A 226,567-nucleotide genomic window follows, 5' to 3' on the forward strand; every position below is an offset into this window, starting at 1 on the left:
GAGGCTTTGCGCAGGGCCGAGGACGGCCTGTGGGTGTTCGAGGATGATCGACCCGACGAGCGGCTCATTTCCTTTGTAGTCGACCTGCTGACCACGGCCGGTCGCGATGCGGACGCCGAAGCGCATCTGTGGCGCGCATTCGAGAAGGCACCGAGCTTCGGACTGTATCAACGGCTGTGCAAGACGGGCACGGCGACGCGCGATCGAGTAATCAAGCGCCTCCAGTCCAGGCTAGCGCGCGAGAAGCCGTCCGCCTGGCATTATCCGGCCGATCTGCTCATCAGCATCTTGATTGAGGAGAAGCAGTTTGATCTGGCGTGGGCGAACACGCGCGCACATGGCGCTTCCGAAGGACTGAAGGAAAAGCTCGCGCAGGTCAGTGAAGCCACGCATCCGCGCGAGGCACTGAAGATCTATGCGGAACGCGTAAACCAACTGGCCCAGTTTGGCGGTAACGGCGCCTATGCAGAAGCGTCAACCCTGATCGGCCGTATGGCCGGCCTGCGCGGCGCGTCCGAACATGCCGCGTATCTGGCGGATGTGAAAGACCGCTTCGGCCGCAAGCGCAATTTCATGAAACTGTTGGCCTGACATGCGGCGCGCGGCGATTGACGAGCAAAATCGCTACATGCTGGAACGCCAGCAGCAGTTCCGCGCGGCGGCGGATGTCGTCACCGATGCTTGGACGCGTTTTCGAGAGGTGGGGGCGGTGGCCGTTATCGGCTCTGTCGCGAAGCCGCTTTGGAAAGAGGTGCCGCGCTTCAGCGAATTCCGGCGCGCTCGGATCGAGGTCTGGCATGAATGTAGCGATCTCGACCTGGCGCTTTGGCTTGACTCGCAGGCTCGTCTAGGCGAACTGCGTCGCGCCGCCGCTCTTGCCCTGCGTGAGGCGTTTGAGAAGGGAACAGGGATCAGCGTTGCCGATCACCAGCTAGACGTTTTTCTGATCGAACCCGGCAGCGACAGATATCTGGGCCGGCTCTGCAAGTTCAGTCAGTGTCCGAAGGGAAAGCTCGACTGCCTGGTTCCCGGGTGTGGCGAGATCGCCTTCAACAAGTGCGTTGCCGACTTCACGCCGCATGCTGATCTGCTCGCCCCAGCTCAAGGCGCGATGCTCTACAAGCGTGGTGTCGGGCGGATGCGCTCCGCGCTTGACCTGCCGCAGACTGGCTGAAAGCCCGCAGGGCTGGGCGAGCCGCGCCTTCAGTGCTTCAGACGATCGTCTCATATGCGCGAATCGGGACGTTGCCTTGCGGAGGCGGGTGGCGTCTTGCGGAGGAAGTCTGCTTGGCGCGGGCAGTGTGTATACGGGCATACCTATATCCGCATGGGTTTTTCAATTAGGCTCGATGCTGTGTGAAAACGGGGAGCATCGATTGCGAGGATTTGCGGAAAGCGTGATGCAGGGGCCGCGGACCGTGGCCGAACAGGTCGCCAATGTCCTGCGCGAAGCGATTGCCAGTGGAACCATCAGGGCGGGCACGCCGCTGCGCCAGGATGAATTGGCCGAGCAGTTTGGCTTCAGCCGCATGCCAATTCGTGACGCCCTTCGCCAATTGGAAGCCGAAGGTATTGTTTCCATTCATCCCACAAAAGGCGCGCAGGTCGCCCGGATGGACGGCGCCGAGATCAGTGAAATCTACGCGCTACGCGAGCTGCTCGAAAGCGAGGCGCTCCGGCTTTCGGTACCCAGCCTCTCCGGCGCGAAGTTCGACGAGGCCGAACAGGTGCTCGACCAGATCGACGCGGAGCGCAATGTCGGCCGATGGGGTGCGCTGAACCGTGCCTTTCATCTGGCTCTCTACGATGCCTGTGGCAACCATCGATTGCTCGGCCTGATCGAGGCGCACCACAATGCCGCCGATCGCTACGTCCGCATCCTGCTGTCGAACCTGGACTATCGCAGCCGCTCGCAGACGGAGCATCGCGAGCTGCTGGCCGCCTGCCGGCGGCGCGACGGCGACAGGGCCATAAGCATTCTGAGGCAGCATCTTCGCGAAGGAAGCGAGACGCTGGTCCGCGCGATCAGGGAAGATGGCCTGTCGCGAGAATCCTGACGGCGTGGCTCATGGGCATGCGATGGGCTTCAGCCCTGCGCCGGCCTGCGTTCGACGATGTAGATGTGGTCGGCCGCCAGCACCACTTCGCCGCGCTGGTTGATCACCTCGCAGCGTTCGATCACCCGTCCCGCCCCCGGCCTCTTCGGGTCGTCTTCCCTGGCCGTAATTGTCGTGCGCGTCCGGATCGTGTCGCCGATGAACACCGGCTTGATGAAGCGCAGCCGGTCATAGCCATAGGAAAAGGCAACAGGATTGATGACGGTTGCCGTCAGCCCGATGCCGACCGAGAACACCAGCGTGCCGTGCGCGATGCGCTGGCCGAATGGCGTCGTCTTCATGAACTCGGCGTCCATGTGGTGCGGGAAGAAATCGCCGGTGTGGCCGGCATGGACGATGAAGTCGGTCTCGGTGATGGTGCGGCCGCTGGTCAGGCGCGACGCGCCAATCTCATAGTCTTCGAAATACTGAATCCGTTCCATCAGGGTCTTTCCGCAATCGGCGTCGCCGGTGCCGCACTCGACTGATACGCCGCCTCGACCAGCGCCATCGTGCTCCACGCGTCCTCGACCGGGCTGATCAGCGTAGCATCTTCTCCGGTGGCAAAACGCTGGACATTGGCCATGCGGCCGACGAAGGCGTCGGGAAACCACTCGCCGGCCAAGGGCACTGCGATCCAGTCCGTCCCGCCTTTCGGATAGATTTCCAGCACATCCGGCTCACCTGTGGGATAATCGAGGTTGAGACCCAACTTGAGATAGGCTGCTCCCTCGGTGCCGCAGATGCGGAACTCGCAGGCTTGGTGCCGGCGGCCGAACTTGTGGTCGTGGTTGATCGACAGCGCGCAGCGCATGGTGTTGCCATAGTCGAGAATGGCGCTGGTGCGCGTCTGCGCCACGGCATGATTGGGATGGCCGAGCGTCTTAGCGTGCACGCCCTTGGGGTCGCCGAGCAATTGCCTGATCAGGTCGAGATAGTGGATCGAATGCATGGCGATCTCGACGCGCGGCGCCTTGAGCAGGAATTCCCAAAGCTGCCACGGTGTCGCCAGCGCCAGCCAGGCATCGAAGTCGACGATCTCGCCGAGCCAGCCCTTGCCGACGGCATCTTGGAGCGCCAGCATCATCGGCGCGAAGCGCAATTGGAAGTTCACCGCTGCGTGCAGCTTCCGGGCGCGGCAGATCTCGAGGATCGCGGTCGCCTCGGCAAGATTGCTGCCCATCGGCTTCTGGATCAGCGCCACCGCGCCATCAGGCAAGGACTTCAGCACATCGGCATGACGCGACGGCGGGGTGGCAAGGTCGAAGATCGCGCCCTCGACGGCAGCAGCTTCTTCGACCGACCCAAAGGCCGTCACGCCCCATTGGCTGGCCAGCTTTTCGGCCCTGGTATGATCAGGATCATAAAGCCCGGCAACCGGAAAGCCGGCCTTCCGGTAGGCCGGGAAATGCGCGTCGCCGACGATCGATCCGGCGCCGAAGGTGACGATCTGCCGGGGCTTGGAGGGTTTTGGCCAGGATTGAACGAGCAAGGCAGGGTCGAAACCGCCTTCAGTCATGATGGAAGACCTCATCCATCTCGGCCCACCACTCGCCCTCTTTGCGCGTCGCCAGCGGCTCCTGGCACGGCATGCAGACCGCCCACCATTCCTGCGTCTTCGGATCGGCCGCCATCTTCGCCATGTCGGCCTCGTAGTCGCTGCCGTGGTATTCGAAGGTGCTGAACAGCACGTTCTCCGGCCGCTTCAGGTAGATCGAGTAGTTCTTGATGTTGCAGGCGGAGATCATGGCCAGCACGTCGGGCCAGACGGCGGCATGGAGGCGGACATACTCCTCGACCTTTTCCGGCTTCAGCCCCAGAACCATTCCCATCCGCTGCATATCATTCTCCTATTTCGTGATCGCCGTGGTGAATTCGGCGATGCTCATGGCCTTGACCGCGTCCCAGTCCCAATCGATGCCGATGCCGGGTTCGTCGGGCGCCAGCGCCTGGCCATCCTCGATGCGGAGGCGCTTGCCGGTCAACTGGTCGAGTTGCGGAATGTACTCGACATATCGGCCGTTCTGAACAGCGCAGGTCAGGCTGACATGCAGCTCCATCAGGAAATGCGGGCAGACCGGAATGTCGAAGGCCTCCGCCGCGTGCGCGATCTTGAGCCAGGGCGTGATGCCGCCGATGCGGCCGACATCGACCTGCACGATCGAGCAGGCGCCTTTCTGCATGTACTCGCGAAAATGGCGAATGGAGTAGAGCGACTCGCCGATGGCAATCGGCGTCGGCGTCGAGTTCGACAACCGCACATGCCCGTCAATGTCGTCGGCCGGCAGTGGCTCCTCGATCCAGGCGAGGTCGAGGTCGCGTAATCTTGCCGCGCGCCGGATCGCCTCGTCGACCGAAAAGCCCTGATTGGCGTCGGTCATGATCTCGTAGCCGTCGCCGACCGCCTTGCGCACCGCCGACAGGCGCGCCAGATCTTCCGAGCCGTGCGGCCTGCCGATCTTCACCTTCGAGCCGCGAAAGCCCTTGGCCTTGGCGGCCAGCGCATCGTCGACCAGCGCCTGCGTCTCGATGTGCAGCCAGCCGCCTTCGGTCGTGTACAGCGGGCAGCGGTCCTTGGCGCCGCCGGCCAGCTTCCACAAAGGCAGGTTCTGCTTCTTTGCCCGTAGGTCCCACAGTGCTGTATCGATGGCCGCGATGGCGATGGCGGTGATGGCGCCGATGGTCGTGGCATGCGTGGCGAATTCGAGATCGTGCCAGATTGCCTCGATCATGTCGGGGTCGCGGCCGATCAGGCGCGGCACCAGATGGTCGGACAAAAGCCGCATCACCGACGAGCCGCCGGTGCCGATCGTGTAGCTGTAGCCGGTGCCGACCGCACCGTCGGAATCGGTGATGGTGACGATAGGCGTTTCCTGGCTGACGAAGCTCTGGATGGCGTCGGTGCGCTTGACCTTGGGCACAAGGTCCACCATCCGAAGGTCGACTTTCTCAATTTTGGCCATGCCGATCAGCTCCGCAATGTCTTTCCGGTCTCGGTGGCAAACAGGTGCGCCTGCGACATGTCGAGGCTCATGGCGACCCGCTCGCCCGGCCGCAGTGGCCTCGGGTTCAGCATGCGCGACACCCAGTCCGTACCGTTGAATTCGACGAACACCAGTGTCTCGTTGCCGAGCGGTTCGGTGACCGTGATCGGCAGTTCGATCTGGTGGACATCGGCCGCACCACCGGAGCTGATGCCATGGCCGGTCGGATAGATGTCGTCCGGCCGCAGCCCGAACACGACCTTGTCGCCGGTGGCGACGTTGGTCTTGAACTGGGCGGGCAGCGGCAGCTTTTCGCCGCTGGCGAAAACCATCTGGCCATCATCGATCGTGGCTTCATGCAGGTTCATCGGCGGCGAGCCGATGAAGCCTGCGACGAAGCGCGTCGCCGGCTGCCGGAACACCTCGTCGGGCGTGCCGACTTGTTCGATATGGCCGTCGCGCATGATGACGATGCGGTCGGCAAGCGTCATCGCCTCGACCTGATCATGGGTGACGTAGATCACCGTCGATTGCACCTTGGCATGAAGCTTCTTGATCTCGGTGCGCATCTGCGTGCGTAATTTGGCGTCGAGATTGGAAAGCGGCTCGTCGAACAGGAAGACGTCAGGATCGCGCACGATGGCGCGGCCCATGGCGACGCGCTGGCGCTGACCGCCGGAGAGTTGCGAGGGGCGTCGGTCCAGCAGTGTGTCGAGGCCAAGAATGGCCGAGGCCTCGGCGACACGGCGGTCCATGTCTTCCTTGGCGGCACCGGCGATCTTCAGCGAGAAGCCGAGATTCTCGCGCACCGTCATGTGCGGATAGAGCGCATAGGACTGGAACACCATCGAGATGTTGCGCGAGCGCGGCGGCAGGTCGTTGACGACGCGCCCGCCGATCTCGATCGAGCCGGCACTGATCTCTTCCAGCCCGGCGATCATGCGCAGCGTCGTCGACTTGCCGCAGCCGGACGGGCCGACCAGCGCGATGAATTCGCGGTCGGCGATGTCGAGATCGATGCCGTGCACGATCCCGATGTTGCCGTAGCGCTTGGTCAGCTTGGTGAGGGTAACGGTTGCCATGGTATCAGCCTTTCACCGCGCCGGAGGTCAGGCCGCCGACAAGGTGTTTCTGGACGACGTAGGTGAGGGTGAGCGCCGGAATGATCATCACCACGGCCAGCGCGCACATGCCACGCCAATCGATGGTGAACTCGGCCGTGTAATCGAGCAGGCCGACCGGCAGCGTCTTGGCGCTCACCGAGCGGGTCAGCTGCGAGGCCAGCGCGAACTCGTTCCAGCAGGTCAGGAAGGCGAAGATGGCGGCCGAAGCGATGCCCGGTCCGGCAAGCGGGAACTCGACCTGCCAGAACGCCTGCCAGCGCGTGCAGCCATCGATCTGCGCCGCCTCCGCGAGGTCCTTGGGCACCTGGCGGAAGAAGCCGTCGATCAGCCAGATGGTGAACGGCACGTTGAGCGCGACATAGGCAAGGATCAGCCCGAAATGCGTGTCGATGATGCCAAGCCGCACATAGAGGAAGAACAGCGGTAGCGAGAGCGCAATGCCCGGCACGGTGCGCGTCAGCATCAGGCTGAGGAAGACGCTGGATTTGCCGCGGAAGCGGTAGCGCGCGAAGGCATAGCCGCCGGCCATGCCGATGGCCACCGCAATGACTGTCGAGGTCACCGAGATGATCAGCGAGTTGCGGAAATATTCGATGACAGGGATGCCGCCCTTGCCGATGCCTGAGAACATGGCGACATAAGCGTCGAACGAGATCTCCTGAGGGATCCACACCGGTGGCTTGGCCATGATCTCGACCGCCGGCCGCAGCGACGAGATGACGATCCACAGGCCCGGCAGGCAGATGGTCAGCATCGCCAGGAACAGGCCGATGCGATAGACGACGCCCAGCAGCCGGCGCTTCAGGCGGGCGGAAGAATTCTCGTCCATCACCACTCCGCACCGATCTGCGTGCGCGCCGCGGCGAGCTTGTTGAAGAAGTAGACAGTGAAGGCGATCGACAGCAGGATCGAGAAATAGGCCATGGCGTTGGCCATGCCCATGCGCCCGTCGCTGTAGGCGGTGCGGGCCACCAGGGTCCATAGCAGTTCGGTGCGGCCCGCCGGTCCGCCATCGGTCATGATCTTGACGATGTCATAGGCGCGCGCGACGTCGAGCGAGCGAATGGTCATGGCGATGTACGCGAAAGGCATGACGAACGGCCACGTCACATAGCGGAATGTCTGCCACGGCGTGCAGCCGTCGACCCGCGCCGCCTCGATCGGCTCCTTGGGCATGGCGAGCAGGCCGGCGAGGATCAGGATGGCGAAGATCGCCGTCGACGACCAGATCTCGGCGATCGAGATGGCGATGAAGGCGAGATGGCCCTCGATCAGCCACGGTATGGCGTCTTGCGTGATGCCGAGCGACTGCAGCGCATTGTTCACCAGGCCGATATTGTCGTTGAACATAAACTTGAACTGAAAGCCGACCAGGATCGGCGAAAACATCATCGGAAACATCATCAGCGTGCGCAGGATGCGCTGGCCGCGTGTCGCTTTCTCGACCAGCATGGCAAGCCCAAGGCCAAGCAGCATTTCGAGATTGAGCGCGATGGTCAGCAGCAGCACCGTGCGACCGAACGCCCACCAGAAATCAGTGTTGGACAGGATCGAAAGATAGTTCCGGATGCCGATGAAGACGTAGAACGTTTCGGGCCGCGTCAGGCGGAACGGCGTGAAGCTGGAGTAAAGGGACAACAGCAACGGCACAACGACAACCGCCGCCAGCACGATCATGGCCGGAAGCAGCAGCAGGAATGGCGCGGATGGCTTGAAGCCCTTCATCAGAATCCTTGAGGTGTTTGCATTTGGACGGCCGTGAGTGGGCCGGGGGCGATGGGTTAGCGTAAATCGCTGGCCGCGAAACACGATCGCCTCCCCCATTTCCGATGGGGGAGGCAGCCTTGGGAGCCCGTTTCTAGAGCTTGCCGGCGTCCTGGAGGATTTGCGTCGCCTTGGCGGCCGCATCGTCCAGTGCCTGCTTGGAGGTCTTGTCACCGAGGATCGCCGCCTGCAATTCGGGATAGACGGCGTTCGAGATCTCGATCCATTCAGGCGTCTGCGGCACGGCAAACGCGTGCTTGGCCTCTTCCTGGAAGGCGGTAAGAACCTCCTTCTTGTAAGGATCGTTTTCGGCCTGCTTCAAATCCCAGTCCCACACCGCGGTGCGGGTCGGCAGCGGGCCTGCGGCGGCCTCGAGCTTCTGGCTGTCTTCGTTGGTCAGCCACCACACCAGGGAAGCCGCGGCCTCCTTGTTGGGGCAATTCTCGGTCACCGAGAAGCCATGGAAACCCGACCAGCCGGTGCGTTTGCCGGACGAGCCCTTCGGCGCGACTTTCACGCCGACATTGCCGGCGACCTTCGACGACTTCGGATCGTTGAAGAAGCCAGCCCAGCCCGGCCAGTCCAGGTTGATGGCGACGGTGCCGGACGCAAAGCCCTGGCCGAGATCGTCCCAGAGATAGTTGGTGGTTCCGGCCGGTACGGCCTTGGCCTTGTAGAGGTTGACGAACCAGTCGAGCGCCCGGATGCCGGCCTCGGAATTGAAGACCAGCTTGCCGTCCTTGTCGAGATACTCGCCGCCTTCAGCGACAACCATCTCGTAGAAGCGGCCGTTGATCGCCTCTTCCTTGCCGGCGAACTGCGTGCCGTAGAAATTGGGTGGGTTGGCGAAGAACTGGGCCTGGTCGGTGACTTCCTTCCAGGTGTCCGGCGGCACCAAATCATAGCCGTACTTCGCCTTGAACTTGGTCTTGTTGTCGGCGTTCTCGTACAGGCTCTTCTGGTAGTAGAGCGCCGAAACGTCGAACTGCGCACGCGGCAGCATCTCCAGCTTGCCGTCGATGGTTGCGGACGTGATCGTCGACGGCACGAAAGCGTCGATCTCTTCCTTGGGCAGCAATTTGCTGAGGTCGGTGTAAAGGCCCGTATATTGCGGCGCAAAGGACGAATGGTTCCAGCCGACGCACCAGTTGGTGCTGCCCGAGGCGATGTCGGACTTGAGCTCCTTGTCGATGTCGAAGCCGTTCTTCTTGGTCAGGATGTTGACCTTGGCGCCGGTCGCCTTCTCCCATTCGGGAATGCGCTCGTAGAGCTTTTCATATTGCTGGCCGCCGATCAGCTTCACGTCGACGGTCACGCCTTCGAACTTGCCGGGCAGGTCGCCGGCAAGGGCAGCGCCCGCACCTGACGCGAGCAACAATGCACCGGCGCACACGCCGGACAGCAGTCTGTTCATCGGTATCCTCCCTTGGTGCCGCCTCCGCGGCGACCGCAACTCGTCTGATGACAAGAAGTGCTACATTCATATACAAACAAAACATTCATAGACACGTCAAGGCGAAATTTGTTTCCGCCGCGCACGTTCCTGCATATATGAAGGGTGAAATTCACTGGAGGATGAGCCCATGGACGACAGCGAAGACGAGCGCTATCGCGCGCCGGCGCTCGACAAGGGGCTCGATATCCTTGAACTGCTGGCGGGCGTCGACGGCGGCCTGACCCAGGCAGAAATCGCCAAGAAACTCGACCGCAGCCCCAACGAATTCTACCGTATGCTCGACCGGCTGGTGCGGCGCGGCTATGTCACCAGGCTCGACGGCGACCGCTATTCGCTGACGCTCAAGCTGTTCGGTCTGGCACAGTTGCACGCGCCGGTTCGGCGGCTGGTCTCCTATGCGACGCCGCTGATGCGTGAGCTTGCCGAGACATCGCAGCAGGCCAACCAACTCGTTGTTTTTGATCGCGGTTCTGCCGTCGTCATCGGCCAGCAAGAAGCACCGAACTACTGGGGCATATCGATCCGGGTCGGCTCCCATATCAGTCTGTTCGACACCGGCTCGGGACATGTGCTGCTCGCTTTCCGCTCACCGGAAGAGCGCCAGATGATGATTTCCGAACACGTCCGCAGCACCGACAAGACGGCGCAATCGACCGAGTTCTTCACCCGTCTCGACCAGATCCGCGACCGTGGCTACGAGATGATGGCCTCGATGCAGACAGCCGGCGTCTTCAACCTGTCCGCCCCGGTGCGCAGTTCCGACGGCAAGGCGATCGCCGCGCTGTCGATTCCCTACATCACGGTGGTCAACGCGCCTTCCGCGCCCGACATCACCAGGACGATCGAACTGTTGCTGGCAACGTGTGAAAAGCTGTCGCACCTTGCTGGATCAGCAGTAGGCTCATCGGTGTGAATTCTTATTTGAATGAAGAATTCCCCCGTGAGATGATTTGAAAAGCCAGAGGGAGGAGCCTCACCATGATCATCGATACCCATCTGCATCTCATCGATCGCTCGGCCCTGCGCTATCCCTGGCTCGCCGGCGTGCCGGCGCTCAACCGCGATTTCTCCTATGAGGACTACGCCGTGGAGGCGCAGCGTGTCGGCGTCGAGCGCGTGCTGCATATGGAGGTCGATGTCGATGCGGCCGACATCGAGGCTGAAACCGCTCGGGTCGAAGGCCTGTCACGGCAGCCCAGCAGCATGCTGGCCGGGGTGATCGCGTCCTGCCGTCCTGAGGAAGGGGACTTCGCGGCCTATCTCGAACGGCAGCGGGCAAACCCGTTCGTAAAAGGCTTTCGCCGCGTCCTCCACGTCGTGCCCGACGAGCTCTCGGAAGGTGCGGTGTTTCGCGCCAGCATAAAGCGGCTTGGCGGCACCGGCCTGACCTTCGATCTCGTCGTGCTGCCGCACCAGATCCCCAGGGCGATCGTGCTTGCCGACCTGGCACCCGATGTGACGTTCGTCCTCGACCATTGCGGCGTCCCCGACATCAAAGGCAAGAGCGAACATCCATGGCGCGAGCATATGAGCGACATCGCCCGGCGCCCGAATGTCATGGCCAAAATCTCCGGTGTCGTCGCCTATGCCGATGCCGGCAGCTGGACGGTTGAGACGTTGCGGCCGTACGTCGAGCACACCATCAATTCATTCGGCTGGGACCGTGTCGTCTGGGGCAGCGACTGGCCGGTCTGCACGCTAGGCGGCGGTCTGTCGACCTGGGTGGCGGCGACCCATGCACTGCTCTCGGGCTGCAGCATCTCCGAGCGCGACAGGCTGTTGTCCGGCAATGCCCGCAAGCTGTGGCGGCTCGACTGACTGGTCCTTTCAGATGGTTGTCGAGACGTGCCGTTCGCGGCCATAGAGCGAAACCAGCAGCACGATGACGAAGCCGAGCGCGGCCTGCACCGCTGCGGGCTGGAAGCCGAGGCCGATCAGCAGCGTGTTGATCTCGGTCAGCACCAGCACGCCGGCGATCGTGCCGAGATAGCTTCCCCGGCCGCCGACAAGTGCTGCACCTCCTACGACAACGGCTGCGATGGTCTGGAACAGATAGGGCTGGCCGACATCGCCATAGGCCGAACCGGTGAAGCCGAGCAGCAGCACTCCTGCCACGGCGGCGAAGAAAGCGCTTGCCGCATAGGTGATGACCCACATGCGAACCGGGTCAATCAGCGCCAGCGGCGCCGCGCCCGGATTGCTGCCCAGCGCGTAAAGCCGGCGGCCATAGGGCGTTCGCTCCAGCACCAGGACGACGAGTGCCGCCAGCACGACAAGGCTCGGCACCAGCCACGGCACCGGCAGCGGTCCGGCCGATCCGCCGATCGAGACGAAGCTGGATACCGCTTGCGGTGCGGAGCCTGACGGGAAACCCGCCGTCCACAACAGCACCAGCCCTTGCACGACCATGCCGATGCCGAGCGTGACGATGAGCGGCTGGATGTCGAGGCTGCGCGAGATCAGCCCGTTCAGCCCGCCGATGATGATCGCCAGTACGCCGACGAGGCCGCAGACCAGGACAAAATGCCAGCCATCGCCATAAAGCTGCGCCGCCACGACATTGGCAAAGCCAATGACGAAAGGGATCGACAGGTCGATGCCGCCCATGATGACGACCAGCGTCTGCCCGATCGAGGCCACGGCGAGCAGCGAGGCGAGCACCAGCATGGCGCGTATGGCAAACGGCGCGGAGTAGCCAGGAATGAGGATCGTGCCGGCGAGATGCAGAAGGGCGGCGACGCAGAAGGCGCCGACGACGCGAGCGTTGGTTGTGGCGAAGAGGTTTTGGCGCAAAACCATGTCAGCGTCTCCCCATAGCAAGACGTTCCTGCAGCGCTGTCAGCATCACGGCCAGCACCAGGATCGCGCCGTAGGCGATCTGCAGCACGAAGGTCGAGACGTTGAACGTCGTCAGCACGCTTTGCAGCAGGAAGATGTCGATGGCGCCGATGGCGGCACCCGCCACCCCACCACGGCCGCCTGCAAGGCTGACGCCGCCGAGCGCTACCGCGGCGATGGCGATCAGTGTGTAAGTTGGCCCGATGTTCGGATCGGCGGAGCCGATCAGCGCGGTCAGCATCAATCCGGCGCAGCCGCCAAGGATGCCGGTCATGATATAGGCGATGAAGCGCACGCGCGTGACATCGACGCCGGCGGTGTAGGCGGCACGGTCGTCGCTGCCCACCGCCATAAGCTGGTCGTAGTAAGGGGTGCGCCGCACCAGCCACCAGACGATGAACATCGCCGCCAGCGGCAGCATCGACAGCGGACCGGACAGTGCCTTGAGCCAGGCCGGTGCGGGACCGATCGGCGCCGGCAGGATTGTTAACGTCACGCCGGTGAGGATCAGATAGGTGCCGAGCGTCGCGACGATCGGCTGAATGCGCACGATTGTCGCCAGAAAGCCGTTCGCAGCACCCACCAGCGCCCCGACGAGCAATGCAGCCGGAACGAGCACCGGGGGCGATGAGATGCCGGTGCCGAGGAACAGCACCTGGATCGTCAAAGCGTTGACGAAGCCCATCAATGGCCCGACCGAGATGTCGATTCCGCCACGCCCGGCGAGGATGACAGGCGTGGACGCAATGGCCGCACCGATCAAGGGCGCCGCCAATCCGACCAGCGCGCCCCAGGAACCCGGCTGGAACCGCCCGGGGCTGAGGATAAGATTGATCGCAAGCAGCACGACCAGCAGCACCACCGCGAAGCCGAAATTTCGCCCAAGGGACAGGAGGCGCGCAACAGGGTTCATGCCGCACGTCCGAACATGGCTGATATCACGCTGTCGGTGGTGAGCGCGTCGCCAGAGATCTCGGCCGCGACTTCATTCTCACGGAACACCAGCACGCGCTGGCACAGGAGAAGAATCTCCTCGATTTCACTGGATAGGATGACGAGCCCCATGCCGTCGGACGCCAGCCCGCGAAACACGTCGTAGAGCACATGCCGCGTCGCCACGTCGACGCCACGCGTCGGATCGTTGAGGAGCAGGATCGCGGGCTCCAGCGCCAAGGCACGCGCCAACAGCACCTTCTGCTGGTTGCCGCCCGAAAGAGTGGTGATCGGCGCATCGGGCCGGGGCGCCACTATCGAGAGTTTTTCGCGATAGAAGTCGTAGCGCGCCTTGCGTGCCGACGGGCTGATTAGCCCGAGCCGCGTGTCGCGCGACAAGGTCGAGACGGCGAAATTGTCGAGCACCGACTGTGTCGGGAAAATGCCGTTGGCGCGTCGGTCGCGCGGCAAATAGGCGATGCCGCTGGCGACAGCCTTGCGAAACCCGGTAATCTTTCGGGAGGCATCCGATGAACCGAGTTCGATCGAGCCGCCATGGGGCGGTTCCAGGCCGGCAAGCATCTTGAGAAACAGCTCCTGGCCATGACCATCGAGACCGGCAAGCCCGACGATCTCACCCGGAGCGATTGCCTGCGTGATCGGGCTGGCGCCGGGCGCGATGACAAGGTCCCGAACGGCAAGACCACCAAAATCGAGGGCGGCGCGATCAGCCATGCTGCAGCTCCGCCGCCGTGCGTGGCGCCATCGCCTTGAGAAGTTCAGCCGGCGTCGAAGCGCCGCGCTCCTCGGTGCGCACGACGCTGCCGCCGCGCAGGATCGAGATGCGATCCGACAGCGACATCACCTCGTCCATGCGGTGGGTGATGAACAGGATCAGGCAGCCTTCGCCGGCCAGCGCGCGCATCAGGGAAAAGACGGATTCGCGATCGGCGAAGTCGAGCGCGGCGGTGACCTCGTCGAGGATCAGGATCTTTGGGTTGCGCACGATCGCGCGGGCGAGAACGACCAATTGCTGCGCGGCAAGCGGCAGCAGGCCGGCTGGCTTGTCGAGGGGGACGTCGGTAACCGCGAAGCGCTTCAGCGCGGCTTTCGCCCGGTCACGGCGCTCGTTGCGGGGAACAGCGCGCCGGACCAGCCCGTCGAGGCCGAGCAGGATGTTATCGATGACGCTGCAGTCCGGCGCGATCAGCACCTCCTGGAACACCGTGGCAAAACCTTGCGCCTGGAAGGCCGAGGGCTTGGCACCCGAAAACGGCTTGCCGTGCAGCAGGATCGCGCCATTGTCCGGCTGGACGATGCCGGACAGCAGCTTGACCATCGTGCTCTTGCCCGAACCGTTCTCGCCCAGGATGGTGTGGATGGTTCCCGCCCGAAACGCGATCGATGCGTCCGCGAGCGCGATCGTCTCGCCATAGCGTTTGGATATGGTTTTGATTTCAAGCATGTCGCGTTTCGATGCTGGCAGGCCGGCCCCCTGAAAGGAGCCGGCCTGCTGAGAGACTAGCAGGCGTCACTTTGCACAGGCATCGGGCACCTTCGAATAATCCCAGCCCTTGGTCGGCGCCGGGTTCGAGAAATAGGCGTCGAGCCATTCCTCCGGCATCGGATCTTTCGGCGGGATCGGGAAGATCGACACGGCATCCGTCGTCATGCAGTCCTTGTACCAGGCACCGAGATCGGCGGTGTGGACAGGCGGGATCGGGATCAGCAGCGTGTTCAGCTTCGGCTTCTGGCCGTCGAGCATGCGCTCGCCGACGCGGAACAGTGTTTGCGCGGTCCAGTGCGGCAGCACCGCATGGCCTTCGAAGCGGTACTTGTCGGGGTTGGCCTTCCAGTAGCCCAGCGCGTCCCCGGTGATCGAGCCGGTGATCAATGGCGCCGGCCGGCCGGCTTCCGCGAAGGCTTCGGCGACGACGCGGCTTTCGCTGCCTGTCGTCCACACCGCATCGATCGGCGCCGGGTTGGTGGCGATCGCCTGCAGCACCACGGTCTTGGTGACGTTGGCTGTCCAGTTGCCGTTGACGTTGCGCGAGATCTTCAGCTTCGGATTTTCCGCCAGCGCCTTGTCCGCGCCCTGGCGTTCCTGGACCACGATCGGGTGGCCGGCGATGCCTTCGACCAGAAGGATGCTGGCGCCGTCCGGCTGCGCCTTGCCGATCGCCGTCATCATGTCATAGCCCCAGCGCGCATAGTTGGAATCGACATTGATGGCGTTCGGGCTGGTCACCGAGCCGGCGGCGGTGATGAACGGAATGCCGGCCTTGGCGGCAGCGTCGATGGCATCGCCGAGCGCCGTCGCCGAGCCCGGCACCGACGTGATGATAGAGCATTTCTTGTCGATGAAGGCGCGGATCTGGTTGATCTGCTGGCTGGCATCATTGTTGGAATCCGACACCTCGAAGCTGGAGACGGTGCCGTCGGCGATCAGCCCGTCGACAAGACGCTTCAACTCCTTGGTCACCGTGACCCGCCACGGGTTGCCCTGGTAGGATTCCGAGTGGCACCATTTCCACGGCTTTGGCGGCGCGTTGAAATTCTCCCAGGCCGAAGGCAATACCTTCTGGGGCGCTCCGTCATACTGCGCCTTGAGTTCGGTCGGCAGTCCACCGATGACGCCTTGCACATCCTGTGCAAAGGCGGCCGTTGCAAGCGAGGCAAGCGCCGTTGCGGCCAGCAGGCCGCGGATCATTCCTGTCATTCTTGTTCTCCTCCGTTCGGTTTGGTTCAGGCTCCTCCACCGGCAGCGCCGGACACCTGCACCGGGGAACTCTCCCGAAACAGGCGATTGAGATCGGCAACGACCTGTCGGGCTTGATGCCGGAAGGTCATGCCGGAAAGGATGCGTTCGGACGCGGCCTGCTGGAACGCCATGTAGCCGTCATGGCGCGGCCGCACCCATGCACCCGCCAGTGTCGCGCGCGTGTCCCGGTAGAAATTGCCGGTCGCTTCATTGACGGCCTGATCTTCCCAGGCCGCTGCATGGCCGGGCTGGCCGCCGGCGGCGGCATAGGCGCCGCGCTGGACATCGCCGCTCGAGACCCAATAGGCAAAGTTGATCGCGGCATCCCTGGCTTTGGAAAAGGCTGATACGGCTATGCCGGTGCCGCCGAGCGCCGAACCGATCGGGCCGCCGGAACCGATGACCGGAACATCGGCAAAGGCCAGCCGGTTCGCCCGAAAGCCAGTCGTCGCATAGGAAACATAGCCATAGATCAGTGGCGCGCAGACGAACCTGGAACCGGCCTCCGCCATGCGCTCCGAGACGGCAATCGGATCCATCTCCAAGCAAGCCGGATCAACGAGCGCTGCAATCTCGCGCATTGCTTCAAACACTTCGCTACCGGCGTCAACATCAATGAGATCGTGGGATGGATCGGTGGTGCAAGGACGGCCGAGATTGCCTGCGAATGTGTAAAACACCATCAACACGTGAGGCGGCCGCAGCGGCAGCAGCACACGGCCTTGCCGGGCGAGATCGAGCACCTCGCTCCAGCGCGCCGGTGGCGCCTCGATCGCATCCGGCCGCCATGCCTGGACCTGGGTTGCCGCATCGATCGGGAAAGCCCATTGCCGTCCTTGCCAGTTGTAGCTCGGATAGGACTGGCCGACGCTGCCCGAGGCAAGGGCCGTGCGTTCCGCCTCGCGTCCGGCGACATCCAGCGGCTCCAGGCAGCCTTCGGCCGTGATCTGGCCGACATGCGGATGGTCGATGACGATGAGATCATAGGCGCGCGCCAGTTCCTCGACCGGGAAGGATTCGAAATCCTGCAGCGAGCGCTTGTCCCATTCGATGGCAATACCGGTCTTCTGCTGCCACAGCGCCGAGCAGGCGACCATCGGATCGTAGCCACGCGGATGGCTCCAGGTCATGCCTTTGAGCTTGGGCACGCTCACAGGCCGAACTCCGCGCGGATGGCGGCACTGTGCTCGCCGATGCGCGGCGCCGCCCGATCGACCTTGGCCCTGATGCCATCGACCCGGAGCGGCGAACTCGTCGTGAGGATCGAGACGTCATCCTCGCGCGTCACCGTCTGCAGCATATCGAGCGATTGAAACCCCTCGCTTGCCAGCATCTCGGGCCAGGTCAGTACCTTGGCGCACCAGATGTCGGCCGGCTCGAGGATATCAAGCCATTCGTCGATAGTTTTGGTGGCGATCCGCTGCGCGATGATCGCCTTGATGTCGTCGCGCGCGGTGAACCACGATGCAGGCTTGTCGCGATAGGGTGCCAACTCGCTGAGCGACAAGAGGTCGGCCAGCTTGGGGATCGGCGTCATAGCGATGGCGAGATAGCCGTCCTTGGCCGGGTAGACACCGTAAGGCGCCGACAGATAGGCATGCGCGCTGCGGAAGCTGGAGCGCCTGGGCAGCCGGCGGCCGTCATTGAGATGCGTCGTCAGCACCTCGAACTGGAAATCGACCAGCGCTTCCAGCAGGCTGGTTTCGATATGGCTGCCCTGACCGGTGATGCCGCGCCGCACCAGTGCGGCCAGAATGCCCTGCGCACAGGCGGCACCAGCCAGCATGTCGCCGATGGCGAGGCCGAACGGCACCGGTCCCTGATCCTCGTCGCCGTTCAGCCACATCACGCCGGAACGCGCCTGCGCCAAGAGATCCTGGCCGGGCCGTTTGACCCATGGCCCATCCTCGCCATAGCCGCTGATCGAAGCATAGACCAGCCGCGGGTTGATCTTGCGGACCGCTTCATAGTCCAGGCCGAGCCGTTCGATGACGCCCGGCCGGAAATTCTGGATCAGCACGTCAGCCCTGGCCAGGAGGCCGCGCAACGCTTCGAGATCGGCCTCGTTCTTGAGGTCGATGGCAAGACTTTCCTTGGCCCGGTTGATGGCGTGGAAGATGGTGGAATCGCCGCCGATCTCGGTGTCGCTGAGATAGAGCCGGCGCGACAGGTCGCCGCCATCCGGACGCTCGATCTTGATCACGCGGGCGCCGAGATCGAGCAGCCTGAGTGAGCAGTACGGGCCCGACAGGAACTGGCTCATGTCGACGACGACGAGACCGGCGAGCGGCAATTCGGCTGCTGCCGGCATGCTATTTCTCCGTCTTGCCGACGAAGTCGGCCGGGTTGCGGTACTTCACCGTCTGCAGATGCTCGCAATAGAGAACGAGCTCGCCTTCGCCCTTGAAAACCTCATAGCTGGCGCGGATCAGCCCCATCTCCTTGTAGCGGGGCTTCTTGTCGAGGTTGGAGCGGATCGAATAGATCGTGTCGCCAATGAAGACAGGCTTTATGAAACGGAGCTTGTCGTAGCCATAGGAAAAGGCGTTGACGCAATTGGTGGCGACCAGGCCGAGGCCAGCCGAGAAGACAAAGGCGCCGGCGATCAGCCGCTTGCCGAAAACGCCTTCGCTCTCGGCAAATATCTGGTCCTGCACATAGGGGTGGATGTCGAGCACCAGCGTGTTGAACAAATGGCTATCGCCTTCGGCCATGGTCCGTCGCAACGAGCGGATCTTCTGCCCGACCGGCCAATCCTCATAGAACCAGTTTTCGGCGTTCCACACCGGCAGCGCGGCGTGATCCCCAGGCATGTTCTTGGGATGCGTCGAGGCGACACCGACGGTGGGCGCGAAATCGTTCATGGCCGGCACCGCCAGCCTTGTATGGGGCACGTCACAGCTGCCGGAAAACGCATCAAGGCGTCGAAATGCAAGACGTCTCCTCCCGTCAATCTTCTTTTGTAAATAGTATTTTCACATATGGGGTTGCGTTGCAAGCGTGAACAGGCGAAATTTTGGCTGCTCCCGCGCGCCGAAGCGCAGGCGGGCAGGGGAGGAAATCATGCGCAAGGATTGTCTGGTCTTTGTCGGCAGCCTGAACCGCGAGGCGCCGTATTTTCAGGGCGCTCGGGGCGTCGGTCTCGGCGTCTACAGCTTTGACGAGACGACGCTGGAAACACGAAAACTGGCCGAGACCAACGATGTCGACAATCCGACATTCCTGTCGGTGACGCCAGACGGCTCGCACATCTATGCCAATTCGGAAGTCTTCACCTGGCGCGAGGGCACCGTCTCCGCCTACAGCTTCGATCGAGCTTCTGGTACGCTCATTTATCTGAACAAGCAGCCGTCGCTCGGCAGCATCACCGCCCACAACACCATCACCCGCGACGGGACGAGGCTGCTGGTCGCCAACTATGGCATGGGCGAGGGCGGTCCGGATTGTGCCGTGGCGGTTTATGGTTTCGAAAAGGACGGCGCGCTGTCGGCGCCGCTGGCCAGCGTATCGCATTCCGGCACCGGCCCGAATGCGGCGCGGCAGGAACGCTCGCATGCCCACAGCGTCACCGAAACCATTGCCGGTGGTGGCATGGCTATCGTCGCCGACCTCGGCATCGACCGGCTGGTGTCCTACCGCATCGGGCGAGATGGCGAGCTCAGCAAGCTCGCTGAATCCGCTCTGCCGCCGGGCGCCGGTCCGCGCCATCTTGCGTTGCATCCGAACGGACGCTTCGTCTTTGTCATGAACGAGCTGGATTCGACCATTGTCTCGATGGCGCTGGACGAGGCATCAGGCAAGCTGTCCATCATCGACGCAAAGCCGGCGGTGCCGGCCGAGGCGCGCGACAGCAATCATTGCGCCGATATCCAGATGTCGCCGGATGGCCGCTTTGTCTACGGTTCCAACCGCGGCCATGACAGCGTCGTCATCATGGCGGTCGACCAGAACACCGGCGCGCTGAGCCTGGTCGGCTATGTCCCTTGCGGCGGTGCGACGCCGCGCAACCTGGCGTTGACGCCGTCAGGCGGCCATTTGTTCTCGGCCAACCAGAATGCCGACCGCATCTCGATCTTCGCGCGCGACGCCGACAGCGGCATGCTGATCGACACCGGGCGCGCCATCGAGATCGGCACGCCGATGTGCGTCAAGATCGTGCGCTAAACGACCGCAACCACATCCGCATCGAGGCCTCGGGCGAAACCGGCCGGGCTCAAGCCTGCTGTATTGCGGAGAGCTTCCAGCTCGATCCATTCTCACGCACGAAGGTCCACAGCTCGGTCGTCTCTGTCGAATGGTCTTCGTCGCCTTCGACGACCTTGCCGCTGGCCCGTTCGCGCGTCACGTCACGAGACTCGTAGCGCAATGCGGCCGTGGCATAGTCGCGGTCATCCTCGCGCCAGCTTTCAGCGACGTCGGCCTGCAGCAAGGTGATGTCCGTTACCTCGTTCCTGAGACCTTTCTGGGCGTTGTCGGCCAGTTCTTCCGACAGATAGGACACCATTTCGGGGGTAACAGCCCGGCGCAGAGCGGCATGGTCTTCGCGCCCGAATGCTTCCTGGACATCGGTCAACAGCTGCTGGAATGCGTCGAGGTCGGTCTGAGCCAGCGTGATCTCATCAGAACCGATGGCCGGAGAGCTTCCGCCCGAACCACCGCCAAAGCCGGGAATTGTGAAGGAGCCTGCAGTCTGCTGCCCTGCCGTTGCGCGGTTCTCAAATTGCGAAGCCTGGGCATTGCCGACACCGGCGAGCGCTGGCGCAGGACCACGCGCCGATTGCGAGCGGAAGAAGCGGATAGCCAGCATGATCGCGCCACCGATGAGCAGGGCCTGAAGCAGGAAACCGAACACGCCGGCCAGGCCGCCGAAGCCTTGGCCGACGAGCAGGCCGAGCAGGCCGCCGAGCAGCAGGCCGCGCATCATCGTTCCACCGAAACCGCTCATGAAGCCGGGCCTCTGCGGGCCGGCCTGCGGCTGCCGGGCCGCGTTGTTCGCACCGGTGTTGGGCGTCATCGAACGCTCGACTGGAGCGGTCGGGGCCGGTGCGGTCCTGGTCGGCGGTGCCGATTGGAACGTGCGCATGCCACGACTGCCGAAACTGCCGCCGCGGCGCGCCTCGGCATGGTCTATCGCAACCATCGAAAACGCCAGGAACAGTCCTGCAAAGAGGGCTGCAAATCGGCTTGTACGGGAAGTCATCGGAGATGAACCTTTGTCTCTGCGGTTTCGGAAGTTTTCAGCCGCCGCCGGGTGCCGGCGTCATGCGGTCAATCGAACAACTCTTCGAAAAATGATTTCTTCCGCTTCGGATAGCGGTGGCCGTGGGAGCGGGAATAATCGTCGTCGCGGCCCTGGCCGTGTTGCGGCTGGGAGAATGCTGCCGGCTGTGGCTGCGGCGCGGGCGCCGCTTCCCTGCCGGAACGCTCGATGATTTTGTCGAGTTCTCCCCGATCAAGCCAGACGCCGCGGCACTGCGGACAGTAGTCGATTTCGATACCCTGGCGTTCGCTCATCACGAGCGCAACGCGGCAGGAGGGGCAAGTCATGCCAAGAAGAGAAGATGTCATACGGGGCTCCAAACCGAAAAAGATTGAGCCCGCTTGACCGAAAACATGGAAACGGGCCCGTTAAAGCGGTCCGACATCACGATCGCCAAAAGCGATAGTCAGAGGGGCCCGGCCCGCGTGAGACAGTTAGGAATGCAACTCGGCGCCTTCAAGAGCGATATCGCCCCCAGGAACGATTTGTTTGTCAACTCCGCTCAAATCATCACCACGATTTTGCCGAACTGCTCGTTTGATTCCAGATACCGATGCGCTTCGACGATCTGGTCGAACGCAAAGGTCCGGTCGATGATCGGTCTTAGTGCCCCACTCTGCAGGCCTTCGACGATGAACGCCTTGGCGGCCTCCAGCTTTACCGGGTTACCGGTGATCTGGTGCACGAGGTAGCCGCGCAGTGTCAGCGTCTTGCTCAGCACCGCTGGCAGCGGGAATGGCGTCGGCGCGTGGCTCAGTCCGCCATATTCGATGAGGATGCCGCTATGCGACATGGCCGCCGTCAGCGGCTCGAAGATCGGGCCGCCGACCGCATCAAACACGACGCGCACGCCTCGCGGCCCGGCGATCTGGTTCAATCGCGCCGCCAGATCCTCCTCCGTCGAGGCCACGACGTCGGCCGCGCCGGCCTCGAGCAGCGCCCGCATCTTCGCCGATGTCCGCGTCACCGCGATCGCGGTCGCGCCGACCTTGTTGGCGATCTGGATCGCCGCAAGCCCGACACTGCTCGATGCTGCTGTGATGACGACGGCGTCTCCGCTGTGCAGCCCGGCGATGTCGATCAGCGCGCCATAAGCGGTGAGATATTGCATCCAGACCGCCGCTGCCGTTTGCCAGTCAAGCGACTGCGGATGCTTGACGACAAGTCGGGCGGGGTAGGTGGCAAGATCGCCATAGGCCGGCCAGCGGATCATCGATTGCGGCGGGATGACACTGACGCTGTCACCTGGCGCGAAATCCTTCACGCCGTCGCCAATAGTCTCGACGACACCCGCCGCTTCAAGACCAAGCCCCGAGGGGAGCGTCGGCGTCTCGATATAGGCCCCCGCGCGCAGCAGCGCTTCGGCGCGATTGAGGCCGAGTGCCTTGACCCGGATTTGAACTTCGCCCGGCCCCGGTGGGGAAAGCGCGACATCCTCGATGCGCAGAACCTCCGGGTCACCATGCTGGTGAAAGCGAACTACGCGTGTCATTCGGGATACTCCAAATCATCTGAACCGAATGAGCTATGCAGCTAGGCTTGCCGGGGATAAATGGCTGTAAGGGAAGAACAGTAGAAACCAGGAGTTTTGAATATGGATCGGCTTGAGAGCATGGCCGTGTTCGTCAGGGCCGTCGACCTCGGCTCGTTCGCACCACGTGGAAAACTGCGGGTCACCATGCCGGCGCATTTCGGCCGCCATTGCGTTGCACCCGTGCTGCTGCGGCTGGCGCGGCAATATCCGATGCTGGAGCTCGACCTGTCGCTCACCGACCGCTTCGCCGATCTTGCCGAAGACGGATACGATCTCGCCATTCGAACCGGTGCTCTGGGCGACAAGGCGGGGTTGATCGCACGCCGCGTCGCGCGCCAGGACATGGTCGTCTGCGCGGCACCCTCCTATCTCAGAGTTCATGGCGAACCGCAGCGTATCGAAGACTTCGCTGATCATCAGGCGATTGTCTACCGCCGGCTCGGCCAAGTCGTTCAGCCGTGGCTGTTTGCGCGCGAGGGGCAATCCGTACAGGAGATTACGCCAACCGGGCGGCTGCGGCTCGACGATCTCGATGCCATCGCCGATGCGGCTGTTGAGAGCATGGGGCTTGCCTGGCTGCCCTGGTGGCTGGTGCGCGAGCGCATTGAAGCCGGCGCGCTGGTAGCACTGTTGCCGGACCAGCCGCGATATCTCTACGACTGCCATGCCCTTTGGCTGCAGACGCCGCATCTGCCGCTGAAGGTGCGGCTGGCCGTCGATGCGCTGGCTGCCGCCTTGCCGAGATCGATGGCCTGATTGCCAATCGCAGCCGCTTTCAGTTGAGGTCGCGCGGATACTCCTTGACCTCACTGCGGTCGACGACCACTTCATCTCCCTCATGGGCAGTGATGTGGGTCTCGATCCGCCAGACATCGCGCAGCGCGCGCACGGTCGCCTTCACCGAAAGGCGCGCCTGCCAGTCGCCGCGGCCATAGGACTTTTCCCAGGTGCAGGTGCCGACCGCCGAGTTCGGATCGTCGGGGTGGATGGTGAACCGGTCGACATGCCTCGCCGCAATGGTCATCTGCGTATGTGGATGCCGCACCGTGCCGCCATCATTGACGACCTGATAGACGGTCTCGCCGGTGACCTGGTCCGTCGACACCGAGCGCTGAAAGCCGTCGCCCTTGGCCAGAACCTCCTGCTCCATCGGCACAGCGCTTTCCGGAGCCAGGAAAGCCCCCAGCGTGTCGTCCAGCTTCTGCGGTGGGCGCACCGGCAGGATCAGCCGGCTGTCGCCGCAATGGATCGACAGCGTCGCCTGCTCGGCGGTCGGGAAGACGATGGGCCAATGCGATGTCGCCAGTGCCAGCCGGATACGCTCGCCAACCTCGAAACGCTGCCCGCAGCAGCGCAGCTTGATGCGCACCGTTTCCGCCTGGCCCGGCACCATGGGTGCGATGTCCAGATCATCGTTGCGATGGCTCAGGTTGAGGATGCCATAGCTGATGCGCGAGGCAGCACCTTCAGGGAACACTTGCGACAGCGTGGCGGACAGAAGGGCGACGGGCTTGTCAGAGGAGAGCCTGACCTCGAATTCGGGGAAACCAAGGATCTCGATGGCTTCGGTCAACGGCGCGGTCTCGAAGATCAGGGCATTGCCTTCCTCCGTGCGCTGGTCGACCGGCAAAGTCGGCATGACGCCATAACCGCACCAGGCGCCGGACGACAGGCCGGCCGTCTGCGGCGACGAAATCTCCAGGATCGTATCTTCGCCCCTGGCCTCGCTCAGCACATGCGGCGCAAGGTTCAGCACCTTTTCGCCAACGCCCGGCCCCGGCCACGCCGGCTCGGCGACCCAGCGGCCGGGCCGCTTGGCTCGTCGACAAGGATGCCGATGGCGGCGTCGATTCCGATGCGATCAGCTGGATGTGGGACGTCACCACGGTGCAGGACAAGAAGATCACCGAGGACAATGCCGACGGCATCATGTCGCGCGCCTACCGGCCGGGGCCCTACACGCCGCTGGAAAGCCAGACCTCGTTCTTCGTGCAGACCTATCTGTCGGAACTGCGGTCGCTGATCACCGGCACGCGCGGAGCGCCGGTCAGCCAGTGGTCCGCGCCGAAGGAGCTTTTCGCATCGCCGAAAGCGGCGAGCTGCAATACGCGGCTCTGACCCGCGGCCGAAGATGCCTCTTTGAGGCGTCGCGTTCCGATGCCATATGAAGGTGGCCGACGGAATGTTGCGGGAGAGGTGGTCATGACCAAAGGTTCGGATTTGTTCGTCGCGGCCCTTGAGAACGAAGGGGTCGAACGGATTTTCGGCATTCCGGGCGAAGAAAATCTCGATATCGTCGAATCCATCCGCCGCTCCTCGATCCAGTTGATCCTGACCCGTCACGAGCAGGCAGCCGCTTTCATGGCCGCCACCTATGGTAGGCTTACCGGAAAGCCGGGTGTGTGTATCACTACGCTTGGCCCAGGCGCGCTCAACCTTTCGACCGGTTCGGCCTATGCGCTGCTCGGCGCGATGCCGATGATCATGATCACCGGCCAGAAGGGCATCCTGTCATCCCGGCAGGCGCGCTTCCAGATCGTCGACATCGTCGCGGCGATGAAGCCGCTGACCAAGCTGTCGCGCCAGATCGTCTCGCCGAAGATGATCCCCTCGCTGGTGCGCGAAGCTTTCCGTGTCGCCCAGGAAGAGCGTCCCGGCCCCGTGCATCTGGAACTGCCGGAAGACATTGCGGCGGCCGAGTGCGAACCGATCGCGCTGGTGCCGACGCACCCGGTCGAACTGCCGCTGGCCAGTCCAGGCGCGCTTGATCGCGCCGCCCGTATGATCCTGGAAGCCAGGCGCCCGCTGCTGATGTTCGGCGCGGCGGCGTCGCGACCGCGCGTGACCCCCGATGTCGCGCAGTTCGTGCTGCGGACGCAAATTCCCTATTTCACCACGCAGATGGGCAAGGGCACCGTGCCTGGCGGCACGGAGCTCTATATGGGAACGGCAGCCCTTTCGGAGCGCGACTACGTGCACGAGGCCATCGAGCAGGCCGATCTGATCATCACCATCGGTCACGACACCGTGGAGAAGCCGCCCTTCATCATGGGGGCGAAGGGGCCGAAGGTCATTCATGTCGGCTACCAATCAGCCGATGTCGAGCAGGTCTATTTCCCGCAAGCCGAAATCGTCGGCGACCTCGGCCCTTCGCTGGCGCTGCTGGCCGACCGCATCGAGGGCAAGATCCCCAACGCGCAGGCCCTGCTGCCGCTGCGAGAAGGCATTCTGAGCCGGATCGCCGCGCGGGCCACCGAAGATCGTTTCACGCCGCAGCGCATCGTGCACGACGTGCGCGCCGTGATGCCGGCCGACGGGATCCTCGCCCTCGACAACGGCATGTACAAGATCTGGTTCGCGCGCAACTACCGGACGCGCATGGCAAACACGATCCTGCTCGACAATGCGCTGGCCACCATGGGCGCGGGCTTGCCGTCGGCGATGATGGCGGCACTGCTCTATCCGCAGCGCCGTGTCATGGCCATCTGCGGCGATGGCGGCTTCATGATGAACAGCCAGGAATTGGAGACCGCCGTCAGGCTCAAGCTCAACCTCGTCGTCCTGCTGCTCGAGGACCATGCCTATGGCATGATCCGCTGGAAGCAGGCGGTTGACGAATTTCCGGATTTCGGCATGACCTTCGGAAATCCCGATTTCGTCAAGTATGCCGAGGCTTATGGCGCCAAGGGAACCAGGGTTGCAGAGATCGCCGACTTGCGGCCGGCGCTGGAACAGGCCTTCACCGGCGGCGGCGTGCATCTCGTCGTTGTGCCTATCGACTATTCCGAAAACACCAGGGTGCTCGTCGACGAATTGCGCGAGCGTCTGCCTGCGCCGCAGACGCCCTGACGGCAGCGACAAAGCCGCCGTCAGGATTGCTTGGGCGGAAGACCCTACACCTTGCAGTAAGGCGTTACCGGCGCGATGGTGCCGAAATCCTTAGCGATCTCGTAGCCGATGCCGTCGGCCGCCGCCTTGCCTACATAGGAATGGCAGAGTGTGTGGTTGTTGGTGGCGTCGACGCGGATCTTGCCTTGCGGTGCGTCGAACTCGATCGACGGCAGCGCGGCCAATACATCGTCGTCCTTCAGCGATCCCGCCTTCTCCGCGGCCAGCGCGTAGAGATGCAGGCCGTTGTAGCCGGCCTCCCCGATGCCGTTGACCATCTTCTCCTGGCCGAATTTCTCACGGAAGCTGGAGATGAACTTTTTGTTGACCGGATTGTCCAGCGCCATCCAGTAGGGCTGCGGCGCATAGGTGCCGGCCGCAACGCCGGGCGGCAGCGCGTCCTTGTTGAAGACCTCGTCGAGCGGGGCGATCAGCGGCTGCTTGATGTCGAAGCTGCGATACTGCTTGAGCTGGGTGACGGCGTCGTTGCCGACCACCATCGACCAGACGACATCGGGCTTCAGCGACTTGATCTTCTGGAAGGCCGGGCCGAAATCTGTGGTCCCGAACGGATAGTAATCGGCGCCGATGATCTTGCCGCCGGCCTTCTCATAGGCCGCCGTGATCGCCTCGGTCATCTTCTGCGGCCAGGCATAGTCCGAAGCCATGACATAGATCGTCTTGCCGAGGTTCTCTGCCACCCATGGCATCATCGGGTCGACCTGCTGCATCGGGATCGGGCCGGTGGCGACGAAGTAGCGGTTGCATTCGCCGCCTTCGAAATTGGTCGGGTAGAAGAACAGCTTCTTGGCCTTCGAGGTGACCGACAGCGTGGCGCTGCGCTCAGGCGAAATGATCGTGCCCATGATCACGTCGACCTTGTCTTCGTTGATGAGCTTGCGCGCCTTGTCGATGGAGCCCTTGGTCGTGGTCTGGTTGTCCTCGATGATGAGTTCGACCTGGCGCCCGCCAATGCCGTTGGCGGCGTTGAGTTCGGCGGCGGCGAGCTTGTAGCAATTGAGCAACGTCTCGCCGAGGATCGCCTGCAGTCCGGTGATCGGGATCGACAGGCCGACCTTGACGGTGTCGGCGGCGCGCAGGATCGACGGCGCGCCGACTATGGCGAAGGCGGCGGCAGCGCCGCCCGATTTCAAGACAGTTCTTCTGCTTATCATTGTTGTGTTCCCTTCCAGTCCCAGGCGCGCCCCATGCACGCCTTACAAAGCCAACAGGTCCTTCAGCAGGGTCTCGTCGGCGAAGGTCTCAGGCGCACCTTCGTGGACGATCCTGCCCTTCTCCATCACCAGGCAGCGGTCCGATGCCTTGAGAACGAGATCGAGATTCTGCTCGACAAGAATGATCGCGATGCCGCGCTCGCGGGCGATGCGCGGCACCAGTTCGGCGATCGACTGCACGATGTTCGGCTGGATGCCTTCCGAGGGCTCGTCGAGCAGCAGCACCGAGGGCAGGCCGCAGAGCGCGCGGCCGATCGCCAGCATTTGCTGCTGGCCGCCCGAAAGCGTGCCGGCGACCTGCGCTTCGCGTTCGCGCAGGATTGGAAAATAGCCGAAGATGTCGGCCGGAATGCCGCCGTCGCCACGGTCCTTGGCAGCGCGGGTGCCGACCTCCAGGTTTTGCCGCACCGTCAGCTGGTTAAAGATCCCGCGCCCCTGCGGCACATGCGCGATGCCTGCGCGCGCACGGCGGAAAGCCGGCGCGTTGGTGAGATCCTTGTCTCCGAGAACCACCGCCCCGCCGCTTGCCCGCAAGCCGCCGGAGATGACGCGCAGCAGCGTTGTCTTGCCTGCGCCGTTACGGCCGAGCAAGCCCACGACTTCGCCCAGCGCGACGCTGAGGTCGATGCCGTTCAGCACGGGGAGCAGACCGTAGCCGGCCGACACCGCCATTGTTCGCAGCATGATCAGCGCCTCCCCAGATAGACATCGCGGACCATCTCGTCGGTCTCGATGTCATGGAAAGGACCGCTGCGCAGCCGGCGTCCCTGATGCAGCACCAACGTCTCGCAGTTCAGCGCCCGCACGAAGCGGATGTCGTGCTCGACGGCAACGATCGAGAATTCACCTTTGAGTCGCAGCAGCATCTGCGCCGTCGCCAGCGTCTCCTGCGGCGTCATGCCGGCAGTGGGTTCATCGAGCAACAGCAGGCGCGGCTCTATCGCCAACGCCATGCCGATCTCCAGCCATTGCTTCTGGCCATGCGCGAGTTCGCCGGCCAACGTGGCGGCGCGGTTGGTCAGTGCGACCAGCTCCAAGAGTTCGCCAACCGGGCGCGCAGGCGAAGGCGCCCCCCAGCGCGCGACCTTGAGATTATCCTCCACCGAGAGGCTCGGGAAGACAGAGGGGATCTGGAACTTGCGGGCAATGCCGAGCCGGGCGATGCGATGCAGCGGCAAGCCGGCTATGTCGTGGCCGAGGAAGCGCACGCTGCCGCTGGTCGGACGCAGCGTGCCGGTCAGCACGTTGAGGAAGGTGCTCTTGCCAGCGCCGTTCGGCCCGATGATGCAGCAGAGTTCCTTGTCGCGCACCGTGAGGTTCAGAGCCTCCAGCGCCTGCAGCCCGCCAAAGCGGATACCGACGTTCTCGGCCTGCAGCAGGATGTCGCTCATTGCGCGCGCCTCCCGCCCTTGAACAGGCCTTTCAGCCGCGCGTAGATCGACAGGATGCCATCCGGCAGGACGAAGACGATGATGACGAAGACACAGCCGAGCAGAAGGGGCCACAGGCTCGGGTTGAAGCTGCTGATCGTCTGCTGCGCGCGCTGAATGAAGATGGCGCCCAGTACTGGCCCAAGCAGCGTGCCGCGCCCGCCGACCGCCACCCAGACGATCACCTCCGTCGACAGGAGCAGTCCGGACAGGTCGGGCGCCACCAGTCCTGCCATGCAGACATAGAGCGCGCCGGCAAGTCCGGCGATCGCCGCCGACAAGACGAAAGTAACGAGCAGCCGCAACGGCGCATTGTGGCCGAGCGCGGCCGCCCGGACTTCATTGTCCTGGATTGCGGTCAGCACCGTGCCCCAGCGGCCGCGGCTGATCGACCACAGCGCCAGCACCGTCACGGCGACGATAGCCGAGACGAAGATATAGGAGGGCAGATCCTGGCTCAGATCGACATGCAGGCCGCCAAGATCGAACTCGATCGGCGGAATGCCGATCAGGCCGCTGTCGCCGCCGGTGACCGAACTCCAGGAAACCGCGGCCTGCTGGCAGATGACGCCCATGGCCAGCGTGACGATGGTGAAATAGCTGCCACGAATGCCGCCGAAGAACAGGAAGTAGCCGATGATGGCGGCGACGAAGGCCGCACCCGCCACCGCACCGATGATGCCAAGCAGGCTTCCGAAGGGGATGGCATCATTGAGCGTAACCAGCGCCATGATGTAGCCGCCGATGCCGAAGAAGGCGGCGTGGCCGAAACACAGGATTCCGGTGCGGCCCCAGAAGAAGTCGAGGCTCGCCGCGAACAGGCCGAAGATCAGCGCGTCGCGGATCACCGTCAACTGATAGCCGCCGGCAAAGAACGGATAGATGATCGCGAGCGCCACGCAGACGGCAAAGATCATCAGCCAGTTGCGGTCGCGGGCGATCATCGCGACGCTCCGTTGAACAGGCCGTTGGGCCGCAGACGGACAGCGACGATGGCAGCCAGCAGCACGATCGCCTGCGCCAGCGACGGCGAAATCTGATAATTGAGGATGCTGGTCAGTCCGCCGACGAAGACGCTGCCGGCGACAAGGCCGCCGATCGAGCCGACACCACCGACGATGACGACGAAGAAGGCGTTGGCGAGATAGTTCACCCCCATCTGCGGCAGCACGATTGCCAGCGGTGCGACCAGTCCGCCGGCAAGGCCGGCGATTGCCGCGCCGAAGGTGAAGGCGATGGCGTAGGTGCGCCGGGTATTGATGCCGACGCCTTCGGCCATCTCGCGGTTCTGGATGACGGTGCGGATGTCGAGACCGAAGGGCGTCCGGCTGATCAACAGGATGACGCCGAGCAAGGTCAGCATGGCAATGCCGATCAGGATCAGCCGGTAGGCCGGATAGACGGTAAAGAAAAGATCGAGCGTGCCCTCGATCGGCGGCGTCACCGGCTTGGCGCCGAGCCCGAAGATCAGTTCCAGCCCTTGCTGCAGGATCAGGCTGACGCCCCAGGTGGCAAGCACGGTCGAGACCGGCCTGGAATAGAGATGGCGGATGATGGCGAACTCGAGGATACAGCCGACCACCGCGCCGGCAACGGGCGCCGCCGCCAGGCCCAGCCAGAACGAGCCGCCCACGCTCTGGACGAAATAAACCGCGAAAGCGCCGACGGTGACGAACTCGCCATGCGCCAAATTGGTCACGTTCATCAGCCCGAAGCTGATCGCCAGCCCGAGCCCGACCAGAATCAGGATACTGATCAGCGTCAGCGCATTGAGCAGCGTGGTGATGAGAAAATCCATCGCGTCAGGCCGCACTGGCGAGACGTTGGCGCAGGCCGGCGAGCAGGCCTTCGGCGGCATCGATCGCCGCGGCCTGATGCGACTGCAGATCCTGCCCCGCCCATTCGTCGATATGCTCCGACAACGGGTCGACCACTTCGGTGCGATGGTTGGCCAGAGTCTCGATGACGGCATGGCCGCAGAACGGCACATAGCCCTCGGAGTAGCCGCCCTCATGGGTCATCATCAGGCGCCCTTGCGAAGTTTCGGCGGCCAGCGCCACCATGCGCGCGGCGAGCCGCCTGAAGCATTCGCTGTTGAGCATCATGCGGCCGAGCGGATCAAAGCCGGACGCATCGAAGCCGGACGCGACGATGACGAGGTCCGGTCTGTAGGCACGCAGCGCCGGCGCGACGACACGGTCGAAAGTCGCTTCATAGGCGCCGGTGCCGCTGCCCGCCGGCAGCGGTATGTTTATGTTGTAGCCTTCGCCGGCATCTTTGCCGTTGTCGGCCAGCGCACCGCGCCCGGTCGGGTAGAGATTGTCCTGATGCAAGGAAATGGTCAGCACCGACGGGTCGGAATAGAACACCGTCTCGGTGCCGTTGCCGTGGTGCACATCCCAGTCGACCACTGCGGCGCGGCCAAGCAGGCCTTCATGCTGCAGCCGGCGGACAGCGACGCCGATGTTGGAGAACAGGCAGTTGCCCATCGCCTGATCAGGCTCGGCATGGTGCCCCGGCGGCCGCGCCAGCGCATAGGCATTGTCGACGCGTCCGGTCAGCACGGCGCGCATCGCGGCATAGGTGGTGCCGGCAGACAGCAGCGCGATGTCGAAGCTGTTGAGGCCGATTGGCGCCTGCGGCCCGGCGAAACCGGAGCCGCGCTCGCTGAGCATCCTGATGTCGTCAACGTGACGTTGCGTGTGGACGCGCAACAGGTCCTCGACCGAGACCGGCTCGGGGATAATCGGGACGAGATGGCGCGACAGGCCGCTGACCTGGATGAGGTTGTTCAGCCGCCGCTTCGAGCCAGGGGATTCCAGATGGCGGCCGGGTTCCACGAAACGGCCGGGAGGCATCATGTCGGCGCTGGAGCCGGTGTCATGCCACATCAGCTGTTCGTGAAAAACGTAGCCTGTCGCCATTCGCAGCGTCCTCTAAAAACCAGGTGACGCTAGCAGGCTAACGATCATGTGGCCCGACCCGAAAGAGGGGCTGCGCCTGTATCTATGCCCCTCCTTTCGGAGGGGTATAGGCGCCTGCTGACCCTTGCGCGGCGCGCACCGCCTGCACCCGGTTGGATACCGCAAGCTTGCCGAAAATGTTCTTCAGGTGCCATTTCACCGTGGTTTCGCTCACCGACAGCGCCAAGGCGATATCGCGATTGGACATGCCCTCAGTGAGATAGCGCAGCAGTTCGGCCTCGCGCTGGGTGAGCTGTTCCTTCTCAGCGGCTGGTGCGGCCAGCTTGCGCGCCGCCACGGGCATCGCCTGCGCTGCATCGATGATGCGCGTGGCATAGGCTGACAGCGCGGGGTCGGTCTTCGCCTGGGCAGCACGCAGCCGCATCAACCCTTCGACGACAGACCTTCCCTCGTCGACGAAGGAACGGATGAAGCCGGAAGGTTGGGCGAGACGCAACGCATCGAGGAGATTGCGGTCTGCCTCGCGTTGGTCGTGGGCAGCGCTGGCCGCTTTGGCTCGCAGGATCAGCGCCAATATATGGCGACGCATGCGCCCGCTGGTTCTCGTGCGCTCCAGAAGCGCGTCGAAAACCCCCGCTGCATTGGCATAGGATTTTTCCGCCGTCAGCAAACGGCCCTCGGCAAAGAACTCGAACTCGTTTGCGGTGGTGATGACCGTCGAAGTCTCGGTCTCTTCGCCGCGATGCTCGGCCAGCAGCGCGCGCGCCTCGGCATTGCGGTTCTGGTCGAGCAGCACACGTACGCGGTCATGCATGATCATCGATGCCAGGCGGCGATACACCGTGCCGCGCACGCGTTGATAGACGCGCTCCAGCATGTCCAGTGCGGCTTCGGTGCGACCGGTCAGCTGCAGCACACGGGCATAGGTCGGCACGCTGGCAAGGGGATAGACGATGACCGCCGCGCCCTCGATCTGCGGGCCGAGATTCTCGACCAGGGTCAGCGCTTCGCCCGACGCATTGGTCTCGTAGGCGAGCTCGGCTAGCAGCGTTCCGGCCAAGGCCTCGGCATAGGAATTAGCACCGATCCGCGCCCTGGCCTCGATGATGGCGTTGCGCAGCAGCCGCTCGGCGGCGGGCAAGCGGCCCGCCGAACGCTCGACAACGGCCATGTAGCAATTGGCAATGGTGACGCCGAGCAGGCTGCCGCTTCGCTCATGCGCCCGTCGCGCCGCATCGATCGCGGCGCGGGCACCTTCGAGGTCACCCAGCGCATAGAGGTTGTAGCCGATGACATTGGCGGTCGCGCCTTCCATGAACCAGGCATCGGGTGAGATGACGCGCAGGGCCGCAAGTGCTGTGTCGCGCGCCTGATCGAACTGCTCCAGCGTGCTGTGGACGGCAGCGGCGAGAACCACCAGTTCGGCCTCGATCGTTGTGCCGGTCATGGTGCCTGGGTCATTGCTGTCAGTCGGTCCGGTCTCGACCAGCTTGCGCGCATTGCTCAGCGTCTGCTGGGCAATCTCGGGTTGGCTGCTGTGCACCGCCAGCCAAAGCACCACCAGTTGCAGCCGGATGCGCTGGTCGATCAGTTTCCTAGGCAGCAGCGCGAGCAGCTGGCGCACGTAGAGAAGCTGGCACTGGGCGATGAGGTCGAGCGCGTTGTTTTCGACGAATACCGCCGCGCGTGCCTGGTCGCCGGCGGCCAGCGCGTACCCGATCGCCTCGGTCAGCATCTTGCGTTCGCCGAACCATTCGGCGGCCGCCAGATGCAGCGGCGCGATCATCTCCGGTTCGCGCCGTTCCATTTCGCGGCTGAGGAAATCGCGGAACAGATGATGGTAGCGGAACCAGCGTCGCTCTTCATCGAGCGGCACCAGGAACAGGTTGCGCGTCTCGATCTCGGTAATCGCCGCCTCGGCATCCGCCGCGCGCATCACCGCCCGGCAGGCTTCGGCGCTGAAGCGTTCGAAGATCGAACTGTAGAGCAGGAATTTTGCGATTGCCGGCGGCAGCTCCAGAAACACTTCGCCCATCAGGAAGTCGGCGACGTTGCGGTTGGCGCCGGTAAAATTGCCGATGACGGTTTCGGGTGCGTGTGCGGCACTCAGCGAGAGCGAGGCGAGCTGCAGGCCGGCGGCCCATCCTTCGGTACGCGAGCACAAGGTCTCCACTGTGCCGCTGCTGACGCTCAGGCCCAGCTTCTCGTTGAAGAAAGCCTCGGCCTCGGACGAGGCGAAACGCAGATCGTCGGGGCCGATTTCGAAGATGTCGCCCAGCACCCTGAGCTTGCCGAGTTGCAGATCGGGCAGGCTGCGCGAGCCGATGACGAAGGCGACGTTTGCCGGCGCCTGCCGGGTCAGGCGCTCCATGAACCGCTTCACCGCCGTCGCCTCGACAGCGTGGTAGTCGTCGAAGAACAGCGTGATGTCAGCTTCGCGCGCTGCAAGGCCCGTGACCAGTGCCGCGAGCATAACATCGAGCTGGGGGATCGGGCTGGACTGGAAGGCAAGGTCGAGTTCCGCTGGGCTCTGGACGAGATGGCGGAGCGCGCCCACCAGATGCGACAGGAAGGCGCCCTCGTCATTGTCGGTTGCCTCGCAGGATAGCCATGCGGTCAGCCGACCGTGGCGCGCGACCTCCGTGGCCCATTGCGCCATTGTCGTCGATTTGCCGAAGCCGGCGGGCGCGGCGAACAGCACGATCCGCGTGTCGATGTGGCGCTCCAGCGTCGACAGGATGGTCTCGCGGCGCACCCATCGGCGATGGTGCGGCGACGCTTGGCTGACGGATTGCGGAGCTGTTCTCATCTAGGTCCGTGCAACCTGCCGCTTTTCCGGGAAAGCGCGGCTCCCTTGCCATTGCTCCACTCCGTTTCGATCAGCGGAATCTGCGGTGCGGCATCGCGCGGCAAGGTTCCCTTGATCCGGGGATCGTCGATGATCTCAAATCCGGTCGCGAAGGGGACGAACCCGCAGGCACTGTAGAACCCGATGACACTGTGATGATCGAAGCTGCTTGTATGCAGCCAGATGCGGCTCGGGTTGAGACGCCATGCGAGGTCCAGTGCCCCGGCCATCAGCCGTTTGCCGAAACCCCTGCCGGTCAGGGACGGGAACAGGCCAAAATAGGTGATCTCGATCTCGCTGCTGTCGGCGACGAAGAATTCGACCATACCGAGATGCGCGCCGGTCTCGTCATGGCCGTAGTAGAGATGCTGGCGCGGGTCGGCGAAATGCTCGGTGATTTCGGCATCGGACATTTCGGAAACACGGTCCCAAAGCCAGGGCGCGCCGATCTCTAGGAAAATCGCCCGGTAGGAAGCGCAGTCGGTGGGCGTGATCCGTGTCATGGCCAAGGGGTGCGCGAGATCGGGCTGCGGCGAGCGCGCCTCCATCCACGTCACCGCATTGGCAAGCTTGCCCGCCGGCAGGCGATGGTAGCCAATGGCGAGATCGGTGATTTCGGCCGGCATCGTGTCTTCGGTGATCAACGCATTCCTCGTCATGTCTTCCAGAGATAGCAGTATCGGCTTGCTGCATCCGATGCCAACTCCCCAGACCATGGCAGCATTGAACGGCAAGTCCTGGACTGAAAGTTTGGCGCGTATGCCTCTTGCATTTCACAGAAATGGCATATGAGATATGATACACCATTCAGATGAAAGTGAAACATAATGCCTGAGCGGATTGCGGACGAGGCCATTCTCAGCGCGGTCGATGGCGGCTTCGCGCGGCAGGTAGCGTTTCTGCGAGACCTCGTGCGTTTTCCTTCGCAGCGTGGTGAGGAACATGCCGCACAATCGTTCATGGCGGCTGCCTTTGAGGCTGACGGCTATGCCGTCGACATGTGGCGCGTCGATGTCGATGCGATTCGCGACCTGCCGGGTTTTTCACCCGTGGCAGTTTCTTATGACGACGCCTTCAATGTCGTTGCCACGCATACGCCGCGAAACGCGACCGGCCGCTCGCTGATCCTCAACGGCCATATCGATGTCGTTCCGACCGGACCGCTCGACCGCTGGGTGCGCGATCCCTACGATCCGGTGGTCCAGGACGGCTGGATGCATGGCCGCGGCGCCGGCGACATGAAGGCCGGCCTGTCCGCCTGCCTCTATGCGCTGGCCGCATTGCGCAGCCTTGGCTATCAGCCTGCCGCGAACGTGTATCTCCAGTCGGTGGTCGAGGAAGAATGCACCGGCAATGGCGCGCTCGCCTGCCTGCAGCGTGGCTACCGCGCCGACGCCGCTTTCATTCCCGAACCGCTGGAGCCGAGACTGATGCGGGCGCAGGTCGGGCCGATCTGGTTCCGGGTCGAGGTCGACGGCGATCCGCAGCATGCGTCGGGTGCATTCTCGGCCGGGGCCAATGCCATCGAAAAGGCGTTCGTCATCATCCAGGCGCTGAAGCAGCTCGAAATCGTCTGGAACGCGCGCAAGGTCGACGACAGGCGTTTTCACGATCACCCGCACCCGATCCGCTTCAATCTCGGCAAGATCGAAGGCGGCGAATGGACATCGAGCGTTCCGGCGCGATGTGTCTTCGAGATGCGGGTCGCTACCTATCCCGGCCAGAAGCTCGAGGACGCCAGGGCCGAGCTTGAGGCCTGTATCGCCGAAGCGGCGCGTGCCGATCCGTTCCTGGCCAATCGCCCACCGATGATGACCTACAACGGCTTCATGGCCGAGGGCTATGTGCTGGAAGGCGCCGACGAGATGGAAGCCGTGCTGCGCCGCAGCCACACCGCCGTGTGGGGCGAGCCGCTGACGGAGCACGTCACCTCGGCGACCACTGATGCGCGCTTCTTCGGCCTCTATGCTGACACGCCGGCGATCGTCTACGGCCCGATCTGCCGCATGCCGCATGGCTATGACGAGGCCGTCGATCTCGACTCGGTGCGCAAGGTCACCCAGACGATCGCGCTGTTCATCGCCGACTGGTGCGGCCTCGAACCTATCGAGGCCAAGCCATGAATGCAGCCGTCCCCGATGCTTTCGGCGAAACGCTCGCCGAGGACGCGCCCCATGTCTCGACGACCGACGCGCTTGCCATCCTGCGCCGGCACTACGGGCTGACCGGCACCGCGCGTCCGCTGCCTAGCGAACGCGACCACAATTTCCACATCCAGGCCGACGGCGAGCGTGAGTTCGTTCTAAAGATCTCCCATCCGGCGGAAGAGGCCGGCTTCACCGATTTTCAGAACAAGGCGCTCGACCACATCCTTGCAGTCGACCCCACCTTGCCGGTTCCCTCGGTGCGCAAAAGCCTTGAGGGCGAAGCGCAATTTACGGCCAGTGTTGGTGGATCGGCACCGCGCATCGTCCGGCTGGTGACTTATCTGCCCGGTCAGCTGCTGTCGCACTCGCCGACTTCAGAGGCGCAAGATCGCAATCTCGGCATCTTCCTCGCCCGCCTTGGCCGGGCGCTGCGCGGCTTCTTCCATCCGGCCGCCGGCAGTGACCTGCTCTGGGATATCCGCAAGGTGGCCGAGACGCGGCCGATGATGACGCATATCACCGATCCCGGCCGGCGGGCGATGGTCGAGCGTGCGATCGACTCCTTCGAGCAGCACGCGGCGCCGGTCATCCCGAAACTGCGCGCCCAGATCGTCCACAACGACATGAACTCCTACAATGTGGTGATGGACGCCTCGCGGCCGGAGATCGTCAGCGGCATCCTCGATTTCGGCGACATGATCCATTCGCCGCTGATCTGCGACCTCGCCATCGGCGCCGTCTATCGCTGGCCGGCACAAGGCCATCCGCTGGCACCGGCCGCGCGCTTTGTCGCCGGCTATCAATCGGTTCAGCCGCTGGAGGAGGACGAGGTCGGCATTCTCTTCGATCTGATCCGTGCCCGGCTTGCGCTCATCGTCAACATCGCCAGTTGGCAGGCCGAGCGATTCCCGGCCAAACGCGACTACGTGCTGCGCCTCGCCACCGAGGTCTGGGCTTCGCTTGAAAAGCTTGATGGTCTGTCGTCCACCGATGCCCGCCGCTATTTTCTCGACCATTCCAATCCGGAGTAGATGCTCGTGTCCCAGTCCTCGCCATATCCTTCAAATGCCGACGCGGCTGCATCGGAGCGCGCGCTGCTCGAACGCCGCGCCAGGCTGCTTGGGCCGACCTACCGCGCCTTCTACCGCAACCCCATCCATCTTGTGCGCGGCAGCGGTGTGTGGCTCTACGATGCGCAGGGCCGCAAGTTCCTCGACGCCTACAACAACGTCGCCTCGGTCGGACACTGCCATCCGCGTGTCGTCGAGGCGCTGTCAGCGCAGGCCGCCACGCTCAACACCCACACACGCTATCTCAGCGAGGTCATCCTCGACTACGCGGAAAAACTCCTCGGCACCGTTCCGGCCCATCTCGGCCATGCCATGTTCACCTGCACCGGCAGCGAGGCCAACGACCTCGCCATCCGCATCGCCCAGCATTCCAGCGGCGGCACCGGGGTGATCATCACCGACTTCGCCTATCACGGCGCCACGATCGCAACGGCGCAGCTGTCGCCGGCGGCGGTCGGGGCAAAGGGCGTGCTCGCGCAGCACCGCACCGTGACAGCGCCGGACACGTTCCGCGACCATGGCCGGGCCGCGAATGATTTTGCGAAAAATGTCGCAGCAGCCATTGAGGACATGGGCGCAAGAAATGTCCAGCCGGCGGCGCTGCTCCTCGACTCGGCCTTTTCCAGCGACGGCATCTTCTTTCCGGATGCGGCGGTAATGCGCGAGGCGGCCGACAATGTAAAAAAGGCCGGCGGCATCGTCATTGCCGATGAGGTCCAGTCTGGCTTCGGCCGGCTCGGCCAGGGCATGTGGGGCTTCGCCAATTATGACATCGAGCCGGACATCGTCACGATGGGCAAGCCGATCGGCGACGGGCATCCGATGGGTGCGGTGCTGGTGCGGCCGCAGCTTGTCGCCTCGTTCGGCTCGAACACCGGTTATTTCAACACTTTCGGCGGTAATCCCGTCGCGGCCGCCGTCGGCCTCGCCGTGCTTGAGGTGATCGAGGGCGAAGGTTTGATCGAGAATGCACGCAACGTCGGCGCCTATACGAGTGAACTGCTGCGCGCCCTGCAGAGCCGGCATGGCGCGGTCGCCGATATCAGGCACAACGGCCTCTATTTCGGCGTCGAGCTGACGGCGGACGGTGACGAGGCGCTGGCCGCCACCAAGACATCGGCGGTCGTCGAAACCATGCGCGAGGACGGCGTGCTGATCTCGTCCTGCGGCCCGCGCGGCAATGTGCTGAAGATCAGGCCACCACTGCCCTTTGCCAGGGACAATGCCGAGCAACTGGCCGAGACGCTCGATCGCGCCCTGTCGAACTGGTGATCGGGGCGGGCCGCGCATGCTGAAGCTCGAACATCAAACCCTGAATGACCGCGCCTATGGCTCGCTCAAGCAGGAATTGATTTCCGGTGGCTTCAGCCCCGGGCAGACGCTGGTCATCCGCAAACTCGCCGAGACCTTCGGCATCTCGACGACACCGATCCGCGAGGCGCTGCAGAGGCTTGTCGCCGAGCGGCTGCTCGAGATGCAGAACAACCGCTCGGTCATCGTGCCGTTGCTGTCCGCGCCTGCCTTCGAGGAGCTGACGCGCATCCGCATCGCCGTCGAGGGACTGGCGGGCGAGATGGCAGCGACCAGGATGACGGAGAGCGCGCTCGCTGACATCCAGGCCACGCTCGCCGGCATGCAGCGTGCCATCGAGGCCGGTGACGCTCGGGCCTATCTGACGCTGAACGAAGCGTTCCACTTTGCCATCTACCAGCAGGCCGGCGCGCCGATCCTGTTGAACATGATCCGCGACCTCTGGGGGCGGGTTGGACCCTATCTCAAGCTGCTGATGCAGGCCGATCGCTACATCCCGCACTCCAACGACGCGCATCGCAAGATCGTCGCCGCACTGGAGCAACGCAGCGGCCCCACTGTGCGGGTCTTCATAGAAGAGGACATCGCGATGGCGGCCGCCGTGCTGTCGGCAAACCTTGACGCTGCCAAGCTACTGTCGGCCTAGCTCATCCTGTCCAGCCGATCGCGCAGCATGCTCCAGCCGAGCAGCATGTTGGGCGCGTGCCGCAGCAAGGCATGGAACGGGATTGGCGCCGGCGGCGCAAAGGGCAGCGACAGGTCGCGGGCCTCGGTTCCAGAGGCCCAGTCCGCCAAAACCTTGCCCATCGCCGTGGTCATGGCGATGCCGCGGCCGTTGCAGGCGCGCCCGGCGATCAGGCCTGGGCCGAGGTCGATTAGGTGCGGCAGGAAATCCGGTTCGACCGCGGCCATTCCCGACCAGCTATAGGCGAGTGGCGGCAGGTCGGGCAGATTGAGATGTCGGCCAAGCCTTCGCCAGATCGTCTGCGGTACGCGCGTGTCGGCACCGGTGCCAAGGATGTGCATGCCGCCGCTGATCAGCCGGTTGTCGGCGTCGAAGCGGAAGGTGAAGAGATTGCGCCTGGTGTCGCCGACACCTTGCCCACCGGGCAAGAGGCGCGCGCGGATTTCGGGCGGCAGCGGCGCCGTGGCGATCTGGAAAACCTTGAGCGGGAAATAGGTTCGCTGCAATGATGGATTGAGGGACCAGCCATAGGCGTTGGTGGCGATCAGCACCTTTGCGGCGCGCACCGATCCCGCCGGCGTTTTCAGCATCCAGCCATCGGCTGTGCGATCAACCGAGGTGACGCGCGTCTGCTCGAAGATCTTCGCGCCGGCTTTCTCCGCCGCATCGGCGAGCCCGCGCGCACAGGCGACCGGATTGAGCACGCCACCGGAGCGATCCATCCAGCCGCCGACATAGCCTGGCACGCCCGTCAGGGCTTCGACTTCCTGCCGATCCAATGGGACTGCCGGCCGGCCAAGCTGTGCCCATTGCCCGGCACGTGACTTGACCTTCTCGAAGGCGGCAGGCGAATGCGCCGGCTGGATCCATCCGTTCTGCACGGCGTCGCAGTCGATGCCGTGCTGCCGGATCAGGCGGAAAACCAGGTCGGCGCTGCCGGCGGCGAAATCGATCAGCCTTTCGCCGCGCGAAGGTCCGAGCTGGGCCAATATGTCGCCCGGATCCATCTTGGCGAAGTTCGGCACGACGAAGCCGGCATTCCTGCCGGTCGCACCCCAGGCGATGATTTCGGCTTCGAGAACGGCGACGGAAAGTCCTTTGCCCGCGGCGTGCAGCGCGGTTGAAAGGCCGGAAAAGCCGCCGCCGACCATGGCCAGGTCGACATCGAGCCCGCCTTGCAGCGTCGGTCGCTCGCGGCGGTTGCGGCTGACGGCATGCCACAGCGACGCGCCTCGCGCCTCCTGCCGGATCACGGCATTCATGAGCCGGAACTGCTCTGGGTCGAAGCCACCTTCGCCCGCTTGCCGAACCATGGCCGCCGCGGCCTGTCGCCGAACAGGCCGTTGGGCCGGATCAGCAGGATGACGCAGAGCATGACACCGATGGCGGCGATCTGCAGCGCGGCAGCGCGCGCCTGCTGTTCCGGCGGGAACAGGATGCTGGTCAACGTGCCCGATCCGGCCCATATCGCCCACACCAGGATGCTGCCGATGACGGCGCCGAGATTGCTGCCAGAGCCGCCGACGATCAGCATCACCCACACCTGGAAGGTGAGGATCGGCAGGTAATTGTCCGGCGCGATGAAGCCGGTGAAATGCGCCTGCAGCGCGCCGGCCAGCGCCATGATGGCGCCGCCCACGGCAAAGGCCTGGACGCGATAGAAACGCGCGCTCTTGCCAAGCGAGATCGCCGCCCGCTCATCCTCGCGCAACGCCTTCAAAACCCGCCCCCATGGGCTGCGCGACAGGTGCTCCAAAGCGAGATAGGCGATCAGCGTCACCACCGATACGACCGCGAGGTTGGACAGGTTGAACAGCAGCGGCGTCTCGGCAAGGCTGCCGAAGGGGCGCGGGATGAAACCGATGCCGAACGGGCCGCCGGTCAGCTTCTGCGCGTTGAGCGCGACCAGTTGCACCACCACGGCGACGCCGAAGGTGGTGATCGCAAGATAGTCGGATCTCAGCCGCAGCGTCGCCATGCCGGTAAGCGCCGCGGCGATGCCGCCGACAACCATGGCGCCGAGCCAGCCGACAAGGATCGGCAGGCCGAAGCCGCCCAGCCGCGCGGCATCGTCCGGTGTGGTCAGCAGCGCCGATGTATAGGCGCCGATGGCGACGAAGCCGGCGAGGCCGACATTGAACAGGCCGGTCAGCCCCCATTGCAGATTGAGCCCCAGCGTGACCAGCGAAAAGATCAGCGCGGTGGTCAGGAAGAAGGCGCCGTAGCCGAGCAGGTCCATCAGCGTTCCCTCACACCAAACAGGCCGATAGGCCGCACGAACAGCACCGCCATCAGGATGATGAAGGAGACGGCGGCGCGCCACTCGGCTCCGATCAGCTGTACTGCACCGGCTTCGGCGAACCCGATGATCAAGCCACCGAGCACCGCGCCAGGAATGCTGCCGATGCCGCCGAGAATGGCGGCAGCGAACATCGGCAGCAGCATGTCGAAACCCATGAACGGGCGGATCTGCACCAGAATGCCGATCATCACGCCGGCCACGCAGGCCAGCGCCCCGCCGATGACCCAGGTGACGCGCACCACGCTGGCGACATCGATGCCGACGATGCGGGCCAGTGCCGCGTTCTGGCTCAGGGCCTGCATCGAGCGGCCGGTTTGCGTGCGCGTCATCAACAGATGCACGCCGAGCACCAGCACCGCGGTCAGTAGCAGCAGGGCGATCTGGTCGGGCGTGATGCGGATGCCGAAGCCGACCGGCATGGCGATCTGGATTGCCCGGCTGAAATAGGTCGGCCGCGAGGTGAAAGTGAATTCGAGCAAGCTTCTCAGCGCCATCGAGGCGCCGAAGCTCGCCATCACCACGATGATCGCCTGGCCTTGCGAGCGAAGCCGCGAAAACAGCACCTTGTCGAGCAGCAGCGCCAAGAGCGCGGTGAAGGCCATGCCGATAGCGAGCGCAACAATGAGCGGCCAGCCGAAGGACAACGGTGCGATCGGCGCCACCTTGCCGACTGTCGCGCCGATGGCGCTGACGACGGCCAGCGTCGCATAGGTTCCCCAGGCCATGAAGTCGCCATGGGCAAAGTTCGAGAAGCGCAGGATCGAATAGGTGAGCGTCACGCCGATGGCGCCGAGGCCGATCATCGAACCCGTCAGCAATCCGTCGACGACAAATTGCAGGCTCATGCCGCACCTCCCGTGTCGGCCTTACGGGGGCGCTGGCCAAGATAGAGTTCGGCGACCACCGGATCGTTCCATAGTTCGGAGGCGATGCCCTCGTGCCGGTCCTTGCCTTCGACCAGCACATAGGCGCGGTCGCCGATGGCGAGTGCCGCCTTGGCATTCTGCTCGACCAAAAGGATGGTGACGCCGGACTTGCGGATGCCGGCCAGCATCTCGAACACCATCGAGACGAATTTCGGCGACAGGCCGGCCGACGGCTCGTCCAGAACCAGCACTTTGGGGTGGACGATCAGCGCGCGCGCGACGGCCAGCATCTGCCGCTGCCCGCCCGACAAATTGCCGGCGGCGGTGCGACGCTGGCGCACGAGATCGGGGAAGGCCGAATACATCTCCTCGATGCGGCCAGGGATCTCGCGCCGTTCGAGGATGCCGCAGGCGACTTTGAGATTGTCCTCGACCGACATCAGCGGAAAGATGTTTTCGGTCTGCGGCACGAAGGCAAGCCCGAGCCGAACCATGGTGTGGGCAGGCGCGGCCGTGATGTCCTTGCCGTCCAGAAACACCGTGCCGCCGGTGATCGGGACGAGGCCGGCGATTGCCTTGATGAAGCTCGACTTGCCGGCGCCGTTGGGGCCCAGCACGACGACGATCTCACCCTTGGCGACGATGATCGAGGCGCCGCGCACGATCGGCACGCCGGGCTCGTAGCCGGCCTCGAGGTCGCGGACATCGAGGACGATCTCGCTCATGCCGCGCCTCCGAGATAGGCCTCGATGACACGTGGGTCGCGGGCGACTTCCTCTGCCGTGCCTTCGCTGAGCAGCTGGCCGCTCGCCATGACGAGGACGCGATGGCAAAGCCGCGTCACCATGTCGATATTGTGCTCGATTAGCAGGAAGGTGATGCCGCGCGCATTGATGTCGCGGATGCGTTCGATGATGACTTCGAGCAGCGTCGCGTTGACTCCGGCGGCCGGTTCGTCGAGCAGGATGATCGCCGGGTCGGCCATCATGACGCGGGCGAGTTCGAGGAGCTTGCGCTGGCCGCCGGAAAGCACGCGCGCCGGCTCATGTGCGAGGCGGGTGAGGGTGACCAGTTCCAGCAGTTCGAGCGCCTTTGTCCTGGCGGCTCTTTCCTGCGCGGCGACGCGCCATGGCGTCACGAAATTGGCGAGCAGCTTTTCGCCGGCCTGACCTTGTGCCGCCAGCATGATGTTTTCGATCAGCGTCAGATTGGGCAGCGGGCGCGGTATCTGGAAGGTGCGGCCGAGACCGCGTCCGATGCGCAGATGTGCGGCTTCGCCCGAGACTGGCGTACCGTTGAGAAGGATTTCACCGCTGGTCGGCAGGATGCTTCCGGCAAGCAGGTCGAACATCGTCGTCTTGCCGGCGCCGTTGGGGCCGATCAGGCCGAGGATTTCTCCCGCTTTGACTTCAAACGAGACATCGTTGACCGCGACAAGGCCGCCGAACCGCCTGACGACATTTCTTGCCGTCAGAACCGGCGCGCGGGTTTCCCCTTGCCGTTTGGTTGCCTCGCTCATCAAACCCTCTGGCCGAAGACGATCGTTGCCGCCTTCTGATTATGATTTGTGATCACACTTGCTTTGATCACGCTATTCGGCTTTAATTTCATCCGCAAGCCGAAAACCGGCCAAGAACGGAATTCCATGCAAAAGGCTGCCATCGAAAAGAACAACGAGGCGATCGCGGCCCAACTTGCGCCGGTCGGCCGCGAAACGGTGCAGGACCGCGTCTACTCCGAACTGCGCCGTGCCTTGATCGGCGGCCTGTTCGAGCCGAGCCAGGTGTTGACCATCCGTGGCCTGGCCGATGCGCTGGTCACTTCGACCATGCCGGTGCGCGAGGCGCTCGGCCGGCTGATCACGGAAAAGGCGCTGGAGGCGCTGCCCAACCGTTCGGTGCGTGTGCCGCCGATCACATTGGAACGCCTCGATGATCTCTTGCGTGCCCGCATCCTGATCGAGGGCGAAGCGATCGCGCTGGCCGCCGCCCGCATGGGTCCGCGCCAGATCGCCACCATCGAAACCATTCTCGGCGAATGGGACGAGATGCGGGCGCTGAAACACAAGAAGGACGTCGATCGCGAAGTGACGCTCAATCAGAGCTTTCATTTCGAGATCTACCGCTCCTGCGGCTCGGCCGTGCTGATCCCGATGATCGAGAGCCTGTGGCTGCAATCGGGCCCCTGCATCCGCGTCGCTATCTATGCCTTCTCGGAGGCCGGCGAAGTCGACACCGCCCAGTATCACCGCCGCATCGTCACGGCGCTGTCCACGCAGGATGCGCAGGCCGCGCGTGAATCACTGGTCGCCGACATCAGCCGCCCCTTCACCTTCCTGCGCAGCAAGCTGCAGGCCGCCGCCGCGAAAGACCAGACATGACCGCCATCAGGATCACCGAGCCGCGCTCGCAGCTTTCCGTCACCGCATTGTTGCTGCCCGAGAAGGCACCGGAAAACGCTGCCTTCCTCTTGGCCTATCTCGGCACGCCACGCGTTGTTCCGGGCATCCACGCGATGTGGACGGGGCCGGAGATTTCCTGTCCGGTTCCACCAGCCGACCTCGAGGACCAGGCCTATGCAAAACCGCTGCCGGCCGAGAACGCAACGCTGAACCCGCAGCCGGGCGACATCGTGCTGTCCTATGTGCCGCCACGCATGTGGGGCGGCAATCCCAATGCGATCTTCGACATCGGCCTCTATTACGGCCAGGGTGCGCGGCTCCTGTTCCCGATCGGCTGGCTGGCCGGCAGCGTGGTGGCGCAGGTGCGTGCCGGGGAGCGCGATCAGTTCGCCGCCGCTTGCGGCGGCATCCGGCGCAACGGCGCCTGCGATGTCACCTTCAGTCTGGTGGAGGCTTGACATGGCCGACGACAGTTTCGAGCTGTTCGATCTTCGCGTCGAGGTGGTCATCCCGGAGGGCAAGCCGATCTATTGCGGCGCCAGGGCCGGTGACTATTTCGAGCTCAAGGGCGAGATGCTGTCGATGCCGGCAGGGCAGGGCTTTTCGATTTATTCGCTCGCCGCCGTCTTGCCGCTGCTGGCGGCCAAGCAGCGCCCGACCCACCCGAACGACTGGATGACATCGGACGCCGAGATCGCTTGTCCCGATCCCAATTGCGCCAGCCGCCTCCGGATTGTCAGGGTGGCCAAGCGACGGTTCAGCCACGCCGAGACCACAGCGGTGCCGCTGCCGAAGGAGGATGACCTGACATGACCGCCAAGACCTTCGAACTCGGCCCCGGCTACACCATCTCGCGCGTCATTCGCGGCGGCTGGCAGCTGGCCGGCGGCCACGGCGCCATCGACCGCAGCCAAGCGGTTGCCGATCTGATCGCCACCTTCGATGCCGGCATCTGGACCTATGATTGCGCCGACATCTACACCGGTGTCGAGGAGCTCATCGGCGCGGCGCGCCTGCGGCTGGCCAGCGAGCGCGGCCTCGACGTCGCCGCCCGGATGAAGGTGCACACCAAGCTGGTGCCCGACCTGGAACGGCTGGCCAGCATCAGCCGCGACTACATCAGGGGCATCGTCGACCAGTCATTGCGGCGGCTGAAGGCCGAGCGGCTCGATCTCGTCCAGTTCCACTGGTGGGACTATGCGCAGCCTCGCTATGTCGAGGCGATGGGCTGGCTCAACGAGCTTCGGCTGGAAGGCAAGGTGCGCAATCTCGGCACCACCAATTTCGATACGCCGCGGCTCACCGAAATCCTCGCCGCCGGCATCCCGCTTGTCAGTCAACAGCTGCAGTATTCCGTGCTCGACCAGCGGCCGGGCAACAGCCTGGCGGCACTCGCAAAACAGAACGGCGTCGGCTTCCTCTGTTACGGCTCGGTTGCCGGCGGCTTCCTCAGCGACAAATGGCTCGGTGCGGCCGAACCCGCCACGCCGCTCGAAAACCGCTCGCTGGTCAAATACAAGCTGATCATCGATGATTTCGGCGGCTGGGATCTGTTCCAGCACCTGCTTCAGGCACTGAAAGCCATTGGCGACCGCCACGGCGTCGACATTGCCACCATCGCCAGCGCCTGGGTGCTGGAACAGCCGCAAGTGGCGGCTGTCATCGTCGGTGCCCGCAACCAGGCGCACGCCATTGCCAATGCGAAAATCATGGACGTGGCGCTTGACGCCGAGGACCGGGCGCGGATTGCGGCCGTCATCGCGCAAGGCACGGGCCTGGAGGGCGACGTCTACACGCTGGAGCGCGACCGCCACGGACGCCACGGTTCGATCATGCACTACAACCTCAATGCGGGGAAGAAATGAGCGGCGAACCCTCCCTGTTTTCACGCGCCAGCGCCGAAATCATCGACCTGCACCGCTTCTTCGTCGACTGGTTCGTCGCCGCGCGCGCCAACACGGTGGACTTCGGCCGCTTCGAACGCGCCATGGGTAAAGACCTCAGCATGGTGGCGCCGGACGGGCAGGTCCTCGATCGCGAAGCGGTCGTCGACCATGTCCGCTCAAGCCGCGCCTCTTGCGACGACGGTTTTGCCATTTCGATCGAGGACATCCGGCCCGGCTGGCAGGACGCCGATACCATCGTCGTCCTTTATGTCGAAGCGCAGCTGCGCGCAGGCAAGCACAGCCGCCGCCAGTCGAGCGCCGTCTTCACCACCAGTTCATCGGCGCCCAACGGCGTCGAATGGCGACATCTGCATGAGACCTGGCTGCAGGTGCCGGAACGCTGAACAGGCTCCAGAATTCAAATACAGTCGAGTAACGAAAGGGGAACAACAATGACAAAGACGATACTCCAACTCACCACCGCGCTCGCCCTCGTCACGATGGCGGGTGCCGCGCAGGCAGCCGATTGCAAGATCACCGTCGGCCTCGTCATGGAACTGACCGGCCCGGCCGGCGAATACGGTCAGGCCGGGGCCAAGTCGGTCGAGATGGCCTTCCGCGACATCAACGGAGCCGGCGGTGTGCGCGGCTGCGATCTCGTCACCGATACGCGCGACAGCCAGAGCCAGGGCAACATAGCGGTCGACGCAGCCACCCAGCTGGTTCAGGTCAAGAAGGTGCCGGTCATCATCGGCGGCATCATCTCGTCTGTGTCGATCCCGATCCTGACCTCCGTCACCGCGCCAGCCAAGATCGTCCAGGTCTCGCCGGCTTCGTCCTCGCCGACGCTGACCGCGCTCGGCCGCGACGGCAAGACCAACGGCATCTTCTTCCGCACCATCACCTCGGATGCGCTGCAGGGCGTCGCCGCCGCCAAATACGCCGTCGACAAGGGTTTCAAGAAACTGTCGATCATCCACGTCAACAACGATTTCGGCGTCAACATGGTGGCCGAATTCTCGCGTGCCTATAAAGCGCTCGGCGGCACCATCGTCTCCGACACGCCCTATAACGAGAAGCAGTCGAGCTATGCCTCCGAAGTCACGGCGGCGATGGCCGGCGAACCGGACGGGCTCTATCTCGTCAGCACGCCGGTCGACGGTGCAACGGTCGCCCGTACCTGGATCTCGCAGGGCGGCGTGCAGAAATTCCTCCTCAATGACGGCATGAACAGCCCTGATTTCATCGAGTCCGTCGGCGCCGACTATCTGAAGGAAGCCTACGGCACCTCGTCCGGCACCAGCCCGACCGCTTCGACAGAGTACTTCACCAAGAACTACAAGGAATTCTCCGGCATCGAACCGACCAATCCGGCAGCCGACCGTTCCTATGACGCCGGCGCGATTGTTGGCCTCGCCATCGCCATTGCCGGTTCGGAGGATCCGGCCAAGATCAAGGACGCGATGTACAAGGCGGTCGATCCGGCCGGCACGCCGATCTTTGCCGGCAAGGAAGAGTTCGCCAAGGCGCTTGGCCTGATCAAGGACGGCAAGCCGATCCGCTATGAAGGCGTCATCGGCCCTGTCGCCTTCGACAAATATGGCGACATCACCGGCCCGTTCCGGCTGTGGAAGATCGTCGATGGCAAGGTGGCGACCGACGGTGAAATGACCACCGACGACGTCAACGCCCTGCAAGCGAAACTTCAGTAAGACTACCTATTCTCCGGTATCGATCACGATCCCATCGTGGTCGATACCGGACGATTGTCCTGTTTTGCATTACCACGGGCACGGACGACGTCGCTTTGCGTGGACGAGCGTTTGACCGGCAGGCGATCATGGATAGGATCGGCCGATGTCGCCTGAAATCCAACAGCTCCTCTCTGCGCTCGGCGACCGGCTGGGCGCGGGCGGCGTGCTCGCCGGTCCGGAGGTGGATCAGCGCTATCGTGACGATCCCGACGGCAAGCTGGGGGCGCTTCCCGAAGCGGTGCTGCGCCCGCGCGACACACAAGGTGTCGCGGCAGCGCTGGCGGTTTGCAACGATCTCAGCCAGCCGGTTGTCGTCCAGGGAGGACGCACCAGCCTGGCAGGCGCCGCCCGTGTGCAGCCGGGCGAGGTGGTGCTGTCGTTGGAGCGCATGACCGACCTCGCCGTTCCGGATCGCCAGGCTGCTAGCATCGTCGCCGAAGCGGGCGCGACGCTGCAGGCGGTGCAGGAGGCGGCCGACAGCGCCGGGCTGATGTTCGGCGTCGATATCGGCGCACGCGGCTCCGCGACGGTCGGCGGCAACATCGCCACCAATGCCGGCGGCATCCGCGTGCTGCGTTACGGCATGTACCGCGCTCAGGTTCTGGGACTGGAAGCCGTGCTTGCCGATGGCAGCGTGATGACCTCGCTCAAGGGCTTGCCCAAGGACAATTCCGGCTACGACCTCAGTCAGCTCTTTATCGGCACGGAAGGAACGCTCGGCGTGGTCACCCGCGCCGCGCTCAGGCTGCATCCCAAGCCGGCGTCCGAGGTGAACGCTTTCTGCGCGCTCTCGGCCCGCTCCTGTCCGCCTATGAGGTCAACTTCGCACCGCTCTATGACCTCATGGTCGCCAGCATGGCTATGCCGGCGCCGCTGCCGGCAGGCTCGCCCGTCTATCTGCTGGCCGAGATCCAGGGCAGTCAGCCGGAACGCGACGGCGAGCGCTTCGCCGAGGTGTTGATGCAGTTGGTCGAAGACGGTGTCATCGACGATGTGGTGGTCTCGCAATCGCCGCGCGAGTTTCGCGCTCTGTGGGACGTGCGGGAGGACGCCAATCGCGTCCTGTTTTCGATCAAGGGTTTGATCGGCGTCGACATCAGCATCCCGTTGGCCCGCATGGGAGCGTTCCTGCAAGAGGCGGACGCAGCCATCCACGCCGTCGATCCCGGCGCCGACATCTATTTCTTCGGCCATCTCGGCGACGGCAATCTGCATTACCAGGTCCGCACGGTCGATGCGGCGGCGGCATATGACATCGTCTATCGCGGCGTGGCGGCGGCCGGCGGCGGCGTTTCGGCCGAACACGGCATCGGCCTCGACAAGAAGAAGTGGCTGCATCTGGTCCGCAGCGACGCCGAGATCGCCACGATGCGGCGGCTGAAGACAGCCCTTGACCCCAGAAACATCCTCAATCGGGGACGGGTCTTCGACCTCAACCCGACCGCCTTCTCCCGATGACGATTGCCCGCTATCTCAAGTCCGTTCCGTTGCGAGCTGTCTGGGGATGAGAAAGCGGGCGGCAAGCACGCAGAGCAGCACGGTGAACATCAGGATCAGCGCCACCAGCGCATTGATGTCGGGTGAGAAGCCAAGCCGCATCATCGCCCACAACCTGACCGGCAGCGTGCTTTGCGTGCCGGTGACCAGGATGGTGATCATGGTCTCGTCGAACGACAGGGCGAAGGCCAGGATGGCGCCGCCGACCATGGCGCTCGACAGGTTCGGCAGGATGATGCGCCAAAAGGTCTGCCAGCCCGTGGCACCGAGATCGTAGGACGCTTCGACCAGCGTGCGGCTCATCGACTGCAGCCGCATCAGCACCGTGCGGTAGACGATCGCCAGCACGAAAACCGTATGGCCGATGACGACCGTCAGCAGCGAGCGTTCGAGACCGATTTCGCGAAAGAAGATCAGCAGCGCCAGGCCGCTGATGATCGGAGGCATCAGGAACGGCAGGAAGATGATGAACTGCAGCAGCGAGCGTCCGGAGCGGCGCCCATGATAATAGAGCGCCAGCAGCGTTCCGCTGACCACCGACAGGATGACGGTGCAGACGCCGACGATCAGCGTGGTGCGCAAGGCGACCAGTATGTCGTGGTTTTCAGCCAGCGCCACATAGGTCGACAGGGTCGGCGCCGACCAGTCGACGGAGCCATGCGAAATGGTGAAGAACGACGACACGATCGGCACGAACAGCGGGCTGTAGAGCAGCACCGCAACCAGTGTCGTGATCGCGGCCAGAAAGATCGTGGACAGTCGGGGCAGGGCGCTCATACCGAAGTCCCCCGGTTGCGGCCAAAGCGTTCGCCGACGAGGATTGCGGCGATCACCACGACGGCCAGCGCCACCGACAGCGCCGCGCCGAACGGCCAGTTATAGGCCGTGCCGAACTGGCTGTAGAGGATGCGGCCGAAGGTGAAGCCGCTGATGCCGCCGACCATTTGCGGCGTCAGGAAATCGCCGATCGCCAGCACGAAGACGAAGCTCGCCGCCGAAGCGACGCCGGGCAGGCTGAGCGGCAAGGTGATGCGCAGGAAGGTCTGCAAGCTGCTGGCCCCCAGATCGTCCGAGGCACGCAGCAGCACCTGCGGAATCCGCTCCAGCGACAGGAAGATCGGCAGGATGGCGAAGGGAATCAAAAGTAGCGTCAGCGTCAGCAGGATGGCGTTCATGTTGAACACGAAAAGCGTCGACGGTTCCTGCAGGATGCCGAGCGCCACCAGCGCCTTGTTGAGGAAGCCGTTGAGGCCGAGGATGCTGCGGATCGCATAGATCTTGATGACGTAGCTCATCAGCAGCGGCACCAGCAGCAGCATCAGCAAGGCATAGCGCCAACGGCCTTTCAGCGTCGTCAGGAAGTAGGCGGCGGGATAGGCAAGTAGGATGCAGATGATGGCCACCGACACGCACAGCACGATGGTGTTCCAGAACACCGGCAGAAAGACCGGATCGGTGAAGAACCTGATATAGTTGCCCAGGGACAACCCGTAGACGATGGTGCCCTGGTCGACACTGAAGAAGCTGTAGCCGAGGAAGATCGCCAGCGGCACCAGGACGAAGACAACCGGCAAGGCAAACGCCAGCACCGTGACCAGCAGCGACAGTCGTCTTTCCGCAGTGAGTGTCGAGCCGGCTTCGCTCATGCCAGCACCAGATGGCCTTCATGCGGCGCAAACGAAAGCGATACAGCCTCGCCGGATTTGAGCGCGCTGCCGTCGATGCGGCTCGGCACGCGCAGCCGCAAGCGTTGCGCAGCATTGTCTGGGCCTGCCGCGATGGTGGCGACGCTCGATGAGCCGGCAAAGGCCATGTCGGAGATCGTGCCGGAAAAACGGTTGTCGGTGTCCTTTGCGTCTGCAAGATGCAAGGCCTCGGGACGGAACGCAGCGTAGGCGCTGGCGCCATCTGCTGCGGCCTTCAAATGCGGCTGGTCACTGATCGAGCAGACCAGGCGGCCGAGCGCCGTCTCGATCGATCGCAGCTCGCCCTGCACCGGCCCAAGTTTTCCGGACATCAGATTGTTCTCGCCGAAGAAGCGCGCGACGAACTCGCAATTCGGCCTGTAGTAAAGGTCGTGCGGCGTGCCGTGCTGGCGGATATGGCCGGCCTCCATGACGCAGATCCGATCGGCCATGCCGATGGCTTCCTCCTGGTCATGGGTGACGAACAGGAAGGTGGTCTTGATTTCGCGCTGGATGGATTTCAGGAAGACCTGCATCTGCCTGCGCAGTTCGAGGTCGAGCGCCGCCAGCGGCTCATCGAGCAGGATCAGGCGCGGCTGGCAGATCAGTGCACGGGCGAGCGCGACACGCTGGCGCTGGCCGCCGGAGAGCTGCGCCGGAAAGCGGTCGGCGAAACGTCCGAGCTGGACCAGGTCCAGCGCCTCCGCGACACGGCGCGCGATTTCCTTGCGCTGGATATGGCGAACCGAAAGCCCGTAGCCAACATTGCCGGAAACGGTCAGGTGCGGAAACAGCGCATAGTCCTGGAATACCGTGTTGAACGGCCGTCGGTTGATCGGCATGCGGCTGATGTCTTGCCCATCCAGGCGGATCTCGCCTGACGTCAGCGGTTCCAGTCCGCCGATCAGCCGCAGCACCGTGGTCTTGCCGGAGCCCGAAGGCCCGAGCACGGTGAGGAACTCACCATCCCGGATCGACAGGTCGATGTCGTGCAGCACGGGGACCGTGCCGTAGGATTTCGAGACGGACCGCAGCGTCAAGAGGTCGGTGTTCTGGTTCATGAAATACTCTCGCATACGCTTCGGCGGTCCGGAACCTCCGGACCGCCGGGTCCTTCGAAGGCATAGAGCGGAAAGATCAGGGCGTAGCCTTGACCTCGTTCCACATGTCCGAACGCTTGAGCGGGTCCTCGACATTGTTGAGCCAGACCAGCTTGTCGTTGCCGCCGGCGCTGCCGGTTTCCGTCACCGTGTTGCCGAAGCCGGTGCGCTCGGAAAGCTCGCCGCTGACCTTCTTGCTCAGCATGAAGTCGATCCACTTCTCGGCCGCCGCATTGTCGCGGACACCCTTGGAAATGACCCAGTTGTCGAGCCAGGCGAGCGCGCCCTCGCCTGGATTGACGTAGGCGACATGAGCGCCGATCTTCTGCAGTGCCTTGACCTGCTGCTGGCCGTAATTGGCCCAGATCAGGGCCACATCATTGTTCTGGTAGATCTGCTGCGCCTCGTCGGCGGTGGTGTAGAAGCTCAGCACGTTGCGCTTGAGTTCGACCAGCTTGGCCTTGACTGCCGCCATCTGCTCTTCGTTGAGGTTGAACGGATCCTTGTAGCCGAGCGTCAGCGCCGTGAACGAGAAATTGTGCTCGCCATTGTCGTAGGCCAGAACCTTGCCCTTGTAGGCCGGGTCCCACAGAACCGACATCGAGGTCGGTGCTGGCTTGACCTTGTCGGTGTCATAGATCAGGCCGATGGAGTCGAAGCAGAACGGAATGCCGTAGACCTTGCCGTCCTTGGTCACGCCGCTCACCGCGGTCAGATCGCGGAAGCGCGGCAGCACTTCTTTCTGGTTGGCGAGCTTCGTGACGTCGATCGGCGACACCAGGTCGGCCTTGATGTAGCGCTGCAACTGGGCGGTGTTGACGGCGAAGACGTCGAAGTCCTGGCCTTCGCTTCCCTTTATCTTGGCCCAGATCTCGTCGTCGCTGCCGATGAAGACGACATCGACGCCGATGCCGGTCGCGGCGGTGAAGTCCTTGACCCAGTCGGCATCGGCGTAGCCGTCCCAGGCCAGTACCCGCAGGTTCGCGGCGAGCGCCGCCGATGTCATCAGGCCGATGCCGAGCCCGATTGTCGCTAGTCTTAGAAACGCTTTCTTCAGTCCCATTTTTAATCTCCCATTGTCGTTCTGGTGGACCGTAATTTTCGGGCCTGCGCCGTCACAGCTGGGTAACAGCGACCAGTCCCTCGTCCGGCACCGACACCATCCGGTTGCGCAGTGGCTTGCCGAATGTCTGTGCCTGGATTTCATACTCGTCGCCGGAAGCCGTCTTGACGCCGGAGGCGTAGCTCATCACCGCCGCGCCGAAGAAATAGGCATGCAGGTCGCCCGCCCTGCGGTGCATCGGGTAGCGGAAATGGAAGTGTTCGAGATTGGCGATCGAGTGCGACATGTGCGCTTCGCCCGACAGGAACTCCTGCTCCCAGATGACAGTGCCGTCGCGCAGGATGCGCGAATGGCCGCGCACTTCTTCGGGCAGGTCACCGATCAGCAGCTCGGGTCCGATGGAGCAGGAGCGAAGCTTGGAGTGGGCGAGGTAGAGGTAGTTCTCGCCCTCCGTCACATGGTCGGAATATTCGTTGCCGAGCGCATAGCCGATCCGATAGGGGCGGCCGTCCGGCCCGTTGAGATAGAGGCCGACGATCTCGGCCTCTTCGGCGCCGGCGCGCGCGAAGGCCGGCATCGGTAGCGGCGCGCCGGGCGGCACGACACAGGTGCCGACGCCCTTGAAGAACCATTCGGGCTGGATGCCGATCTGCCCGGCGGCAGGCTTGCCGCCTTCCAGGCCCATACGGAAAATCTTCAGCGAATCCGATTCCTCGGTGCCTTCGCCATGGGTCAGAACATGCATCTGGTTGCGCGCGGCGGCGCTTCCCGTGTGGGTCAGGCCGGTCCCGGTGACCAGGAAGCGCGCCGGTTCCGGATGGTCGACCGGAGCGAGCACCTGGCCATCGCGCAACAGTTGGTCGTAGTCGATTTTCGCTGTGCCCGTCTGCTTCTCAACCAGCGCTGCGATCGACGTGCCCTGGGCAATTGCCGCTTCGGCCAGCTCCAGCACGCTGCCGGTCTTTTCGAGCGGGTGCAGATGATTGCCGTCATCCGAGACACGGCCAACCCCTCTGCTGCCGTCGGCCATTCTGAACTGAACAAGACGCATGAATACTAACCTTCTTCCCTTGGAGCCGTACGGGTCACACCCAGCCCGCATCGACGATGAACTGCTGGCTCGTGCACATGCGGCTGTCGTCTGCGGCGAGAAACAGCGCCATGCGCGCGATATCGGAGGGTTGCAGCCGGTCGGGCAGGCACTGCCTTTCCGCGATCTGGCGTTCGCCGGCCGAGTTCAGCCACAGCCGCATCTGGCGCTCTGTCATCACCCATCCCGGCACCATGCAGTTGACGCGGATGCGTTCGGGGCCGAGTTCGCGAGCCAGCGCCCGCGTCATGCCGTAAACAGCCGCTTTCGCGGTGACATAGGCTGGGCAATCCGGATCGCCGACCATCCAGGTGATGGAGCCGAAATTGATGATCGAGCCGCCGCCCAGCGCGTTCATCTGTGGACGCACCGCCTGCGCCGCGAAGAACTGATGGCGCAAATTGACCGCCATGCGGTCGTCCCAGTAGGCAACCGTCACGTCCTTGGTCTGGTGGCGGTCGTCATTGCCGGCATTGTTGCACAGCGCCTGGATAGGGCCGTTGTGCTGCATCGCCTGAACGGTTGCCGCCTGCAACTCTTCGACGTTGCGCAGGTCGCAGGGAATGAACAGCGGCGCGGCATGTCCCTCGGCCGAGATCGCGTCGACCAGACGCCGGGAAGGCTCCTCGGCCATGTCGACGAAGGCGACGCGGCTGCCTTGCGCGCAGAAATGGCGCACCAGGCTTTCGCCGATGCCACTGCCGCCGCCGGTTATGAAGACGCTGCGGCCCTTGAGGCTTGGATAGATCGCATAGCCGATTTCATCCGTCATCGCGCGCCTCTCTAGTGCGAATGCCGAGGAATGCCGGCATCGCGCCGACCGACGAGAAAGTCGAAATCGCAGCCCTTGTCGGCCTGCAGCACGCGCTCGACATAAAGGCTCTGATAGCCGCCTTCCGGCGGTGCCGGCGGCTGCCAGTCACGCCGGCGGATCGCCAGCTCCTCATCCGACACCAAAAGCTCCAGCCGGCGACCGGCGACATCGAGTTCGATGAGGTCGCCGTCGCGCACCAGAGCCAGCGCGCCACCTGCGGCTGCTTCCGGCGCCACATGCAGAACCACGGTGCCGTAGGCGGTGCCGCTCATGCGCGCGTCCGAAATGCGCACCATGTCGGAGACGCCTTGCTTCAGCAGTTTTGCCGGCAGCGGCATATTGCCGACCTCGGCCATTCCTGGATAACCGCGCGGTCCGCAATTCTTTAGTACCATCACCGAGGAGGCGTCGATGTCCAGCTCCGGATCGTCGATGCGGGCGTAGTAGTGCTCGATGTTCTCGAACACCACCGCCTTGCCGCGATGTTGCATCAGCGCGGGCGTTGCCGCGGACGGTTTGATGACTGCCCCGTCAGGCGCCAGATTGCCGCGCAGGATCGAGATGCCGCCTTCCTTGGTCAGCGGCTGGCTCAGCGGCCGGATCACCTCGCTGTTGTAGTTGGGCGCGCCGTCGATCAGTTCACCGATGGTCTTGGCGCTGACGGTCATGGCGTCGCGATGAAGAAGCCCCACTTCATCAAGCGACGCCATGACCGCAGCTAGCCCCCCGGCGTAGTAGAAATCTTCCATCAGGAACCGGCCCGACGGCATCAAATCGACAATAGTTGGAATGTCCCGGCCAAGGCGGTCCCAGTCATCGAGGCTGAGATCGACACCGATCCGGTTGGCGATGGCGATCAGATGCAGCACCGCATTGGTCGAGCCACCGATCGCGCCGTTGACTCGAATGGCGTTCTCGAATGCTTCCCGGGTGAGGATCTGCGCGATTGTCACGTCCCTGCGGACGAGGTCGACGATCTGGCGTCCGGCCATTTGCGCGAGCACGCCACGGCGCGAATCCACCGCCGGGATCGCGGCATTGTCCGGCATGCCGATGCCGAGCGCCTCCACCATGCTGGCCATGGTCGAGGCCGTTCCCATCGTCATGCAACTGCCCGCAGATCGGCTTTGGCCCTGCTCGGCGGCGAGGAAGTCGGCGACCGGCATGCGGCCGGCCTTCACTTCCTCGGCGAATTTCCAGACATGGGTGCCCGAGCCGATATCCTGTCCGCGGAACTTGCCGTTGAGCATCGGCCCGCCGGAAACAGCGATGGTCGGCAGGTTGCACGACGCAGCGCCCATCAAGAGTGCCGGCGTGGTCTTGTCGCAGCCGACCAGCAGGATGACGCCGTCGATCGGATTGCCGCGGATGGACTCTTCGACATCCATGCTGACCAGATTGCGAAACAGCATGGCGGTGGGGCGCATGTTGCTCTCGCCGAGCGACATCACAGGGAATTCGAGCGGCAGGCCGCCCGCTTCATAGACGCCGCGTTTGACGTGATCGGCCAGCGCCCGCAGATGGGCATTGCATGGGGTCAGTTCCGACCAGGTGTTGCAGATGCCGATCACCGGGCGGCCATCGAAAGCGTCGGCGGGGATGCCCTGGTTCTTCATCCAACTGCGGTGCATGAAGGCGTTCTTGCCCTCACCGCCGAACCAGGCCTCGGACCGCAGCTTGCGTTTGGTGTCGGTCACGATGTCTGTTCCCGATCCTGGCGGCGCTTGTTGCGGCTTTGGACGCTGCGGCGCACGTCTTCCTCGGCATTGTCGATGAGCACCAGCAGCGCGTTTTGCGCACCAGTGGCGTCGCCGGATGCGATCTTTTCGGCCACTTCCCGATGCAGCGGCAAAGAATGACGCTGCCCGTCCGGATTGTCGTTGGAGAGGCGAAAGCTCATCACCAATGCGGTTTCGACCAGTGCCGCCAGCGAGCCGATCAGCTCATTGCCGGTCATGCGCAGGATGGTCTGATGGAACAAAAGATCGGGCTTGGCGAAGCGGTCGCCGTCGTCAACCACCGCTTCCATTTCGGCCAGCGCGGCATTGATCTCGGCAATCTGCGCCGGCGTGGCGCGTTGCGCGGCAAGTGCGGCCGACATCGGCTCGATGGCTCGGCGCAGCTCGAACAGCGCCCGGACATCGTCGGCGCTGACGCCGCCTGCGTAGCGCCATGACAGGACGTCCGGGTCGAGGAAATTCCAGTCGGCACGGGGACGCACCCTTGTGCCGGTCTTCGGCCGCGATTCGACCAGTCCCTTGCCGGCCAGCACCTTGATCGCCTCGCGCAGCACCGTGCGGCTGACCCCCAGCATCTCGCTGGAATCGTCGGCATTGGGCAGTGCCTCGCCGGGCAGGAAATCGCCCTGCACGATGCGCAATCCGATCTGTTCGACGACGGTCGCGTGCAACGCCGTCGAGCCGCTGGAGACCGCGACCGCAACCCTCGACGTGCGCGCCGTGCTGAAAGATTTCTTATTCTTCATACTATTCATATGATATGTCTTATCGGCATTGCGACTGGAGTCAAGGGAGGGGGAATGCCGGTGACAAAGAATTCCGCTGCCGTTGCCGAGCGGCATCAAGAGCTGGTCTCGATCAGCGATGGCATTGCGACTGTAGAGATTGCCCCGGCCGCCGGCGGCGCGCTGGCGTCGTATCGCTGGCGGCAAAACGGATCCGTCCTGGATTGGCTGCGTCCTGCGGATCAGGCGGCGATCGACAGCCGCGATGCCGGCGCCATGGCCTGCTTCCCGCTGGTTCCCTATTCCAATCGCATAAGGGGCGGGCGCTTCGCATTCGCGGGCCGCACCGTCGAACTGCCGACCAGCCCGGAAGATCCGCATCATGAGCATGGCCATGGCTGGCGTCGGCCATGGACAGTCGTCCGGCACGAAGCCAGCACCACCCTCCTATCTTATCGCCATGCCGCCGATTCCTGGCCGTGGAGCTATGAGGCAAGGCAAGCGATCTCGCTGGTCGATGGCGGGCTGATCATTGCCCTTTCGCTGCGCAATCTCTCGGACATGCCGATGCCGGCAGGCTTCGGCCTCCATCCCTATTTCCCGTCGACACCGTGGACACATGTCCAGGCGCAGGTATCCGGCATGTGGGAGACCGATGCGGAAATCCTGCCCACCCGGCACGTCCTGCCGCCCGCTGGCTCCAATCCTACCACCGGCTTCGACGTGTCGGAGACGGACTTCGACACGGTCTTCACCGGATGGACGCGCCGTGCCCGGATCTCCTGGCCGGAGCGTGGGCGGCAACTGGACATCGAGGCCGAGGCGCCGCTCGATTTCCTCGTCCTCTACACGCCGCCCGGCGAGCCATTCTTTTGCGCCGAACCGGTCAGCAACATCACCGATGCCTTCAATCGCAGGAACGCGGGCATCGACACTGGCTGCATGGTATTGGCACCCGGGCAGTTGCGATCCGCAAGCGTTCGCTTCACGCCTTCGCAGGCGGCCTGATCGCCAATCTGAGCCGCATCAACTGCTTTGCCTTGCTGCTTCGCGGATGGTCTGCAGCAGGATGGAGAAGGCCGGCGAGGGGGCCGTGTCGGTGCGCATAGTCAGGCCGACCGGTCCCTTGGTTTCCTCGGTGTTGACCGGCAAGGCGACGAAGGCGCCGCTGCCGAGTTCGTTGGCAACGACGCCAGCCGAAATGATCCAGACGGCATTGCTCTGCCGCAGGAAGGCTCGGCCGAAGGAGTCCGAGACGGTTTCGATCTCGGTTGCCGGCGCCGTCATGCCGTTGGTGATGAACAGGCGGTCGACGAAGGGGCGGATGACCGATTCCCGCGTCGGCATCAGCATCGGGAATTCGTCGAGCCGTGCAAACACATCCTGTCCCGGATCGAGTAACGGGTGTCCCGCGCGCACCACGAACAGCACTGGTTCAGAATAGAGGTGCTCGAAGAAGAAGCCGGTGATGTTCTCCGGTGCCGCCAGCCGTCCGACGACGAGATCTAACGTGCCGGTGCGCAACTGTTCGAGCAGCACCGAATTCTCGCCGGTGACGATCTTGATCGCCGCACCGGTGCCCTCTTCGAGGAACAGGCTCATGGCAAGCGGCATCACACGCGCCGACACTGTCGGCAGCGCGCCGATGCGAATCGGGGGCCGGCTGACCGCTCCGTCCTGGCGGACGGAATCGACGCCGCGTCTCAATGCTGTGATCGCAGTACCCGCATGGCCAAGGAAGATTTCGCCCAGCCGTGTCACCTTGATACCGCGGCCATCGCGTTCGACCATAGCGACGCCGAGCGCCTCTTCCAGTTCGCGCAATGTCTTGGTCACAGCCGGCGGACTGACATGCAGCAAGTCGGCCGCTCGTGCCACGCTTCCCTGCCGCGCAACTTCCAGGAATGCCTGCAGGTGACGGAACCGGATGCGGCTATGGGACATGGATTGATAACCCATGAGTTAATGAAACGACGCAAAATATCATTTTACCGAACCAAACGCCTTGTGCAATGTGGAGGCGGAGGACCAAAACCGTGCCATTCGTCACCATCGGCGGCATCACGCTGCACCATCGCCACACCAAGGCGGCCGGCAATGCACGCCCGATCATATTCATCAATTCGCTGGGCACCGACTTCCGGGTCTGGGACGAAATTGTCTCGGCGCTCGATGGTGAAATGCCGCTGCTGGTCTATGACAAGCGCGGCCATGGGCTGTCCGATATCGGCGACATCAGATCGATCGACGATCATGTCGACGATCTCTCGGCGCTCGTCGATCATTTCGGGTTGAGCAAGGTCGTGCTGTGCGGCCTGTCGGTCGGCGGCCTGATCGCACAAGGCTTCTATCGCCGGCGCCCAGAAATGGTCGAAGGCCTGATCCTTTGCGACACGGCCCACAAGATCGGCACGACAGACAGCTGGAACACACGCATCGCGACGGTCGAAAGCAAGGGCATCCAGGCCGTTGCGGATGGCGTGCTCAAAGTGTGGTTCACCCCCGCCTTCCACGCGGCGCGTCTGGCCGAGCTGGACGGTTATTGGAACATGATGACCAGGCAAGCGCTTGCCGGTTACGTCGGGACTTGCATGGCCGTTCGCGATGCGGATTTCACCGATGCCGCACGCCACATAGCGGTGCCGACGCTCTGCGTCGCCGGCGATCAGGATGGCTCGACGCCTCCCGATCTTGTCCGCTCCCTGGCCGAGCTGATCCCCGGCGCGCGCTTCGAAATCATCCGCGACGCCGGGCACATTCCTTGCGTCGAACAGCCAGAGGCGCTGGTCGCCCTGATCCGCGATTTTATCGCATCGCTTGCCCCTGGAGCCGAAACCCATGGATGAAGTCCCCGGCAACGAAGCCAGATATCGCACCGGCCTCGCGGTGCGGCGCTCCGTGCTTGGCGACCGGCATGTCGACCGGGCCGAGGTCGCCGCCACCGATTTCGACCAGCCTTTCCAGGAACTGATCACCGAGGCCGCCTGGGGTACCGTGTGGGCGCGGCCGGGCTTCACCAAGCGCGAGCGTTCGATCGTCACGCTGGCGCTGCTCGCCGCACTCGGCCATGATGAGGAGGTCGCCATGCATGTGCGCGCCACCGTCAACACCGGTGCTTCGCGCGACGACGTCTGCGAGGCGTTCCTGCATGTCGCCATCTATGCCGGCGTGCCGGCCGCCAACCGTGCCTTCAGAATAGCCAAGGACGTGTTTTCGGAAATGGACGGAGCCAGGAATGCCCGCTGAGTCCGGCTCGACGAGGCCCGAGACCGGCGCCTTCTTCCGGCGCGATCGGACCTGGCATCCGCCGGCTCTGACGCCGAATTATAAGACCTCGATGCTGCGCTCGCCGCAAAAAGCCCCCCTCGTCTTCGACAACACGCTGTCGGAGATTGCAGGCCCCGTTTTCGGCCACGCAATATTGGGCGAACTTGACGCCGACCTGATCCACAATTTCGCCAGGCCCGGCGAGAGCGCGCTCGGCGAGCGGATTATCGTCCATGGCCGAGTGCTCGACGAGCGAGGCGTTGGCGTGCCCGGCGCGCTGCTCGAATTCTGGCAGGCCAATGCCGGCGGCCGCTATCGCCACAAGAAGGATGGCTATCTGGCGCCGCTCGACCCGAATTTTGGCGGCTGCGGCCGAGCCCTCACCACCGAGGACGGCGGCTATGCGTTTCGCACCGTCAAGCCTGGACCCTATCCCTGGCCGAATGGGCCGAACGACTGGCGCCCCTCGCACATTCATTTCTCGGTGTTCGGCCACGGCTTTGCCCAGCGGCTGATCACGCAGATGTATTTCGAGGGCGACCCGCTGATCTGGCAGTGCCCGATCGCGCGCGGCATTCCCGACAAGGCAGCCGTTGAGACGCTGATCGCCGCGCTCGACATGCAAGCGACGATCCCCTTCGACGCGCGCGCCTACAAGTTCGACATCGTGCTGCGCGGGCGCCGCGCGTCGCTGTTCGAAAACAGGCTGGAGGGCAATTGATGGCCCAGTCGCTCGACCGGCTCAGGGAAAGCCCTTCGCAGACCGCCGGACCCTACGTCCATATCGGGTTGACACCCAATTTCTGCGGCATCGGCGGCGTCTATCCCAGTGATCTCGGCGCCACCATGGTCAACGACAAGACCAAGGGCGAGCGCATCGGCCTGCGCATCCGGGTGCTCGATGGCACCGGCACGCCGCTCAAGGACGCGCTGATCGAGATCTGGCAAGCGGATGCGGATGGGCTCTACAATTCGCCGGCCGAACTGCGTGGTGCTGCCGATCCGAATTTCTTCGGCTGGGGCCGTTGCCCGACCGATATGGACACCGGCCTCTGCACGTTCGAGACGGTCAAGCCTGGCCGCGTCCCGTTCAACGATGGTCGCCTGATGGCGCCGCATATCACGCTCTGGATCGTCGCCCGCGGCATCAATCTCGGCCTGCACACAAGGCTGTATTTTTCCGACGAGGAAAAGGCCAATGCCGGGGATGCGATCCTGGCACGCATCGAGCACCGCGTCCGCGTGCCGACGCTAATCGCCGAGCGCAAGGGCGATACCTACATCTTCGATGTCCATCTCCAGGGGGAGAAGGAAACGGTCTTCTTCGATAGCTGATGCTCAGGAGGCCTGTGACATGACTGTATCGCCTTTCGACCATCCGCTGCTCTCCGCTCTTCTCGGCGACGAAGAAGCGGCGAGGCATTTTTCCGTTGAGGCGGAAATCGAGGCCATGGTGGCCTTTGAACAGGCGCTGTCGCAAGCGGAGGCCGATAACGGGATAATCCCCAAGGATGCCGGGGCAGCGATCGTGGCGGCGCTTGGCACCTTCCGGCCGGACACGGCTCTGCTGCGAGCCGGGGTCGCCAAGGACGGCGTCATGGTGCCGGAGCTGGTGCGCCAGATCAGGGCTGCGGTCGGCGAACCGCATGGCCGGAAAGTGCATTTCGGTGCGACCAGCCAGGATGTGATCGATACCGGCCTGATGCTTCGGCTGAAATCCGTCGTCGAGCATCTCGATCTGCTGTTGACCGAAACCGTCATACGCCTCGCTTCGCTCAAAGAGCGGTTTGGCGGCAGGGCGCTGACCGGGATGACGCGCATGCAGAAGGCGCTTCCGATCAAAGTGGCCGATCGCGTCAGGGTGTGGCGGGCGCCGCTGCAACGGCATCAGGAGAGGCTATCCGAGCAGTCCAGGCGTCTGCTGGTGGTGCAATTCGGCGGTGCCGCCGGCACGCTGGAAAAGCTTGATGACAAGGGGCCGGCGGTGCGCGCGGCACTTGCCGCCAGGCTTGGTCTTGGCGACGCACCGCAGTGGCAGAGCCAGCGTGACGCGCTCGCCGACTTTGCCGGCCTGATGTCATTGGTATCAGGCAGCCTCGGCAAGTTCGGCCAGGACATCGCGCTGCTGGCGCAAGGTGGAACCGAGATCGAGCTTTCCAGTGGCGGCGGCTCGTCGGCCATGCCGCACAAGAAGAACCCGGTGAAGGCCGAAGCGCTGGTGGCGCTTGCCCGCTTCAACGCCACGCAGCTTGCCGGCATGCATCACGCGCTCGTGCATGAGCAGGAGCGGTCGGGTGCTGCATGGACGCTGGAGTGGCTATTGCTGCCGCAGATGGTCGTCGCAACGGCCGCGTCGCTGCGCCTTGCCGCCGAACTGGCCGCACAGGTCGAAAGTCTCGGCCTCTGATGCGCACGCAAATCGTCGTCATCGGGTCCGGGCCGTCCGGGCTGCTGCTTGGGCAACTGCTGGCCGGCATCGGCGTCGAGACGGTCATTCTGGAACGTGCGAGCCGCGAGCACGTGCTTGGCCGCGTGCGGGCAGGGGTGCTCGAACAGGGCACCGTCGAATTGCTGGAACAGGCCGGCGCGGCGGCAAGGCTGCATGCCGAAGGGCTGCCGCATACTGGCATCTCGCTCGCCTTCGACGGACGCTTGCATCGCATCGACCTCGAGGCGCTGACCGACGGCAGGCATGTCACCGTCTATGGCCAGACCGAGGTGACGCACGATTTGATGGACAAGCGCGACGCGGCAGGGCTGACCACGATCTACGAGGCGGCAGATGTCGCTCTGCACGATTTCGACGGCACCGCGCCTTTCGCCACCTATGACAAGGACGGCGTCACGCATCGCATCGACTGCGACTTCGTTGCCGGCTGCGACGGCTATCATGGCGTCAGCCGCAAATCGGTGCCCGAGCGTGCGCTAAAAATCTTCGAGCGGCGGTATCCGTTCGGCTGGCTCGGCGTGCTGGCCGAGGTGCCGCCAGCCGACCGCGAACTGGTCTACGCCAATCACGAGCGGGGTTTTGCGCTGTGCTCGATGCGCTCGACGCATCGCAGCCGCTACTATGTGCAGTGCCCGCAGGACGATCGCGTGGAGGCGTGGTCGGATGAGCGCTTCTGGGACGAGTTGCGCCGCCGCTTGCCGGAGCAGACGGCGGCAAATGTCGTCACTGGACCGTCCTTCGAGAAATCGATCGCGCCGCTGCGCTCCTTCGTTGCCGAGCCGCTGCGCTTCGGCCGGCTCTTCCTGGTCGGTGATGCCGCCCACATCGTGCCGCCGACCGGCGCCAAGGGCCTCAACCTCGCCGCCAGCGACGTGCGCTATCTCTTTGCCGGCCTGCACGATTTCTATCGCGACAAGTCAACGGCCGGCATCGACGCCTATTCAGGCAAGGCTCTGGCACGGGTCTGGAAAGCGGTGCGTTTCTCCTGGTGGATGACGACGATGCTGCACCGCTTTCCAGACACCGGCGAGTTCGGCCAGCGCATCCAGGAGGCCGAACTTGACTACCTCGTGCAGTCACGTGCCGCATCGACCGCGCTCGCCGAGAACTATGTCGGCCTGCCGTACTGAGGGCCGCGGATCATCCGGCGCCTTGCTGCCTGGCAAAGTCCGACAGCATCGGGCGCTGCCCTTTGAGGATCTTCACCTCGGCCTCGGCCAAGGTGAACCAGCCCGCTCTGTCCACCTCCGGGAACTCCTTCAGGAATCCCGACCTTGGCGGCCATTCCATGGTAAAAATGTTGCTCGTGATGGCGGCGACATCAATGTCGGCGGTCGCCTCGACAGACCAGGCCATGACGATCTTTCCGCCTGGTTGCCTGTAGTCGCCGAGACGCGTGAAGGACCCATCGACCCTGATGCCGAGCTCTTCCTCGGTCTCGCGCTGCGCTGCCGCCAATTCGTCCTCGTTCTCGCCGATGAGGCCCTTCGGTATCGACCACGCACCGTCGTCCTTCTTCGCCCAAAACGGTCCGCCCGGATGAACCAGCAACACCCTGAGATCGCCGTCGCCGCGGCGATAGATCAGCAATCCCGCACTGCGTTTTGCCATTGTGATACGTCCGTTTGCGAAGCCGGCAGCCTGCCGATGGTCCTTGAATCGTTGACGCGAACCTTGCACCTAGGGATTGCGACGCTATGTCAGGTTCGTCTGCATTGCACCTCACCCGCGAGTCCGGCAATCTGATACCATCGCTTATTTGGCGGCTCGAAGGCTAGGTGACGATGCAACTCGGTCTTATTGGCTACTATAGCGACTTCGTCGTGTATCCGCTGGTAATCGCCGTGCTGGCAGTGGCCGGGCTGCTCGAGGCCGGCGAAGAGAGTGCACCAGGCTGGATCGGCACGGTCCTCGCCTGTCTAGGCCTCTGGACGCTGATCGAGTATGTGCTGCACAGGTTCGTTCTTCACCATATTCCCTACATCAAGGACCTGCATGATCGTCACCATGTCGAGGAGCGCAGTTCGGTGGGCACCCCGACCTGGCTCAGCCTCGGGGTGCATGCGCTGATCGCGTTTGTGCCCGTTTGGGTGGTCTCGGACTTCGCAACCGCGAGCGCGGTAAGCTGCGGGCTGATGCTGGGGTACCTCTGGTACATCAGCATCCACCACATGATCCATCACTGGCACCCCGCCCATCCGAGCTATCTCTACACGCTCAAGCGCCGACACGCCGTGCATCATCATGTCGACGAAAACGCCAATTTCGGCGTGACGTCGATATTCTGGGATCGGGTTTTCGGGACGGCGCGGCTCTAGTCCGAGGCCAGACCAACCCCAACCGTTCAACGCCTCTTCCCGCGACCGCCGGGAGACTTGGCTCCGCGGGGGCCGCTCTGAACCGGCGTGTTGTTCTGGTTCTCGTCGGACAGTTTTCGCCAGCGGGCAAGGCGCTCCGGATCGAGCGTCCCGGCCTTTAAGGCAGCCTGCACAGCGCAGCCCGGCTCATGCACATGCGTGCAGTCGCGGAACTTGCAGAGCGGCGCGAGCTCGGTGATTTCGGCAAACAGCGTGTCGATGCCGGAGGCGACGTCGCTGACCTGCAAAGTCCGCATGCCCGGCGTATCGATCACCCAGCCGCCGCCGGCAATGGCGTGCAGCGATCGCGACGTGGTGGTGTGGCGTCCCTTGGAATCGTGCTCGCGAATGCCTCCGGTCTGTTGCGGCGATTGCTGCGCCGATCCGGCCAGCGTGTTGACCAGCGTCGATTTGCCGACGCCGGAGGAGCCGATCAGCGCCACCGTCTGGCCGACACCGCACCAGGCAGCCAGGGCGGTTGCCGCATCCGATGTGCGGGGGTTCAGCATCACGACCGGCAATCCGCGCTGCAACGCGGCAGCCTGCCTTTCATAGGTCTCGGCGTCTTCAGCGGTATCGGCCTTGGTCAGCAGGATCACCGGCGTCGTTCCGGCTTCATTGGCCAGCGCCAGGTAGCGCTCGAGCCTGGCGGGATTGAAGTCGGCATTGCACGAGGTGACGATGAACAGCGTGTCGACATTGGCCGCGGCAAGCTGCGGCACCCTGCCGCCCTGGGTGCGGCGTTCCAACACCGTCTTGCGGGACAGGCGGCGCTGGACAAGGTGTTCATGCCCATCGACCAGCACCCAGTCGCCGACCGCATAGTCACCGGTGTTCGCCTGCGCCGGCAGCGTCAGATCGACCGGCCCTGCCTGCGACAGGCCGGTCAGGCGATCGCGGTGGACGGTGGCGATCCGCGTCGGCACGAGATCGGCGTCGTCGGGCTCGAGCTGATCAGCGAAAAAATCCGTCCAGCCCAGGCTGGCGAGAGATGGCATGGAAGAATCCGTCACGGCTTTGACCACGGCGTCGCAGACATCGGACAGTATCCCTGGCAGGTGGCGAACGGGCGAGGCGATTGCCCAAGCCGTGTATGGGCGGCATGGCGACATTTGGCAAGCAGGCCCGTAGCCGAGAGCGAGCGGCAAGCTTCTGCAGCCTATCCCTTGATAGTCGAACTGACGATCAAGTCGACGAAACAGCGCTGTCCGAAAGCGTTTGGCGGGAAAACGGCGGCGAGCCACGTCAGCTTTAAACGTTAACAAATAATTTGACGCATGCAATTTTTTTGCGCTCTATTGGTAACCGTGAAAATTGACTGAATAAGTTCTGTCGAGCATTGTCGCATCCGGTCAACGGCCGCATGACTGGTGGCGGGGCCGATCATGGCAGGGGATCAGGAATATATCGATGGCGGAGAAGACACACCGCACGATGGACGACTTCGCCCAGGCATGCGGCGTGTCCCGGCCGACGCTGTCCAAATATTTCGACGATCCGGCGAGCGTGAAGCCGGCGACGAGGGCGCGCATCGAAGCCGCCCTGCGCTCCTCGGACTATCAGCCCAACCTTTTCGCCCGCAATCTCAATCGCAAGCGCACCCGCAACATCGGCATCGTCGTGCCGACGATCACCGATCCGTTCTACGCCGAGATGGTCAGCCGCATCGAATTTCGCTGCCGCGACGAAGGCTACTGGCCGATCGTCATCTCCTCGCATGGTTCGCCGAAGCTGGAGGCGGAGTCGGTCAGGACGCTGCTGTCCCTGAAGGTCGCCGGCGCGATCATCGCCCCACTGGGTCTGGCTTCCGACCGCGGCGTCTTCGACAAGCTCGGGCAGGACATTCCGATTGTCTATTTCGACACCTATATCGAGGGCGATACGCCGTTCGTCGGCAACGACAACCGGCAGAGCGTCTCGACCATCGTCGACTATCTCTGCCGTTCGGGTGAGCCGCCGGTCTATCTCGACATCCCACACGTCAACCACAACTCCGGCGAACGCCAGGAAAGCTACATCGTCGCGATGGAGACCGCCGGGATCAAGCCGGTCGTCATCGAGGGTACCCGCGATTACACCTGGGACTTCGAACGCATCGGCTACGAGCAGACGGAAAAAATGCTGGAGGCCGGCGCCTTGCCCGGCCGCACCATCCTGTGCGCCAACGATCGTCTCGCCTTTGGCGTGATGGCAGCCGCGTACTCGCGCGGCCTGAAGGTCGGCCGCAGGCCCGATTGCGATCTGCGCGTCGCTGCGCATGACGATCATCCGCTGAGCCGCTACACCTGCCCGGCGCTGACCACCATGGCGCAGGATTTCGCCGCCATGGCCGGGCGCAGCGTCGAGATCCTGCTGGCCTTGCTGGACGAGGCCGATCCCCCGAAGCAGGGCATGGCGCGCACCGTCAAGCTCGGCGCCACCCTGGTGATGCGTCAGTCGGCCTGAACGACCGGCATCAGCTTTTCTCGAACTGGCGCCAGGCGGCCACCGCCTCGGCCACCGCTTGCCGGGCAGCGGGGATATGGCGTCCCATCGAGACGAAGCCGTGGATCTGCCCCGGCCATTGCCGCAGGATGAGCGGAACGCCCGCGGCTTGCAGGCGCGCCGCATAGGCTGCCCCTTCGTCGGCGAGGATGTCGCAGCCGGCAAGCGCCACAAAAGCCGGCGCCGCGCCGGCGAGGGCAGGCGCCAGCAAGGGCGAGACGCGCCAGTCCGTGATATCGTCGGGCGTTCGCAAATAATGGTCGCGGAACCAGGCCATGGTGGTTGCGGTGAGCCCGAAGCCGTCGCCGAAACGTCGGTAGCTGTCGGATGTCTGCCGCGCGTCGGTGTTGGGGTAGATCAGGATCTGCGCGGCAAGGGCTGGCGCCAGCCCATCGCGGGCGAGCAGCGCCAGCACGGCCGCGAGGTTGCCGCCGGCACTGTCGCCGGCCACACCGATGCGTCTGATGTCGATGCCGAGATCGGCGGCGTTCTCGGCCAGGAAACGAAGAGTTGCCAGACAATCCTCGAGCCCGGCGGGAAATTTATGGTCCGGCGCCAGGCGATAGTCAGGACAGACAATGACGGCGTTGCCGAGATGGGCCATCAGGCGACAGATCTCGTCATGCGAATCGAGGTTGCCGATGACCCAGCCGCCGCCATGCAAATAGAGCAGCGCCGACGCCCCGCTTTGCGGTGCGCCGATGCCGCGATGGATGCGGAGCGCAATAGGCCCATTCGGCCCGTCGATCTGCCGTTCTTGGGTCGCAGCGACCGGCTCGTGCTCACCCTGTAGCGCCGGGAACGAGGCGTTGTAGGCAGTTCGCGCTGCCGCCACGCTGCCGGTCTCGAATGGCTCGCCGCCGGCTGCACGACCAATTTCGAGGACGCGCAGCGCATCCGGATCGAGCGTCATGATCATACCCTCAGGCCAGCAGGCTGCTCGCCTCTTCCTCGGTCAGCAGGGCCGGCTGCACGACATCGCCCGCGATGGCGACTGATCCCTGTGTTTCACCGGAGCGCAGGATAGCCTCCATGACCTCCAGTACATGCAGCGCAAGGCTGCCGGAGGCCCGTGGGGTGTTGCCGGTTTGAAGCGAGCGCACCAGATCGGCGACGCCGAGCATGCGGTAATTGGCGCGATCGGGTGCCGCGTAAGGCCAGTTGCGGGCGCCGTAGAGCTCGCCCTCGCTGGCGAAATCCTGCCAGTCGGTGCCGCGTTCCGACAGCGACACCGTGCCGCCGAACGTGTCGGGGTCGGGCAGGCGCAGCGAGCCCTCCGTGCCGTGCAGTTCGATCGGATGGTTGGAGTGGCGAAAGACGTCCCACGAGGCGCCGAAGGTGACGGTCGCGCCGGAGCGGAACTCGAGCAGCGACAGCACATTGGTCGGCGTGCCGACCTTGAATGTGGTGTTCTTGAATGGCCCTTCGGCGGTGATCAGCCTTTCTTCCTGGCCGCGTGTCGCCATTGCCATGACGCGCTCGACCGGGCCGAGCAGATTGACCAGCATGGTCAGATAGTACGGACCCATGTCGAACACCGGGCCACCGCCTGGCTGGTAGTAGAATTGCGGGTTGGGGTGCCAGTGCTCCATGCCGCGGCCCATCATGAAGGCGGTGCCGGTGACCGGACGGCCAATGGCGCCCTGGTCCATCAACCGGCGCGCACGGCGCCCGGCCGCACCGAGGAACGTGTCGGGCGCCGAGCCGAGCAGCAGGCCGCGCGACCGCGCCTCATTGACCAGGCGCTGTCCATCGGCGGCCGAGGTGGCGAGCGGCTTTTCGGTGAAGACGTGCTTGCCGGCCGAAAGCGCGGCAAACGAAATATCGAAATGCGCCGCCGGAATGGTCAGGTTGAGGACAAGATCGATCTCGGGGTCGGCCAGCAGTGCATCGACGCCGAGTGCCCGTATGCCATATTCCTTCGCCCGCAGCGCCGCCATGTCGGCCGAGATATCGGCGCAGGCGCGCAATTCGATGCCGCCGAAGAGGGCGGCATTGCGCAGATAGGTCATCGAGATATTGCCGCATCCGATGACGCCGATCCCGAGTTTCGTCATTGGTATCCCGTGCATTTTCGATCGTACCTCCCGATGCGCCATGCTCCGCCGGATTCGCCCAGCCGGCAACGGATCGCTTTCGCAAAGGGCTATACAACATTTTAAATATTGACGCGCGTAAAATTTTTATCCAACATGCGAAAATGCTGGCGCGATATCGGGAGGCTGCCAGCCCTGGGAGGAGAAAATGACCGACATGAAAAAACGGCCGACCGCCGATGCGAATCCCGTGGGTCATGCGCGCATTGGGTATTTCCGTCGTGGCCAGGGACCGCGAGGGAGTCAGGCATAGATCACCTTGGCCCCGGTCCTATCAAGCTGGCTGCGTATCGCGCCGGACAGGCCATCGTCCGTGATCACGACATCGACGCTCGACAGCGAAAAGGCCTTTGAGGTCCCGCTGACGCCCCATTTGCTCGAATCCGCAAGGAGGACAACGCGCCGGGCCATGCGCACGAGGTTTCGCTTCGTTCGCGCCATGTCTTCGTTCACGTCGACCACATCCAGTGACGAATCAATCGCATGCGCTCCAACAAAGACCTGATGCGCTACCAAGCCGCCGAGAGCCGTGTCGGCATCGGTGATCAGTGTGCTCACCGTGTCTGGATAGACCCGGCCGCCGATCATGTGAACGTCGAGCCCGGGCCGATGCATCAGATGCTGCACGATATTCATCGCCGTGGCCGCGACCACGACATTGCTGAGCGGCGGTAACAGCATGGCAACCTGCATCAATGTCGAGCCGCCGTCGAAGATGACCGATTGGTTGTCCTCGAACAGTTCTACCGCTGCCCGGGCGATGCGTTTCTTTGCATTGAGGTTCGTTTGCATCCGCCGGGCGAACGCGGCCGTGGTCGAATCCGTGGTTCGGGTCACCGCGCCTCCGCGGGTCTTGGTCAGCAGTCCCTTACGGTCCAGTATCTCGAGGTCGGAGCGCACAGTGACTTCCGACACGCCAAAATCGTCCGACAGGTCCTTGATGCGAACCTGTCCGCTGCGTTGCACTTCACCCAGGATCGATTGGCGTCTCTGCTCTGATAACATTGTCCTGTCCTTGCCTCCATCCGCCAAGCAATCCCCCTGGCCTCGGTTCACTCTACCAAAAATATGCGAATTCGAAAGCTTTCGAAAGATTGCATTTGTCTTTTCTTTCGCAAACACTGGGTCCAGGATTTTGAAATCAATCGATTGGAGAGTTTTGGACTCATGAGCCTCGGAACCAAGGTGCGCCTGGCGCGCCTCTTCTCACATCCGTCGGGGAATCTTTTTGGCGGCGCGGTCGACCACTTTGTCGGCTATGGCGACGTGCGCAAAGGAGGTCTCGCCGACCTGCCGGGCGCGCTTGCCCGCGTCATGGTGGGCAAACCCGACTACGTCAGCATCCAGCCTGGCACTGCGCGCCATCTGTGGCCGCAATACGCGGGCAAGGCTTGCCTGGTGATCCAGGCCGGCTGCTTCACCCCGGACGATCGCATCAGTGAACTGATTGCAACGCCCGAGGATGCGGTGCGCGCTGGCGCCGATGCGTTGGCCGTGGCCATTCCGGTGCGCGGCGCGACCGAGGGCAAATACATACGCTGGCTGACCGATTCGGTGAATGCGGCGGCCCGTTACGGCATGCCGGTGGTGGCGCATATCTACCCTCGCGATTTCACCGACGGGGCGAAAATCGTCTTCACCCCCGACGAGATCGCCTATGCGGCACGCATCGGCTACGAGTCCGGCGTCGACGTGATCAAGATCGGTTACACGGGCGATTTCGAGTCGTTTCGAGAGACCGTTCGGACCTGCCCGGTGCCGGTTGTGATCGCCGGTGGTCCGAAGACCGACACGCTGCTCGGCGCCCTTCAGCAGACGGCGGACGCCATCCGTGCCGGTGCGCGCGGTGCAGTGGTGGGCCGCAATCTCTGGGGGCACGGTGATCCGGAAAAGGCAGCGATCGCCTTTCGAGGCGTCATCCATGACGGCCTTTCGGCGCAAGACGCCTTGGCGAAGGCGGGTGCCTGAACGATGCCCACCGTCCCTTCAATCCTCGGCTTCGGAGCTATTGCGATCGACGACATCGTCTATGTCGATCAGCCGTTGTCGGCGGGCAAGGGGAAGGTTCTGCAAAGTGCCCGAGCTTTCGGAGGAAATGTCGCGACGGCACTTGCCGCCGTCGCGCGGCTCGGCGGAAGCGCCGGGTTCGTCGGATGGCTGGGCAATGCCGCCGACGACGCCGTGTTGTGCGATCTCGTTGCGAGCGGCGTTGAAACCGCGTTCGCGCCGCGCCACCCGCACGCGCGCCCGGTGCGCTCGCGGATCACCGTCGGTTCGGATGGCGAGCGATTCATCGCGTATGACGACGAAGCGATGCTGGGCACCGCGCCGGACTTTCCGGACGAGGTTCTCAGCCGCGCGACAGTCCTGATCGTCGACAGTTACGGGATCGGGTCGCTGGATGTCGTGGCCCGGGCTCGCGATCTCGGCCTTGCGATCCTCGGTGATGTCGAATGGAGCCACGGCCCGGCCACCGAGAGACTGATCGGGCTCTGCGACCATCTCATTCTTCCGCTCGGCTTTGCGCGGACCGCCACCGGCCGCCGGTCGCCGGCCGAGATACTCGACGCATTGTGGTTGCCGTCGCGGTCCGCCGTGGTTCTGACGGATGGCGGCAGGGGCGTCTTCTATCGCGGACGCGACCAGACAGGGCTCTGGCACCTGCCTCCGCACCGGGTTGCCGTCGTCGACTCGACCGGCGCCGGTGACTGCTTTCATGGCGCTTATGCCCTTGCATTGACGCGCGGGGCCGACACCGCAGGCCGGGTCGCATTCGCGGCTGCGGCGGCGGCCCTTTCGATAACGGGGCGGGGCGGACGCGAGGCGCTTCCGACCAACGACCAGGTCATGGAACTCCTGGCATCGACGAAAGCGCCGTCGGCAGTCGAACTGAAATATGCGCGGCTCGATACCGGAACTTAGTCCGAACTATCCGAGGAATATTTCGCAGGTGAACATAAGCCGAGGACAATCATAAAAATCAGTGGCTTAGACTTGTGGAGGGAGGAATATGGCAGAAGTCGTTCTTGAGAATATCTGCAAGACATACGGGAACAATTTTCACGCAATCGACCAATTGAACCTGTCGGTCAAGGACGGCGAGTTTTTGATTCTCGTCGGGCCGTCCGGCTGTGGCAAATCCACCGCGCTGCGGATGATCGCGGGATTGGAGGACGTCACCAGCGGCAGCCTTCGGATCGGCGGAGTCGACGTTGTCGACATGCCGCCCAAGGACCGCGACATCGCGATGGTCTTCCAGAGCTACGCCCTCTACCCGCATATGACGGTGTTCGAAAACATCGGCTTTTCGATGCGGCTGGCGGGCAAGCCGAAGGCCGAGCGCAAAAAGCGCGTGGACGAGATCGCCAAAACCCTTCAACTGACGTCTCTGCTGGACAGCAAGCCCGCGAACCTTTCAGGCGGACAGCGTCAAAGGGTTGCCATGGGCCGCGCCATGGTGCGCGAGCCGGCAGCCTTTCTCATGGACGAACCCCTTTCCAATCTGGACGCGAAACTGCGCGTTCAAATGCGCGCCGAAATCACCAGTTTGCAAAAGCAGCTCGGCGTAACGACCATATATGTGACCCACGACCAAACCGAAGCCATGACGATGGGCGACCGGGTCGCGGTGTTGAAAGGCGGCGTGCTGCAGCAGGTCGACACACCCAAGAGGCTCTATGAATCGCCGGTGAACGCCTTCGTTGCCGGCTTCATCGGGTCTCCTTCAATGAACCTTTTCGAGGCGACCCTGACGGGCGACGAACTGATGTCCGGCGCCTTAGCCATCCGGCTGCAGGATGCAGCCTTCGTCCGCAGGCCGGACTTGAGGTCGTATGCGGGGCGCAAGGTCGTGTTCGGGATACGACCGGAGGATCTCTATGACAGCAGCCTCGAATCCGGCCGCAAGTATCAGACGATACCGGCAAAGGTGACCTCGATCGAAGAACTTGGATCCGAACAAATCGTCCATCTCGACATCGACGCGGTCCGGGTGGACTCCGGCGACCCCGACGCGGTGCAGGATTTCGGCCTGGCGTCGAATGCGGTGGCGAAATTCGAACCGGTCAGCACAGTCCGCTCCGGCTCGGAAATCAGGTTGGCCCTGGATGATACCAAGCTCCATTTCTTCGATCCCGAGACGCATCTGGCAATCTGAATATCAGCGATAAGACCCGCGGGTGAGGGTGAGGCACCTGCATAAGAAGACTTGTGAATAACCAGACGATCGGCCGCATTGTGCGGTCGAATATAAAGAAGGAGGAGAAGATGACGTTTCGTATAAAACCCGCGATGCTGAAAATAGCCGCAGCCGCATGGTTGCTTGGCGCAACCGGCGCCATGGCGGATACGACGCTGGAATTCACCCAATGGTGGGAGCCCGAATTGCCGGCTGGCTCGCTCAGGGCAATCATGGATGACTTCGAGGCCGCAAATCCCGGAATCAAAGTGACGCTGGTCAGCGGCCCCTACGCGACCACGCGAGACCAGATCTCGGTTGGTGCTGCAACCGGAACGCTCAGCGACGTCGTCGGTCTCGACGGTGCCTGGGTGAACAATCTGAATGCGCAGAGCGCACTCGCCGACATGAATCCGATGATGGATGCGAGCGCTTTCGATAAGAGCCAGGTCGCGGACATCATCAAGGTGGACGGCAAGGCGGTGATGTTTCCCGTGGCTTCCTTCGTCTATCCGGTCTTCGTGAATTTGGACCTTGCTGCCCAGGCAGGCGTGACCAAGCTGCCGTCGAGCCGTGCGGAGTTTCTCGAAGCCGCCAAGAAAATGACGATCGCCGACAAGAACCAGTATGGCTGGGTGCTGCCCCTCTCGCTGCAAACGCCATCCGGCGTCCAGAACGACATGATGTCGTGGGTTTGGGCTTCGGGTCAGTCGATGATGGCGAACGGCAAGCCGGACCTTGAGGGCAAACCGGTGGTGGATATGCTCACCTTCGTCAAATCTCTCAACGACGCCGGCACCATCTCGCCCGGCATCGCCACCAAGACCGAGCAGGAAAAGGTCGAGGAGTTCGTCAACAACCGCGTCGGGATGATGATCGACTCGCTCGCGCATGTGAACCTCATCCGCAAGCGCAATCCCAAGCTGAACTTCGACCTCATCCCGGTCCCGGTCGTGGAAAACTATACCGGCAAGCGCGGCCTTCCCTATGCCTCCTGGGGCATCGGCATCTCTGCTGCCTCGAAACATCAGGAAGAGGCCTGGAAACTCGTCCAATATGTGATGAGTGAAAAGGTGAACGCCAAGCTCGTGTCGCTTGCAAACGCCTTCCCGGGCAATGTCAACGCCAAGCCCGATTTCGTGACCTCGGACAAGGCTTTCGGCAAGGCTTTTGAAATCTTCAAGACCGGTTATCTCGCCAATGAGTTCACGGGCCTGCCGGTGGCAGAAGACCTGATGACCCAGTTCGACGTGCAAGCTCAAAAGATGCTCGCCGGCGAGCAATCTCCGGAACAAGCCGCAGCCGCCGCTCAGAAGGGCTGGATGGCGAAATTCTGATCGGCCTGTTCCCGTTTGCTATCTTTGACCGGGTGGCCTGACTTCGGGCAGGCCACCCGGCAACAACGGATCGGCAATTTGAGTGGACCTGTTTTTGAAGCTTACCTTCTCTTGAAGGCGTATCCCAAGGTTGGCACATGACCCGGCAAAAGCGCTCCCACCATAAGCTTAAACGAGCGGTCGCACCCTACCTCTATCTGTCGCCCTCGCTGCTCATAATCGGGCTTCTGATGCTGCTGCCGATGGTGACGGTGATTGGCTACTCGTTCCAGAACAGCGCGGTGCTGCGTCGTGACCCATCCTTTGCCGGACTGAAACACTACCAGGCGATCTTCGACGACCCCGTGTTCTGGGCTTCGCTGTGGCACACGCTCTACTTCACATGCATGAGTGTCATTTTCCACATGACCATCGGCATGGTTTTCGCGCTTATGCTGAACAGCGACCGCATCAATCCGACGCTGCGCAATATTCTGCGCGTGCTCTACATATTGCCCTGGCTGTTCACCGCGGTGATTATCGCCGTGATCTGGCGCCTGCTGCTTGAGCCGAACGGTGTCGTGAACAGCATACTCATGCAAATCGGCATCATCGGTTCCAAGGTCGAATGGTTTTCCTCGCCTGAGACCGCGCTGCACGCCGTCACCTTCGCCAATATCTGGGCGGGCTATCCGCTCTTCATGGTCAGCCTGCTCGCGGGTTTGCAGGGCATTCCCAAGGATTTCTACGAGGCCGCCGATATCGACGGGGCGAAAGCCTACCAGAAGCTGATCTTCATCACCATCCCGCAGCTGATGCCGATCATCATCAGCATCTCGCTGCTCGACTTCATCTGGACCATGCAGGTCTTCCCGTTAATCTGGATAACGACGGGCGGTGGCCCGATCTACTCGACCGAGGTCCTCAGCACCTACACCTACAAGCTGGCGTTTTCGAGCTACAACCTGTCGCAGGCTTCGGCGAGCGCTGTGGTCATCTTGTTGATCTCTCTCGGCCTGACGCTGTTCTATATTCGCTATCAAAAGGCTCGGTAGTCATCATGAGGAAAAGGCATACGAAAGACAGGCTGATCACCGTCGCGCTCCATGTAGCGCTTGCAGCGGGGCTCTTTTTCGCGGCCTTTCCGATCTACTGGATGCTGAGCAGCTCGTTCAAATCGAATACCGAAATCTTTGCCCTGCCACCAACCATCCTGCCAAAGGCGTTTACGCTGGAAGCGTATGCAGCCATCCTTGGCGACCCGGTAAAGCTGCGCTTCTTCTTCAACAGCTATTTCGTGGCGGGAGCGGTGACTGTGCTGACGGTGCTGATCGCCCTGCTGGCGGCCTACGGGTTCAGCCGCTTCAACTTCCGCGGCAAGGGCAGCCTCAACACAATCATCATCAGCACGCAGACGATTCCGCCGATCACACTTTTGATCCCCTTCTTCGGGCTCGTCGTCTCATACGGCATCTTCGACACCTATGTCGCACTGATCCTGACTTATCTGGTGTTTACGCTGCCCTACGCGATCCTGCTGATGACGGGGTATCTGAACACCTTGCCCCGCGATCTCGATGAAGCCGTAGCCGTCGATGGCGGCACCAGTTGGACAGCGCTTTGGCGGGTGATCGTCCCGATTTCACTGCCTGGCATCGTGGCGACGTCGGTCTACACCTTCCTGTTGTGCTGGAACGAATTTCTCTTTGCGCTGACACTGACGAAGTCGACGTCCATGCGCACCGTCCCGATCGGCATCCAGCTGTTGATGGGGCAGCATGCCTTCGAATGGAACCAGATGATGGCGATGAGCGTGCTCGGCTCGCTACCGCTTTTGCTCATCTACCTCGTTGCCCAGAGGTACTTCCTCGCCGGCATGACCGCGGGCTCGGTCAAGTAGGATGTCCATCCGACGGCGACGCAGAGTGGCAGCAAGTAATAAGCGGTATCAAGGAATGAAAGGATGAACGTGAAAGAGCTCAAAGTCGGCTGCCAGACCTTCACCTGGGAAATGCTGGGAGACCGGTTTACCGGCGGCCCCGACGATCTGCTGAAGGCGATCTCTGACGGTGGCTATGCCGGCATCGAGATCACCGACACCATGATCGGACATTATGGCGACAAGCCGGAGGAGTTCGCCACCGCGCTGAAGGCGTCCGGCCTGACGCTGGTTTCCTTCGCCTTCGGCTCGAAGAGCGGTTTCACGCTGAAGGAGAAGATCGGCGCCGATCTCGAGACCGCCAAACGCTGGATCGACTTCGCCGCCGCCTTCCCTGGCGCGCTCGTGTCGATGGGCTCTGCGACGGTGGTCTCCGACGGTCCGCGCGACGACAAATTCGCCATCGCCGCAGAGGTCTACAACGAGGCTGGCGAGCTTGGCCGCAAGACCGGCGTCCACGTCGCGGTGCATCCAAGCTCGCACCACAACACGCTGCTGTTCGACCGGGCCGACTACGACACGATCTTTGCCTTGCTCGATCCCGATCTGGTCGGTTGGGTGCCGGATACCGGCCATATCCTGCGCGGCCACAAGGACATGGCCGACACGCTGCGCACCCACCGCGACCGCATCCGCTACATCCACCTGAAGGACGTCGATGCCAACGGTACCTGGGCCATGCTCGGCAAGGGCGTCTGCGACACCCCGGCGGCCATCGAGATCGCCGGCACCGCACCGCGCTTCAACGGCTGGCTGGTGCTGGAGGAGGAATCCGAAACGGCCGCCGCCGATCCCGCCGGCGCGGTCAAGACCAACCGCCAGACGATGCGCTCCTACGGCGCCTGAAGAACGAGACGATGATCAAGAAACAGGACAGACGCCTCAGGGTCGGCGTGCTCGGCTGCGGCCCCATCGCGCAGTTCGCGCATCTCCAATCCTGCACGAAGGCCGCCAATGCCGATCTCTACGCCATCTGCGACGCGGCACCTGATCTGCTCGCCCGCATGGGCGCCACCTACGAGCCGCAGAAGATGTACGCCGACTATGATGCGATGCTCGCCGATCCCGAACTCGAAGCCGTGATCGTCGCCACCTCGGACGCCTATCACGTGCCGATGTCGATCAAGGCGCTCGATGCCGGCAAGCATGTGCTGTGCGAGAAGCCGATCGGCACCTCCGTCGAGGAAGGCGAGGCGCTGGCCGAAGCGGTCAGGCGCTCGGGCAAGATCCTGCAGGTCGGGCACATGAAGCGCTTCGATCCGGCACTGGAGGCGGCGCGCGACTTCGTTCGCGACGAGATCGGCGAAGTGCTTGCGCTGAAGGCCTGGTACTGCGATTCCACCCATCGCTACACCAACACCGATGCCGTGCAGCCGCTGCCCGTCACCAGCAGGCTAGCCAGGAAGCCAGCGGGAAATCCCAAGGCTGATCTCAGGCAATATTTCATGCTGGCGCATGGCTCGCATCTCGTCGACACGGCGCGTTTCCTGTGTGGCGAAATCCTTGCGGTCCGCGCGCGCCTCAACGAGCGTTTCGGCGCCTATTGCTGGTTCGTCGAGACCGAGTTCGCCAGCGGCGCGCTCGGCCATCTCGACCTGACGGTTGCCGTGCGCATGGACTGGCACGAAGGTTTTCAGCTCTATGGCGAGAACGGCTCCGTTATCGCCAGGACATTCAACCCTTGGTATTTCCGCGCCAGCGAGGTCGACATTTTTCATGAGAAGGACGCGACATCGCGCCGGCCGCTCGGCGCCGATGGCCATTTCTTCCGCCGCCAGCTGGAAGGTCTTGCCGACACGGTGCTGAACGGCGCGCCGATGCGCGGCGCCAATGTCGAGGACGGCATCGGCTCGATCCGCGCCATGGTCGCCATCGCGCGTTCGGTGGTATCAGGCGAGCGAGTCGAACTCGCCTCGGTTTCGGGGGCGGTGTGATGCGTCTCGGCATTTTCGCCAAGACCTTTGCCGGCACCGACCCGGCCGCCGTGCTGGCTGCGGTGAAGCAGTCGGGATACGAGACGACGCAGCTCAATCTGGCCTGTGCCGGCCTGCCGTCGATGCCGGATGCTGTGCCGGCGGACGCCATCGCCTCCATCCGCACCGCAGCGCAATCGAGCGGTGTCTCACTTGCAGCACTTTCGGGCACCTACAACATGGCGCATCCCGACAAAGCCGTGCGCGACGATGGCCTTCGGCGTCTCGCCGTAGTCATCGAGGCTGCTGCTGCCCTCGGCATCCCGCTGGTCACGCTCTGCACCGGCTCGCGCAACGCCGCCGATCAGTGGGCCTATCATCCCGACAATGCCGATCCGGCCGCCTGGTCCGACATGGCCGCCGAGATGGCGAAGGCGCTGGCGTTGGCCGAAGGTGCCAATGTCGATCTCGGCATCGAGCCTGAGCAGGCCAACATCGTCACCTCGGCCAGGGATGCGACCCGGCTGATCGCCGAGATGGGATCGAAGCATCTGAAGATCGTGCTCGATCCGGCAAACCTGTTCGAACACGCCACGCCCGGCGAGGCGCGCGCCATCGTTGCCGCCGCGATCGACGAGGCCGCAGGCCACATCGCCATGGCGCACGCCAAGGACCGCTATAGTGACGGCCGCTTTGCCCCATCAGGGCAAGGCATCGTCGATTTCCCGGATTTCGGCGCGCGGCTGAAGGCAGTCGGCTTCGAGGGATCGCTCGTCACCCACGGGCTGTCCGCCGACGAAGCCCCCGATGTCGCCGCCTTTCTACGAAGGCTCCTCTGATGGGCGCCGCCCCGACGATCCTGCTCCGCGACGATGCAGCGCTTCGTGTCTTCGACACAGGGCAGGGCAGACTTCCCGTCGTCTTCCAGCATGGCCTCGGCGGTGACGCAGCGCAGGTCGCGCAGAACTATCCCGACAGCCCGTCATACCGCCGGCTGACCGTCGAATGCCGCGCGCAGGGCGGTTCCGGCGCCGGTAGCAAGCGCCCTTTTTCGATCGCGATGTTCGCCGATGATGTGCTGGCCGCCGCAGATGCGGCCGGCCTCGACCGTTTCGTCGCCGGCGGCATTTCGATGGGTGCGGCCATTGCCTTGCAGCTTGCCGCCCGCCACCCTGACCGCGTCCTGGGTTTGGTGCTTGTTCGCCCTGCCTGGGCTTTCGACGCGGCACCGCAAAACATGCGCCCTTACGTGGAAGTGGCGGAGCTCATCCTCAGCCGTCCTTTATCGGAGGCGCGAGATATCTTCGCGGCGTCCGCGACGGCCGCCCGCTTTCGCACCGAAGCGCCGGACAATCTTGCTTCCCTGCTCGGCTTCTTCGCGCGCGAAGACGCGCCCGTCTTCGCCGAGGTGATGCAGGCGATCGCAGAGGATGGACCTGGCGTGACGCGGGCAGCGGCCGCTAGCCTTGCGTTCCCTACGCTCGTCATCGGCAGCGGCATCGATCTGGTCCATCCGCTGGCCGCCGCCCGCAGCCTCGCCGACGCCATCCCCAATGCGACCTTTGCCGAGGTGAGGCCGAAGGCCACCGACAAGGAGCGCCATTTCGCCGAAATTCGCGCCGCCATCGCGGACTTTCTCGACATAAATTTCAACAACCAGGACCAGTCATGATCTCGAAACCTCTCTCAGGCCCGGCCGCCATCGCCGCATTGCCACGCGATCGGATGATCGCCGAATTCTCGCTGTGGTCGGCCAACCTCGCCAATTTCGAAAACGACTTGAAGCGCATCGAGCCCTATGTCGATCTTCATCATATCGATGTGGCGGACGGCCACTTCGCCCCGTCCTTCCTGTTCTTTCCCGATCTTGTCGCCCGCATCGCCGGGCTGACGGCGAAACCCATCCACGTCCATCTGATGGTCGATGAAGCAATCGTCGAGGCGCAGACGCGCCAGTTCATCGAGGCCGGCGCCGACATGATCAGCGTCCATGCCGAGAATGGCGAGGCCGGATTGCGCGCCGTGCGGCTGGCGCGGGAGCTCGGCGCCGAGGCCGGCGTCGTACTCAGGCTGGAGACGCCTGTGGAAGCGGTGACGGCCTTTGCCCCGGAAGTCGCCTTCGTGACGCTTCTTGGAACCGCAATCGGCGTCAAGGGACAGAGCCTGTCGGACAAGGCCTGCGACAGGCTGGGCGCTGCCCGCGCCATCCTGAGAAAGGCCGGCCGTGAGGCACAGGTGGTTCTGGCGGCCGATGGCGGCATCCGCCACGAGACCGTGCCGTCGCTGCGTGCCGCCGGGGCTGAAACCGTGGTTCTCGGTTCGCTCGCCTTCGGTGACAAGGACCTCGCCGGCCGCATCGGCTGGCTGCACGGCTTGAAGGTCGCGGCATGACATCAGAAGCCGCCCTTGCGATCGATCTTGGCGGGACGGAGCTTCGTGTCGCCCTGGTCGACCGCGACGGCAAGATCCTGGCATTCGCGGCGGTGCCGACGCAGGCGCAGGCCGGTCCCGATGTGGTGATCGGCCAGATCGAGGCGTTGGCGGCGACAGTCCACGCCGAGGCGCCGGCACTCTCGATCGTCGGCGTCGGCGTCGGTGCGCCGGGACCGCTCGATCCGCTGGCCGGCATCGCCGTCGGCCCGCCGACACTCGCCGGCTGGCTGGACGTGCCGCTTGCCGACATCCTCGAGCGGCGGCTCGGCCTGCCGGTGCGGCTGGAGAACGACGCCAATGCCGCGGCGCTCGGCGAATGGCGTTTCGGTGCCGGCCATGGTGCGGGCTCGCTGGTCTTCGTCACGGTTTCCACCGGCATTGGCGGTGGTGTCGTCGTCGACGGCCGCATCCTGCATGGCCGCCGTGGCCTTGCCGCCGAGATCGGTCACATGACCATCACCAATGAAGGCGAGCGCTGCGTATGCGGTGTCGTTGGCTGCTTCGAGGCCATCGCCTCGGGAACGGCACTTGGCCGCCGCGCCAGCGCCGCCACGGCAGCCGGAGACGGCTCTACCTTGCGACGCTTGTCAGCGGACGCGGAGGTAACCGGCCGCCATGTCGTCGAGGCGGCACGGCTGCAGGACGCTCTTGCCTCGGCCTTGCTGGAGGAGGAAGCGCGCTGGCTGGGTGTTGGCTTCACCAATCTCCTGCATCTCTATTCGCCCGATGTGCTGGTCGTTGGCGGCGGCATCGCCAATGGGCTCGACCTGATGCTGCCGACCATCGAGGCGACCATCAGGCAACGGGCCATGCGCGCCTATCGCGACGTGCCGGTCGTTCAGGCCCAGCTCGGCCGCCATGCCGGGCTCGTCGGCGCCGCCAGCCTTGTGCTGTTCGACGACGGCGGCACTTTGGCAGCCCGCATGCCTGTTGGCCCAAGCACGTTTCCGGACACCGCTGAGCAAGACCGGCACGGTCTGACGTTGCGACCTGCATGACAAAGGCCAGAGGCAGCACGCCTCCGGCCTTTTACGCATTGACCGCGCGTCATTACTCGGCGGGAACAACGTCCGCCGGCAGGCTATCGTCGGCCGTGCCCGCCAGCGCCCTCGCCAGCTTGGCCTCGTCGAGTTCGCCTTCCCAGCGCGCCACCACCAGCGTGGCGACAGCATTGCCGACGAAGTTGGTCAACGCCCGGCACTCCGACATGAAGCGGTCGACGCCGAGGATCAGCGCCATGCCAGCGACCGGCACGGCCGGAACCACCGAAAGCGTCGCCGCAAGGGTGATGAAGCCGGCCCCGGTGATGCCGGCGGCGCCCTTGGAGGAAAGCATGGCCACCAGCAGCAGCAGGATCTGGTCACCCATCGACAGGTGGATGTTGGTCGCCTGTGCGATGAACAGCGCCGCCAAGGTCATGTAGATGTTGGTGCCATCAAGGTTGAAGGAATAGCCGGTTGGGATGACCAGGCCGACCACCGAGCGCTTGGCGCCGGCCTTCTCCATCTTTTCCATCAGCGAGGGCAGGGCGGCCTCCGACGAGGAGGTGCCCAGCACCAAAAGCAGCTCTTCCTTGATGTAGCGGATCAGCGACAGGATGGAGAACCCGTTGTAGCGGCAGACCGCGCCAAGCACGACGAACACGAACAGGAACGACGTCACGTAGAAGGTGCCGACCAGCATGGCGAGGTTGATGACCGCGCCGATGCCGTATTTGCCGATGGTGAAGGCCATGGCGCCGAAGGCACCGATGGGGGCGGCCTTCATCAGCACGCTGACCAGCTTGAAGATCGGTGTCGTCAGCGCCTGCAGGAAATTGAGCACGGGCGTGCCCTTGTCGCCGACCAACGCCAGCGCGATGCCGAACAGCACCGAGAAGAACAGCACCTGCAGGATGTCGCCATCGGCGAAGGCGCCGACGATGGTCGACGGGATGATGTTCATCAGGAAGCCGGTGACCGACTGGTCGTGCGCCTTGGCGGCGTAAGTGCTGATGGTCGAGGCGTCGAGCGTCGCCGGGTCGATGTTGAAGCCGGCGCCCGGCTGCACGACATTGGCGACGACAAGGCCGATGATCAGAGCCAGCGTCGAAAAGGTGAGAAAATAGAGCATCGCCTTGCCGGCGACACGTCCGACCTTCTGCAGGTCGCTCATGCCGGCAATGCCCGTCGTCACGGTCAGGAAAATGACCGGGGCGATGATCATCTTGACCAGCTTGATGAAGGCGTCGCCGAGCGGCTTCATGCTCTCGCCGACCGACGGATAGAAATGGCCGAGCAGGATGCCGACCGTGATCGCGACGAGCACCTGCACGTAGAGTTGGGCATAGAAAGGCTTGCGCTGCGCGGCAAGCGCGCCTGATTGGTCTGCGATGTGCATCGAACTCTCCCTGGCCGGATGGGGCGGAGCGCCCTGCGTGACTTCTCCCATCGCGGCGCTCCGGTCGCACGCCGCTGCCAGGGAGTTTTGCAAGCGTTGTGCCAGTTCGCGGAAAGGCCGGAACCACGGGATTTCCGCCTTTGTCTGACGTCATGCGGGCAAAGCCTGTGCGGATTTCCGCACAGGCAGTGTTTGCCTGGGCGGATTTTCGCATTACACTGGCCGAAAGCCGCGAGCAAAGGGGAGAGGGCGTCGCCGCAAGCAGCCACCGATAGCGGATTCCCTGGATTTGCCGGCCGTGAATTGCTGCGCGAGGCGGTGGCGCGGCTGCGCGATGGCCGCTGGGTTGCCGTGGTCGTCGCTCTTGCCTTTCTGGCCGGCGCGATCGCCATTGCCGGGCGCATCGCCTCCGGCCAGGCGGCCGATAATCTGCGCGAGACGGCACTCGCCGCACTGCCGCTGGCGGCGGGAACCCTGACCGGCGAAATCGAAAAGCAGCGCCTGGTTCCACTGGTGTTGGCCAGAGACGATGCGGTGCGCGGCGCTCTGCGCCGGGCCGGAAAAATGAAAGAAAAGGCCCTCAACGACAAGCTCAAGTCGATTGCCGGCGATGCCTCGGCATCCGCCATCTACATCATCGATACGGCAGGCATCGCCATATCAGCCAGCAATGCCGACGAACCGGCGAGCTTTGTCGGCATCGATTACAATTTTCGGCACTATTTCCAGGAAGCGATGAGCAAGGGTGCTGCCAGCCAATATGGCCTCGGCACAATCAGCGGCAGACCGGGGCTGTACCTTGCCAGCCGCGTCGACGATGGCGGCAAGCCGCTTGGCGTTGCGGTGCTGAAGGTCGAACTCGACGGCGTCGAAGCCAATTGGCGTTCCAGCGGTTTGCTTGTGTTCATCACTGATGAACGCGGCGTGGTGCTGGCTACCAGCCAGCCCGACTGGCGGTTCCGTGCGCTGGCACCACTGTCGGCCGAGGACACCGCCGCAGCCCACGAGCAGCTCCAGTTGGCCGATGCAGGCTTCGAGCCGCTGCCGATCCGGCGCGGCGCGGGTGACGGCCTGGCGACGATCGACAACGCGGGAAAACCGCGCCAGTTCGTCGAGGTGGTGCAGGATTTGCCTGGTGCTGTTCCTGGCTGGCGTCTCTGGCTGCTCACTCCCGCCGACGCTGCTCTTTCATCGGCCGCCAACACGGCGCGCCTGACCACGCTGCTTGGGCTTCTGCTGATGGGCTTGCTTGCCTACGTGCTGACCCGGCGCCGGCGAACGCGCAGGCTGAGGCAGGAGGCGCTGGCGCGTATGAATGCCGAGCTGGAGAGCCGAGTCAGCACGCGAACGGCCGAGCTGACCCGCTCCAACACCGCACTTGCCGGTGAAATCGCCGAGCGCGAGAATGCCGAAGCCAAGGTGCGCCGGCTGCGCGACGACCTCGCCCAGGCCAACCGGCTTTCCATCCTCGGCCAAATCGCCGCCGGCGTGGCGCACGAGATCAACCAGCCGGTCGCCGCTATCCGCACCTATGCCGAGAATGCGGGCCGCTTTCTCGAAACCGGCAAAACCGAACCGGCCAGCGGCAATCTGACGTCGATCGTGTCGATGACCGAGCGCATCGGCGCGATCACCGGCACCTTGCGCACTTTCGCCCGTCGACCCGGGGTTGCCGCTTCGCCGCTGCCGGTGCGCGAGGCAATTGATGGCGCGCTGTCGCTGCTGTCGGGCCGCATCCGTGATTCCGGCGTGACCATCGTCAAGCCGCGCGGCAATGCCTCGCCGGTGGTCCTGGCCAGCCGCATCCGGCTGGAGCAGATACTCGTCAACCTTTTGCAGAATGCGCTCGACGCGATGAAGGACCAGTCTGATCCCCGCATCGAGATCCAACTCGCCGAGCACGACGACAGGGTGCTGATTTCGGTGCGCGACAATGGCCCAGGTCTCGGCCCGGAAGCAGCCGGCAATCTGTTCATGCCGTTCCAGACCACCAAGGAGAAGGGGCTTGGTCTCGGGCTGGTGATCTCGCTGGAGATTGCCCAGGAATTGGGCGGCACGCTGCGGCTCGATCCCAGCAATGGCACCGGCACATCTTTTACCGTCGACTTGAGGCGAATTGAATGATTGAGGGATCAGGGTTGGTGGCGCTCGTCGACGACGATGCGGACCTCCTTCACGCCACAACGCAATTGCTCGAGCTTGCCGGCTTCACTGTGGTCGCGCGCGACGCCGCCGAGGCAGCGCTTGCCGTTGTCGACAGGACCTTTGAAGGCGTGGTGGTCAGCGACATCCGCATGCCGGGCATGAACGGGCTGCAGCTGTTCGATCGCATCAAGGCGATCGACCCGGACATACCCGTGATCCTGGTCACCGGCCATGGCGACGTCGATCTCGCAGTGGCCGCGCTCAAGGATGGTGTCTACGATTTCATCCCGAAACCCTTTGCCGGCGACCGCCTTGTCGAGGCGCTGAAACGGGCATCGGAGAAGCGACGACTGGTGATGGAGAACCGGCGGCTGCGCGAAGCCGCGGCGCTCGCCACTGACGGCCTGCCGCTGATCGGCGAGGCTCCTGCCATCAAGCGGCTGCGCGAGACCTTGCGTCAGATCGCCGACATGGATGTCGACGTGCTGGTCGAGGGAGAAACGGGAACCGGCAAGGAAGTGGTGGCTGACCTGCTGCACAGGTGGGGGCGGCGGCGCTCAAAACCCTTCGTGGCACTGAACTGCGGCGCCCTACCGGAGACGGTCATCGAGAGCGAGTTGTTTGGCCATGAGGCGGGCGCGTTCACCGGCGCGCAGCGGCGGCGGATCGGCAGCATCGAGCATTCCAGTGGCGGCACGCTGTTTCTCGACGAGATCGAATCCATGCCCCCGGCGCTCCAGGTCAAGCTGCTGCGGGTGCTCGAAACGCGCAGCCTCACCCCGCTTGGCTCGAACGATATCAGGCGCATCGATCTCAGGGTCGTTGCGGCGACCAAGGTCGATCTCGGGCGGTCGGACCAGCGCGGTGATTTTCGCGAGGATCTGTATTTTCGCCTCAACGTGGTGACGCTGCGCATACCGCCGCTGCGCGAACGGCGCGGCGATATCCCGATGCTGTTTGGGCATTTCCTCGGCAAGGCGGCGGAACGGTTCGGCCGGCCCGTCGCCAAGATGAATGCAGCCGTCAGCGATCATCTCCAGTCGCATGACTGGCCGGGCAATGTCCGCGAGCTCGCCCATTTCGCCGATCGCGTCGCGCTCGGTCTCGGTCCGGACGATGAGGTGAGGACGGTCTCCGCGCACGCGCCGGAGCCTGCGGCAGCATTGCCCGAACGGGTCGGCCAATACGAAGCGCAGCTCATCCGTGACGCGCTGCGCGACCATGGCGGCGACGTGCGCGGCGCCATCGACGCCCTCGGCGTGCCGCGCAAGACCTTTTACGACAAGCTCAAGCGCTACGGCATTGCCGCATCCGAATTTCGCAATGGCGGCGATACCGATACGCAACCCATCTCGGAAAAGCGATGAATACGACCATTGAAACGACGGCAAATCCCTCGCCGGAAGAACTCGCCTTTCTCGGCGAAAGGTTGACGGCGTTCAACGACGGCGATGTCGGCGCATCCGAAAGGAAGGCGCTTGTGGTGTTTGTGCGCGACGAGGATGGCGCGGTCGTCGCCGGCATTTCCGGTTACACGGCCTGGGGCTGGCTCTATGTGCAATGGCTCTGGGTCGATGAGCGGCTGCGCGGCCAGCACATGGCCGGCACAATGCTGGACGCGGCCGAACAGGAAGCGGTGGCGCGCGGCTGCAACAATGCCTGGATCGATACCTTCAATCCGAACGCCGCCAAGGTCTATCAGCGCCAGGGCTATCGGCCCTTCGGCTCGCTGGCCGATTTCCCTGTCGGCCGCAGCCGCATCTTCCTGCAGAAGGAACTGGTTGGCGGTTGAGCAATTCCAGGAAAAGTGTGAAGCGGTTTTGCGTCCGGAATTGCGTCAAAGCAAGAGTCTAGCCGGCGAGTTTTCCGCCACGCATCGGCTGCGGCGCGCCGGTGGTGCTCGGGAAACTGATCGGCAGGCCGCGCAACACGCGAACCGCGAGGAAGGCAAAACACTCCGCCTCGACCGCATCGCCGCTCCAACCGAGGCTTTCCGCCAGCACCACCTCGACGCCGGCGCGGCTGGCCAGCATTGCCATCATGGTCGGGTTATGGCGGCCGCCGCCGCTGACCACCAGTTTTTTCGGACGGCTTGGTAAGAGGTCTAGTGCCTTGCCGACGGCTGCTGCGGTGAAGGCGGTGAGCAGTGCCGCGCCATCCTCCGCATCCAGCCCGTCCGCCATGGCGGCGCCGAAGTCGAAACGGTCCAGCGATTTGGGATAGGGCTTGGTGAGATAGGGGTGCTGCAGCAGCTTGGCCAGCCGGGCCTCGTCCACCTTACCCGCACGGCCAAGCGCGCCGTCGCGGTCCATCTCGCCGAGCCCCTTCGACTTGATGAAATCGTTCAGCGGCGCGTTGGCGGGTCCGGTGTCGAAGGCGACGACATTGTCGGCGCCATCCCACCAGGTGATGTTGGCGACGCCGCCGAGATTGAGTACGGCCACCTCGCCATTGGCGCCGGCGCCGCGCATCAGCGCAGTGTGATAGACCGCGGCCAGCGGCGCGCCTTGTCCCCCGGCGCGCATATCGGCCGAGCGGAAATCGTAAGCGACCTTGGTACCCAATATGGCATGCATCAGCTCACCGTCGCCGAGTTGCCTTGTCTGGCCCAGCCGTCCAACCTGCGGCGCGCGATGCAGAACGGTCTGGCCGTGAAAACCGACGACGCCGATATCGGCCATCGTCATGCCATAGCCTTCGACCAATTCCTTGACGGCTGCCGACTGCGCGCGCGTCAGGGCTTCCTCCGCGGTGCGGAAGATCGCCGGCTCCGGCCCGACAAAGTTCCACGCCCGCGCCTCCGTCAGCGTCTCTTCCAGCAGGGAGCGGATCGACGGAGGATAGGGCATCAGCCGGTAGGTGCCGAAATCCTCGATACGTTCGCCGTCGGTCTTGATCAGCGCGACGTCGATGTTGCCGTCCAGCACCGTGCCGGTCATCAGGCCGACGGCCCAGATTGGTTCCATAATCGTTTCCCTATCGAACATGATCTTTTCCGAAAACCGTTTCCCACTTTTCGGGACCATGCTCCAGTCCCCATTAATGAGGCCGCCGACCGCTTGACGAGGCAAAACGATTCCACTGTCGAAATGACGTGTCGGATGGATCCGGTTGGTGAGCAAGGTCCAAGCCTTGCCCCTGTCGGGGGTCGCGGTGCTGAGGCGGACCTATCCTCGTAGCGCCACGGGCGACACTGGACTGCGCAACGCCGGTTCCGCGGTCGTTTGGGCTCAACACAGCGGCAACGCCACCTCTTGCCTATCATGCGCGAAGGCGCGACCTTGCTCGATCTAGCAAAACGCTTCCGCCGAAATCCGCAAGGAGAGAAAAATCATGACATCAGATGTGGCCGTTATTGCAGGCGCAGGCGCTGGTCTGAGCGCCGCGCTTGCGCGCCTTCTCACCCGGGAAGGCTTTCGCGTGGTTCTGGCCGCCCGCAACGTCGAGAAGCTGGGCGCTCTGGTCGATGAGACCGGTGCGCTGGCCGTTGAGACGGATGTCGCCGACGCTGCGTCCGTCGCCAGGCTGTTCGACACCGCCGACAAGGCCGGCCCGCTGGCGCTCGTGGTGTTCAACGCCAGCGCACGCACACGCGGCCCGATCGCCGAGCTCGATGCGGAAGCGGTCAAACAGGCATTGCTGGTCGGCGCCTATGGCGGCTTCCTGGTCGGCCAGCAGGCGGCGCGCCGGCTGCTTGTCCGGGGATCCGGTTCGATCCTGTTCACCGGCGCCACCGCCAGTGTGAAGGGCTTTCCCGGCTCGGGCGGCTTTGCCATGCCGAAATTCGGCCTGCGCGGCCTGGCGCAGTCCATGGCCCGCGAACTCGCCCCGAAGAACATCCATGTCGCCCACTTCATCATCGACGGCCAGATCGAGCCGCCCGGACAGGCAGCCGATCCCGACCGGCCGGACCGCCGCCTGTCGCCGGATGCCATCGCCGAGGCCTATCTCACAACCCATCGCCAGCATCGCAGCGCCTGGAGCTCGGAGCTTGAGTTGCGGCCCTGGGTCGAGACGTTTTGACAATCCAGCTGACCGGCGGGCGGGAAGTAATGCGATCCTTCCGCCGTTCCTTGCATATTAGGCAATGCTGATATTTTGTGGCGCTAAGCTGCTTATCCAATACATAAAAAGACATAGGGTAATATATACGTTTGTTTAACGCCGGTTGTGCATGTTGCAGCTTTCCCGGGTTAATTGAGAACGCGCATGTCGGTTACACGTCGTACACTGCTTGCGGCCGGGAGCGGCGGGTTGCTGATTTCACAAGCCCGGGCAGCCAGCACTCTGGGACAGCAGGCGGAGAGCGCCCCTCAACCTATCGCGAGCGGCGATGCATTGCGCATCGCAATGCCGGCCTTCGCTTCCAATCCGTTCTTCCCGGCCGACGGATCGGGGGACGATGGCATAGACATGGAACTGGCCCACGGCATCGCCGCGGCGCTTGGCGTCGAGCCGGTGTTCGACCGATCCGCCGCAACGTTCGACGATATTGTGAAACAGGTCAGTTCCGGACAGGCCGACCTGGCGATTGGCAAGCTCAGCCGGACGCTTCAGCGCGGCCGGTCGATCATCTATTCGCGCCCCTACGCCATGCTGCGGCAAGGGCTGATCGCCAACCGCCTCAACCTGGCGCGTATCGCGCAAGGCAAGCCGCCCGAAGGGATCGTCCGTGATTTCTCAGGCGATCTTGGCGTGATCGAGGGCTCTTCATTCGCCACTTATGCGGCCACGACTTTCCCGCATGCGCAAATCCACCGCTTGGCAAGCTGGGATCTGATCATCGATGCGATCCGAAACGGGACGATCGACATGGCCTATCGCGATGATTTCGAGATCAAGAAGCTGATGGTCGACGATCCGTCGATGACGGTCGTAGCGCGCTCCATCACGCTGACCGACAAGGTCGATACGATCGCAGTCGGCGTGCGGCCGGACAATCCGCATCTCGCAGCCTTTGTCGATCTGTATCTCGATCTCGCGCGGGGTCAGCAGGTTCTCAGCACGGACGAGATCATCGCCCGCTATCGCCAGGGGAGCAAAGCCTGACATGGCAATCTCCGAGTTAGCCGGACCCCTGCCTTTCGATTGGCGCCTGATGGCCAGGCGCATACTGCGATCACCCGTGACGACGATCGCGATGATTGCTGCAGGGATCCTGTGCGGCCTCTACTATCCAGATTTTGCCCATGCGATCAGCCCTGTCGCACAGCTCTACCTGAATTTCCTCAAGATGGTCGTCCTGCCCTATTTGGTCTCGTCGGTCATCTTCTCCATCACGGCGATGGTCCAGGACCCGAAATCGGTCCGCTACCTCGGCAAGGTGGGTATGGCCGTGCTGGTCGTGTCGTTCCTGAGCGTGCTGGTGAGTGGCACCTTGTCGCTGATCCTGCAGCCGGGCCAGATCGAGAATCCCCAGTCGCGCATCGAGCTTGGCGAGTTCATCAATTCGCAAGGCAGCGTATCCACCGATCTCGCCTTCCCGTTCCAGCCGCCAGCCTCCAATGGGGATCCCAATGGCGGGCACTCGATCCTGCTCGACCTGGTGCCGAACAACGTCTTCAATGCCCTGGCCTCGGGCCAGACCATTCAGGTCCTGCTGTTCTGCCTGCTTTTCGGGCTCGCGATGGGGAAGATTCCCCAGCCCTCGTCCATGAGCCTGACCCAGGCGCTCAACGCGGTCTACCGGGCCTGCACGGTGCTCACCAACTGGTTCATCTGGGGGTTGCCCTTTGCAACCTTCATCCTGATCGCGGACCAGACAGCGTCGACCGGAACCAAGCCGCTCATGCTAATGGGCGGTTACCTGCTGGTGATGGGTCTTTCCTGCCTTACATTCGTTGCCGGGGCATTTGCCATTATCGCGATCCGGTCGCGACGCAGCTACTGGACGACGATCAAGACCTGCCAGCCGCTTCTCATGGTGGCCATCACCACACGCTCCTCGGTCGCCTCGCTCCCATGGGTCATCAACCTGTTGGGCGAGCGCCTGCGGTTCAGCCTGGTGGTCGTCGAACTGCTCGTGCCGTTACAGGCGGCACTGCTGCGGACAGGCCCGGCACTGCTCTATACCTCGGGTGCGCTGTTCATCGCTCAGCTCTACGGCCACCAGCTTGCAGTCCCGGACCTCGTGCTCGTCGGTATCATCTCAGCGCTTCTCGCGCTCACCACCGGCGGCATGGGCAGCCTGCTCATCCTGTCGCAGATGTCCATCGTCTGCGGCTACCTGAAGCTTCCCTTCGAGGCGGCGTTCGTCCTGTTCGTCGCGGTGGATGCAGCCGTCGACACGTTCATGACGCTGGCCAGCGTCTGCACCGTCGCGGCGAGCACGGCAATGATCGCTCCCAGCCACAGGGAGACGACGCAGACTGACGCCGCCTCGGACCAGCTCGAAGCCGAGCCCGTCAGATGATCGACGACAGCATCCGTCCCCAGCTCGGCATTATCGGCGGTCTCGGGCCGCTTGCTTCGGCTGATTTCTACTTCAAGCTGACCCGGATGACCCAGGCGCTCAGAGACAACGAACATGTGCCTGCCGTGATCCTCAGTGTCCCGCAGCTGCCCGACAGGACCGAAGCGATCCTTGCCGGCCATGACGGGCCGCTGGCGCCTTTGAAAGCCGCGGTCGCGACGCTCAATGCGCTCGGCGTCGCCCGCATCGCGATGCCGTGCAACACCGCCCACCATTGGTACGGCCAACTGGCGGCGAATTCGCGCGCGGAAATCATCCATATCGGAGATGCTGTGGTGACGGAGACGCGTCGCAGCCTGGATCAGGGCCGGGTTGCTGTTCTCGCCACCCAAGGCACGCTGGTCTCCGGCTTCTACCAGGACAGGATGTCGGCAGCGGGATTTGAGCTCTGCCTTCCCGCGAACACCGAGTTTCAGGCCTGCGTCGACAGCGCGATCAGCCTCGTCAAGGCGGGTTCGATCGCGGATGCGGCGGTTGAAACCGAGCGCGCGCTCGACATCGCGCAAGCGGCCGGCGCCGATGCAGCCCTGCTCGGCTGCACCGAACTGTCGGTGGTGGCCGCCAGCCTCAACGATATCAATGGATTGGTCGTCATCGACAGCAATGCGGCCTTGGCAAGAGCCTGTCTGAACCGATTGGGCTTCGGTGCCCAGGAAGCCCGCGGCCTGCCGACCGTATCGCGGCTGCCGGAACATGACCGATCGATGCGCGCCAGCTTGGCCGCACTGGCCTAGCCCTATGGATAGAACCTCATAGCATTTCGGAACCCGTCAGCCTTGGCGCGGCACGCCCTTGGCAAGCAGGTAGACGAGGTACGGCCCGCCAAGCAGCGAAGCGAACAGGCCGGCGGGAAGTTCGTAGGGAAAGGCCGCCATGCGCGACAGCCAGTCCGAAACGATCATCAGCAGGGCGCCCAGAAGCATCGCTCCGGCGAGATGGACGCGGGCGTGGGAAAAGCCGACCAGACGGGCAAGGTGTGGCGCGATCAGGCCGACGAAGCTCAATGGCCCGACGACCATGGCGGCCAGCGCAGTCAGCAGCGCGGCAACGATGATCAGCATCAGCCGTCCGCCGGCAACCGGCACGCCCAGCCCGCGTGCGCTGTCGGACCCGAGCGGCAGGATATCCAGCCAGCGGGCGGCAAGGAACAGCGGCAACGTCAGCGGCAACAGACAGGCGAGTGCTAGCCCTGCATCGAGCGCCGACGCCTGGCCGGTCGAGCCGCTCAGCCAGCGCAACAGAGTGTAGGACTGCGCGTTGCCCATCGCGATCGTCGCGGTGATCGCAGCGCTGCACAGCGCGCTCATGGCGATACCGGCAAGCAGCAGCCGCTCGGCACCGAACTTTGCTTGTGCGGCAAGGGCCAGCATGGCAATCAAGGCCGCCAGTGAGCCCAGGGCTGAGCCGGCGAGCTGCCAGCCGAGACTGGCCGTGGCGCTGACCATCAGCACGGCTGTCAGGCCGGCCCCGGCGCCGGTGGCGACTCCCAGCACTTCGGGGCTTGCCAGCGGGTTGCCGGTGACCCGCTGGATGACGACGCCGGCGGCCGCGAGCATGGCGCCGGCGGCGGCCGCCACGCCGATCCGCGGCGCACGCCACGCGGCGAGATCGGTTAACAGGTCTCCCCCAGCAATAGACCAGCCGTCCGGGCCACGCCCGACGACAAGCGCCACGATGGCAGCGACAAGCGCCAGCGCAAGCAGAAGCAGGATGATGAGCCAGGGCCGGCTGGCCTTGCGCGGTGCGGTACCATTCGAACCGAGATGCGGCCACTCGAAAAGGCGCAGCCGCGGCAACAGCCATAGCAGCAGCGGACCGCCGAGCAGGGCGGTGCCGGCACCGGTCGGAATGCGTTCGCCACCGGAACCGGCGGCCAGCTGTACCAGCCCGTCCGTCAGCCACAGCAGCACGGCGCCGATCAGCGGCGCGGCGATCAGTTTTTGGCGCAGTGTGCGGGCGCCCGAAAGCGTGGCCAGCGCCGGCGCTGCAAGACCGACGAACCCGATGACGCCAACCTCTGCCGCGACCGACGTCGCCATCCACACGGCAAGCGCGATGATGAGAAAGCGGCTTGAGTGACGGGCGACGCCCAGGCCGCGTGCCGAGGCATCGTCGAGACCAAGAATGGTCAGCGGCCGCAGCAGCATCAATGCGGCAACCACACCGGCCGCCAGCCTGATCGTCAGCGCGATGGTCGGCTCCCAGTCCTGCTGGACCAGCGATCCGCCGCCCCAGATGAACAGCGAAAACAGGTACTCGCCATTGGCGAGGATCAGTGCTGCGCTGACGGAACTGGCGGTCAGCGCCACCATCATCCCGGCGAGCACGACGGAGACCGGTTCCAGCCCGCGCCGCCAGGTCAATGCCAGCACCAGCAGCACCGCGGCGATGCCACCGGCGAAGGCGACCAGGCCCTGCGACCGCTCCATCAGCAGCGGTGCGTAAAGCGAGGCGATCGTCATCGCCAGTTGCGCGCCGGCCGAAATACCGAGCGTCGACGGTTCGGCCAGCGGGTTGCGCAGCACATGCTGCAACAGCAGGCCGGACAGGCCGAGCACCGCGCCGGCCAGCACCGCCACGGCGGCGCGCGGCAGCGTGCTGTAGACCAGGATGACGCTGTCGAGATCAATGCCGTCGCCCGGCGGTGCGGCCGGCCATTGCATGCCGACGCGCCATGCGAAGAGGAGCGCAGCCAGCGCCGCCAGGAGGCCCCACAGGGCGATTGGCGACAGCGCGGCACTCGTCGCGGTGCGATCGCTTATGGTGCGCTCAGCCATGGCTCTGCCCGGCAAGGGCGGCCGTCGCCAGACGCGCGAAGCGGCGTGCCGATGGCAGGCAACCGAAATGGTTGACCGGATCCAGCACAGCAACACGCCCCTGGCGGACAGCGGGTAGCGCGTTCCACAAGGCATTTGTAGGAAGCGAACGCCCGACATCTGCCGGCAGTGGCGAAACGATCAGGATCGACGCCTCGGGCACGCGCGCTAGCGCCTCCAGTCCGACGGGTGCCGCCGCGCTGTAGCTCGTCCCGTCGGTCCATGCATTGACCAGGCCGAGACGCGTCAGCACATCGCCGAATATGGAATCGCGGCCAAAGGCTCGAAAATGCCTGCTATCGCCGAGACTGATGACGAAGACCCGCGCGGGGGAGGGGGGCAAGGTGGCGCCAAGCTGCGTGATCTCGACCGCCGTCTCATCGACGTAGCGCTTCGCCTCGGTCTGCCGTCCCAGCTTTTCGCCCAGGGCCAGTGTCGCCGCCTCGGCGAGCGCATAAGGTGGCACGCCGGCCTCGTAGACCGTTTGCGCAAACACCGGCGCGATGCGTTCGAGCATCGGGCGCTGGTATTCGTAGAAATTGGAGATCACGATGAGATCAGGCGCGACGATGCGTAGCAGCTCGTAATTGGGCGCGCCGCGCAGCCCGAGATCGGTTGCCGATTGAGGAACCGCCGGCTCGACCGCGATCTTGCGGAACTGGATCAGTTCGGTCGCCGCCACCGGCTCGATGCCGAGCGCCAGCAACGTCTCCAGCATGCCCCAGTCGATCGCGGCAACGCGCATCGCCGCCGCCCTGGCGGCGACCGGTGGCAGCAATGCCGCGGCCGCCAGGGCAAGCACCTGCCGTCTGTTGGGCAGATGGATCATCACTGGCGGATTCGGCACATGGCTACCAAGTCGTATGCGCCTTCAGCTTGAATGAGCGGCCTTCGCCATAAGAACAGGCTTCGACAGTGGTGGTCTGACAACTCGAGACATAGGTTTTATCGAACAGATTGGTGATGTTCAGATCGACACCCCAGGTCTCCTTGTCGTAGCCAAGCTTCAAGTCGGCCAGCGTGACAGCTGGAACCTTGTTGTTGTTTGCGTTGTCTGCCCATGAGGAGCCGACGTAGCGCAGGCCGCCGCCGATCGAGATGCCGTCGTACCAGCCGCCACGAAAAGTATAGTCGACTGAGGCGGAGGCCATCACCTCTGGCACGATGAACGGCGTCTTGCCAATGAGCGCCGGGTTGGCGTCCTTGGTGATGTCGATGTCATAGGCGGTGAAAGCGCCGGTGAGCCGGAAATCCTCGGTGACGTTGACCTTGCCTTCCAGTTCTATACCGCGTGAGCGCACTTCGCCGGTTTGCAACTGCGTGAAGAAAGTAACGTTCGACGGTACATTCTGACGGGTCAGGTCAAAAAGCGACAGGGTGAACAGGCCATCGACAAAGGTCGGAACATATTTGACGCCGACTTCGTACTGCACGCCCTCTTCCGGCTTGAACAGATTACCGTTGGCATCGGTGCCGATGAGCGGGTTGAAGAAGGTGGCAATGCTGGCATAGGGGGTTACGCCGTTGGCAAACTCATAGGCGAGGCCCGCGCGACCGGAGAAGTCGCCGACAGTCTGGTTCTGCGTGCTGGAACTCGCCGAGTAATATGTCGACCGATTGTCGGCGTCGAGCCAGCCACGGTCGTAACGGCCGTTCAGCGTCACCAGCCAGCCGTCGCCGAAGCGCAACTGGTCCTGCGCGTAGAAGCCGAGCTGCTTCTGGGTCAAGTCCTGATTGAGGTAGCTGACTCGTGGCGTCAGTGGCGCGCCGTAGATTGGGTCGAAAGCATCAATGGGAGGGGTTGTGCCGAAGAGCGCCGACGATTGCACCTGGTCGATGTTGTAATATTTGTGGTCGATGCCGGCCAGCAGCGTGTGTTCGACAGCGCCTGTCTCCACCTTGCCCTCGATCTGCAGGTCCGACAGGAATGTCGTGGCGTCGGTATCGTGACCGAAATTGATGCGATTGAGCTGCGTCGCGCTCGCCCACCCGTTGGCGTAGACGTTGACTTCATTAATCGAGGCCGCACTGAGGCGCATGTTGGAACGCACCGTCCATTGGTTGTCGAAAGTGTGCTCGAACTCGTAGCCGATAGAACCTTGCTCGCGCTTGTAGAGATCGACACTCGGCTCGGTAAAATTGGCGTCTGGGTCGATTCGACCGTAATTCACGCCGCCGATAATCCGATCCGTTACAGTGCCGATGTAAGGCAGGAAGCTGCCGCCATTGTGGTTCTCGTCGATGTGGCTGTAGTTGGCCAGTACCGTCAGCTTGGTCTGCTCGTCGGGCTGCCAGGTGATGCTGGGCGAAATGAAGCCGCGCCAGCCATTCTGCAAATCGCTGTAGGTGTCGCCGCCGGCGACTTTGCCCGTTACCCGGTAGCTGACAACACCATTGCCGTCGACGTCGCCGATGTCGAAGCCCAGATAGACATTGCCGGCATCGTTGACGCCGGTCTCGATATAGCGCTGCCTGCCATCCGGTCGCTTGCTGACATAGTTGACGAGGCCGCCGGGATTGCTGCCGCCATAGAGTACGGAGGCCGGCCCTTTCAGCACTTCGACTCGCTCGAGGCCGAAGCTGTCGACGTAGAAGCCGCCAAAGGCGTAGCTGAACAGTTGCAGCCCATCCATGTAGGTGCCATCAGCCGTGGCTTGGAAACCGCGGATGAACAGCCAGTTGGTGTCGCTGTCCGGGCCGAAGGGCTGTGCGAACACCCCGGCCGTGTAGCGCAAGGCCTCGTCGACTTTCTGTGCGCCCTGGTCGTCGATCTCTTGACGTCCGACCACCGACACGGATTGTGGGATATCCTTGATGTCGGTCGCCGTCTTGGAGCCGGTCTTGCTTTTTTTGGCGACGACGCCTTTAACCGGTCCGGTCGCGCCATCGCCGGCCTCGCCCTCGACCACCACCGGTTCAAGCTGGGTGCTGGTTTGCACCGACTGCGCCAACGCGGCCATTGGCGGGATCATCGCGGCTGCGGCGACGCTGGCCGCCAGAAGCGCCTTCATCGGTAAGTTCTGCTCATCAGGAAGTCCCCGCCTGTCGATATTGAGATAGTTGATCATTTATCTCAAGTTATCTGCTGGTCATTGGACGGAATTGGGCGGTTTGTCCATTCTTGTCCAAACGAGGGACATCGCGGTGTGATGTTGCGGAAATGTCACTGGCGACTGGTGCTCCTCATCCAGGCGCCGGGTGTCACGCCGACAATCGACTTGAACACACGCGTCAGATGCGCCTGGTCGAAAAAACCCGTTGCCTCGGCGATGTCGCCAAGTGAAGCGGTGCCACGCGCCATCATGGCCTTGGCCCTGTCGACCCGCGCCTGCATCTGCCAACGATGCGGCGGCACGCCCGTCGCCGCCTTGAAGGCGTGACTCATCGCGGTTTCGGACAGGCCGGTCAGCGCGGCGAGGTCGGCAAGCCGGATCCTTTCCAGGCAATGCGCGTCGATGTAGTCGGTGACGAGGCGCAGCTTGCGGCGCGACAGCGGCGACCGCCGCCTAAGGGTATCAGGCCGGTCGATCTGGAACAGGCTTGCGAACAAGGCATTGAGCAGACCCTCGCCATAGAGATCATGCAGGGGCCGGTCGCTGCCGCATTCGGCGGCGATCAGGCCGGCAAGCATGGCGATCCGGTCGTCGCGAAACTGGAAGCGCGACATCCGCAAGGCCTCGTGGTCAAGGCTGCGGCCGAAGCGGCGCGTCAGCACTGCGGCGTCGAAATGCAGGTCGAGATGCCGGATCCGCCGCAGCCCCTCGACCCGGCCGCGGATCGGCACGCCGGCCGGTATGTAGGCCATGGAAAAAGCCTGGTCGTGGCGGCGCAATTCGCCCTTGGCGTCTTCGACGAAGAAAGCGCCATCGCCATCCACATCGAGCGCGACGAACAGCCGGGGGTCGGGAGAGACGTAATAGCCTTCGGCCTTGTCACCGCATGAGACATCCCAGAGGTCGGCGACCACGCCGTCCCAGACATGCCATTTCAGGTCGCCAATGACTGAAAAGCCCTCAATCCGGCTTTCCATGCGCGCAACGAAGGTCAAGTCCTGTGATCCCAGTCATAATACATGATAAAAAACATCATGTTTATGCCCGGTTAGCGACCCCACCGCAAGTGCTTTGCGGCTGCTTGAAAATCGGCCGGAACCCAATGCCGCTGGGGCCGTCGGGCCTCAAACACTTTCGAGGTATGTCTCGATTTCGAAATCGCTGACATTGAGCGCGAACGTGTTCAATTCCTGGCGTTTGCAGGCAACGAAGGAGTCGCGCAGGATGGCTGGAAAAATCTCCGCCACATGCGTCCCGCTCTCGAAGGCGGCGATCGCCGACGCCCAGTCCGGCGGCAGCTTTGCCGGCGGAAGTCCCTGGCCGTCGGTGCCGATCGGATCGCCTGGCGATATTTGTCTTTCAATGCCCGTCAGTGCGGCGCCCAATATGGCCGCTAGCACCAGATAGGGATTGGCGTCGGCTCCCGAAACGCGATGCTCGATGCGGCGCGCACCGGTTGGCCCGCCGGGAATGCGGATCGCGACCATACGGTTCTCATAACCCCAGGCGACTGCGGTCGGCGCATAGGATCTCGGGCGCAGCCTGCGGTAGGAGTTGAAGTGCGGCGCGAACACCAGCGTGCTTTCGGCCATTGCCGCAAGCAGGCCGCCGACCGCATGGCGCATGGTCTCAGAACCCTGGTCGGTGCCGTCATCGAAGACGTTGCGCCCTTCGCCGTCGATCAGGCTGAAATGAACGTGAAAGCCGTTGCCGGCCCGGTCGCCATAGGGCTTGGCCATGAAACAGGCGGCAAAGCCGTGCTTGCGGGCAATGCCCTTCACGGTGCGCTTGAACAGCACCGCATCGTCAGCCGCCCGCAAGGCGTCCGCGACATGGTTCAGATTGATCTCGAACTGACCGACGCCGTTCTCGGCGATGGCGGTGTCGACGGGAATGCCTTGCGTCCGGCAGGCCTCGTAGACGTCATGGATGAAGGATTCGAAGTCGTCGATCTCGTCGATCGACAGCGCCGCGTCGGAATCGAGGCGGCGTCCGGTTACCGGCGAGACCGGTCCGACCGGCCGCTGCGACTGCGGATCGACGAGGTAGAATTCGAGTTCCGTTGCCGCGACCGGAGTCAGGCCCAAGGCCTTGTAGCGATCGAGGATGCGGGCCAGCGCCCGTCGCGGGTCGCCGAGATAAGGCGCGCCGCTTTCGTCGGCGAGCCAGAGGGGGACAAGCGCCGTCGGATGCGCCGTCCAGGCCACCGGCAGAATGCCGCGCCCCGTCCACTGGCACAGTCCGTCGGCATCGCCGGTCGAGAATACCAGTGTGTTGCCTTCGATGTCCTCGCCCCAGACATCGAGCCCGATCAGCGAAAAAGGCATGCGCAGCTTGCCTTCCAGCGCCTTTCTTGCCTGCTCGACGGGAATGCGCTTGCCGCGCATGATGCCGTTGAGGTCGCACACCGCGGCTCTCAGGCTCTGGATGTCGGTCCTGCTATCAAGCCAGTTCAAAACGTCCGCAATTGCATCGCTCAATTTATGACCTCTGGTTTTCGAAGGTGCCGCAACCTGACCGGCTGCACTGTCCCTGATAAAAATAGCTTGTGAGTTTTAGGAAAACAGACTTGGCTGTCGCCAAGCGCTTTTCCTTATTTTTTCAAGTCACTAGCCGGGATGTCGGGAGGCATTTCAAAACCAATTGCGCGATCTGCGATCGCAACATAGAGGCAAGAGGCCGGAAAGCCAAGTGGCGTCGCCCGAATCCGCACAAACGCGACGCGCATCAGTTTCTCGCCTTCGGAAATCTCGCCTGCTGCAGTATGTGCGAGGCCCCTTCGTCGATGTCGCGCACGATGGCAGCGCGGGCGCGCTCGCCATCCTGGGCCTCGATCGCAGCGACGACTTCCTCGTGAAAGTCGATGTCGAGGATGGAGGCGAGGTTATCCTCGAAACCCATGGCAAGGTTCCTGAGGAAAGGGCCGACCTGCATCCATACGGTTTCGATCAGGAAGATCATCTGCTCGTTGCCGCAATGGCGATAGATCGAGAATTTGAAGTCGTGGTTCTTGCGCAGGTAATCATCGATATCGCCTTTGCGGGCCGCCAAAGTCAGGTCGGTGGCGTGGCGTCGGATCGTGCGCAGATTGTTGCCATTGATGCGTTTTGTCGCCAGTTCGGTCGCCGAGCCTTCGAGGATAGTCCGCACCGCGGTCAATTGCGAAAACCGCTCGGCCGATATCGCCGGCACTTCGACGCTGCCGTTCGGCATCGGGCTGAGCGCCCGCAGCGCCTGCAGCCGCATGAAGGCGCTGCGCACCGGCATGTCGCTGGTGCCGAGTTCCCTTGCGAGTTTTCGCGACGTCAGCTTCTGGCCCGGCGTGAACTGGCCGGACATCAGCGCCCGCACAAGTTCCAGATAGACTTTTTCATGCAAGGGAACGGTGTCGACGGCGGTCAACCCGAATTGTGTTTTGTCGGCCATTGGCGGGGCGCTGCTTCATCGGTTCAGAAATCTGTGCGGCCGGCTGGTTTCGCCGCTGGGGATTCTGCGTGGCCGAGCCCGGCGAGAACGCCGAAGTCAGCGACTTATCAAGCACATGATAGACGCTTCGATCGTTGCGCGGCAAGCCGACGCGTCGCACCAAGGCCGACGGCTAGATTGTCAGGCATATGGCGTCTCTGCCACGCTGTGCAAAACGGTCATCACAAATCTTGACCTCGCATGCACTTGCACCTCTGGCCGCTGTCTGGCTTTTTGGGCTACCCATCGCAACGGAGTGATTCGCATCATGCCGCTCGATTGCAAGGTTTCAAGGCAGTCTGCGGGTGGGTCGTGAAGCGCGCGCAATTGGCGAAGGAGACACAGGCATGGCCGAGTTCAAGAAGCCCGAAATCTCCGAGATGAGACCCAAGATCACCGTGATCGGCGTTGGTGGCGGCGGTGGCAATGCCGTCAACAACATGATCGCGGAGCAGCTTCAGGGTACTGAATTCATCGCCGCCAACACGGACGCCCAGGCGCTGACCATGTCGAAGGCGTCCAGGCTGATCCAGCTTGGCGCCCACGTCACCGAAGGATTGGGCGCCGGATCGCTTCCCGAGATCGGCCGCGCCGCGGCCGAGGAATCGCTCGACGAGATCATGGACCATCTGGCCGGTACGCATATGTGTTTCGTCACCGCCGGAATGGGCGGCGGCACGGGAACCGGTGCGGCTCCAATCATCGCCCAGGCGGCACGCAAGGCCGGCATCCTGACGGTTGGTGTCGTCACCAAGCCGTTCGCCTTTGAAGGCCGGCGCCGCATGCAGATGGCCGAAGAGGGCATCGAGCGGCTCCGCGAGAGCGCCGACACGGTGATCGTCATCCCGAACCAGAACCTGTTTCGGATCGCCGATGCCAAGACCACCTTCGCCGATGCGTTCGTCATTGCCGATCGGGTGCTCTATGCCGGCGTCAGCTGCATCACCGACCTCATCGTCAAGGAAGGCCTGATCAATCTCGACTTCGCCGATGTCAAATCGGTGATGCGCGACATGGGCCGCGCCATGATGGGCACCGGTGAGGCCTCCGGCGAGGGTCGGGCGATGAAGGCGGCCGAAGCCGCGATCGCCAACCCGCTGCTCGACGAAGTGTCGATGAAAGGCGCCAAGGGCGTGCTGGTCTCGATATCGGGCGGCAGGGACATGACCCTGTTCGAGGTCGACGAGGCCGCCACCCGCATCCGCGAAGAGGTCTACGAGGATGCCGACATCATCGTTGGCGCCATCTTCGACAAGGGCATGGAAGGCCGCTTCAGGGTCTCGGTCGTGGCGACGGGCCTCGACCGTGCTTTTGGCGCCGAGGATGCCGAAGCCGGCATCGCACGCGACCACGCCGGTCAGCCGGCGCGGACGCTTCAATAAGTCATATCGCGCGTTTATCCTCGCCAAGAGATAATTTCTCGGGGGAGACATCGCTGAATAGCAATGGCATTGCCGACGGATCAGATTGACTGGCGCAACTATTGTGTTCAGCTGTATCGATCTCTGTACGGTTGCTGCTACAAGAATCCGTCATGGACGGCCATCTATACTGGCTACCCGTATCGTTCGAGCGACGAGAGGCGCGGCTTGGAATTCGACTTGAAAACCATCGAAGCGCTTGCGCCCGATCAGGCGTCGTTGAGCGCCGCTTCCAGGTTGACCAGGCAATCGAACTGGCCACGGCTCGAGAAGAGCGATCAGCTGGGGCTCCTCTGGGGGGAATGCCAGGGTTCCGGCTCCAATCCGTATCGTGTGGTCGTCGACACCGGCGACCATGGCTACAAATGCACCTGTCCGTCGCGGAAATTTCCCTGCAAGCACACTTTGGCGCTGATGTGGATTGCAGCCACCACGCCGGCCAGTTTTACCGCCGCAGGCTCGACCCCGGAATGGGTGAATGATTGGCTCGGCCGCCGCAGGAAGGCCTCGCCACAGCCGGCGGCGCCAGCGCCCGGTGCGGGAGGCAAGAGCATTGGCGAGGCCTCGCGCGACGACGAAAGCGCAGACATCGAGGACGCCGCTGCGGTCGAGCGCCGCGAGGCAGCGCAGCGCAAGCGGACGCTGGATACGCAATCCGCGGTGTCGGCGGCGTTGGATGAGCTGGATCAATGGATCGCTGACCAGTTGCGGCTTGGCCTGGCCGGTTTTGTCGACAACAGCAGTGACCGTTGCCGCCGGATTGCGGCACGGCTGGTCGACATGAAGGCGACAGCGCTTGCCGGCCGCATCGACGAGATTCCGTCACGGCTGATGGGGCTGCGCAGCGAGGAGCGCCCGGACGCGGCGCTCCGCGAACTCGGCAAGCTTGTGCTGGTGGTCAAGGCCTGGCGATCGACACCAGGAGACGCCGAACTGAGGCGGCTCGTATCGACGTCCGAAAGCCGTGAGCAGGTTCTGGCCAATCCCGATGCCAAACAGGTCGAAAGCGTCTGGGAGGTGCTTGGCGAGAAGATCGAGTCGCGCCGTGACGGTCTCGTCAGCCATTCGACCTGGCTCCTCGACCTGAAGAGCGCGAGCCCGCAATTTGCTCTCTTGCTCGACTATTTTCCGGCCTCGGCCGGTCGCCGGTCGAACGCCTTCACACCGGGCGACCGGTTCGATGCCAGGCTGGTCTTTTACCCGGCACGCCAGCCGCTGCGGGCCTTGGTGGCGGACCGCAAGGGCGACGTCCCGACAGGTGAGTGGCCCGATTTCGGCTTTCACACAGCCGATCCGCTCGCGGCGCATGCTGCTCACCAGAACGCAGCCCCTTGGCTCACCGATTGTCCTGTCATGCTGCCGCCCGGCGCGATCCTGCTGGACGATCGGGGCGCCGCCTGGTGGCAAGCCGCCGGCGATCCGCATGGTATCGCCTTGCCGATTGCCGACACCGTCAATCCAACGCTGCTTGGGCTGGACCTTATGGCAACGGCAGCACTTTGGAATGGCAGCCGGCTTGACCTGCTGGCGGCGCAAAGCGGTTTCGGTAGGCTTGACCTGTCGTGAACGAGATCGAGCAGACCGGCCTGGCGGCCATGCGCGACTGCTGGATCACCGGCGGGACCACCTTCGACCTGGCTCCGGGCGCGTGGAAGGAGATCGCCGGCGGTGCCAGCCCCGACGAGCGCGAACGCCGGCTGCTGGCGATCGCCGCACAAGCTCTCGACATCGCCTTGCGGCCAGCCGCGCCAAAGACGCTGAAACGCCGCCCGCAATTGCCCGAACTCGCCTTGCCGATGCTGCCGGAACGGCTGCGGCCGCTATTGCGAGCCGCGCTAAAGCATGCCGCCGACACAAGAAGCAAGTCGCGTGTGGTCACGCTCGTCTCCAGCCGCGGCTTCGTGCTGCATCCGATGGACTGGATGCCAGCCGCGTCGGATCAGAGCAGTCCGGACGTCTATGCACCCTGGATCGACTGGCAGGCAGGCGCGGACGGCGAAAAACCTGCAAGCCAGGAGCATCTGACGGTGGAAAACTGGGATGACTTCTATCCCGCCGCACGCCGCACCGCGCTCGCCGATATGCGCCGCACCGCACCGGCTTCGGCTAGGCAGCTGATCGAAACCAAGGCATCCGGCGAGCCGGCGGAAATCAGGATTGCACTCGTCGACCTGTTGCGCTTCGGCCTGGGCGCTGATGACGTGCCGTTCCTGAAGAGCCTCTCCGCCGATCGTTCCGGCAAGCTGCGCGAGCTCGCTGGCCGGTTGCTGGCAAGATTGGGAGAGCACGGCTCGCCAGGCGATGGCGGGCCGGAAGATCCGACGGCCGAACTCGCTGCCTTCATCGCGGAAGGCAAATCCGGCTTCATCCGCCGCCGCACCACCTACACGCCGGCAAAACTCAAATCGCCGGCGCAGGAAAGACGTCGCGCCGAACTGTTCGAGACCTGCAACCTGGTCGACCTCGCCACGCGCTTCGGCACCACCGAATCCGAGTTTATCGGGGCGTGGCAATTCGGCGCTGAGAACAACGCCGATATCCTTGTTGCCCGAATGGTCGCGGCGTCGGGCAGCGACGCCGCGGTGACGCACATGGCGGATATGCTTGTCGCCGAAGGTGGCAAGCCCGCACTCTTCGTCCTCCACCTCATGGCGCGTCTGGACAGCCGCAGGAAGCGCGTCCTGGTCAGGTCGATCCTGAAGGACACGCAACATCTCGGCGCGCTCAATCTGGCCGAGGGCCTCGAAGCAAGCTGGCTGGAATGGGCCGACCTGACAAACGGCCAGACGCTCCCGGCGCTTCGCTCCGCTGTTGCAGGAAACGATGACGCTGTGAAGCGGGGCGTCGACCAGCTCCTGGAAACTATGGGCTTTCTCGCCACGGCGGCGACGGCGGAGAAATTGATCGGAGACGTCGTTGCGGCCGGTATGGCGCCGGCAGCGCCTTCACTCGGTCTTCTGCGCCTCAACGCAGCGCTGGCCGAACCTTAACCGACACATGATCAATCCGGAGAACAGCTAATGAACGCAGCCATCCGTCTTCCGGTCGAGCAGGCCTATGCCGCCGAATTGCAGGCGCTCTCGCGCAATGACGACCGGCAAAGGCCTGCCGGATGGAGCCTTTCGCCAAAGGCGGTCCTTACCTACCTGCTCGGCGGAAAGGCTGACGACGGGACAGTGATAACGCCCAAATATGTCGGCCGGCGCCGGCTGATGGAAACCGCGGTGGCGACGCTCGCCACCGATCGCGCGCTGTTGCTGCTGGGTGTCCCCGGCACGGCCAAATCCTGGGTGTCGGAACATCTCGCCGCCGCCATCATGGGCGATTCGACCCTGATCGTGCAGTGCACGGCTGGTACCGACGAGAACCAGATCCGCTATGGCTGGAACTACGCACAGCTTCTGGCAAAGGGCCCAAGCCAGGACGCGCTGGTGCCGACGCCGCTCTACCGCGCCATGCAGGACGGCAAGCTTTGCCGCCTCGAGGAGCTGACGCGCATGGGCTCCGACGTGCAGGACACGCTGATCACCGTGCTGTCCGAAAAGATGATGCCGATCCCGGAACTCAACACCTCGATCTACGCGCAGCGCGGCTTCAACATCATCGCCACCGCCAACAACCGCGACAAGGGCGTCAACGAGCTGTCCTCGGCGTTGAAGCGCCGCTTTAACGTCGTCGTACTGCCCTTGCCCGAAGACATGGCGGAGGAAGTGGCGATCGTCTCCAAGCGGGTCGGCGAGATGGCCGGCGGTCTTGACCTGCCGGTGCCGAAGAATGTCGGTGAGGAGATCGCGCGCGTGCTGACCATTTTTCGCGAGTTGCGCTCCGGCGCTACAGCCGACGGCAAGGTGACGTTGAAGACGCCGTCCGGTTCGCTGTCCACGGCCGAAGCCATTGCCACCATGGTCGGCGGCCTCAGCCAGGCGGCCTGGTTCGACAGCGGCAAGCTCGGCGCCGAAGGTCTTGCCGCCAGCCTCGTCGGTGCGATCGTGAAGGATCCGGTGCAGGACAAACTGGTGCTGGAGGAGTATCTGGAAACCGTGCTCAAGAAGCGGCCAGACTATGCCGGCTACTACGCGGCCTTGAACGCGGCGATCTGACGCCATGGCGCTTAGCGACGTTTCCTATTTCGGCATACGCCATCACGGGCCAGGCTCCGCCGACAGCCTGGTGCAGGCGTTGCAGGAGTTGAAACCGGTCGCCGTTCTGATCGAAGGACCGGCCGACGCCAGCCCGCTGCTGCCGTTGCTGGCCCACCCCGAAATGCAGCCGCCGGTGGCGCTGCTCTGCTATCCCGAAGACGATCCGGCCTCGACAAGCTTCTGGCCCTTCGCCGAATTCTCGCCGGAGTACCAGGCGACGCTCTGGGCCGTCACCAACAATGCGGCAGTGCGCTTCATCGATTTGCCGTCTTCAGCCCGCACTGCGCCGATTGAGGCCGTGGGGGAAACCGATAGCGATGGAACGGAAGCCAACGTCGAGGCTGACTTGGCGCCGCATCTGCGGGACCCGATCGGAACGCTGGCACAAGCTGCCGGCTATGAAGATGGCGAAAGCTGGTGGGCTGATATCATCGAGCAGAACCCTGAGCCCGGCCCGATCTTCGCGGCAATAGCCGACGCGATGACGACGTTGCGCGAAGGCGAAGGCCCGCTTGCCGAATTCGAGGCAAAGCGCGAAGCGCATATGCGACTTGAAATCGCCGCCGCGCGAAAGGAATTCGATGGGCCGATCGCTATCGTTTGCGGTGCCTTCCATGTGCCGGCACTGCAGGCGACGCGACCGCTGAAGGAGGACCAGGCGCTACTCAAGGGGCTCGCCCGCCGCAAAAGCATGATGACCTGGGCGCCGTGGACGGGGCCGCGCCTGGCGCTGGGCTTCGGTTATGGCGCCGGCGTTGTCGCGCCCGGCTGGTGCAAGCATCTGTGGCAGACGCGCGGGCAAGGCGACTCCTCGGTCCTGTGGCTGGCGAAGATCGCGGCGGTCCTGAGGGCCAAGGGGCACATGGTCTCGACGGCCTCGCTGATCGAAGCCGAACGGCTGGCCCGCACGCTGGCTGTGATCCGTGAACGGCCAAAGCCCGGTTTCGAGGAATTGCGTGACGCCGCGATCGCCGCCCTGTTCAACGGGGAAGCGCTGCTGTGGGCGCTGGTCGAAGCCGAATTGCTGCTGGGCGCCGATGTCGGTGAAATTCCGCCCGACACGCCGCTGGCGCCGCTGATCGAGGACCTGCAGCGCAACCAGAAAGCAGCGCGGCTGAAGCCCGAAGCGCTGGAGCGTGAATTGTCGGTCGACCTGCGCAGCGAAAGCGGGCTGTTTCGGTCGACCTTGCTGCACCGGCTGTCCGTGCTTGGCGTGCATTGGGGCAAGCTGACCGACAGCGGCCGCAGCCGCGGCACCTTTCGCGAGCGCTGGATGCTGTCGTGGGAACCTGAATATGCCGTTCGACTGGTCGAGAACCTGGTCTTCGGACCAACCATCGAAAAGGCGGCCAATGGCCGGCTGATCCAGATGATCGGCGCGGCGACGTCTCTTGATGCGATGGCCGCACTGGTCCAGGGCGCCATCACGGCAAACCTGTCGGAAGCGTCGATCGCCGGTCTCGCGGCATTGGAGGAACGGGCGGCGCGCAGCAGCGAATGCCTGGAAATCCTGACATCGGTGCCGCCGCTCGCCGACATCATCCGCTACGGCGAGGCTCGCAAGACGGAAACCGCCCGTCTGTCCGGCCTCCTGGAGCGGCTGATCGTCGAAGGCGGGATCGCACTTGCCTATGCCGCCCGCGACCTCGATGCCCAGGCATCCACGACGCTGGTCGGCGCCATGCGCAAAGCCGACGAAGCGATCAGTCTGGTCGAGCCTGAACAGGACGTGCTGGACATCTGGCGCAATGGACTGGCTGCGGTGCTCGATGGATCGCGCTCGACGGCGCTGGTGGCAGGCTGTGCCGCGCATCTGCTCTACGAAGCCGGCCATTTGTCAGCCGACGCGGCAACCGGTCTGATCGCACGACGTCTGTCTCCAGGAACGCCGGTCACCGAGGCTGCAGGGTTCTTCGAGGGTTTCTTCAGCACTGCCGGCCAACGGCTGATCTACGACCAGGGCCTGCGCGGTGCGGTGGATGCCTGGCTCGCATCCCTCGACGAAGAGGCCTTCATTGCCCATCTGCCGTTGCTGCGCCGGGTCTTTTCGCATCTGGACTCGATGGAGCGGCGACGGTTGATCGAAGCGGTGCTCGGCCGCACCGCACGGCTGCCTGCCGGACTGACGCCGACTCCGGATGGCGGCGAAGCGTGGCGCCGGCACCTGGAACGGCTTGGACCCCTGCTGATGAGCGAGGCCAGCAATGGATGACGAGGCCGAAATCAGCGAGCCAATCCAAGCCGGCGACGGACGCGAGCGCCGCTGGCGCATGGCGATCGGTGCCGATGAGGAAACCTCGTCAGCGCTGTCCGACACCGACAAGCGGCTTTCCGCGGCGCTCGATGCGCTTTACGGCGATGGTGCCGGCGATGCGGCTGCCGATCCGCGCAAGCGGCGCGGCGGCCTCGGCCGCTCGGCGCCAAGGGTGGCACAGTGGATGGGCGATATCAGGTCGTTCTTTCCCGCACAGGTCGTCCAGATCGTCCAGAAGGATGCCTTCGAACGGCTCAACCTGAAGCAGATGCTGATGGAGCCGGAATTCCTCAAAGCGATCGAGGCCGACGTCAATCTCGTCGCCGACCTGATTTCGCTCCGCTCGGTCATGCCGGCCAAGACCAAGGACATTGCGCGCACGATCATCGCCGATATCGTTGCCAAGCTGATGCAGCGGCTGGAACAGAAGACAGCCGAGGCGATACGCGGCGCGGTCGACCGATCGCAGCGCACCAACCGCCCACGCCAGCGCGACATCGACTGGCCGCGTACGATCTCAGCCAACCTTCGCCATTACCAGCCCGAGCACAAGACCATCGTGCCGGAGAAGCTGGTCGGCTTCATGCGCAAACAGCGAAGGCTGGTCGACCTGGATGAGGTGGTGCTGTGCGTCGACCAGTCGGGCTCTATGGCAAGCTCGGTAATCTACGCCTCGATATTCGCGGCGGTGATGGCCTCCCTGCCGGTGGTGCGGACCAAGCTTGTCTGCTTCGACACGGCAATCGTCGATCTGACCGAGGAGCTTAGCGATCCTGTCGAAGTCCTGTTCGGCGTGCAGCTGGGCGGCGGCACCGACATCAACCAGGCCGTGGCCTATTGCGCGGACCGCATCGAACGGCCGACCAAGTCGCATATGGTGCTGATCACTGACCTTTATGAGGGCGGCAACGGGCAGGAATTGCTGCAGCGGCTTGCTGCACTCGTTCGCTCCGGCGTCAACGTCGTGGTGCTCCTGGCGCTGACCGACCAGGGCAGGCCGGGTTATGACCCGAAGATGGCAGGCTCGGTGGCCGCCCTCGGCATTCCGGTCTTTGCCTGCACGCCGGATCTGTTTCCAGACATGATGGCGGCGGCATTGCGTCGGGAAGATATCGGCGCATGGGCGGCTGGCGCAGATATCAAGCTGGTTCGTGCCGAGGCCGAGACTCCGGAGTAAAACAGCCGTCGCCAGAGCTGCCAGGATGCTTCTGGCAGCTCTGGGATAAATCGCTGGAGCTCAGCCGAACTTCGGGTCGAGGCTGCCCGACTTATAGCGCTTGGCCATTTCGGCGACCGGCAGCGGCTTGATCTTCTGCGCGTTGCCGGCGGTGCCGAACTGTTCGAAGCGCTCTTTGCAGAGCTTGCGCATGGCGGCCATGGCCGGTGTCAAATATTTGCGCGGATCGAACTCGCTTGGATTCTCGGTCAGCACCTTGCGGATCGCGCCGGTCAGCGCCATGCGGTTGTCGGTGTCGATGTTGATCTTGCGCACGCCGTGCTTGATGCCGCGCTGGATTTCCTCGACCGGCACGCCCCAGGTCGGCTTCATCTGGCCGCCATATTTGTTGATGATTTCCTGCAGGTCCTCGGGCACCGAGGACGAGCCGTGCATGACCAGATGCATGTTCGGCAGCCGGCGGTGGATCTCCTCGATGACGTTCATGGCCAGCACTGCGCCGTCAGGCTTGCGCGAGAATTTGTAGGCGCCGTGGCTGGTGCCCATGGCAACCGCCAGCGCATCGACATGGGTGTCCTTGACGAACTCGACCGCTTGTTCGGGATCGGTCAAAAGCTGGTCGTGGCTGATCGCGCCTTCGACGCCGTGGCCGTCTTCCTGCTCGCCGCCGCCGCTCTCCAGCGAGCCGAGCACGCCGATCTCGCCTTCCACGGACACGCCGCCCCAATGCGCCATGTCGACGACGCGCTTGGTGATGCCGGAATTGTAGGCGTAGTCGGCCGGCGTCTTGCCGTCTTCCTTCAGCGACCCGTCCATCATGACCGAGGTGAAGCCGTACTGGATAGCGGTGACGCAGGTGGCTTCGTTATTGCCATGGTCGAGATGCATGCAGACCGGAATGTCGGGGTGGATTTCGACCAGCGCGTCGATCAGCTTGGCCAGCACCACGTCATTGGCATAGGCGCGGGCGCCGCGGCTTGCCTGCAGGATGACCGGTGACTTGGTCTCCTCGGCGGCCTCCATGATGGCAAGGCCCTGTTCCATGTTGTTCATGTTGAAAGCGGGCACGCCGTAGCCGTATTCGGCAGCGTGGTCGAGCAATTGTCTCAGTGTTATGCGAGCCACCCAATAGTCTCCCGTATCTGGTTTCAAGCGCAACGTCGCGGGCCGGCCGGTTGCCGGTCGGCCCTTGATGCTTCTGGCGGGATTTCAACGGAACCGCAACCTTCAGAGCTCTTCTCGATCGCAATTCTTGTTGCAGGGTTGAAATCCGGCCGTTTTGGTGACTTAAGCCGCGATCAACTCCCGCGCCGCCAGGAGTTGCACGCAGGCGTTCGCCGCTTCCTTGCCCTTGACCGTGAAGTGCTCGAAGAAGAAGCGGTGGTGCTCGGCGCTGTCATGGTAGTTGAGCGGCGTGAGAACCGCCGACAGCACCGGTACACCGGTCGACAGCTGCACGTTCATCATGCCGTCGATCACCGCGCTGGCGACGAACTCATGCCGGTAGATGCCGCCATTGACGACGAAGGCGGTACCGAGGATCGCGGCATAGCGGCCGGTTCCGGCCAGGGTCTTGGCATGCAGCGGAATCTCATAGGCGCCCGGCACGTCGAAGACATCGACGGTGAAGCGCTCGCCTCCGACGTTAGCCAGTTCCGCCTCGAAGGCCTGTACGCACTGGTCGACGATATCGGCATGCCAGCGCGCCCTGATAACGGCGATGCGGGTCGTTTCATAGTCTTTGTGGGAATGCTGATTCATGGGTCCATCCTTCCGTTTCGAACCAGAATCAGGACGCACGATACGCAATCCGGCCCGCCGGGGCGGTCCGTTTTGCGTTTCGTTCTCTTCCATCCGGACTGTAACCGTCGGCTCCGGAATCACACCGGATCTGCTGACCCCTCCGACCATCGGAGGGCGCTCGCGGGCTTGGGTAAAACCCTTACCGCCGGTGGGGACTTTCACCCCGCCCTGAGAACATTAACGGCTTTGTATGAAAGGGCAGGGCGCTGCTGTCAACCGTGGGAAGGTTGGGCCAAGCACGTCGACTACCGCGTGCGCCACGCCGCCGCCGATGCGGCGATCAGCATGAGCAATGCCGCGACCATTGCGCAGGTGGCAAAACCAAAGCTGGAGTAGAGCGGCCCGAAGCTGGTGGTGCCGACGAAGACCGCGAGATAAGTCACCGCGCTGTTCAGGCCCATGATCGTGCCGCGCCGCGACGGATCGAGCGCCGACAGGCGCATCACCAGGACATTCAGGCCGAAATGATTGGCCAGTCCCCAGATCGCCACCATGGTCAAGGTCAGCCCGAAACTGCCGCTCGTCGTGGCCATCGCGACGTAGACGACGGCAACCAGAAGATAGGCGAATGGCATGACGCGCCGCGCACCCAGTCTGTCGATGACGCCGTCGAGCAGAGCAGCGGTGCCGAAGCCTATGCCGTAGGCAAGCGCCGCCAGGCCATTGGCGCTCACCGGCTGTCCAAGCCCGACATGAAGATGGTCGCCGAGATAGCCATAGACGCCGTAGAACGAAGTCATGAAGGCCGCGCACGCGACCAGCAGCGGCAGGATTCCGGGAATGCCGAGCGCTTCCAGCGGGGCGGGCGCCGGTCCGGCCTTCCTGATATCGCTAAGCGACGTCACTGTCAGCCCCATCCATGCAAGGGTCGCAAGCACCGCGACCGCTGCGAAAACGGCGCGCCAATGCACAAGATCGGCAAGCACGGCCGACAGCGAGACGCCGGCGACCATGCTGAGCGTCCATCCGGTCAGCACGACGCCGATCGTGCCGCTCTCCCTGCCCGGTGGGGCGATGGCCGCCGCGCTGGCATAGATCGCGGGCATGGCGATGCCGGCAGCGATGCCGGCCAGCAGCTGTGCGGAGACCAGCATGATCACCGTGGGTGCGGCGGCACTCGCCACCAGCGCTAGTGCCAGCAGCAACAGTGCGCCCTGCAGCATCCGGCGTGCGCCGAGCCGGTCGATGTAGCGGGCCAGGAACAGGGCGCTGGCCGAGGTGCCGAGGCCGAACGCGGCCGCCGCAATCATCACGGCAGGCACGCTGGTTCTGAACGACGAGGCGACAGCCGGTGCGATCGGACCCAGCACTAGCGAGTTCGAACCGATGACGGCGATGCAGCCCGTCAAGAGATAGGCAAGCGCCGGGATCGGGGCTCGGGCAGTCAATGGCGCAACTTGATCAATGTTCGACATATCAGCATAATGGCCGTATTCTATTCAGTGGAGAACCAGGAATTTCGCCATGGATGAAGAAACAGATGGTATTCCGCAGAACAAGGCTACGGCCCGCGACCTCGACGCGATTGACCGAAGAATATTAGGCGTCCTGGTCGATGACGCCACGATCAGCTACGCCGAACTCGGCGATCGCGTCGGCTTGTCGCCACCCGCAGCGCATGAGCGGGTCAAACGGCTCCGTCGCAGCGGCGCCATCCGCAACACGGTCGCCATCATCGATCCCCGGGCGGTGAAAAAGCCTTTGCTTGCCTTTGTCCATATCGACACCAGGGGCTGGGGAAAGACGCCGGAACTGATGGCGGTCTCGCAATATCCCGAGGTCGAGGAGATCCATACCGTCGCCGGCGATACCTGCATGCTGCTGAAGGTCCGCACGGAAGACACCAGAGCACTCGAAGGCCTTCTGGCGCGCCTGTACGAAACGCCGGGCGTCACCTCGACGCGCAGCTATGTGGTTTTATCGACCTATCTGGAGCGGCCGGTGCAGCCGGGCATTACCGAGACATGGCCGACGCCGAAGCATATGGCCGAGCCTCTGTACTAGGGACGTGGCTACGCCCGCTCGGGGAACATCGCCTTCAATCCCTCGCGCGATGCCTTGGCAACGCCGCGCTCGGTGATCAGGCCGGTGACCAGCCGCGCCGGCGTCACGTCGAAGGCCGGGTTGGCCGCAGGCGTCGTCTCCGGCGAAATGCGCACCTGGGCAATCTCGCCGGCAGCGGTCTTGCCCCAGACCAGCGAGACCTCGTCGGCCGAGCGCTGCTCGATCGGGATCTCGGCCAGTCCGTCATGCACCGTCCAGTCGATGGTCGGCGACGGCAGCGCGACATAGAACGGCACATCATTGTCGGCGGCGGCGAGTGCCTTCAGATAGGTGCCGATCTTGTTGCAGACATCGCCGTCGGCCGTGGTGCGGTCGGTGCCGACGATGACCATGTCGATCTCGCCGCGCTGCATCAGATGGCCGCCGGCATTGTCGACGATCAGCGTGTGCGGCACGCCGTGGCCGGCCATCTCCCAGGCGGTCAGCTGGGCGCCCTGGTTGCGCGGCCGTGTCTCGTCGACATAGACGTGGACCGGAATGCCGGCTTCCGTGGCCAGGTAGATCGGCGCCGTGGCGGTGCCGTAGTCGACGGTGGCCAGCCAGCCGGCATTGCAGTGGGTCAGGATGTTGACCGGCTCGCCCTTCTGCTTGCGCGCAGCGATCGCCTTGATGATGGCGAGACCGTTCTCGCCGATGGCGCGGTTGAGGCCGACATCCTCGTCGGCGATCTCACTGGCCCGCCGATAGGCGGCTGCCGCGCGTTGTTCGGGAGGCAAAGGCCGCAGGAAGCGCCGCATCTCGTCCAGCGCCCAGCGCAGATTGATCGCCGTCGGCCGTGTCTCGTGCAGGGTCTCCCACACGGCGTCGAGCGCTGCATCCGACGGATCGTCGGCCATCTGCATGGCGACGCCGTAGGCAGCGGTGACGCCGATCAGCGGCGCGCCGCGTACCCACATGTCGCGGATGGCGGTGGCGATGCCGTCGACCGTGCCGATCGTTTCGATGCGGAAATCATGCGGCAGCCAGCGCTGGTCGATGATATCGACCGAACGGCCGTCGTCGCTCAGCCAGATGGTGCGATAGTGGCGGTCGCCGACGTTCAAAGGCTGCTCTCCTGTTCGATCAGCGTGGCCAGTTGGTTGACCTCGTCGATGCTGTGGATCTGGCGCCGGTTGACGGCGAGGTGACGGCCGAATTTCAGCGCCTTTGCCTCACAACTGGCGCGCAAATCCTCATCGGCAATGGTCTCGAAATCGGCATTGTGGGCGAGGCCGAGGATGCGCCTGTGCACCTCGATGCCGGCAAAGCCGAGCAAATCGGTCCACATCTGGTGCAGAACATGGTCGAGCGCCTGCTCGGCACCGAGCCTGTCGCCCTGATCCTCGAACAGGCTCCTCTGGTAGAGCATGCCGGTGCGTTCGGTCCGCCATAGATGCGAGAACTCGGCGCGGAACACCGCCCAGGTCTCGGTCGTCACCCCGAGCAGATAGGCGCGCATGGCGTCACGCTTTCCCTCCTGCTCGTGGCCGCGCTGCGAGAAGAAGGACATCCAGAAATTGGCGAGCAGCATGCCGACATCGAAGGCCATCGGGCCGTAGAAGGCAAACTCCGGATCGATCATCCGGGTTTCGGTGTCGGTGACCATGATCGAGCCGGAATGCAGATCGCCATGCAGCAGCGTTTCGGCATTGGCGGCGAAGATGTGCTTCAGCCGCTGCGCCTCGACCTTCAGGTCACGGTCGGCGCGCAGTTCGGCGACCAGGCCGTCGAGCTGCGGCGAGGTGTGCCGGTTCATCTTGGCGTCGAAATAGGGGTCGGAAAACACCAGGCTTTCGGTGATGTCGCAGAGCTCGACATTGTCGGCGAACAGCGCCAGATCGGCCTTGCGGTCCTTGGCGGCCATGTGCAGGTCGGAGCCGCGAAACAGCGTGCGGGCCATGAACAGGCCGATGTCCCGGGCAATGTTCGGCAGCTGGCGGCCGTCGATCAGGGCGCGGCGCAGGATGATGTGCGGCGGCGCAAGATATTCCATGATGATCAGCGCCTGGCCTTCATCGAAATAATGGATCGCCGGCACCGAGCCTGGCGCGCGCGCCTCTTGCCTGGTCAGCGCGTGATATTCGAAGAAGGAGCGCTTCAACGGCAGCGGCCAGCTGTCGCCGACCAGGCGAACATAGGGCAGGGCCTGCTTGACGACGGCTGCACCATTGGCGCCCTCGGCAATGAACACCAGGTTGAGATTACCGTCGCCGACCTCGCGGACCTTCCAGGCGCCAGTGTCCTTGCCGATCTTCGCGCACAGCGCCTCGTTGCCGCCAAGGCGTGCAGCCAGGGTTTCGACCGATAGTGCTTCGAACGGCAATTTTTCAGTCATCGTCATCCTCCCGCTTATGCGCTCCGAACATAACGGACGCATGGCGGCTGGGCCAAGCTAGGAAGCGATCTGGCAATTGTCAATCGTGTTGACAATTGCCGATGCAGCCCATAGCGTCATGTCAGGGAGGAACGCATGGTCGGTAATGCCGTGTTCCGCGTAGAGGGACTGAGGAAATCCTTTGGCCATAACGAGGTGCTAGGCGGCGTCTCGGTCGAATTGCATGCCGGCGAAGTCACCGTGCTGATGGGCGCCAACGGCGCCGGCAAATCCACCCTCGTCAAGATCATCTCCGGTGTCTACGAACGCGGCGGCGGCACGATGACGCTCGCCGACCAGGATTTCGCACCGAAAACCCCTGCCGAAGCGATCCGCGCCGGCGTCGTCACCGTGCACCAGAATATCAACGACGGTGTCGTCGCCGATCTCGACGTCGCCACCAACCTGACCCTCGACCGACTGAGCGGCAGCGGTGCGCCGACCCTGTTCAATCCAATGCGCGTGCGGCGGGAGGCCAAGGCGGTTGCCGAGCGCATGGGGCTGACCATCGATTTGAAGGCGCGGGTGAGCGATCTTTCGCTGGCCGATCGCCAGATGGTGGCGATTGCCCGCGCGCTGGCGCACAAGCCGAAAGTGCTGATCCTCGACGAGCCGACCTCATCGCTCTCCAGCGCCGAGGCCGACCGGCTGTTCGCGCTGATCGACAGGCTGCGCGAGCAGGGCGTGGCGATCCTCTACATCTCGCATCGCATGTCGGACATCAGGCGGTTGGCCGATCGCATCGTCTCGATGCGTGACGGGATCATCTCAGGCATTTTCGACAAGAAGCCGCTCGACTATGAAGGCGCGGTCAACGCCATGCTCGGCCGCAAGATCCATCTCGACCAGATCGTCGTCAGGAATTCGGCCAAGGCCGTCCTCAAGATAGAAGGTCTGCGCATTGCACACGGCGCTCGGCCGATTTCGCTGACGCTCGGCGACGGCGAGGTCGTTGCCATCACCGGCCTCGTCGGCGTCGGCAAGACGGCGCTTGCCGAGACGCTGTTTGGCGTGCGCCAGCCGCTCGCCGGTACAATGACGCTGAACGGCAGGCCTTATGCGCCTGAAACAGCCGGCGAGGCGATCGCCGCCGGCGTGTTCCTCGTCGCCAAGGACCGCGGCGAGAACGGCATCGTCCAAGGCTTCAACATCCAGGAAAATATCAGCCTGCCGTTTCACAAGCGCATGTCGCGCTTCGGCATCCTGAGGCGCCGCCTCGAACGCGCCACGGCACGCCGGCAGATCGAGGAACTGAGCATCGTCTGCCGTTCCGAGAAGGACGAGATGTCGGAGCTGTCCGGCGGCAACCAGCAGAAGGTGATGGTCGCCCGCTGGATGGCGCAGAAGGCAAGACTGTTCATTCTGGATGAGCCGTTTCAGGGCGTCGATATCTCGGCCCGGCGCGACATTGCCGCCAAGCTCAGGGCCAGTGCAAACGGCCGCGCCACGCTGCTGTTCGTCACCGAGCTCGATGAGGCGCTGGAGACCGCCGATCGCATCCTGGTCATGTCGGAACAGACCATCGTCGGCGAGCACCGCAATGCCGATGTCGATCTCGACCGTCTGTTGGCCGAGGTCGCCGGCGGGCCGCTGCACAGTGCGGCCTGAGCGTGGGCGATAGGAATGGAATGGAGAGAGCATGGGTTCGGGTTGGGTAAAGACGGCAGCAGCGCGCGGGAGCGCCGGATGACATTGCGCGACCACGCCATCCGCTACGGGTTCATCGTGCTCTTGTTCGGGCTCGTCGCCTATTTCTCGATCGCCGCCGACGGTTTCGTTTCGCCGCAAAGTGCCGTTTTCATCTTCCAGTCAGTCGCCATCACCGGCGTGCTGGCGCTCGGCGTCACCGCCACGCTGGTCGTCGGCGGCTTTGATCTGTCGATCGGATCGGTCGCTACATCAGCCATGATGGCGGCCGCCTATGTGATGGTGGTGCTGGAACAGAACGCCCTTGTCGCGGTCGTCGTCTGCCTGCTGATCGGCGCCGTTGTCGGCCTGATCAATGGCTGGCTGATCGTCTACATGCGCGTGCCCGATCTGCTGGCGACGCTCGGCATGATGTTCCTGCTGGTCGGCCTGCAGCGCATTCCGACAGAAGGCCGCTCGATCGCCACCGGCATGACCATGCCGGACGGTTCGGTCGCCAACGGCAAATTCTCCGACGCCTTCCTGGCGCTCGGCCGCCACCGCTTCGATTTCTTCATCCCGAACCTCATTCCGGTGTCGGTAGTCGTGCTGCTCGTGCTCGCCGTACTGATCTGGTTCTTCCTCGAATACACACGTTTCGGGCGCATGATGTATGCCGTAGGCAGCAATGAGCGTGCCGCCGAACTCGCCGGTGCGCCTGTCAAGGCATACAAGATCTGGGCCTACGTTATTTCAGGAGTTTTTGCCTCGATCGGCGGTATTTTGCTCGCTGCCCGGCTTGGACGCGGTGACATCGCCTCGGGTAATAATCTGCTGCTGGATGCGGTTGCCGCGGCACTGATCGGCTACGCGGTGCTTGGCGCCGCCAAGCCGAACGCTTTCGGCACTGCCATCGGTGCGCTGTTCGTCGGCATCTTGCTGCAAGGCCTGACGATGATGAACGCGCCTTACTACACGCAGGATTTCGTCAAGGGCGTGGTTCTGGTCGTCGCCCTTGTCTTCACCTTTGCGCTTTCGGGCAGGGGCAGGAGGTAGCTTTCGACCGGAACAGGATTTTCGAGTTCAACAAGAGTGGAGGAAAACAAAGTGAGCATTACAAGAAGACTTCTGGGGAAGGTGGCGCTCGGATTGGCCGGCGCAACCATGCTGATGCAGGTCCCGGCTTTTGCCGCGGACAAGCCGGCGCCTTTTGACAAGCCCGGCGTCAAGATCGCGCTGGTGCGCTATCTCTCGACCGGCGACTTCTTCCAGGCCTATCTCTCGGGTGTCGAGGCGCAGTCGAAGGCGCTCGGCATCGACCTGCGCGTCCTCGACAGCCGCCAGGATGCCGCCCTTCAGTCCGACATGGTCGATCAGGCCATCGCGCTTGGCGTGCAGGGTATCATCATCCAGCACGGCCTGACGGAATCGATGAAGGACGCCGCCCAGCGTGCGGTCGACGCCGGCATCAAGGTGGTGGCGTTCGACGTCAATGTCGAAAATCCCAAGATCCCGCAGATCGAACAGTCCGACCGCGACCTGGCGCGCCTCGCGCTCGAGCAGGCGGTCAAGGACAATGGCGAAAGCTGGAATGCCGGCTATGTCTATGTCGCCGGCATCGCGCCGCTCGACCGCCGCAACGAGACCTGGGTCGACGTCAAGAAGAAGTATGCCGGCATCAAGGAAGTCGCGATGTTCGGCACGCTCGACAATCCGATTGCCAACTCCGTCGCCAACCAGGCGCGTTCGGTGCTGACGGCGCATCCCGACATCAAGGTGATGTTCGCTCCCTATGACGAATTCGCCAAGGGCGTGAAAATCGCTGTCGATGAAGCAGGCTTGAACAAGGGCATCAAGATCTATTCGGCCGATATCTCGACGTCCGATATCGCTGCGATGCGTGAGCCCGACAGCGCCTGGGCCGCGACCGCCGCGACCAATCCGGCCGTCGTCGGCCAAGTCTCGGTGCGTGCGCTGGCGCAGCTGCTGGCCGGCGAAGATCCCGGCCACAACGTCGTCGTGCCGCCGACGCTGATCACCCAGAAGGACCTCATCGACAAGGACATCAAGAACATGGAGGACCTGTCGGCCAAGCTGCCGCAGTTCGCCCACGCCGATGTCGCGATGCCGGCCTGGATGCCGAACCCGAACGCGAAGTAAGTTGGACCTCTGACAAAGAAAGGGCGGCGCTCGTGCCGCTCTTTCCATGTGAATGCTCCACCTCTCCCGATTACAGCCAGTGTTCCGGGTCGCGCATTCCGTGGACAATCGCGACGACCAGCACGCCATCCGATTGCGGCTCGTAAATGACGATATAGCGGCCTTCGATGAGCACGCGGGCCGTCACGCTCAATTCCGGTCGGGCCGTGCCCATCTTGGGGTGCTGGGTCGCCAGTTCCAGCTTGTCAAAAATGCGCATGAGCAGCTTGTCCGCCGCTTTTTCATTGTCGATTGCTATGGTGTGCCAGATGTCTCGCAAATCCTGCGAGGCGCGTGGTGTGAGCCGATATCTAGCTACGAGCGCGGCGTTCTGCCTTCAGGCCGCGTATAAACTCGGCGGGTTCGACTTCCACCGGCTTGCCGCTGGCCATGCCATCGGCATAGGCCCGTTTCAAATGTTCGAGTTCCAAGGCTCGCAATTCTTCGCGCTGCTCCCACAGACGAAGGGCGTCACGAACAATCTCGCTGTTGGAGGCGTATCCGCCGCCTTCGACGGCGCTTTGCAGGCGAGCAACCTGCTGAGGGGTCAGGGATATGGTAAGGGTACGCATTGGTTCAGGTTTCATTGCCAGCCTGTACCACACCTAACAAGAGTTAACAATTATTGTTAGGAGTTAACGTCGCGCCTTGCCCCCGCTGCCTGGCGGCAGCAGGGTGATCAAGGCAGGATTCCTACCGCAGCGCTGCCGCGATATTGCCACCATCGACCGTCGTCACATCGGCGGTGGTGCGGTCGGCCAGCGCGTGATGCAGGAAGGCCTGCGCCACGTCTTGCGCCGTCACTTCCTGGCCGAGCAGGTTGCCGGACATGTAGTCCTTCTCCGACACGCCGCGCGCGCCCGAACGGCTGGCGATCATGGCGTCGGTCAGAAGCCCTGAGCGGATGCGGTCGGCGTTGACGGCGTTGGAGCGGATGCCATGCGCGCCATAGTCGAGCGCGTATTGCCGGGACAGGAACAGCGTCGCTGCTTTCGGCACGCCATAGGCGCCGAACTTCGGACCTGGATTGACCGCCTGCTTGGAGGTGTTGAACAAAAGCACGCCGCCTGTGCCCTGCTCGAGCATGATGCGCACGGCATTCTGCGCCACCGACTGATGGGCGAAGAAATTGAGTTCGAAACTCTTGCGCAGGAGTGCGTCGTCGAGCTCACCGATGCGGCCTTCCCAGGCCGCGCCGGCATTGGAAACCATGATGTCGACACCGCCGAACACGGCGACGGCTCTGTCGAAGGCGGCACGCACCTGCGCCGGGTCGGTGATGTCGGCTGCGACGCCGATCGAGTTGTTGCCGGCCTTCTTCGCCGCGTCGGCAGCCTTTTCGGCGTCGAGATCGACGACGACGGCATGGGCGCCATTGTCGGCGAACAATTTGGCTGTCGCTGCGCCGATCGCGCCGGCGCCGCCGGTGATCAGCACCACCTGGCCAGTCAGTGGCTTCGGCTTGTTGGACGCGAGCTTGGCCTGTTCCAGCGACCAGTATTCCAGCGGGAACAGATCGGCCTTGGAGAGCGGGTGGAAACGGCCGACCGCCTCGGCGCCGCGCACCGCCTCGATCCACATCTCGCCGACATCCGAGGCGATCTTCGCGTCCTTCAGCGTGCGGCCGTGGCCGAACATGCCGAGGCCGGGCACCAGCGTCAGCCGCGGCATCTGGTCGAGCATGGTGCGCTTGACGTCGTCGAGCGAATCATTGGTTTCGAAATAGGCGCGATAATCATTGGCGAACGCGTCGACATGGCTCTTGATCACCGCCTTGTAGTCGCCGGCCTTGTCCGCATCGGGCGCCGGCAGCGCCATCGGCCCGGTCTTGATGCGGATCGACAGATCGGGTGTCGACACGCCGCGTCCGGCATAATCGGCAATCTCGGATGAATTGATGAAATCGACGATTGCCGGCGAAGTGCGGAAGTCAGAGATCATGCGGTCGAAGCGGCCTTCGCCGCGCGCTACCGCCACCGCTCCGCGCAGCATCGGCGCAATGGACGCCGGTGTCGCGAGCTTTGCCGGCAAGACTGCCTTTGCCGCCTTCGGCTTGCCGCTTGCGGCAATGAAGTCCTCGGCGACATTCACATAGTGGATCATCCGGTCGTAGGCCTGTTTGGCGTCGTCGCCGAAGGTGAAGATGCCGTGCTTGTCGAGGATCAACCCTTCGACATCAGGGTCGGCATCGAAGATGTCGGCCGCCGCCTTGGCGAGGTCGAAGCCGGGCATGATATAAGGCACGTAACCCATCTTGCTGCCGAAAACCGTCTTCACCAGCGGCTTGGAGTCCTCCTGGTCGACGATGGCGAGGATGGCGGTCGAGTGCGTGTGGTCGACGAATTTGTGCGGCAGGAAGGCATGCAGCAGCGTCTCGACCGACGGGTTGGGCGAGGACGGATCGATGAGGTTGACGCGTTGCAGGGCAACCATGTCCTCGTCGGCCAGCCTGTTCAGCGCGCGCGCCTTGAGCAGCGGCTTGAGCTTGACCGCCGGCAGGCCCTGCGGCTCGATGACGCCCATGTCCCAGCCGCTGCCCTTGACGCACAGCACGTCCCACTGGTCGCCGACGAGGTCGGTTGCCGTCGTCTTGCACGAGGTGTTGCCGCCGCCATGCAGGACCAGCCGTGGTTCGCCGCCGAGCAGCCGGGTCGTGTAGACGCGCAGCGCCAGGTCGCGGCCGACACCCTTTTTTGCGTAGTCGGCGACGAGTTTTTCGGCTGCTTCGTCATTCCACAAATTCTTCATGTTCGCTTCGTCCGGTTGCTGTCTTTGTTGGTGAAACAGGATTGCCGCGACGCTTTGATGACAATGCGCCGGCAGCGGAGAGGGGGGGTTCTAGGAGGCCTTTTCTATGGTGGCAGCCGCATGGTCCAGGAGCCGCTGCGCCATGTGCGCGCCGACCACCAGATGCGTGCAAAGGCCGCCGGCGATCGCCGCGAGCAGCGGTTCGAACTTGCTGTCCTCCTGCACCACCACCAACCGCCTGGCGATGGCGCGCAGCGAGGCAAGCTCGGCGGAGATCACCCGCCTGTTATAACTGCAGTCGAGCACCTTGCCCTCGGCGTCTATGATCTGCCCGGCAATCACGCCGGCAGCGCCTTGGCTGCGCAGATCCGCCATTTCACTGGGCGTCAGCGCGCCGCATTTGACCAGATGGCTGTCGGCGTCGACCGCGCCGACCGAGTACAGCGCCAGATCGCATTCACTCACACCTGAGAGCTGTTCGCGGATCACCGGCTCGGCACGCAGCGCGCGCGCCAGCTCTTCCGTCGACAGCACCAGCGGCGCGTAGAAGTTGAGTCCCTTGGCGTTGAGCCGCCGAGCGATCTCCATCGTGCATTGGTCGGGCCGGTAGGAATAGGGCGCGCCGAGATTGCCGCAGAGCTGCACCACCGTGACATCCTGCAGATCGGCATAGGACATGACGTCGGCGATCATATAGACGGTGCGGCCCCAGGCTACGCCGATGCGGTCGCCCTTCTTGACCAGTTCGAGGAAGACGCTCGCCGCCAGCACGGCGATTTCCGTCGACGGGTCGGCAATATGATCATTCTCCGGTGCGATCCAGACGGCGTCGAGGCTCAACGCATCCTCGAGCTTGCGCGCCAGCACGTCGTCGGTGAAAAGCTGGGTCGAAGTCGAGATGTTGACGATGCCGGTCTCGCGTGCCTTGCGCAGGTACATGGCGACTGAGGCACGGGAAATGTTAAGCTGGCTCGCCACCTGGTCCTGCCGCAGGCCATGGGCATAGTAGAGCCAGGCGGCCTTGTGGATGAGCTGTTCTGCCGGTCGGATCGCCATGCCGTCTCCTCGGCTGACATTATTCACGGCTCTCGACAAAAGTCAAACTGGGCAGAGGTATGCGATGCTCCCGCTTACGCCGAATCTGGTTCATCATTGCGCCGAATGCGCTCTGTCGTGGCATCGTTTGTGGTGACGCGGCCCGAGCCTGTGATTAGAACGTCTGAAAGAAAACCGCGGGGGAGCATGGGATGGGCAGTCCTTACGAACAGGATCTCGACAAGAACGCGGCCAACCATCAGCCGTTGACGCCGCTCACCTATCTGGAGCGCGCGGCCAAGACCTATCCCGACCATATCGCCATCATCCATGGCCGCCAGCGCATCGACTATCGCACCTTCTGGCAGCGGTCGCTGAAGCTTGCCTCGGCGCTCGACAGGCGCGGCATCGGCAAGGGCGACACCGTCACCGTCATGCTGTCAAACACGCCGCCGATGCTGGAGGCGCATTTCGGTGTGCCGATGACCAAGGCGGTGCTGCATTCGCTCAACACCCGCCTCGATGCCGCGGTCATCGCCTTCCAGCTCGATCATGCCGAGACCAAGGTGCTGATCGTCGACCGCGAATTCTCCGGCGTCGTCAGACAGGCCCTGGAACTGGCCAAGGTCAAGCCGCTGGTCATCGACTATGACGATCCCGAATACGCCGCCGACGCGCCGTACCCGAAGGGTGAGCGCATCGGTTCGCTCGACTATGAGGACTTCATCGCTGGGGGCGCCGCGGACTTCGCCTGGTCGATGCCCGACGATGAGTGGGACGCGATCTCGCTGAACTATACCTCCGGCACTACAGGCAATCCGAAGGGCGTCGTCTACCACCATCGCGGTGCCGCGCTGATGGCCTACACCAACACCATTCATGCCGGCATGGCCAAGCACGCGGTCTATCTCTGGACGCTGCCGATGTTCCACTGCAATGGCTGGTGCTTTCCCTGGACGCTTGCTGTTCAGGCCGGCACCCATGTCTGCCTGCGCTGGGTGCGGCCGAAGCCGATCTACGATGCGATTGCCGATCGCGGCGTCACCCATCTCTGCGGCGCCCCGGTCGTCATGTCGGTGCTGATCAATGCCAGAGACGAGGACAAGCGCGAATTCCCGCAAACGGTCACCTTCAACACCGCGGCAGCTCCGCCACCGGAAGCCGTGCTGTCCGGCATGGCGGATGCCGGCTTTGCCGTCACCCATCTCTACGGCCTGACCGAGACCTATGGCCCGGCGGTGGTCAACGAATGGCATGGCGCCTGGGACGATCTCGAAAAGGGTGAGCGCAGCGCCAGGAAGGCGCGGCAGGGCGTGCGCTATGCAGCGCTCGAAGGCCTGACGGTCATGGACCCCGAGACGATGCGGACGACACCGGCCGATGGTGAGACCATCGGCGAGGTCATGTTCCGCGGCAACATCGTCATGAAGGGCTACCTGAAAAACCGCAAGGCGAGCGACAAAGCCTTCGCCGGCGGCTGGTTCCATTCCGGCGATCTCGGCGTCATGCACCCCGATGGCTACATCCAGCTCAAGGACCGCTCCAAGGACATCATCATCTCCGGTGGTGAGAACATTTCCTCTATCGAGGTCGAGGACGCGCTCTACAAGCACCCGTCGGTTGCCTCTTGCGGCGTCGTCGCCAGGCCCGATGACAAATGGGGCGAGGTGCCTGTTGCCTATGTCGAGCTGAAGCCCGGCAAGGTCGCGACCGAAGCCGAGATCATCGATCACTGCCGCGCGCTGCTTGCCCGGTTCAAGGTGCCGAAGGCGGTCACCTTCGCCGAAATCCCGAAGACCTCGACCGGCAAGATCCAGAAATTCCGGTTGCGCGAGATGGCGAGGGGGACTTAAGCTCCTCGCTTCTCTCCTCCAGTTACGACTTTTGCGATTAGGCAAAGCCTCCGCGACTTTCGTCGGTCACTGTCACCATCTGTCACCATTCGTACGCGTACATCGAATCCGCGTTGACAGGTCGCTCTTTTCAATTTACGAGTGATGAAAATCGAAATTCGTCACTCGTAAATTGACAGTGGATCATGTCCGAAGCCACCACCATAGTCGCCGAAGCCGCCCGACAGGAAAATGTAACGCGCATTCTTGATTGCGCCGAGCGCCTGTTCCGGCACTATGGCTACGGCAAGACCAATGTCGCCGACGTTGCGCGTGAGCTCGGCATGTCGCCGGCCAACATCTACCGTTTCTTCGCCTCCAAGGTCGAAATCCACCAGGCCGTCTGCGGCCGGATGCTCGGCGCGAGCTACAAGATGGCCTACGAGATTTCGCGCCTGCCGATCAGCGCCGAGGAGCGGCTCCGGCGTTACGTGCATGCGCAATACAAGATGACGATGGAGGTCATGCTCGACGACCAGAAGGTCCACGAGATGGTCATCGTCGCCCTCGAACGGGATTGGGGGGTGATCGACAAGCATGTCGACAGCATCCACGACCTGTTTGCGGAGGTGATCCGCGACGGGATCGAGGCCGGTGAGTTCAGACAACAGGACCCGGTGACCGCGTCGCGCTGCTTCGGCGCTGCGACCGTCATCCTGTGTCATCCGCAGATGGTGGCGCAATGCCTTGCCAAGACCAACCGGGCAATGCCTCACGACCTCATCGACTATGCAATCAAGGCCTTGAAGTAGCCTCCGCCCGCCGGGCGCCGGTTTCAACGATTCATCTCCATTTCGGGAGTACGCGCGTGTCTTCGTTCAGTTCAATCATCAGCAGGTTGCCGGCTGTAGGCCCGGTGCTGCTTGTCACCGCCACTCTCGGGCTTGCCGGCTGCAGCCAGGAAAAAGCCGAAGTCAAGGATATCATCCGCCCGGTCAAGGTTGTCGAGATCGCGAAGGCGCATGACACCCGCATGCTCTCATATTCCGGGTCGGTGCGGGCCCGCACCGAGAGCGCTCTGGCGTTTCGCGTCAATGGCAAGATCACCGAGCGCCTCGTCGACATCGGCCAGCATGTGGCCTCGGGCGATGTGCTCGCCCGCATCGATCCCATTGACTACGACCTTTCGGTCAAGAGCGCGCAGGCAGCGCTCGATGCCGCCGAGCGGCAGGTCGAGACCGTGGAGCTTGCCCGCAAGCGTGCCGAGCAGCTTTTTGCCAAGAATTTTGCCCCGAAATCACAACTCGAACAGGCGACCTTGACCTATGACCAAGCGGTCGCCACCCGTGATTCCGCCCTTTCGACACTTGCTCAGGCGAAGAACCAGGTCGGTTATACCGATCTCAAGGCCGACAGGGATGGCATCGTCACCACGGTCAGCGCCGACGTCGGCCAGGTGGTCGGTTCCGGCACGCCGGTTGTCACTGTCGCCGTCGACGGCGAGAAGGAAGTGCTGATCGCCGTCCCCGAAATGGAAATCGCCGAATTCAAGCCGGGCAAGGCCGTCAAGGCGGGCTTCTGGTCCGACGATGCGCTGGCGCTCGATGGCAAGGTCCGCGAAGTCGCCGGCAGCGCCGATCCGCAGTCACGCACCTTTGCCGTCCGCGTCAGCCTGCCCAACGATCCGCGTGTGCTGCTCGGCATGACCGCCAGCATCGAAGCCTCGGCGGCCAATGAGCGGCAGCTGGTCTCGATTCCGCTGAGCGCACTGGCCGAGCAAGGCACCCAATCGATCGTCTGGACCGTCGATCGTGGCGCCGACACCGTTCATGCCCGTCCGATCAAGGTTGCCGAGTTCGCCGCCGATGGCGTGCGTGTCGCAGAGGGTTTGAAACCCGGCGATGTCGTGGTCGCCGCCGGCACGCAATTCATGACCGAAAACCTGAAGGTGAAGCTCGCCGGTGAGACGGCGCTGCAATCGGCATCCGCGGCAGACGCCAAGCAGGTGCGCTGACGACAGACAACCGGCTGCGCGTTCCCGCAGTCGCTGGTTTCCGGGCGGCAGGCGCCCGACCGAGACGCTCGATTGATGTAACCCCCACATCGATTTCGCGTCCCACCGCGATGAGTGCTTCTCCGCTCGGAGAGCCTTGCCGCCCGGAAGCCACTACGAACCCTCGATTTTGTTGCGCTAGATAGATGGACCAGCGTCGATGACCAATTCCACGGAAGAGAAGCGGCCCTTCAACCTGTCGCGCTGGGCAATCGGCCATCCCGCCATTGCGCGGTTCCTGTTCGGCCTGATCATCATTTCCGGCGCGCTCGGCCTGATGCGTATGGGCCAGAAGGAAGATCCCGATTTCACCTTCCGGATCATGGTCGTCCAGGCGATCTGGCCGGGCTCCTCGATCAAGGAGATGGAAGACCAGGTCGTCAACAAGATCGAACGCAAGCTGCAGGAAACGCCGCATCTCGATTTCGTGCGCTCCTTCACTCGCGCCGGCAGCGCCATCATCACGGTGCAGATCAAGGGCGACACCAACACCGCCGAGGTGACCGACGCCTTCTACCAGGTGCGCAAGAAGGTCGGCGATATCCAGGGCGACCTGCCGCAGGGCCTGCTCGGGCCATATTTCAACGACGAGTTCGGCGACACCTTCATCACCTTGCATTCGATCAGCGGCGACGGCTTCAGCTATCCCGAACTGAAGAAGTTCGCCATCCAGGCGCGCGACATGCTTTTGACGACGCCCGGCGTCGAGAAGGCCGTCATCATCGGCGACCAGCCGGAAAAGCTCTATATCGACGTCTCGTCCAAGGCCCTGGCCGAACGCGGCCTGACGCTGACCGATCTGCAGAATGCGATCAAGGGACAGAACAATGTCGACCCGGCCGGCTCCGTCGATACCGGCACCAACTCGGTACGCATCTCCGTCGAGGGCGATGTCGGCAAGGTCGAGGATATCCGGAACCTGCGCCTGCGCGCCGGCGGCCAGGTCACAAGGCTGGGCGACATCGCCACGGTGACCTCGGGGCTGGAAGATCCGTTCCAGCGCAAATACCGCTTCAACGGTCACGACAGCGTGCAGTTGGGCGTCGTCATGGCCAAGGGCTTCAAGGTTACCGACGTCGGCAAGGATGTCGAGGCCACCTACAAGCGCTTCGAAGAGGCGCTGCCCTACGGCGTTGCGGTCGACCAGATCTCCGACCAGCCGGGCGTCGTCACCGATGCGGTGGCCGAGTTCATGCATGCGCTTGGCGAAGCGCTGCTGATCGTGCTCGTCGTCTCGTTCCTGTCGATAGGCTGGCGTTCCGGCCTGGTCATCGCCATCGCCATCCCGCTGGTGCTGGCTGCGACCTTCGCCATCATGTACGAACTCGGCATCGACCTGCAGCGCATCTCGCTCGGCGCGCTGATCATCGCGCTCGGTCTTCTGGTCGACGACGCGATGATCGTCGTCGAGATGATGGAGCGCAAGCTGGAGGAGGGGATGGTCAAGGTCGAGGCGGCGAGCTTCGCCTATTCCTCGACCGCCTTCCCGATGCTGACCGGCACGCTGATCACCACGGCCGGCTTCATTCCGGTCGGCTTCGCGGCCTCGACCGCCGGCGAATATGTCCGCACCCTGTTCTATGTCGTCGGCATCGCGCTGATCGTCTCCTGGTTCGTCGCGGTCTATTTCACGCCATGGCTCGGCAACATGATCCTCAAGCAGCGCAAGCATGCCGGCAGCCATCACGATGTCTTCGACACACGTTTCTACCGCCGGCTTCGTGCTACCGTCAGCTGGGCCGTGCGCCATCGCATCATCGTCCTGGTGATGACGCTGGTCACCTTCGGCACCAGCCTGTGGGCTTTCCAGTTCATTCCGCAGAACTTCTTCCCGCAATCGTCGCGGCCGGAAATCCTTGTCGACCTTTGGCTGCCGGAAGGCACCAGCATCAAGGAAGTCGAGGCGCAGGCCAAGGCGCTCGAAACCAAGATGATGGACGACAAGGACAAGCGTTTCATCGCCACCTATATCGGCGAAGGCGCGCCGCGCTTCTTCCTGCCGCTCGACCAGCAGCTGAGCAACCCCAACTTCGCCCAGCTGCTCGTCATGGCTAATGACGAACCGGCCCGCGAACGGCTGATCGTCAAGTTGCGCACCGTCCTGGCGCAAGACTTCCCATCCATCCGTGCCAAAGTCGATCGTCTGTTCCTCGGCCCGCCGACCGGCTGGCCGGTGCAGATGCGCGTCATGGGGCCGGATCGCCAGGAGGTGCGCCGCATCGCCGACCAGGTGAAGGCGAAGTTCCGCGAGGATCCGCTGCTTGGCGCCGTGCATGATGACTGGCTGGAGCCGGTTCCGGCGATGAAGCTGGTCATCGACCAGGATCGTGCCCGCGCACTCGGCGTCACCTCGCAGCGCATCCGCCAGATGCTGCAGGCGGCGATGTCCGGCGCGCCGCTCGACGACTTCCGCGACGGCGAGGAGACGGTGTCCATCGTCGCCCGCGAGCCGGATGCCAGCCGCAGCCTGCTGTCCTCGGTCGACTCGGTCTATATCCCGACCGACTTCGGTGGCTTCGTGCCGCTGTCGCAGGTTGCCAAGGTGGTGCCGGTGCTGGAGCAAGGCATCGAGTGGCGCCGCGACCGTCTGCCGACCATCAGTGTGCGGGCAACGCTGCCCGACGGCGTGCAGTCCAATGACGTCGTCACCAAACTGTACAAGGATATGCAGGGCCTGCGTGACGGATTGGCGCCCGGCTACAAGGTCGAGATCCAGGGCGGTGCGGAGGATTCGGCGGAAAGCCAAGCTTCGATCGCCGCCAAGGCGCCGATCATGCTGGCCGTCATCGTCGTGCTTTTGATGATCCAGCTGCAGAACTTCGGCAAGGCGATGCTGGTGCTGGCGACCGGTCCGCTTGGCATTATCGGTGCTGCCGCGGCACTCTTGATCAGCGGCGCGCCGTTCGGCTTCGTCGCCATTCTCGGCGTCATCGCGCTGCTCGGCATCATTATGCGCAACTCGATCATCCTGGTCGACCAGATCGACCAGGACATCGCCGCGGGCATGGACCGCTACGAGGCGATCATCGGTTCGGCCGTTCGCCGTTTCCGGCCGATCACGCTGACGGCGCTGACGGCGGTGCTGGCGCTGATCCCGATCTCGCGCGGCGTCTTCTGGGGTCCGCTCGCCTACGCCATGATGGGCGGCATCCTCGTTGCCACGGTGCTGACCATCCTGGTCCTGCCGGCCGGTTACGCCCTGTTCTTCGGCCGGGAGCCGAAGAAGCGCGGCGCGGAGGGACGGACGGACGATCTGGAACTGAGTCAGGAAGCCGAAAAGCCGCAACTGGCGCTGGCCGCCGAATAGATCGATCACGCAGTCGAAAAGGATCGGGCGCGCCGAAGCGCGCCCGATCCTTTTCACTTTTACGAGATCAGATGACGAAGAACCAGTTGGCGAGCAGCATCACCACCACGCCGGCGACCAGGGTCAGATAGGGCAGTATGCCCGCCTTTTTGACCGAGAGGTCGGCCCCCGTCATGCCGAGATCGGCCAGCATATGGTCGGGGAATTTGCCCTTGTCCTGGATATAGTGGCGGAAGCAGAACACCGGGATGATCAGGGCCGCCGTGATCAGGCCGGCCCACAGCGCCATCGGGTTCCACACCTTGGCGCCCGCGCCCATGAAGATCATGTTGACATAGGCGAAGATCGCGCCGACGCCGAGCAACCAGCTCGGCGCCTTCCAGGGCCGGGCGATATGGCCGTTGTCGATGCGGTGGATCCAGCCGGCGTTGAGGTTGAGGAAGTTGAAGATGATATAGCCGCAGTTCGACACGGCGAGGATGAAGAAGAAGCTCGTCGCGTCGGCCGAGGCAATGGCCAGCACGATCAGGTTGAAACAGAGATCGGTCCACATTGCCCGCGTCGGCGCGCCATGTTCGTTGACGTGGCTGAGATAGCGCGGCAGCCAGCCGTCGACCGAGCCTTGGTAGAGCGTACGCGAAGAGCCGGCCATCGCCGTCATGATGCACAGAACCAGCGCCAGGATCATCAGCATCACCAAGAGGCTGTGGATCAGCGCGCCGCCGCCGACCATGCCGGCCAGCGCGTCGGCGACACCGGAGCCGTCGACGATCGGTGTCGCCAGCATGCCGTTGAGGCCAAGCACGCCCTGGAAGGTGAACGGCACCAGGATGAACAGCAGCATGCACAAAAGGCCGGAATAGAAGATCGCCTTGAACGTGTCGGTGCCCGGGTTCTTGAACTCCGAGGTGTAGCAGACGGCGGTCTCGAAACCGTAGGTCGACCAAGCGGCGATGAACATGCCGCCAAGCACCAGCGTCCAGCCGGCAATGTTCCAGGCGCCGGGTTCGGGCGCATAGGCGGCCGCCAGCGGCACCAGCGGCGAAAAATTCGCCCAGTTGATCTGGCCGGTGATGATCGGCACCACGCCGACGATCAACATCGGGATGATGACCAGCAGGCCGATATATTTCTGCACGTTGGCAGTGCCGAGGATGCCGCGATGCTGGATGGCGAAGATGATCAGCATCAGCACCGCACCGATGAAGAAGGTCGCGTTGAGGGTGAACGAGACCGGACCCAGCGTGTGGCTGTAGAGCGTCCAGTTGCGGATCACCGGCGTTGCCGCGGCGGTCACCGCCGTGATGGCGTCGGCGGCACTCGTCCCGGCATGCGCCGCGATATAGGCGACGACATCGGGCGAGGTTTCGGTGAACAGCGGCACCGGCGCCAACGCGTTGAGGATATAGGCGGCGGCGATCGAGCAGCCGAGCGACAGCACCGGCGACCAGGCGAACCAGTTGCACCACACCGACAGCGGCGCGATGAACTTGGAATAGCGCAGCCATGCGGTGGCGCCGTAGATCGACGCGCCGCCCGACTTGTTCGGAAACAGTCCGGCGATTTCGGCATAGGTGAAGGATTGCAGGAAGCCCATGATCATGGAGAAGATCCAGATCGCGAAGGCCAGCGTGCCGGTCGTGCCGGCAATGCCGCCGATCGAGAACAGGACGAGGGCAGGCACACCGCTCGCCACCCAGAAGGCGCCGCGCCAGTCGATATTTCGGTGCAACTTGCCTTCGGCAAGCGGCTCCAGGACAGTCACTATCGTGCTCATATGTCTTTGTTCCCCATTTTGATGTTCCCCGTTCGTGACCGCCGCGGCTTCGCGAGGCTTCACCGACGCATGCATTGTTCGACTGCCGGTGTTTCCACTCAGTCGTATTTTTTTCTTAACAGTGAAGATTGATCCGGCGCGCTTTCAGGTCAAGCGAATTGTCGCGCCGTGCACATCACGCTTGCGAAACATGTCAGCTTGACACTGCCGCGGGCGGATTTTTCGGAAAAGGACGAGGGGGCTGGAAATGAAAAACCCGCCGGAGGCGGGTCGCGGCGCGAATCAGCACCATGGACGAATATGTAGCATAGCTGCCCTCAGCAGGTCAAGAAAAAATTCCTATCACGAACTGCCAGCACGGCCTCACTGTCTTGGGAGGAAGGGCGTCAGGAGCGTGGTTTGGTCTTTTGCGGATCGTAGTGGGCGAAGGCGACGACGCGCGCCGGCAGCCGCTTGGCATGGCCGTCGAGCTTGCCGATCTCGACCTCGGTACCGACAGCCGAATGGGTGACATCGAGCCTGGCCAGCGCGATGGTTTTGTTCAGCACCGGAGAACGCATGCCCGACGTGACCACGCCGATCTGGGCGCGGCCGACATGTACGCAATCGCCATGGCCGACGTCGACATTGGCGTCGATGTCGAGGCCGACCAGCTTCGTCTGCGGGTGCTCCTTGCGGCGGATCAGCGCCTCGCGGCCGATGAAATCGTCGGTCTTGCTCTTCAGCGGCACGGTGAAGCCGATACCCGCCTCGAACGGATCGGTCTGGTCGGAAAATTCGTAGCCGGCGAAGATCAGCCCGGCCTCGATGCGCACCATGTCGAGAGCCTGCAGCCCCATCGGCTTCAGCCCATGCGGCTGGCCGGCTTCCCAGATGGCGTCGAACACTTTTTCGGCGTCGCGCGGATGGCACCAGATCTCGTAGCCGAGCTCGCCGGTATAGCCGGTGCGCGAGACCACGACCGGAATGCCGTTGCCGCCACCAATGCGGGCGACGGCGAAGCGGAACCATTCGAGTTCGTCGATCGATGGCTGCAATGGCGAAGTCCAGATCACTTCTCGCAGGATGTCGCGGCTCTTCGGACCCTGCACGGCGACATTGTGCATCTGGTCGGTCGACGAGCGCACCAGCACGTTGAGACCCAGCTTGGCGGCCGTCTCGCGCAGCCATTCGCCGGACAGATCGTCGCCGCCGACCCAGCGGAAATTGTCCTTGCCGAGCCGCAGCAGGGTGCCGTCGTCGACCATGCCGCCATGCTCGTAGCACATGGCCGAGTAGACCACCTGGCCGACGCCCAGCTTCTTGACGTCGCGGGTCAGCGTGTATTGCAGCAGCGCTTCGGAATCCGGACCGGTAACCTCGAACTTGCGCAGCGGCGACAGGTCCATGATCACCGCGTCCTGCCGGCAGGCCCAGTATTCGGCGATCGGCCCGTCCTTGGCGAAGGAATTGGCCAGCCAATAGCCCCTGTACTCGCCGAAGTTGCGGGTGTGCTTGGCAAAGCTCGAATGAAAAGCTGTCTCGCGGGTCATTTTCGGTTCCGAATCGGGCGTCATGCGTCTGGCGATCGCTCGCGAGAATTTGTGCTGGCCGGAATAGGTCCGCACATGGATGTCGGTCGGGTTCCAGCCATTGGCCGGCGTCGTGTCGTCGGGGCAGGCGGAGGAAACGCAGACGATGTCGGTGAGCGCCCGCAGCAGCACGTAGTCGCCTGCCCGCGACCACGGCTCGTCGGACACCATGACGCCATGCGCGTCGATCGCGGTGTTGAAGAAGAAGTTGATCGCCATCCAGCCGGCGCGGGGCGTGACGCCTTTGTCCAACAACGCGCGATTAAAGTTCTCAGAGCAGTTGGTGTGGCCGGGATAGCCGATGTCGTCGTAATATTTGGCGGCGCAGGCGAGCGCGAAGGCGTCGTGCCGACCGCATGTGTCCTGCACCACCTCGACCAGCGGCTCCATGTCCTGGTCATAGTATTTGGAATGCAGGCCGGGCATCGGGTAGCTCGCACCCATCAGCGTGCGCGTTGTCGTCACGTCGAGCGGATGATCCAGTCCCCTGTCCAGCTTGCGCGCCGAAAAGCACTGGAAGTCGGTGCACTGGCGGCCGTCGACATCGATGATCTGCAGATAGTCACCGGCCTTGACGAAATAGGCCTCCGCCGTCGCCGAATGGACACGCAAATCGAGCACCGGGTCGGCCAGCGGGTCCGCCAACTGCGATTTCGCCGCCGGGCGGATCGTGGCGCGGCGAACGATGGCGGTCAGCGGCGTCGCCGTGTCGTGACCGTCGACCAGCATCGGCCCGCCGGGGGCCGCAATCAGCATTGAGCCGTCACGCGTGACCGTGAATGTTTGTTCTGTACCGGCAGGCGTAGTGGCGCCGAATACCCGCACCGCCTTGGCATGGTCAAGCTGCACCTGCCGGCGCGCGAGCCCGCCCCGCAGCGAGGCGAGACTGTCGTCACCCTCCATGAGCAGTGCCTTGATGCCGGCGGCATTGCTGTTCGATGTTTCACCAAAAATGCCGGAATCGGTCGCGCCGGTCCTGTCCCAGGCCAGCAACTCGCAGGCCTGGCCGCCTTCGACATTGCGCACGGTGACCGTGTCGCCGGCCTCGATGTCGATCAGCACCGCGCCATTGCCCTGGATCGTATAACGCTCCATGCCCGGCGGCAGCGCGATCTGGCCGGGCCTCAGGATGAGGCTTGGCCGGGGCGGTCCGGCAGCAATTGCGGGGTAGGGCGACTGGCTCATTTCAGCCTTGCGGTTCGAGAAACAAGTTTGCCTGTGTGTGAAATTATTTTAGCGGTAAGAATAGCAGTGCGCGTGCGTTTGGCAAGGCGAAGCGCACTTCTTCCCTTCTCCCCCAAGGGAGAAGGTGGGGCGCGCGCAAACGCTATTCGAAATCCTCGGAATGGCTGACCGTAACGCCGTACTCCGCAGCCGAGTCGAGCATCGTATGCCAAAGGCTTTCGGCAAAGGTCGCGAACACCAGGAGGTTGAACACCGCCAGGCCATCCGGCCGATCATTCCCGCGCCAGAGCGTGACGCTGGTGTGGTCCATCGACGTCGCAGCAGCGGCACCAATCGGAAACGAGGCGGCATGCAGGTCGATCGACGACAGCTTGGCGAGCATGGCGCGCGCCTGGATTCCGGAAACGCTGATCAACGCGCGTGCATGCGACTGGTCCGATAGCGAAGCGGGACCGGTGAATGCCGGCGCCAGCGTCCACATCGTGTGCTTGCCACTTTTCGACAGGATCAAGAACTGATCCGGCCCCGACCAGATCAGCGTGGCATCCGGAGTTTGTACCGCCTTCGGCGCATCCGGTGCCGCGATGCCGAAGCGGGTCCTAGTCGCCTTTGCCAGTTCGGCTCCTTTGCCGCGCCGCGCCATCACCTGGATCGGATCAAAATTGCGAACCTCGGTCAGCGAGACGCCAGCCTCGATACCGCGTGCACCATGCGCACCGGTGACAAGCGCTTTTTCAAGCGGACTGCGGGGAGTCCAGGAAAAATCAACCACGCTGACGCCCTCCATCCGGATCGTAGAAGACGGGATTGCAGAGTTCGACATCGTAGTCTTCGCCGCGCAATGGATCATGCGCGTGGACGATCTCGCCGATGCGCTCGCGGCCGCGTTCGACAAGCGCGAGCCCGATCCACTGATCCAACGTCGGCGAGAAGCAGACCGAGGTGACATAGCCCTGGTCGTTGCCGGGGCCGGGCGTCTGACCCTTCGGGATGATGTGCGCGCCAGAGCGCAAGCGGCGGCCCTTGTCGGTCGGCTTGATGCCGACCACGACCTGGCGATCCGGGGCGATCAGTGCCTCGCGTCCGGCCATCACGCGGCCGATGAAATCCTTCTTGGTCGACATCATTTTGCCGAGGCCAAGATCGGCGGCTGTCGTCGTGCCGCTCAGTTCCGGTCCGGCGACGTGACCCTTTTCAACGCGCATGACACCGAGCGCCTCGGTGCCGTAAGGCGTCACGCCGAATGGCGCTCCGGCCAGCATCAAATTGCGCGCCATGGCATCGCCAAAGCGCGCCGGCACCGAAATCTCGAAAGCCATCTCGCCTGAGAACGAGATGCGGAACAGCCTTGCCCTCAGGCCCCCGCGAAGTGCTACTTCGCGCGCGCCCATGAATGGAAAGCCTTCGTTGGAAAGGTCCTCGGTCGGATCGACGATTTCCCTCAGCAGGTCGCGTGTCTTCGGCCCGGCGATCGAGAATTGCGCCCACTGGTCGGAGACGGAAGTGAGCTGCACGTCGAGCTCCGGGAACAGCACCTGGCGGCAGAATTCGAGATGCTGCATCACCAGCCCGGCCTTGGCCGTGGTGGTGGTCAGGAAATAATGGTCCTCGGCCAGCCGCGATGTCGTGCCATCGTCATAGACGATGCCGTCCTCGCGCAGCATCAGCCCATAGCGCGCCTTGCCAACTGCGAGGCTGGAGAAGGTGTTGATGTAGACGCGATCCAGGAAGGCGCCGGCATCGGGGCCGTGCACGTCGATCTTGCCGAGCGTCGAGACATCGCAGAAGCCGACGCCACCGCGCACCGCCTTGACCTCGCGGGTCACCGATTCCAGCCAGTCCTTCTCGCCGGCGCGCGGGTACCATTGCGCGCGTTTCCACAGGCCGGTGTCGACGAAGACAGCACCTTGTTCCACGGCCCAGTGGTGCGACGGCGTCAGCCGCGTCGCATGGAACGTCTCGTCGCGGTGATGGCCGGCGAAGGCGCCGATGGCGACCGGCACGTAAGGCGGCCGGTAGATCGTCGTGCCGGTCTCGGGGATCGAACGGCCGCTGACCGCGGCCATGATGGCAAGGCCGGCGACATTCGAGGTCTTGCCCTGGTCGGTGGCCATGCCGAGCGTCGTGTAGCGCTTCAGGTGTTCGACGGATTCAAAGCCTTCGCGTTGCGCCAGTTCGATGTCAGAGGCGGTGACGTCGTGCTGGTAATCGACAAAAGCCTTGCCCTTGCCGGCGACGTGCCAGAGCGGCGTCAGCGAGAATGCCTCGTCGTCGGCGGAAGGCGCGGTACCCACTGTGCCGCCATGTCCCGTGTCACGCGCCGCTGCCGCGCCGGCGGCAAATCCCTGGCTCAGGCAGGCGCCGAGGCCGAAATCGCCATTGGCGGCGCCGGCGGCGACCATGCCGGGAGGCGCGCCGTCGGGCACGAAGGCGGAGATGTCGTCACGCCACGCTGGCCGACCGCGATGGAAGGAGGTCAGCCCGACCGCCGGGTTCCAGCCGCCGGAAACGGCGAGCCCGTCCGCTTCGACCTCGGCGCGCGCGCCGCCGGTGAGCGACACCGCGATTTTCCTGACGCCATCCTTGCCGCCATCGACGCCACTGACGGAACCATGCAGCACCGGGAAGCCGCCCTTGGAGGCCAGCGAACGATGCGCCGGCGACACTTCGGACCGTGCATCGATGACCGCCGCGATCTGTAGGCCGGCACCGAGTGCAGTCTCGACCGTGCGCCAGCCATCCTCATTGTTGGTGAACAGCGCGATGCGTTTGGCCGGTGTCGCCGCATAGCGCGCGACATAGGTGCGCATGGCGGACGCCATCATCACACCGGGCGTGTCGTTGCCGGCAAACACGATCGGCCGTTCGATGGCGCCGGCCGCGACAACGCAACGCTTGGCCACGATCCGCCACAGCCGCTGGCGCACCTGATGCTGAGGCGGCGAGGGCAGGTGGTCGTTGACCCGCTCGATCGCGCCATAGGTACCGCCATCGTAGACGCCGAATAGTGCCGTGCGGGTCATGATGCGGACGTCCGGCATATCAGCCAGTTCAGTCAGCGTCCGCGACAGCCATTCGGCTGCCGGCACACCATCGATCGTGCCGCCATCCGACAGCAGGCGGCCGCCGGGGACAAAATCCTCTTCGCACAGGATGACGCGGGCACCAGCGCGGCCGGCTGCCAATGCCGCGGCCAGACCGGCCGGGCCGGAGCCGGCGATCAGCACATCGCAATGCGCCCATGCCTTGTCGTAGTGGTCCGGATCGGCGACGCCTGCGGCGCGGCCAAGGCCGGCGGCGCGACGGATCGCCGGCTCGTAGATCGCTTCCCAGAATTTCGCCGGCCACATGAAGGTCTTGTAGTAGAAGCCGGCAACGAAGATCGGCGCGAACAGCTGGTTCACCGACATCACATCGTGGCGCAGCGATGGCCAGCGGTTCTGGCTGGCGGCTTCCAGCCCTTCATAGAGTTCGGCTGTCGTCGCCTTGGTGTTCGGCTCGCGCCGTGCGCCGGTGCGCAGCTCGACCAGCGCGTTGGGTTCTTCCGAACCGGCGGTGAGAATGCCGCGCGGGCGATGGTATTTGAACGAGCGGCCGACCAGCTTGACGCCATTGGCGATCAGCGCCGAGGCGAGCGTATCGCCCTGGAAGCCGGAGAAAGCCTTGCCGTCGAAACGGAAGTTCAGCGGCGCCGAGCGGTCGATGAGACCGCGATTGCCGAGCCGGTGTGTCTGCGCGCCGGCCATCACGCACCGACTTTCGCGGCGCCGGCACCCGCCGCCGGTTCGACCGACGAAATCTCGTGCGTCAGCGAGTTGCGGGTGACTTTCAGCCAGGCCCGGCAGCCGCCGCCATGGTACCAGTGTTCGCTGGTCTGTCCGGCGACATTGTCGCGCAGATAGACATAGTCGAAGACCTCGTCTTCCGAGGCGCCGGCTTCGGGCCGCACAGGCTTGGCGTCGCCGAGATAGGTGAACTCGCCGAGTTCGCGTTCGCCGCAGAAGGGACAGACAATGCGCATTTTCTTCTAAACCGCCTTCAATGCAGGTTCGGTTGGGCGCCCTGGCCCTTTTCGTCGATCATGGCGCCGGTCCGAAACCGGTCGAGGCGGAACCGTGCGGCCTCTTCGTGCGATTCGTCGCGCGCCAGAAGATGGGCAAAGACGAAGCCGGAGCCAGGCGTCGCCTTGAAGCCGCCATAGCACCAGCCGGCGTTGAGATAGAGCCCGTCGACCGGCGTCTTGTCGATGATCGGCGAACCGTCCATCGACATGTCCATGATGCCGCCCCACTGGCGCAGCAGACGCACGCGGCCGATCATCGGCATCAGCGCCATGCCGCCCTCGCAGACGTCCTCCATCACAGGCATGTTGCCGCGCTGGGCGTAGGAATTGTAGCCGTCTATGTCGCCGCCGAACACCAGCCCGCCCTTGTCGGACTGGCTGACATAGAAATGGCCGGCGCCGAAGGTCATGACACCAGGGATGAGCGGCTTGATCGCCTCGGAGACGAAGGCCTGCAGCACATGGCTTTCGATGGGCAGGCGCAGGCCGGCCATCGCCGCGACGCGCGACGAACTTCCGGCAACAGCCATACCGACCTTGCCGGCGCCGATCTTGCCGCGCGACGTCTCGACGCCGGTCACCTTGCCATTGGCGTCCCTGACGAAGCCGGTGACTTCGCAATTCTGGATGATGTCGACGCCGAGTTCGCTCGCCGCATGCGCATAGCCCCAGACCACGGCATCGTGTCGCGCCGTGCCGCCGCGTCGCTGCAACAGCCCGCCTTGTACCGGAAAGCGCGCATTGTCGAAGTTCAGGAACGGTATCATCTTCTTGACGGCAGCGAGGTCGAGCAGTTCGGCGTCGATGCCGTTGATGCGCATGGTGTTGCCGCGCCGCGCATAAGCGTCGCGCTGTGCGTCGGAGTGGTAGAGGTTGATGACGCCGCGCTGGCTGACCATTGCATTGTAGTTGAGGTCCTGCTCCATCCGCTCCCACAGCTTCATCGACAATTCGTAAAAGCCGGTATTGCCTGGCAGGCCGTAATTGGAGCGGATGATGGTGGTGTTGCGGCCGGCATTGCCGGAGCCGATCCAGCCTTTTTCGAGCACGGCGACGTTTCTGATGCCATACTCGCTGGCCAGGAACCAGGCGGTTGCCAGCCCGTGGCCGCCGCCGCCGATGATCACCACGTCGTAATGGTCCTTCGGCGTGGCGTCACGCCAGGTACGCTGCCAGTTCTTGTGGCCGGACAGGGCGGCGCGGGCGAGCGAGAAGATAGAATATTTCATCAGTTCATTCCGAGGTCGCTCGCACCGCGCTGGTGGTCAGATATCCAGCGTGTGGTCGCGCTCCCATTGCGTGAAGTGCGAAGCATAGGAATTCCATTCCTGGTGCTTCAGCTTTAGGTAGGCCGACGAGAATTCCTCACCCAGCGCCGCCTTGAGCGATTTGTCCTTGTCGAACTCGCGCAGCGCGTCGAGCAGATTGAGCGGCAGTTTTGGCGCGCCCTTCACCGTGTGCCCATGCTGGTACATGTCGATGTCGTAGCGCTTGCCGGGATCTGCCTTCGAGCGGATGCCGTCGAGGCCGGCGGCGATGATAACCGCCTGCAGCAGATAAGGGTTGGCAGCACCATCCGGCAGCCGCAGTTCGAAGCGGCCGGGGCCGGGCACGCGCACCATGTGGGTGCGGTTGTTGCCGGTCCAGGTCACCGTGTTCGGCGCCCAGGTGGCGCCCGAAATGGTGCGCGGCGCATTGATGCGCTTGTAGGAATTGACCGTCGGGTTGGTGATCGCGGCAAGCGCGGAAGCATGCTTCATGATGCCGCCGAGGAAATTCCGGCCCTTGGCCGACAGGCCAAGCTCCATCGCATTGTCGGCGAAGACGTTGGTCTTGCCCGATTTGTCCCAGACCGAGATATGGGCATGGCAGCCATTGCCGGTCAGGCCCTGGAAGGGTTTGGGCATGAACGTCGCGCGCAGGCCGTGCTTCTCGGCGATCGACTTGACCATGAATTTGAAGAACGAGTGCTTGTCGGCGGTCGCCAGCGCGTCGTCGAAGGCCCAGTTCATCTCGAATTGGCCGTTGGCATCCTCGTGGTCGTTCTGGTAGGCGCCCCAGCCGAGCGCCAGCATGTGGTCGCAGATCTCGGCGATGACGTCATAGCGGCGCATCACAGCTTGCTGGTCGTAGCAGGGCTTTGAGGCCGTGTCGTATTCGTCGGAAATCGTCTTGCCGTCCGGCGAGATCAGGAAGAACTCGGCCTCGACGCCGGTCTTGACATGCATGCCGTCGCTGGCGGCCTCCGCGATCAGCCGCTTCAGCGTGTTGCGCGGCGCCTGGTCGACCTCCTTGTCGTCCATGATGCAGTTGGCCGCGACCCAGGCGACCTCAGGCTTCCACGGCAGCTGGATCACCGAATCCGGATCCGGAACCGCCAGCATGTCGGGATGCGCTGGCGTCAGATCAAGCCAGGTGGCGAAACCGGCAAAGCCGGCGCCATCCTTCTGCATGTCGGCGATGGCTTGCGCCGGCACCAGCTTGGCACGCTGGCCACTGAACAGGTCAGTGTAGGAAATCATGAAATATTTGACGTTTTTCGCCCTTGCGAATTCAGCAAGATCAACTGTCACGGAAGTTCCCCATTTTTTGTCGATTGTGGCCCCAGAGCGTGTGGGCTTCGGCCCTTCATTGATTAGAAGCCGTTCTTCCCCGGTATCCAGTTGGTGCCGGCCAGCGGTACGCCGGCCATGGCGGCTGCCTCGATCGTCAGCGCGACGAGGTCCTCGGGTTCCAGATTGTGCAGGCTGTTCTTGCCGCAGGCACGGGCGATGGTCTGCGCTTCCAGCGTCATCACCTTGAGGTAGTTCGCCAGCCGGCGTCCGGCGGCCACCGGGTCGACCCGCTTCATCAGTTCGGGGTCCTGCGTGGTGATGCCTGCGGGGTCGCGCCCCTCGTGCCAGTCGTCATAGGCGCCGGCCGTGGTGCCGAGCTCGTTATACTCCGCCTCCCAGCGGGGATCGTTGTCGCCGAGCGCGACAAGGGCGGCCGTGCCGATCGAGACCGCGTCGACGCCGAGCGCCAGCGCCTTGGCGACATCGGCGCCGTTGCGGATGCCGCCGGAGACGATCAACTGCACCTTGCGGTGCATGCCGAGATCCTGCAGCGCCTGCACCGCCGGCCTGATGCAGGCAAGCGTCGGCATGCCGACATTTTCGATGAACACCTCCTGTGTCGCGGCGGTGCCGCCCTGCATGCCGTCGACGACGACGACATCGGCGCCGGCCTTCACGGCAAGCGCCGTGTCATAGTAGGGCCGGGCACCGCCGACCTTGACGTAGATCGGCTTTTCCCAGTCTGTGATTTCGCGCAATTCGAGGATCTTGATCTCGAGATCGTCGGGACCCGTCCAGTCCGGATGGCGCGAGGCCGAGCGCTGGTCGATGCCCTTCGGCAGCGTGCGCATTTCGGCGACGCGGTCGGAAATCTTCTGGCCAAGCAGCATGCCGCCGCCACCCGGCTTGGCGCCCTGGCCGACGACGACTTCGATCGCATCGGCACGGCGCAGATCGCGCAGGTTCATGCCATAGCGCGACGGCAGGTATTGATAGACCAGCTGCTTGGAATGGCCGCGCTCTTCCTCGGTCATGCCGCCATCGCCGGTGGTGGTCGAGGTGCCCGACAGTGTGGCGCCGCGCCCGAGCGCTTCCTTGGCGGGCCCCGACAGCGAACCGAAGCTCATGCCGGCGATGGTGATCGGGATCTTCAGCTCGATCGGCTTCTTGGCATGGCGTGAACCCAGCACGACCGATGTGTCGCAGCGTTCGCGATAGCCTTCGAGCGGATAACGCGAGATCGAGGCGCCGAGGAACAGGAGGTCGTCGAAATGCGGCAGCTTGCGCTTGGCGCCGGCGCCACGGATGTCATAGATGCCGGTCGCCGCCGCACGGCGGATCTCGGAAAGCGTATAGTCGTCGAAGGTCGCGGATTTGCGCGGCGTCGTCGGCGGGTTGCGATAGGTCATGCTGCCTCAATACGCGTCGGCGTTGTCGATATTGAAATTGTAGAGCGTGCGCGCCGAGCCGTAGCGCTTGAACTCCGACGGCTTGACGCCGGTGACGCCGGCACGGTCGAGCAGGCCTTGCAGCAATTCCAGATGCTCGGCCCGCATCTCCTTGGCGATACAGTCGGCACCCAGGCTGTCGACCTTGCCGCGCACGAAGAGACGCGCCTCGTAGATGGAATCGCCCAGCGCGTCGCCGGCATCGCCCAGCACCACCAGATTGCCCGACTGCGCCATGAAGGCCGACATGTGGCCGATATTGCCGTGCACGACGATGTCGATGCCCTTCATCGAAATGCCGCAGCGCGACGACGCATTGCCTTCGATGACCAGCAGGCCGCCCTTGCCGGTGGCGCCGGCATACTGGCTGGCGTCGCCTTTGATGGTGATCGAGCCCGACATCATGTTCTCGCCGACGCCGGGACCCGCCGAGCCGTGCACGGTGATGGTGCTGCCGGAATTCATGCCGCCGCAATAATAGCCGACGCTGCCGCGCACATCGATGGCAACAGGCTGGTCGACGCCGACGGCGACCGAATGGCTGCCTTTCGGGTTCAGCACTTCCCATGCCGTTTCGTTCGAGCCGGGAGCCAGATTGTGCAGCGCCTGGTTGAGTTCACGCAGCGACAATTGGTCGAGATCGAAGACCCGAGGGTCGTGTGCTGCCGTCTTTGAAAGCGTGGTTGCCGGCATGAATTCAATGCTCCCAGAAATAGACGGTTGCGGGTTCGGGTTCCCAGACCCTCGCATTGTCTATGCCAGGCAGTTTGGTCAGCGCGCGATATTCCGAGCCGAAGGCGACATACTGGTCGGTCTCGGCCATCACGGCGGGCTTGCAGGCGATCGGATCGCGCACCACGCCAAAGCCGTTCTTGGTGCCGACGACGAAGGTGAAGAAGCCGTCGAGGTCGGAGAGCGTGCCTTCCAGCGCTTCGCCGAGATTCTTGCCATGCGCCATCTGCGACGAGAGATAGGCGGCGGCCACTTCAGTGTCGTTCTCGGTCTCGAATTTCATGCCTTCGCGGATCAACTCGCGGCGGACATTGTTGTGGTTCGACAGCGAGCCATTGTGCACAAGGCACTGGTCGGCGCCGGTCGAGAACGGATGCGCGCCCATTGTCGTCACAGCCGATTCCGTCGCCATCCGGGTGTGGCCAATGCCATGCGTGCCGGTCATCTTGCGGACATCGAAGCGATCGACGACCGCCTCGGGCAGGCCAACTTCCTTGTAGATCTCGACAACGTCGCCGGCGCCCATGATGCGGATGTCGGGGCGCAGCGTCTGGATGGTTTCGCGCGCTTCATCGATCTTGGCGGGCGTGGTCCTGACGACCGCATGGGTGGATTTCACCGCGATCGTCACCGGGGTGCCGATGGCCTTGGCGAGCTCCGCCTCGAGGCCGCGGAAATCGCGGTCCGGCTTGGCCGACTGAATGGTGATCTTGGCCTCATTTTTGGAAGGCGCGCCATAGATGGCAATGCCGGCGCTGTCGGGACCGCGATCGCTGAGCGAGATCAGCATCTGCGACAGCATCGCGCCAAGCTGGGGCTCCAGCGACTTGTCCTTCAAAAACAGTCCGACAATTCCACACATGTCAGCCTCCCGATGTTTGTAGCTAAGAGATCGTTTGTAGCTAAGAGAGGATGTATCGAATGAGTTGCACAAATTCAATCGTATGAAAAAAATATTCCTCTAGTTACCTATGCGGCTCAATGCCGCTCTGCGCACTGTCGCCGTCTCGCCGGGCATTGTGAACCCATTTCGCGGTGCGGATGCGAGCGATCTTGTAGGCGTCGAGAATCGACAAGGCATAGATCAGGAAGCCGCCGGCGTGACGGCCGACAAAGCTGGCATCCGACGGTGCGATCTTGGCCGTCACCCATGCCAGGATCACCATGAAGAAAAGGAACTGCAGGCCGCGCACCGGCACGCCGAGAATGACATGCCCGCTTCCCGGCAACACGATTGCGGCGCCGAGAACCAGATAGGGGTTGGTGGGTGCAGTGGTGGGAATGGTCATGCGGCCTGCCGTTCGCTTTTGTTGATGGCGTCGCGAAGCGCCGACACCGACACCAGCAGTCTTTCGATCAGCGCGGGATCGAGTGTGGCGTCGCCGAATTCGGCCTGCCGAAAGACGCCATAACGCGCCCGTTCGGCTTCGGCCAGCAGCCACACGATGCGTACCCCTTTCGGGGTGATCAGCAGTTCCTTGGCGCGCCCTTCGGAAAAAATCCCGAGGTGGCCGGCGATGGTCTCCAGTGGGAAGTGGACGCCCCTGCGATCGGTCCGCAACACGGCCTCAGCCGGAAATGCTGAGCTCTTCGGCAGCGTGTGCTCGAGATGATCGAAATTGGAGAAGGTCGTCGGCGATCCCGGCCGCATCATCATGTCGAACGTCGCCGGCACCGCGACCTCTTCGGTGATCGAAACACTGAGCCAGCGCGCCGGCAGTTTTCGCGTCGCCAGCGTATCGACGATGGTGCGCACCTGGACACGTTTGCCGTTCCAGGATCCTTCCCAGGTGATGACGCCGGCGGTGCCATCCGAAACATTGGCAGCGTCGGCGATGACTGTGCGGATGCGGCCCTGCTCGACGGCGAGCGCCATCGACGCCCTGCTGTGGCTGGCACGCGCCTGCCAGGCAAGGTGGAGGACGACAGCTAGGACAATGGCCCCGGCCAGCAGTGCTGATGTCACCTCGGACATTTTCTCATGCCAGGCCCGCCCAGGCTATGGACGGGCCTACTCCCATCAATAACCCTGCGGCTTTGGCCACGGCATGGTGAATTGGTCGCCGCGCCGCACGAATTTGTAGCGATAGAAATGGAACCACAGCGAGATCAGGAAATAGAAGGCGACCATGGCGATCAGCTGCGAGCCGAAGCCGAGGAAGATGGCGAAGAAGGTCACCACGCACAGGCAAAACAGCACGATGGCCGGGATCGGGTGGAAGGGGTGCGTGTAGCCGCGCCGGATCGAGCCCAGCGGCCACTTCTTGCGGAACATGATGATGTTGATGCTCATGAAGGTATATTGCAGCACGCCCGACAGGATCGAGAAGGTGATCGCCTGGTTGAGGTCGGCGATGAAGGCGAAGGCCAGCGCGATCGGCAGCAGGAACAGGATCGAACGATAGGGCGTGCGATATCTCGGATGCACGGCCGAGAACCATGTCGGCAGATAGCGGTCGCGGCCGAGCGAGAACCAGGCGCGCGCCGCATCGTTGATGCAGCCATTGGCGGAGGCCATTGCAGCAAGCAGCGTGGCGACGAACAACAGGTTCTCGAGCAGCGGGCTGCCAGTCAGTTTGCCGGCGTCCCACAGCGGATAATAGGTGATGCCGAGATATTCCCATGGCATCATCGAGGCGCAGACATACCAGGTCATGGCGGCTGCGATCAAAAGCGTGATCATGCCGGCCATGGTGCCGTAAGGCAGCGAGCGGGCCGGCGAGCGCACTTCCTCGGCGGCCTGTGTGGTGCCCTCGATGCCGAGATAGTACCAGATGCCGAACTGGAAGGCGGCGATGACGCCGATCCAGCCATAGGGGAGCGCATTGCCGGGAGTGACCAACTCGTTCAGCTTCAGCACGGCGCCTTGCGTCCACGGGCTGACCGAAAAGAACAGGATGACAATCGAGATATAGGCGACTGCTGTGATGACGAAGTTGACGTTGAGCGTCATCAGCACGCCGCGATAGTTCAGCCACGCCAGCACGACGATGGTCGCGGCGATGAAGGAATTGTGGGTGAGCCCTTCGACGCCGGCCTTGGCGACGATGGTGTCGCCGAGCAGGATGGCGTCGGACACTTCGAGCATGGTGTAGGCAAAGACCAGGAACAGCGCGACGTTGAACGCCATCAGCGGTCCGACGATGTGCTTTGCCTGCGCATACTGGCCGCCGGCGGCGGCCACGGTCGATGTCACCTCGGAATCGATCATGGCGACCGAGGTGTAGAGCAATCCCACGACCCAGCAGACGATCAGCGCGGCCAGTGCGCCACCCTTGTCGGCCGAGAAATTCCAGCCGGTGAATTCGCCGACCAGGACGATGCCGACGCCGAGCGCCCAGACATGGGCCGGTCCGAGCACGCGCAGGAGTGAAACTCTGTCCCCTTGGGCAGCCGGGGCAGCCGGTTCAAGTGCGATCGTCATTGTTCAATCCTCACTCAGATCCGGTGTTTTTCGGAAGTGGCTTCCAGTTCGCCTTCGCGCGAGGAGGTCAGCACCTCTTCGGAGAAGGTCGTGTCGACCTTGAACCAGTCGTAGAGCATCCACAAAGCGAGCACGATCGAGATGCCCCAGCATGCGTAAGAGAGTGCCACCCACATGATCGTGTCCCCCGAATTAGATCGTCCTCAGAACTCTTACTTGTCGTCGAATTTTTCGTTGATGACGTCGCGGTATTCGCGGTCTGATGCACGAAACAGGAAGATGAAATAACCGATCAGCACCGCCGCCATGATGATCAGCGTCGGCCAGTCGATGACATAGTGGAAGCGGTTCTGGATGATGTCGTGCGCGGTCTCGGGCGTATAGCCGAGCTTTTCCCAGATAGACGCCATGGTCGGGTTCTGGCCTAGCGCTTCCCAGGTCTTGGCGTCGAGCGCGTCGATGGATTTCGCCGCGCCGGCGAGGCCCAGCTTGAGCGGTAGCCACAGTGCCACGAAAATGGCGACGACGACGACGGCGATGTCGAAAACCTGCCCGGCCTTGCTTTGCTCCGGCGGCGTGTAGCGGGACATCTCTTCTACCCCTCAGGACTTGCGGTTGCTGAACGCGTCGGCGTTCTTGATGTCGAGCCCGTAAATGAATTCCTTGTCTTCCTTGTAGTGCTTGACCATCGCCAGGATGGCCGCGGTGTTGAAGATCAGCACGGCGGCGGCGGCGATCGCGACGACGGCCTTGATGCCGCTGTGCGGGATGTAGGGCCATGTCATGAGGAGGACGAAGAGGATCGTCGCCCACAGGCAGACGATCAGGAGCGCGGCTCCGCGCAGGTCGGAACGGTACAGCGCTTCGATGCGCTGCTGCATGTCTGACATCGGTTTCTCCCCTTTTCCGCCGTCCGGTTCCGAATCTCCCGTCCGCCGTCCTCTTTCAACAGAGTGAAATTTTTTTCATAAGTTCTGTCTGAATCCCGCAATTGTCAAGCGCGATTTACGCGGGGTTAACCGTTTGCTTGGCGCAACGGATTTTGCCTGAGAATGAAATTAATTGCTTATGGGTATTGCGGCGCCCGGAGGTTTGCGATCAATATTCGGCCAAAGCTCCCGCCGCTGCGCAGGGGGCAGGGAACAGCAGAGCATTATCGAAACGGAGGACGAGCGGATGACGGCATCCTGGAGATTTTCGACCCTGGCGGATCGCCATCGCGCGCTCGGTTCGAAGCTCGAAGACTGGAGCGGCATGGGAACCGCCTGGACCTACGACAAGGATGCCGACGAGGAGTACATCGCCATCCGCACCAAGGCTGGTCTGATGGATGTCTCCGGCCTCAAGAAGGTCCATATCACCGGGCCGCATGCCTCACACCTGATCGACCTGGCGACGACGCGCGATGTCGAAAAGATCTATCCCGGCAAGTCGGCCTATGCCTGCATGCTGAACGAGGCGGGGAAATTCACCGACGATTGCATCCTCTACCGCACCGGCCCCAATGCATGGATGGTCGTGCATGGTTCGGGCACCGGCCATGAGGAGTTGCAGCGTGCTTCGGTAGGACGCGACGTCTCGCTGCGCTTCGACGACAATCTGCACGATCTGTCGCTGCAGGGTCCGACAGCGGTCGACTATCTGGCCAAGCACGTGCCGGGTATTCGCGACCTCAACTATTTCCATCACATGCAGACGCAGCTGTTCGGTCTTCCGGTGATGATCTCGCGCACCGGCTATACCGGCGAGCGCGGCTACGAGATCTTCTGCCGCGGCCAGGATGCCGGCACGATCTGGGACAGGATCCTCGACGAGGGCAAGAGCGCCGGCATCATTCCGTGCCGCTTCACCACGCTCGACATGCTGCGCGTCGAAAGTTATCTGCTCTTCTACCCCTATGACAACTCCCAAAAATATCCGTTTGAGAACGAAGGCCCAGGCGACACGCTTTGGGAACTCGGCCTCGACTTCACCGTCAGCCCTGGCAAGACCGGCTTTCGCGGTGCCGAGGAGCACTATCGTCTGAAGGGCAAGGAGCGCTTCAAGATCTATGGCGTCCTGCTCGACGGTAAGGAGCCGGCCGATGAAGGCGCGCCGGTCTATCGCGACGGCAAAAAGGTCGGCGTGGTGACCTGCGCCATGTATTCGCCGCTGGTCGAGAAATCGATGGGCATCGCCCGACTCGACGTCGACTGCGCGGTCAAGGACACCAAGCTCGAAATCCGCAACAAGAGCGGTGCCATCAAGGCGACGGCGCAGCCACTGCCATTCGACGATCCCAAGAAGACCAAGCGCACCGCGAAAGGTTGAGGCATAGTCAACGGCGAGGGGTTCGAGGCACGAAGGCATAAATGGCAGCCAAAAGCATCATCAGCCGGCCGGTTTACGGAACTTTGTCTCCGCAACCCGGCAAGCATCATCTTTTCATCGCGGACGCGGAAGGGGCGCTGGCAATAGCGGAGATGGCCGGGAGGGCGCCCCCCAGGTTTTTCGACGACGCCGAAGTCGTCTTCATTCCTGGGCCGGACGGCAAACACACCGTCGCGCTCGAAGCGTTGAAGCCGGCACAGTTCCACCAGGCGCCGTCCTTTGCCAGCCTGTTGCCACGGCTCCGGCAGACACTGGCCAACGCGCATATGGGCCTGCGCCTCTATCTCTCGGGCACCGAGGGCCTGATCGGCCAGGCGATGCAGGTGGCGCTTGAAGCCGGCATCGACCACACCTCGATCCAGACCGAGCACCGCGGCTCGCTGGCGCGGCGCATGCAATGCGTCCACTGCAAGGGCATCACCGAGAATGTCACGACGCAGCCGGCGACCTGCGCGCATTGCGGCCTGCTGCTTCTGGTGCGCGACCATTATTCCAGGCGCATCGCAGCCTTCCAGGGCGTCTGCATCAATGCGGAAGATCGCAGCGAAATTCCTCCGATGGAGGAGATTTTCCGATGAGCACCGGCACCACTAAGCTAGACGTCGTTGTCAGCGATGTCGTCCCGGTCAACGACCTGGTCAGCCGCTTCCATTTCCGCCGGCGCGACGGCAACCTGTTGCCGACATTTTCCGGCGGCGCGCACGTTGTCGTTGAAATGCGCGATGGCGAACGGACCCGGCTCAATCCCTATTCGCTGATGGGCTCGCCACTCGATACGCGCGAATACACGATCTCGGTGCGCCGTGACGATGTCGGGCGCGGCGGCTCGCTGTTCATGCACCGGAGCGTCAAGCCCGGCATGGAGATGGTGGTCAGCTATCCGGTCAACCTGTTCTCGCTCGACCTGCGCGCCAAAAAGCATCTGATGCTGGCCGGCGGCATCGGCATCACGCCGTTCATGGCGCAGACCGCGCAGCTGGCGGCGGAGGGCGGCAATTTCGAACTGCATTACACCGTCCGCACCGCATCGCTCGGCACCTATGCGGATGTGCTGCGCGCGCGCTACGACCGCAGGGTCAGGCTCTATCATGATGACCTCGACGAGCGCATCGGACTCGACCGGTTGCTGTCGACGCAGCCGCTCGGCACGCATCTCTATGTCTGCGGCCCGGCCGGCATGATCAACTGGGTGCGCGATCGGGCTGCTGCCTTGGGCTGGCCGCCGGAGACCGTGCATTTCGAGCATTTCGCGGCACCCCAGCCCGGGCTGCCGTTCGACGTGACGCTTGCCGTCAGCGGCAAGGCGATCCGCGTCGACGAACAGCAGAGCCTCTTGGAAGCGATCGAGGCGGCCGGCGTCGATCCGCCTTACCTCTGCCGCGGCGGCGTCTGCGGCCAGTGCGAAACCAACGTCATCTCTTGCGACGGCAAGTTCATCCACAACGACCACTGGCTAAGCGAGGAAGAGCACCGTTCGGGCAAGAAGATCATGCCGTGCGTGTCGCGCTTCGAAGGCCGGTCGCTGGTCCTGGAACGGTAGGAGAAAATCATGGGCATTACCTTTCGCAAGGAAACGTTCCGCGACGACTTCACCTTCAAGAACAGCCCCGAGCACATAAGGCGGTTTCCGTTCCCGTTCCACGAAGACGCCTACATGTATGCGGTCAACATCGAGCCGCATGTCGTCGGACCCAGGGGCAGCGTGCTGGAAAACCTGATCGACGTCGACGAGCACTATGTCGCCGAGATGCAGGACCGCGCGCTGGTCCTGGCTGAGGATCCGCTGCGCTGCCAGTCGCTGCCGCACATGACGCTGGCCGGCTGGGACCTGCTCGAATTGCTGATGGAGCAGCAGGCGCTGGGCTATCCCGAGCATTTCACGCTGACCCGCGACGGCGATCGCTGGCGCTGGATCAACCGGCCGCTCGGTATCGACGACACCTTCACTTTCGGCGACACCTCGACGTTGCCTTACGGCCCGATGGAATACATCACCCGGCAGAGCCAGGGCGATTTCTGCATCCTCGACCAGCGCGACGGCAATCTGTGGATGGATGCCGGCATGGTCACCACCCAGGCCGACTGGTCGCTCGATTTCGACATCGGCATGAACTTCTTCGAATGGCATGCGCCGGTGCCGCTGGCGCATGAGAAGGGGATTTTCGTCAGGGCGCTGAAATTCCTCACCAACATCCAGCAGGGCAAGCCGGCGCGGCGCCTGAATTGGACGATGACCATCAATCCGCGCCTCGACACCAGTCCGGAAAACTACCACAAATGGGGTCCGGACCGGGCGACGGTGACGCCGGAGAATGTCGGCGACAAGGTGCATCTGCGTGTCGAACTGCAGAGTTTCTGGCGCCTGCCGCGCTCCAACGGCATCGTCTTCCCGATCCGCTGCTATCTGATCAAGATGGACGAATTGGTGACGCAGCCCAAATGGGCACGGCGCCTGCACCGCGTCATCCGCGACCTGCCCGACGAACTCGCCAACTACAAGGGCCTGACGCGCTATCGTCCGGCGTTGGTCGAGTGGCTGTCGAAGCTGGATGATGGGAGTGCGACAAGTTCGGGCTTTGGGCCGGATTAGAGCCTGCTGGGAGAGAAAGAAAGGAGCCCGGCGGGACGGTTTCGCTCCCTTCCTCTACCCCGTCGATCGGGGGAGAGGTGTAGAGCGAAAATAAACCGAGTTGGGGGAGACCAGATTAGGAGGTTTTGAGTTAGCGCACAGGCGATGCTTCCGATTGTTCAGCTGCCTGCCGAGATTTCAGGCCCGCTCGGTCGTGCCACTTGTCGGCGGGTTCGCGTTTGAGGACCGCCTTCCCCCACTCCGTCGCTGCTTCGCAGCGCCACCTCTCCCCCCTCCGGAGGGAGAGGAAGAGAGTTTTGCGGGACAGCTAACCTCACCCCGCGCTCTGCGGATAGCAGATGATCGACAAATAGCGCATCGGCAGCTTCGTCAACTGTTCCGGCCCGTGCGGTGCGTCGGCATCGAAGAACAGGCTGTCGCCGGGCTTCATCGGGTAGAGGTTGCTGCCGTGCCGGTAAACGACCTCGCCTTCGAGCATATAGAGGAACTCCATGCCCTCATGCTGGAAGGTCGGAAACACGTCGGAATCCTCGGTCAGCGTGATCAGATAGGGCTCGACGACGACGCCGCTGGTGTTGGAGCCGATATGGCCGAGCAGATTGTACTGGTGGCCGGCGCGCGTGCCGCGGCGCTCGACATCAAGGCCTTGGCCGGCCTTGACGAAGACGGCGCTGCGCTCTTCCTCGAAGCGGCGGAAGAAGGCGGTGACCGGAACGCCGAGCGCCCGCGACAGCGCCTGCAAGGTGGTCAGCGACGGCGAGGTGATGCCGTTCTCGATCTTCGACAGCATGCCCAGCGAAATGTCGGTGGCGACCGCGAGATCAGCGACGGTGATACCGAGTTTCTTGCGGAACGCCCGCACCTCGCGGCCGATCGCCACCTCCAGCACCTTCTCGCGCGTGTCGCGAATGGCATGCGGGTTCTGCGTCAGCGGCGCGCGGATGGTCTTGCCGTCGGCCGAAACCTTTGGCAGCGGCTTGGCCGTCGCACCGGCGAGACCAGCCTTGGGATCGGAAACCTTCTTCGCCATGTCGCCCCCGGCACTCCTGGGATTTATTTCACTCTAGGTGAACATGTCAGGTGCCGATACAGGAGCGCAACTGCGACGGCAAGTCGCGTGAACGCGCATGCGCACGATAATGATGTTTGGCAGCGTCCGGTTTTTCGCAGGAAATCCACATCGGCGGAACCTTGTTTCAGCATCGGGCTGTTGACAGCACGAAAGGGCCAATTACTGTCCTGTGAGTGAAATTTGTTTCGTAAGAGCAATTCCGGGAAAGGCGCATAGCGCTTTCGCCTTGGGAATTGCGTCAAGACAAAAGTCGAAACCAGATCGGGAGGCCTGCCATGAAAAGTCGCGTTGCCGTCATCGGAGCCGGCCCGTCCGGCCTGGCACAGCTCAGGGCCTTCAAATCGGCCGCCGACAAGGGCGCCGACATTCCTGAAATCGTCTGCTTCGAAAAGCAGTCGGACTGGGGCGGCCTGTGGAACTACACATGGCGCACCGGCCTCGACGAGCATGGCGACCCGGTGCACGGGTCGATGTACCGCTACCTCTGGTCGAACGGACCGAAGGAGTGCCTGGAATTCGCCGACTACACATTCGAGGAGCATTTTGGCCGACCGATCGGCTCCTATCCACCGCGCGCCGTGCTGTGGGACTACATCAAGGGCCGCGTCGAGAAGTCAGGCCTGCGCAAATGGGTGCGCTTCAACAGCCCGGTGCGCATGGTCACCTTCTCGGACGAGACGAAGAAATTCACCGTCACCGCGCATGACCGCACCAACGACGTCACCTACTCCGAAGAGTTCGACAACGTCGTCGTCGCTTCCGGCCATTTCTCGGTGCCCAATGTGCCCTATTTCGAGGGCTTCTCGACCTTCAACGGCCGCATCCTGCACAGCCATGATTTCCGCGACGCGATGGAGTTCAAGGGCAAGGACATCCTGATCATCGGCCGCTCCTATTCGGCCGAGGACATCGGCTCGCAGTGCTACAAATACGGCGCCAAATCGATCACCTCCAGCTACCGCTCGAAGCCGATGGGCTTCAAATGGCCGGACAATTGGAAAGAGGTGCCGCTGCTGCAGAAGGTCGTCGGCAAAACGGCGCATTTCAAGGATGGCACCACCAAGGATGTCGACGCCATCATCCTGTGCACCGGCTATCTGCACTCCTTCCCCTTCCTGACCGACGACCTCAAGCTCAAGACCGCCAACCGCATGTGGCCTCTCGACCTCTATGAAGGCGTCGTCTGGGAGAAGAACCCGCAGCTCTCCTATATCGGCATGCAGGACCAGTTCTACACCTTCAACATGTTCGACGCGCAGGCCTGGTTCGCCCGCGACGTCATCATGGGCCGCATCAAGCTGCCCTCGGCCGAGGCGATGGTGGAGCACGGCGCAAAATGGCGCGCACGCGAGGAGACGCTGGAAGACGCCGAGCAGATGATCTGGTTCCAGGGCGACTACACCAAGGAGTTGATGGACCAGACTGACTACCCCGGCTTCGACGTCGAGGCGGTCAACCAGACCTTCATGGAGTGGGAGCATCACAAAGGCGAAGACATTATGAGCTTCCGCGACCATGCCTACCGTTCACTGATGACCGGCACCATGGCGCCGCTGCATCATACGCCCTGGCTGCAGGCGCTGGACGATTCGATGGAGAGCTATCTCGAGGTGAAGGGCGTGGCGGCGGAGTAGGGCGGCGCCTGCTACCCCAGCCTTGCCCTGGCTTTCGCCGTCCAGGCGCCGAACAGCCGGTCGGCGACAATGCCGATGAAGGCGATGGCCAGACCCGCGACGATGCCGCGGCCGGAATCGGCCTTGGACAGCGCGATGAACACTTCCTGGCCGAGATCGCGGGTGCCGACCATGGCGCAGATGATGATCATCGCCAGCGCCATCAGGATCGTCTGGTTGACGCCAAGCATGATCTCCGGCAGCGCCAGCGGCAGTTGCACGCGAAAGAAGGTCTGGCGCGGCGTGCAGCCCGACACCTTTGCCGCCTCGATCAGCGCCGGCGGCACCTGCCTGATGCCGTGATTGGTGTAGCGGATGGCCGGCACCACGGCGAAGGCGATGGTGGCGATCATCGCCGTGACATCGCCGACCCGAAACAGCATCACCACCGGAATGATGAAGCAGAAGGACGGCAGCACCTGCAGCGTATCGATGACCGGTGTGACGATCTTCTCGAAACGGTCGCTGCGTGAAGCCATCAGGCCGATGGGGATGCCGATCAGGCAGGCGATGAAGGCAGAGATGCCGCAGAGATAGACGGTCGCCATGGTCTTTTCCCACAGGCCGGTGATGGCGCAGAAGGCAGTCAGCGCTGCCACCAGCACGGCCAGCCGCAAGCCGGAGAGCTGATAGCCGGCAAGGCCGAGCAGGAACACCGCGCCCAGCCAGGGAAACCCTTCGCAAAAGGCACGCAGCGGGTTCAGCAGATTAAGGATCAGCGCCACGCGGAACGCTTCGATCGTGTCGAAGAAATTGATCGTCACCCAGTTCACCGCTGCTTTCCACAGCGGCGCGGTGGTGAAGGTGATCGCCTTCGGCACCGCTGCGAAGGCCGGCACGAACAGGCCGAGAAGTGTCGTCACCACAAGGATGGCGATGGCCAGCGTCAGATTGGGGTAACGCTGCCAGAGGCTCGGGCTCATCTCCTGATGGGCATGGCCTTTGGCCTGCTTGTGCGCGATGGCCTGGCTCAGCCGGTCGAGCGCAATGGCCAGTGCCACGATGGCAAGGCCGGCTTCCATCGCCTCGCCAACCTTCAGTGCGCGCAGCGCCAGGAGCACGTCGTAGCCGAGGCCGCCGGCGCCGATCATCGAGGCGATGATCACCATGTTCAGCGCCAGCATGATCACCTGGTTGACGCCGACCATCAGTGTCGGCCGTGCCGAGGGCAGCAGCACTCGCCACAGTTTCTGCCGCGCCGTGCAGCCTGCCATCTCGCTGAAATCGTCGATCTCCGACGGCACCCGCGACAGGCCGAGCATCGTTGCCCGCACCATCGGTGGCGTGGCGAAGATGGCGGTCGCGATCATCGCCGACACCGGGCTGTTGCCGAACAGCAGCAGCATCGGGATAAGATAGGCGAAAGTCGGGATCGTCTGCATCAGGTCAAGGGCAGGGGAGACGACAAGCCTTTCCGCCCATGGCTTGCGCCACGCCCAGATGCCGGCGAACAGGCCGGTGACGATGCAGAACGGCACCGCGATGGAAATCAGCGCCAGCGTCAGCATGGCACTGGTCCATTGGCCGAACAGGGCGATGTAGAGGAAGCAGCCGCCTACCAGCAGGCTGAGTTTTCTGCCGCCAACGGCATGACCGGCGAGGAAGGCGGCGGCGCAGACGCCGACCCAGGACAGGCGCGGCAGGATATAGGCGTCAGCGCCGTGGCCGATCTTGAAATTCTTGGCCAACAGATTGAGCGCGAAATCGAGGGGAACGCCGAGCACAGCGGTGATCGAGCGGGTCAACCAGGACAGGTTCGACTTGATCCAGCGCATCAGCGCGCTGACCCAATCGGCGACCGGCACGACGGCGCTGGCCGGATAATTGACGGCCCAGGGCAGGCGATCCTGCAGCAGGAGCACGACAAGCACAACGGTAAGCGCTGCCGCCCAGATCAGCAGCCATACCTGAATCGGCCGTGGCCTTGCCTCGCTGGCGCTTGCTGTCACCGTCATGCGCCGACCCTTGAGCGATCGATGCCGGCCAGCAGATCGATCACCGCTTGCGGCGTCACCTCGCCGATCGGCTTGCCGGTGCCGTTGACCACCGCGAACGGCTTGTTGGCGGCAACGATGCCGGCCGAGAAGCTGGCGATCTTGGCATCCGGGGCAACGGTGCCGCCATGTTCCGAGCCGTCGCAGGCGCGCATCAGGCTGCGTGCTGAAATAACCTTGGCGCGGTCGACGTCCCGGGTGAACTCGGCGACATAGTCGGTCGCCGGATTGACCACCAGCTCCTCCGGCGTGCCGATCTGGATGACCTCGCCATCCTTCATGATGGCGATGCGGTCGGCCAGCCGGATGGCCTCGTCGAAATCATGGGTGATGAAGACGATGGTCTTGTGCAGCATGGTCTGCAGCCGCATCAGCTCGTCCTGCATTTCGCGGCGGATCAGCGGATCGAGCGCCGAGAACGGCTCGTCGAGGAACCAGATTTCCGGTTTTGTCGCCAGGCTCCGGGCGATGCCGACACGCTGCTGCTGGCCGCCGGACAGCTCGCGCGGATAGAAATGCTCGCGGCCACGCAGGCCGACAAGTTCGATGACCTCGCGCGCCCGCGCTTCGCGTGTCGCCCGGTCCTGACCCTGGATGCCGAGCGGGAAGGCGATGTTCTCCAGCACGTTGAGATGCGGCAGCAGGGCAAAGTTCTGGAACACCATGCCCATGCGGTGCCGCCGCAATTCGATGAGTGCTGCATCGGAGATTTTCAGGAGGTCATTGCCTTCGAATTCGACCTTGCCATGGGTCGGCTCGACCAGCCGCGACATGCAGCGGACCAGCGTCGACTTGCCGGAGCCCGACAGGCCCATGATGATGAAAATCTCGCCCTGGCGGATTTCGAGGTCGACGGCGCGCACCGCGCCGACCAGCCCGGCAGCAGTGACGTCTGCCATGCTGGCCTTGCCGTCGCGTTCGCGGATGAAGTTGGCCGCGTTCGATCCGAACAGCTTCCAGACGTTGCGGCAGGCGAGCTTTATCGGACGGGCATCCTTTGGCGTGCCCACCACGTTTGGCTCCCGTTCAGTCTTGCCCGTCATTCAAACGTCCTTCTGGAACATCAAGAATTGAGACCCGGCTGATCAAGCAGCCGGGTCTCATTTTTCCAGTTGGAACGATCACTGCGCCCAGGCTTTCCAGTCGGCCTCGTGGGCGGCGATCCAGGCTGCGGCGACATCTTCCGGCGTCTTGCCGCCGAGATCGATCTCGCCGCTCATCTTGTTGAGTTCGTCGGTGTCGACCGTGTAGGCCTTGGCCACCTTGTAGGCGACCGGCCATTTGTCCTTCATGCCGGACCAGGAGTACTTCCAGATCTCGCCATGCGGCTTGCCGCAATCATATTTGGCGTCGGGATTGGTGCCCCATTTCGGGTCGTTGTAGCACTCGGGCGTGTATTCGGGGAATTCCACCCACTCGCCCTTGTACTTGGCCGGCGCCCAGTGCGGCGAATAGATCCACAGCATGATCGGCGCCTTGCGCTGATAGGCCGAGTCCAGTTCGGCGAACATCGCCGCGTCGGTGCCGGCATGGATGACGGTAAAGGGCAGCTTCAGTGCCTCGACGCGCTCGTCGTCAAAGCCTTCCCAGGTCACCGGGCCGCCGAGATAGCGCCCCTTCGGTGCGGTCTCGGCCGTCGAGAAGGCTTCGGCGCATTTCGGGTCCTTCAGCGCTTCCCAATTGGGTAGGCCGGGGCACTTCTCCTTCATGTATTCGGGAAACCACCATTCTTCCTTGGCCTTCGGGCCGAGCTTGCCCAGCCGTTCGGTCTGGCCTGTCGCATCGGAGGCCTTCATGGCCTCGCCGGCGGTCGTGTCCCAGAATTCCATGCCGACATCGAGATCGCCATTGGTGAGGCCTGTGGTCAGGCTGGAGAGGTAGTCGGCGGTCGGATACTCGACGGTGTAGCCGAGCTTTTCCAGGATGCCGCCGAGGATCTTGGCGTTCAGGTTGACGCTGGTCCAGTCGAACAGCGCGATCTTGATCGGGTCGTTCGATTCCGGCGCGGCTGCGTAAGCCGGTGATGTAAGCGCACTTGCGGCGGCAAGCGCGAAGGCTCCCATTGTTAAGTTCGAAATCACACTGCGAAGTGACATGCTTGTTCTCCTTCAAGCTGTGAAAATTATCGTTCGTTCCCTTCTTGCGGCTTTTCTTGATTGTGTTGGAAAGGCTGGTCTTTGCGCAAGGCCGTCGGCGCCAAATTGTTGCCCCGGCTTTGGCCAGCGCAGGCAAGATGGTGCTCAATTCTGGTGATGATGGGACAGGATTGGAGTGTCGGCGTCATGGCTGCCGACGGATCGCTGCGGGAGCGGTCATCTGCGGATCGATTGCCAGTCCTGCGGCGCCCCTGCAAGGTGCGAGCCATCAAGGTCCTATGATCTCGGCTACCCGCCTGGTAAGCCCCATCTCGCCAAGGCCGTTTCATAGGATGAAATTATATATACCAAGGTTCATGTCGCGCAACGACTAACGCTTCGCGAGACGTACAAATTCAGACTGCAGGCGAAGCTGAGCTCTTACCAGCAGACGTAGCCGCCATCGACAATCAGGTCGAGGCCGGTGACGAAGCTCGCTGCGCGGCTGGCGAGGAACACCGTCGGCCCGACCATTTCCTCCGGCGCCGCCATGCGCCCCATCGGCGTGTCGCGCTTGAAGATCTTCACTTCTTCCGCCACCTCCGGCCGCTTGTTCATCGGCGTCAGCGTGTAGCCCGGACTGACGACATTGACGCGCAGGCCGCGATCGGCCCACTCCATGGCGAAGCTCTTCGACATGTGGATGACGGCGGCCTTCGAAGAGTTGTAGTGCGCCTGCGTCAGGCCGCGGTTGACGATGGTGCCCGACATCGAGGCGATGTTGATGATCGAGCCCTTGCCTCGCACCAACATCTTGCGCGCTTCGGCCTGACAGGACAGGAACACGCCGGCGACATTGACGTCGTGAACCTTCTGCCATGTCTCCAGCGGCATCGTCTCGGCGGGTTCGGAGCCGGCAATGCCGGCATTGTTGACGGCGACGGTGAGCGCACCGAGTTCGCTCTCAACGCGATCGATCGCAGCCGCGAGATCGCTCTGCGATGTCACTGTACCGGTCAGCACCAGCGCTTTGCGGCCGAGTGCCGCGATTCGGTGCGCGGTCTCGTCCAGCCCACCCTTCGATGTATGGCCGAAACAGGCGACGTCGGCACCTGCCTCGGCGAGCCCGATCGCGATTGCCTGGCCGATGCCGCTACCGGCGCCGGTGACCAGCGCGACATCGCCATCCAGCTTGAAAAGATCCATCGAGTGCCCTCCCTGCCTCGGAGAGGGTATGGCTGAGCCGTGTTTCGATCAAGCGCCCGCGCGCAGGCGGCGTCGATGCTCAGAAATAACCGCTCGACGCGGCCGTGGCTTCCTTCGGGATTTCGACGCCGTCGACCAGGATCTTGTCGACCAGTTCGTGGTGGAAGCAGACCAGCCCCTTGATGCGCTCTGCCTCGTGCACCGGTTCCGGATAATACCAGACGAGGTTCTCGTGACGTTTGGCCTTCGTCGTCACATGATAATAGCTGGAGATGCCCTTGTAAGGACAACGCGAGATGTAGCGGCTGGGCGCGAACATATCGAGCCGCGTGTCGGCGATCGGCAGATAGTGGCGCACCGGATGGCCGGTCTCGAACAGGAACACGCCGCGGCGTGAATCGGCGACCTGTTCGCCGTCGAGGATGACCTGCACGCGCCGCGACGACGGCAGGCAGTCGACCCGGCGGAACGGATCGCGAGCGTGGACGAAGATTTCCTCGTCCTCCTCGAACCAGTGTCCCATCTTGCTCCAGGTGAACGACATATAGTCCGATATTGGCGGACAGCCCTTGACCGGATCGAGATAGCGCCAGGCCGCGTCCTCGACCAGCGTGATGCCGGTGTTGAGCGAATAGTGGCTGGCTATGCCTTTGAATGGGTCCTCCGTCGTCGTCTTGCTCGGCAGCAGGAACTCCTCGCGCACGTCGCTCATCGGGAAATAGTAGACCGGCAGATGGTCGGACTCGTAGAGCACCAGCGCGTTGACCGTGTCGGCGACGATCATCGATCCGACCTGCACGCGCAACCGCTTCTGCGTCGGCATGGTGAAGGCGACATAGCCCGGCTCGAAATCATATTGGGTGATCGAGTCGAGTGGCGGAAAATGCGGCCCGCGGCCGCGCAGATGGGGCTTGCGAATGGTAGTCTCCCGTTTCTTTTCTTTTGTCATCGGGCGTTGGGGCACGATCAGCTCAATGACACGCGATCGAGCAGCAGCCCGGCGGCGATTGGCGGCAGTCCGCTGACATTCTTGCGCACCGGCACCAGCAGATCGGGAAAATAGCTGAAGATGACAGGCGTCTCGTCGAGCAGCAGTTTCTGGATGTCGGAGGCGGCAGCGCGCTGCGCGCCGACGTCGAGCGCCTTCAGATAGCTGGTGACCATGCCGTCATAGGCCGGGCTCTTGAAATGCGCCGCGTTCCACGGGCCGTCGCTGACCAGCGGGCTCTTGAGAAACACGTTCGGCACGCTGCGATGCGCGTAGTCGGTAATGCCGAGCGGGCTGTCCAGCCAGTCCGACTGGCCGAACACCGCCTTGCCGTAATATTTGTCCTGGTCCTCGATGTTGAGCGAGATGCGGGCACCGATTTCCTTGGCGAAATTCTGGAACAATTGCGCATAGCCCGGAATGTCGGAATAGCGCAGCGTGGTCAGCGTGATGTCGAAGCCTTCGGCGAGACCCGCCGCCTCGAGCAACTGCTTGGCCTTGGCGATCTCCTGGACGCGTTGCGGCACCGACTTGTCGGTCGCAGGGAAGGCCGGCGCGAACGGGCTGTCATTCCCGGTCGCCGCCATGCCGCGGCACAAGCCGTCGACCAGCTTGGAGCGGTCGATGCACAGCGCCAGCGCCTGGCGCACGCGCTTGTCGGTGAACGGGCCGGTGTCGCAGCGCATGTGAAGCTGGCGGTGCGCGGTCGAAGCGACACGCAACACGGTGATATCAGGACTGTTCAGCACGACCTGGCTGACATCGAGCGGAACGGCATCGAGAATGTCGACCTCGCCCGCCTGCAGCGCCAGGATGCGCGGTTGCACGTCACCGTAGAACTTGAACTCGAGCCGGTCGGGCAGCGCTTTCTCACCCCAATAGTCTGGGTTGCGGATGAAGGTCGCGCCGACCTTGGGCGTGTAGGTTTCCAGCCGGAACGGCCCGGTGCCCTCGAAGGTCTTTTCGTAGTCGCCCTTGTAGCTCGCCGGCAGGATGACGGCGTTGTAATTATCGATCGACACCGAATAGGGAAAGCTGCCATTCGGCGCATCGAGATGGAAGGCGACGGTGTGATCGTCGACCTTCTGGGTGCCACCCTTCGACAGCAGGCCTTTGAACACCGATAGCGCATTGGAAGCGCCGTTGGGATCGGCCAGCCGGTCGAAGGTTGCGACGACATCGTCGGCCTTGAAGTCCTCGCCATTGTGGAATTTCACGCCCTTGCGCAGCTTGAAGGTCCACACGCTGCCGTCCTCGTTCGGCGACCAGCTCTCCGCCAGCACCGGCTTCAAGGTGAGATCTGGCTGCGTGATGCAGAGAAATTCGGCGGTCTGGAAAACCAGCTGGTAGCTGCCGCTGTCATAGTAGGTGACGGGATCGATGGCGCCGCCCGGCGTCGCCACGCCGGCGCGCACGGTGCCGCCGGGCTTGCCCTCGGCGCGTGCCTGCTGCGTGCCAAGGCCGACAGCAGCGACGAGGCTGCCCAGGAACGGCAGCGAGAGGCCGAGCACGTTGCCATGGCGCAGGAAGTCGCGCCGGCCCATCCTGCCGGCCAGCAATTCGTCGATAGCGGAATTTTCGATTGCGGTCAGATTCCTGCGAGCGGCATCGATTATCCTGAAATGCCTTGGCATGGCTGCATTCCTCGCTAGTCGTGGGGCCAAGCCATCTAGTTCATTGTTGACCGCGGCCGGAAAGCGATATTTTTTGATAGGGGTCATCGAAATTTTCGATGCAAGGGGCGAGGCATGGACACTGAAAATCTGCGCAGCTTTCTCGAAGTTGCCACCCATGGCAGCTTCACCGTCGCGGCCAGCCGGCTCAATCTCGCCCAGTCCACCGTCAGCGCACGGATCAGAGGGCTGGAGGAACAGTTGGGGCGCCGGCTGTTCGTGCGCGATCGCGATGGTGTCACGCTGACGCCGGCCGGCCGGCAGTTCCTGCCGCATGCCTCGTCGATCACCCGCACCTGGGAGCAATCGCGGCAGGACATTGCCGTTCCCCATGGCTACGAGACCTTGCTGCGGCTGACCGCGCCGGCCTATCTGTGGGACCGCATCACCTCGCCATGGGTCGAGTGGATGCGCACTAGGCGGCCGAACGTGGCGCTGCGGCTGGAGGGCAGCTTTCCGGACTCGGCGATCGACCAGCTGGCGGAAGGCCTGCTCGACATCTGCATCCTCTATCTTCCGCGACCGCATCCCGGCATCGTCTACGAGACGCTGGCCGTCGATCAGGTCGTGCTTGTCCAGCATGCTGCGCAGACCAAGCCGTGGACCGAAAACTACATTCTGATGGACTGGGGACTGGAATTCCGCATCGAGCACGACCGCGCCTTTGCCAGCATGGTCAAGCCGGCCATATCGGCCGGGCTGGTCTTCATCGGCCTCCAGCATGTCCTGTCGCAGCCAGCCGCCGCCTATCTGCCGCTCAGCGCCGTCAGCGGCCATATCGAGCGCGGTGAGATGCGGCGCATCGACAACACACCGGTATTCCAGCGGCCGATCTACCTCGCCTATCCCTCGAATCCCGTGTCTTCGGATGTCCTGGATGTCGCTTTGACTGGGCTTCGCACGCTGGCCAGAGACTGGGCCGAAGGGCAGGGCTTTTCAGAAGGGGATCGTTCCCTGAGCATGGCAGGCCAGATCTGACTGCCAAGCCACGGAAGCGCAGCGCTATGCCGGCTCGGTTGCGACCGCCCGCTGCAACCTGGCCAGTTCGGCGTAGGGGATGTGGCAGCGGATCGAATGTCCAGGCTGGGCCTCGCTGAGCGGCGGCTCCTGCTGTTCGCAGATCGGGCCGATCTTTCGCGGGCAGCGCGTGTGGAACACGCAGCCCGAGGGCGGGTTGGTGGCGCTGGGGATTTCGCCGTCGAGACGAATGCGTGCCGTCTCGGTCTGGTCGAGTTTGGGCACGGCCGACAGCAGCGCTTCGGTATAGGGGTGATGCGGCCCGGAAAAGACGTCTTCCGACGGTCCGAGTTCCATGATGCGGCCGAGATAGAGCACGGCGATCTTGTCGGAGAGGTAACGAACCACGGCAAGGTCGTGCGAGATGAAGATGTAGCTGACGTCTTCCTTCGACTGCAGGTCGGCGAGCAGATTGAGGATGGCCGCCTGCACCGACACGTCGAGCGCCGAGGTCGGCTCGTCGCAGACGACGATGCGCGGATCGCCGGCGAAGGCGCGCGCGATGGCGACGCGCTGCTTCAGGCCGCCGGAGAGCTGGCGCGGCTTGACGGCAAGATGCCGGTCGGTGAGCCGCACCGAGCGGACGAGGTCGTTGAGGCGGACCTCTAGTGCCTTGCCGCTCAAACCCGCCAGCCGCTTCAGCGCGCGGCCGATCAGGTGGCGGATCGAATGCGAACGATTGAGCGCCGAATCCGGATTCTGGAAGACGATCTGCATCGCCTTGATCTGGTCGTCGCTGCGGTTCTCCAGCCTGGGCGCCAGGGCCTTGCCCTCAAGCTCGATGGTGCCGCCTGCGTCTGGCGGCACCAGGCCGAGCAGCAGCCTGGCAAAGGTCGTCTTGCCGCTGCCGGACTCGCCGACCAGCCCGAGCGTCTCGCCGGGTCTGAGATCAAGCGAGACGTCCTTGACGGCGCGCAGTGCATGGCCGTGGCTGGCATAGGTCTTGTTCAGCCCGGCGACGCGCAGCACCGGTGCTGCTGCCACCTTTGGCGCCGGCGCCACATCGCTCGGTGTCGCACGCGGCAACGCTTGCGCCTTGTCGTGATAGTGGCAGCGTGACAAGCGCCTCCCGCGTTCGTCACTCAGATCATAGAGCGGCGGCAATTCGGTGCGGCAACGGTCGTCGGCGAGCGCGCAGCGGTCGGCGAAGGCGCAGCCCTTGATGTCGGCCCCGATGCCGGGCAGAAACCCCGGAATGGTGTCGAGGCGGCCCTGATCCTTGCGCTGGCCACCGCGCGGCAGGCAGCGCAGCAGCGCCACCGTGTAGGGATGGCGCGGATCGTTGAACACGACCTCCGTCGGCCCTTCCTCGACCAGCATGCCGGCATAGAGCACGCCAACCCGGTCGCACATGTTGGAAACGACCGCGAGGTTGTGGCTGATGAACAGGATAGAGGCCGACAGTTCCTGCCTGAGCTGTGCGATCAGGTCGAGCACTTCGGCCTCCACCGTCGCATCGAGGCCGGTGGTCGGCTCGTCGAGGATCAGCATCGACGGATCGTTGGCCAGCGCCATGGCAATCGCCACGCGTTGCTGCATGCCGCCGGAAAGCTGGTGCGGGTAGCGCTGCATGACGCTGACGGGGTCGGAGATGCGCACGCGGTTCAGCATCGCAATCGCCCGGTCGGTGGCCGCTTGTCCCGAAATGCCGCCGAGTTCAAAAATCTCGGTCAGCTGACGGCCGACGCGGATCGACGGATTCAGCGCCTTGCCCGGGTCCTGATAGACCATGGAGACGCTTTCCGCGCGCGCCCGCCTGAGCGCCTCGGCGTCCAGCTTCATCACATTCTGGCCATCGAGGGAGATGGCGCCGCCGGTGATGGAACCGTTTCTAGGAAGATAACGCACGACAGTGAGCGCCACTGTCGACTTGCCGCAACCGGATTCGCCGACCAACCCATAGGCTTCGCCCTGGCCGATGGTGAGGCTGAGGTTGCGCAGAACGGCGCGATTGCGGCCGGCGACGCGGTAGGCAACCGAAAGATCGGTGAGTTCGAGTGCGTTTCCGGCCTTGGCGGAGTTAGTCATTGAGCGCTCCGTGAACGCCGTCGGCCGCCAGATTGACGCCGATCACCAGCGAAGCGATGGCGAGCGCATCGAACAGCACCGTCCACCAGAAGCCGCCGCCGATCATGCCGTAATTGTTGGAGATCGACAGCCCCCAGTCGGGCGAGGGCGGCTGGATGCCAAAGCCCATGAAGGAGAGCGTGGCGACGGCGAAAATGGCATAGCCGAGCCGCACGGTGGTTTCGACCAGGATCGGCGGGATGACGTTGGGCAGGATCTCGACGAACATCGTATGCAGCGCACTTTCATGCCGAAGCTGTGCGGCGGCGACATAGTCGAGTTCGCGCTCGGCCAGCACCGCCGAGCGCACGGTGCGCGCGATGATCGGCGCGAAGCTCAGGCCGATGACGACGATGACGGTCGTCTTCGAGGTGCCGAGCGCAACGATGGCCAGCAGCGCGACGATGACCACCGGGATCGCCATGAAGGCTTCCAGGATGCGGCTGACGACATCGTCGACGAGACCGCGAAAATAGCCGGTAAGGAGGCCGAGCGCCGTGCCGGCCACTGTCGCCAGCAAGGTTGCCAGCGGTGCGACGGTCAGGATGTCGCGCGAACCGACGATGACGCGCGAGAAGACGTCGCGGCCGATCTGGTCGGTGCCGAACCAGTGTTCGGAAGAGGGCGGCGCCAGCGCGTTGATGATGTCGTCCGCAAGTGGATCATATGGTGCGAAATGCTCGCCGAACAGCGCACAGGCAACCCAGAACAGCACGATGGCGAAACCAACAAGGAATGTTCGGGAGCGCAACAGCGAGAAAAAGACCTCCGCCAGCGGGCCGCGCCGGCGCGTGTCGTCTGGTGTCGGAGAGCTGGTTTGGACGGCGCTCATTGATCTGACCCCAGACGGATACGCGGATTGAGCACGGAATAGAGGAAGTCGGCGACAAGGGTGGCCACGGCATAGACAATGCCGATGGTGAGGATGCCCGACTCCAGCATCGGGAAATCCTTGCCGCGCGCGGCGGTGAAGATCAGCGACCCGATTCCCTGATAGCGAAACAGCGTTTCGATGACGACAAGGCCGCCGATGAGGTAGCCGGTCTGCGTCGCGATGACAGTGATGGTCGGCAGCAGCGCGTTGCGCAGCACATGCCGCCAGATCACCGTGCGCCAGGGCAGGCCCTTCAGCACGGCCGTTCGCGTGTAGTCGGAATCGAGCGCCTCGATCATGCCGGAGCGTGCCATGCGGGCGATGTAGCCGAACAGCACCAGGAACAGCGGCAGCGAGGGCAGGATCAGGTAATAGAGCTGCGTGAAGAAGCCGGCATCGCGCGGCCATGCGGCCGAGATCGGCAGCCAGCGCAGCCACACGCCGAAGATCAGGATCAGGATGATGCCGGTGACGAATTCCGGCAGCACCGTCACCGACAGGCCGCCAAGGCTGATGATGCGATCGAGCGGCCGGTTGAGGTTGAGCGCTGCAATGACGCCGCCGAGAATGCCGATCGGCACCACCAGAACGAAGGCGACCGCCGCCAGCTTCATCGAATTGCCGAGCGCATCGATGACGAAAGGCGCGACCGGCGAGCGGAAGATGTAGGACGTGCCCATGTCGCCCTGGACGAAATTGGAGATCCAGCTCCAATACTGCGCCAGCAGCGGACGATCGACACCGAGCGTGTGATTGAGCGTGTCGACCGCGCGCTGGTCTGCGAACGGACCCAATATTGCGCGCCCGACATTGCCGGGCAGCACCTGGCCGCCCAGGAACACCATGATGCTGAGCAGGAACAGCGTGACGAGCGACAGCGAGACACGCCGGACAAGGAAGGAGAGAATGGCTAGGACTCCTTGTGGAGCCAGCCCCCATGCCGGAGCTGGCTGTTAGAGGATTGGCTTTTCCTTTCCGCTCAGGCCTTCGATGCCTTATCGAGGAACAGCTGCGACATGGCGGTCGGCTGTACGCCGGCCACGCCCTTCGCCGTCGCCGTCAGATAGTCGTAGAAATAGCCGAAGATGACAGGCGTTTCCTCGAGCAGCAGCTTCTGGATCTTGCCGGCGTCGGCCTTCTGCGCCTCGAGGTCAAGGGCCGCGATGTAGCTGGTCGCCAGCGCATCATAGTCCTTGTTCTTGAAGTGTGCCGCGTTCCAGGTGCCTTCACTCTTCAGCGGTGCCGCGAGATAGACATTCGGCACGCCGCGGTGACCATAGTCGGTGATGCCCATCACCGAATCCAGCCAGTTCGACTTGCCGAACACCGCGTCTCCGTAATAGCCGCTCTGGTCGAGGATATTGAGGTCGAGTTGAACACCGATCTCCTTGACCCAGTTCTGGATGAGCTGGGCGTATTCAGGGATTTCTAGGTAGCGTTCGGTGGTCAGGGTTATCTTGAAGCCCTGGCCAAAGCCGGCTGCTTCCATGAGCTGCTTGGCCTGGGCGATATCCTGCTTGCGTTGCGGCACGCTCGTATCGGTCGAAGGATAGACGGCGGCGAATGGGCTGTCATTGCCCAGAGCGGAGCGCCCCTTCATCAGGCCGGCGGCCAGCTTGTCGCGATCGAGGCAGAGCGCAATGGCACGACGCACGCGCGCATCCTTCAACGGACCCTCGTCGCAACGCATGTGCAGTTGCTGATGGGCCGACGACTTCAGACTGATGATGTCGACGTTCGGATCGTTGAGCAAAGCGACGCCGGCCAGCACCGGCATCTGGTTGATGATGTCGACCTGGCCGCCCTGCAGCGCCAGGATCTGCGGCTGCATGTCGGTGAAGAAGGTGAACTCGGTGCGTTCCGGCAGCGCCTTCGGCCCCCAATAGTCCTCGTTGCGGACGAAGGACGCACCGACCTTTGCCGTGTATTTCTCTTTTCTGAACGGCCCGGTGCCGTCGAAGCTCTTTTCATAGTCGCCCTTGTAGCTCGCCGGGATGATGACGGCGTTATAGTTGTCGGACGACAGCATGTAGGGGAAGTTGCCGTTCGGCGCATCGAGGTGGAATTCCACCGTGTAGTCGTCGACCTTCTTCGAGGCGCCCTTCTGCAGGATGCCGGTGAACACCGACAGCGCATTGGACGAATTGGCCGGATCGGCAAGGCGGTCGATGCTGGCCACGACATCGTCGGCTTTCATCTCGCCGCCGCTGTGGAATTTTACGCCTTTGCGCAGCTTGAAGGTCCAAACGGTGCCATTGTCGTTCGGCTTCCAGCTTTCGGCCAAGGCCGGCTGAAGAACGAGGTCAGGGCCGTCGACGCAAAGGAATTCGGCAACCTGCTGCATGACCAGCAGGCCGCCTGCGTCAGCGATGGTGACCGGGTCGATTGTCGCTGCCGGCACGCTGCTGGCGACGCGGATGGTGGCGCCGGGCGCGCCTTGGGCGCGCGCCAGCGACGGCATGCCGCTGAGGCCGGCTGCCATGCCGATACGGCCCAGCAGCGGCAGCGACAGGCCGAGCAGGCTGCCGTGACGGACGAAGTCGCGGCGGCTGACACGACCGTCGACAAGGCCGTCGATCAGGTGATTTTCAAGCGGCGTGCGATTGCGCCGGATCAGGTCGAGAATGGTGTAGTTCTTGCTCATGGGTTTTTACCCTTTCCCCTATTTCTTATGGTTGACGAAATTTCGTGGATTGCTCCATTTCGGATCGCCAGAGAGGCCTGTCGATCGGAATCTTAGCATGCGGTTTTGCCCGGTATCTAGTCGTGGCACGGACGCGCCGGATTGCTGGCTGCACTGCTTCCATCGTCTTTGTCCAACCTTCCCGGCCGAAGTCGCGGTGGTTGGCTTCTCGTGCCTGGCCGTCGGTCTTGCCGTCATCTAGTTCAGCGGCAAACGGCGATAGGTTCCGGGCTTTGCCGGGTCATGATACTTGTTGCACGGTCCTTTCTCGGTAAAGTCTCTGTGACAGGCAGCGAGGTTTTCGCGCGACAAGGTGACGCCGAGACCGGGACCTTCCGGAACGCGCACGAAATTGTTCTTCGGCGAAAACGGCCCTTCCTCGGTGACATCCATGGGCAGCATGCGAAACAGCGACTGGTTCGGCTCCCTGATCCAGCCGAGTGCCGCGCACAGGTGCAGATAGGCGGCACTGCCGATACCGCTGTCGCCGCTGTAGCACCAGAAATCGATGCCGGCGTGCTCGCAGGCGCCCACGAAGCGCAGCAGCCGGCCTATGCCGCCATGCGTCGTCGGGTTGCCGACGAACGCGTCCGGAACCTTGGTTTCCACGGCGCGCGCAATGTCGATGTTGTGGGTCGAGAACGGGATCGAGCAATGGCGCCGCAATTCGCGCATCTCCTCGATGGTTGCCACCGGGTCCTCCCAGTTGCGCACGCCGAGGTCTTCCAGCGGCCGCGCCAGCCGCCGCGCGGTGCTGAGCGAATAGGCCTGGTTGGAATCGATACGGATCATCGCATCGTCGCCGAGTTTCTTGCGGATCAGCTCGACCATCCTGAGCGAGACTTTCGGATCATCGGTCGAGAACTTGCCTTCGAAGAAGGTCGTTCCGTGCGTCTCGTGCAATTCGACGCAATAATCGGCGACTTCTTCCGGCGTCGTCTCGCCCTTCACCTTTGGTCCATCACCGCGCAGCGAAAAATAGTCGGTGAACGGGATGTCCTTGCGCACGGCGCCGCCAAGCAACTGGTAGAGCGGTTGGTTCCACGCCTTGCCGCGCAGGTCCCACAACGCCATCTCGATGGCGCCGAAAGCCATGATGCGGGTGCGGTCATTGATCGACTGCACGCCGGTCCAGAAGGGCAGGCAGACATGCTCGGCGCCGGCGATGTCGAAGGCATCGCACCCGACCAGCCGTGGCGCCAGGACATCGTTGATGATCGCCGCCGCCGCTGGCGTCGGCGCCTCGCCAAGGCCGATCAGGCCATCCTCCGTCTCGACTTCGACGATGGTCGGCGAAAATCCGTCGAGCTCGCCGAACACCCAGGCGTAGGGCGCCTCGAGGCGCAGATTAATCGGCGTGGCTTTGATGCTTCGGATTTTCATCTCAGCGGCCGACTTCGAAGAAAGGTGCACCGAGCAGATCGGGAACGACATCGATGCCAAGGCCCGGCCCGTCCGGAATGCCCATGCGGCTGCCGGTGACCGGCGGCATGTTCGACGCCGTGCGCACCGTCACCCACTCATGGAAGGCGATCGCATGCAGCCGGCGCTCCTCGGGCGTCGACAGCGACAGGTGTGCCATCGCAGCGGTGTCGATCTCGGCGCCACCAGTGTCCTCGACCGTGATCATGAAGCCCAAATCGACGGCAACATCGCGGATCTGACGGGTCTTGGTCACGCCGCCCAGCCGCGAGATCTTCAGCGTTAGCCCGTCGGCCGCGCCCCGACGATGGATTTCCAGCATCTCCTCGAGCGAGGTGACGGATTCGTCGAGCACCATTGGCTTGTCGAGCATGCGGCGAACCGACATGTTCTCGTCGATCGTCGTACAGGGCTGCTCGAACGTGTAGTCGATGCTGCGCGTCGCGTCGGCAAACTGGCGCGCCTGGTAGGGGGTCCAGCCGGCGTTGGCATCGCAGAAGATGACCGTGCCTTTCGGCACCGAGGCGGCGACCGCGGCGACGCGTTCGATGTCGTCATGGACATTGCCGCCGACCTTGACCTGCAGCCGGTGGAAACCATCCTTGACGATGCGCTTGGCCAGCGCGGCCATGGCGTCGACGCTGCCGTGCGTGACGACCTTGTAGAGTTCGGCCGTCTCGCTCTCCTTGCCGCCCAGCAGCGTTACCAGCGGCACGTCGGCGGCTCGTGCCGCCAGATCCCAGCAGGCCATGTCGAGCGCCGACTTGATGTAGGAATGGCCCTTGAACACCGTATCCATCAGCCGCCCGATGCTTGCCAGCCCGCGCGGATCGTGGCCGATAAGGTGCGGCGCGATTTCGGGCACGCCGGCGCGGGTGCCGGCCGGGAAGGCTGCCGAATAGAAATTGCCGAGCGGCGCCATCTCGCCCCAGCCGGTGAGGCCGCTGTCTGAGGTGATCGACACGATCACCGCGTCGAATGCGTCGGCTTCGCGCCCCTTCGACATGCGGTATGGCCCGTCCACGAAGGGCTGCACGACGTGGTAGGCCTTGATGGTTTCGATCTGCACGTGTCTTGTCCGCTGTCTGTGAGTTGGGAACGGGTCAGGCGCCCCTCGACGGGCGTTGTTCGAGGCCGCGCGCGTAGGCAAGCAACTCCTCGAAATCGAGATCGATGTGCTCCCTGGCATGGCGCTGGGCTGCACGCATGTCCTTGCCCTTCAGCAACCGCACATAGGTTTCGTGAACGTCTTCGGCCGGCACCGGCTCATTGCGGGCATGCTGGTGGAGCGCAAAATACATCTGCAGCCGGCTGGTCAGCCGCTGCCAGGTTTCCAGCAGCACCGAATTGTCGGCCCATTCGTAGATCAGGCCATGCAGTTGCAGCGCGGTTTCGATTTGGCGTGTCGTGTCCAACGCACGGGTCGCCTGCTTCACGGCTTCGTGGCGCCGGTCGAGCTCATCGAAGAAGCGCTGGTCGCGCAGCGGCCACGCCCGCTCGATGGCCAGCTCGTCCATCACTTTGTTGAACGAATAGGCATCATCGATGTCCTTGGCCGTGACCTCGATGACGAACGTGCCGGCATAGGGGATGCTGGTCAGGATGCCTTCCTGCACCAGCTCGCGCATTGCCTCGCGCAACGGCGCGCGGCTGACCCGCATCTGTTCGGAAATCCGCAGCTCGTTGAGCTTCTGGCCGGGTGCGAGCTGCCCGGTCAGGATCGCGCGCCGCAACAGCGCGACGATCTCGGCGCGTCGCGTCGTGTCCGCAATCGGACTGAAATCCGCTTTCGCCATTCGGCCACTCCCAGGGAAATCGAAAGCAAGACAAGCAGATTGTCGACAATCTAACAAGAGGTCATCTTCGGATTCTTGGGGCCGCTGGCATATTGCCTCTTCGGTCTCAGGCGGCGCGGCCGTAGAAGCCGACGCGCTCCTCGGCGCTGAACATCACGCCGGGCTTCTCATAGTAGGAAAACACCGCGATCATGCGCTCTCGCTCGCCTTCGACGGTGGTGACGCGATGCGCGGTGTTCTTGCCGCGGAAGACATTGAGTGTGCCCGGTTTCATCCACAGGATCTTGGAATCGGGGTCACACCCTTCGAGCAATCTGGCGACGCCGTCATAGTTCGGATTGTCGTCCGACCTCAGATCGGTGCGGTATTCGAGGTCGCCGCCACGCTCCGCTGCCTGCAACAACAGCGTCGTCGTGAATTCGGAACGATCGAAATGCCAGTTCAAAGCCTCGCCGGCGCGATAGGCCATGACGTTGGTACGGGCCAGGGAATCCTGCATGACATGCAATCTGGGCTTGCCCATCGTCGCTGCCAGGAAGCGCAGTAGCGGTTCGTATTCGTAGATGGCGAGCACGACACTGCCAGGAATCTGGTCGGCACAGACGGTGTGGCTGATGGTCTCCACCTTGCGTAGCGCCGGATGGTCGGGTGCAAGCTCGGGAATGTCAGGCTTGAAGTAGATGTTGTGCATCCGCTTGTGCACATGCGAGCGCGCGGCCATCACCGGCTGGATTTCGCGCACGGCTTGTTCCGCCACGCCGGGACGCAAAAACCCTTCCAGATTGAACATGCCGTCGGCTTCAAGCGCGGCAATGGATTGCTCGACGAGGCGCTGCCATTCGGCGCTGCCTTCGCGGTCGAGCGGATAGCGGTCGAGATCGAGAATGTCTTTCATAATCATAAGCTCCGAGGTTTCGAGCCTATGAGACGACAAAAAAATCTTTCTCTCAACGCGGAAAATAATTAGGATTGGGCAAGAAAAACTTATGGAGCTTGGTGTGGAACGGTTGCCGCCGCTGAATGCGATCAAGGCTTTTGAAGTCGCCGCCCGCGCCGGCAGCTTCACCCTGGCCGCCTCTGAACTCGGCGTGTCCTCCGCAGCGGTCAGCCAGCAGATACGTAATCTCGAGAGCTGGTTCGGCAAGCAATTGTTCGTGCGCAGCGGCAACCGCATCGCGCTCACCGATGCCGGCCACGCCATCTATCCGCAGACAGCGAAAGCTTTAGGAGACATCGCCGCCATAGGCCAGCGCATGCTGGAGGGCGGGGTGCGGACGCGTCTGGTCGTCAGCGTGCCGTTCTCGCTGGCCGAACTGTGGCTGGCGCCGAGGCTGGCGGTACTTCTCGATGCCTTCCCGCAGATGGCGATCGACGTCCGGGTCGAGGACGATCCGGTCGACCTGATGCGCCAGAACATCGACCTGCGCATCAGCTATGGCGACTATCACTATCCCGGGCTGAAACTTGTTCGTCTCGTCCATGACGATGTCCTGCCGGTCTGTGCACCGGAATTCTGGCACCGGCACGGCAATGGCGATCCCAGTCTGGCGGATTTGCACGAGAGCCAGTTCATCCACACCAATTGGGGGCCGAACTATGCCTCGCACCCGACTTGGGCGGATTGGTTCGCGGCCTCCGGCGGCAGCCGCTCACCCGACCCGTCGCACGGGCGACGCGTCGGCCTGTCCAGCCTTGCGATCGCGTCGGCAAGGCTCGGTCTGGGCATCGCGCTTGGCCAGCGGGTCATGGCGGGTCCCGATCTGCAGGCCGGCCGCTTGATCGCGCTCTCCTCCGTCTCGCTCCGCCTCGGGCATCCCTATTGCGCGTTCATGCCGCCGGCCAAGGCCGACCGCGCCGATGTCGCCGGCCTGGTGGAACTGCTTACGAAAGCGGCGTCCGCAGCGTATCATAAGGAAGCTCGTTTCGGCCGATTTCAGGGTACGCCATGAATCACGACATCCGGCTTTTTGGCGCTATTGCGGTCCGTCCCGCCGTCCTTGCCGTGATTTCTCGGTTCGAAACAGACACAGGATTGACCGTTGCCGCCAATTGGGAACTCAATCCGACGATTAAGAAGCAGATTGAGGCGGGGGAATCGTTTGACCTCGTCATCACCAATCCGAACCTTGTTCAAGATCTGATCGCCTCGGGAAAGGTCCAGGCGGGAAGCCAGCTAGGGTTTGGACGGATAGCAATGGGGATGGCGGCCAAGGCAGGCAGTCGGCCGCTCGACATAGGGTCCGTGGAAGCATTCGAACATGCATTGAAGAGCGCCGGATCAATCGCATACGCCAGCGAAGGAACCAGCGGCGCCTACTTCTGCAGTTTGCTGGAACGCTTGGGAATAGCGGATGAGGTGAAGCCCAAGCTGGTGGCCGTACCAGGAGGGCTGACAGCGCCGGCCGTGGGCCGTGGTGAAGCCGAGTTGGGGGTCGTTCCCGTGACTTCGATTCTTGCAGCCGCTCCCGAGGTGATGCTTGTCGGTCAGTTTCCGGCAGAGCTCCAAAGTTACGTTGACTTCGCCATTGGCATCAGCGCCGATCCAGCGGACGCAGCCAAGCACCTGTCGGAATTTCTGATGTCGACAGCCGTCGATGACATCTTGGCGGCAAGGGGCGTAGAGCGCGGCAAAAAGCGCGCCTAATCGAAAACCCACTCAAGTCACATTGATTGTGAACTCTCAGTCGAGCGGCGCCCGCGACCTGTGGGAAGGTCGGGGCGCCGCGCTGAAGCCGGGTCCTGACGGGGGTGTTCAGGTAGCCGGCTTTTCCGGTATCGGCGATACAGGCGCTCCGGGTCCGATCTTCTGCAGATTGCCCGTGATCACCTGGTCGCCTTCGGCGACGCCGCTGAGGATGGCGACCTGATCGCCGCTCGTCGGTCCGAGCGAAACCAGCCGCTGGTCGACCGTGTTGCCCTTGCCGACGACAAAGAGGTATTTGCCGAGCTGGCTCGAGCCCAGCGCCGTCTGCGGCACCATCAGCGCGTCGGCCTGCTCTCTCACATGCAGCCGGACCCGAACATATTGGCCGGGCAGCAGCGTGAACTTGCCGTTGCCGATCGTCGCCCGTGCCGTGATCGTGCCGGTCGAACGGTCGACCGAATTGTCGATGAAGGTGAGTTCACCCTTCTGGCTGGCCTCGGTCTCGCCGGGAAGCAGGACCTCGACCTCGATCGGGCCGTTCGCACGAGCCTGCTCGATCTCGGCCAGATCCGTCTCGCTCGGATTGAAGGTGACGTAGATCGGATCGAGCTGCACCAGCGTGTTGAGCACGGTGCCGGCGACGCTGACCAGCGTTCCGACCGAGGCCTGGTTGCGGCCCAAACGTCCGCCAAACGGCGCGCGGATTTCGGCATAGCTCAAATTGAGCTCTGCCGTGCGGACCGCCGCCTGGTTGACCGCCAGCGACGCCTGCGCCTCGCGCAAGGTGCTGGTGCGCTGGTCGAAACCGTCCTTGGCGAGGTAGCCGCTCTTGGCGAGCTCGGTGCCGCGACCGAGATTGGACCGGGCATAGTCGAGCGTCGCCGTGTCGCGCTGCACTTGCGCCTTGGCCTGGTCGAGAGCCGCCTGGAAGTCGTCAGGCGAGATCTTGTAGAGAAGGTCGCCTTGCCGGACGTCGACGCCGTCGGCTGCAGTCTGCTCCTGCAGATAGCCCGGAATCCGGGCCTGCAAGGTGATGCTGCGGATCGGTTCCGTCCGCGCGGCATAGTCCAGGTAGATCGGGATCGTCTTCTTGACGACACTGACCACCGGCACAGGCATGACGAATGCCGCCGGAGCAGGCGTCGCCGCGGCCGTGCCGGCATTGAGGCTGAGGTTGCCCATGTCGAGCAGATGGACGCTGGCCACCGAGATCGCTCCCAGCGCGACAGCCGTTCCCAACGCGATTTTCCATTTACGCATGATCAGTCTCCAATCTTATTCGGCCGCTTCCGCCAGGGGCGGGATAGCGTGCTCAGTCGTTGGTTCATTATCTTGAGAGGCGGGCTCGTCACTGCCGCGGCGTTCGCGCAGCTGTTCGATGACCGCGTAGAACACCGGCACGAACACCAGCGACAGGATGGTCGCCGCGACCATGCCGCCGAACACGGTGGTGCCGATCGACTGCCGGCTTGCCGCACCGGCGCCGGTCGCAAACATCAGCGGCAGCACGCCGAGGATGAAGGCGAAGGCCGTCATCAGGATCGGCCGCAGCCTGAGCCGTGCCGCCTCCATCGCCGCGTCGACGATGCTGAGGCCTTCCTCGCGCCGTCGCCTTGCGAACTCGACGATCAGGATCGCGTTCTTGGCCGCCAGGCCGATCAGCATGACGAAGCCGATCTGCGAGTAGACGTCGATCTGCATGCCGCGCAGCAACAAGGCTACGAAGGCGCCGAACAGGGCCAGTGGCACCGCCAACAGCACCATGAACGGCATCGCCCAGCTCTCATATTGCATCGCCAGGATCAGGAAGACGAAGACGATGGCGAGGCCGAAGACGACGGACGCGATCGATCCTGCCTTGAGCTCCTGGAAGGTGATGCCGGTCCATTCGAAACCGAAATCCCTTGGCAGCGCAATGGCAGCGGCCCGTTCCATCGCGGCAACCGCCTGGCCTGAGGAAAAGCCGGGTGCGGCACCGCCATTGATCGAGGCCGAGGCATTGTTGTTGTAATGCGGGACGGTCTCCGGGCCGACGAAGGGCACGAGTTTGCCCAGCGTCGAGAGCGGCACCATGCCGCCGGAGGCATTGCGCACATAGAGCCGCGAAATGTCGGCGGCACCCGCACGTGCATCCTTGTCGGCCTGGATGGTCACCCGGAAGGTGCGGCCGAACAGGTTGAAGTCGTTGACGTAGAGCGAGCCGAGATAGATCTGCAGCGTGTTGAAGACATCGGGCAGGTTGAGGCCGAGCAGTTTGGCCTTGCTGCGGTCGAGGTCGTAGTTGAACTGCGGCGTCGAGGTCGAGAACGGCGAGAACAGCTGCTGCGGGTTGATTTCCGGCTGCTTGCGCGCCTCGGCAATCACGGCTTGCGTCGCATCGTTGAGGGCTGAACTGCCGCGGCCGGTCAGATCCTCGACGACGAATTCGAAGCCGCCTGTGGTGCCGATACCCGGGATAGACGGCGGATCGAAGCTCAGCGCGAAAGCTTCCGGGATCTGCATCAGCTTGCCGCGCACATCGGCGACGAGCTTCGACGCGCTCTGGTCGGGGCCGCGCTCCTCCCAGGGCTTCAGGATGGCGAATTCGACCGCCGAATTCGACTGCGCCGCACTGGTCAGGAAATTCAGGCCGCTGATCGAGCCGACAATCTCGACGCCGGGCGTCGCCTGCAGGATGTCGCGCGCCTTCTGCGCCACCGCGTCGGTGCGTTCCAGCGACGCGCCGTCGGGCAACTGGATGACGACGAAGAAATAGCCCTGGTCCTCGACCGGAAGGAAGGTCGAGGGCAGCCGCTGCCAGACGAAGTAGGTGGCGACCAGGCCGGCCGCGAACAGGCCGAGCATGATCCAGCGCAAGCGGATGAGAATGCGTACGCCATTGGCGTAGGCGTGCGATAGCCTGTCGAAGCCGGCGTTGAACCAGCGGAACGGGGCGAACTGCGTCTCGCCGCGATGGCGCAGGAAGGCCGCACTGAGCGCGGGACTGAGCGTCAATGAGTTGAAGGCGGAGATGCCGACGGAGATCGCCACGGTCAGCGCGAACTGGTTGTAGAGCTTGCCGGAGACGCCGGGAATGAAGGCGACCGGCACGAACACCGCCATCAGCACCGCGGTGGTGGCGATGATCGGTCCGGTGACCTCGCGCATTGCGGCCTTGGTCGCCGCAAGCGGCTTGAGCCCGGCCTCCAGCTGTCGTTCGACATTCTCAACCACGACGATGGCGTCGTCGACGACGAGGCCGATCGCCAGCACCATGCCGAGCAGGGAGAGCATGTTGAGCGAGAAGCCGAGCATCTCCATGACGACCAGCGTCGCCACCAGCGACACCGGAATGGCGATGGTCGGGATGATCGTCGTGCGCCAGCTTTGCAGGAAGAGGAACACCACGGCGACGACCAGCACCAGCGCTTCGCCGAGCGTGATCAGCACGTCATGCATCGATGCCGAGACGAAGCGCGTCGTGTCGTAGTGCATCGCATAGGACACGCCCTTCGGGAAGCGGCCCGACAGCTCCTGCATCTTGTCCTTGACGCGCTGCTGCAGATCGAGCGCGTTGGAGCCGGGCATCTGGTAGACGGCAAGCACCACGGTCGGGTCCTTGCCGAAGAAGGCCGACGACGAATATTGCAGCGCGCCGAGCTCGATGCGGGCGACGTCGCGCAGCCTGACCAGCGAGCCGGTGTCGGTATTGGCGCGCACGACGATGTCGCCGAATTCCTTTGGATCGCTCAACCGGCCGACGGCGTTGACCTGCATCTCGAAGGCGGTGCCGGCCGGGGCCGGCGATTGGCCAATCTTGCCGGCCGCCACCTGGACATTCTGCTCGGCGATGGCGTTCTGCACATCGACGGCGGTGATGCCGAGATTGGCGAGCTTGTCGGGATCGAGCCAGACGCGCATCGAATAGCGCCGCTCGCCGAAGATCTGCACATCGCCGACGCCGGGCAGCCGCTTCAGCGGATCGACCACCTGCAGATAGGCAAGGTTGCTCAGTGCCACCGGATCGACCGAACTGTCGGGCGAGGTCAGGTTGACGATGAGGACGAAGTTCGGATTCTGCTTCTTGATCGTCACGCCGCCCTGGTTGACGATCGCCGGCAGCGACGAAGCCGCCTGCGAGACGCGGTTCTGCACGTCGACGGCGGCGGTGCTCAGCGAATAGCCGACATCGAAGGTGATGGTGATGGTCGAGGAGCCGTCATTGGAGCTCGTCGACGACATGTAGGTCATGCCCTGCACGCCGTTGATCTGCTGCTCCAGCGGCGTCGTCACCGTATCGGCCACCACTTGTGCGCTGGCGCCTGGATAGTGGGCGCTGACCACGACCTGCGGTGGCGTGATGTCGGGAAACTGCGAGACGGGCAGCAGGAAATAACAAATCGACCCGGCGAGCACCATGATGATGGCGATCGCCGAGGCGAAGATCGGACGGTGGATGAAAAAGTTTACCACGAGACGCAAGCCTCCCCGGCTGCTCTTGCCCGCCCGAAGGCGCTGGCGACGCTGGACAGTCTTTGACCGCGCTTGTCACCGAGGTCGTCCCGCGAATGCAGCAACGGCACCTCGTTGCGCTGCGCATCGGCAAGCGAGCGCAGCATCGTCTCGAAGGCGCGTGGGTCGACGCCATCGGCTTTCATGACCAGCCGGATCATCGGATCCCGGACGGCCTCATCTATGGTAAGATCGCGGCGCTGTGGCATTGGCCGGCTCCTTGTCTGTCGATTCGCAGCCCATGCTCGCGAACCGTTTTTAATCTCTTCACCGGCCGAGGCCGCATGATTGGCAGTTTCTCGCCCCTCTCGTCTGGCAGGGCCGTTCACGGCCTTGTTATTGACGGTGGACGATATAGGTGTTACCAGTAAGTAACATTCTGGAAGTTACAGACCGGTAACACCCTAGTCAAGAGGTGGCCGAGGGTTTTTTGGAAACGAAAGGAGATCATGATGACAGACGGCATCGTGGAGCGCTCTCGTCCCCGGGATCGGATCCTGGAGACGGCACGCGACATGTTCCACAAGCATGGCATCAAGGGCGTCGGCGTCGACGCCATCACCGAAGCTGCCGGCACGAACAAGATGACGCTCTATCGTCACTTCGAATCCAAGGACGAACTGATCGTCGAATGCCTGCGCGCCAATGCGGCCAAGGCCGGCGCTATGTGGGATGCGTTCGATGCCGAATTTCCTGGTGACAAGCTTGCCCAGCTGCATGCCTGGGTTCGCAAGGCGGCTGCCATGCTCAATGCGGACGGGCGCGGCTGCGACATGGCCAACGCCGCCGCTGAACTGACCGAGCCGGACCATCCGGCCAGGCTGGTGATCAAGGAACTCAAAGAAGCCCAGCGCGAGCGCCTTGTGACGCTATGTCGGGACGCGGGCATCGGCCAGGCTGAACTGCTCGCCGATACGCTGTCGCTTCTGCTCGAGGGTGCGCGGGTTAGTGTACAGACCGTGGGTTCGGAAGGTCCGAGCACGCAGTTCGTGCGCATGGCTGAAGGATTGATCGCTTCTTTCCGGGGCGCCGCCGCCGGTTGACGGGACCCGTGGCCTGTCAACGTGCGTCATTCCATCTGCGATGACTGGGCGTGCTTTGGTGTCGCGCCATCCCTGCCGGCCAAACGAAAAAAGCCCGCTGCCGGGAGGAGGTGGCAGCGGGCTCGATTTTCGAATGTGGCGCGGGAGGAGGTGCACCCCATTCAGCGTCGGCATCGCATCTGGGAGGAGTAGATGGCCGACAACCAGAACCTACGAGTTGCCCAACGATTCGGCAACAAAGAAACTTGCATAGCTGCTGTGCAGATTTGCCGTGCCAATTATCGTACAAATCCGGAAACCCGGTTTAGCCAAGCCATTTCGCATTACTGCACGGGGACGTTTTCCCTGAAGATCAAGCGCGGTTCGATGAACTTGCGCGTCAGATAGGGTGCCGAGGAGGCAATCGAGCCGAGCAGGCGAATGACCGACTGTTCCGCGATCAGCCTGGCATTCTGGTCGATGACGACATCGAGCAGGTCGTCGACGAGATGACCACGCGTGTCCTTGGTCAAGTCGTGGCAGATGAACACCGGCTTGCGGTTCGGCCTGGCCTCGCGGATCGCCTTTGCAACGCCCGAATGCCCAGCTCCGACGCAATAGATGCCGAGCAGCTCCGGCTCGTCGTGCAGCGCCTTCATGGTCTCGGTGTAGCTGGCATCGGGCTCGTCGTTGACCTCGACGGCGCTGCTGACGGTCAGATTGGGAAACTCCTCACTGAGCACCGAGCGGAAACCCATTTCGCGTTCCTCGTGGCCGCGATAGGAACGTGAGCCGACGACCATCGCCAGATGACCGATACGGCCGCCAAGGAAGCGTCCCATCAGCAGCGCCGCCGTTCGTCCCGCCACCCGGTTGTCGATGCCGACATAGGCCGCGCGCGGTGCCGCCGGAACATCGGACACCAGCGTCACCAGGCGCATGCCGGCATCGACGATGTCGTGCAGGATGTTGCGCGTACGCGGATGATCGACGGCGATGACACCGACGCCATTGGCCCTGAGCGAAAGGTTTTCGACAGCGCTCTGCAGCGCGTTCGGCGAGATACCGGCGAGGTTATGGATCCGGCACGAGGCAACAAGCGGCAGGCGCGCGGCGTAGTCCTCGATGTGCCCGGCGAGATCGCGCATGAAGGCATTGCTGCCGATCGGCAGCAGGAATTCAAGGTGGGCGGGCCGCGAGGGTAGCGTCACCTGATCGGCGACCGGCAGATAGCCGACTTGCTTGGCCGCCTCCATGACGCGCTGGCGGTTGGCCGCACTCGCACCCGGCCGGTTGTTGAGCACCCGGTCGACCGTTGCGGTCGATAGCCCGCAGCTACGAGCGATATCGGAGACAGTGGCTTTCATGCCGTAACCCACAGCCCGCAGCTACGAGCGATATCGGAGACAGTGGCTTTCATGCCGTAACCCACAGCCCGCAGTTGCGTGCGGTATCCGAGACTGTGGCTTTCATGCTGCAATCCTGTTCGCCATGCGATGGCGCGTCAGACAAGCGATGCGATCTGAGGTGACGGGTGATTGCCGCCCATCACCATTCTCAGTGCGATGGCTTGCCATCGGCGATGGCATCGCGGATCTCCTTGTCCGACATGCCGGTAATGATCCGTTCGACCTCCGCCACGCTGGTCTTCTTGGGGTCTATGTCGTCAGCAACCACCTTGCCCCGGCGCATGACGACGATGCGGTCGACCACCTGGAAGACATGGTGGATGTTGTGGGCGATGAAAATGCAGGAATGGCCGGAATCGCGGGCGCTGCGCACGAAGCTCAGCACACCCTGTGTTTCGGCGACGCCGAGATTGTTGGTCGGCTCGTCGAGAATGATCAGGTCGCTGTCGAAATGCATGGCGCGCGCGATCGCCACCGCCTGGCGCTCGCCGCCGGAGAGCGAGCCGATCGGCGTCGTCGGCGGGATGTTCTTCGAGATGCCGACCTGCTTGAGCAAGTCGCGGGCAACCGTGTTCATCGCGTCCTGGTCCATCCGGTTGAGAAAGCGCGGCGACTTGATCGGCTCGCGTCCGAGGAACAGATTGCGGGCGATCGACAGTTGCGTGACCAGCGCCGAGTCCTGGTAGATGGTCTCGATGCCGTGGGCGATGGCGTCGCTGGTGCTGCGCAGGCTCACCTTGTTGCCGCGGATGAAGATGTCGCCGCTGGTCAGCGGAACGGCACCCGAGAGCACCTTGATCAGCGTCGACTTGCCGGCGCCATTGTCGCCGAGCAAGCCGACGATCTCCCGTTCATTGACGTGGAAATTGGCATCCTCCAGCGCCTGCACGCGGCCGTAGGACTTGCGGATGTTCGTCATGCGGATCAGTGGCTCGGCCATGGTTCAAGTCCCTGCCTGATGCCGGCGTTCCAGCCATGAATGCAGCGCCATCATGCCAAGGATGATGGCGCCGATGAAGATGTTGTAGGCAAGACCGGGCACGCCGATCAGCACGATGCCGTTGCGCATCACGCGCAGGATCAGGATGCCGAGCACGGTGCCGATGATCGTGCCGCGCCCGCCGGTTAGCGCGGTACCGCCGATCACCACCATGGCGATGACTTCCAGTTCATAGCCGGTGCCGCTGTTGGGGTTGGCCGCCGAGGTGCGCAGCGACGAGATGACGCCGGCAAGCGAAGCCATGACCGACGACAGCACGAACAGGCCGATCTTGACGCCGCTGACATTGACGCCGCGCGCCCTTGCAGCACTCGGGTTGCCGCCGGCCGCCTGGATCCAGTTGCCGGTGCGGCTTTGCGTCAGCACATAGCCGAGCGCGATCGCCGCGGCGATGAACCAGAACAGCGACATGTAGATGCGGAACGGTCCGATGAAGAAATCGCCGACCAGCGCTTCGGCCAGCCAGCTGCCCTCCGCACTCCAGGTGCGCTGCGGAAAACCGTCGGTGACGAAAAGGGCGGTGCCGCGCACCACAAGCAGCATGCCGAGCGTCACCAGGAAGGATGGGATCTTGAGCTGCGTCACGAACCAGCCATTGACCAGCCCGATGATGGCGGCGACCAGCAGCGCGGCGACAAAGCCGACCTCAAGGGAGGTCAGCCCGCTGTTGAACAGGGTCCACATCAAGACCGGCGAGAAGCCGAACAGGGAACCGACCGAGAGGTCGAACTCGCCCGACGTCATCAACAGCGTCATCGCCAGCGCGATCAGGCCGAGCTCGACCGTGAAGGCCAGCGTATTGGAGATATTCTGCGGCGACAGGAAGTCGTGGTTGAAACTCCAGAAAACGGCGATCTCGACGACGAGCAGCACGAAAGGGCCGAATTCCGGCCGTGCGATCAGGCGTTGGACGAGCGAATGATTTTCCACAGGCAATCCGCGACATGAGTGGAAGGCTGAGCGTTGCACATCGCGTGCGAAGGGCTCGGCGAAATGGAGAGCCAGTCGCGACCGTTGGGCGGCCGCGACTGTTGAGATTGGATGTTACTTGCCGGACAGGATGTCGTCGTAGATCTGCGCGGTGTCTTTTTCGTAGAGCGCGCCGGTGATGACGTTGAAGCCCGGAGGAATGCCGCCGGCGGCCATATTGGCCAGCGAAAGCGCGACATAGCTGGTCGCCTGCGGGTCCTGCCACTGGCCGGCATTGACATAGCCGTTCAGCACTTCCTGGGTGGTGTCGAGCGAGTTGCCCCAGCCGACAACCGGGATTTCGCCCGGCTTGATGCCGACCTGGTCGAACACCCGCTTGATCGAGCCGGTGACGAGATCGCCCAGGCCGATGATCGCCTTGACCTTGGCTTTGTTGGCAGTGAGGTAGTCGACCATGCGGTTGATCACTTCAGCCTGGTCGAGCGTCGCTTCGGTGATTTCATAGGTGATGCCGAGCGGCTCGAAGACGCTCTTGATGCCTTCCTCTTCCTGCACGCCATAGGTGGCGCCGGGGATCTCGACCGGCATCCAGACGAAGTCGCCCTTCTTCACCAGGCCTTTGTCGACCAGATACTGCGCCCAGTGTTTGCCGAAGGTGACATTGTCGCCGCCGACATAGGCGTTGAAGTCGGCTTTCGGGTCGGGCGTGTTGAAATTGATGATCGGCACTTTCGCCGCCCGCGCTTCCTTGACGATCTCGATCAGGCTGCCCGGATCAGGGCTCGTGGTGACGATACCGTCGGCCTTGGCGGAGAGGGCGGCGCGAACCGCTTCTTGCTGTGAGGCGACGTCGCCATTGTGGAACGAGGTGTTGACCGTGTTGCCGGTATCCTTGGCCCATTGCTTGGCGCCGGCCAGGAAGTAGGTCCAGACCGGATCGGCCGGGCCGCCATGCGAAATCCAGTAGAACGTCTTGGCCTGTGCCGCTGCTGGTATCACCATCAGCGCCACCAACAGGCCGTATAGAACAAGTCTTAGCCGTGTCAGCATTTGATTTCCTCCCGTTGTAGATGGTCAGTTCAAAATCCGTCCCTTGTTCAGCATCTTTTGCCAGCGCCGGTTGAATGCGTCAGAGCATCCCCTTTTTCGACGGATGGCAAGCCTCCATTTGCAGGTGTAGTGGGCGCCTGACGGGTCGTCATCAGCTGCCCCATCAGATTGCATCAGTTGAGGTGATTTTCCGACTGTCGGATAATTGGTGGGATTGTTTCGGGTCGCGCGAACGCGGCCTGCGTCGACAAGGGTCACGCCGGCGATCATCCTACGCCCACGGGACCAGGTCCGTAGCGCCCTGGCAGGGCGTCGACGATACCAGTTGCTAGATCAGATCGGCTCTGGCTAGCTCCCGCATCAGATGGCTGGCGCCATAGGTCCAGTGCGGGCAGTCGGGCGAGAGCCGCACCCGGTTGACCAGCGCACCGAATTTCTCCGACGAGATGGTGACGATGTCGCCGACCTTGTGAGTAAACCCCTTGCCCTTCTCGCCTCGATCCTTGGACGGAACGAACATGGTGCCGAGATAAAGCGCCAGCCCGTCCGGATACTGGTGGTGCGGCCCCATTGCCGCGGCGACCAGTTCCTCCGGCGAGCGGCTGATCTCGGCCATCGAGCTTGCGCCCTCCAACGAGAACCCGTCCTCGCCCTCGACTTTCAGGCGCACGACGGCGCGCTTGACGTCATCGATGGAGAATTTGTCGTCGAACAGGCGGATGAAGGGACCGAGCGAGGCCGAGGCATTGTTGTCCTTGGCCTTGCCGAGCAGCAGCGCCGAACGCCCTTCGACGTCGCGCAGATTGACGTCGTTGCCGATGGTGGCGCCGACGATCCTGCCGCTGGAGGCGGCGATCATGGCGATCTCGGGTTCCGGATTGTTCCAGGTCGACACCGGGTGCAGCCCGACATCGGCGCCGAAGCCCACCGAGGCCATCGGCTGGCACTTGGTGAAGATCTCGGCGTCGGGGCCGATGCCCACTTCCAGATATTGCGACCAGGCGCCGCGCGAAATCAGCTTGGCCTTGATCTCCATCGCTTCGGGCGAACCGGGTTTCAGCTTCGACAGATCGTGGCCGATCAGTCCTGCGATGTCGGCGCGGATGGCGTCGGCTTTTTCAGCCGAACCGCGCGCCTGTTCCTCGATCACCCGTTCCAGCAGGCTGACGACGAAGGTGACGCCCGATGCCTTGACCGCCTGCAGGTCGACCGGGGAGAGCAGGTAGGGTTTTGCTGGATCGCGCCCGGTCTCAAAACTGTTGGCGGCGATGTCATCGAGCGATCCGATCGGTCTGCCCTCGGCCGAGCGGACATGCCCAGCGGGGTCAGCCATCTCGCAAAGGTCTCGCATGGTTGGTGCCGCACGCGAGGTGATGTCGAAGACCGTGCCATCGCGCACCGTGACGACCAGCGGGTATGCGGCATCGCTACCTCTGGCGCGTCCGACAAAAAGGCCCTCGGTGGGCAGGTGGGTCGGGTTCGTCATAGCGCTCTGTCCTCTGAGTGATCGACAATGTGGCGAAGTGATCGTCAATGTGGGCGGCCGGATCGGCGCGGCACTTTCACCGGATTCCCGTCAAAGGTCTATCCCGTCGCAGGCGATCGGAACTCTGGGTCTCCGATCGCCTCGGCGGCAGTCCACAGACGAAAGCCGGAGTGCTCTTTCAAAAATGTGAAATTCTGACTAGGATTTTCACCAATCGCAGCGCATTCAGGTGACCCTTGGCGACAGCATTCTCCGATCCGATCTGGCTCAAGCCACAGGCAGCTTCCACGTTTCAATCGCTTCCCAATGGCGAACGTGTCGATCTCGCCATTGTTGGCGGTGGCATCATGGGCTTATCGACCGCCTTGCATGCCGCCCGGCTTGGCCTGTCGGTGCAGGTGCTGGACGCCGGCGAGATCGGCCAGGGCGCATCAGGCTTGAATGGCGGTCAGGTCATTCCCGGCCTGAAATACGATCCGGAATGGCTGCTGGAGCATTTTGGCCTTGAGCGCGGCGAGGCGCTTGTCAATTTTGCGGCGTCGACCGCCGATGCGGTGTTCGAGCTGATCCGCGACGAGAAGCTGGCGGTGCCGTTCGTTCGCAATGGCTGGATCCAGGCGGCGCACACCGAGGCCGCGCTGAAGGCGGCGGGAAACCGTGACCGGCAATGGCGCGCACGGGGCGCGGATGTCCAGTTGCTGAACGCAGCGGAGATCGCGGCCAAGACCGGTGCGCAGGGCTATCTCGGCGGCTGGCTCGATCGCCGCGCCGGTGTTATCGATCCGCTCGCTTACACATCTGAACTCGCCCGTGTCGCGACCGCGGCTGGCGTGAGGGTAGCCGAGCGCGAAAAGGTCGTGCGGCTCACCAAGACCGCCGGCGTTTGGCGTATTTCGACCGAAAATGGCCTGGAATTGCAGGCAAAGGCGGTCGTTCTGGCGACCAACGCCCATACGGACGGTCTGATCCCCGGCCTTGCGCAGACGATCGTGCCGCTGCATTCTTTTCAGATCGCCACAGCACCGCTGTCGTCCGGTCAGGCGGCCCCGATCCTGCCGGAAGGGCAGGCGGTGTCGGACTCCAGGCGCATCCTCGTCTACTACCGCAAGAGCGCCGACGGCCGGCTGGTGCTTGGCGGGCGGGGTCGCATGGCGCTGCCGACGAGCGCCAGCGACTGGGCGCATCTCGAGCGGGCGCTGCGGCGGCTCTATCCCATGCTGTCCGGCATCGCCATCGAGAAGCGCTGGTTCGGCCGCGTGGCGATGACGCCGGACCATCTGCCGCACATCCACGAGCCGGAGCAGGGCCTGCTCGCCGTGGTCGGCTGCCAGGGTCGTGGTGTCGGCCTGATGACCGCTCTTGGCGAGCGCATCGCCGGCTATCTCCAAAGTGGCGACGCCAGGCATTTGCCCTTCCCGGTCTCGCCGATCCGACCGATCCCGTTTCACGCCTTCCGCCAAGTCGGCGTCGCCGCGACCATCGCCTGGTACCGGCTGCTCGATGCGTTGGAGCGCTGACCAAAGCAATTCCTGTCAATGGGTTTCCGTTTGGGATTCCGCTTGACAGTTTCATGGATATGAAAAACTCTAAGCCAATTTCAAATTCCGATAGGCAGGTCGATGTCGACCCTAGTTGCAACATCAGCGCCAGAGGCCCGGTCTTCTCAGGGCTTCCGGGTCGCCATGCTGCTCCCGGGCGCTCTGGTCACTTTCCTGCTGATCCTGTTTGCCCTCGGCCTCGTGCTTTTCCTCGCCTTCCGCAACAATGACGGTTCGCTGCTCGGTGCCGGTTTCAGCTTGGCGAACTTCGCAACTGTGGTGTCCGATCCGCTGTACTGGACGGTGACGCTGCGTTCGCTGATCATTGCCGCTCTGGTCACGCTGGCGACCGTCGTCACTGCCTATCCCGTCGCCTACTATCTTGCCTTCCACGCCGGCCGGCGGCGCGGCCTTCTGCTGTTTCTGGTGACGCTGCCATTCTGGACCAGCTATCTCCTGCGCGTCTTCGCCTGGAAGATCGTGCTCGCCTACAATGGCGTTTTGAACTCGGCGCTGATCGAAAGCGGCATCTGGTCCGAGCCGACATTGGCCTTTCTCAACACGCCGGCCGCCGTCGTCGTCACGCTGGCGCACGCCTACGCGCCTTTTGCCATCCTGCCGATCTACGTGGCGCTGGACACCATCCCGAAATCGCTGATCGAGGCCGCTTCCGATCTCGGCGCGCGGCCCTTCACCTCTTTCCGCCGTGTCGTGCTGCCCAATTCGATGCCGGGCGTGCTGGCGGCAGCCCTTGTCGTCTTCGTGCCGACGGTCGGTGACTATGTCACGCCGGCGCTCGTCGGCGGCCCGGCCAGCACCATGATCGGCACGCTGATCCAGGCGCAATTCGGCAAGGCCAACGATTGGCCGTTTGGCGCCGCACTCTCCGTCGCCGTCATGCTGGTCATCCTGTGCGTGGTGCTGGTCGCGCGTTTCGCCGACCGCAGATTTGGCAGCCGCACATGAGCGCTGCACGCACGCAGGGAGGCGGCCGCTGGCTCGGCGTCTACGTCGTCGCCTATCTGGTCTTTCTCTATCTGCCGGTGCTGCTGATCCCGCTGTTTTCCTTCAACAACTCGATCCAGGCAGCGTTTCCGCTGCAAGGCTTCACCTTGCAATGGTACGCGACTTTGTTCGGCAATTCGGCGCTGACCGGTGCACTCCTGAACAGCCTCGTCATCGGCGCCATTGCCGCCACGAGTGCGACGCTGTGCGGCATCACCGTATCCTACATGGACCTCTACGGCCGCTCGCCGCTGGCCGCCACCATCAGCGCCATCGCCCGGCTGCCAATCCTGATCCCCGGCGTCATCGTCGGCATATCGCTGCTGATCCTCATCAATCTCATTGGTCTGGGGCCATCGCGCATCGCCATCGTTCTCGGTCACATATTGGTGGCGCTGCCGACGACCGTGGTGATCATGCGCAGCCGCTTCGCCGCCATCCCGAAAACCATTCGCGAGGCGGCGCTCGATCTCGGCGCCTCCGACTGGACGACGTTCCGGCGGATCATGCTGCCGCTCAGCCTGCCGGCCATCGTTTCGGCCTTCATGCTGGCCTTCCTGATCTCCTTCGACGAATTCATTGTCGTCTTCTTCCTGGCCGGCACCGAGCCGACGCTGCCGCTCTACATCTGGAGCCAGCTGCGTTTTCCAAAGTCGCTGCCGACGGTGATGGCGCTGGGCACGTCGATCCTGGCTGTGTCCTTCATCATCGCTGCAGCGGCTGAAATCCTGCGCCATCGCGGCTTGTCCGCCACGGCGCCAAAGCCCGCGGATCCGTCACAACCAAAACAAACCAAGAGAGGAGAACTGCAATGGCATTCGACCTGAAATCGATCTCTGCAAAGACTGTTTGCGCTGGATTGACGGCGTTCGCGCTGGCGCTGTCGTCGACCGTCGCTTTCGCCGGCGACAAGCTGCAATATTTCACCTGGTCGGGCTATGAACTGCCCGATTTCAACAAGAGCTTCCTCGCCGCGCACCCCGACGGCGTCGAGGCCTCGATCTTCGGTGACGACGATGACGCCTTCACCAAGGTCAAGGCCGGCTTCCGCCCCGACATCGCGCATCCCTGTTATGACAAGGTGGCGCGCTGGAACAAGGAAGGCCTGCTGCAGCCGATCGACACCAAGCGGATCAAGAACTGGGACTCGATCTTCCCGGTGTTCAAGAACCTGCCCGACCTGCAGGCCGGCGACGGCAAGGTCTGGATGGTGCCATGGGACTGGGGCAACACCTCGATCCTCTACCGCACCGACCTGGTGAAGAACCCGGAAGCGAGCTGGAACCTTTTGTGGGACAAGCAGTATGCCGGTCGCATGGCGACGATCGACGCGGTGCACGACACGCCGGTCGTTGCCGCACTGCTCGCCGGCGTTAATCCGTTCGACATGACGCCGGAGCAAATGGACAAGGTGGCCGAGAAGCTGCGCGAGCAGCGCCCGCTGCTCTCCAATTACACCACCGACATGACCTCCGTCGAACAGGCGCTGGCCAGCGGCCAATTGGTCGCCGCCATGACCTGGAACGCGTCGGCCACCTCGCTGAAGAAGCAGGGCGTGCCGGTCGAGTTCATGAAGCCGAAGGAGGGCATGCTGACCTGGGCCTGCGGCTTCGTCATGCTCAAGGACGCCAAGAATGTCGACCTCGCCTATGACTTCATCAACAGCCGGCTGGAAGCCGACTCCGGCAAATACCTGATCGAGGCCTATGGCTATGGCAGTTCGCTGAGCTCCGCTTTTGCCACCGTGCCGAAGGAGGAGCTGGAGAAATTGCAGCTGCCATCCGACCCGGAAGTGATGCTGAAGACCACCATCTTCACCGGACCGATGAAACAGAATGACGACCTCGCCAAGATGTTCGAAAAGGTCAAGGCAGGCGGCTGAACCCTAGAGCACCGCGCGGCGTCAGCCACGCGGTGTCACCCGAGACACTGCAAACGAGGTCGGGAATTGATGGACATACTGGACGAAGCTGCTGAGAAGCCGAAGGACGATGCCGATGTGCGGGTCGGCCGGCGCGTGCGGGCGCTGCGGCTGGAGCGCAACCTGTCGCTGGCCGATCTTGCGGCAAAAGCCGGCGTGTCGATCGGTGCGTTGAGCCAGATCGAACGCGGCATGTCCTCGCTGCGCGTCAAGGTGATCTGGCCGCTCGCCGCCGCCCTCGACATCGAGCCGTCGGCGCTGATCGCCGACGGCAACGATGCCGTCAACGATCTCTATTGCGTGCGTGCCGATAAGCGACGGCAAATCCCGGTCAAGTCGGAAGGCATTGCCAAGGCGCTGCTGTCGCCGCCGGGCGCGACGCTGACCGGCATGCTGGTGACGGTGGAAGCCGGCGGCGGCACCGCGGAGGCCTATGCGCATGCCGGTCATGAATTCGGCTTCGTGCTGTCGGGCGAGGTCGAACTGGTGGTTGATTCGACAAATTACGTGCTGAAGACCGGCGACAGTTTTGCGTTCAAGAGCACGCTTTTGCATGCCTTCCGCAATCCAGGCGCCGAGCGTTGCCAGATCCTCTGGGTCAACACCACGAAGCCATCCGAGGTTCGCGATGGCGCCTGATCCACTTGTGCGGCTACAGGCTGTCTCGAAGATTTTTCCTGGCGGCATCGTCGGGCTCGACGCCGTCGATCTCGACATTGTCGGCGGCGAGTTCATCACGCTGCTCGGGCCGTCGGGTTGCGGCAAGACCACCAGCCTGCGCGTCATCGCCGGCTTCGAAAGCCCGACGACCGGCAAGGTGTTGCTCGATGGTCGCGATATCACGGCACTTCGGCCGTTCGACAGGCCGGTCAACACCGTTTTCCAGGATTACGCGCTGTTCCCGCACATGAATGTCGCCGAAAATGTCGGCTTTGGCCTATCGCTGCGCAAACTGTCTGGAGCCGAACAGGCAAAGCGCGCCGGCGAAGCCCTTGACATGGTCGGCCTCGCCGACAAGCTTGGCGCCCGCGTCTCCGAACTGTCGGGCGGCCAGCGCCAGCGTGTCGCACTGGCGCGTGCCATCGTCTGCGAACCACGCGTGCTACTGCTCGACGAGCCGTTGTCGGCGCTCGATGCGCATCTGCGTGAACAGATGCAGGTTGAACTGAAGCGGCTGCAGTCGCGGCTCGGCACCACCTTCGTCATGGTCACCCACGACCAGACCGAAGCGCTGTCGATCTCCGACCGCATCGTCGTCATGAACAAGGGCCGCATCGAGCAGATTGCGCCGCCGGCCACACTTTATGACCGGCCCGCCACGAAGTTTGTGGCGAGCTTCATCGGCACCATGAATCTCCTGCAATCGCGCTTCGTCGGCCGAGACGGCGATCGCCTGCGCTTCGCCGCCGGCGCCCTACCGCTGGAGGCCATTTCTGAAACCGGCGAAGCTCTCGCCGAGGACGCCATGCACACCGTCGGCGTGCGGCCGGAAGATCTCCTGGCGATGACCGAGGCCGCGCCCGGCACAGCGCCGGCACGCGTCAACAGCATCGTCTTTCACGGCCGCACGTTGCGTCTGCACGCTGAACTCGGGCAGGGCGCACCTGTTGTCATAGACGCGCCGCGCCAAGCCGAGGGTTTTCAATTCCAGGTCGGCGACGTGGCGCATATCAGCCTGCGCCGTGGTGCCAACTGCCCGGTGCTACCAGGTTAGTTTCATCGATCAAATCCACGCTTGACTCCAAGGATTGTTCCTGTTTTGTTCTAACCGTAGATGAGAAACAGGAGCGTTCTTCGCCGGGCGTATGGGTATGTATCGGCAAGGTGAATTCGATTTCGGCATACCAGAGCCTCCGTGGCAACCGAAGCGGCCGGATCGTGCCTTCTTCGGGTTGTTCTTGCAGCCGAAGGACTATGGTTCATTCGCCAATCTGCAGACGCAGCTTTGTCATCGACATGAAGTCGGTGAATCGCTGCTGTCGGCTGAACGGTTCCATCTGAGCCTGCAACATGCGGCGACTACAAGCGGCTGCGGTCCAAGACCGTCTTTGCGGGATCTCGATCGGGTCAGCGTGTCCACATGCCTGCTTTCGAGGTCACGTTTGGCCACGTCGGCAGCTTTCCCGGTCGCCCGGCAACAAGGGGCAGGCCACCTCATCGCCCATTTGTGCTTCTCGCCGATGATGGACCGGTTTTTGAACTTCACAAATTGCTTGGTGTCGAGATGCTCAGGAATGGGCTCAAAGCGTCGGATCATTTCGTTCCGCATCTGACACTTGCCTACGATCAAAAGTTCATCTCTCGGCAGCCCATCGAACCGATCAGCTTCGTTGCCCATGACTTCATCTTTGTTCACAGCCTGCGCGGCCTGACAAAATACCTCTTCCTGGATCGTTGGCCTTTGCCGTTGGCATCGTAGTTCGCAAGCTGGGCGATCCGTCCTGACACGGATTGTCAGCTACCGCACGTTCCGACGATGGAGGCCAGCAAGCTGTTCCCCATTTGCAGTGCGTCTGACAGGAGGAATACAAATGACCATCGCGGAAATTGCCAAGGATTTCACCGAGCTGCTCAAGCAGGGCGATAACGAAGCTGCTGCCGAGAAGTACAACGCCGATGATATAATCAGTCTCGAAGCCATGGCGGGGCCGATGGCCATCTCCCATGGCAAGGAGGCGCTCAGGCAGAAGGGCCAATGGTGGCAGGAGAACAATGAAGTGCATGGCGGCTCGGTCGAGGGCCCCTACGTCAACGGAGACCAGTTCGCGGTGCGCTTCAAGTTCGACATAACGCCCAAGGCTACCGGCGAGCGTGTCACCATGGATGAAGTTGGCCTCTACACGGTCAAAAACGGCAAGATCACCGAAGAGCGCTTCTATTATTGAGGCCGTGAAATACCATCGGCTTGCGGGAGCTCGGTCTCGTCGCTGAAGGTTGAAAGATAAGCATGGCGGCCGGGACGATGTCCCAGGCCGCCATGTGAGAGGCTCAAATGGTCTTCACGTACTGCGCAAGCTGATCGGCCACCGTGCCCCAGCCGTCGAAGAAACCCATCTCTTCATGGTTGTTGCGGGTCGCCTCGTCGCCATGGATGGCGGTGGCGGTGTAGCGCGTGCCCTTGCCGTCCGGCTGCAAGGAAATGACAGCGGTGATGAAGGGTTCCCCTGACGGCCGGTAACCCGGCAACAATGCATCCGTCCACACCAGCCGCTCGTTCGGCACGATTTCGAGATAGCAGCAATGGCGGTCGTTGACCTCATTGCCGTCGGGCGACTGCATGCGCGTCCGGAACAGACCGCCCGGCCTGAGGTCGATCTCGCAGTCGGTGATCATCCAAGGCCTAGGCGTGAACCATTGCTTGACATGCTCAGGCGTCGTCAAGGCGCGCCACAGCAATTCGCGCGGCGCATCGATGACGCGCTCCAGCACGAGGTCCAGCCTGGGATCCGGCTTGAGGGGATAGATCATTTTTCTGTCTCCTGGAGGGTCATCACATAGGCGTCGAACTGGTCGAGGCGGCGCTCCCACAGCGTGCGCTGTTCGGCCAGCCAGTTTTCGGCAAGCTTCAGCGGCTCGGGTGCCAGTTGATAGGTCCTGACCCGGCCGGTCTTTTGCGAGCGCACCAGCCCGCAACCTTCGAGGATTTTGAGATGTTCGATGAAGGAGGGCAGGGCCATGTCGAACGGTTGGGCAAGCTCGCTGACCGAGGCAGGGCTGCGGTTCAGCCGCTCCACCACGCGTCGCCGCGTCGGATCGGACAGTGCGCGAAAGATGCCGTCGATCGGTGGACGGCTCGGAGTTGTGGTCTGAAGGCTTGTCATTGGTCATCCCGGGTGTCGTCGAAAGCGGCTCAAAAATACTTAGGAAAATTCCTTAGTGTTGACAAGCCCAAAAACACTGGGACACCGGTGCGACCGCTGGCAAAGCGCGCAGAGCGTCCTTAATCTGCGGTCAGATTCGAAATCGGAAGGGCCGCTGTTTTGACGATCATCATCTACGGCATCACCACCTGCGACACCGTCAAGAAGGCGCGCGTCTGGCTGGAGGGCCATGATGTTTCCTACCGTTTTCACGATTTCAGGGCAGAGGGGCTGGACGCCAAGCGTCTTGACGGCTGGGTTGGCAAGGTCGGCTGGGAAAAGCTGCTCAACAAGGCGAGTACGACGTTTCGCGAACTGGCGGAAAAGGACAAGCAGGGCCTGGATGAAAAGAAGGCCAAGGCGTTGATGCTGGCCAAGCCGACCGTGATCAAGCGGCCGGTGCTGGAGGTCGGTGATCGGATTCTGGTGGGGTTCAAGGCTGATGTTTATCAGGCGGCGGTGAAGTAGCGTAGCGAGAAGGCGACGCTGCCAATCTCCCCCCTTGCGGGGGATGGCCGGCAGGCCAGAGGGGGGTGTGAAGGATCGCCACCCTTTGACTGTTCGTCTCAGAATTTGGCCGGTGATTGGCTGACAGGTCGGCGGGACAGCACCCCCCTCTGCCCTGCCGGGCATCTCCCCCGCAAGGGGGGAGATTGGCCAATCGCCGACCTTACAGATTGTGGGCGCCCTTCAATCCGTCTTTCTGAGAAATGCCGCCAGCGCCACCGCATTGTTGTGCTTCTCATCATGCGCGCCGTAGAGCAGTGTCACCTTGCCGTGGCGAAGCAGGCCGCGCAATTCACCCACCGCATCTTCATTCCCGTCCAACTCAACTCGGTACTGCTTCTGAAACTCAGCCCAGCGCGCCGCCTCATGGCCGAACCATTTGCGCAGATCGTCGCTCGGCGCGATGTCCTTCAGCCACAGCGCCAGCGCGGCGTCCTCCTTGCTGACGCCGCGTGGCCAGATTCGGTCGACCAGAACCCGTTGCCCGTCATCGGGCGCGGGTGGCTCGTAGATACGCTTGACCGCTAGGTCGAAGGCCATCGGACCCTCCGTAAGCGGGTCAGGCCCACTCGCCCTTGCGCATGACGGGCACGCGGGCGCCGTCCTTGTGAACGCCATCGATGTCGATCTTGTCCGAGCCGATCATCCAGTCGATGTGGATTAAACTCTTGTTGCCGCCGCGCGCCGCGATCTCGTCCTGGCTGAGCGAGGCGCCGTCGACGAAGCACTTCGAATAGCACTGGCCGAGCGCGATGTGGCAGGCGGCGTTCTCATCGAACAGCGTGTTGAAGAACAACAGCCCGCTCGCCGAGATCGGCGAGGAATGTGGCACCAGCGCCACCTCGCCGAGGCGGCGCGCGCCCTCATCCGTATCGAGCACCTTCTTCAGCACGTCCTCGCCCTTCGATGCCTTGGCCTCGACGATCCTGCCTTCTTCGAAACGCACCGAAATGTCGTCGATCAGCGTGCCCTGGTAGGACAGCGGCTTGGTCGAGGAAACATGACCCTCGACCCGCCTTGCGTGCGGCGTGGTGAAGACCTCCTCGGTCGGGATGTTGGGGTTGCAGGTGATGCCGTTCTTGGCGGTCGAGGCGCCGCCCATCCATTCATGGCCGTCCGCCAGCCCAACGGTCAGGTCGGTGCCTGGCCCGGTGAAATGCAGCGCATGGAAATTATGGCCGTTGAGCCATTCGGTGCGGCTGCGCAGCGCTGCGTTGTGCGCCTTCCAATTGCCGATCGGGTCCTCAACATCGACCCGCGACGCGGCGAAGATGGCATCGGCGAGCTTCACGACCGCGACATCGTCGGCATCGCCGGGGAAGACCTGTCTGGCCCAGGCGAGGTCCGGATAGGCGACGATGTTCCAGTTGATGTCGAAGCCGGTGATCTTTTCCAGCGCCGGCTGGTAGGCCATCGAATTCGCCTTGTTGGCGCGCGCCACTTTCGCCGGATCCTGAGCCGACAACAGCGATGGATCCTCGCCGCGCACGGCAAGCCTGGCCGCATTGTTGGCAAAGGCTTTCGCCATGCCCTCATAAAGCCAGCCGGCGGCGCGGTCGAAGCTCGCGTCGGCGCCGAAACGGTAGCGGGCCAGCGTCATCTCGTCATCGTTGAAGATTGGCGTCACCAGCCCGGCGCCGGCCTTGTAGGCATGCTCGACGATCCGCCTGGTCAACGGCAGTGCCGCGATCGACGAAGTCAACACCAGATCCTGGCCTGGCTGCAATTGCAGCCCGACCTTGATGGCGACTTCCGCCAGCCTGTCGAGCTTCACCGGGTCGATCGATGCGGAAACGCCGCGCGAATGTGTGGTCATGATCCTGCCTGTCGTAGTTTGATGTCCGACTCTACATAGCTCGGTGCCTCCGTCCTTTCCACCGCGATCGCGACGGTGGGTTCTGCGTTCGCGGACCCGAACCGCGCCATGGTTGCCTCGATCTCTTCCCTGATCCAGAGCTTGAAATCCCGGACCTTGCGGCTTTCCGCCTTGACGGACGAGGTCACCAGCCAATAGCCGAGCCCGCTCTGGGCGCGGATTCCGAAAGGCGCCACCAGCCGCCCGTCGGCCAGCGCATCCGCGGCGAGCAATTGCCAGCCCAGCATCACGCCATGGCCGGCAATCGCCGACTCCAGGCACAGCATCGGGTCGGTGAAACGCGCACCCTTGAGGAAGGTGACAGGTGGGACACCGGCCGTTTCGAACCAGCTTTCCCAGTTGATCATCGCCCGCTCGTCGGTAATCGCGCAGGTCTGGGCAAGGTCCTCGATCGATTTCAGTTTTTGGGCGATCGCCGGCGCGCAGACCGGGAAGACTTCCTGCGCCAGGAGCAGTTCCGTGCGCCCGCCCGGCCATTTGCCGTCGCCGAGCCGGATGGCGATGTCGATGTCCGAGTGATCGAGATTGGCCAGCCGCACCGAAGCGTCGATGCGCAGCAGCACGTTGGGATGCCGGTCGAAGTGGCGAGATAGCCTGGGCAACAGCCACTTCGAGGCAAAGGCCGGCGCCACCGAAACCACCAATGTGCATTGCGTAGCCTCGTCGGCCAGCGCCACGGCCTGGGAAAGCTCACGAAATCCAGCACCAAGGCGGGCCGCGAAGACGGTGCCGAACTCAGTCAGCACCAGACCGCTCGCCGTTCGCTCGAACAGCGCCTGGCCGAGCTGTTTTTCGGTACGGCTTATCTGCTGGCTGACGGCGCTGACGGAAACGTTGAGTTCACCGGCCGCCGCCGCCAGCGATCCGAGCCGGGCAACGGTTTCGACGGCGCGGAGGCCGTTGAGATGGACGCGGTTGAGCATGGCCATTGAGTTTTTCTAAACTGATCCGGCTGAAATCTCAATTGAAAGGCATGTCTAAACGGCAGATTTTGTCGGGAGAGACAGACCCGTGGAGCCGGAAATGCTGAGGATCTTGTCGTCATCGCTGAGGGTCTTTTTCGCTGCGACTACTTCGCATGAGCCGCGCCAGGACAGCGAAACGCAGAGATGGCTGATCGATCCGCTTTCGCATCCGGTGCTGAACACCATGTCGGAGCGCGAACTGGGCGATGTGCCGTTCAGGCTGACGGCACGGCGGACAGTGCACGAGACGGTTCCACTATGCGCCGGCGGTCGCTGCTGAGCAGGTGCCAAGCGTTCCGGCTCGAGGAAAGTCGAGGCGAGCACGTCCCGCGTACGCACTGGCCCAACAGATGGCGATTGTTTCAGCGATCCCTGCACTTATTGTGCAGTGCAATGACATCAGCCACCTCGACAGCGCTGCGGTTCGCTCTCGCCGGCATGATTGCCATGGCGATTGCCATGGGCATCGGCCGTTTCGTCTACACGCCGATCCTGCCCGGGATGATGCAGGAACTGCATCTGTCGCCTGCCGATGCCGGCTGGATCGCGTCGGCCAATTATCTCGGCTACCTCGTCGGCGCGTTGGCAGCGGCGGGCGGCTGGGCGCATGGGCGCGAGCGCCTGCTGATGCTGGCGGGGCTTGGCGCCAGTGCGGTCCTTGCCGCGCTGATGGGGCTGACCGAAGCGATGGCGGCCTTTCTCGCCATCCGCTTTCTGGCCGGTCTGGCCAGCGCCTTCGTCATGGTGTTCATGGCCAGCATCGTGTTCAGCCATATCGCGGCTGCCGGTCGCAACGACCTGCAGGCCTGGCATTTCGGCGGCGTCGGGCTCGGCATAGCGGCATCGGCGGCGATGATGGCGGTGCTGGTCGCCGAGCATTCGGGCTGGGCGGCAGGCTGGCTGTGGTCGGCGGCGATTTCGGCCTGTGGTTTCGTCCTCGTCGCTCTGTTGGTCAATGAGGGTCCGCTCGGCAACGGCGAAGTCACCCGCGAGCCGGCACTGCGGATGGACCGGTCGTTGGTCAAGGTCATCATCGCCTACGGCCTGTTCGGCTTTGGCTATGTGGTGACGGCGACATTCCTGGTCGCCATCGTCCGGCAAGGCGGCGGCAGCCGCATCTTCGAGGCCATGGTGTGGATGGTCGCCGGTCTTGCGGGCTTTCCCTCCGTCTGGCTCTGGCAGAAGATCGCCGCCCGGACCGGCCTCTATGCCGCCTATGCGCTGGCGTGCTTCATCGAAGTTGCCGGCGTCACCGCCAGCGTCGCCATCGGCGGAGCCACCGGGCCGCTGCTTGCCGGCGTGCTGCTCGGCGGCACCTTCATTGCCATCACCGCCTTTGGCCTGCAAGCCGCCCGGCAGCAGGCGCCAAGCGCGCCGCGGCGGATCTTTGCCCTGATGACGGCTGCGTTCGGCCTTGGCCAGATCATCGGGCCGGTCGCCGCCGGATTTCTGGCGCAAATGTCCGGCGATTTCTTCCTCGCCTCGATCACCGCCGCAATCGTGCTGGTCGTCTCCGGCGCCATCACATGGTCGGCTGCGCCAAAATCGCCATGATTGTGGGCTTGCTGTGCCGGGCATCGGGCACGGGCATTTTCTTTCCCACTAATGTGTGACTTTATGCCCGCCGTAGTCAGCTGATTTGCGCCCAGATCGAGGAATTCGCCACAGTGTTCGTATCGTTTTTTCCAAAGCCGAAGCTGTTTTTTAGCTCGGCGGTCGTCTGGAGCCTGCTTGCCGTCTTGCTCTGGTTCTACGCAGGGGAACGTTTTGGTGGTGTTTTCGGTATGCCTCCAGCTGCTCCCGATGCGCCGCCGATCATCGGTGTCTCATCATTCTGGTCACTGCCGTTTCTATGGTTCTACATATATTTTGCCGTCGTAGTGGCGCTCTTCTACGTCTTTTGGGCTTGGTATTCGCCACACCCATGGCAGATCTGGTCCATTCTCGGCTCTGCGCTGATCCTCTTCATCACCTATTTCCAGGTTCAGGTGAGCGTTGCCATCAACAACTGGTACGGGCCATTTTGGGATCTGATCCAGAATACCATTTCGGGCAAAATAAAGATCACCGCTGCCGATATCTACTGGCAGATTGCTACATTCATGGGAATTGCCGGTGTAGCCGTAGTGGTCAGTGCGCTTACTGTATTTTTGGTAAGTCACTATGTCTTTCGTTGGCGCACTGCGATGAACCAGTTTTACATGGAAAACTGGCAGAAGCTGAGGCATATTGAGGGTGCCTCACAGCGTGTCCAGGAAGACACGATGCGTTTCTCCACGATCATGGAGCAACTCGGCGGCAATTTGATTGACTCGGTGATGACCCTCATCGCCTTCACTCCGCTGCTCATAGCCCTGTCGGTTCACATCACGGAATTGCCGATCGTGGGTGTGATACCGCATCCGCTGCTATTGTCGGCTATTTTTTGGGCCTTGTTTGGCACCGTGCTTCTGGCTGTGGTCGGCGTTAAATTGCCTGGGCTTCAGTTCCGGAACCAGCGCGTTGAGGCGGCTTATCGAAAAGAATTGGTCCTTGGTGAAGATGACCCGAATCGAGCACAGCCACCTGCTGTGAGGGAATTGTTTGAAAATGTAAGAAGAAACTATTTTAGGCTGTATTTTCACTACGTGTATTTCAACGTATTTCGCTACCTCTATTTGCAAACGAACAACATATTCTCTTTGATATTGATGGCGCCGTCCATTGCGGCTGGTGCGATCACTTTAGGTTTGTTGAATCAAATCAGCAATGCGTTCTCCCAAGTGACATCGTCGTTCCAGTATCTTGTAAACTCGTGGCCAACTGTGGTTGAGCTGATCTCGATCTACAAGCGTCTGCGCGCTTTCGAAACCACTCTGCATGGCGAGCCGCTGCCGGAAATCGACCAACGCTATCTCGACCGCCAGGCACAGGCGCCCGATCCAGCTTGACTGGGATGTGAAAGTTGGCGGCTCAGCCGCCGACCGAGACCTGCCTTTGGCCAGCATCCTGGCGCGAAACATAGTCGCGAAAACTGATGCATTCGACATCCGCCTTGACGCAGACGTCGCCGGCAAAGCGCTCCAGCGCGTTCCAGTAGGCGCCGTCATTCATCAGCGCGAAGTGGAAGCCGAGTTCCAGCGGAATGCGTTTTCCCGCATACTGCCTGTCGAAGGCGGCGCGGAAGGCAGCATAGGTCCGGTTGGCGAACTCGCCCGCTTGGCTTGGCCGCTCGAAGCCGCCGGAATGCCTGACATAGAGATTGTAGTCCATGGCAATCACCGGCCGCGACTTCGGTCCTTCGGGAATCTGAGGCAGGGAAAAGTGCATGATGCCGTTGCTGGACGTCGGTCGGGCAGGGCCTTGCGAGACGCCGCTGGCATCGAATTGATATCCGGCCGCCGGCAGCGCTTCGTAAAGCGCCTTGCTGGTCGACAGGTACGGCGCGCGAAAGCCGACCACCGCATGCCGCGCGAAATCGCGCCAGCCCTGTGGTTCGGGTGCAATGCCGTTGATCGCATAGGCGTTTTCGAGAATGTGCTCGAACGAACTGAACTCTTTCAGCCAGTCCGCCTTGCTCCAGTCCTTGCCGTCGAAATGGCCGCAGCCATGGCTGGCGATGTCGTGGCCTTCATGCGCGGCAAGGCCGATCTGTTCGAGCCGCTCGGTGACTTCCTGCTTGGAGGCGGCAAAGCCGATGTTGGATTTGCCGGCGCTTTTGCCGGGTGCGGTGTACTCCTTGCGCGTCTCCGTCGACAGCAGGAAGACGCAGGACAGAAAATAGGTGAAATGCGCGCCGGTGCGCTCAGCCAATGTCCGGCTGCGTTTCCATTGCGAAATATCGCGGGCGCTGTCGAATGAGATGATGACGACCTGTTTCGGCTTTGCCGGCACCGGCGGATCGGCCAAAGCCCCGCCACCAGTGGTGAGCGCGGCAAGCGAAAACGCAACAACGCGGAACGGACGAAGCATAGGCAATCTGATCTTCACTCGGGGAACGTCTGCACGCCGGCTATCGCCTAAATGTGGCGTGGGTGCGATGAGCCTTTTCGGCTGCTTGTCCGGGGCAAACATCCGTTTGCCCCGGACAATAGGCGATTTTCCGGTTGAACCCCTTCCATGCCGGCAAAATTTCGCTAAAACGCGGGCTGACAAAGGCCCGACGGGGCAGGAATGGTTTGATTTGATGTCCGACGACAGTTTCATCCGTGAAGTCAACGACGAGATCCGTCGCGAACAGGCGCAGGCGCTGTGGGACCGTTTTGGCCCCGCTCTGATTGTCGTTGCGATCCTCGTGGTGCTCGGCACCGCCGCCTTCGTCGGCTACCGCTATTGGGACGAGACGCGCGCCAACCGCTCGGGCGATGCGTTCTCGCAGGCGCTGAAGCTCGCCAATGACGGCAAGAACGATGAGGCGCTGACCGCGCTCGATCAGTTGGAGAAGGATGGCTACGGCGCTTATCCATTGCTCGCCCGCATGCGCGGCGCGACCGTCAAGGCGAACAAGGGTGACGTCCCCGCCGCCGTCAAGGATTTCGACGAAGTCGCCGCCGATACGGCCATTCCCCAGGGCATTCGCGACATGGCGCGCCTGCGGGCAGCACTGCTGCTTGTCGACCACGGCTCCTTTGCCGACGTCTCCAGCCGTGTCGAAGCGCTCACATCCGACACCAACACGCTGCGCCACACGGCGCGCGAGGCACTCGGCCTTTCCGCCTGGAAGGAAGGCAAGACGCAGGATGCGCTGAAACTGTTCGACCAGATCGCCGCCGATGACGGCGCCCCGCGCAACACCCGCGAGCGCGCAACATTGATGTCCGAGCTGATCCGCGGGTCGGGCAGTGCGTCGTGACCTTCAAAGTCGCCATCATCGGCAGACCTAACGTCGGCAAATCGACTCTTTTCAATCGGCTGGTGGGAAGGAAGCTGGCGCTCGTCGACGACACGCCGGGCGTCACCCGCGACCGTCGCGTCCATGCCGCCAAGCTCTACGACCTGCATTTCGATGTCATCGACACCGCCGGCTTCGAGGACGCTGGCGCCTCGACCTTGCCCGGCCGCATGCGTGCGCAGACCGAGATCGCCATCCGCGAAGCCGACCTGATCTTCTTCACCATCGACGCCAAGTCCGGCCTGTTGCCTGACGACAGGACCTTCGCCGAGATCGTGCGCAAGTCCGGCAAGCCGGTCGTGCTGGTCGCCAACAAGGCCGAGGCGAAGGGCGCCCAGGGCGGCATGCTGGAAGCCTGGGAGCTCGGCCTTGGCGAGCCGATCCCGGTTTCGGCCGAGCATGGCCAGGGCATGCCCGATTTGCGCGACGCCGTGATCGGCGCGCTCGGCGAAGCGCGCGCCTTCGGCGAAGAAGAAGATGGCGAAGACGAAGACGTCGCTGCCGGCGAGGTGCTGATCGGCGAGGATATCGCCGATCCGGATGCCGAGCACGCCTATGACGACACCAAACCGATGCGCATTGCCGTCGTCGGCCGCCCCAATGCCGGCAAGTCGACGCTGATCAACGCGCTGATCGGTGAAGAGCGGCTGCTCACCGGACCGGAAGCCGGCATCACCCGTGATTCGATCTCGGTCGATTGGGATTGGCATGGCCGCCGCCTGAAACTGTTCGACACGGCCGGCATGCGCCGCAAGGCCAGGATCCACGAAAAGCTGGAAGTGATGTCGGTGCAGGACGGTCTGCGCGCCATCCGGTTTGCCGAGATCGTCATCATCGTCCTCGACGCCACCATCCCCTTCGAGAAGCAGGATCTGCAGATCGCCGACCTGATCATCAGGGAAGGCCGGGCGCCGGTGATCGCCTTCAACAAATGGGATCTGATCGACCATCCCCAGGAGCTTCTGGCCGAACTGCGCGAGAAGACGGAACGGCTTCTTCCCCAGGCGCGCGGCATGCAGGCCGTACCCGTCTCGGCCGAGACCGGGCGCGGCCTCGACAAGCTGATGGATGCCGTCATCAAGACCCACAAGGTGTGGAACAGCCGCGTCTCGACCGGCAAGCTCAACCGCTGGCTGGAGGGCATCCTGGCGCATCATCCGCCGCCTGCTGTTGCCGGGCGCCGGCTGAAGGTCAAGTACGTCACCCAGGCCAAGACCCGTCCGCCGGGCTTCGTCGTCCAGTGCTCGCGGCCCGACGCGATGCCGCAATCCTATGTCCGCTACCTCTCCAACAGCCTGCGCGAAGCCTTCGACATGCCCGGCGTGCCGATCCGCATTGCGCTGCGCACGTCGGACAACCCGTTCGCCGGCAGGTCAAACAAGAAACGCAACTGATCGTCGGCGCCCACCTGGCGCTTCATGATCACGCCACGTTGCGCAGGCCGTTGTCGCTGACCCGCGCATTTTCGGGCAGCGCTTGCCGTGCGGCGTCCAGCAGGATATCGCCGAGGCGGGCCGCCACCGGCTCCGCCTCGGCGTCCTTGCGATGCAGGAACAACGCCATCTTGGGCAGGGCGGGCAATCCGGCGATCTCCGGCGTCATTGCGCTGACGCTGGCCGGCAGGCCGATGTCGGTGCGGATCGTCAGCCCCAGCCCCGCAGCAACCGCGGCCCAGATGCCGCCAAGGCTTGGGCTGGAAAAGGCCATCCGCCACGACAGGCCGGCACGGTCGAGCGTTTCAGTTGCAACCGTACGCAAAAGGCATGGCGCCTCGAGCGCCACCAGCGGCAGTGGCTCACCGTGGCGCAGGCTGGTCTCGATGCGCTTTGCCGGCCCGATCCAACGCATCGGCACGTCGGCGACATGCTGGCTGTAGGGCAGCGTTTCGCCGCAGTGCCAGGCGAGCGCGATGTCGAGACTGCCTGACATGACCCTTTCGGCAAGGTCGTGGCTGCGTGCGATCCTGGCTTCGATCTTGACCTTGGGGTGCGCCCGGGCAAATCGGCCGAGCACGTCCGGCAGCACCGCCTCGCCGAAATCTTCCTGCAAGCCGAGCCGTACCCAGCCTTCCAACTCGACATCATGGATGGCGGATGCCGCCTCGTCATTCAATTCGATCAGCCGGCGCGCATAGCCGAGCATAGTCTCGCCGGCCTCGGTCAAAGCGAGGCCGCGTCCTGATTTGCGGAAGATCGGCGTCGCTGCCTGTTCTTCCAGTTTCTTCAATTGCGCGCTGACCGCCGACGTCGACCGGCCAAGCCGGTCAGCGGCCTTGGCAAAGCTACCCAGTTCCATACCGGTGACGAAACTGCGCAGGACGTCGAGGTCGAAAGTTACGCGTCGCATGTGTGAAGTCCCGATTTTCAGGATTGTATGTCAAAAACTTCCTGATTTTCAGGATGAAATTATGGCGGTAGGGACAGATCGTCAAGGCGGGACCACTGGCCAGCACGGGAAATGAAGTCATGTCCGCCATTGTCAATTGCGCCGACCGGCAGCCGTCAGAACTCCTGGAAGATACGGCAGCCGGTTCCGCCGAAAGGGTATTCAAGCCCGGCCATCGCTGGAAGGTTCTGGGCATCGGCGTCGCCGCCAATGCCGCCTTCTCGGCTACGTTCTCCGGCATCCCGGCGACGGCGGTCGTTCTTCGCCAGGGCTATCACCTGGGCAATGCCGAGCTCGGCCTGGCGCTCGGCCTTCTCGGGCTGGGGGTCGCGCTCAGCGAACTGCCCTGGGGCCTGCTCACCGATCGCTGGGGCGATCGCCGCGTGCTCCTGATCGGGCTCGGCGCGACGGCGGTGTGGCTCCTGGTCATGGCGATGCTGGTTGTGCCGACAAAGGCCGGTACTCCCGGCGTCACGCTGCTCGCCGCGAGCCTGCTCATCACCGGACTGCTCGGCGGCAGCGTCAACGGTTCGAGCGGCCGCGCCATCATGGGCTGGTTCCGGGAAAACGAGCGCGGCTTTGCAATGAGCATCAGGCAGACGGCGGTGCCGCTCGGCGGCGGCCTTGGCGCCCTCATACTGCCCTCGCTTGCTCTGGCTTTCGGCTTTGGCGCGGTGTTCGGGGTCCTGGCGGGTGCATCCGCTCTGTCTGCCCTGTTCGCCTGGCGCTGGCTGCACGAGCCGCCGACGGCGGGCAAGGATCATCTCGCTGCGGCTTCTGTGGCCGGACCGGCGCCGCTGCGCAATCGCGATGTTTGGCGTATCGCGACCGCCATCGGCCTGCTCTGCTTTCCGCAGGTGGCCGTGCTCACCTTCGCCTCCGTGTTCCTGCACGATTTCGTTGGATTGGGAACGGCGGCGATCAGCGCGAGCCTCGCCGCCGTTCAGATCGGCGCCATGGTCATGCGCATCTGGAGCGGCCGCTTCACCGACCGTCACGGCAACCGCCGCCAATTTCTTCGCTTGTGCAGCGCGTTCAGCGCCCTTGCCTTCGCCATGCTTTGGCTGCTGGTCCTGTTCGGCCCAACCGTTCCGGGCGGCCAGCTCATCTGCTTGGCGGTCCTTCCAGTCGTGCTTATTGTCGCAGGCATCTCCGTCTCCGCCTGGCACGGCGTCGCATACACCGAGCTTGCCACCCTTGCCGGCGCCAGCCATGTCGGGACCGCGCTCAGCCTTGCCAACACCTTTGTTTTTGTCGGCTTCTTCCTGGTGCCGGTGGCCATTCCGGGGCTCTTGCACCTCTGGTCCTGGTCCGGCGTCTGGCTGGCGGCCGCCATCTGCGCGCTGATCGCCCGGCCGATCTTCCTGCGTCCGGCCTGAATAGCCGGCCGCAAAATCGCCTGACTTCGCAACCACGACCTCGGGTCGGCCGGGAAAACCCGATCGAAGCCGTTAACGTCCCATCAAGGTTAATGCATCATTTTGCTCTCCAGTGGGGTCAGTCGCGTTCCTGGAGAGTGTTCCGTGCATCGACGTGTGTTGAAGCGGCTGGTTGCCGCCGCCGGTGAGAGAAAACGTGGCTTTCTGGCTCCGCTCGTCATCGGTTTCGGCATCTGGATCGGCTTTCCGACGGTCGCCGCCTATCAGGACATGACGAGCCTGGTTTCCGGCCTCGAAGCATCGAGCACGCGCTGGAATTCCTATGTCGAGAAATCCGTCGCCGGCTCCACCCATGCGGCCGAGATGCCCTTTGTCGATTCCGATGTCACCGGCTCCATCTCCGGATCGGGTGTCCACCTGGCCGGTGTCGGCAACGTGTCGTTTCGCGGCAAGGGCGGCAAGGTCAGCGGCACGCCCGATGAGGACCGCGTCGTGCGCGCCGAGAAGAAAGGGCGCATCGTCCAGATGTCTCCCGTCGCACCGCCGAAGAACTTCAACGCCGGCTCGATCTTCGAGCGCACCTCCTCCTTGCTGCGGCCCAGCATGGACAGCGGCCTGAAAATGGCTTTCGCCAAGCCGCAGATCAAAGGCAAGGAAATCCAGATCGCCGCGGCATTCCATGCGCGCGAGGACAAGAAGCCGGATCCCGGCGTGCCGGCCATGCTGGCAGCGCTGGTCAACAACGACCATCCAGACGTGCTGGCCACCGCCTACGCGCAGTCCGAGCCTGATTATGCCAAGGCATCGCCCTTCGAAGCCCTGCTTCAGGACGAGCAGCCCAATGAGGGCCGCTTCATTCCGCCGATGGCCAAGGGCGATCATTCGTGGATCCAGAACCCGCTGCCGGCGAGCGTCTTCTCCCAGAAGGAGCAGGCATGCCTTGCCAACGGCATCTATTTCGAGGCGAGGAGCGAATCCGTGCGCGGCCAGGCCGCCGTCGCCCAGGTCATCCTCAACCGCGTCCGCAATCCGACCTATCCGAATTCGATCTGCGGCGTCGTCTACCAGAACGACAGCTGGTTCAACCGCTGCCAGTTCTCCTTCGCCTGCGACGGCAGGAAGAAGCGCATCGATAGCCCAGCCGCCTACAAGACCGCCCAGGAGATCGCCATGGCCGTCACTGCCGGCAAGATCTTCATCCCGGAGGTCGGATCGTCGACCCACTACTATGCCCAATATGTCCATCCCGGCTGGGCGCGCACGATGCAGAAGATGACCAAGATCGGCCTGCATATCTTCTATCGGACCTATGGCGGCGGCTGGAGCTGAGTGCAGAGCAGCCGCTGATCTTTGATGTGGCGCGCAGCCTATCGAAGAGCCATTGCGCAGGGGATTCGCGCCATGCATCCTCGTCATCATGGCGGGCACGATGTCGCACCTTTCTAATTGATTGATTTTATTGCCTAAAATACATGGCAATGAACTTCCGCCCGTGGCTTGACGGGCGCAAACCCTCTAACTATGTTGCCGGCGACTTTAGAAGCGGACGGACGGTGACGGTCTGACCGGGCAGGGGGGTTGCGATGGCCGACAAGAATGGGCCAGACGGAACCGGAAAAACCGGCCGCGGCAATCAGCATGAACCCGATATCCGCGACGACGATCTTGAGCGCCGCCGCCGTGACCTTGAAGCTTCGCTTGCGACAAGGCGGCCGGGCCGGCTCGAGGGGAAAGACGACGCGAAAGCGGGCAGTGTGGCCGGTTATGGTCAGGCGCTCAAACTCTCCAGCGAGTTTATCGCCGGGGTGGTGGTGGGTGCCGGCATCGGCTGGATCATCGACCGTCTGGCGGGGACATCGCCATGGGGTCTGATCGTGTTTCTGCTGCTTGGTTTTGGCGCCGGAGTGCTCAATGTGATGCGTTCCGCCGGCGTTGTGGCAGAATTTGGACAGGGCGATAAATCGCGCCGTGACCAAGACGACAAGAAATGACCGCGCTTCATGTGCGGTAATGGTAACGAGGCCGTACGCGGCATTGACGGGGTTTGAACGTGGCAGCTGACAAGGTCGATCCGATCCACCAGTTCCATATCAACAAGCTGATTCCGATCGACATCGGCGGCTATGACCTGTCTTTCACCAATTCGGCGCTGTTCATGGTCGCAACCGTGATCGTCGCGGCTGGATTCCTGTTTCTCACGACGTCGAGCCGCAGCCTGGTTCCCGGGCGGCTTCAGTCGGTCTCCGAGATGGCCTACGAGTTCGTCGGCAACATGTTGCGCGATGCCGCCGGCACGCAAGGCATGAAGTTCTTCCCTCTCGTGTTCTCGCTGTTCATGTTCGTGCTCGTCGCCAATCTGCTTGGCCTATTCCCGTATTTCTTCACCGTCACCAGCCACATCATCGTCACCTTCGGCCTTGCTGTGCTGGTGATCGCAACCGTGGTCGTCTACGGCTTCATGAAGCATGGTTTTGGCTTCCTGAAACTGTTCGTGCCGCATGGCGTGCCGGTCTTCCTGCTGCCACTGGTGGTGCTGATCGAAGTGATCTCCTTCGTGTCGCGCCCGGTCAGCCTCTCGGTTCGTCTGTTCGCCAACATGCTCGCCGGCCACATCACGCTGAAGGTGTTCTCCGGCTTCGTGGTCAGCCTGAGCGCGCTCGGCGCGGTCGGCGTCGCCGGCTCTATCCTGCCTCTGGCGATGGCGGTGGCGCTGACGGCACTGGAACTGCTGGTCGCCTTCCTGCAGGCCTACGTCTTTGCCGTGTTGACCTGCATGTATCTCAACGACGCCCTGCACCCCGGGCATTAGGTCCAAAAGTTTCCGGCCCAGGAATTTCCAACATTGGCGCCGGATGGAATCGCAACGGAATTTTAGATCCAAAGGAGTTGAACAAATGGACGCAGAAGCAGCAAAGTACATCGGCGCCGGCATCGCTTGCCTGGGCATGGGTGGCGCGGGCATTGGCCTCGGCAACATCTTCGGCAGCTACCTGGCGGGCGCTCTGCGCAACCCGTCGGCTGCCGATGGCCAGTTCGGCCGCCTGATCTTCGGCTTCGCCGTGACCGAAGCTCTGGGCATCTTCTCGCTTCTCATCGCGCTTCTGGCCCTGTTCGGCTGAGCACTCGGGAAGATTGGACAGGCCGGCCGCGCAAGCGGCGGGCCTGAATTTCGGGGATAGTCCATGTTCGTGACATCTGCCTTTGCGCAAGAGTCCGCGCCATCAGCCGATACCAGCCACGCTGCGACGGAAGGCGAAACGCATTCCGGCACCAGCGTGCCTGCTGAAGCGCATGGCACGTTTCCGCCATTCGATCCGGCGACGTTCCCGTCGCAGCTTCTGTGGCTGGCGATCACCTTCGGGCTGTTCTATCTCTTCCTGAAGCGGGTGGTGATGCCGCGCGTCGGCGGCATCATCGATGTCCGCAACGATCGCATCACGCAGGACCTTGATCAGGCGGCCAAGTTGAAGGGCGAGGCCGACGCCGCCGTTGCTGCCTACGAGCAGGAACTGGCGGAAGCCAAGACCAAGGCCAACGCGATCGGCCAGCAGGCCAACGACGCGGCCAAGGCCGAGGCCGACACCGCGCGCAAGAAGGTCGAGGCCGCGCTCGACGCCAAGCTTGGCGAAGCCGAAGCCCGCATTTCTTCCATCAAGGCCAATGCCATGAAGGAAGTCGGCAGCATCGCCGAGGATACCGCTTCGGCGATCGTCGAAGCCCTGGCTGGCGGCAAGGCCAGCAAGGCCGAGATCGCGGCCGCGGTCAAATCCGTGGCCCGGTGAGGAGCGCATCATGGATTACACATCTCTCGCGACGCTCTGGGCCACGGTTGCCCTGGTCATCTTCCTGGGCATTGCCGTCTACATCAAGGTGCCTCGCCTGATCGCCAAGGCGCTCGACGCCCGCGCCGCCAGGATCAGCAATGAACTGGACGAAGCACGCCGACTGCGCGAGGAGGCCCAGCAACTGCTTGGCCAGTATCAGCGCAAGCGCAAGGAAGCCGAGCAGGAGGCCGCCGACATCGTCGCCGCCGCCAAGCGCGAAGCCGATATGCTTGCCGCCGAGGCGCACAAGAAAACCGAGGACTATGTTGTCAGGCGCACCGCGCTTGCCGAACAGAAGATCGGCCAGGCCGAGCGTGACGCCATCAGCGAAGTCCGCGCCAGCGCCGTCGATATCGCCGTCGAGGCAGCGCGCGCGCTGCTTGCCGGCAAGATCGACGCCAAGGCCGGTGCCGATCTGTTCAAGGCTTCGCTTGCGGACGTGAAGTCGAAGCTGAACTGAGCCCTCACAGCCCTCATACAATTAAAGCCGCCCGGGCAACCTGGCGGCTTTTTTGCTTGGAGAGTGCGTGAGACGCTGAAGCGGTCAATCTCCCCACAAGGGGGAGATTGACTTGTCGCTGCTGCCGTTGCTCAATCCAGCCCAGCAAAGCTCTCTTCTTCGACCACTTCAGCGCCACCCAGCCTGAACGGCGAAAACGACACGCGATGCAGCCGCGCCACCGGGCCATGCGCTTCGATCGCGGTGCGATGGCGAACCGTGGCGTAGCCCATGTGGACTTCGAACCCGTAGCGGTCGTGATGATTGCCGCAGCCGCACATCATGCGGTCACGCATCACCTTGGCGACGATCGAGGCGGCAGCGATCGATTGCGAACGCTGGTCGCCCTTGATCAGCGCGCGCCCTTCACAAGGCAGCCCCGGCGGCACGTCGCGTCCATCAGCGAGGGCTAGTTTCGGTCGGACCGACAGTCCGACAAGGGCGCGCCGCATGGCTTCCAGGCTTGCCTTGAGGATGTTGCTGCCGTCGATGCCCTCGGCACTGATTGAGGCCATCGAGACCGCCTGCGCGGAGCCAAGAATTCGCAGGAACAAGGCCTCACGCTGCAAATGGCTGAGGCGTTTGGAATCGTCGAGGCCGTCCGGAATGTTGGCGGGATCAAGCACCACGGCCGCGGCGACCACCGGCCCGGCCAGGGGGCCACGGCCGGCCTCGTCCATCCCGGCGACCGGCCACAGGCCCTCCGCCATCGCCTTCGTCTCGAAGGAGAAGTCAGGCTTCTCGATGATCTCAAAGAGAGGCGGAGAATCAGAACGCGCGCGAGCCATGTTGCGGCGAGGTTCGCATCGGCTCTGATTCTCCGCAAGTCCCTCCGGGTCGGGTGGGGCGCCGGACCGGGAGGGCACCGTCTGCAGGCCGGGGCAGGCCGGACGGGATTCTGGTGCCGCGACGGATCAAACCACCGCGACGAATTGTCTCTCAAAGCAGCGTCAGCTGCACCTGGTCTTTCCCGGCGGCAACGAACTGGTCGGTCCGCAGCGTGCGCCGTTCGGCATTGAGGCCGAGCCGCTTGGCTGTGATCTCGAAGCGCCGGCCGATCTGCCAGGCGTAGGGACCGGCGCCCTTCATGCGCTTGCCCCATTCCGAATCGTAGTCCTTGCCGTCGCGCATCGAGCGGACCAGCGACATCACATGGCGGTAGCGGTCGGGATAATGGCGCAGCAGCCAATCCTTGAAGATCGGGCTGACCTCCAGCGGCAGGCGCAGGATCACGTAGCCCGCTTCGCGCGCGCCGGCCGCACGTGCGGAATCGAGGATGCGTTCCATCTCCGGATCGGTCAGGCCCGGAATGATAGGAGCCACCATGACCGACGCCGGAATGCCGGCATCCGAAAGCTGCCGGATCGCTTCCAGCCGCTTGGTCGGTGTCGACGCGCGCGGCTCCATGGTGCGCGCCAGCATACGGTCGAGCGTCGTCACCGACAGCGCCACCTTGGCGAGCCCGCGTTCGGCCATGCGTGACAGGATATCGATATCGCGCGTCACCAGAGCGGACTTTGTCACGATGCCGACTGGATGGCCGCGCGCTTCCAGCACTTCGAGAATTTCGCGCATGATCCGGTATTGCTTCTCGATCGGCTGGTAGGGGTCGGTGTTGGTGCCGATGGCGATGGTGCGCGGCTGGTAGCTGTCTTTCGAAAGCTCCTTGTCAAGCAAGCGCGCCGCATCAGGCTTGGCGAACAACTTCGATTCGAAATCCAGACCCGGCGACAGGCCCATGAACGCGTGCGTCGGGCGGGCAAAGCAATAGACGCAGCCATGCTCGCAGCCGCGATAGGGGTTGATGGAACGGTCGAAGGAAATGTCGGGCGATTCGTTGCGGGTGATGATTGTGCGCGGCTTCTCGACCTGCACTTCGGTCTTGAAGGGCGGCAGTTCCTCCAGCGAATTCCAGCCATCGTCGAACACGTGCCGGCTGATCGGCTCGAACCGGCCGGACGGATTGATACCCGCTGACCTGCCGCGGTTGCGGTCCGGGCGGACACGCATGCCGCTCTGCTCGACCATCGCGTTGGCCATCTCGGCTCTTCCTGCTCCGAAAGCTGCAATGTCGGCGCGCACGATCTGTTCCATTTTCGCCCGCTCCCAGGGACTGTCCATGTTGTGTCGAATCGCTCTGCTCATGAAATTATTCCTATTTCGTTGATAAGAACAAAGCAAGAACTTTCTATGGTGCGATGCAAAACTGGCGCTGTCGGGCGCTTTCCGCTATTCGGCTAAGGATGCTCAGTGTTCTCATCGAAACCCGCAACGACGAGGAGGGCCTCGCCCGCACGCTCGCCTCGTTGATTGGCGGCGCGGTCGAAGGCGTGGTGCGTGAAGTCATCGTCTGCGACACAGGCTCTACCGACCAGACGCATCATGTGGCCGAGCATGCCGGCTGTCAGTACGTGACGGGCGGTGTCGCTGCCGGCATCCGCCAGGCCAAGGGGGATTGGTTGCTGCTCCTGGAGCCGGGCGCGCGGCTGGTGGAGGGCTGGATCGATGAAGTTGTCGCCCATACGGCCAGGCAGACCATGGCGGCACGGTTTTCGCGCACGCGAGCCAGTCGCACGCCATTCCTGGCCCGGGTCTTTTCGGGAAACCGCGCCTTGGCCGACGGCTTGCTGATCAGCAAGCGTCAGGCGGCGGCCGCGGCCAAGAGTGCCGGCAGTGCCGAGGCCATCGCCCGCGGCCTCGCGAAGAAGCGGCTCGACGCCGAAATCTGGATGGCGCCGGCCAAGCAGGAGCGCCGCCCCTCGACGTGATTTTTTGCAGTTGCTCAGGTCATTGTGCATTGCACAAAGTTTGACGCGGGGTTAGCTTCCGTTCAAGCGGGAATTGGGTTTGGGTCATGCCGAGAGGCGAGCACCGATGCGGCATCGGTGGTGCTCTCATAGCCGAGGACCCAATGAAGCTTTCAACCCCCGACACATCCGGCGCGGCCAGTCTCGAGGCCATTGCGCGCAACGGCAGCCTGCTGCGGCGCATCGCCGTGCGTATTCCAACCTATCTGACGGACCTGCGTGAGAACCCTGCCTGGCTGCCGATGTTCGTGTTGGCGCGCACCATGCCCGGACGCCGCATGCATTGGCTCGGCGCAAAGCGCGCCCGCCCGGTCGCCAATGCCGGGGATACGATGTTTGCCGGTGTCGAACGGGGAGCGGTCGTCGATGCGTTGCGCTCCGACGGGCTGTTCTCAGGCCTGGTCCTGCCGCCTGATATCCATGAAGAGATCGCCGACTTCGCCGGGCGCACGCCTTGCTTCGGCAATTTCGACCGCCGTCTCGAATTCATGCCGGGGGAACATGCCGAGGCCGAGAAACGCCTTGGCCGCTCGCTGCTTAGCGGGCATTTTTTCGAGCGCATCCTCGACTGCCCGGCGGCGCTTGCCATCCAGCGCGATCCGCTGCTTCTGGATATTGCCGCGCACTATCTCGGCGGCCAGGCGAAACTGATCACGACGCGGGTCTGGTGGAGTTTTCCCACAGGTGCCGCTTCGGATGCCGACAAGAACCTCGCCTCGCTCGGCAAGTATCATTTTGACCTCGACGACTGGCGCATGCTGAAATTCTTCTTCTACCTCAAGCCGGTCGACGCCGACACCGGTCCGCATGTCTATGTCAGGGGCAGCCACAAGCGCCGCAGCCTAAAGCATCAGCTTACCCTTCTGGTCGGCCATCCCGCGCAACAGGTTCTGGATGTCTATGGCGAGCAGAGCCCGGTGACGCTGACCGGCGAGGCCGGTCTCGGCTTCGTCGAGGACCCCTTTGGCTTTCATATGGGCACCGTGCCGGCACGCACGCCGCGACTGATGATGGAAGTCGGCTTCGGCGTATCGCCGCCGTCGCGCCGACGGTTTCATGGCGAGCCGGTCATCCGCTGAGAGCTGCCTATCCGAAGCTCATCTCGACAGGCGTCCAGTGAGCGCGGCGCCTGGCTTGGCGCTGTGCCCGGCTTTCGGCATCGAAGTCGACACGAGCCGGCTCCTGATTGAACCGCTCTCGGTCGTCCAGGGCGTTGATGATGACGATCGCCCTTGCGTCATCCTCTCCGGCGATTGCGGCGACATAGACGCCGCAATCCCGGCAGATCAAATAGTCGGCCGTCCTCAGCCCGAACTGATATTTTCGCAATCGCGCCTCATCCTTGACCGAGATGGTCAGTCTGCCGTCCGGATCGGCAATGGCGCGCGAACCATGTCTGACACAGAACGAGCATTGGCAGGCGCGAACTTCGATTTGCGATGGGTCGAGTTCGGTGGAAAATGCAAGGCGTATGTTGCCGCAATGGCATCCGCCGGTATGCGTGGTCATGGTTCTGCCTTGTCGTGATGGCGATGATCGCCTTCAGGCAAGGTACTTTTCCGAGGTTCGGTTTGGAATGGTGTTTCGAAGGCACCGGTGCTGTTCTGCCTGCAAAAGCGGCGTGGAACCGACGCTTTGCCTGGCTTTTACAAAGCCGATTTGCCGCGCCGTAAATGCTCGTCCAGGCGCGGCATGATCTCGACGAAGTTGCACGGCATGTGCCGGTAGTCGAGCTGCGCTTTCAGGATGCCGTCCCACGCGTCCTTGCAGGCGCCTGGCGAACCCGGCAGCACGAAGACGAAGGTGGCGTTGACGACGCCGCCGGTCGCCCGACTCTGGATCGTCGAGGTGCCGATCTTGTCGTAGGAAATCCGGTGGAACACTTCCGAAAAGCCATCCATGCGCTTTTCGAAGATCGGCTCCAGCGCGTCCGGCGTCACGTCACGGCCTGTGAAGCCGGTGCCGCCGGTGGTGATGACGACATCGATATTCTTGTCCTGTGACCACGCCAGAACCGTGTCGCGGATTTTCTCGCGGTCGTCGGTGACGATATTGCGGGCCGCCAGCAGATGGCCGGCCTCGGTGATGCGGTCGGCCAGCGTCTGGCCGGATTTGTCGTCGGCGAGGCTGCGCGTATCCGAAACGGTCAGCACCGCGATGCGCACGGGAATGAAGGAGCGGCTCTCGTCAATTCTGGCCATCTGCGCCCTCCGATGCGATGCTGCGCGTCGCGGCAACGAACCAGTCGGGCTGGCGGCCGCGGATTTCGGCGGCGGCGCGCTTGGCGACATTGCCGGTTTCGAACAGGCCGAAACATGTCGCGCCGGATCCCGACATCCGCGAGAACCCCGATCCGGCCTTGTTCAGCCAGGAAAGCGCCCTGCCGATTGCGGGTTGCACCTCCAGCGCCGCGGGCTCGAGATCGTTGCGGGTGATCTCCAGCCAGTTGCGCAGGCTGTGAAAATCGATGCTGCGCGGCAGCGGCGGCAAGGCCTCATTGTCGCGCCGGGAAAGCGCTGCAAAGACATCCGCCGTCGACACCGGGGTGCCTGGATTGACCAACACCAGGCCAAGCGCCGAAAAATCCGGCACCATCGACAGTTCATCGCCGATGCCACGCGCCACCAGCGGCTTTGCCGCCAGGCACATCGGCACATCGGCGCCAAGCGAAAGGCCGATCCGCGCCAGCTCGCTGCCATCGATGTCCAGCGCCCATGTCTCCACCAGTCCGCGCAGCACGGTCGCCGCGTCGCTCGAACCGCCGCCGACGCCGGAGGCAACCGGCAGGTTCTTTTCCAGCCGAATAGCGACCGGCGGTGTTCTCTCGTGCCCGGCTGTCTGCCGCAGGGCATCGCGCGCCTTGAGCACCAGATTGCTGGCGTCGAGAGGAACGGCCGGGGCGTAACGGCCGGATACGGTAAACTCATCGCCGTCGGCGGGCGCGATTTCGACCCTGTCGCCAAACCGTGTGAACACCGCCAGGCTCTCGATCAGATGATAGCCGTCAGGGCGCCTGCCGGTGACATGCAGCGCAAGATTGATTTTGGCGTGTGCGTGCCAGCTACGCGACCCGATGTCGGTGTCCACAATCGTCTGCGGGATGATGCTCAGTCCTTGGCCAGCCGGTATTCGCCGGTCTTCGGATCCTTGACCAAAGTGCCGATCGCGCCGTTGGCCGTTTGCTTTTCTGTGCGCCGCACCTTGGCGGTCACGCGCTCGGCTTCCCTAATGAAGGTGCGGTAGCCGAAATAGGCGGCAACGCCAACGACGGCGAAGAAAATGATCTGCGGCATGCCAAAACTCCTCCCACGCTGGGCCGGCGAAGGCGGCCGGTCGGGTCGGTTGATGCATGTCGACCCGCTTTTGGGAACACGACATGCATGAAACTCAAGCTCTCATGCTAGACGGTTTTGCCGGGTTTTCAAAGCCCGAAGCGAGACCACAATGCGCGCTCTTCCGCCGCATCGATCACGCCGCTGGCGGCAGCGGCTGCGATATCGGGCGCTGAAAAGCCCTTGCTTGAGCCGAACAGGCCGAAGCGGCTAAGGAAACCGCGCGGTGTCGTGATCAGCCTGAGTTGGGTTTTCGCCCCGAAACGGGTCTTGAGCACAGTGCGCATGTCGCCGAGCGCATCGACCAGCCCGAGTTCGAGGCCCTTGATGCCGGTCCAGAACAGGCCGGTGAACAGGTCCGGATCGTCCTTCAGTTTCGTGCCGCGCCGCTCCTTGACGAGGTCGATGAAGGTTGCGTGCACCTCGAGCTGCAGCGCCTTCAGCCGCTCGACATCTTCCTTTTTCTCGGGCTTGAACGGATCGAGCACCGCCTTGTTCTGGCCAGCGGTGTGGACACGTCGCTCGATGCCGATCTTCTTCATCAGTTCCGGGAAGCCAAACGAAGCCGAGACGACGCCGATCGACCCGACGATGGAGGACGGATCGGCAAAGATCTCGTCACCGGCGACCGCGATCATGTAGCCGCCCGACGCCGCGACATCCTCGACGAAGACCAGTACCTTTTTGTTCTTTTCCGTGGCCAGGTCACGGATGCGCTTGAAGATCAGCCTAGACTGCACCGGCGAGCCGCCCGGCGAATTGATCGAGATGGCGACCGCCGGCGCGTCGTAGGAAAACGCCTTCTCGATGAGGCCGGCGGTGGAAGCCAGCGACAGGCTCGGCCGAAACTGGCCACCGCCTGCCATGATGGTGCCGTGCAGCCGGATGACCGGAATGGTGACGACGGTGGAGCGCCAGGATTTCGGCAACAGGCGGTTGATGAGTCGTTTCACGAGGGCGCGGTCTCCGGTCGATAGGTTGCAGGCATGTAGGGATTTCCCGGCCAACGGCAATGTGGCCGGGCAGAATAGCTCAATCTCCGAACAGCGAGGCGAGGCCGTTGGTGATCATTTCGCTGCGCTCGTCGGGGCCGTTGCCTGATTGCGCGTGCAGCATCAGGGGCGGGCGGATGGCAAGCTTTCCCCGTGTCCCGAGCGCTGCCCGCACGACGATGCGGATCGCCGCCGCATCGGGACGAGGGTGGACGGCGAGCATCTCGGCATCGCCGAAGCGGCCGGCGATCGCATCGAGAATGGCTCCGAGCTGTTCGGGCCGGGCGATTACGGCGAACCCGCCGCGCGGCCTCACCACCGCCGCCGCACTTCTGATCCAGCTCTCGAACAGCCCGTCCTCCATGACATGGGCTTCCTTTCGCAGGCGATCCGATGTGGCGCGGTCCCGGGGAGCATTGAACGGCGGGTTCATGATGACGAAGTCGAAGTCGTTGTCGGCGAGGCCGGCGGCTGCCCGCGCCCGGCCCGATACGGTGACATCGGCGCCCAGCACGGATGCGCGATCGCTGAGATGGGCATTGCCGGGATGGGCAAGCGTCGCCGCCGCGAAGGCCGCCATTTCCGGCGCGCGTTCGACAAGCACCGCCTCTGCCGCCGGGCAGCGTGACAGCACCGCCAGTCCGGCAGCTCCGGCTCCGGCGCCGAAATCGGCCAGGCGCCCGCTAAAGGTCGATGGCACGGAGGCCGCCAGCATCATCGCATCCATGCCGGCGCGATGACCGCCATGTTTGGGCTGCACGAGCCAGAATCGGCCGCGATGGAAAGCGTCGACCGTATGGGCCGGCGTGTCCGGGACAAGGGCGGCGGGCGCGGCGGACATTATTTTCCGCGGATTTCGTTGGCGATGCCGGCATCCGTCAGGATGCGCCGTGCCGCGTCGGCCTGGTCGGCATCGACCATGACGCGTTTCTGCAAAAGGCCGATCGACCCTTCTAGAATGCTCATATTCTGATCGGCGACAAAGCAGGCGATGCCGGCGTCGCGCATCAGCGATTCAACAAAGGAGATGATCACGGCATCGTTGGTGCGGACAAGTTCTATCATCGTATGAAACTCGCAGTTTGCGCTATTGATGTAAACGGGGAGGGGATTCCGAGGCAGAGCCCCGTTCCCTCTCGGGTCCCCGTTCCCTCTCGGGTCGTTGACATTCCGTCATCGACGCCGCGCCAATTCGCCACTTGCCGTGGCCATGTCCGCCGCCCTAGAGTCCATGCAGGGACTAAGGGTGCCGTCGCACGCTCTATACCAAGACGGGAGTGATTGTTGTGGGTGTCGTTCTCAACATCGAAAACGGGAAGCGGGAGCCCGCCTCCATCAAGGATCTGATCGATCTGACAGTGGCGGATATGGGGCGCGTCAATGAATTGATCCTGTCCAAGGCCGGCTCCGACGTCGAGATGATCCCGGAGGTCGCCAACCATTTGATCTCGTCCGGCGGCAAACGGCTGCGGCCGATGCTGACGCTGGCCGCCGCGCAGATGTTCGGCTATGCCGGCGAGGGCCACGTCAAGCTCGCCACCTCCGTCGAATTCATGCACACGGCGACGCTTCTCCACGACGATGTCGTCGACGAGAGCGGCATGCGGCGCGGCAAGAAGACCGCCCGCATGATCTGGGGCAACCAGGCAAGCGTGCTGGTCGGCGACTTCCTGCTCGGCCAGGCTTTCCGCATGATGGTCGATGTCGGCTCGCTCGAAGCGCTCGATATCCTGTCGAGTGCTGCCTCCATCATCGCCGAGGGCGAGGTTATGCAGCTTGCCGCCGCCAAGAACCTCGAAACCACCGAGGACGAGCATTTCGCCGTCATCAAGGCCAAGACCGCCGCACTGTTTTCGGCTGCTGCCGAGGTCGGCCCCGTCATTGCCCAGGCGACCCGCAACGATCGTGCGGCGCTGCGCTCCTACGGCATGAATCTCGGCCTTGCCTTCCAGCTGATCGATGACGCGCTGGACTATGGCGGCACCAGCAAGGATCTCGGCAAGAATGTCGGCGACGATTTCCGCGAAGGCAAGGTGACCTTGCCGGTCATTCTCGCCTATCGGCGGGGCACGAAGGCCGAGCGCACTTTCTGGAAGCGTGCCATCGAGGACAATGTCACCGATGACGCCGGTCTGGAAAAGGCGATCGGCCTGATGACTCGCCATGGCGCCATTGCCGACACGATCGGACGCGCCCGCCATTTCGGCGAGATCGCCCGCGACGCGCTGGCGCCGCTGGAAGCGACGCCGCAGAAATCGGCGCTGATCGACGTCATCGATTTCTGCATCAGCCGGGTGAACTGAGCGGCGTCACCCGGTTGCCGGCTACTTCGCCTTTCCCGGCAAAGCGATTGCGGCAAGCAGGCTGACAACGATGCCCGCCGCCGCCAGCCAGAAGGCGATCTGTATGCCGTCGGCTATCGCGGCCTTCAGTGCATCGCCGCTCAATCCGCCGACATGGCTGTTGGCGATCGCGATCAACGTCGCCATGCCGATCGCGTTGCCGATGTTGAGCGTCGTGCAGGCCATCCCCGAGGCGACGCCCTGTTCGTCGTGAGCCACGCCCGACGCGGCCGCGATCCACATGGCGGTCCAGACGATGCCCTGTCCGACACCGGAGATGATCAGCCCTGGAACGAGAGCCAGATAGAAGCTGTTGGCTGATGCTCCAAGGACCATCAGCGCCGTGCCGGCCGCCCCTATGACCATGCCGCCGACCAGGGTCGAGCGGGTTGAAAAGCGCGTTGCCAGGCGTTCACCGAGCTGCGTGCCGGCGGCGATGGCGATCGACGGCACCAGGAAGGCGAGGCCGGTTTCCAGCGCGGTGAAGCCATGCACGGTCTGCAACAGGACGGTGAGGAAATAGGGCAGGGCCCCGAACGTTCCCATGAACAGGAAGGTGATCGTCATGCCGGCGACGAGGCTGCGATTGCGGAACAGCCGCAGCGGCATCAGCGGGTCAGCGCTCTTCGCCTCAATCAGCGCGAAGGCGATGATGAAGATCGCTGCCAGCGCGGCGCTGGCGATGATCGCTGGCGAACCCCAGCCATATTCAGGTCCCTGGACCAGCGTGAAGACCAGCAATGTGGCGCCTGCGGTGACGGTCAGCGCGCCCGGGAGATCGAAGTTGCGGTGCTCGCGCCGCTTGGGGTCGCGTGGAATGATGGCAAAAGCGGCGATGATGGCGATGCCTGCCAGCAGCACATTGACGTAGAAGACCGACGACCAGCCGAAGGCGCCTGTCAGGAATCCACCGGCCAGTGAGCCAAGGGTGAGGCCGCTCGCGCCGGCACCGCCCCACACCGCCAGCGCCCTGTTGCGTTCCGGTCCTTCGGCAAACAGGCGGTTGATCAGCGAGAGCGTCGCCGGGAACAGGAAAGCGCCGCCGATGCCTTGTACAGCGCGGGCAGCGATGATGATTTCCGGCGACCAGGCGAGGCCGCCGACCAGCGACGAAAGCGCATAGAGCCAGAGAGCGAAGATGAAAATGCGGCGCTGACCGATAAGGTCGGCGGCTCGGCCGCCGAACAGCAGAAAACCGCCGGTAAACACGGTGTAGGCGCTCACCACCCATTGCAAGGTCTGGCCGGAAAAGCCCAGTCCAGCCCCGATTTCGGGCAGCGCCACGAAGACGATGTTGATGTCGAGAGCGATGATAAGCTGGGCGAAGGCGAGCAATGCCAGCGTAGCGCCGAGCTTCGCGCCAACCTCTCCCTGTGTCGCCATGGCGCCGAACGGCAGCCCTTGATCGAATGAACTCATGCCAATCTCCTTTTGATTCTTTATCGATCGACAAAGAATTGAATTTGCAATCCGGAGTCAAGCGGATTATTTGTGGATCGATAAAGAAATGGAGGCTGCAATGGCGGGACGGCCAAGGGAGTTTGACAGAGCCCAGGCTCTGCAGAAAGCGCGCGATGCCTTCTGGATGCGCGGCTACGAGGGCACCTCGATGGCCGACCTCGTCTCCATGCTTGGCCTAGCCTCGGCGCGCATCTATGCCGCCTTTGGCTCGAAGGAGGATCTGTTTCGCGAAGCCGTTGTTCTCTACGAAACCAGCGAAGGAAGCTTCGCCACCAGCGCGCTTGCCGAGGAGCCGACCGCAAGGCGGTTTGTCGAGCGGTTGCTGCGCGATGCGATCGATATCTACACAAGGCCGGACTTGCCGAAAGGCTGCATGGTCGTCTCGGCCGCCACCAACTGCGCCACGGAAAACGATAACGTGCTGCACTGGCTGGCCGAGCGCCGACTGGCGCGCAATGCGTTGATTGTGGAGCGCTTGAAAAAGGGTGTTCGCGACGGCGACCTCAAGCCGAATACTGATCCGGAAGCGCTTGGCGACTACTACACCACACTGTTGTTTGGCCTCTCTGTGCAGGCGCGCGACGGGGTGCCGAAGAAGCGGCTGCATGACCTTATCACCGTGGCGATGCCTGCGCTCGACGGTTTCGTCTCACAGGCTTGAGTCTTGCTTCTGGCGCCTCGCGATTTCGACTGCAATTGGCTCGACAAGCTGCCCTGCCGCAAATTATCTAT

Annotated in this window: 213 protein-coding genes, 3 pseudogenes and 1 riboswitch (1 of these 217 running past the window's edge); of the genes and pseudogenes, 96 read left to right on the forward strand and 120 right to left on the reverse strand. The window is 63.3% G+C overall.

Translation table 11 applies throughout. The features are described from left to right. The 3 genes from NKI99_RS00260 to NKI99_RS00270 form a co-directional block, all read left to right on the forward strand. On the forward strand, positions 1-591 hold the final stretch of the coding sequence (locus tag NKI99_RS00260; protein WP_352609311.1) for an SWIM zinc finger family protein. 1,092 nt of this gene lie to the left of the window's left edge; the window shows 591 of its 1,683 coding nt (coding positions 1,093-1,683); the start codon falls outside the window, past its left edge; it ends in the stop codon at positions 589-591. A gap of 1 nt (position 592) precedes the next feature. After that, a complete protein-coding gene (locus NKI99_RS00265; protein ID WP_023808873.1) occupies positions 593-1,174 on the forward strand; it encodes a hypothetical protein in 582 nt (193 codons plus the stop codon). Positions 1,175-1,418: 244 nt separating this feature from the next. After that, entirely contained in the window at positions 1,419-2,057 is a 639-nt protein-coding gene (locus NKI99_RS00270; protein WP_502895155.1) for a GntR family transcriptional regulator, read from the forward strand. Positions 2,058-2,086: 29 nt separating this feature from the next. Here the strand turns inward: NKI99_RS00270 and NKI99_RS00275 are convergent, their stop codons facing one another. The 8 genes from NKI99_RS00275 to NKI99_RS00310 all read right to left on the reverse strand — a co-directional run bounded on the left by NKI99_RS00275 (position 2,087) and on the right by NKI99_RS00310 (position 9,382). Then, positions 2,087-2,539, reverse strand: coding sequence for a MaoC/PaaZ C-terminal domain-containing protein (locus tag NKI99_RS00275; RefSeq protein ID WP_128302349.1), 453 nt, complete (start codon positions 2,537-2,539; stop codon positions 2,087-2,089). Next, entirely contained in the window at positions 2,539-3,615 is a 1,077-nt protein-coding gene (locus NKI99_RS00280) for a Gfo/Idh/MocA family protein (protein WP_128302350.1), read from the reverse strand. The genes NKI99_RS00275 and NKI99_RS00280 overlap by 1 nt, the downstream gene beginning before the upstream one ends. Further along, the gene (locus tag NKI99_RS00285) at positions 3,608-3,937 is read right to left on the reverse strand and encodes an L-rhamnose mutarotase (RefSeq protein WP_023808869.1); all 330 of its coding nucleotides are present in this window, start codon (positions 3,935-3,937) and stop codon (positions 3,608-3,610) included. Before NKI99_RS00285 ends, NKI99_RS00280 begins: the two co-directional genes overlap by 8 nt. A gap of 9 nt (positions 3,938-3,946) precedes the next feature. Next, entirely contained in the window at positions 3,947-5,059 is a 1,113-nt protein-coding gene (locus NKI99_RS00290) for a mandelate racemase/muconate lactonizing enzyme family protein (protein ID WP_023808868.1), read from the reverse strand. A gap of 5 nt (positions 5,060-5,064) precedes the next feature. Further along, positions 5,065-6,162 (reverse strand): ABC transporter ATP-binding protein, encoded by a 1,098-nt coding sequence (locus tag NKI99_RS00295; protein ID WP_023808867.1) that lies wholly within the window; start codon positions 6,160-6,162, stop codon positions 5,065-5,067. Between the two features lie 4 nt (positions 6,163-6,166). After that, positions 6,167-7,033, reverse strand: coding sequence for a carbohydrate ABC transporter permease (locus NKI99_RS00300; RefSeq protein WP_023808866.1), 867 nt, complete (start codon positions 7,031-7,033; stop codon positions 6,167-6,169). Beyond that, a complete protein-coding gene (locus NKI99_RS00305) occupies positions 7,033-7,929 on the reverse strand; it encodes a carbohydrate ABC transporter permease (protein ID WP_023808865.1) in 897 nt (298 codons plus the stop codon). The genes NKI99_RS00300 and NKI99_RS00305 overlap by 1 nt, the downstream gene beginning before the upstream one ends. A gap of 133 nt (positions 7,930-8,062) precedes the next feature. Continuing rightward, positions 8,063-9,382, reverse strand: a complete 1,320-nt coding sequence (locus tag NKI99_RS00310; protein WP_023808864.1) for an ABC transporter substrate-binding protein — start codon at positions 9,380-9,382, stop codon at positions 8,063-8,065. Positions 9,383-9,551: 169 nt separating this feature from the next. Here NKI99_RS00310 and NKI99_RS00315 point away from each other — a divergent pair, with 169 nt between their 5' ends. Together NKI99_RS00315 and NKI99_RS00320 are read left to right on the forward strand one after the other, a co-directional pair. Further along, a complete protein-coding gene (locus tag NKI99_RS00315) occupies positions 9,552-10,337 on the forward strand; it encodes an IclR family transcriptional regulator (protein WP_023808863.1) in 786 nt (261 codons plus the stop codon). Between the two features lie 65 nt (positions 10,338-10,402). Continuing rightward, complete coding sequence (locus NKI99_RS00320) at positions 10,403-11,242, forward strand: amidohydrolase family protein (protein WP_352609312.1); 840 nt, start codon at positions 10,403-10,405, stop codon at positions 11,240-11,242. Positions 11,243-11,251: 9 nt separating this feature from the next. Here the strand turns inward: NKI99_RS00320 and NKI99_RS00325 are convergent, their stop codons facing one another. The 8 genes from NKI99_RS00325 to NKI99_RS00360 form a co-directional block, all read right to left on the reverse strand. Next, a complete protein-coding gene (locus tag NKI99_RS00325; protein WP_023808862.1) occupies positions 11,252-12,223 on the reverse strand; it encodes an ABC transporter permease in 972 nt (323 codons plus the stop codon). 1 nt (position 12,224) lies between these two features. Beyond that, the gene (locus NKI99_RS00330; RefSeq protein WP_023808861.1) at positions 12,225-13,175 is read right to left on the reverse strand and encodes an ABC transporter permease; all 951 of its coding nucleotides are present in this window, start codon (positions 13,173-13,175) and stop codon (positions 12,225-12,227) included. Next, the gene (locus NKI99_RS00335) at positions 13,172-13,930 is read right to left on the reverse strand and encodes an ATP-binding cassette domain-containing protein (RefSeq protein ID WP_023808860.1); all 759 of its coding nucleotides are present in this window, start codon (positions 13,928-13,930) and stop codon (positions 13,172-13,174) included. The genes NKI99_RS00330 and NKI99_RS00335 overlap by 4 nt, the downstream gene beginning before the upstream one ends. After that, positions 13,923-14,660, reverse strand: a complete 738-nt coding sequence (locus NKI99_RS00340) for an ATP-binding cassette domain-containing protein (RefSeq protein ID WP_352440084.1) — start codon at positions 14,658-14,660, stop codon at positions 13,923-13,925. The genes NKI99_RS00335 and NKI99_RS00340 overlap by 8 nt, the downstream gene beginning before the upstream one ends. 66 nt (positions 14,661-14,726) lie before the next feature. Continuing rightward, positions 14,727-15,914 carry an ABC transporter substrate-binding protein gene (locus NKI99_RS00345; RefSeq protein WP_352609313.1) on the reverse strand — a complete coding sequence of 396 codons (1,188 nt, stop codon included), beginning with the start codon at positions 15,912-15,914 and terminating at the stop codon, positions 14,727-14,729. A 26-nt stretch (positions 15,915-15,940) separates the two neighbouring features. After that, positions 15,941-17,110 carry an extracellular solute-binding protein gene (locus NKI99_RS00350; protein ID WP_023808857.1) on the reverse strand — a complete coding sequence of 390 codons (1,170 nt, stop codon included), beginning with the start codon at positions 17,108-17,110 and terminating at the stop codon, positions 15,941-15,943. After that, positions 17,107-18,267, reverse strand: coding sequence for a CaiB/BaiF CoA transferase family protein (locus tag NKI99_RS00355; RefSeq protein ID WP_023808856.1), 1,161 nt, complete (start codon positions 18,265-18,267; stop codon positions 17,107-17,109). The genes NKI99_RS00350 and NKI99_RS00355 overlap by 4 nt, the downstream gene beginning before the upstream one ends. Position 18,268: 1 nt before the next feature. Continuing rightward, positions 18,269-18,820, reverse strand: coding sequence for a MaoC family dehydratase (locus NKI99_RS00360; RefSeq protein WP_023808855.1), 552 nt, complete (start codon positions 18,818-18,820; stop codon positions 18,269-18,271). 199 nt (positions 18,821-19,019) lie between these two features. On the opposite strand from NKI99_RS00360, the gene NKI99_RS00365 reads away from it, so the two are divergent. Next, on the forward strand, positions 19,020-20,120 hold the full coding sequence (locus tag NKI99_RS00365) for a lactonase family protein (protein WP_352609314.1): 1,101 nt from the start codon (positions 19,020-19,022) through the stop codon (positions 20,118-20,120). A gap of 49 nt (positions 20,121-20,169) precedes the next feature. Here the strand turns inward: NKI99_RS00365 and NKI99_RS00370 are convergent, their stop codons facing one another. The 3 genes from NKI99_RS00370 to NKI99_RS00380 form a co-directional block, all read right to left on the reverse strand. Then, entirely contained in the window at positions 20,170-21,156 is a 987-nt protein-coding gene (locus NKI99_RS00370; RefSeq protein ID WP_128302361.1) for a Tim44 domain-containing protein, read from the reverse strand. Positions 21,157-21,224: 68 nt separating this feature from the next. Beyond that, complete coding sequence (locus NKI99_RS00375; RefSeq protein ID WP_023808853.1) at positions 21,225-21,524, reverse strand: TFIIB-type zinc ribbon-containing protein; 300 nt, start codon at positions 21,522-21,524, stop codon at positions 21,225-21,227. Positions 21,525-21,718: 194 nt separating this feature from the next. After that, the gene (locus NKI99_RS00380) at positions 21,719-22,708 is read right to left on the reverse strand and encodes a zinc-dependent alcohol dehydrogenase family protein (RefSeq protein ID WP_352609315.1); all 990 of its coding nucleotides are present in this window, start codon (positions 22,706-22,708) and stop codon (positions 21,719-21,721) included. A 102-nt stretch (positions 22,709-22,810) separates the two neighbouring features. Between NKI99_RS00380 and NKI99_RS00385 the strand changes: the two genes are divergently transcribed. Continuing rightward, positions 22,811-23,506, forward strand: a complete 696-nt coding sequence (locus NKI99_RS00385) for a LysR substrate-binding domain-containing protein (protein ID WP_352609316.1) — start codon at positions 22,811-22,813, stop codon at positions 23,504-23,506. A gap of 19 nt (positions 23,507-23,525) precedes the next feature. Here NKI99_RS00385 and NKI99_RS00390 read toward each other — a convergent pair. Then, positions 23,526-24,545: pseudogene (locus NKI99_RS00390) on the reverse strand (CocE/NonD family hydrolase C-terminal non-catalytic domain-containing protein); the annotation flags it as partial. Between the two features lie 65 nt (positions 24,546-24,610). On the opposite strand from NKI99_RS00390, the gene NKI99_RS00395 reads away from it, so the two are divergent. After that, a complete protein-coding gene (locus NKI99_RS00395) occupies positions 24,611-24,868 on the forward strand; it encodes an SRPBCC family protein (RefSeq protein ID WP_352609456.1) in 258 nt (85 codons plus the stop codon). Positions 24,869-24,952: 84 nt separating this feature from the next. Beyond that, on the forward strand, positions 24,953-26,599 hold the full coding sequence (locus NKI99_RS00400) for an acetolactate synthase large subunit (protein WP_352609317.1): 1,647 nt from the start codon (positions 24,953-24,955) through the stop codon (positions 26,597-26,599). Positions 26,600-26,643: 44 nt separating this feature from the next. On the opposite strand, the gene NKI99_RS00405 is transcribed toward NKI99_RS00400, so the two are convergent. The 8 genes from NKI99_RS00405 to NKI99_RS00440 all read right to left on the reverse strand — a co-directional run bounded on the left by NKI99_RS00405 (position 26,644) and on the right by NKI99_RS00440 (position 35,734). Then, the gene (locus NKI99_RS00405; protein WP_023808839.1) at positions 26,644-27,813 is read right to left on the reverse strand and encodes a substrate-binding protein; all 1,170 of its coding nucleotides are present in this window, start codon (positions 27,811-27,813) and stop codon (positions 26,644-26,646) included. A 42-nt stretch (positions 27,814-27,855) separates the two neighbouring features. Beyond that, positions 27,856-28,557, reverse strand: a complete 702-nt coding sequence (locus NKI99_RS00410) for an ABC transporter ATP-binding protein (RefSeq protein WP_023808838.1) — start codon at positions 28,555-28,557, stop codon at positions 27,856-27,858. Positions 28,558-28,559: 2 nt separating this feature from the next. Further along, a complete protein-coding gene (locus tag NKI99_RS00415; protein WP_023808837.1) occupies positions 28,560-29,264 on the reverse strand; it encodes an ATP-binding cassette domain-containing protein in 705 nt (234 codons plus the stop codon). Then, entirely contained in the window at positions 29,261-30,247 is a 987-nt protein-coding gene (locus NKI99_RS00420) for a branched-chain amino acid ABC transporter permease (protein WP_023808836.1), read from the reverse strand. The genes NKI99_RS00415 and NKI99_RS00420 overlap by 4 nt, the downstream gene beginning before the upstream one ends. Further along, a complete protein-coding gene (gene urtB / locus NKI99_RS00425) occupies positions 30,244-31,161 on the reverse strand; it encodes an urea ABC transporter permease subunit UrtB (RefSeq protein WP_352609318.1) in 918 nt (305 codons plus the stop codon). The genes NKI99_RS00420 and urtB overlap by 4 nt, the downstream gene beginning before the upstream one ends. Further along, positions 31,106-32,227, reverse strand: coding sequence for a histone deacetylase-like amidohydrolase (locus NKI99_RS00430; protein ID WP_023808834.1), 1,122 nt, complete (start codon positions 32,225-32,227; stop codon positions 31,106-31,108). Before NKI99_RS00430 ends, urtB begins: the two co-directional genes overlap by 56 nt. An 82-nt stretch (positions 32,228-32,309) precedes the next feature. Beyond that, a complete protein-coding gene (locus tag NKI99_RS00435) occupies positions 32,310-35,036 on the reverse strand; it encodes a winged helix-turn-helix domain-containing protein (protein ID WP_128302367.1) in 2,727 nt (908 codons plus the stop codon). Beyond that, a complete protein-coding gene (locus NKI99_RS00440) occupies positions 35,033-35,734 on the reverse strand; it encodes a GNAT family N-acetyltransferase (RefSeq protein ID WP_352609319.1) in 702 nt (233 codons plus the stop codon). The genes NKI99_RS00435 and NKI99_RS00440 overlap by 4 nt, the downstream gene beginning before the upstream one ends. A gap of 168 nt (positions 35,735-35,902) precedes the next feature. Between NKI99_RS00440 and NKI99_RS00445 the strand changes: the two genes are divergently transcribed. From NKI99_RS00445 to NKI99_RS00460, 4 genes are read left to right on the forward strand one after another with little or no spacing between them, the layout of a single operon-like run. Beyond that, positions 35,903-37,198, forward strand: a complete 1,296-nt coding sequence (locus NKI99_RS00445; protein WP_352609320.1) for an ArgE/DapE family deacylase — start codon at positions 35,903-35,905, stop codon at positions 37,196-37,198. Next, positions 37,195-38,253: a phosphotransferase gene (locus tag NKI99_RS00450; RefSeq protein ID WP_352609321.1), complete on the forward strand. Its 1,059-nt coding sequence runs from the start codon at positions 37,195-37,197 to the stop codon at positions 38,251-38,253. The genes NKI99_RS00445 and NKI99_RS00450 overlap by 4 nt, the downstream gene beginning before the upstream one ends. Further along, positions 38,254-39,564: an aspartate aminotransferase family protein gene (locus NKI99_RS00455; protein ID WP_352609322.1), complete on the forward strand. Its 1,311-nt coding sequence runs from the start codon at positions 38,254-38,256 to the stop codon at positions 39,562-39,564. It abuts the gene before it with no gap. Positions 39,565-39,580: 16 nt separating this feature from the next. Then, entirely contained in the window at positions 39,581-40,249 is a 669-nt protein-coding gene (locus NKI99_RS00460) for a GntR family transcriptional regulator (RefSeq protein WP_352554771.1), read from the forward strand. Here NKI99_RS00460 and NKI99_RS00465 read toward each other — a convergent pair. From NKI99_RS00465 to NKI99_RS00485, 5 genes are read right to left on the reverse strand one after another with little or no spacing between them, the layout of a single operon-like run. Then, positions 40,246-41,550, reverse strand: a complete 1,305-nt coding sequence (locus NKI99_RS00465; RefSeq protein WP_352609323.1) for an NAD(P)/FAD-dependent oxidoreductase — start codon at positions 41,548-41,550, stop codon at positions 40,246-40,248. The genes NKI99_RS00460 and NKI99_RS00465 overlap by 4 nt on opposite strands. After that, positions 41,547-42,530, reverse strand: coding sequence for a branched-chain amino acid ABC transporter permease (locus NKI99_RS00470; protein ID WP_352609457.1), 984 nt, complete (start codon positions 42,528-42,530; stop codon positions 41,547-41,549). The genes NKI99_RS00465 and NKI99_RS00470 overlap by 4 nt, the downstream gene beginning before the upstream one ends. After that, positions 42,527-43,435, reverse strand: a complete 909-nt coding sequence (locus NKI99_RS00475; protein WP_128302370.1) for a branched-chain amino acid ABC transporter permease — start codon at positions 43,433-43,435, stop codon at positions 42,527-42,529. Before NKI99_RS00475 ends, NKI99_RS00470 begins: the two co-directional genes overlap by 4 nt. Continuing rightward, positions 43,432-44,181, reverse strand: a complete 750-nt coding sequence (locus tag NKI99_RS00480) for a branched-chain amino acid ABC transporter ATP-binding protein (protein WP_128302371.1) — start codon at positions 44,179-44,181, stop codon at positions 43,432-43,434. The genes NKI99_RS00475 and NKI99_RS00480 overlap by 4 nt, the downstream gene beginning before the upstream one ends. Beyond that, positions 44,178-44,975: an ABC transporter ATP-binding protein gene (locus NKI99_RS00485; protein ID WP_352609324.1), complete on the reverse strand. Its 798-nt coding sequence runs from the start codon at positions 44,973-44,975 to the stop codon at positions 44,178-44,180. Before NKI99_RS00485 ends, NKI99_RS00480 begins: the two co-directional genes overlap by 4 nt. 126 nt (positions 44,976-45,101) lie before the next feature. Here NKI99_RS00485 and NKI99_RS00490 point away from each other — a divergent pair, with 126 nt between their 5' ends. From NKI99_RS00490 to NKI99_RS00520, 7 genes and pseudogenes are all read left to right on the forward strand, one after another. Then, the gene (locus tag NKI99_RS00490; RefSeq protein WP_127327034.1) at positions 45,102-45,836 is read left to right on the forward strand and encodes a GntR family transcriptional regulator; all 735 of its coding nucleotides are present in this window, start codon (positions 45,102-45,104) and stop codon (positions 45,834-45,836) included. After that, complete coding sequence (locus NKI99_RS00495; RefSeq protein ID WP_352609325.1) at positions 45,833-46,315, forward strand: DUF3830 family protein; 483 nt, start codon at positions 45,833-45,835, stop codon at positions 46,313-46,315. The genes NKI99_RS00490 and NKI99_RS00495 overlap by 4 nt, the downstream gene beginning before the upstream one ends. 1 nt (position 46,316) lies before the next feature. Beyond that, a complete protein-coding gene (locus tag NKI99_RS00500) occupies positions 46,317-46,670 on the forward strand; it encodes a TIGR04076 family protein (RefSeq protein WP_128302374.1) in 354 nt (117 codons plus the stop codon). Beyond that, positions 46,667-47,722: an aldo/keto reductase gene (locus NKI99_RS00505; protein ID WP_128302375.1), complete on the forward strand. Its 1,056-nt coding sequence runs from the start codon at positions 46,667-46,669 to the stop codon at positions 47,720-47,722. Before NKI99_RS00500 ends, NKI99_RS00505 begins: the two co-directional genes overlap by 4 nt. Beyond that, entirely contained in the window at positions 47,719-48,147 is a 429-nt protein-coding gene (locus NKI99_RS00510) for a DUF4440 domain-containing protein (RefSeq protein WP_023808818.1), read from the forward strand. Before NKI99_RS00505 ends, NKI99_RS00510 begins: the two co-directional genes overlap by 4 nt. A gap of 48 nt (positions 48,148-48,195) precedes the next feature. Beyond that, on the forward strand, positions 48,196-49,455 hold the full coding sequence (locus NKI99_RS00515; RefSeq protein ID WP_127327037.1) for an ABC transporter substrate-binding protein: 1,260 nt from the start codon (positions 48,196-48,198) through the stop codon (positions 49,453-49,455). A gap of 145 nt (positions 49,456-49,600) precedes the next feature. Continuing rightward, positions 49,601-50,955 (forward strand): annotated as a pseudogene (locus NKI99_RS00520) (FAD-binding oxidoreductase). Positions 50,956-50,970: 15 nt separating this feature from the next. Here the strand turns inward: NKI99_RS00520 and NKI99_RS00525 are convergent. The 8 genes from NKI99_RS00525 to NKI99_RS00560 form a co-directional block, all read right to left on the reverse strand. Next, positions 50,971-51,771, reverse strand: a complete 801-nt coding sequence (locus NKI99_RS00525; RefSeq protein ID WP_128302376.1) for an ABC transporter permease — start codon at positions 51,769-51,771, stop codon at positions 50,971-50,973. Continuing rightward, positions 51,768-52,640, reverse strand: coding sequence for an ABC transporter permease (locus tag NKI99_RS00530; RefSeq protein ID WP_352609326.1), 873 nt, complete (start codon positions 52,638-52,640; stop codon positions 51,768-51,770). The genes NKI99_RS00525 and NKI99_RS00530 overlap by 4 nt, the downstream gene beginning before the upstream one ends. After that, entirely contained in the window at positions 52,637-53,740 is a 1,104-nt protein-coding gene (locus tag NKI99_RS00535) for an ABC transporter ATP-binding protein (protein ID WP_352609327.1), read from the reverse strand. Before NKI99_RS00535 ends, NKI99_RS00530 begins: the two co-directional genes overlap by 4 nt. Positions 53,741-53,816: 76 nt before the next feature. Continuing rightward, the gene (locus NKI99_RS00540; RefSeq protein ID WP_352609328.1) at positions 53,817-54,842 is read right to left on the reverse strand and encodes an ABC transporter substrate-binding protein; all 1,026 of its coding nucleotides are present in this window, start codon (positions 54,840-54,842) and stop codon (positions 53,817-53,819) included. Between the two features lie 52 nt (positions 54,843-54,894). Continuing rightward, on the reverse strand, positions 54,895-55,893 hold the full coding sequence (gene araD1, locus NKI99_RS00545; protein WP_352609329.1) for an AraD1 family protein: 999 nt from the start codon (positions 55,891-55,893) through the stop codon (positions 54,895-54,897). Between the two features lie 34 nt (positions 55,894-55,927). Next, positions 55,928-56,704: an SDR family NAD(P)-dependent oxidoreductase gene (locus NKI99_RS00550; RefSeq protein ID WP_128302381.1), complete on the reverse strand. Its 777-nt coding sequence runs from the start codon at positions 56,702-56,704 to the stop codon at positions 55,928-55,930. A gap of 11 nt (positions 56,705-56,715) precedes the next feature. Next, complete coding sequence (locus tag NKI99_RS00555) at positions 56,716-58,443, reverse strand: IlvD/Edd family dehydratase (protein WP_352609330.1); 1,728 nt, start codon at positions 58,441-58,443, stop codon at positions 56,716-56,718. Further along, entirely contained in the window at positions 58,440-59,231 is a 792-nt protein-coding gene (locus NKI99_RS00560; RefSeq protein ID WP_128302383.1) for a FadR/GntR family transcriptional regulator, read from the reverse strand. The genes NKI99_RS00555 and NKI99_RS00560 overlap by 4 nt, the downstream gene beginning before the upstream one ends. Before the next feature lie 60 nt (positions 59,232-59,291). Here NKI99_RS00560 and NKI99_RS00565 point away from each other — a divergent pair, with 60 nt between their 5' ends. Further along, a complete protein-coding gene (locus NKI99_RS00565) occupies positions 59,292-60,218 on the forward strand; it encodes an aldose 1-epimerase (protein WP_352609331.1) in 927 nt (308 codons plus the stop codon). Positions 60,219-60,236: 18 nt separating this feature from the next. Here the strand turns inward: NKI99_RS00565 and pcaQ are convergent, their stop codons facing one another. Continuing rightward, positions 60,237-61,154, reverse strand: a complete 918-nt coding sequence (gene pcaQ, locus NKI99_RS00570; RefSeq protein WP_352609332.1) for a pca operon transcription factor PcaQ — start codon at positions 61,152-61,154, stop codon at positions 60,237-60,239. A 92-nt stretch (positions 61,155-61,246) separates the two neighbouring features. Here pcaQ and pcaD point away from each other — a divergent pair, with 92 nt between their 5' ends. From pcaD to pobA, 6 genes are read left to right on the forward strand one after another with little or no spacing between them, the layout of a single operon-like run. After that, positions 61,247-62,056, forward strand: a complete 810-nt coding sequence (gene pcaD / locus NKI99_RS00575; protein WP_023808807.1) for a 3-oxoadipate enol-lactonase — start codon at positions 61,247-61,249, stop codon at positions 62,054-62,056. Then, entirely contained in the window at positions 62,049-62,456 is a 408-nt protein-coding gene (gene pcaC, locus NKI99_RS00580; protein ID WP_023808806.1) for a 4-carboxymuconolactone decarboxylase, read from the forward strand. The genes pcaD and pcaC overlap by 8 nt, the downstream gene beginning before the upstream one ends. Further along, on the forward strand, positions 62,446-63,198 hold the full coding sequence (gene pcaH / locus NKI99_RS00585; RefSeq protein ID WP_023808805.1) for a protocatechuate 3,4-dioxygenase subunit beta: 753 nt from the start codon (positions 62,446-62,448) through the stop codon (positions 63,196-63,198). The genes pcaC and pcaH overlap by 11 nt, the downstream gene beginning before the upstream one ends. Beyond that, entirely contained in the window at positions 63,198-63,812 is a 615-nt protein-coding gene (gene pcaG / locus NKI99_RS00590) for a protocatechuate 3,4-dioxygenase subunit alpha (protein ID WP_023808804.1), read from the forward strand. The genes pcaH and pcaG overlap by 1 nt, the downstream gene beginning before the upstream one ends. A 19-nt stretch (positions 63,813-63,831) precedes the next feature. Next, entirely contained in the window at positions 63,832-64,884 is a 1,053-nt protein-coding gene (locus NKI99_RS00595; protein WP_352609333.1) for a 3-carboxy-cis,cis-muconate cycloisomerase, read from the forward strand. Further along, complete coding sequence (gene pobA / locus NKI99_RS00600; RefSeq protein WP_352609334.1) at positions 64,884-66,056, forward strand: 4-hydroxybenzoate 3-monooxygenase; 1,173 nt, start codon at positions 64,884-64,886, stop codon at positions 66,054-66,056. The genes NKI99_RS00595 and pobA overlap by 1 nt, the downstream gene beginning before the upstream one ends. 10 nt (positions 66,057-66,066) lie before the next feature. Here pobA and NKI99_RS00605 read toward each other — a convergent pair whose 3' ends face one another. Continuing rightward, positions 66,067-66,537, reverse strand: a complete 471-nt coding sequence (locus NKI99_RS00605; protein ID WP_023808801.1) for an NUDIX hydrolase — start codon at positions 66,535-66,537, stop codon at positions 66,067-66,069. A gap of 173 nt (positions 66,538-66,710) precedes the next feature. Here NKI99_RS00605 and NKI99_RS00610 point away from each other — a divergent pair, with 173 nt between their 5' ends. Next, positions 66,711-67,244 carry a sterol desaturase family protein gene (locus tag NKI99_RS00610; RefSeq protein WP_023808800.1) on the forward strand — a complete coding sequence of 178 codons (534 nt, stop codon included), beginning with the start codon at positions 66,711-66,713 and terminating at the stop codon, positions 67,242-67,244. A 26-nt stretch (positions 67,245-67,270) separates the two neighbouring features. On the opposite strand, the gene rsgA is transcribed toward NKI99_RS00610, so the two are convergent. Then, positions 67,271-68,281, reverse strand: a complete 1,011-nt coding sequence (gene rsgA, locus NKI99_RS00615) for a ribosome small subunit-dependent GTPase A (RefSeq protein WP_031212275.1) — start codon at positions 68,279-68,281, stop codon at positions 67,271-67,273. Positions 68,282-68,693: 412 nt separating this feature from the next. Between rsgA and NKI99_RS00620 the strand changes: the two genes are divergently transcribed. Continuing rightward, positions 68,694-69,728: a LacI family DNA-binding transcriptional regulator gene (locus NKI99_RS00620; protein WP_352609335.1), complete on the forward strand. Its 1,035-nt coding sequence runs from the start codon at positions 68,694-68,696 to the stop codon at positions 69,726-69,728. Between the two features lie 10 nt (positions 69,729-69,738). Here NKI99_RS00620 and NKI99_RS00625 read toward each other — a convergent pair whose 3' ends face one another. The 3 genes from NKI99_RS00625 to NKI99_RS00635 form a co-directional block, all read right to left on the reverse strand. Next, complete coding sequence (locus NKI99_RS00625) at positions 69,739-70,680, reverse strand: alpha/beta hydrolase (RefSeq protein WP_352609337.1); 942 nt, start codon at positions 70,678-70,680, stop codon at positions 69,739-69,741. 10 nt (positions 70,681-70,690) lie between these two features. Next, the gene (locus tag NKI99_RS00630; RefSeq protein WP_352609338.1) at positions 70,691-71,839 is read right to left on the reverse strand and encodes a Gfo/Idh/MocA family protein; all 1,149 of its coding nucleotides are present in this window, start codon (positions 71,837-71,839) and stop codon (positions 70,691-70,693) included. Between the two features lie 267 nt (positions 71,840-72,106). Then, a complete protein-coding gene (locus tag NKI99_RS00635; RefSeq protein WP_352609339.1) occupies positions 72,107-72,868 on the reverse strand; it encodes a DeoR/GlpR family DNA-binding transcription regulator in 762 nt (253 codons plus the stop codon). Positions 72,869-73,030: 162 nt separating this feature from the next. Between NKI99_RS00635 and NKI99_RS00640 the strand changes: the two genes are divergently transcribed. The 12 genes from NKI99_RS00640 (at position 73,031) to NKI99_RS00695 (ending at position 84,639) form a co-directional block, all read left to right on the forward strand. Beyond that, on the forward strand, positions 73,031-73,831 hold the full coding sequence (locus NKI99_RS00640) for a beta/alpha barrel domain-containing protein (RefSeq protein ID WP_127255183.1): 801 nt from the start codon (positions 73,031-73,033) through the stop codon (positions 73,829-73,831). Positions 73,832-73,834: 3 nt separating this feature from the next. After that, positions 73,835-74,785, forward strand: coding sequence for a PfkB family carbohydrate kinase (locus NKI99_RS00645; protein ID WP_352440062.1), 951 nt, complete (start codon positions 73,835-73,837; stop codon positions 74,783-74,785). 88 nt (positions 74,786-74,873) lie between these two features. Beyond that, positions 74,874-76,019, forward strand: a complete 1,146-nt coding sequence (locus tag NKI99_RS00650; protein ID WP_023808792.1) for an ABC transporter ATP-binding protein — start codon at positions 74,874-74,876, stop codon at positions 76,017-76,019. 110 nt (positions 76,020-76,129) lie between these two features. After that, positions 76,130-77,377: an ABC transporter substrate-binding protein gene (locus NKI99_RS00655; RefSeq protein ID WP_352609340.1), complete on the forward strand. Its 1,248-nt coding sequence runs from the start codon at positions 76,130-76,132 to the stop codon at positions 77,375-77,377. 137 nt (positions 77,378-77,514) lie between these two features. Continuing rightward, complete coding sequence (locus NKI99_RS00660; protein ID WP_127291130.1) at positions 77,515-78,411, forward strand: carbohydrate ABC transporter permease; 897 nt, start codon at positions 77,515-77,517, stop codon at positions 78,409-78,411. A gap of 5 nt (positions 78,412-78,416) precedes the next feature. Then, the gene (locus tag NKI99_RS00665; protein ID WP_352609341.1) at positions 78,417-79,256 is read left to right on the forward strand and encodes a carbohydrate ABC transporter permease; all 840 of its coding nucleotides are present in this window, start codon (positions 78,417-78,419) and stop codon (positions 79,254-79,256) included. Between the two features lie 63 nt (positions 79,257-79,319). Continuing rightward, positions 79,320-80,141, forward strand: a complete 822-nt coding sequence (locus tag NKI99_RS00670; RefSeq protein WP_352609342.1) for a sugar phosphate isomerase/epimerase family protein — start codon at positions 79,320-79,322, stop codon at positions 80,139-80,141. An 11-nt stretch (positions 80,142-80,152) separates the two neighbouring features. Continuing rightward, the gene (locus tag NKI99_RS00675) at positions 80,153-81,229 is read left to right on the forward strand and encodes a Gfo/Idh/MocA family protein (protein ID WP_352609344.1); all 1,077 of its coding nucleotides are present in this window, start codon (positions 80,153-80,155) and stop codon (positions 81,227-81,229) included. Next, entirely contained in the window at positions 81,229-82,047 is an 819-nt protein-coding gene (locus NKI99_RS00680; protein ID WP_352609345.1) for a sugar phosphate isomerase/epimerase family protein, read from the forward strand. The genes NKI99_RS00675 and NKI99_RS00680 overlap by 1 nt, the downstream gene beginning before the upstream one ends. Continuing rightward, entirely contained in the window at positions 82,047-82,880 is an 834-nt protein-coding gene (locus NKI99_RS00685; RefSeq protein WP_352609347.1) for an alpha/beta fold hydrolase, read from the forward strand. The genes NKI99_RS00680 and NKI99_RS00685 overlap by 1 nt, the downstream gene beginning before the upstream one ends. Beyond that, positions 82,877-83,599 (forward strand): ribulose-phosphate 3-epimerase, encoded by a 723-nt coding sequence (locus NKI99_RS00690; protein ID WP_023808785.1) that lies wholly within the window; start codon positions 82,877-82,879, stop codon positions 83,597-83,599. Before NKI99_RS00685 ends, NKI99_RS00690 begins: the two co-directional genes overlap by 4 nt. Beyond that, entirely contained in the window at positions 83,596-84,639 is a 1,044-nt protein-coding gene (locus tag NKI99_RS00695) for an ROK family protein (protein ID WP_128302404.1), read from the forward strand. The genes NKI99_RS00690 and NKI99_RS00695 overlap by 4 nt, the downstream gene beginning before the upstream one ends. A 52-nt stretch (positions 84,640-84,691) precedes the next feature. Here the strand turns inward: NKI99_RS00695 and NKI99_RS00700 are convergent, their stop codons facing one another. After that, positions 84,692-86,020: a dicarboxylate/amino acid:cation symporter gene (locus NKI99_RS00700; RefSeq protein ID WP_023808783.1), complete on the reverse strand. Its 1,329-nt coding sequence runs from the start codon at positions 86,018-86,020 to the stop codon at positions 84,692-84,694. Positions 86,021-86,323: 303 nt separating this feature from the next. Between NKI99_RS00700 and NKI99_RS00705 the strand changes: the two genes are divergently transcribed. Genes NKI99_RS00705 through NKI99_RS00715 form a run of 3 tightly spaced genes read left to right on the forward strand, consistent with a single transcriptional unit; the run spans position 86,324 to position 89,957 of the window. Then, positions 86,324-88,144, forward strand: coding sequence for a sensor histidine kinase (locus NKI99_RS00705; RefSeq protein WP_128302405.1), 1,821 nt, complete (start codon positions 86,324-86,326; stop codon positions 88,142-88,144). Further along, the gene (locus NKI99_RS00710) at positions 88,141-89,532 is read left to right on the forward strand and encodes a sigma-54-dependent transcriptional regulator (protein ID WP_352609348.1); all 1,392 of its coding nucleotides are present in this window, start codon (positions 88,141-88,143) and stop codon (positions 89,530-89,532) included. Before NKI99_RS00705 ends, NKI99_RS00710 begins: the two co-directional genes overlap by 4 nt. Beyond that, complete coding sequence (locus NKI99_RS00715) at positions 89,529-89,957, forward strand: GNAT family N-acetyltransferase (RefSeq protein WP_023808780.1); 429 nt, start codon at positions 89,529-89,531, stop codon at positions 89,955-89,957. The genes NKI99_RS00710 and NKI99_RS00715 overlap by 4 nt, the downstream gene beginning before the upstream one ends. A gap of 58 nt (positions 89,958-90,015) precedes the next feature. Here NKI99_RS00715 and NKI99_RS00720 read toward each other — a convergent pair whose 3' ends face one another. Further along, a complete protein-coding gene (locus NKI99_RS00720; RefSeq protein ID WP_352609350.1) occupies positions 90,016-91,131 on the reverse strand; it encodes an anhydro-N-acetylmuramic acid kinase in 1,116 nt (371 codons plus the stop codon). 367 nt (positions 91,132-91,498) lie between these two features. Between NKI99_RS00720 and NKI99_RS00725 the strand changes: the two genes are divergently transcribed. From NKI99_RS00725 to cuyB, 4 genes are all read left to right on the forward strand, one after another. Further along, the gene (locus NKI99_RS00725) at positions 91,499-92,188 is read left to right on the forward strand and encodes an SDR family NAD(P)-dependent oxidoreductase (protein WP_352609351.1); all 690 of its coding nucleotides are present in this window, start codon (positions 91,499-91,501) and stop codon (positions 92,186-92,188) included. A 186-nt stretch (positions 92,189-92,374) separates the two neighbouring features. Continuing rightward, positions 92,375-93,214: a substrate-binding periplasmic protein gene (locus NKI99_RS00730; protein WP_031212267.1), complete on the forward strand. Its 840-nt coding sequence runs from the start codon at positions 92,375-92,377 to the stop codon at positions 93,212-93,214. Position 93,215: 1 nt separating this feature from the next. Then, complete coding sequence (locus tag NKI99_RS00735) at positions 93,216-94,577, forward strand: dicarboxylate/amino acid:cation symporter (RefSeq protein WP_352609353.1); 1,362 nt, start codon at positions 93,216-93,218, stop codon at positions 94,575-94,577. Next, positions 94,574-95,371 carry a cysteate racemase gene (gene cuyB, locus NKI99_RS00740; protein WP_352440056.1) on the forward strand — a complete coding sequence of 266 codons (798 nt, stop codon included), beginning with the start codon at positions 94,574-94,576 and terminating at the stop codon, positions 95,369-95,371. The genes NKI99_RS00735 and cuyB overlap by 4 nt, the downstream gene beginning before the upstream one ends. Before the next feature lie 36 nt (positions 95,372-95,407). Here the strand turns inward: cuyB and fhuB are convergent, their stop codons facing one another. From fhuB to NKI99_RS00770, 6 genes are all read right to left on the reverse strand, one after another. Beyond that, complete coding sequence (gene fhuB / locus NKI99_RS00745; protein WP_352609354.1) at positions 95,408-97,414, reverse strand: Fe(3+)-hydroxamate ABC transporter permease FhuB; 2,007 nt, start codon at positions 97,412-97,414, stop codon at positions 95,408-95,410. After that, positions 97,407-98,282 carry an ABC transporter substrate-binding protein gene (locus NKI99_RS00750; RefSeq protein ID WP_352609460.1) on the reverse strand — a complete coding sequence of 292 codons (876 nt, stop codon included), beginning with the start codon at positions 98,280-98,282 and terminating at the stop codon, positions 97,407-97,409. Before NKI99_RS00750 ends, fhuB begins: the two co-directional genes overlap by 8 nt. Before the next feature lie 22 nt (positions 98,283-98,304). Continuing rightward, a complete protein-coding gene (locus NKI99_RS00755) occupies positions 98,305-100,464 on the reverse strand; it encodes a TonB-dependent siderophore receptor (RefSeq protein ID WP_502895794.1) in 2,160 nt (719 codons plus the stop codon). Positions 100,465-100,616: 152 nt separating this feature from the next. Continuing rightward, entirely contained in the window at positions 100,617-101,501 is an 885-nt protein-coding gene (locus NKI99_RS00760; protein WP_023808772.1) for a helix-turn-helix domain-containing protein, read from the reverse strand. Between the two features lie 129 nt (positions 101,502-101,630). After that, positions 101,631-102,986 (reverse strand): glutamine synthetase family protein, encoded by a 1,356-nt coding sequence (locus tag NKI99_RS00765; protein WP_127268594.1) that lies wholly within the window; start codon positions 102,984-102,986, stop codon positions 101,631-101,633. Between the two features lie 247 nt (positions 102,987-103,233). After that, complete coding sequence (locus NKI99_RS00770) at positions 103,234-103,932, reverse strand: GntR family transcriptional regulator (RefSeq protein ID WP_023808770.1); 699 nt, start codon at positions 103,930-103,932, stop codon at positions 103,234-103,236. Between the two features lie 386 nt (positions 103,933-104,318). On the opposite strand from NKI99_RS00770, the gene ftsZ reads away from it, so the two are divergent. The 6 genes from ftsZ (at position 104,319) to NKI99_RS00800 (ending at position 112,965) form a co-directional block, all read left to right on the forward strand. Then, the gene (gene ftsZ / locus NKI99_RS00775) at positions 104,319-105,353 is read left to right on the forward strand and encodes a cell division protein FtsZ (protein WP_023808769.1); all 1,035 of its coding nucleotides are present in this window, start codon (positions 104,319-104,321) and stop codon (positions 105,351-105,353) included. 219 nt (positions 105,354-105,572) lie between these two features. Continuing rightward, complete coding sequence (locus NKI99_RS00780; protein WP_245273044.1) at positions 105,573-106,958, forward strand: SWIM zinc finger family protein; 1,386 nt, start codon at positions 105,573-105,575, stop codon at positions 106,956-106,958. After that, the gene (locus NKI99_RS00785; RefSeq protein ID WP_352609357.1) at positions 106,955-108,382 is read left to right on the forward strand and encodes a DUF5691 domain-containing protein; all 1,428 of its coding nucleotides are present in this window, start codon (positions 106,955-106,957) and stop codon (positions 108,380-108,382) included. Before NKI99_RS00780 ends, NKI99_RS00785 begins: the two co-directional genes overlap by 4 nt. A 30-nt stretch (positions 108,383-108,412) precedes the next feature. Continuing rightward, entirely contained in the window at positions 108,413-109,492 is a 1,080-nt protein-coding gene (locus tag NKI99_RS00790; RefSeq protein WP_027036087.1) for an ATP-binding protein, read from the forward strand. A 4-nt stretch (positions 109,493-109,496) separates the two neighbouring features. Further along, on the forward strand, positions 109,497-111,746 hold the full coding sequence (locus NKI99_RS00795) for a DUF5682 family protein (RefSeq protein ID WP_352609358.1): 2,250 nt from the start codon (positions 109,497-109,499) through the stop codon (positions 111,744-111,746). Continuing rightward, the gene (locus tag NKI99_RS00800) at positions 111,739-112,965 is read left to right on the forward strand and encodes a VWA domain-containing protein (RefSeq protein WP_128302412.1); all 1,227 of its coding nucleotides are present in this window, start codon (positions 111,739-111,741) and stop codon (positions 112,963-112,965) included. Before NKI99_RS00795 ends, NKI99_RS00800 begins: the two co-directional genes overlap by 8 nt. A gap of 60 nt (positions 112,966-113,025) precedes the next feature. Here NKI99_RS00800 and fba read toward each other — a convergent pair whose 3' ends face one another. From fba to NKI99_RS00815, 3 genes are all read right to left on the reverse strand, one after another. Further along, complete coding sequence (gene fba / locus NKI99_RS00805) at positions 113,026-114,090, reverse strand: class II fructose-bisphosphate aldolase (RefSeq protein WP_013532928.1); 1,065 nt, start codon at positions 114,088-114,090, stop codon at positions 113,026-113,028. Between the two features lie 162 nt (positions 114,091-114,252). Beyond that, complete coding sequence (locus NKI99_RS00810; protein WP_352609359.1) at positions 114,253-114,726, reverse strand: 6,7-dimethyl-8-ribityllumazine synthase; 474 nt, start codon at positions 114,724-114,726, stop codon at positions 114,253-114,255. A gap of 77 nt (positions 114,727-114,803) precedes the next feature. Continuing rightward, a riboswitch (FMN riboswitch) is annotated at positions 114,804-114,948 on the reverse strand. 65 nt (positions 114,949-115,013) lie between these two features. Then, positions 115,014-116,183, reverse strand: a complete 1,170-nt coding sequence (locus tag NKI99_RS00815; RefSeq protein WP_352609361.1) for an MFS transporter — start codon at positions 116,181-116,183, stop codon at positions 115,014-115,016. 49 nt (positions 116,184-116,232) lie between these two features. Here NKI99_RS00815 and NKI99_RS00820 point away from each other — a divergent pair, with 49 nt between their 5' ends. Beyond that, positions 116,233-116,772: an Lrp/AsnC family transcriptional regulator gene (locus tag NKI99_RS00820; RefSeq protein WP_023808760.1), complete on the forward strand. Its 540-nt coding sequence runs from the start codon at positions 116,233-116,235 to the stop codon at positions 116,770-116,772. Positions 116,773-116,780: 8 nt separating this feature from the next. Here NKI99_RS00820 and mtnA read toward each other — a convergent pair whose 3' ends face one another. Next, a complete protein-coding gene (mtnA, locus tag NKI99_RS00825; protein WP_352609362.1) occupies positions 116,781-117,875 on the reverse strand; it encodes an S-methyl-5-thioribose-1-phosphate isomerase in 1,095 nt (364 codons plus the stop codon). Continuing rightward, positions 117,872-119,146: an S-methyl-5-thioribose kinase gene (gene mtnK / locus NKI99_RS00830; protein ID WP_352609363.1), complete on the reverse strand. Its 1,275-nt coding sequence runs from the start codon at positions 119,144-119,146 to the stop codon at positions 117,872-117,874. Before mtnK ends, mtnA begins: the two co-directional genes overlap by 4 nt. A 135-nt stretch (positions 119,147-119,281) precedes the next feature. Between mtnK and NKI99_RS00835 the strand changes: the two genes are divergently transcribed. The 3 genes from NKI99_RS00835 to NKI99_RS00845 all read left to right on the forward strand — a co-directional run bounded on the left by NKI99_RS00835 (position 119,282) and on the right by NKI99_RS00845 (position 122,971). Next, entirely contained in the window at positions 119,282-120,793 is a 1,512-nt protein-coding gene (locus NKI99_RS00835; protein ID WP_352609365.1) for a sugar ABC transporter ATP-binding protein, read from the forward strand. Positions 120,794-120,871: 78 nt separating this feature from the next. Next, positions 120,872-121,867, forward strand: a complete 996-nt coding sequence (locus tag NKI99_RS00840; RefSeq protein ID WP_127291078.1) for an ABC transporter permease — start codon at positions 120,872-120,874, stop codon at positions 121,865-121,867. 51 nt (positions 121,868-121,918) lie between these two features. Next, complete coding sequence (locus tag NKI99_RS00845) at positions 121,919-122,971, forward strand: substrate-binding domain-containing protein (RefSeq protein WP_023808755.1); 1,053 nt, start codon at positions 121,919-121,921, stop codon at positions 122,969-122,971. A gap of 70 nt (positions 122,972-123,041) precedes the next feature. Here NKI99_RS00845 and NKI99_RS00850 read toward each other — a convergent pair. From NKI99_RS00850 to NKI99_RS00865, 4 genes and pseudogenes are all read right to left on the reverse strand, one after another. Beyond that, positions 123,042-123,308 (reverse strand): annotated as a pseudogene (locus NKI99_RS00850) (type II toxin-antitoxin system RelE/ParE family toxin); the annotation flags it as partial. A gap of 13 nt (positions 123,309-123,321) precedes the next feature. Beyond that, the gene (locus NKI99_RS00855) at positions 123,322-123,582 is read right to left on the reverse strand and encodes a type II toxin-antitoxin system ParD family antitoxin (protein WP_023808753.1); all 261 of its coding nucleotides are present in this window, start codon (positions 123,580-123,582) and stop codon (positions 123,322-123,324) included. 121 nt (positions 123,583-123,703) lie between these two features. Beyond that, positions 123,704-125,758, reverse strand: coding sequence for a bifunctional aldolase/short-chain dehydrogenase (locus NKI99_RS00860; protein WP_023808752.1), 2,055 nt, complete (start codon positions 125,756-125,758; stop codon positions 123,704-123,706). Between the two features lie 90 nt (positions 125,759-125,848). Next, positions 125,849-126,814 carry a sugar-binding transcriptional regulator gene (locus tag NKI99_RS00865; RefSeq protein WP_127291072.1) on the reverse strand — a complete coding sequence of 322 codons (966 nt, stop codon included), beginning with the start codon at positions 126,812-126,814 and terminating at the stop codon, positions 125,849-125,851. Between the two features lie 191 nt (positions 126,815-127,005). Here NKI99_RS00865 and NKI99_RS00870 point away from each other — a divergent pair, with 191 nt between their 5' ends. The 4 genes from NKI99_RS00870 to NKI99_RS00885 all read left to right on the forward strand — a co-directional run bounded on the left by NKI99_RS00870 (position 127,006) and on the right by NKI99_RS00885 (position 133,985). Next, positions 127,006-128,646 (forward strand): acyl-CoA synthetase, encoded by a 1,641-nt coding sequence (locus tag NKI99_RS00870; RefSeq protein WP_352609367.1) that lies wholly within the window; start codon positions 127,006-127,008, stop codon positions 128,644-128,646. A 185-nt stretch (positions 128,647-128,831) separates the two neighbouring features. After that, positions 128,832-129,437: a TetR/AcrR family transcriptional regulator gene (locus tag NKI99_RS00875; protein ID WP_352609368.1), complete on the forward strand. Its 606-nt coding sequence runs from the start codon at positions 128,832-128,834 to the stop codon at positions 129,435-129,437. Positions 129,438-129,493: 56 nt separating this feature from the next. Beyond that, positions 129,494-130,639 carry an efflux RND transporter periplasmic adaptor subunit gene (locus tag NKI99_RS00880; RefSeq protein ID WP_352609370.1) on the forward strand — a complete coding sequence of 382 codons (1,146 nt, stop codon included), beginning with the start codon at positions 129,494-129,496 and terminating at the stop codon, positions 130,637-130,639. A gap of 199 nt (positions 130,640-130,838) precedes the next feature. Further along, positions 130,839-133,985, forward strand: a complete 3,147-nt coding sequence (locus NKI99_RS00885; RefSeq protein ID WP_352609372.1) for an efflux RND transporter permease subunit — start codon at positions 130,839-130,841, stop codon at positions 133,983-133,985. Between the two features lie 67 nt (positions 133,986-134,052). Here NKI99_RS00885 and NKI99_RS00890 read toward each other — a convergent pair whose 3' ends face one another. The 16 genes from NKI99_RS00890 to NKI99_RS00965 all read right to left on the reverse strand — a co-directional run bounded on the left by NKI99_RS00890 (position 134,053) and on the right by NKI99_RS00965 (position 151,630). Next, entirely contained in the window at positions 134,053-135,762 is a 1,710-nt protein-coding gene (locus tag NKI99_RS00890) for a trimethylamine N-oxide permease (RefSeq protein ID WP_352609374.1), read from the reverse strand. 386 nt (positions 135,763-136,148) lie between these two features. Continuing rightward, entirely contained in the window at positions 136,149-138,518 is a 2,370-nt protein-coding gene (locus tag NKI99_RS00895) for a trimethylamine N-oxide demethylase (protein WP_352609376.1), read from the reverse strand. A gap of 142 nt (positions 138,519-138,660) precedes the next feature. Continuing rightward, positions 138,661-139,290: a sarcosine oxidase subunit gamma gene (locus tag NKI99_RS00900; RefSeq protein ID WP_023808744.1), complete on the reverse strand. Its 630-nt coding sequence runs from the start codon at positions 139,288-139,290 to the stop codon at positions 138,661-138,663. Further along, positions 139,283-142,264, reverse strand: a complete 2,982-nt coding sequence (locus NKI99_RS00905; RefSeq protein WP_128302427.1) for a sarcosine oxidase subunit alpha — start codon at positions 142,262-142,264, stop codon at positions 139,283-139,285. The genes NKI99_RS00900 and NKI99_RS00905 overlap by 8 nt, the downstream gene beginning before the upstream one ends. Beyond that, positions 142,264-142,539, reverse strand: a complete 276-nt coding sequence (locus NKI99_RS00910) for a sarcosine oxidase subunit delta (protein WP_128302428.1) — start codon at positions 142,537-142,539, stop codon at positions 142,264-142,266. The genes NKI99_RS00905 and NKI99_RS00910 overlap by 1 nt, the downstream gene beginning before the upstream one ends. A gap of 17 nt (positions 142,540-142,556) precedes the next feature. Further along, positions 142,557-143,810, reverse strand: a complete 1,254-nt coding sequence (locus tag NKI99_RS00915; RefSeq protein WP_352609378.1) for a sarcosine oxidase subunit beta family protein — start codon at positions 143,808-143,810, stop codon at positions 142,557-142,559. Positions 143,811-143,846: 36 nt separating this feature from the next. Continuing rightward, a complete protein-coding gene (gene glnT / locus NKI99_RS00920; protein WP_352440034.1) occupies positions 143,847-145,154 on the reverse strand; it encodes a type III glutamate--ammonia ligase in 1,308 nt (435 codons plus the stop codon). A 62-nt stretch (positions 145,155-145,216) separates the two neighbouring features. Continuing rightward, positions 145,217-146,545 (reverse strand): FMN-binding glutamate synthase family protein, encoded by a 1,329-nt coding sequence (locus tag NKI99_RS00925; protein WP_023808740.1) that lies wholly within the window; start codon positions 146,543-146,545, stop codon positions 145,217-145,219. A 6-nt stretch (positions 146,546-146,551) separates the two neighbouring features. Continuing rightward, positions 146,552-147,277 (reverse strand): GltB/FmdC/FwdC-like GXGXG domain-containing protein, encoded by a 726-nt coding sequence (locus NKI99_RS00930; protein ID WP_023808739.1) that lies wholly within the window; start codon positions 147,275-147,277, stop codon positions 146,552-146,554. A 4-nt stretch (positions 147,278-147,281) separates the two neighbouring features. Beyond that, positions 147,282-148,178 (reverse strand): class II glutamine amidotransferase, encoded by an 897-nt coding sequence (locus NKI99_RS00935; protein ID WP_023808738.1) that lies wholly within the window; start codon positions 148,176-148,178, stop codon positions 147,282-147,284. Between the two features lie 103 nt (positions 148,179-148,281). Further along, positions 148,282-148,605: a hypothetical protein gene (locus tag NKI99_RS00940; protein WP_352440033.1), complete on the reverse strand. Its 324-nt coding sequence runs from the start codon at positions 148,603-148,605 to the stop codon at positions 148,282-148,284. Next, positions 148,602-149,291, reverse strand: a complete 690-nt coding sequence (locus NKI99_RS00945; protein ID WP_023808736.1) for a hypothetical protein — start codon at positions 149,289-149,291, stop codon at positions 148,602-148,604. Before NKI99_RS00945 ends, NKI99_RS00940 begins: the two co-directional genes overlap by 4 nt. A 45-nt stretch (positions 149,292-149,336) precedes the next feature. Further along, positions 149,337-150,740 carry an APC family permease gene (locus tag NKI99_RS00950; RefSeq protein ID WP_023808735.1) on the reverse strand — a complete coding sequence of 468 codons (1,404 nt, stop codon included), beginning with the start codon at positions 150,738-150,740 and terminating at the stop codon, positions 149,337-149,339. 14 nt (positions 150,741-150,754) lie between these two features. Further along, positions 150,755-150,916: a hypothetical protein gene (locus NKI99_RS00955; RefSeq protein WP_013532900.1), complete on the reverse strand. Its 162-nt coding sequence runs from the start codon at positions 150,914-150,916 to the stop codon at positions 150,755-150,757. A 36-nt stretch (positions 150,917-150,952) separates the two neighbouring features. Continuing rightward, positions 150,953-151,330, reverse strand: a complete 378-nt coding sequence (locus NKI99_RS00960; protein ID WP_023808734.1) for a hypothetical protein — start codon at positions 151,328-151,330, stop codon at positions 150,953-150,955. A gap of 12 nt (positions 151,331-151,342) precedes the next feature. Then, entirely contained in the window at positions 151,343-151,630 is a 288-nt protein-coding gene (locus tag NKI99_RS00965; RefSeq protein ID WP_023808733.1) for a hypothetical protein, read from the reverse strand. Between the two features lie 286 nt (positions 151,631-151,916). On the opposite strand from NKI99_RS00965, the gene NKI99_RS00970 reads away from it, so the two are divergent. From NKI99_RS00970 to NKI99_RS00985, 4 genes are read left to right on the forward strand one after another with little or no spacing between them, the layout of a single operon-like run. Beyond that, the gene (locus tag NKI99_RS00970; RefSeq protein ID WP_023808732.1) at positions 151,917-153,050 is read left to right on the forward strand and encodes an aminomethyl transferase family protein; all 1,134 of its coding nucleotides are present in this window, start codon (positions 151,917-151,919) and stop codon (positions 153,048-153,050) included. Positions 153,051-153,091: 41 nt separating this feature from the next. Beyond that, positions 153,092-153,688: a dimethylamine monooxygenase subunit DmmA family protein gene (locus NKI99_RS00975; RefSeq protein ID WP_023808731.1), complete on the forward strand. Its 597-nt coding sequence runs from the start codon at positions 153,092-153,094 to the stop codon at positions 153,686-153,688. Beyond that, positions 153,685-154,650, forward strand: coding sequence for a PDR/VanB family oxidoreductase (locus NKI99_RS00980; protein WP_023808730.1), 966 nt, complete (start codon positions 153,685-153,687; stop codon positions 154,648-154,650). Before NKI99_RS00975 ends, NKI99_RS00980 begins: the two co-directional genes overlap by 4 nt. A gap of 9 nt (positions 154,651-154,659) precedes the next feature. Further along, the gene (locus NKI99_RS00985; RefSeq protein ID WP_023808729.1) at positions 154,660-155,700 is read left to right on the forward strand and encodes a heme-dependent oxidative N-demethylase family protein; all 1,041 of its coding nucleotides are present in this window, start codon (positions 154,660-154,662) and stop codon (positions 155,698-155,700) included. Positions 155,701-156,013: 313 nt separating this feature from the next. On the opposite strand, the gene NKI99_RS00990 is transcribed toward NKI99_RS00985, so the two are convergent. Continuing rightward, positions 156,014-156,730 (reverse strand): helix-turn-helix domain-containing protein, encoded by a 717-nt coding sequence (locus NKI99_RS00990; RefSeq protein ID WP_127270283.1) that lies wholly within the window; start codon positions 156,728-156,730, stop codon positions 156,014-156,016. Between the two features lie 317 nt (positions 156,731-157,047). On the opposite strand from NKI99_RS00990, the gene NKI99_RS00995 reads away from it, so the two are divergent. After that, positions 157,048-158,406, forward strand: coding sequence for a trimethylamine monooxygenase (locus NKI99_RS00995; RefSeq protein WP_352609379.1), 1,359 nt, complete (start codon positions 157,048-157,050; stop codon positions 158,404-158,406). A gap of 11 nt (positions 158,407-158,417) precedes the next feature. On the opposite strand, the gene NKI99_RS01000 is transcribed toward NKI99_RS00995, so the two are convergent. The 6 genes from NKI99_RS01000 to NKI99_RS01025 form a co-directional block, all read right to left on the reverse strand. Further along, positions 158,418-160,400 (reverse strand): ABC transporter permease, encoded by a 1,983-nt coding sequence (locus NKI99_RS01000; RefSeq protein ID WP_352609381.1) that lies wholly within the window; start codon positions 160,398-160,400, stop codon positions 158,418-158,420. Continuing rightward, positions 160,397-161,482, reverse strand: coding sequence for a quaternary amine ABC transporter ATP-binding protein (locus NKI99_RS01005; RefSeq protein WP_352550932.1), 1,086 nt, complete (start codon positions 161,480-161,482; stop codon positions 160,397-160,399). The genes NKI99_RS01000 and NKI99_RS01005 overlap by 4 nt, the downstream gene beginning before the upstream one ends. Positions 161,483-161,560: 78 nt before the next feature. Then, positions 161,561-162,535, reverse strand: a complete 975-nt coding sequence (locus NKI99_RS01010; protein ID WP_127291030.1) for an ABC transporter substrate-binding protein — start codon at positions 162,533-162,535, stop codon at positions 161,561-161,563. A 420-nt stretch (positions 162,536-162,955) separates the two neighbouring features. Next, positions 162,956-163,720: an SDR family oxidoreductase gene (locus tag NKI99_RS01015; RefSeq protein ID WP_127291028.1), complete on the reverse strand. Its 765-nt coding sequence runs from the start codon at positions 163,718-163,720 to the stop codon at positions 162,956-162,958. Positions 163,721-163,799: 79 nt separating this feature from the next. After that, positions 163,800-164,669, reverse strand: a complete 870-nt coding sequence (locus tag NKI99_RS01020) for a DUF427 domain-containing protein (RefSeq protein ID WP_502905540.1) — start codon at positions 164,667-164,669, stop codon at positions 163,800-163,802. Positions 164,670-164,686: 17 nt separating this feature from the next. Further along, positions 164,687-166,342 (reverse strand): ABC transporter substrate-binding protein, encoded by a 1,656-nt coding sequence (locus tag NKI99_RS01025; protein ID WP_352609382.1) that lies wholly within the window; start codon positions 166,340-166,342, stop codon positions 164,687-164,689. 114 nt (positions 166,343-166,456) lie between these two features. Between NKI99_RS01025 and NKI99_RS01030 the strand changes: the two genes are divergently transcribed. Beyond that, positions 166,457-167,359 (forward strand): LysR family transcriptional regulator, encoded by a 903-nt coding sequence (locus NKI99_RS01030; protein ID WP_352609384.1) that lies wholly within the window; start codon positions 166,457-166,459, stop codon positions 167,357-167,359. A 24-nt stretch (positions 167,360-167,383) separates the two neighbouring features. On the opposite strand, the gene NKI99_RS01035 is transcribed toward NKI99_RS01030, so the two are convergent. The 8 genes from NKI99_RS01035 to NKI99_RS01070 form a co-directional block, all read right to left on the reverse strand. Further along, on the reverse strand, positions 167,384-169,426 hold the full coding sequence (locus NKI99_RS01035; protein ID WP_352609385.1) for a dipeptide ABC transporter ATP-binding protein: 2,043 nt from the start codon (positions 169,424-169,426) through the stop codon (positions 167,384-167,386). Then, on the reverse strand, positions 169,419-170,297 hold the full coding sequence (locus NKI99_RS01040; protein ID WP_352440023.1) for an ABC transporter permease: 879 nt from the start codon (positions 170,295-170,297) through the stop codon (positions 169,419-169,421). Before NKI99_RS01040 ends, NKI99_RS01035 begins: the two co-directional genes overlap by 8 nt. Beyond that, positions 170,294-171,247 carry an ABC transporter permease gene (locus NKI99_RS01045; RefSeq protein ID WP_352440115.1) on the reverse strand — a complete coding sequence of 318 codons (954 nt, stop codon included), beginning with the start codon at positions 171,245-171,247 and terminating at the stop codon, positions 170,294-170,296. Before NKI99_RS01045 ends, NKI99_RS01040 begins: the two co-directional genes overlap by 4 nt. A gap of 71 nt (positions 171,248-171,318) precedes the next feature. Then, positions 171,319-172,983 carry an ABC transporter substrate-binding protein gene (locus NKI99_RS01050; RefSeq protein ID WP_352609386.1) on the reverse strand — a complete coding sequence of 555 codons (1,665 nt, stop codon included), beginning with the start codon at positions 172,981-172,983 and terminating at the stop codon, positions 171,319-171,321. A 237-nt stretch (positions 172,984-173,220) separates the two neighbouring features. Further along, positions 173,221-174,405, reverse strand: a complete 1,185-nt coding sequence (locus NKI99_RS01055; RefSeq protein WP_352609388.1) for a mandelate racemase/muconate lactonizing enzyme family protein — start codon at positions 174,403-174,405, stop codon at positions 173,221-173,223. A gap of 1 nt (position 174,406) precedes the next feature. After that, on the reverse strand, positions 174,407-175,513 hold the full coding sequence (locus NKI99_RS01060) for a mandelate racemase/muconate lactonizing enzyme family protein (protein WP_352609390.1): 1,107 nt from the start codon (positions 175,511-175,513) through the stop codon (positions 174,407-174,409). Between the two features lie 34 nt (positions 175,514-175,547). Further along, positions 175,548-176,240: a GntR family transcriptional regulator gene (locus tag NKI99_RS01065; protein ID WP_023808713.1), complete on the reverse strand. Its 693-nt coding sequence runs from the start codon at positions 176,238-176,240 to the stop codon at positions 175,548-175,550. Positions 176,241-176,346: 106 nt separating this feature from the next. Continuing rightward, positions 176,347-177,135, reverse strand: coding sequence for a HalD/BesD family halogenase (locus tag NKI99_RS01070; protein WP_352609391.1), 789 nt, complete (start codon positions 177,133-177,135; stop codon positions 176,347-176,349). Positions 177,136-177,226: 91 nt separating this feature from the next. Between NKI99_RS01070 and NKI99_RS01075 the strand changes: the two genes are divergently transcribed. Then, positions 177,227-178,189 (forward strand): LysR substrate-binding domain-containing protein, encoded by a 963-nt coding sequence (locus NKI99_RS01075; protein WP_352609392.1) that lies wholly within the window; start codon positions 177,227-177,229, stop codon positions 178,187-178,189. Next, entirely contained in the window at positions 178,186-178,884 is a 699-nt protein-coding gene (locus tag NKI99_RS01080; protein ID WP_352609393.1) for a molybdate ABC transporter substrate-binding protein, read from the forward strand. The genes NKI99_RS01075 and NKI99_RS01080 overlap by 4 nt, the downstream gene beginning before the upstream one ends. A 108-nt stretch (positions 178,885-178,992) precedes the next feature. On the opposite strand, the gene NKI99_RS01085 is transcribed toward NKI99_RS01080, so the two are convergent. From NKI99_RS01085 to NKI99_RS01095, 3 genes are read right to left on the reverse strand one after another with little or no spacing between them, the layout of a single operon-like run. After that, complete coding sequence (locus tag NKI99_RS01085; protein ID WP_352609395.1) at positions 178,993-180,144, reverse strand: efflux RND transporter periplasmic adaptor subunit; 1,152 nt, start codon at positions 180,142-180,144, stop codon at positions 178,993-178,995. Between the two features lie 15 nt (positions 180,145-180,159). Further along, positions 180,160-183,336 carry an efflux RND transporter permease subunit gene (locus NKI99_RS01090; RefSeq protein WP_352440017.1) on the reverse strand — a complete coding sequence of 1,059 codons (3,177 nt, stop codon included), beginning with the start codon at positions 183,334-183,336 and terminating at the stop codon, positions 180,160-180,162. Continuing rightward, the gene (locus tag NKI99_RS01095; protein WP_023808708.1) at positions 183,330-183,584 is read right to left on the reverse strand and encodes a hypothetical protein; all 255 of its coding nucleotides are present in this window, start codon (positions 183,582-183,584) and stop codon (positions 183,330-183,332) included. The genes NKI99_RS01090 and NKI99_RS01095 overlap by 7 nt, the downstream gene beginning before the upstream one ends. A gap of 243 nt (positions 183,585-183,827) precedes the next feature. Here NKI99_RS01095 and NKI99_RS01100 point away from each other — a divergent pair, with 243 nt between their 5' ends. Continuing rightward, entirely contained in the window at positions 183,828-184,418 is a 591-nt protein-coding gene (locus NKI99_RS01100) for a TetR/AcrR family transcriptional regulator (protein ID WP_023808707.1), read from the forward strand. Positions 184,419-184,741: 323 nt separating this feature from the next. Here NKI99_RS01100 and NKI99_RS01105 read toward each other — a convergent pair whose 3' ends face one another. The 5 genes from NKI99_RS01105 to NKI99_RS01125 form a co-directional block, all read right to left on the reverse strand. Further along, entirely contained in the window at positions 184,742-185,764 is a 1,023-nt protein-coding gene (locus tag NKI99_RS01105; protein ID WP_128302452.1) for a LacI family DNA-binding transcriptional regulator, read from the reverse strand. Positions 185,765-185,954: 190 nt separating this feature from the next. Next, positions 185,955-186,746: an ATP-binding cassette domain-containing protein gene (locus tag NKI99_RS01110; protein ID WP_023808705.1), complete on the reverse strand. Its 792-nt coding sequence runs from the start codon at positions 186,744-186,746 to the stop codon at positions 185,955-185,957. 3 nt (positions 186,747-186,749) lie between these two features. Beyond that, complete coding sequence (locus NKI99_RS01115) at positions 186,750-187,736, reverse strand: ABC transporter permease (RefSeq protein WP_128302453.1); 987 nt, start codon at positions 187,734-187,736, stop codon at positions 186,750-186,752. A gap of 114 nt (positions 187,737-187,850) precedes the next feature. Next, entirely contained in the window at positions 187,851-188,786 is a 936-nt protein-coding gene (locus NKI99_RS01120; protein ID WP_023808703.1) for a substrate-binding domain-containing protein, read from the reverse strand. 328 nt (positions 188,787-189,114) lie between these two features. Next, the gene (locus NKI99_RS01125) at positions 189,115-190,272 is read right to left on the reverse strand and encodes a fumarylacetoacetate hydrolase family protein (RefSeq protein ID WP_023808702.1); all 1,158 of its coding nucleotides are present in this window, start codon (positions 190,270-190,272) and stop codon (positions 189,115-189,117) included. A 236-nt stretch (positions 190,273-190,508) separates the two neighbouring features. Here NKI99_RS01125 and NKI99_RS01130 point away from each other — a divergent pair, with 236 nt between their 5' ends. The 8 genes from NKI99_RS01130 to NKI99_RS01165 all read left to right on the forward strand — a co-directional run bounded on the left by NKI99_RS01130 (position 190,509) and on the right by NKI99_RS01165 (position 197,621). Further along, positions 190,509-191,789: an NAD(P)/FAD-dependent oxidoreductase gene (locus NKI99_RS01130; RefSeq protein WP_023808701.1), complete on the forward strand. Its 1,281-nt coding sequence runs from the start codon at positions 190,509-190,511 to the stop codon at positions 191,787-191,789. Positions 191,790-191,891: 102 nt separating this feature from the next. After that, positions 191,892-192,776: an ABC transporter permease gene (locus NKI99_RS01135; protein ID WP_023808700.1), complete on the forward strand. Its 885-nt coding sequence runs from the start codon at positions 191,892-191,894 to the stop codon at positions 192,774-192,776. Then, positions 192,773-193,642 carry an ABC transporter permease gene (locus tag NKI99_RS01140; protein WP_023808699.1) on the forward strand — a complete coding sequence of 290 codons (870 nt, stop codon included), beginning with the start codon at positions 192,773-192,775 and terminating at the stop codon, positions 193,640-193,642. The genes NKI99_RS01135 and NKI99_RS01140 overlap by 4 nt, the downstream gene beginning before the upstream one ends. Continuing rightward, on the forward strand, positions 193,627-194,697 hold the full coding sequence (locus NKI99_RS01145; protein WP_023808698.1) for an ABC transporter substrate-binding protein: 1,071 nt from the start codon (positions 193,627-193,629) through the stop codon (positions 194,695-194,697). Before NKI99_RS01140 ends, NKI99_RS01145 begins: the two co-directional genes overlap by 16 nt. Before the next feature lie 69 nt (positions 194,698-194,766). Continuing rightward, positions 194,767-195,375 (forward strand): cupin domain-containing protein, encoded by a 609-nt coding sequence (locus NKI99_RS01150; protein WP_128302457.1) that lies wholly within the window; start codon positions 194,767-194,769, stop codon positions 195,373-195,375. Further along, the gene (locus NKI99_RS01155; protein ID WP_128302458.1) at positions 195,365-196,450 is read left to right on the forward strand and encodes an ABC transporter ATP-binding protein; all 1,086 of its coding nucleotides are present in this window, start codon (positions 195,365-195,367) and stop codon (positions 196,448-196,450) included. The genes NKI99_RS01150 and NKI99_RS01155 overlap by 11 nt, the downstream gene beginning before the upstream one ends. A 366-nt stretch (positions 196,451-196,816) precedes the next feature. Next, positions 196,817-197,155, forward strand: coding sequence for a 2'-5' RNA ligase family protein (locus NKI99_RS01160; protein WP_352609396.1), 339 nt, complete (start codon positions 196,817-196,819; stop codon positions 197,153-197,155). A gap of 112 nt (positions 197,156-197,267) precedes the next feature. Next, the gene (locus NKI99_RS01165; RefSeq protein WP_023808694.1) at positions 197,268-197,621 is read left to right on the forward strand and encodes a nuclear transport factor 2 family protein; all 354 of its coding nucleotides are present in this window, start codon (positions 197,268-197,270) and stop codon (positions 197,619-197,621) included. 103 nt (positions 197,622-197,724) lie between these two features. On the opposite strand, the gene NKI99_RS01170 is transcribed toward NKI99_RS01165, so the two are convergent. Together NKI99_RS01170 and NKI99_RS01175 are read right to left on the reverse strand one after the other, a co-directional pair. Then, entirely contained in the window at positions 197,725-198,204 is a 480-nt protein-coding gene (locus tag NKI99_RS01170; RefSeq protein WP_023808693.1) for an SRPBCC family protein, read from the reverse strand. Beyond that, complete coding sequence (locus NKI99_RS01175) at positions 198,201-198,557, reverse strand: ArsR/SmtB family transcription factor (protein ID WP_023808692.1); 357 nt, start codon at positions 198,555-198,557, stop codon at positions 198,201-198,203. The genes NKI99_RS01170 and NKI99_RS01175 overlap by 4 nt, the downstream gene beginning before the upstream one ends. A gap of 159 nt (positions 198,558-198,716) precedes the next feature. Here NKI99_RS01175 and NKI99_RS01180 point away from each other — a divergent pair, with 159 nt between their 5' ends. Then, positions 198,717-199,064, forward strand: coding sequence for an ArsC family reductase (locus NKI99_RS01180; RefSeq protein WP_023808691.1), 348 nt, complete (start codon positions 198,717-198,719; stop codon positions 199,062-199,064). 222 nt (positions 199,065-199,286) lie between these two features. Here NKI99_RS01180 and NKI99_RS01185 read toward each other — a convergent pair whose 3' ends face one another. Genes NKI99_RS01185 through NKI99_RS01195 form a run of 3 tightly spaced genes read right to left on the reverse strand, consistent with a single transcriptional unit; the run spans position 199,287 to position 201,908 of the window. Then, positions 199,287-199,643 (reverse strand): DUF488 domain-containing protein, encoded by a 357-nt coding sequence (locus NKI99_RS01185; protein ID WP_128302461.1) that lies wholly within the window; start codon positions 199,641-199,643, stop codon positions 199,287-199,289. Positions 199,644-199,662: 19 nt separating this feature from the next. Next, a complete protein-coding gene (locus NKI99_RS01190; protein WP_023808689.1) occupies positions 199,663-200,919 on the reverse strand; it encodes an aminopeptidase in 1,257 nt (418 codons plus the stop codon). Beyond that, entirely contained in the window at positions 200,916-201,908 is a 993-nt protein-coding gene (locus NKI99_RS01195) for a LysR substrate-binding domain-containing protein (RefSeq protein WP_128302463.1), read from the reverse strand. The genes NKI99_RS01190 and NKI99_RS01195 overlap by 4 nt, the downstream gene beginning before the upstream one ends. Before the next feature lie 94 nt (positions 201,909-202,002). Between NKI99_RS01195 and NKI99_RS01200 the strand changes: the two genes are divergently transcribed. The 3 genes from NKI99_RS01200 (at position 202,003) to sbmA (ending at position 204,874) form a co-directional block, all read left to right on the forward strand. Continuing rightward, entirely contained in the window at positions 202,003-202,224 is a 222-nt protein-coding gene (locus NKI99_RS01200) for a hypothetical protein (RefSeq protein ID WP_128302464.1), read from the forward strand. 113 nt (positions 202,225-202,337) lie between these two features. After that, a complete protein-coding gene (locus NKI99_RS01205) occupies positions 202,338-203,498 on the forward strand; it encodes a YbfB/YjiJ family MFS transporter (protein ID WP_352609398.1) in 1,161 nt (386 codons plus the stop codon). Positions 203,499-203,611: 113 nt separating this feature from the next. Next, positions 203,612-204,874 (forward strand): peptide antibiotic transporter SbmA, encoded by a 1,263-nt coding sequence (gene sbmA / locus NKI99_RS01210; RefSeq protein ID WP_352609399.1) that lies wholly within the window; start codon positions 203,612-203,614, stop codon positions 204,872-204,874. 22 nt (positions 204,875-204,896) lie between these two features. On the opposite strand, the gene NKI99_RS01215 is transcribed toward sbmA, so the two are convergent. Further along, on the reverse strand, positions 204,897-205,895 hold the full coding sequence (locus NKI99_RS01215; RefSeq protein ID WP_352609464.1) for a polysaccharide deacetylase family protein: 999 nt from the start codon (positions 205,893-205,895) through the stop codon (positions 204,897-204,899). A gap of 214 nt (positions 205,896-206,109) precedes the next feature. On the opposite strand from NKI99_RS01215, the gene NKI99_RS01220 reads away from it, so the two are divergent. Beyond that, a complete protein-coding gene (locus tag NKI99_RS01220; protein ID WP_023808683.1) occupies positions 206,110-206,775 on the forward strand; it encodes a tetratricopeptide repeat protein in 666 nt (221 codons plus the stop codon). Continuing rightward, complete coding sequence (der, locus tag NKI99_RS01225) at positions 206,772-208,208, forward strand: ribosome biogenesis GTPase Der (RefSeq protein WP_352609401.1); 1,437 nt, start codon at positions 206,772-206,774, stop codon at positions 208,206-208,208. Before NKI99_RS01220 ends, der begins: the two co-directional genes overlap by 4 nt. 28 nt (positions 208,209-208,236) lie before the next feature. Here der and NKI99_RS01230 read toward each other — a convergent pair whose 3' ends face one another. After that, positions 208,237-209,160 carry a LysR substrate-binding domain-containing protein gene (locus tag NKI99_RS01230; protein ID WP_352440007.1) on the reverse strand — a complete coding sequence of 308 codons (924 nt, stop codon included), beginning with the start codon at positions 209,158-209,160 and terminating at the stop codon, positions 208,237-208,239. Between the two features lie 119 nt (positions 209,161-209,279). On the opposite strand from NKI99_RS01230, the gene NKI99_RS01235 reads away from it, so the two are divergent. The 7 genes from NKI99_RS01235 (at position 209,280) to NKI99_RS01265 (ending at position 214,862) form a co-directional block, all read left to right on the forward strand. Then, positions 209,280-210,578: an MFS transporter gene (locus tag NKI99_RS01235; protein WP_352609403.1), complete on the forward strand. Its 1,299-nt coding sequence runs from the start codon at positions 209,280-209,282 to the stop codon at positions 210,576-210,578. A 144-nt stretch (positions 210,579-210,722) separates the two neighbouring features. After that, positions 210,723-211,907 carry a cell wall hydrolase gene (locus NKI99_RS01240; protein ID WP_352609405.1) on the forward strand — a complete coding sequence of 395 codons (1,185 nt, stop codon included), beginning with the start codon at positions 210,723-210,725 and terminating at the stop codon, positions 211,905-211,907. Between the two features lie 254 nt (positions 211,908-212,161). Next, positions 212,162-212,569 carry an AtpZ/AtpI family protein gene (locus tag NKI99_RS01245; RefSeq protein WP_023808678.1) on the forward strand — a complete coding sequence of 136 codons (408 nt, stop codon included), beginning with the start codon at positions 212,162-212,164 and terminating at the stop codon, positions 212,567-212,569. A gap of 59 nt (positions 212,570-212,628) precedes the next feature. Beyond that, entirely contained in the window at positions 212,629-213,387 is a 759-nt protein-coding gene (locus tag NKI99_RS01250; RefSeq protein ID WP_023808677.1) for a F0F1 ATP synthase subunit A, read from the forward strand. An 85-nt stretch (positions 213,388-213,472) separates the two neighbouring features. Next, on the forward strand, positions 213,473-213,697 hold the full coding sequence (locus NKI99_RS01255; RefSeq protein ID WP_006206606.1) for a F0F1 ATP synthase subunit C: 225 nt from the start codon (positions 213,473-213,475) through the stop codon (positions 213,695-213,697). A gap of 63 nt (positions 213,698-213,760) precedes the next feature. After that, positions 213,761-214,360, forward strand: a complete 600-nt coding sequence (locus NKI99_RS01260; protein WP_023808676.1) for a F0F1 ATP synthase subunit B — start codon at positions 213,761-213,763, stop codon at positions 214,358-214,360. Between the two features lie 10 nt (positions 214,361-214,370). Continuing rightward, entirely contained in the window at positions 214,371-214,862 is a 492-nt protein-coding gene (locus NKI99_RS01265) for a F0F1 ATP synthase subunit B (RefSeq protein ID WP_023808675.1), read from the forward strand. A 131-nt stretch (positions 214,863-214,993) separates the two neighbouring features. Here the strand turns inward: NKI99_RS01265 and rnhB are convergent, their stop codons facing one another. Both rnhB and NKI99_RS01275 read right to left on the reverse strand, forming a co-directional pair. Further along, the gene (gene rnhB, locus NKI99_RS01270) at positions 214,994-215,689 is read right to left on the reverse strand and encodes a ribonuclease HII (RefSeq protein ID WP_127290952.1); all 696 of its coding nucleotides are present in this window, start codon (positions 215,687-215,689) and stop codon (positions 214,994-214,996) included. A 151-nt stretch (positions 215,690-215,840) separates the two neighbouring features. Further along, positions 215,841-216,995 (reverse strand): PA0069 family radical SAM protein, encoded by a 1,155-nt coding sequence (locus NKI99_RS01275; protein WP_352609466.1) that lies wholly within the window; start codon positions 216,993-216,995, stop codon positions 215,841-215,843. Positions 216,996-217,144: 149 nt separating this feature from the next. Here NKI99_RS01275 and NKI99_RS01280 point away from each other — a divergent pair, with 149 nt between their 5' ends. Continuing rightward, positions 217,145-217,669 carry a glycosyltransferase gene (locus NKI99_RS01280; protein ID WP_352609406.1) on the forward strand — a complete coding sequence of 175 codons (525 nt, stop codon included), beginning with the start codon at positions 217,145-217,147 and terminating at the stop codon, positions 217,667-217,669. Between the two features lie 143 nt (positions 217,670-217,812). Next, positions 217,813-218,787 carry a hypothetical protein gene (locus tag NKI99_RS01285; RefSeq protein ID WP_023808671.1) on the forward strand — a complete coding sequence of 325 codons (975 nt, stop codon included), beginning with the start codon at positions 217,813-217,815 and terminating at the stop codon, positions 218,785-218,787. Between the two features lie 7 nt (positions 218,788-218,794). Here NKI99_RS01285 and NKI99_RS01290 read toward each other — a convergent pair whose 3' ends face one another. From NKI99_RS01290 to NKI99_RS01320, 7 genes are all read right to left on the reverse strand, one after another. Then, positions 218,795-219,217, reverse strand: a complete 423-nt coding sequence (locus NKI99_RS01290; RefSeq protein WP_023808670.1) for a GFA family protein — start codon at positions 219,215-219,217, stop codon at positions 218,795-218,797. A 137-nt stretch (positions 219,218-219,354) separates the two neighbouring features. After that, a complete protein-coding gene (gene moaB, locus NKI99_RS01295; RefSeq protein ID WP_023808669.1) occupies positions 219,355-219,909 on the reverse strand; it encodes a molybdenum cofactor biosynthesis protein B in 555 nt (184 codons plus the stop codon). Continuing rightward, positions 219,896-220,795 (reverse strand): 4-(cytidine 5'-diphospho)-2-C-methyl-D-erythritol kinase, encoded by a 900-nt coding sequence (locus tag NKI99_RS01300; RefSeq protein ID WP_023808668.1) that lies wholly within the window; start codon positions 220,793-220,795, stop codon positions 219,896-219,898. The genes moaB and NKI99_RS01300 overlap by 14 nt, the downstream gene beginning before the upstream one ends. 20 nt (positions 220,796-220,815) lie before the next feature. Beyond that, the gene (locus NKI99_RS01305; RefSeq protein ID WP_023808667.1) at positions 220,816-221,001 is read right to left on the reverse strand and encodes a membrane protein; all 186 of its coding nucleotides are present in this window, start codon (positions 220,999-221,001) and stop codon (positions 220,816-220,818) included. A gap of 128 nt (positions 221,002-221,129) precedes the next feature. After that, a complete protein-coding gene (locus NKI99_RS01310) occupies positions 221,130-221,993 on the reverse strand; it encodes a S49 family peptidase (protein ID WP_023808666.1) in 864 nt (287 codons plus the stop codon). Positions 221,994-222,072: 79 nt separating this feature from the next. Continuing rightward, positions 222,073-222,873: a tRNA1(Val) (adenine(37)-N6)-methyltransferase gene (locus NKI99_RS01315; RefSeq protein WP_352609407.1), complete on the reverse strand. Its 801-nt coding sequence runs from the start codon at positions 222,871-222,873 to the stop codon at positions 222,073-222,075. Beyond that, entirely contained in the window at positions 222,873-223,097 is a 225-nt protein-coding gene (locus NKI99_RS01320; RefSeq protein ID WP_127257011.1) for a putative signal transducing protein, read from the reverse strand. Before NKI99_RS01320 ends, NKI99_RS01315 begins: the two co-directional genes overlap by 1 nt. Before the next feature lie 221 nt (positions 223,098-223,318). Here NKI99_RS01320 and NKI99_RS01325 point away from each other — a divergent pair, with 221 nt between their 5' ends. Continuing rightward, the gene (locus NKI99_RS01325) at positions 223,319-224,335 is read left to right on the forward strand and encodes a polyprenyl synthetase family protein (protein ID WP_023808663.1); all 1,017 of its coding nucleotides are present in this window, start codon (positions 223,319-223,321) and stop codon (positions 224,333-224,335) included. 21 nt (positions 224,336-224,356) lie between these two features. On the opposite strand, the gene NKI99_RS01330 is transcribed toward NKI99_RS01325, so the two are convergent. Further along, a complete protein-coding gene (locus NKI99_RS01330) occupies positions 224,357-225,793 on the reverse strand; it encodes an MFS transporter (protein ID WP_352609408.1) in 1,437 nt (478 codons plus the stop codon). 100 nt (positions 225,794-225,893) lie between these two features. On the opposite strand from NKI99_RS01330, the gene NKI99_RS01335 reads away from it, so the two are divergent. Further along, positions 225,894-226,496, forward strand: a complete 603-nt coding sequence (locus NKI99_RS01335; protein WP_352609409.1) for a TetR/AcrR family transcriptional regulator — start codon at positions 225,894-225,896, stop codon at positions 226,494-226,496. Positions 226,497-226,567: the final 71 nt, after the last annotated feature.

Source organism: Mesorhizobium sp. M0239 (genome assembly GCF_040321815.1).
Taxonomy (GTDB): Bacteria; Pseudomonadota; Alphaproteobacteria; order Rhizobiales; family Rhizobiaceae; genus Mesorhizobium.

What these genes read in the sequence shown, in the direction of transcription:
- NKI99_RS00265 (WP_023808873.1), top strand. Translation starts at nt 593, where the DNA reads ATGCGGCGCGCGGCGATTGACGAGCAAAATCGCTACATGCTGGAACGC.
- NKI99_RS00275 (WP_128302349.1), bottom strand. Translation starts at nt 2,539, where the DNA reads ATGGAACGGATTCAGTATTTCGAAGACTATGAGATTGGCGCGTCGCGC.
- NKI99_RS00280 (WP_128302350.1), bottom strand. Translation starts at nt 3,615, where the DNA reads ATGACTGAAGGCGGTTTCGACCCTGCCTTGCTCGTTCAATCCTGGCCA.
- NKI99_RS00285 (WP_023808869.1), bottom strand. Translation starts at nt 3,937, where the DNA reads ATGCAGCGGATGGGAATGGTTCTGGGGCTGAAGCCGGAAAAGGTCGAG.
- NKI99_RS00290 (WP_023808868.1), bottom strand. Translation starts at nt 5,059, where the DNA reads ATGGCCAAAATTGAGAAAGTCGACCTTCGGATGGTGGACCTTGTGCCC.
- NKI99_RS00295 (WP_023808867.1), bottom strand. Translation starts at nt 6,162, where the DNA reads ATGGCAACCGTTACCCTCACCAAGCTGACCAAGCGCTACGGCAACATC.
- NKI99_RS00300 (WP_023808866.1), bottom strand. Translation starts at nt 7,033, where the DNA reads ATGGACGAGAATTCTTCCGCCCGCCTGAAGCGCCGGCTGCTGGGCGTC.
- NKI99_RS00305 (WP_023808865.1), bottom strand. Translation starts at nt 7,929, where the DNA reads ATGAAGGGCTTCAAGCCATCCGCGCCATTCCTGCTGCTGCTTCCGGCC.
- NKI99_RS00310 (WP_023808864.1), bottom strand. Translation starts at nt 9,382, where the DNA reads ATGAACAGACTGCTGTCCGGCGTGTGCGCCGGTGCATTGTTGCTCGCG.
- NKI99_RS00315 (WP_023808863.1), top strand. Translation starts at nt 9,552, where the DNA reads ATGGACGACAGCGAAGACGAGCGCTATCGCGCGCCGGCGCTCGACAAG.
- NKI99_RS00320 (WP_352609312.1), top strand. Translation starts at nt 10,403, where the DNA reads ATGATCATCGATACCCATCTGCATCTCATCGATCGCTCGGCCCTGCGC.
- NKI99_RS00325 (WP_023808862.1), bottom strand. Translation starts at nt 12,223, where the DNA reads ATGGTTTTGCGCCAAAACCTCTTCGCCACAACCAACGCTCGCGTCGTC.
- NKI99_RS00330 (WP_023808861.1), bottom strand. Translation starts at nt 13,175, where the DNA reads ATGAACCCTGTTGCGCGCCTCCTGTCCCTTGGGCGAAATTTCGGCTTC.
- NKI99_RS00335 (WP_023808860.1), bottom strand. Translation starts at nt 13,930, where the DNA reads ATGGCTGATCGCGCCGCCCTCGATTTTGGTGGTCTTGCCGTTCGGGAC.
- NKI99_RS00340 (WP_352440084.1), bottom strand. Translation starts at nt 14,660, where the DNA reads ATGCTTGAAATCAAAACCATATCCAAACGCTATGGCGAGACGATCGCG.
- NKI99_RS00345 (WP_352609313.1), bottom strand. Translation starts at nt 15,914, where the DNA reads ATGACAGGAATGATCCGCGGCCTGCTGGCCGCAACGGCGCTTGCCTCG.
- NKI99_RS00355 (WP_023808856.1), bottom strand. Translation starts at nt 18,267, where the DNA reads ATGCCGGCAGCAGCCGAATTGCCGCTCGCCGGTCTCGTCGTCGTCGAC.
- NKI99_RS00360 (WP_023808855.1), bottom strand. Translation starts at nt 18,820, where the DNA reads ATGAACGATTTCGCGCCCACCGTCGGTGTCGCCTCGACGCATCCCAAG.
- NKI99_RS00365 (WP_352609314.1), top strand. Translation starts at nt 19,020, where the DNA reads ATGCGCAAGGATTGTCTGGTCTTTGTCGGCAGCCTGAACCGCGAGGCG.
- NKI99_RS00370 (WP_128302361.1), bottom strand. Translation starts at nt 21,156, where the DNA reads ATGACTTCCCGTACAAGCCGATTTGCAGCCCTCTTTGCAGGACTGTTC.
- NKI99_RS00375 (WP_023808853.1), bottom strand. Translation starts at nt 21,524, where the DNA reads ATGACATCTTCTCTTCTTGGCATGACTTGCCCCTCCTGCCGCGTTGCG.
- NKI99_RS00380 (WP_352609315.1), bottom strand. Translation starts at nt 22,708, where the DNA reads ATGACACGCGTAGTTCGCTTTCACCAGCATGGTGACCCGGAGGTTCTG.
- NKI99_RS00385 (WP_352609316.1), top strand. Translation starts at nt 22,811, where the DNA reads ATGGATCGGCTTGAGAGCATGGCCGTGTTCGTCAGGGCCGTCGACCTC.
- NKI99_RS00400 (WP_352609317.1), top strand. Translation starts at nt 24,953, where the DNA reads ATGACCAAAGGTTCGGATTTGTTCGTCGCGGCCCTTGAGAACGAAGGG.
- NKI99_RS00405 (WP_023808839.1), bottom strand. Translation starts at nt 27,813, where the DNA reads ATGATAAGCAGAAGAACTGTCTTGAAATCGGGCGGCGCTGCCGCCGCC.
- NKI99_RS00410 (WP_023808838.1), bottom strand. Translation starts at nt 28,557, where the DNA reads ATGCTGCGAACAATGGCGGTGTCGGCCGGCTACGGTCTGCTCCCCGTG.
- NKI99_RS00415 (WP_023808837.1), bottom strand. Translation starts at nt 29,264, where the DNA reads ATGAGCGACATCCTGCTGCAGGCCGAGAACGTCGGTATCCGCTTTGGC.
- NKI99_RS00420 (WP_023808836.1), bottom strand. Translation starts at nt 30,247, where the DNA reads ATGATCGCCCGCGACCGCAACTGGCTGATGATCTTTGCCGTCTGCGTG.
- urtB (WP_352609318.1), bottom strand. Translation starts at nt 31,161, where the DNA reads ATGCCGCCGAAGGCCTGCTCGCCGGCCTGCGCCAACGTCTCGCCAGTG.
- NKI99_RS00430 (WP_023808834.1), bottom strand. Translation starts at nt 32,227, where the DNA reads ATGGCGACAGGCTACGTTTTTCACGAACAGCTGATGTGGCATGACACC.
- NKI99_RS00435 (WP_128302367.1), bottom strand. Translation starts at nt 35,036, where the DNA reads ATGAGAACAGCTCCGCAATCCGTCAGCCAAGCGTCGCCGCACCATCGC.
- NKI99_RS00440 (WP_352609319.1), bottom strand. Translation starts at nt 35,734, where the DNA reads ATGACGAGGAATGCGTTGATCACCGAAGACACGATGCCGGCCGAAATC.
- NKI99_RS00445 (WP_352609320.1), top strand. Translation starts at nt 35,903, where the DNA reads ATGCCTGAGCGGATTGCGGACGAGGCCATTCTCAGCGCGGTCGATGGC.
- NKI99_RS00450 (WP_352609321.1), top strand. Translation starts at nt 37,195, where the DNA reads ATGAATGCAGCCGTCCCCGATGCTTTCGGCGAAACGCTCGCCGAGGAC.
- NKI99_RS00455 (WP_352609322.1), top strand. Translation starts at nt 38,254, where the DNA reads ATGCTCGTGTCCCAGTCCTCGCCATATCCTTCAAATGCCGACGCGGCT.
- NKI99_RS00460 (WP_352554771.1), top strand. Translation starts at nt 39,581, where the DNA reads ATGCTGAAGCTCGAACATCAAACCCTGAATGACCGCGCCTATGGCTCG.
- NKI99_RS00465 (WP_352609323.1), bottom strand. Translation starts at nt 41,550, where the DNA reads ATGAATGCCGTGATCCGGCAGGAGGCGCGAGGCGCGTCGCTGTGGCAT.
- NKI99_RS00475 (WP_128302370.1), bottom strand. Translation starts at nt 43,435, where the DNA reads ATGAGCCTGCAATTTGTCGTCGACGGATTGCTGACGGGTTCGATGATC.
- NKI99_RS00480 (WP_128302371.1), bottom strand. Translation starts at nt 44,181, where the DNA reads ATGAGCGAGATCGTCCTCGATGTCCGCGACCTCGAGGCCGGCTACGAG.
- NKI99_RS00485 (WP_352609324.1), bottom strand. Translation starts at nt 44,975, where the DNA reads ATGAGCGAGGCAACCAAACGGCAAGGGGAAACCCGCGCGCCGGTTCTG.
- NKI99_RS00490 (WP_127327034.1), top strand. Translation starts at nt 45,102, where the DNA reads ATGCAAAAGGCTGCCATCGAAAAGAACAACGAGGCGATCGCGGCCCAA.
- NKI99_RS00495 (WP_352609325.1), top strand. Translation starts at nt 45,833, where the DNA reads ATGACCGCCATCAGGATCACCGAGCCGCGCTCGCAGCTTTCCGTCACC.
- NKI99_RS00500 (WP_128302374.1), top strand. Translation starts at nt 46,317, where the DNA reads ATGGCCGACGACAGTTTCGAGCTGTTCGATCTTCGCGTCGAGGTGGTC.
- NKI99_RS00505 (WP_128302375.1), top strand. Translation starts at nt 46,667, where the DNA reads ATGACCGCCAAGACCTTCGAACTCGGCCCCGGCTACACCATCTCGCGC.
- NKI99_RS00510 (WP_023808818.1), top strand. Translation starts at nt 47,719, where the DNA reads ATGAGCGGCGAACCCTCCCTGTTTTCACGCGCCAGCGCCGAAATCATC.
- NKI99_RS00515 (WP_127327037.1), top strand. Translation starts at nt 48,196, where the DNA reads ATGACAAAGACGATACTCCAACTCACCACCGCGCTCGCCCTCGTCACG.
- NKI99_RS00525 (WP_128302376.1), bottom strand. Translation starts at nt 51,771, where the DNA reads ATGAGCGCCCTGCCCCGACTGTCCACGATCTTTCTGGCCGCGATCACG.
- NKI99_RS00530 (WP_352609326.1), bottom strand. Translation starts at nt 52,640, where the DNA reads ATGAGCGAAGCCGGCTCGACACTCACTGCGGAAAGACGACTGTCGCTG.
- NKI99_RS00535 (WP_352609327.1), bottom strand. Translation starts at nt 53,740, where the DNA reads ATGAACCAGAACACCGACCTCTTGACGCTGCGGTCCGTCTCGAAATCC.
- NKI99_RS00540 (WP_352609328.1), bottom strand. Translation starts at nt 54,842, where the DNA reads ATGGGACTGAAGAAAGCGTTTCTAAGACTAGCGACAATCGGGCTCGGC.
- araD1 (WP_352609329.1), bottom strand. Translation starts at nt 55,893, where the DNA reads ATGCGTCTTGTTCAGTTCAGAATGGCCGACGGCAGCAGAGGGGTTGGC.
- NKI99_RS00550 (WP_128302381.1), bottom strand. Translation starts at nt 56,704, where the DNA reads ATGACGGATGAAATCGGCTATGCGATCTATCCAAGCCTCAAGGGCCGC.
- NKI99_RS00560 (WP_128302383.1), bottom strand. Translation starts at nt 59,231, where the DNA reads ATGAAGAATAAGAAATCTTTCAGCACGGCGCGCACGTCGAGGGTTGCG.
- pcaQ (WP_352609332.1), bottom strand. Translation starts at nt 61,154, where the DNA reads ATGTCCCATAGCCGCATCCGGTTCCGTCACCTGCAGGCATTCCTGGAA.
- pcaC (WP_023808806.1), top strand. Translation starts at nt 62,049, where the DNA reads ATGGATGAAGTCCCCGGCAACGAAGCCAGATATCGCACCGGCCTCGCG.
- pcaH (WP_023808805.1), top strand. Translation starts at nt 62,446, where the DNA reads ATGCCCGCTGAGTCCGGCTCGACGAGGCCCGAGACCGGCGCCTTCTTC.
- pcaG (WP_023808804.1), top strand. Translation starts at nt 63,198, where the DNA reads ATGGCCCAGTCGCTCGACCGGCTCAGGGAAAGCCCTTCGCAGACCGCC.
- NKI99_RS00595 (WP_352609333.1), top strand. Translation starts at nt 63,832, where the DNA reads ATGACTGTATCGCCTTTCGACCATCCGCTGCTCTCCGCTCTTCTCGGC.
- pobA (WP_352609334.1), top strand. Translation starts at nt 64,884, where the DNA reads ATGCGCACGCAAATCGTCGTCATCGGGTCCGGGCCGTCCGGGCTGCTG.
- NKI99_RS00605 (WP_023808801.1), bottom strand. Translation starts at nt 66,537, where the DNA reads ATGGCAAAACGCAGTGCGGGATTGCTGATCTATCGCCGCGGCGACGGC.
- NKI99_RS00610 (WP_023808800.1), top strand. Translation starts at nt 66,711, where the DNA reads ATGCAACTCGGTCTTATTGGCTACTATAGCGACTTCGTCGTGTATCCG.
- rsgA (WP_031212275.1), bottom strand. Translation starts at nt 68,281, where the DNA reads ATGCCATCTCTCGCCAGCCTGGGCTGGACGGATTTTTTCGCTGATCAG.
- NKI99_RS00620 (WP_352609335.1), top strand. Translation starts at nt 68,694, where the DNA reads ATGGCGGAGAAGACACACCGCACGATGGACGACTTCGCCCAGGCATGC.
- NKI99_RS00625 (WP_352609337.1), bottom strand. Translation starts at nt 70,680, where the DNA reads ATGACGCTCGATCCGGATGCGCTGCGCGTCCTCGAAATTGGTCGTGCA.
- NKI99_RS00630 (WP_352609338.1), bottom strand. Translation starts at nt 71,839, where the DNA reads ATGCACGGGATACCAATGACGAAACTCGGGATCGGCGTCATCGGATGC.
- NKI99_RS00635 (WP_352609339.1), bottom strand. Translation starts at nt 72,868, where the DNA reads ATGTTATCAGAGCAGAGACGCCAATCGATCCTGGGTGAAGTGCAACGC.
- NKI99_RS00640 (WP_127255183.1), top strand. Translation starts at nt 73,031, where the DNA reads ATGAGCCTCGGAACCAAGGTGCGCCTGGCGCGCCTCTTCTCACATCCG.
- NKI99_RS00645 (WP_352440062.1), top strand. Translation starts at nt 73,835, where the DNA reads ATGCCCACCGTCCCTTCAATCCTCGGCTTCGGAGCTATTGCGATCGAC.
- NKI99_RS00650 (WP_023808792.1), top strand. Translation starts at nt 74,874, where the DNA reads ATGGCAGAAGTCGTTCTTGAGAATATCTGCAAGACATACGGGAACAAT.
- NKI99_RS00655 (WP_352609340.1), top strand. Translation starts at nt 76,130, where the DNA reads ATGACGTTTCGTATAAAACCCGCGATGCTGAAAATAGCCGCAGCCGCA.
- NKI99_RS00660 (WP_127291130.1), top strand. Translation starts at nt 77,515, where the DNA reads ATGACCCGGCAAAAGCGCTCCCACCATAAGCTTAAACGAGCGGTCGCA.
- NKI99_RS00665 (WP_352609341.1), top strand. Translation starts at nt 78,417, where the DNA reads ATGAGGAAAAGGCATACGAAAGACAGGCTGATCACCGTCGCGCTCCAT.
- NKI99_RS00670 (WP_352609342.1), top strand. Translation starts at nt 79,320, where the DNA reads ATGAACGTGAAAGAGCTCAAAGTCGGCTGCCAGACCTTCACCTGGGAA.
- NKI99_RS00675 (WP_352609344.1), top strand. Translation starts at nt 80,153, where the DNA reads ATGATCAAGAAACAGGACAGACGCCTCAGGGTCGGCGTGCTCGGCTGC.
- NKI99_RS00680 (WP_352609345.1), top strand. Translation starts at nt 81,229, where the DNA reads ATGCGTCTCGGCATTTTCGCCAAGACCTTTGCCGGCACCGACCCGGCC.
- NKI99_RS00685 (WP_352609347.1), top strand. Translation starts at nt 82,047, where the DNA reads ATGGGCGCCGCCCCGACGATCCTGCTCCGCGACGATGCAGCGCTTCGT.
- NKI99_RS00690 (WP_023808785.1), top strand. Translation starts at nt 82,877, where the DNA reads ATGATCTCGAAACCTCTCTCAGGCCCGGCCGCCATCGCCGCATTGCCA.
- NKI99_RS00695 (WP_128302404.1), top strand. Translation starts at nt 83,596, where the DNA reads ATGACATCAGAAGCCGCCCTTGCGATCGATCTTGGCGGGACGGAGCTT.
- NKI99_RS00700 (WP_023808783.1), bottom strand. Translation starts at nt 86,020, where the DNA reads ATGCACATCGCAGACCAATCAGGCGCGCTTGCCGCGCAGCGCAAGCCT.
- NKI99_RS00710 (WP_352609348.1), top strand. Translation starts at nt 88,141, where the DNA reads ATGATTGAGGGATCAGGGTTGGTGGCGCTCGTCGACGACGATGCGGAC.
- NKI99_RS00715 (WP_023808780.1), top strand. Translation starts at nt 89,529, where the DNA reads ATGAATACGACCATTGAAACGACGGCAAATCCCTCGCCGGAAGAACTC.
- NKI99_RS00720 (WP_352609350.1), bottom strand. Translation starts at nt 91,131, where the DNA reads ATGGAACCAATCTGGGCCGTCGGCCTGATGACCGGCACGGTGCTGGAC.
- NKI99_RS00725 (WP_352609351.1), top strand. Translation starts at nt 91,499, where the DNA reads ATGACATCAGATGTGGCCGTTATTGCAGGCGCAGGCGCTGGTCTGAGC.
- NKI99_RS00730 (WP_031212267.1), top strand. Translation starts at nt 92,375, where the DNA reads ATGTCGGTTACACGTCGTACACTGCTTGCGGCCGGGAGCGGCGGGTTG.
- NKI99_RS00735 (WP_352609353.1), top strand. Translation starts at nt 93,216, where the DNA reads ATGGCAATCTCCGAGTTAGCCGGACCCCTGCCTTTCGATTGGCGCCTG.
- cuyB (WP_352440056.1), top strand. Translation starts at nt 94,574, where the DNA reads ATGATCGACGACAGCATCCGTCCCCAGCTCGGCATTATCGGCGGTCTC.
- fhuB (WP_352609354.1), bottom strand. Translation starts at nt 97,414, where the DNA reads ATGGCTGAGCGCACCATAAGCGATCGCACCGCGACGAGTGCCGCGCTG.
- NKI99_RS00750 (WP_352609460.1), bottom strand. Translation starts at nt 98,282, where the DNA reads ATGATCCATCTGCCCAACAGACGGCAGGTGCTTGCCCTGGCGGCCGCG.
- NKI99_RS00755 (WP_502895794.1), bottom strand. Translation starts at nt 100,464, where the DNA reads ATGAAGGCGCTTCTGGCGGCCAGCGTCGCCGCAGCCGCGATGATCCCG.
- NKI99_RS00770 (WP_023808770.1), bottom strand. Translation starts at nt 103,932, where the DNA reads ATGGCCGACAAAACACAATTCGGGTTGACCGCCGTCGACACCGTTCCC.
- ftsZ (WP_023808769.1), top strand. Translation starts at nt 104,319, where the DNA reads ATGGCCGAGTTCAAGAAGCCCGAAATCTCCGAGATGAGACCCAAGATC.
- NKI99_RS00790 (WP_027036087.1), top strand. Translation starts at nt 108,413, where the DNA reads ATGAACGCAGCCATCCGTCTTCCGGTCGAGCAGGCCTATGCCGCCGAA.
- NKI99_RS00795 (WP_352609358.1), top strand. Translation starts at nt 109,497, where the DNA reads ATGGCGCTTAGCGACGTTTCCTATTTCGGCATACGCCATCACGGGCCA.
- NKI99_RS00800 (WP_128302412.1), top strand. Translation starts at nt 111,739, where the DNA reads ATGGATGACGAGGCCGAAATCAGCGAGCCAATCCAAGCCGGCGACGGA.
- NKI99_RS00810 (WP_352609359.1), bottom strand. Translation starts at nt 114,726, where the DNA reads ATGAATCAGCATTCCCACAAAGACTATGAAACGACCCGCATCGCCGTT.
- NKI99_RS00815 (WP_352609361.1), bottom strand. Translation starts at nt 116,183, where the DNA reads ATGTCGAACATTGATCAAGTTGCGCCATTGACTGCCCGAGCCCCGATC.
- NKI99_RS00820 (WP_023808760.1), top strand. Translation starts at nt 116,233, where the DNA reads ATGGATGAAGAAACAGATGGTATTCCGCAGAACAAGGCTACGGCCCGC.
- mtnK (WP_352609363.1), bottom strand. Translation starts at nt 119,146, where the DNA reads ATGACTGAAAAATTGCCGTTCGAAGCACTATCGGTCGAAACCCTGGCT.
- NKI99_RS00835 (WP_352609365.1), top strand. Translation starts at nt 119,282, where the DNA reads ATGGTCGGTAATGCCGTGTTCCGCGTAGAGGGACTGAGGAAATCCTTT.
- NKI99_RS00840 (WP_127291078.1), top strand. Translation starts at nt 120,872, where the DNA reads ATGACATTGCGCGACCACGCCATCCGCTACGGGTTCATCGTGCTCTTG.
- NKI99_RS00855 (WP_023808753.1), bottom strand. Translation starts at nt 123,582, where the DNA reads ATGCGTACCCTTACCATATCCCTGACCCCTCAGCAGGTTGCTCGCCTG.
- NKI99_RS00860 (WP_023808752.1), bottom strand. Translation starts at nt 125,758, where the DNA reads ATGAAGAATTTGTGGAATGACGAAGCAGCCGAAAAACTCGTCGCCGAC.
- NKI99_RS00865 (WP_127291072.1), bottom strand. Translation starts at nt 126,814, where the DNA reads ATGGCGATCCGACCGGCAGAACAGCTCATCCACAAGGCCGCCTGGCTC.
- NKI99_RS00870 (WP_352609367.1), top strand. Translation starts at nt 127,006, where the DNA reads ATGGGCAGTCCTTACGAACAGGATCTCGACAAGAACGCGGCCAACCAT.
- NKI99_RS00875 (WP_352609368.1), top strand. Translation starts at nt 128,832, where the DNA reads ATGTCCGAAGCCACCACCATAGTCGCCGAAGCCGCCCGACAGGAAAAT.
- NKI99_RS00885 (WP_352609372.1), top strand. Translation starts at nt 130,839, where the DNA reads ATGACCAATTCCACGGAAGAGAAGCGGCCCTTCAACCTGTCGCGCTGG.
- NKI99_RS00890 (WP_352609374.1), bottom strand. Translation starts at nt 135,762, where the DNA reads ATGAGCACGATAGTGACTGTCCTGGAGCCGCTTGCCGAAGGCAAGTTG.
- NKI99_RS00895 (WP_352609376.1), bottom strand. Translation starts at nt 138,518, where the DNA reads ATGAGCCAGTCGCCCTACCCCGCAATTGCTGCCGGACCGCCCCGGCCA.
- NKI99_RS00905 (WP_128302427.1), bottom strand. Translation starts at nt 142,264, where the DNA reads ATGGCCGGCGCGCAGACACACCGGCTCGGCAATCGCGGTCTCATCGAC.
- NKI99_RS00910 (WP_128302428.1), bottom strand. Translation starts at nt 142,539, where the DNA reads ATGCGCATTGTCTGTCCCTTCTGCGGCGAACGCGAACTCGGCGAGTTC.
- NKI99_RS00915 (WP_352609378.1), bottom strand. Translation starts at nt 143,810, where the DNA reads ATGAAATATTCTATCTTCTCGCTCGCCCGCGCCGCCCTGTCCGGCCAC.
- NKI99_RS00925 (WP_023808740.1), bottom strand. Translation starts at nt 146,545, where the DNA reads ATGACCTATCGCAACCCGCCGACGACGCCGCGCAAATCCGCGACCTTC.
- NKI99_RS00930 (WP_023808739.1), bottom strand. Translation starts at nt 147,277, where the DNA reads ATGCCGGCAACCACGCTTTCAAAGACGGCAGCACACGACCCTCGGGTC.
- NKI99_RS00935 (WP_023808738.1), bottom strand. Translation starts at nt 148,178, where the DNA reads ATGTGTGGAATTGTCGGACTGTTTTTGAAGGACAAGTCGCTGGAGCCC.
- NKI99_RS00940 (WP_352440033.1), bottom strand. Translation starts at nt 148,605, where the DNA reads ATGACCATTCCCACCACTGCACCCACCAACCCCTATCTGGTTCTCGGC.
- NKI99_RS00945 (WP_023808736.1), bottom strand. Translation starts at nt 149,291, where the DNA reads ATGTCCGAGGTGACATCAGCACTGCTGGCCGGGGCCATTGTCCTAGCT.
- NKI99_RS00950 (WP_023808735.1), bottom strand. Translation starts at nt 150,740, where the DNA reads ATGACGATCGCACTTGAACCGGCTGCCCCGGCTGCCCAAGGGGACAGA.
- NKI99_RS00955 (WP_013532900.1), bottom strand. Translation starts at nt 150,916, where the DNA reads ATGTGGGTGGCACTCTCTTACGCATGCTGGGGCATCTCGATCGTGCTC.
- NKI99_RS00960 (WP_023808734.1), bottom strand. Translation starts at nt 151,330, where the DNA reads ATGTCCCGCTACACGCCGCCGGAGCAAAGCAAGGCCGGGCAGGTTTTC.
- NKI99_RS00965 (WP_023808733.1), bottom strand. Translation starts at nt 151,630, where the DNA reads ATGTCAGACATGCAGCAGCGCATCGAAGCGCTGTACCGTTCCGACCTG.
- NKI99_RS00970 (WP_023808732.1), top strand. Translation starts at nt 151,917, where the DNA reads ATGACGGCATCCTGGAGATTTTCGACCCTGGCGGATCGCCATCGCGCG.
- NKI99_RS00975 (WP_023808731.1), top strand. Translation starts at nt 153,092, where the DNA reads ATGGCAGCCAAAAGCATCATCAGCCGGCCGGTTTACGGAACTTTGTCT.
- NKI99_RS00980 (WP_023808730.1), top strand. Translation starts at nt 153,685, where the DNA reads ATGAGCACCGGCACCACTAAGCTAGACGTCGTTGTCAGCGATGTCGTC.
- NKI99_RS00985 (WP_023808729.1), top strand. Translation starts at nt 154,660, where the DNA reads ATGGGCATTACCTTTCGCAAGGAAACGTTCCGCGACGACTTCACCTTC.
- NKI99_RS00990 (WP_127270283.1), bottom strand. Translation starts at nt 156,730, where the DNA reads ATGGCGAAGAAGGTTTCCGATCCCAAGGCTGGTCTCGCCGGTGCGACG.
- NKI99_RS00995 (WP_352609379.1), top strand. Translation starts at nt 157,048, where the DNA reads ATGAAAAGTCGCGTTGCCGTCATCGGAGCCGGCCCGTCCGGCCTGGCA.
- NKI99_RS01000 (WP_352609381.1), bottom strand. Translation starts at nt 160,400, where the DNA reads ATGACGGTGACAGCAAGCGCCAGCGAGGCAAGGCCACGGCCGATTCAG.
- NKI99_RS01005 (WP_352550932.1), bottom strand. Translation starts at nt 161,482, where the DNA reads ATGACGGGCAAGACTGAACGGGAGCCAAACGTGGTGGGCACGCCAAAG.
- NKI99_RS01010 (WP_127291030.1), bottom strand. Translation starts at nt 162,535, where the DNA reads ATGTCACTTCGCAGTGTGATTTCGAACTTAACAATGGGAGCCTTCGCG.
- NKI99_RS01015 (WP_127291028.1), bottom strand. Translation starts at nt 163,720, where the DNA reads ATGGATCTTTTCAAGCTGGATGGCGATGTCGCGCTGGTCACCGGCGCC.
- NKI99_RS01020 (WP_502905540.1), bottom strand. Translation starts at nt 164,669, where the DNA reads ATGACAAAAGAAAAGAAACGGGAGACTACCATTCGCAAGCCCCATCTG.
- NKI99_RS01025 (WP_352609382.1), bottom strand. Translation starts at nt 166,342, where the DNA reads ATGCCAAGGCATTTCAGGATAATCGATGCCGCTCGCAGGAATCTGACC.
- NKI99_RS01030 (WP_352609384.1), top strand. Translation starts at nt 166,457, where the DNA reads ATGGACACTGAAAATCTGCGCAGCTTTCTCGAAGTTGCCACCCATGGC.
- NKI99_RS01035 (WP_352609385.1), bottom strand. Translation starts at nt 169,426, where the DNA reads ATGACTAACTCCGCCAAGGCCGGAAACGCACTCGAACTCACCGATCTT.
- NKI99_RS01040 (WP_352440023.1), bottom strand. Translation starts at nt 170,297, where the DNA reads ATGAGCGCCGTCCAAACCAGCTCTCCGACACCAGACGACACGCGCCGG.
- NKI99_RS01050 (WP_352609386.1), bottom strand. Translation starts at nt 172,983, where the DNA reads ATGAGCAAGAACTACACCATTCTCGACCTGATCCGGCGCAATCGCACG.
- NKI99_RS01055 (WP_352609388.1), bottom strand. Translation starts at nt 174,405, where the DNA reads ATGAAAATCCGAAGCATCAAAGCCACGCCGATTAATCTGCGCCTCGAG.
- NKI99_RS01065 (WP_023808713.1), bottom strand. Translation starts at nt 176,240, where the DNA reads ATGGCGAAAGCGGATTTCAGTCCGATTGCGGACACGACGCGACGCGCC.
- NKI99_RS01070 (WP_352609391.1), bottom strand. Translation starts at nt 177,135, where the DNA reads ATGAAAGACATTCTCGATCTCGACCGCTATCCGCTCGACCGCGAAGGC.
- NKI99_RS01075 (WP_352609392.1), top strand. Translation starts at nt 177,227, where the DNA reads ATGGAGCTTGGTGTGGAACGGTTGCCGCCGCTGAATGCGATCAAGGCT.
- NKI99_RS01080 (WP_352609393.1), top strand. Translation starts at nt 178,186, where the DNA reads ATGAATCACGACATCCGGCTTTTTGGCGCTATTGCGGTCCGTCCCGCC.
- NKI99_RS01085 (WP_352609395.1), bottom strand. Translation starts at nt 180,144, where the DNA reads ATGCGTAAATGGAAAATCGCGTTGGGAACGGCTGTCGCGCTGGGAGCG.
- NKI99_RS01095 (WP_023808708.1), bottom strand. Translation starts at nt 183,584, where the DNA reads ATGCCACAGCGCCGCGATCTTACCATAGATGAGGCCGTCCGGGATCCG.
- NKI99_RS01100 (WP_023808707.1), top strand. Translation starts at nt 183,828, where the DNA reads ATGACAGACGGCATCGTGGAGCGCTCTCGTCCCCGGGATCGGATCCTG.
- NKI99_RS01105 (WP_128302452.1), bottom strand. Translation starts at nt 185,764, where the DNA reads ATGAAAGCCACTGTCTCCGATATCGCTCGTAGCTGCGGGCTATCGACC.
- NKI99_RS01110 (WP_023808705.1), bottom strand. Translation starts at nt 186,746, where the DNA reads ATGGCCGAGCCACTGATCCGCATGACGAACATCCGCAAGTCCTACGGC.
- NKI99_RS01120 (WP_023808703.1), bottom strand. Translation starts at nt 188,786, where the DNA reads ATGCTGACACGGCTAAGACTTGTTCTATACGGCCTGTTGGTGGCGCTG.
- NKI99_RS01125 (WP_023808702.1), bottom strand. Translation starts at nt 190,272, where the DNA reads ATGACGAACCCGACCCACCTGCCCACCGAGGGCCTTTTTGTCGGACGC.
- NKI99_RS01135 (WP_023808700.1), top strand. Translation starts at nt 191,892, where the DNA reads ATGTCGACCCTAGTTGCAACATCAGCGCCAGAGGCCCGGTCTTCTCAG.
- NKI99_RS01140 (WP_023808699.1), top strand. Translation starts at nt 192,773, where the DNA reads ATGAGCGCTGCACGCACGCAGGGAGGCGGCCGCTGGCTCGGCGTCTAC.
- NKI99_RS01145 (WP_023808698.1), top strand. Translation starts at nt 193,627, where the DNA reads ATGGCATTCGACCTGAAATCGATCTCTGCAAAGACTGTTTGCGCTGGA.
- NKI99_RS01150 (WP_128302457.1), top strand. Translation starts at nt 194,767, where the DNA reads ATGGACATACTGGACGAAGCTGCTGAGAAGCCGAAGGACGATGCCGAT.
- NKI99_RS01155 (WP_128302458.1), top strand. Translation starts at nt 195,365, where the DNA reads ATGGCGCCTGATCCACTTGTGCGGCTACAGGCTGTCTCGAAGATTTTT.
- NKI99_RS01160 (WP_352609396.1), top strand. Translation starts at nt 196,817, where the DNA reads ATGCCTGCTTTCGAGGTCACGTTTGGCCACGTCGGCAGCTTTCCCGGT.
- NKI99_RS01165 (WP_023808694.1), top strand. Translation starts at nt 197,268, where the DNA reads ATGACCATCGCGGAAATTGCCAAGGATTTCACCGAGCTGCTCAAGCAG.
- NKI99_RS01170 (WP_023808693.1), bottom strand. Translation starts at nt 198,204, where the DNA reads ATGATCTATCCCCTCAAGCCGGATCCCAGGCTGGACCTCGTGCTGGAG.
- NKI99_RS01175 (WP_023808692.1), bottom strand. Translation starts at nt 198,557, where the DNA reads ATGACAAGCCTTCAGACCACAACTCCGAGCCGTCCACCGATCGACGGC.
- NKI99_RS01185 (WP_128302461.1), bottom strand. Translation starts at nt 199,643, where the DNA reads ATGGCCTTCGACCTAGCGGTCAAGCGTATCTACGAGCCACCCGCGCCC.
- NKI99_RS01190 (WP_023808689.1), bottom strand. Translation starts at nt 200,919, where the DNA reads ATGACCACACATTCGCGCGGCGTTTCCGCATCGATCGACCCGGTGAAG.
- NKI99_RS01195 (WP_128302463.1), bottom strand. Translation starts at nt 201,908, where the DNA reads ATGGCCATGCTCAACCGCGTCCATCTCAACGGCCTCCGCGCCGTCGAA.
- NKI99_RS01200 (WP_128302464.1), top strand. Translation starts at nt 202,003, where the DNA reads ATGCTGAGGATCTTGTCGTCATCGCTGAGGGTCTTTTTCGCTGCGACT.
- NKI99_RS01205 (WP_352609398.1), top strand. Translation starts at nt 202,338, where the DNA reads ATGACATCAGCCACCTCGACAGCGCTGCGGTTCGCTCTCGCCGGCATG.
- NKI99_RS01215 (WP_352609464.1), bottom strand. Translation starts at nt 205,895, where the DNA reads ATGCTTCGTCCGTTCCGCGTTGTTGCGTTTTCGCTTGCCGCGCTCACC.
- NKI99_RS01220 (WP_023808683.1), top strand. Translation starts at nt 206,110, where the DNA reads ATGTCCGACGACAGTTTCATCCGTGAAGTCAACGACGAGATCCGTCGC.
- NKI99_RS01230 (WP_352440007.1), bottom strand. Translation starts at nt 209,160, where the DNA reads ATGCGACGCGTAACTTTCGACCTCGACGTCCTGCGCAGTTTCGTCACC.
- NKI99_RS01235 (WP_352609403.1), top strand. Translation starts at nt 209,280, where the DNA reads ATGTCCGCCATTGTCAATTGCGCCGACCGGCAGCCGTCAGAACTCCTG.
- NKI99_RS01245 (WP_023808678.1), top strand. Translation starts at nt 212,162, where the DNA reads ATGGCCGACAAGAATGGGCCAGACGGAACCGGAAAAACCGGCCGCGGC.
- NKI99_RS01255 (WP_006206606.1), top strand. Translation starts at nt 213,473, where the DNA reads ATGGACGCAGAAGCAGCAAAGTACATCGGCGCCGGCATCGCTTGCCTG.
- NKI99_RS01260 (WP_023808676.1), top strand. Translation starts at nt 213,761, where the DNA reads ATGTTCGTGACATCTGCCTTTGCGCAAGAGTCCGCGCCATCAGCCGAT.
- NKI99_RS01265 (WP_023808675.1), top strand. Translation starts at nt 214,371, where the DNA reads ATGGATTACACATCTCTCGCGACGCTCTGGGCCACGGTTGCCCTGGTC.
- rnhB (WP_127290952.1), bottom strand. Translation starts at nt 215,689, where the DNA reads ATGGCTCGCGCGCGTTCTGATTCTCCGCCTCTCTTTGAGATCATCGAG.
- NKI99_RS01275 (WP_352609466.1), bottom strand. Translation starts at nt 216,995, where the DNA reads ATGGAACAGATCGTGCGCGCCGACATTGCAGCTTTCGGAGCAGGAAGA.
- NKI99_RS01280 (WP_352609406.1), top strand. Translation starts at nt 217,145, where the DNA reads ATGCTCAGTGTTCTCATCGAAACCCGCAACGACGAGGAGGGCCTCGCC.
- NKI99_RS01285 (WP_023808671.1), top strand. Translation starts at nt 217,813, where the DNA reads ATGAAGCTTTCAACCCCCGACACATCCGGCGCGGCCAGTCTCGAGGCC.
- NKI99_RS01290 (WP_023808670.1), bottom strand. Translation starts at nt 219,217, where the DNA reads ATGACCACGCATACCGGCGGATGCCATTGCGGCAACATACGCCTTGCA.
- moaB (WP_023808669.1), bottom strand. Translation starts at nt 219,909, where the DNA reads ATGGCCAGAATTGACGAGAGCCGCTCCTTCATTCCCGTGCGCATCGCG.
- NKI99_RS01305 (WP_023808667.1), bottom strand. Translation starts at nt 221,001, where the DNA reads ATGCCGCAGATCATTTTCTTCGCCGTCGTTGGCGTTGCCGCCTATTTC.
- NKI99_RS01315 (WP_352609407.1), bottom strand. Translation starts at nt 222,873, where the DNA reads ATGTCCGCCGCGCCCGCCGCCCTTGTCCCGGACACGCCGGCCCATACG.
- NKI99_RS01320 (WP_127257011.1), bottom strand. Translation starts at nt 223,097, where the DNA reads ATGATAGAACTTGTCCGCACCAACGATGCCGTGATCATCTCCTTTGTT.
- NKI99_RS01330 (WP_352609408.1), bottom strand. Translation starts at nt 225,793, where the DNA reads ATGAGTTCATTCGATCAAGGGCTGCCGTTCGGCGCCATGGCGACACAG.
- NKI99_RS01335 (WP_352609409.1), top strand. Translation starts at nt 225,894, where the DNA reads ATGGCGGGACGGCCAAGGGAGTTTGACAGAGCCCAGGCTCTGCAGAAA.